Source organism: Mesorhizobium sp. B4-1-4, assembly GCF_006439395.2.
Lineage (GTDB): Bacteria > Pseudomonadota > Alphaproteobacteria > Rhizobiales > Rhizobiaceae > Mesorhizobium.
Genome location: NZ_CP083950.1, coordinates 5,271,855 through 5,499,111, shown reverse-complemented (window position 1 = coordinate 5,499,111; position 227,257 = coordinate 5,271,855). Strand labels below are relative to the sequence as shown.

216 protein-coding genes, 1 tRNA gene, 2 pseudogenes and 1 riboswitch (2 of these 220 only partly in view) are annotated in these 227,257 nt (G+C 63.6%); of the genes and pseudogenes, 139 read left to right on the top strand and 80 right to left on the bottom strand.

All coding sequences use genetic code 11. The features are described 5' to 3' along the window. The 4 genes from FJW03_RS26490 to FJW03_RS26475 form a co-directional block, all read right to left on the bottom strand. On the bottom strand, positions 1–849 hold the 5' portion of the coding sequence (locus FJW03_RS26490; protein ID WP_140767152.1) for a 2-hydroxyacid dehydrogenase. 135 nt of this gene lie to the left of the window's left edge; the window shows 849 of its 984 coding nt (coding positions 1–849); the start codon lies at positions 847–849; the stop codon falls past the left edge of the window. Further along, positions 846–1,868, bottom strand: a complete 1,023-nt coding sequence (locus FJW03_RS26485; protein WP_140606744.1) for a LacI family DNA-binding transcriptional regulator — start codon at positions 1,866–1,868, stop codon at positions 846–848. The genes FJW03_RS26490 and FJW03_RS26485 overlap by 4 nt, the downstream gene beginning before the upstream one ends. 124 nt (positions 1,869–1,992) lie before the next feature. After that, positions 1,993–2,877 carry a DMT family transporter gene (locus FJW03_RS26480; protein WP_181168761.1) on the bottom strand — a complete coding sequence of 295 codons (885 nt, stop codon included), beginning with the start codon at positions 2,875–2,877 and terminating at the stop codon, positions 1,993–1,995. Between the two features lie 203 nt (positions 2,878–3,080). Beyond that, the gene (locus tag FJW03_RS26475; RefSeq protein WP_140767154.1) at positions 3,081–3,488 is read right to left on the bottom strand and encodes a DUF2000 family protein; all 408 of its coding nucleotides are present in this window, start codon (positions 3,486–3,488) and stop codon (positions 3,081–3,083) included. A 53-nt stretch (positions 3,489–3,541) separates the two neighbouring features. Here FJW03_RS26475 and FJW03_RS26470 point away from each other — a divergent pair, with 53 nt between their 5' ends. Next, entirely contained in the window at positions 3,542–4,411 is an 870-nt protein-coding gene (locus FJW03_RS26470) for an AraC family transcriptional regulator (protein WP_140767155.1), read from the top strand. Positions 4,412–4,428: 17 nt separating this feature from the next. On the opposite strand, the gene FJW03_RS26465 is transcribed toward FJW03_RS26470, so the two are convergent. Beyond that, positions 4,429–4,899, bottom strand: a complete 471-nt coding sequence (locus tag FJW03_RS26465) for a MarR family winged helix-turn-helix transcriptional regulator (RefSeq protein WP_140606740.1) — start codon at positions 4,897–4,899, stop codon at positions 4,429–4,431. Positions 4,900–5,320: 421 nt separating this feature from the next. On the opposite strand from FJW03_RS26465, the gene FJW03_RS26460 reads away from it, so the two are divergent. The 7 genes from FJW03_RS26460 (at position 5,321) to FJW03_RS26430 (ending at position 12,306) form a co-directional block, all read left to right on the top strand. Then, positions 5,321–6,385 carry a CobW family GTP-binding protein gene (locus FJW03_RS26460; RefSeq protein WP_140767156.1) on the top strand — a complete coding sequence of 355 codons (1,065 nt, stop codon included), beginning with the start codon at positions 5,321–5,323 and terminating at the stop codon, positions 6,383–6,385. 82 nt (positions 6,386–6,467) lie between these two features. Beyond that, entirely contained in the window at positions 6,468–6,746 is a 279-nt protein-coding gene (locus FJW03_RS26455) for a DUF1778 domain-containing protein (RefSeq protein WP_140606738.1), read from the top strand. Next, positions 6,743–7,270 carry a GNAT family N-acetyltransferase gene (locus tag FJW03_RS26450; RefSeq protein ID WP_140767157.1) on the top strand — a complete coding sequence of 176 codons (528 nt, stop codon included), beginning with the start codon at positions 6,743–6,745 and terminating at the stop codon, positions 7,268–7,270. Before FJW03_RS26455 ends, FJW03_RS26450 begins: the two co-directional genes overlap by 4 nt. Positions 7,271–7,356: 86 nt before the next feature. Then, the gene (locus tag FJW03_RS26445; RefSeq protein ID WP_140767158.1) at positions 7,357–8,331 is read left to right on the top strand and encodes a WD40 repeat domain-containing protein; all 975 of its coding nucleotides are present in this window, start codon (positions 7,357–7,359) and stop codon (positions 8,329–8,331) included. 238 nt (positions 8,332–8,569) lie between these two features. Then, on the top strand, positions 8,570–9,952 hold the full coding sequence (locus FJW03_RS26440; protein ID WP_140767159.1) for an aspartate aminotransferase family protein: 1,383 nt from the start codon (positions 8,570–8,572) through the stop codon (positions 9,950–9,952). Positions 9,953–9,984: 32 nt separating this feature from the next. After that, entirely contained in the window at positions 9,985–11,370 is a 1,386-nt protein-coding gene (locus FJW03_RS26435; RefSeq protein WP_181173371.1) for a glutamine synthetase family protein, read from the top strand. Between the two features lie 90 nt (positions 11,371–11,460). Beyond that, a complete protein-coding gene (locus tag FJW03_RS26430) occupies positions 11,461–12,306 on the top strand; it encodes a UdgX family uracil-DNA binding protein (RefSeq protein ID WP_226890472.1) in 846 nt (281 codons plus the stop codon). Between the two features lie 214 nt (positions 12,307–12,520). On the opposite strand, the gene FJW03_RS26425 is transcribed toward FJW03_RS26430, so the two are convergent. The 4 genes from FJW03_RS26425 to FJW03_RS26410 all read right to left on the bottom strand — a co-directional run bounded on the left by FJW03_RS26425 (position 12,521) and on the right by FJW03_RS26410 (position 17,080). Then, entirely contained in the window at positions 12,521–13,786 is a 1,266-nt protein-coding gene (locus FJW03_RS26425; protein ID WP_140767161.1) for a glycerate kinase, read from the bottom strand. A 175-nt stretch (positions 13,787–13,961) separates the two neighbouring features. Next, the gene (locus tag FJW03_RS26420; protein WP_140767162.1) at positions 13,962–14,468 is read right to left on the bottom strand and encodes a heme-degrading domain-containing protein; all 507 of its coding nucleotides are present in this window, start codon (positions 14,466–14,468) and stop codon (positions 13,962–13,964) included. 78 nt (positions 14,469–14,546) lie between these two features. Then, the gene (gene guaD / locus FJW03_RS26415) at positions 14,547–15,860 is read right to left on the bottom strand and encodes a guanine deaminase (protein ID WP_140767163.1); all 1,314 of its coding nucleotides are present in this window, start codon (positions 15,858–15,860) and stop codon (positions 14,547–14,549) included. A 2-nt stretch (positions 15,861–15,862) separates the two neighbouring features. Further along, on the bottom strand, positions 15,863–17,080 hold the full coding sequence (locus FJW03_RS26410; RefSeq protein ID WP_140767164.1) for a urate hydroxylase PuuD: 1,218 nt from the start codon (positions 17,078–17,080) through the stop codon (positions 15,863–15,865). A 137-nt stretch (positions 17,081–17,217) separates the two neighbouring features. Between FJW03_RS26410 and FJW03_RS26405 the strand changes: the two genes are divergently transcribed. The 3 genes from FJW03_RS26405 (at position 17,218) to FJW03_RS26395 (ending at position 20,497) form a co-directional block, all read left to right on the top strand. Next, positions 17,218–18,138 carry a LysR family transcriptional regulator gene (locus FJW03_RS26405; protein ID WP_140767165.1) on the top strand — a complete coding sequence of 307 codons (921 nt, stop codon included), beginning with the start codon at positions 17,218–17,220 and terminating at the stop codon, positions 18,136–18,138. Positions 18,139–18,266: 128 nt separating this feature from the next. Further along, positions 18,267–19,247, top strand: a complete 981-nt coding sequence (locus FJW03_RS26400) for an LLM class flavin-dependent oxidoreductase (protein WP_140767166.1) — start codon at positions 18,267–18,269, stop codon at positions 19,245–19,247. Beyond that, entirely contained in the window at positions 19,244–20,497 is a 1,254-nt protein-coding gene (locus tag FJW03_RS26395) for an LLM class flavin-dependent oxidoreductase (protein WP_140767167.1), read from the top strand. Before FJW03_RS26400 ends, FJW03_RS26395 begins: the two co-directional genes overlap by 4 nt. 13 nt (positions 20,498–20,510) lie before the next feature. On the opposite strand, the gene xdhC is transcribed toward FJW03_RS26395, so the two are convergent. From xdhC to uraH, 4 genes are all read right to left on the bottom strand, one after another. Next, positions 20,511–21,509 carry a xanthine dehydrogenase accessory protein XdhC gene (xdhC, locus tag FJW03_RS26390; protein ID WP_226890471.1) on the bottom strand — a complete coding sequence of 333 codons (999 nt, stop codon included), beginning with the start codon at positions 21,507–21,509 and terminating at the stop codon, positions 20,511–20,513. Between the two features lie 62 nt (positions 21,510–21,571). Further along, positions 21,572–23,935: a xanthine dehydrogenase molybdopterin binding subunit gene (xdhB, locus tag FJW03_RS26385; protein ID WP_140766277.1), complete on the bottom strand. Its 2,364-nt coding sequence runs from the start codon at positions 23,933–23,935 to the stop codon at positions 21,572–21,574. Between the two features lie 214 nt (positions 23,936–24,149). Next, positions 24,150–25,631, bottom strand: a complete 1,482-nt coding sequence (gene xdhA / locus FJW03_RS26380; RefSeq protein WP_140766279.1) for a xanthine dehydrogenase small subunit — start codon at positions 25,629–25,631, stop codon at positions 24,150–24,152. Positions 25,632–25,634: 3 nt separating this feature from the next. Continuing rightward, entirely contained in the window at positions 25,635–26,009 is a 375-nt protein-coding gene (gene uraH, locus FJW03_RS26375; protein WP_140766280.1) for a hydroxyisourate hydrolase, read from the bottom strand. A 202-nt stretch (positions 26,010–26,211) separates the two neighbouring features. On the opposite strand from uraH, the gene puuE reads away from it, so the two are divergent. The 16 genes from puuE to FJW03_RS26295 all read left to right on the top strand — a co-directional run bounded on the left by puuE (position 26,212) and on the right by FJW03_RS26295 (position 43,297). Next, the gene (gene puuE, locus FJW03_RS26370) at positions 26,212–27,630 is read left to right on the top strand and encodes an allantoinase PuuE (protein ID WP_140766281.1); all 1,419 of its coding nucleotides are present in this window, start codon (positions 26,212–26,214) and stop codon (positions 27,628–27,630) included. 10 nt (positions 27,631–27,640) lie between these two features. After that, positions 27,641–28,504, top strand: a complete 864-nt coding sequence (locus tag FJW03_RS26365) for a bifunctional allantoicase/(S)-ureidoglycine aminohydrolase (protein ID WP_140766282.1) — start codon at positions 27,641–27,643, stop codon at positions 28,502–28,504. Further along, entirely contained in the window at positions 28,501–29,007 is a 507-nt protein-coding gene (locus FJW03_RS26360; protein ID WP_140766283.1) for an ureidoglycolate lyase, read from the top strand. The genes FJW03_RS26365 and FJW03_RS26360 overlap by 4 nt, the downstream gene beginning before the upstream one ends. Beyond that, a complete protein-coding gene (locus FJW03_RS26355; RefSeq protein WP_140766284.1) occupies positions 29,004–29,597 on the top strand; it encodes a nucleoside deaminase in 594 nt (197 codons plus the stop codon). The genes FJW03_RS26360 and FJW03_RS26355 overlap by 4 nt, the downstream gene beginning before the upstream one ends. Positions 29,598–29,741: 144 nt before the next feature. After that, positions 29,742–29,966 (top strand): type II toxin-antitoxin system MqsR family toxin, encoded by a 225-nt coding sequence (locus FJW03_RS26350; protein WP_226890470.1) that lies wholly within the window; start codon positions 29,742–29,744, stop codon positions 29,964–29,966. A gap of 2 nt (positions 29,967–29,968) precedes the next feature. After that, on the top strand, positions 29,969–30,388 hold the full coding sequence (locus tag FJW03_RS26345) for a type II toxin-antitoxin system MqsA family antitoxin (protein WP_140766285.1): 420 nt from the start codon (positions 29,969–29,971) through the stop codon (positions 30,386–30,388). 79 nt (positions 30,389–30,467) lie between these two features. Further along, positions 30,468–32,453, top strand: coding sequence for a CocE/NonD family hydrolase (locus FJW03_RS26340; protein WP_140766286.1), 1,986 nt, complete (start codon positions 30,468–30,470; stop codon positions 32,451–32,453). Positions 32,454–32,607: 154 nt separating this feature from the next. Then, positions 32,608–34,194, top strand: a complete 1,587-nt coding sequence (locus FJW03_RS26335) for an ABC transporter substrate-binding protein (RefSeq protein ID WP_140766287.1) — start codon at positions 32,608–32,610, stop codon at positions 34,192–34,194. Positions 34,195–34,210: 16 nt separating this feature from the next. Then, a complete protein-coding gene (locus FJW03_RS26330; RefSeq protein WP_140606715.1) occupies positions 34,211–35,170 on the top strand; it encodes an ABC transporter permease in 960 nt (319 codons plus the stop codon). A gap of 10 nt (positions 35,171–35,180) precedes the next feature. Next, positions 35,181–36,005: an ABC transporter permease gene (locus tag FJW03_RS26325; protein ID WP_140766288.1), complete on the top strand. Its 825-nt coding sequence runs from the start codon at positions 35,181–35,183 to the stop codon at positions 36,003–36,005. Continuing rightward, positions 36,005–37,660, top strand: coding sequence for an ABC transporter ATP-binding protein (locus FJW03_RS26320; RefSeq protein WP_140766289.1), 1,656 nt, complete (start codon positions 36,005–36,007; stop codon positions 37,658–37,660). Before FJW03_RS26325 ends, FJW03_RS26320 begins: the two co-directional genes overlap by 1 nt. Positions 37,661–37,773: 113 nt before the next feature. Beyond that, positions 37,774–39,360, top strand: coding sequence for an ABC transporter substrate-binding protein (locus FJW03_RS26315; protein ID WP_140766290.1), 1,587 nt, complete (start codon positions 37,774–37,776; stop codon positions 39,358–39,360). Between the two features lie 81 nt (positions 39,361–39,441). Further along, complete coding sequence (locus tag FJW03_RS26310; RefSeq protein ID WP_140766291.1) at positions 39,442–40,281, top strand: alkaline phosphatase family protein; 840 nt, start codon at positions 39,442–39,444, stop codon at positions 40,279–40,281. A gap of 262 nt (positions 40,282–40,543) precedes the next feature. Beyond that, entirely contained in the window at positions 40,544–41,110 is a 567-nt protein-coding gene (locus FJW03_RS26305; RefSeq protein WP_095201022.1) for a sigma-70 family RNA polymerase sigma factor, read from the top strand. Continuing rightward, entirely contained in the window at positions 41,107–41,775 is a 669-nt protein-coding gene (locus FJW03_RS26300) for an anti-sigma factor (RefSeq protein WP_140766292.1), read from the top strand. Before FJW03_RS26305 ends, FJW03_RS26300 begins: the two co-directional genes overlap by 4 nt. Positions 41,776–41,914: 139 nt before the next feature. Further along, positions 41,915–43,297, top strand: coding sequence for a S8 family serine peptidase (locus FJW03_RS26295; RefSeq protein ID WP_140766293.1), 1,383 nt, complete (start codon positions 41,915–41,917; stop codon positions 43,295–43,297). 19 nt (positions 43,298–43,316) lie between these two features. On the opposite strand, the gene FJW03_RS26290 is transcribed toward FJW03_RS26295, so the two are convergent. After that, entirely contained in the window at positions 43,317–44,339 is a 1,023-nt protein-coding gene (locus tag FJW03_RS26290) for a substrate-binding domain-containing protein (protein ID WP_140766294.1), read from the bottom strand. A gap of 361 nt (positions 44,340–44,700) precedes the next feature. On the opposite strand from FJW03_RS26290, the gene FJW03_RS26285 reads away from it, so the two are divergent. The 5 genes from FJW03_RS26285 (at position 44,701) to FJW03_RS26265 (ending at position 51,208) form a co-directional block, all read left to right on the top strand. After that, complete coding sequence (locus FJW03_RS26285; RefSeq protein WP_140766295.1) at positions 44,701–46,056, top strand: ABC transporter substrate-binding protein; 1,356 nt, start codon at positions 44,701–44,703, stop codon at positions 46,054–46,056. A gap of 176 nt (positions 46,057–46,232) precedes the next feature. Continuing rightward, positions 46,233–47,246, top strand: a complete 1,014-nt coding sequence (locus FJW03_RS26280) for a carbohydrate ABC transporter permease (protein WP_140606704.1) — start codon at positions 46,233–46,235, stop codon at positions 47,244–47,246. Position 47,247: 1 nt separating this feature from the next. Then, the gene (locus tag FJW03_RS26275) at positions 47,248–48,402 is read left to right on the top strand and encodes a carbohydrate ABC transporter permease (protein WP_140766296.1); all 1,155 of its coding nucleotides are present in this window, start codon (positions 47,248–47,250) and stop codon (positions 48,400–48,402) included. Between the two features lie 4 nt (positions 48,403–48,406). Continuing rightward, positions 48,407–50,071 (top strand): alpha-glucosidase family protein, encoded by a 1,665-nt coding sequence (locus FJW03_RS26270; RefSeq protein WP_140766297.1) that lies wholly within the window; start codon positions 48,407–48,409, stop codon positions 50,069–50,071. Positions 50,072–50,095: 24 nt separating this feature from the next. After that, the gene (locus FJW03_RS26265; RefSeq protein WP_140766298.1) at positions 50,096–51,208 is read left to right on the top strand and encodes an ABC transporter ATP-binding protein; all 1,113 of its coding nucleotides are present in this window, start codon (positions 50,096–50,098) and stop codon (positions 51,206–51,208) included. A gap of 70 nt (positions 51,209–51,278) precedes the next feature. Here the strand turns inward: FJW03_RS26265 and FJW03_RS26260 are convergent, their stop codons facing one another. The 3 genes from FJW03_RS26260 to FJW03_RS26250 form a co-directional block, all read right to left on the bottom strand. Beyond that, the gene (locus tag FJW03_RS26260; RefSeq protein ID WP_140606700.1) at positions 51,279–51,518 is read right to left on the bottom strand and encodes a DUF680 domain-containing protein; all 240 of its coding nucleotides are present in this window, start codon (positions 51,516–51,518) and stop codon (positions 51,279–51,281) included. Between the two features lie 61 nt (positions 51,519–51,579). After that, a complete protein-coding gene (locus FJW03_RS26255; RefSeq protein ID WP_140766299.1) occupies positions 51,580–51,786 on the bottom strand; it encodes a DUF680 domain-containing protein in 207 nt (68 codons plus the stop codon). 72 nt (positions 51,787–51,858) lie between these two features. Continuing rightward, on the bottom strand, positions 51,859–52,056 hold the full coding sequence (locus FJW03_RS26250) for a DUF680 domain-containing protein (protein ID WP_140766300.1): 198 nt from the start codon (positions 52,054–52,056) through the stop codon (positions 51,859–51,861). A gap of 492 nt (positions 52,057–52,548) precedes the next feature. After that, positions 52,549–52,750, top strand: a riboswitch (cobalamin riboswitch). Positions 52,751–52,901: 151 nt separating this feature from the next. Here FJW03_RS26250 and FJW03_RS26245 point away from each other — a divergent pair. The 3 genes from FJW03_RS26245 to FJW03_RS26235 all read left to right on the top strand — a co-directional run bounded on the left by FJW03_RS26245 (position 52,902) and on the right by FJW03_RS26235 (position 57,315). Beyond that, positions 52,902–54,149 carry an aromatic ring-hydroxylating oxygenase subunit alpha gene (locus tag FJW03_RS26245; RefSeq protein ID WP_140766301.1) on the top strand — a complete coding sequence of 416 codons (1,248 nt, stop codon included), beginning with the start codon at positions 52,902–52,904 and terminating at the stop codon, positions 54,147–54,149. A 20-nt stretch (positions 54,150–54,169) separates the two neighbouring features. Next, on the top strand, positions 54,170–55,270 hold the full coding sequence (locus tag FJW03_RS26240; RefSeq protein ID WP_140766302.1) for a hybrid-cluster NAD(P)-dependent oxidoreductase: 1,101 nt from the start codon (positions 54,170–54,172) through the stop codon (positions 55,268–55,270). Between the two features lie 410 nt (positions 55,271–55,680). Further along, the gene (locus tag FJW03_RS26235; protein WP_140766303.1) at positions 55,681–57,315 is read left to right on the top strand and encodes a hypothetical protein; all 1,635 of its coding nucleotides are present in this window, start codon (positions 55,681–55,683) and stop codon (positions 57,313–57,315) included. Here FJW03_RS26235 and FJW03_RS26230 read toward each other — a convergent pair. The 3 genes from FJW03_RS26230 to FJW03_RS26220 all read right to left on the bottom strand — a co-directional run bounded on the left by FJW03_RS26230 (position 57,278) and on the right by FJW03_RS26220 (position 60,155). Beyond that, positions 57,278–57,895: an alpha-ketoglutarate-dependent dioxygenase AlkB family protein gene (locus tag FJW03_RS26230; RefSeq protein ID WP_140766304.1), complete on the bottom strand. Its 618-nt coding sequence runs from the start codon at positions 57,893–57,895 to the stop codon at positions 57,278–57,280. The genes FJW03_RS26235 and FJW03_RS26230 overlap by 38 nt on opposite strands. A gap of 99 nt (positions 57,896–57,994) precedes the next feature. Next, on the bottom strand, positions 57,995–58,432 hold the full coding sequence (gene arfB, locus FJW03_RS26225) for an alternative ribosome rescue aminoacyl-tRNA hydrolase ArfB (RefSeq protein ID WP_140766305.1): 438 nt from the start codon (positions 58,430–58,432) through the stop codon (positions 57,995–57,997). Positions 58,433–58,529: 97 nt separating this feature from the next. Beyond that, positions 58,530–60,155, bottom strand: coding sequence for a phosphoenolpyruvate carboxykinase (locus FJW03_RS26220; protein WP_140766316.1), 1,626 nt, complete (start codon positions 60,153–60,155; stop codon positions 58,530–58,532). Between the two features lie 337 nt (positions 60,156–60,492). Between FJW03_RS26220 and FJW03_RS26215 the strand changes: the two genes are divergently transcribed. The 14 genes and pseudogenes from FJW03_RS26215 (at position 60,493) to FJW03_RS26150 (ending at position 78,892) form a co-directional block, all read left to right on the top strand. Beyond that, positions 60,493–61,194 carry a response regulator transcription factor gene (locus FJW03_RS26215; protein WP_010912942.1) on the top strand — a complete coding sequence of 234 codons (702 nt, stop codon included), beginning with the start codon at positions 60,493–60,495 and terminating at the stop codon, positions 61,192–61,194. Between the two features lie 130 nt (positions 61,195–61,324). Continuing rightward, a complete protein-coding gene (locus tag FJW03_RS26210) occupies positions 61,325–63,109 on the top strand; it encodes a sensor histidine kinase (RefSeq protein ID WP_140606692.1) in 1,785 nt (594 codons plus the stop codon). A gap of 21 nt (positions 63,110–63,130) precedes the next feature. Further along, positions 63,131–63,577: an HPr kinase/phosphorylase gene (locus tag FJW03_RS26205; RefSeq protein ID WP_140606691.1), complete on the top strand. Its 447-nt coding sequence runs from the start codon at positions 63,131–63,133 to the stop codon at positions 63,575–63,577. A 162-nt stretch (positions 63,578–63,739) separates the two neighbouring features. Next, positions 63,740–64,141, top strand: a complete 402-nt coding sequence (locus FJW03_RS26200) for a PTS sugar transporter subunit IIA (RefSeq protein WP_010912939.1) — start codon at positions 63,740–63,742, stop codon at positions 64,139–64,141. After that, positions 64,138–64,434 carry an HPr family phosphocarrier protein gene (locus FJW03_RS26195; protein ID WP_140606689.1) on the top strand — a complete coding sequence of 99 codons (297 nt, stop codon included), beginning with the start codon at positions 64,138–64,140 and terminating at the stop codon, positions 64,432–64,434. The genes FJW03_RS26200 and FJW03_RS26195 overlap by 4 nt, the downstream gene beginning before the upstream one ends. 182 nt (positions 64,435–64,616) lie before the next feature. Further along, entirely contained in the window at positions 64,617–66,017 is a 1,401-nt protein-coding gene (gene ahcY / locus FJW03_RS26190) for an adenosylhomocysteinase (RefSeq protein ID WP_140766306.1), read from the top strand. A 199-nt stretch (positions 66,018–66,216) separates the two neighbouring features. Next, a complete protein-coding gene (locus FJW03_RS26185) occupies positions 66,217–68,772 on the top strand; it encodes a sensor histidine kinase (protein WP_140766307.1) in 2,556 nt (851 codons plus the stop codon). 8 nt (positions 68,773–68,780) lie between these two features. Beyond that, positions 68,781–70,292: a tRNA (adenosine(37)-N6)-threonylcarbamoyltransferase complex ATPase subunit type 1 TsaE gene (gene tsaE, locus FJW03_RS26180; RefSeq protein WP_140766308.1), complete on the top strand. Its 1,512-nt coding sequence runs from the start codon at positions 68,781–68,783 to the stop codon at positions 70,290–70,292. Beyond that, positions 70,289–71,017, top strand: coding sequence for a nucleotidyltransferase family protein (locus FJW03_RS26175; RefSeq protein ID WP_140766309.1), 729 nt, complete (start codon positions 70,289–70,291; stop codon positions 71,015–71,017). Before tsaE ends, FJW03_RS26175 begins: the two co-directional genes overlap by 4 nt. Then, positions 71,014–74,148, top strand: coding sequence for a double-strand break repair protein AddB (gene addB, locus FJW03_RS26170; RefSeq protein WP_140766310.1), 3,135 nt, complete (start codon positions 71,014–71,016; stop codon positions 74,146–74,148). The genes FJW03_RS26175 and addB overlap by 4 nt, the downstream gene beginning before the upstream one ends. Continuing rightward, on the top strand, positions 74,145–77,651 hold the full coding sequence (gene addA / locus FJW03_RS26165) for a double-strand break repair helicase AddA (protein WP_140766311.1): 3,507 nt from the start codon (positions 74,145–74,147) through the stop codon (positions 77,649–77,651). Before addB ends, addA begins: the two co-directional genes overlap by 4 nt. 78 nt (positions 77,652–77,729) lie before the next feature. Next, the gene (gene trxA / locus FJW03_RS26160) at positions 77,730–78,056 is read left to right on the top strand and encodes a thioredoxin (RefSeq protein ID WP_140606682.1); all 327 of its coding nucleotides are present in this window, start codon (positions 77,730–77,732) and stop codon (positions 78,054–78,056) included. A 132-nt stretch (positions 78,057–78,188) separates the two neighbouring features. After that, complete coding sequence (locus FJW03_RS26155) at positions 78,189–78,470, top strand: cupin domain-containing protein (RefSeq protein ID WP_140766312.1); 282 nt, start codon at positions 78,189–78,191, stop codon at positions 78,468–78,470. A 129-nt stretch (positions 78,471–78,599) separates the two neighbouring features. Continuing rightward, positions 78,600–78,892 (top strand): annotated as a pseudogene (locus FJW03_RS26150) (plasmid stabilization protein). Here the strand turns inward: FJW03_RS26150 and FJW03_RS26145 are convergent. The 5 genes from FJW03_RS26145 to FJW03_RS26125 all read right to left on the bottom strand — a co-directional run bounded on the left by FJW03_RS26145 (position 78,844) and on the right by FJW03_RS26125 (position 84,215). After that, a complete protein-coding gene (locus FJW03_RS26145; protein ID WP_140766313.1) occupies positions 78,844–80,169 on the bottom strand; it encodes a bifunctional folylpolyglutamate synthase/dihydrofolate synthase in 1,326 nt (441 codons plus the stop codon). The pseudogene FJW03_RS26150 and the gene FJW03_RS26145 overlap by 49 nt on opposite strands. 120 nt (positions 80,170–80,289) lie before the next feature. Further along, positions 80,290–81,216 (bottom strand): acetyl-CoA carboxylase, carboxyltransferase subunit beta, encoded by a 927-nt coding sequence (gene accD, locus FJW03_RS26140; protein WP_140766314.1) that lies wholly within the window; start codon positions 81,214–81,216, stop codon positions 80,290–80,292. A gap of 101 nt (positions 81,217–81,317) precedes the next feature. After that, entirely contained in the window at positions 81,318–82,157 is an 840-nt protein-coding gene (trpA, locus tag FJW03_RS26135) for a tryptophan synthase subunit alpha (protein WP_140606678.1), read from the bottom strand. A 62-nt stretch (positions 82,158–82,219) separates the two neighbouring features. Beyond that, positions 82,220–83,470 (bottom strand): tryptophan synthase subunit beta, encoded by a 1,251-nt coding sequence (trpB, locus tag FJW03_RS26130; RefSeq protein ID WP_140766315.1) that lies wholly within the window; start codon positions 83,468–83,470, stop codon positions 82,220–82,222. 85 nt (positions 83,471–83,555) lie between these two features. After that, on the bottom strand, positions 83,556–84,215 hold the full coding sequence (locus FJW03_RS26125; protein WP_140606676.1) for a phosphoribosylanthranilate isomerase: 660 nt from the start codon (positions 84,213–84,215) through the stop codon (positions 83,556–83,558). Positions 84,216–84,342: 127 nt separating this feature from the next. Here FJW03_RS26125 and FJW03_RS26120 point away from each other — a divergent pair, with 127 nt between their 5' ends. Continuing rightward, the gene (locus FJW03_RS26120) at positions 84,343–84,570 is read left to right on the top strand and encodes a hypothetical protein (protein ID WP_140606675.1); all 228 of its coding nucleotides are present in this window, start codon (positions 84,343–84,345) and stop codon (positions 84,568–84,570) included. Positions 84,571–84,610: 40 nt separating this feature from the next. Here the strand turns inward: FJW03_RS26120 and FJW03_RS26115 are convergent, their stop codons facing one another. The 6 genes from FJW03_RS26115 to FJW03_RS26090 form a co-directional block, all read right to left on the bottom strand. After that, the gene (locus FJW03_RS26115) at positions 84,611–85,246 is read right to left on the bottom strand and encodes a macro domain-containing protein (protein WP_140690841.1); all 636 of its coding nucleotides are present in this window, start codon (positions 85,244–85,246) and stop codon (positions 84,611–84,613) included. Between the two features lie 310 nt (positions 85,247–85,556). After that, positions 85,557–86,507 (bottom strand): IS481 family transposase, encoded by a 951-nt coding sequence (locus FJW03_RS26110; protein WP_140613602.1) that lies wholly within the window; start codon positions 86,505–86,507, stop codon positions 85,557–85,559. 151 nt (positions 86,508–86,658) lie between these two features. After that, a complete protein-coding gene (locus FJW03_RS26105) occupies positions 86,659–87,417 on the bottom strand; it encodes a M48 family metallopeptidase (protein WP_140606674.1) in 759 nt (252 codons plus the stop codon). A 98-nt stretch (positions 87,418–87,515) separates the two neighbouring features. Continuing rightward, on the bottom strand, positions 87,516–87,986 hold the full coding sequence (locus FJW03_RS26100; RefSeq protein ID WP_140766837.1) for a DUF2852 domain-containing protein: 471 nt from the start codon (positions 87,984–87,986) through the stop codon (positions 87,516–87,518). A 90-nt stretch (positions 87,987–88,076) separates the two neighbouring features. Further along, positions 88,077–89,246 carry a benzoate/H(+) symporter BenE family transporter gene (locus FJW03_RS26095; RefSeq protein ID WP_140766873.1) on the bottom strand — a complete coding sequence of 390 codons (1,170 nt, stop codon included), beginning with the start codon at positions 89,244–89,246 and terminating at the stop codon, positions 88,077–88,079. Between the two features lie 2 nt (positions 89,247–89,248). Further along, positions 89,249–90,019 (bottom strand): alpha/beta hydrolase, encoded by a 771-nt coding sequence (locus FJW03_RS26090; protein WP_140766838.1) that lies wholly within the window; start codon positions 90,017–90,019, stop codon positions 89,249–89,251. 234 nt (positions 90,020–90,253) lie between these two features. Between FJW03_RS26090 and infC the strand changes: the two genes are divergently transcribed. The 11 genes from infC to FJW03_RS26035 all read left to right on the top strand — a co-directional run bounded on the left by infC (position 90,254) and on the right by FJW03_RS26035 (position 101,417). Next, the gene (infC, locus tag FJW03_RS26085) at positions 90,254–90,790 is read left to right on the top strand and encodes a translation initiation factor IF-3 (protein WP_140606671.1); all 537 of its coding nucleotides are present in this window, start codon (positions 90,254–90,256) and stop codon (positions 90,788–90,790) included. A 298-nt stretch (positions 90,791–91,088) separates the two neighbouring features. After that, a complete protein-coding gene (locus FJW03_RS26080) occupies positions 91,089–91,715 on the top strand; it encodes a methyltransferase family protein (protein WP_140766839.1) in 627 nt (208 codons plus the stop codon). Positions 91,716–92,200: 485 nt separating this feature from the next. Beyond that, complete coding sequence (gene rpmI, locus FJW03_RS26075; protein ID WP_006201248.1) at positions 92,201–92,404, top strand: 50S ribosomal protein L35; 204 nt, start codon at positions 92,201–92,203, stop codon at positions 92,402–92,404. A gap of 93 nt (positions 92,405–92,497) precedes the next feature. Next, positions 92,498–92,899, top strand: coding sequence for a 50S ribosomal protein L20 (gene rplT / locus FJW03_RS26070; protein WP_006201247.1), 402 nt, complete (start codon positions 92,498–92,500; stop codon positions 92,897–92,899). Positions 92,900–93,024: 125 nt separating this feature from the next. After that, on the top strand, positions 93,025–94,128 hold the full coding sequence (gene pheS, locus FJW03_RS26065; protein ID WP_181168987.1) for a phenylalanine--tRNA ligase subunit alpha: 1,104 nt from the start codon (positions 93,025–93,027) through the stop codon (positions 94,126–94,128). 43 nt (positions 94,129–94,171) lie between these two features. Then, a complete protein-coding gene (pheT, locus tag FJW03_RS26060; RefSeq protein WP_140766840.1) occupies positions 94,172–96,580 on the top strand; it encodes a phenylalanine--tRNA ligase subunit beta in 2,409 nt (802 codons plus the stop codon). A 38-nt stretch (positions 96,581–96,618) separates the two neighbouring features. Further along, positions 96,619–97,221, top strand: a complete 603-nt coding sequence (locus tag FJW03_RS26055) for a nucleotidyltransferase family protein (RefSeq protein WP_140766841.1) — start codon at positions 96,619–96,621, stop codon at positions 97,219–97,221. A gap of 83 nt (positions 97,222–97,304) precedes the next feature. Next, positions 97,305–97,877, top strand: coding sequence for a cytochrome b (locus FJW03_RS26050; RefSeq protein WP_140766842.1), 573 nt, complete (start codon positions 97,305–97,307; stop codon positions 97,875–97,877). Positions 97,878–97,946: 69 nt separating this feature from the next. Continuing rightward, positions 97,947–98,522 (top strand): YceI family protein, encoded by a 576-nt coding sequence (locus FJW03_RS26045; RefSeq protein ID WP_140766843.1) that lies wholly within the window; start codon positions 97,947–97,949, stop codon positions 98,520–98,522. A gap of 166 nt (positions 98,523–98,688) precedes the next feature. Further along, a complete protein-coding gene (locus FJW03_RS26040; protein ID WP_140766844.1) occupies positions 98,689–99,675 on the top strand; it encodes a Gfo/Idh/MocA family protein in 987 nt (328 codons plus the stop codon). Between the two features lie 83 nt (positions 99,676–99,758). Continuing rightward, on the top strand, positions 99,759–101,417 hold the full coding sequence (locus tag FJW03_RS26035) for an FAD-binding dehydrogenase (RefSeq protein ID WP_140766845.1): 1,659 nt from the start codon (positions 99,759–99,761) through the stop codon (positions 101,415–101,417). A gap of 64 nt (positions 101,418–101,481) precedes the next feature. Here the strand turns inward: FJW03_RS26035 and FJW03_RS26030 are convergent, their stop codons facing one another. The 7 genes from FJW03_RS26030 to FJW03_RS26000 form a co-directional block, all read right to left on the bottom strand. After that, positions 101,482–102,423 (bottom strand): alpha/beta hydrolase, encoded by a 942-nt coding sequence (locus FJW03_RS26030; protein WP_140766846.1) that lies wholly within the window; start codon positions 102,421–102,423, stop codon positions 101,482–101,484. 208 nt (positions 102,424–102,631) lie between these two features. Beyond that, positions 102,632–103,414 (bottom strand): carnitinyl-CoA dehydratase, encoded by a 783-nt coding sequence (locus FJW03_RS26025; protein WP_140766848.1) that lies wholly within the window; start codon positions 103,412–103,414, stop codon positions 102,632–102,634. Continuing rightward, positions 103,407–105,485: an acetate--CoA ligase family protein gene (locus FJW03_RS26020; protein WP_140606660.1), complete on the bottom strand. Its 2,079-nt coding sequence runs from the start codon at positions 105,483–105,485 to the stop codon at positions 103,407–103,409. The genes FJW03_RS26025 and FJW03_RS26020 overlap by 8 nt, the downstream gene beginning before the upstream one ends. Before the next feature lie 86 nt (positions 105,486–105,571). Further along, positions 105,572–106,735 (bottom strand): acyl-CoA dehydrogenase family protein, encoded by a 1,164-nt coding sequence (locus tag FJW03_RS26015; RefSeq protein WP_140766849.1) that lies wholly within the window; start codon positions 106,733–106,735, stop codon positions 105,572–105,574. A 5-nt stretch (positions 106,736–106,740) separates the two neighbouring features. Further along, positions 106,741–107,835, bottom strand: a complete 1,095-nt coding sequence (locus FJW03_RS26010) for a carnitine 3-dehydrogenase (RefSeq protein ID WP_140766850.1) — start codon at positions 107,833–107,835, stop codon at positions 106,741–106,743. Then, a complete protein-coding gene (locus FJW03_RS26005) occupies positions 107,832–108,461 on the bottom strand; it encodes an HD domain-containing protein (protein WP_140766851.1) in 630 nt (209 codons plus the stop codon). The genes FJW03_RS26010 and FJW03_RS26005 overlap by 4 nt, the downstream gene beginning before the upstream one ends. A 79-nt stretch (positions 108,462–108,540) precedes the next feature. Next, on the bottom strand, positions 108,541–109,458 hold the full coding sequence (locus tag FJW03_RS26000; protein ID WP_140766852.1) for a 3-keto-5-aminohexanoate cleavage protein: 918 nt from the start codon (positions 109,456–109,458) through the stop codon (positions 108,541–108,543). A gap of 78 nt (positions 109,459–109,536) precedes the next feature. Here FJW03_RS26000 and FJW03_RS25995 point away from each other — a divergent pair, with 78 nt between their 5' ends. Continuing rightward, a complete protein-coding gene (locus FJW03_RS25995) occupies positions 109,537–110,517 on the top strand; it encodes a GlxA family transcriptional regulator (protein WP_140766853.1) in 981 nt (326 codons plus the stop codon). Between the two features lie 62 nt (positions 110,518–110,579). Here FJW03_RS25995 and FJW03_RS25990 read toward each other — a convergent pair whose 3' ends face one another. The 3 genes from FJW03_RS25990 to xylA form a co-directional block, all read right to left on the bottom strand. Further along, on the bottom strand, positions 110,580–111,377 hold the full coding sequence (locus FJW03_RS25990) for a TIGR01458 family HAD-type hydrolase (protein ID WP_140766854.1): 798 nt from the start codon (positions 111,375–111,377) through the stop codon (positions 110,580–110,582). Between the two features lie 72 nt (positions 111,378–111,449). Continuing rightward, on the bottom strand, positions 111,450–111,653 hold the full coding sequence (locus tag FJW03_RS25985) for a hypothetical protein (RefSeq protein WP_140766855.1): 204 nt from the start codon (positions 111,651–111,653) through the stop codon (positions 111,450–111,452). A gap of 203 nt (positions 111,654–111,856) precedes the next feature. Beyond that, on the bottom strand, positions 111,857–113,182 hold the full coding sequence (xylA, locus tag FJW03_RS25980) for a xylose isomerase (RefSeq protein WP_140766856.1): 1,326 nt from the start codon (positions 113,180–113,182) through the stop codon (positions 111,857–111,859). Between the two features lie 113 nt (positions 113,183–113,295). Between xylA and FJW03_RS25975 the strand changes: the two genes are divergently transcribed. After that, positions 113,296–113,658: a nuclear transport factor 2 family protein gene (locus FJW03_RS25975; protein WP_140606651.1), complete on the top strand. Its 363-nt coding sequence runs from the start codon at positions 113,296–113,298 to the stop codon at positions 113,656–113,658. Positions 113,659–113,855: 197 nt separating this feature from the next. Here the strand turns inward: FJW03_RS25975 and xylB are convergent, their stop codons facing one another. From xylB to FJW03_RS30130, 4 genes are all read right to left on the bottom strand, one after another. After that, entirely contained in the window at positions 113,856–115,310 is a 1,455-nt protein-coding gene (gene xylB / locus FJW03_RS25970) for a xylulokinase (RefSeq protein WP_140766857.1), read from the bottom strand. 79 nt (positions 115,311–115,389) lie between these two features. Continuing rightward, positions 115,390–116,715 carry a tetratricopeptide repeat protein gene (locus tag FJW03_RS25965; RefSeq protein WP_140766858.1) on the bottom strand — a complete coding sequence of 442 codons (1,326 nt, stop codon included), beginning with the start codon at positions 116,713–116,715 and terminating at the stop codon, positions 115,390–115,392. A gap of 102 nt (positions 116,716–116,817) precedes the next feature. Then, a complete protein-coding gene (locus tag FJW03_RS25960; RefSeq protein WP_140766859.1) occupies positions 116,818–117,441 on the bottom strand; it encodes a LysE family translocator in 624 nt (207 codons plus the stop codon). 156 nt (positions 117,442–117,597) lie between these two features. Continuing rightward, entirely contained in the window at positions 117,598–117,720 is a 123-nt protein-coding gene (locus FJW03_RS30130) for a hypothetical protein (protein WP_140766860.1), read from the bottom strand. Between the two features lie 237 nt (positions 117,721–117,957). On the opposite strand from FJW03_RS30130, the gene FJW03_RS25955 reads away from it, so the two are divergent. The 4 genes from FJW03_RS25955 (at position 117,958) to FJW03_RS25940 (ending at position 122,680) form a co-directional block, all read left to right on the top strand. Further along, on the top strand, positions 117,958–118,725 hold the full coding sequence (locus FJW03_RS25955; protein WP_140766861.1) for a L,D-transpeptidase: 768 nt from the start codon (positions 117,958–117,960) through the stop codon (positions 118,723–118,725). 277 nt (positions 118,726–119,002) lie between these two features. Then, on the top strand, positions 119,003–120,169 hold the full coding sequence (locus tag FJW03_RS25950) for a diphosphate--fructose-6-phosphate 1-phosphotransferase (protein ID WP_140766862.1): 1,167 nt from the start codon (positions 119,003–119,005) through the stop codon (positions 120,167–120,169). Positions 120,170–120,216: 47 nt separating this feature from the next. Then, positions 120,217–120,948: an MBL fold metallo-hydrolase gene (locus FJW03_RS25945; RefSeq protein ID WP_140766874.1), complete on the top strand. Its 732-nt coding sequence runs from the start codon at positions 120,217–120,219 to the stop codon at positions 120,946–120,948. Between the two features lie 196 nt (positions 120,949–121,144). Beyond that, on the top strand, positions 121,145–122,680 hold the full coding sequence (locus tag FJW03_RS25940; RefSeq protein WP_140690878.1) for a DegQ family serine endoprotease: 1,536 nt from the start codon (positions 121,145–121,147) through the stop codon (positions 122,678–122,680). A gap of 56 nt (positions 122,681–122,736) precedes the next feature. Here FJW03_RS25940 and coaA read toward each other — a convergent pair whose 3' ends face one another. The 9 genes from coaA to hisB are packed head-to-tail and all read right to left on the bottom strand — an operon-like array spanning position 122,737 to position 128,510. Beyond that, on the bottom strand, positions 122,737–123,696 hold the full coding sequence (gene coaA / locus FJW03_RS25935; RefSeq protein WP_140606643.1) for a type I pantothenate kinase: 960 nt from the start codon (positions 123,694–123,696) through the stop codon (positions 122,737–122,739). A 25-nt stretch (positions 123,697–123,721) separates the two neighbouring features. Then, positions 123,722–124,045 carry a phosphoribosyl-ATP diphosphatase gene (locus tag FJW03_RS25930; RefSeq protein WP_140766863.1) on the bottom strand — a complete coding sequence of 108 codons (324 nt, stop codon included), beginning with the start codon at positions 124,043–124,045 and terminating at the stop codon, positions 123,722–123,724. Between the two features lie 60 nt (positions 124,046–124,105). Further along, positions 124,106–124,900: an imidazole glycerol phosphate synthase subunit HisF gene (gene hisF, locus FJW03_RS25925; RefSeq protein WP_181168993.1), complete on the bottom strand. Its 795-nt coding sequence runs from the start codon at positions 124,898–124,900 to the stop codon at positions 124,106–124,108. Next, the gene (locus FJW03_RS25920; RefSeq protein WP_140766864.1) at positions 124,897–125,733 is read right to left on the bottom strand and encodes an arginase family protein; all 837 of its coding nucleotides are present in this window, start codon (positions 125,731–125,733) and stop codon (positions 124,897–124,899) included. The genes hisF and FJW03_RS25920 overlap by 4 nt, the downstream gene beginning before the upstream one ends. Next, a complete protein-coding gene (hisA, locus tag FJW03_RS25915; RefSeq protein ID WP_140766865.1) occupies positions 125,730–126,479 on the bottom strand; it encodes a 1-(5-phosphoribosyl)-5-[(5-phosphoribosylamino)methylideneamino]imidazole-4-carboxamide isomerase in 750 nt (249 codons plus the stop codon). Before hisA ends, FJW03_RS25920 begins: the two co-directional genes overlap by 4 nt. 4 nt (positions 126,480–126,483) lie before the next feature. After that, entirely contained in the window at positions 126,484–126,774 is a 291-nt protein-coding gene (locus FJW03_RS25910; protein WP_140766866.1) for a DUF1330 domain-containing protein, read from the bottom strand. A 3-nt stretch (positions 126,775–126,777) separates the two neighbouring features. Further along, complete coding sequence (gene hisH, locus FJW03_RS25905; RefSeq protein WP_140690891.1) at positions 126,778–127,428, bottom strand: imidazole glycerol phosphate synthase subunit HisH; 651 nt, start codon at positions 127,426–127,428, stop codon at positions 126,778–126,780. Between the two features lies 1 nt (position 127,429). Then, positions 127,430–127,906 carry a DUF2628 domain-containing protein gene (locus FJW03_RS25900; RefSeq protein WP_140766867.1) on the bottom strand — a complete coding sequence of 159 codons (477 nt, stop codon included), beginning with the start codon at positions 127,904–127,906 and terminating at the stop codon, positions 127,430–127,432. A gap of 4 nt (positions 127,907–127,910) precedes the next feature. Then, entirely contained in the window at positions 127,911–128,510 is a 600-nt protein-coding gene (gene hisB / locus FJW03_RS25895; protein ID WP_140766868.1) for an imidazoleglycerol-phosphate dehydratase HisB, read from the bottom strand. A 243-nt stretch (positions 128,511–128,753) separates the two neighbouring features. On the opposite strand from hisB, the gene hslV reads away from it, so the two are divergent. From hslV to FJW03_RS25870, 5 genes are all read left to right on the top strand, one after another. Beyond that, positions 128,754–129,305 (top strand): ATP-dependent protease subunit HslV, encoded by a 552-nt coding sequence (gene hslV, locus FJW03_RS25890; protein WP_140766869.1) that lies wholly within the window; start codon positions 128,754–128,756, stop codon positions 129,303–129,305. A gap of 72 nt (positions 129,306–129,377) precedes the next feature. After that, positions 129,378–129,887: a GNAT family N-acetyltransferase gene (locus FJW03_RS25885; RefSeq protein WP_140766870.1), complete on the top strand. Its 510-nt coding sequence runs from the start codon at positions 129,378–129,380 to the stop codon at positions 129,885–129,887. A gap of 3 nt (positions 129,888–129,890) precedes the next feature. Then, positions 129,891–130,490, top strand: a complete 600-nt coding sequence (locus tag FJW03_RS25880) for a DUF2585 domain-containing protein (RefSeq protein WP_140766871.1) — start codon at positions 129,891–129,893, stop codon at positions 130,488–130,490. 4 nt (positions 130,491–130,494) lie between these two features. Next, positions 130,495–131,805: an ATP-dependent protease ATPase subunit HslU gene (hslU, locus tag FJW03_RS25875; protein WP_140766872.1), complete on the top strand. Its 1,311-nt coding sequence runs from the start codon at positions 130,495–130,497 to the stop codon at positions 131,803–131,805. Between the two features lie 233 nt (positions 131,806–132,038). Then, a complete protein-coding gene (locus FJW03_RS25870; protein WP_226890469.1) occupies positions 132,039–132,998 on the top strand; it encodes a DUF1402 family protein in 960 nt (319 codons plus the stop codon). A 263-nt stretch (positions 132,999–133,261) separates the two neighbouring features. Here the strand turns inward: FJW03_RS25870 and FJW03_RS25865 are convergent, their stop codons facing one another. The 3 genes from FJW03_RS25865 to FJW03_RS25855 are packed head-to-tail and all read right to left on the bottom strand — an operon-like array spanning position 133,262 to position 135,934. Beyond that, positions 133,262–134,491 (bottom strand): NAD(P)/FAD-dependent oxidoreductase, encoded by a 1,230-nt coding sequence (locus FJW03_RS25865; RefSeq protein ID WP_140767450.1) that lies wholly within the window; start codon positions 134,489–134,491, stop codon positions 133,262–133,264. A gap of 5 nt (positions 134,492–134,496) precedes the next feature. Beyond that, complete coding sequence (locus FJW03_RS25860) at positions 134,497–134,811, bottom strand: MocE family 2Fe-2S type ferredoxin (RefSeq protein ID WP_140606630.1); 315 nt, start codon at positions 134,809–134,811, stop codon at positions 134,497–134,499. Between the two features lie 31 nt (positions 134,812–134,842). Beyond that, positions 134,843–135,934, bottom strand: a complete 1,092-nt coding sequence (locus tag FJW03_RS25855; RefSeq protein WP_140767451.1) for a fatty acid desaturase family protein — start codon at positions 135,932–135,934, stop codon at positions 134,843–134,845. A gap of 190 nt (positions 135,935–136,124) precedes the next feature. Here FJW03_RS25855 and FJW03_RS25850 point away from each other — a divergent pair, with 190 nt between their 5' ends. The 9 genes from FJW03_RS25850 (at position 136,125) to FJW03_RS25810 (ending at position 145,603) form a co-directional block, all read left to right on the top strand. Then, positions 136,125–137,156: a LacI family DNA-binding transcriptional regulator gene (locus tag FJW03_RS25850; RefSeq protein ID WP_140767452.1), complete on the top strand. Its 1,032-nt coding sequence runs from the start codon at positions 136,125–136,127 to the stop codon at positions 137,154–137,156. A gap of 363 nt (positions 137,157–137,519) precedes the next feature. Further along, the gene (locus FJW03_RS25845; protein ID WP_140748570.1) at positions 137,520–138,461 is read left to right on the top strand and encodes a sugar ABC transporter substrate-binding protein; all 942 of its coding nucleotides are present in this window, start codon (positions 137,520–137,522) and stop codon (positions 138,459–138,461) included. Positions 138,462–138,565: 104 nt separating this feature from the next. After that, on the top strand, positions 138,566–139,642 hold the full coding sequence (locus tag FJW03_RS25840; RefSeq protein ID WP_140606626.1) for an ABC transporter permease: 1,077 nt from the start codon (positions 138,566–138,568) through the stop codon (positions 139,640–139,642). 2 nt (positions 139,643–139,644) lie between these two features. Then, on the top strand, positions 139,645–140,412 hold the full coding sequence (locus FJW03_RS25835; RefSeq protein ID WP_140767453.1) for an ATP-binding cassette domain-containing protein: 768 nt from the start codon (positions 139,645–139,647) through the stop codon (positions 140,410–140,412). Between the two features lie 110 nt (positions 140,413–140,522). After that, positions 140,523–141,515, top strand: coding sequence for an inositol 2-dehydrogenase (iolG, locus tag FJW03_RS25830; protein WP_140767454.1), 993 nt, complete (start codon positions 140,523–140,525; stop codon positions 141,513–141,515). Positions 141,516–141,788: 273 nt separating this feature from the next. Then, positions 141,789–142,739 (top strand): IS481 family transposase, encoded by a 951-nt coding sequence (locus FJW03_RS25825; RefSeq protein WP_140613602.1) that lies wholly within the window; start codon positions 141,789–141,791, stop codon positions 142,737–142,739. 149 nt (positions 142,740–142,888) lie between these two features. Beyond that, positions 142,889–143,683, top strand: coding sequence for an SDR family oxidoreductase (locus FJW03_RS25820; RefSeq protein WP_140766689.1), 795 nt, complete (start codon positions 142,889–142,891; stop codon positions 143,681–143,683). Between the two features lie 131 nt (positions 143,684–143,814). Then, the gene (locus tag FJW03_RS25815) at positions 143,815–144,078 is read left to right on the top strand and encodes a type II toxin-antitoxin system prevent-host-death family antitoxin (RefSeq protein ID WP_140766688.1); all 264 of its coding nucleotides are present in this window, start codon (positions 143,815–143,817) and stop codon (positions 144,076–144,078) included. Between the two features lie 436 nt (positions 144,079–144,514). After that, a complete protein-coding gene (locus FJW03_RS25810; RefSeq protein ID WP_140690913.1) occupies positions 144,515–145,603 on the top strand; it encodes a 3-deoxy-7-phosphoheptulonate synthase in 1,089 nt (362 codons plus the stop codon). Between the two features lie 689 nt (positions 145,604–146,292). Here FJW03_RS25810 and FJW03_RS25800 read toward each other — a convergent pair. Further along, positions 146,293–147,402: a Gfo/Idh/MocA family protein gene (locus FJW03_RS25800; protein WP_140766687.1), complete on the bottom strand. Its 1,110-nt coding sequence runs from the start codon at positions 147,400–147,402 to the stop codon at positions 146,293–146,295. A gap of 155 nt (positions 147,403–147,557) precedes the next feature. Between FJW03_RS25800 and FJW03_RS25795 the strand changes: the two genes are divergently transcribed. The 15 genes from FJW03_RS25795 (at position 147,558) to FJW03_RS25725 (ending at position 163,747) form a co-directional block, all read left to right on the top strand. Beyond that, positions 147,558–148,403, top strand: coding sequence for a MurR/RpiR family transcriptional regulator (locus tag FJW03_RS25795; protein WP_181173339.1), 846 nt, complete (start codon positions 147,558–147,560; stop codon positions 148,401–148,403). A gap of 225 nt (positions 148,404–148,628) precedes the next feature. Continuing rightward, positions 148,629–150,563, top strand: coding sequence for a bifunctional 5-dehydro-2-deoxygluconokinase/5-dehydro-2-deoxyphosphogluconate aldolase (locus FJW03_RS25790; RefSeq protein WP_140766685.1), 1,935 nt, complete (start codon positions 148,629–148,631; stop codon positions 150,561–150,563). A 34-nt stretch (positions 150,564–150,597) separates the two neighbouring features. Beyond that, on the top strand, positions 150,598–152,448 hold the full coding sequence (gene iolD / locus FJW03_RS25785; RefSeq protein WP_140766684.1) for a 3D-(3,5/4)-trihydroxycyclohexane-1,2-dione acylhydrolase (decyclizing): 1,851 nt from the start codon (positions 150,598–150,600) through the stop codon (positions 152,446–152,448). Between the two features lie 170 nt (positions 152,449–152,618). Further along, positions 152,619–153,536 (top strand): myo-inosose-2 dehydratase, encoded by a 918-nt coding sequence (gene iolE / locus FJW03_RS25780; protein WP_140766683.1) that lies wholly within the window; start codon positions 152,619–152,621, stop codon positions 153,534–153,536. A 42-nt stretch (positions 153,537–153,578) separates the two neighbouring features. Further along, positions 153,579–153,797 carry a DUF3329 domain-containing protein gene (locus FJW03_RS25775; protein WP_140606613.1) on the top strand — a complete coding sequence of 73 codons (219 nt, stop codon included), beginning with the start codon at positions 153,579–153,581 and terminating at the stop codon, positions 153,795–153,797. Between the two features lie 326 nt (positions 153,798–154,123). After that, a complete protein-coding gene (gene iolB / locus FJW03_RS25770) occupies positions 154,124–154,936 on the top strand; it encodes a 5-deoxy-glucuronate isomerase (RefSeq protein WP_140612630.1) in 813 nt (270 codons plus the stop codon). 152 nt (positions 154,937–155,088) lie between these two features. Continuing rightward, positions 155,089–155,796: a DUF1045 domain-containing protein gene (locus FJW03_RS25765; protein WP_140612632.1), complete on the top strand. Its 708-nt coding sequence runs from the start codon at positions 155,089–155,091 to the stop codon at positions 155,794–155,796. Positions 155,797–155,844: 48 nt separating this feature from the next. Next, entirely contained in the window at positions 155,845–156,984 is a 1,140-nt protein-coding gene (locus FJW03_RS25760) for an alpha-D-ribose 1-methylphosphonate 5-triphosphate diphosphatase (protein ID WP_140766682.1), read from the top strand. Beyond that, positions 156,981–157,610 (top strand): phosphonate metabolism protein/1,5-bisphosphokinase (PRPP-forming) PhnN, encoded by a 630-nt coding sequence (gene phnN, locus FJW03_RS25755; RefSeq protein WP_181165731.1) that lies wholly within the window; start codon positions 156,981–156,983, stop codon positions 157,608–157,610. Before FJW03_RS25760 ends, phnN begins: the two co-directional genes overlap by 4 nt. A 193-nt stretch (positions 157,611–157,803) precedes the next feature. Further along, positions 157,804–158,721 (top strand): MurR/RpiR family transcriptional regulator, encoded by a 918-nt coding sequence (locus FJW03_RS25750; protein ID WP_140766681.1) that lies wholly within the window; start codon positions 157,804–157,806, stop codon positions 158,719–158,721. A 91-nt stretch (positions 158,722–158,812) separates the two neighbouring features. After that, positions 158,813–159,817, top strand: a complete 1,005-nt coding sequence (locus tag FJW03_RS25745) for an ABC transporter substrate-binding protein (RefSeq protein WP_181165732.1) — start codon at positions 158,813–158,815, stop codon at positions 159,815–159,817. 16 nt (positions 159,818–159,833) lie between these two features. Further along, complete coding sequence (locus FJW03_RS25740; RefSeq protein ID WP_181173338.1) at positions 159,834–161,663, top strand: ABC transporter permease; 1,830 nt, start codon at positions 159,834–159,836, stop codon at positions 161,661–161,663. Further along, positions 161,660–162,703 (top strand): ABC transporter ATP-binding protein, encoded by a 1,044-nt coding sequence (locus FJW03_RS25735; protein ID WP_140766679.1) that lies wholly within the window; start codon positions 161,660–161,662, stop codon positions 162,701–162,703. Before FJW03_RS25740 ends, FJW03_RS25735 begins: the two co-directional genes overlap by 4 nt. A gap of 76 nt (positions 162,704–162,779) precedes the next feature. Continuing rightward, on the top strand, positions 162,780–163,535 hold the full coding sequence (locus FJW03_RS25730) for a COG4280 domain-containing protein (RefSeq protein WP_140766678.1): 756 nt from the start codon (positions 162,780–162,782) through the stop codon (positions 163,533–163,535). Then, positions 163,532–163,747 carry a hypothetical protein gene (locus FJW03_RS25725; protein ID WP_140612646.1) on the top strand — a complete coding sequence of 72 codons (216 nt, stop codon included), beginning with the start codon at positions 163,532–163,534 and terminating at the stop codon, positions 163,745–163,747. The genes FJW03_RS25730 and FJW03_RS25725 overlap by 4 nt, the downstream gene beginning before the upstream one ends. An 80-nt stretch (positions 163,748–163,827) precedes the next feature. Here FJW03_RS25725 and FJW03_RS25720 read toward each other — a convergent pair whose 3' ends face one another. From FJW03_RS25720 to FJW03_RS25710, 3 genes are all read right to left on the bottom strand, one after another. Beyond that, positions 163,828–164,823, bottom strand: a complete 996-nt coding sequence (locus tag FJW03_RS25720; RefSeq protein ID WP_140766677.1) for an ABC transporter permease — start codon at positions 164,821–164,823, stop codon at positions 163,828–163,830. Between the two features lie 58 nt (positions 164,824–164,881). Next, a complete protein-coding gene (locus tag FJW03_RS25715) occupies positions 164,882–166,420 on the bottom strand; it encodes a sugar ABC transporter ATP-binding protein (protein WP_140766691.1) in 1,539 nt (512 codons plus the stop codon). A 121-nt stretch (positions 166,421–166,541) separates the two neighbouring features. Further along, positions 166,542–167,504: a sugar-binding protein gene (locus tag FJW03_RS25710; RefSeq protein ID WP_140612650.1), complete on the bottom strand. Its 963-nt coding sequence runs from the start codon at positions 167,502–167,504 to the stop codon at positions 166,542–166,544. 607 nt (positions 167,505–168,111) lie between these two features. On the opposite strand from FJW03_RS25710, the gene FJW03_RS25705 reads away from it, so the two are divergent. Both FJW03_RS25705 and FJW03_RS25700 read left to right on the top strand, forming a co-directional pair. Beyond that, positions 168,112–169,209: a LacI family DNA-binding transcriptional regulator gene (locus tag FJW03_RS25705; protein ID WP_181173337.1), complete on the top strand. Its 1,098-nt coding sequence runs from the start codon at positions 168,112–168,114 to the stop codon at positions 169,207–169,209. 214 nt (positions 169,210–169,423) lie between these two features. Beyond that, positions 169,424–170,026, top strand: a complete 603-nt coding sequence (locus FJW03_RS25700) for a hypothetical protein (protein WP_140766676.1) — start codon at positions 169,424–169,426, stop codon at positions 170,024–170,026. A gap of 88 nt (positions 170,027–170,114) precedes the next feature. Here FJW03_RS25700 and FJW03_RS25695 read toward each other — a convergent pair. The 3 genes from FJW03_RS25695 to FJW03_RS25685 all read right to left on the bottom strand — a co-directional run bounded on the left by FJW03_RS25695 (position 170,115) and on the right by FJW03_RS25685 (position 172,709). Next, positions 170,115–170,191 (bottom strand) — tRNA-Arg (locus tag FJW03_RS25695). A 271-nt stretch (positions 170,192–170,462) separates the two neighbouring features. After that, positions 170,463–171,392: a DUF1003 domain-containing protein gene (locus tag FJW03_RS25690; protein WP_140766675.1), complete on the bottom strand. Its 930-nt coding sequence runs from the start codon at positions 171,390–171,392 to the stop codon at positions 170,463–170,465. 423 nt (positions 171,393–171,815) lie between these two features. Next, a complete protein-coding gene (locus tag FJW03_RS25685; RefSeq protein ID WP_140766674.1) occupies positions 171,816–172,709 on the bottom strand; it encodes a D-alanyl-D-alanine carboxypeptidase family protein in 894 nt (297 codons plus the stop codon). Between the two features lie 202 nt (positions 172,710–172,911). Between FJW03_RS25685 and FJW03_RS25680 the strand changes: the two genes are divergently transcribed. The 3 genes from FJW03_RS25680 (at position 172,912) to FJW03_RS25670 (ending at position 175,130) form a co-directional block, all read left to right on the top strand. Then, complete coding sequence (locus FJW03_RS25680; RefSeq protein ID WP_140766673.1) at positions 172,912–174,012, top strand: hypothetical protein; 1,101 nt, start codon at positions 172,912–172,914, stop codon at positions 174,010–174,012. Positions 174,013–174,107: 95 nt separating this feature from the next. After that, positions 174,108–174,719, top strand: a complete 612-nt coding sequence (locus FJW03_RS25675) for a nucleoside triphosphate hydrolase (protein WP_140766672.1) — start codon at positions 174,108–174,110, stop codon at positions 174,717–174,719. 93 nt (positions 174,720–174,812) lie between these two features. Beyond that, a complete protein-coding gene (locus tag FJW03_RS25670) occupies positions 174,813–175,130 on the top strand; it encodes a hypothetical protein (RefSeq protein WP_140612668.1) in 318 nt (105 codons plus the stop codon). Positions 175,131–175,183: 53 nt separating this feature from the next. Here the strand turns inward: FJW03_RS25670 and FJW03_RS25665 are convergent, their stop codons facing one another. The 3 genes from FJW03_RS25665 to FJW03_RS25655 form a co-directional block, all read right to left on the bottom strand. Next, positions 175,184–175,888, bottom strand: coding sequence for a glutathione S-transferase family protein (locus FJW03_RS25665; RefSeq protein WP_140612670.1), 705 nt, complete (start codon positions 175,886–175,888; stop codon positions 175,184–175,186). Between the two features lie 148 nt (positions 175,889–176,036). Beyond that, the gene (locus FJW03_RS25660; RefSeq protein WP_140612672.1) at positions 176,037–177,245 is read right to left on the bottom strand and encodes a beta-ketoacyl-[acyl-carrier-protein] synthase family protein; all 1,209 of its coding nucleotides are present in this window, start codon (positions 177,243–177,245) and stop codon (positions 176,037–176,039) included. A 4-nt stretch (positions 177,246–177,249) separates the two neighbouring features. Beyond that, positions 177,250–177,504, bottom strand: coding sequence for an acyl carrier protein (locus FJW03_RS25655; RefSeq protein WP_140491308.1), 255 nt, complete (start codon positions 177,502–177,504; stop codon positions 177,250–177,252). Positions 177,505–177,706: 202 nt separating this feature from the next. Between FJW03_RS25655 and FJW03_RS25650 the strand changes: the two genes are divergently transcribed. The 5 genes from FJW03_RS25650 to FJW03_RS25630 are packed head-to-tail and all read left to right on the top strand — an operon-like array spanning position 177,707 to position 180,065. After that, positions 177,707–178,549: an urease accessory protein UreD gene (locus FJW03_RS25650; RefSeq protein WP_140766671.1), complete on the top strand. Its 843-nt coding sequence runs from the start codon at positions 177,707–177,709 to the stop codon at positions 178,547–178,549. A gap of 13 nt (positions 178,550–178,562) precedes the next feature. Next, the gene (locus FJW03_RS25645) at positions 178,563–178,865 is read left to right on the top strand and encodes an urease subunit gamma (protein WP_140612676.1); all 303 of its coding nucleotides are present in this window, start codon (positions 178,563–178,565) and stop codon (positions 178,863–178,865) included. Positions 178,866–178,875: 10 nt separating this feature from the next. Beyond that, positions 178,876–179,130 carry a DUF1272 domain-containing protein gene (locus tag FJW03_RS25640; protein WP_140694112.1) on the top strand — a complete coding sequence of 85 codons (255 nt, stop codon included), beginning with the start codon at positions 178,876–178,878 and terminating at the stop codon, positions 179,128–179,130. 35 nt (positions 179,131–179,165) lie between these two features. After that, positions 179,166–179,753, top strand: coding sequence for a HupE/UreJ family protein (locus FJW03_RS25635; protein ID WP_140766670.1), 588 nt, complete (start codon positions 179,166–179,168; stop codon positions 179,751–179,753). A gap of 6 nt (positions 179,754–179,759) precedes the next feature. After that, complete coding sequence (locus tag FJW03_RS25630) at positions 179,760–180,065, top strand: urease subunit beta (RefSeq protein ID WP_140612682.1); 306 nt, start codon at positions 179,760–179,762, stop codon at positions 180,063–180,065. Between the two features lie 98 nt (positions 180,066–180,163). Here FJW03_RS25630 and FJW03_RS25625 read toward each other — a convergent pair whose 3' ends face one another. Next, positions 180,164–180,658: a hypothetical protein gene (locus FJW03_RS25625; protein WP_140612684.1), complete on the bottom strand. Its 495-nt coding sequence runs from the start codon at positions 180,656–180,658 to the stop codon at positions 180,164–180,166. Between the two features lie 111 nt (positions 180,659–180,769). Further along, complete coding sequence (locus FJW03_RS25620; protein ID WP_140766669.1) at positions 180,770–181,147, bottom strand: hypothetical protein; 378 nt, start codon at positions 181,145–181,147, stop codon at positions 180,770–180,772. A 167-nt stretch (positions 181,148–181,314) separates the two neighbouring features. Between FJW03_RS25620 and ureC the strand changes: the two genes are divergently transcribed. The 8 genes and pseudogenes from ureC to FJW03_RS25580 all read left to right on the top strand — a co-directional run bounded on the left by ureC (position 181,315) and on the right by FJW03_RS25580 (position 187,526). Next, positions 181,315–183,027, top strand: coding sequence for an urease subunit alpha (gene ureC, locus FJW03_RS25615; RefSeq protein ID WP_140766668.1), 1,713 nt, complete (start codon positions 181,315–181,317; stop codon positions 183,025–183,027). A gap of 98 nt (positions 183,028–183,125) precedes the next feature. Then, positions 183,126–183,719 (top strand): hypothetical protein, encoded by a 594-nt coding sequence (locus FJW03_RS25610; protein ID WP_140766667.1) that lies wholly within the window; start codon positions 183,126–183,128, stop codon positions 183,717–183,719. A 42-nt stretch (positions 183,720–183,761) separates the two neighbouring features. Further along, positions 183,762–184,367 carry a glutathione S-transferase family protein gene (locus tag FJW03_RS25605; protein ID WP_140766666.1) on the top strand — a complete coding sequence of 202 codons (606 nt, stop codon included), beginning with the start codon at positions 183,762–183,764 and terminating at the stop codon, positions 184,365–184,367. After that, the gene (gene ureE, locus FJW03_RS25600; protein ID WP_140766665.1) at positions 184,364–184,948 is read left to right on the top strand and encodes an urease accessory protein UreE; all 585 of its coding nucleotides are present in this window, start codon (positions 184,364–184,366) and stop codon (positions 184,946–184,948) included. Before FJW03_RS25605 ends, ureE begins: the two co-directional genes overlap by 4 nt. Next, entirely contained in the window at positions 184,941–185,612 is a 672-nt protein-coding gene (locus tag FJW03_RS25595) for an urease accessory protein UreF (RefSeq protein WP_140766664.1), read from the top strand. Before ureE ends, FJW03_RS25595 begins: the two co-directional genes overlap by 8 nt. Further along, positions 185,609–186,049 carry a DUF3995 domain-containing protein gene (locus tag FJW03_RS25590; RefSeq protein WP_140766663.1) on the top strand — a complete coding sequence of 147 codons (441 nt, stop codon included), beginning with the start codon at positions 185,609–185,611 and terminating at the stop codon, positions 186,047–186,049. Before FJW03_RS25595 ends, FJW03_RS25590 begins: the two co-directional genes overlap by 4 nt. Beyond that, positions 186,046–186,660: pseudogene (gene ureG, locus FJW03_RS25585) on the top strand (urease accessory protein UreG); the annotation flags it as partial. The gene FJW03_RS25590 and the pseudogene ureG, both read left to right, overlap by 4 nt. A gap of 98 nt (positions 186,661–186,758) precedes the next feature. Continuing rightward, positions 186,759–187,526, top strand: coding sequence for a class II aldolase and adducin N-terminal domain-containing protein (locus tag FJW03_RS25580; RefSeq protein WP_140766662.1), 768 nt, complete (start codon positions 186,759–186,761; stop codon positions 187,524–187,526). 205 nt (positions 187,527–187,731) lie between these two features. Here the strand turns inward: FJW03_RS25580 and FJW03_RS25575 are convergent, their stop codons facing one another. Further along, entirely contained in the window at positions 187,732–188,364 is a 633-nt protein-coding gene (locus tag FJW03_RS25575; protein ID WP_140694098.1) for an HAD family hydrolase, read from the bottom strand. 244 nt (positions 188,365–188,608) lie between these two features. On the opposite strand from FJW03_RS25575, the gene FJW03_RS25570 reads away from it, so the two are divergent. Further along, positions 188,609–189,568: a sugar-binding transcriptional regulator gene (locus FJW03_RS25570; protein WP_140612702.1), complete on the top strand. Its 960-nt coding sequence runs from the start codon at positions 188,609–188,611 to the stop codon at positions 189,566–189,568. 64 nt (positions 189,569–189,632) lie between these two features. On the opposite strand, the gene FJW03_RS25565 is transcribed toward FJW03_RS25570, so the two are convergent. After that, complete coding sequence (locus FJW03_RS25565) at positions 189,633–189,818, bottom strand: hypothetical protein (protein ID WP_140694191.1); 186 nt, start codon at positions 189,816–189,818, stop codon at positions 189,633–189,635. A 110-nt stretch (positions 189,819–189,928) separates the two neighbouring features. Between FJW03_RS25565 and gcvA (FJW03_RS25560) the strand changes: the two genes are divergently transcribed. The 10 genes from gcvA (FJW03_RS25560) to FJW03_RS25515 all read left to right on the top strand — a co-directional run bounded on the left by gcvA (FJW03_RS25560) (position 189,929) and on the right by FJW03_RS25515 (position 201,542). Then, positions 189,929–190,834, top strand: coding sequence for a transcriptional regulator GcvA (gcvA, locus tag FJW03_RS25560; protein ID WP_140766661.1), 906 nt, complete (start codon positions 189,929–189,931; stop codon positions 190,832–190,834). Positions 190,835–191,060: 226 nt separating this feature from the next. Then, positions 191,061–192,371: an ABC transporter substrate-binding protein gene (locus tag FJW03_RS25555; protein WP_140612708.1), complete on the top strand. Its 1,311-nt coding sequence runs from the start codon at positions 191,061–191,063 to the stop codon at positions 192,369–192,371. A 122-nt stretch (positions 192,372–192,493) separates the two neighbouring features. Then, the gene (locus tag FJW03_RS25550) at positions 192,494–193,366 is read left to right on the top strand and encodes a carbohydrate ABC transporter permease (protein ID WP_140766660.1); all 873 of its coding nucleotides are present in this window, start codon (positions 192,494–192,496) and stop codon (positions 193,364–193,366) included. Positions 193,367–193,376: 10 nt separating this feature from the next. Then, entirely contained in the window at positions 193,377–194,201 is an 825-nt protein-coding gene (locus FJW03_RS25545) for a carbohydrate ABC transporter permease (protein ID WP_140744038.1), read from the top strand. Between the two features lie 66 nt (positions 194,202–194,267). Further along, on the top strand, positions 194,268–195,266 hold the full coding sequence (locus FJW03_RS25540) for an ABC transporter ATP-binding protein (protein WP_140612714.1): 999 nt from the start codon (positions 194,268–194,270) through the stop codon (positions 195,264–195,266). 2 nt (positions 195,267–195,268) lie between these two features. Further along, positions 195,269–196,039: an L-iditol 2-dehydrogenase gene (locus FJW03_RS25535; protein ID WP_140694094.1), complete on the top strand. Its 771-nt coding sequence runs from the start codon at positions 195,269–195,271 to the stop codon at positions 196,037–196,039. 175 nt (positions 196,040–196,214) lie between these two features. Then, entirely contained in the window at positions 196,215–197,693 is a 1,479-nt protein-coding gene (locus tag FJW03_RS25530; RefSeq protein WP_140765261.1) for a mannitol dehydrogenase family protein, read from the top strand. Positions 197,694–197,708: 15 nt separating this feature from the next. Next, complete coding sequence (locus tag FJW03_RS25525) at positions 197,709–198,392, top strand: HAD family hydrolase (protein WP_140765263.1); 684 nt, start codon at positions 197,709–197,711, stop codon at positions 198,390–198,392. After that, positions 198,389–199,975 (top strand): FGGY-family carbohydrate kinase, encoded by a 1,587-nt coding sequence (locus FJW03_RS25520; protein WP_140765265.1) that lies wholly within the window; start codon positions 198,389–198,391, stop codon positions 199,973–199,975. The genes FJW03_RS25525 and FJW03_RS25520 overlap by 4 nt, the downstream gene beginning before the upstream one ends. 163 nt (positions 199,976–200,138) lie before the next feature. Further along, on the top strand, positions 200,139–201,542 hold the full coding sequence (locus FJW03_RS25515) for an MATE family efflux transporter (protein WP_140765267.1): 1,404 nt from the start codon (positions 200,139–200,141) through the stop codon (positions 201,540–201,542). A gap of 37 nt (positions 201,543–201,579) precedes the next feature. Here FJW03_RS25515 and FJW03_RS25510 read toward each other — a convergent pair whose 3' ends face one another. The 4 genes from FJW03_RS25510 to speB all read right to left on the bottom strand — a co-directional run bounded on the left by FJW03_RS25510 (position 201,580) and on the right by speB (position 204,835). Then, positions 201,580–202,227 carry an amino acid ABC transporter permease gene (locus FJW03_RS25510; RefSeq protein ID WP_140765269.1) on the bottom strand — a complete coding sequence of 216 codons (648 nt, stop codon included), beginning with the start codon at positions 202,225–202,227 and terminating at the stop codon, positions 201,580–201,582. Further along, positions 202,224–202,880, bottom strand: coding sequence for an amino acid ABC transporter permease (locus FJW03_RS25505; RefSeq protein ID WP_140765271.1), 657 nt, complete (start codon positions 202,878–202,880; stop codon positions 202,224–202,226). The genes FJW03_RS25510 and FJW03_RS25505 overlap by 4 nt, the downstream gene beginning before the upstream one ends. Positions 202,881–202,886: 6 nt before the next feature. Beyond that, positions 202,887–203,693 carry a transporter substrate-binding domain-containing protein gene (locus FJW03_RS25500; RefSeq protein ID WP_140765273.1) on the bottom strand — a complete coding sequence of 269 codons (807 nt, stop codon included), beginning with the start codon at positions 203,691–203,693 and terminating at the stop codon, positions 202,887–202,889. Positions 203,694–203,773: 80 nt separating this feature from the next. After that, positions 203,774–204,835: an agmatinase gene (speB, locus tag FJW03_RS25495; RefSeq protein ID WP_140765275.1), complete on the bottom strand. Its 1,062-nt coding sequence runs from the start codon at positions 204,833–204,835 to the stop codon at positions 203,774–203,776. A gap of 206 nt (positions 204,836–205,041) precedes the next feature. Between speB and gcvA (FJW03_RS25490) the strand changes: the two genes are divergently transcribed. The 8 genes from gcvA (FJW03_RS25490) to FJW03_RS25455 all read left to right on the top strand — a co-directional run bounded on the left by gcvA (FJW03_RS25490) (position 205,042) and on the right by FJW03_RS25455 (position 213,841). Continuing rightward, positions 205,042–206,016: a transcriptional regulator GcvA gene (gene gcvA / locus FJW03_RS25490; RefSeq protein ID WP_140609920.1), complete on the top strand. Its 975-nt coding sequence runs from the start codon at positions 205,042–205,044 to the stop codon at positions 206,014–206,016. A 135-nt stretch (positions 206,017–206,151) separates the two neighbouring features. Further along, on the top strand, positions 206,152–207,456 hold the full coding sequence (gene pncB / locus FJW03_RS25485; RefSeq protein WP_140694080.1) for a nicotinate phosphoribosyltransferase: 1,305 nt from the start codon (positions 206,152–206,154) through the stop codon (positions 207,454–207,456). Between the two features lie 60 nt (positions 207,457–207,516). Further along, on the top strand, positions 207,517–208,956 hold the full coding sequence (locus FJW03_RS25480) for a hypothetical protein (RefSeq protein WP_140765383.1): 1,440 nt from the start codon (positions 207,517–207,519) through the stop codon (positions 208,954–208,956). 186 nt (positions 208,957–209,142) lie between these two features. Further along, positions 209,143–210,444 (top strand): ABC transporter substrate-binding protein, encoded by a 1,302-nt coding sequence (locus FJW03_RS25475; protein WP_413466444.1) that lies wholly within the window; start codon positions 209,143–209,145, stop codon positions 210,442–210,444. A 115-nt stretch (positions 210,445–210,559) separates the two neighbouring features. Beyond that, a complete protein-coding gene (locus FJW03_RS25470) occupies positions 210,560–211,441 on the top strand; it encodes a branched-chain amino acid ABC transporter permease (RefSeq protein WP_140765279.1) in 882 nt (293 codons plus the stop codon). After that, the gene (locus tag FJW03_RS25465; RefSeq protein WP_140765281.1) at positions 211,438–212,400 is read left to right on the top strand and encodes a branched-chain amino acid ABC transporter permease; all 963 of its coding nucleotides are present in this window, start codon (positions 211,438–211,440) and stop codon (positions 212,398–212,400) included. Before FJW03_RS25470 ends, FJW03_RS25465 begins: the two co-directional genes overlap by 4 nt. Then, positions 212,397–213,122, top strand: coding sequence for an ABC transporter ATP-binding protein (locus FJW03_RS25460; RefSeq protein ID WP_140765283.1), 726 nt, complete (start codon positions 212,397–212,399; stop codon positions 213,120–213,122). Before FJW03_RS25465 ends, FJW03_RS25460 begins: the two co-directional genes overlap by 4 nt. Continuing rightward, a complete protein-coding gene (locus tag FJW03_RS25455) occupies positions 213,119–213,841 on the top strand; it encodes an ABC transporter ATP-binding protein (protein WP_140765285.1) in 723 nt (240 codons plus the stop codon). The genes FJW03_RS25460 and FJW03_RS25455 overlap by 4 nt, the downstream gene beginning before the upstream one ends. Before the next feature lie 249 nt (positions 213,842–214,090). Here FJW03_RS25455 and FJW03_RS25450 read toward each other — a convergent pair whose 3' ends face one another. Together FJW03_RS25450 and pncA are read right to left on the bottom strand one after the other, a co-directional pair. After that, the gene (locus tag FJW03_RS25450) at positions 214,091–215,503 is read right to left on the bottom strand and encodes a sodium:proton antiporter (protein WP_140765385.1); all 1,413 of its coding nucleotides are present in this window, start codon (positions 215,501–215,503) and stop codon (positions 214,091–214,093) included. A gap of 45 nt (positions 215,504–215,548) precedes the next feature. Continuing rightward, entirely contained in the window at positions 215,549–216,163 is a 615-nt protein-coding gene (pncA, locus tag FJW03_RS25445; protein WP_140765287.1) for a bifunctional nicotinamidase/pyrazinamidase, read from the bottom strand. 296 nt (positions 216,164–216,459) lie between these two features. Here pncA and FJW03_RS25440 point away from each other — a divergent pair, with 296 nt between their 5' ends. Genes FJW03_RS25440 through FJW03_RS25415 form a run of 6 tightly spaced genes read left to right on the top strand, consistent with a single transcriptional unit; the run spans position 216,460 to position 223,821 of the window. After that, positions 216,460–217,317, top strand: coding sequence for an FAD binding domain-containing protein (locus FJW03_RS25440; protein WP_140765289.1), 858 nt, complete (start codon positions 216,460–216,462; stop codon positions 217,315–217,317). A gap of 17 nt (positions 217,318–217,334) precedes the next feature. After that, positions 217,335–220,364 carry a molybdopterin-dependent oxidoreductase gene (locus FJW03_RS25435; protein ID WP_140765387.1) on the top strand — a complete coding sequence of 1,010 codons (3,030 nt, stop codon included), beginning with the start codon at positions 217,335–217,337 and terminating at the stop codon, positions 220,362–220,364. Next, complete coding sequence (locus FJW03_RS25430; RefSeq protein WP_140765291.1) at positions 220,361–221,902, top strand: 6-hydroxynicotinate reductase; 1,542 nt, start codon at positions 220,361–220,363, stop codon at positions 221,900–221,902. The genes FJW03_RS25435 and FJW03_RS25430 overlap by 4 nt, the downstream gene beginning before the upstream one ends. Next, positions 221,902–222,786, top strand: coding sequence for a UPF0280 family protein (locus FJW03_RS25425; RefSeq protein WP_140765389.1), 885 nt, complete (start codon positions 221,902–221,904; stop codon positions 222,784–222,786). The genes FJW03_RS25430 and FJW03_RS25425 overlap by 1 nt, the downstream gene beginning before the upstream one ends. After that, positions 222,779–223,363: an amino acid synthesis family protein gene (locus tag FJW03_RS25420; protein ID WP_140609894.1), complete on the top strand. Its 585-nt coding sequence runs from the start codon at positions 222,779–222,781 to the stop codon at positions 223,361–223,363. Before FJW03_RS25425 ends, FJW03_RS25420 begins: the two co-directional genes overlap by 8 nt. Beyond that, positions 223,360–223,821, top strand: coding sequence for a MarR family winged helix-turn-helix transcriptional regulator (locus FJW03_RS25415; RefSeq protein WP_140765293.1), 462 nt, complete (start codon positions 223,360–223,362; stop codon positions 223,819–223,821). Before FJW03_RS25420 ends, FJW03_RS25415 begins: the two co-directional genes overlap by 4 nt. 261 nt (positions 223,822–224,082) lie before the next feature. Here the strand turns inward: FJW03_RS25415 and FJW03_RS25410 are convergent, their stop codons facing one another. The 3 genes in view from FJW03_RS25410 to FJW03_RS25400 are tightly spaced (each overlapping or abutting the next) and all read right to left on the bottom strand, a layout consistent with a single transcriptional unit that may run on beyond the window. Further along, complete coding sequence (locus tag FJW03_RS25410; RefSeq protein ID WP_140765295.1) at positions 224,083–225,051, bottom strand: substrate-binding domain-containing protein; 969 nt, start codon at positions 225,049–225,051, stop codon at positions 224,083–224,085. Then, complete coding sequence (locus FJW03_RS25405; protein WP_140765297.1) at positions 225,048–226,382, bottom strand: ABC transporter permease; 1,335 nt, start codon at positions 226,380–226,382, stop codon at positions 225,048–225,050. Before FJW03_RS25405 ends, FJW03_RS25410 begins: the two co-directional genes overlap by 4 nt. Then, positions 226,379–227,257 carry the 3' portion of a sugar ABC transporter ATP-binding protein gene (locus FJW03_RS25400; RefSeq protein WP_140765299.1) on the bottom strand. The gene runs 708 nt beyond the window's last position, so the window shows 879 of its 1,587 coding nt (coding positions 709–1,587); the start codon falls outside the window, past its right edge; the stop codon is at positions 226,379–226,381. The genes FJW03_RS25405 and FJW03_RS25400 overlap by 4 nt, the downstream gene beginning before the upstream one ends.

Genomic DNA, 227,257 nt, shown 5'->3' with positions numbered 1-227,257 from the left:
CGGCAGCAGCGAGGTATTCGGCGCGTCGAGCAGCGCCTTGGGCACGTTAGGTTCGTCGGCGAAGACATCGAGCCCGGCGGCGGCGATGGTGCCGTCGGCAAGAGCCGCCGCAAGGGCCGTCTCGTCGACCGTGCTGCCGCGGCCGATGTTGACGAAGACACCGTTGGCGCCGAGCGCCGACAGGACCTCGGCATTGACCGCCTTCTGCGTCGAAATTCCGCCGGGTGCGACCGAAATCAGCGTGTCGACCGCTTCGGCAAGGCCCTTCAGTGTCGGATGATACTGGTAGGCAAGACCTTCGACACGACGCCGGTTGTGATAGGCGATCGGCAGGCCGAACGCTTCCAGCCGCCGGGCAATGGCTTGCCCGATACGGCCCATGCCGAAAATACCAACGCTGCGACCACGCAAGGTCAGCCGGCTCAGCGGATAGTTGCCCTTGCGCACCCAACTGCCGTCACGCAGCCAGGTCTCGGCGCGCGGCAGGTCGCGGACCGTGTTGATGAGCAGCCCGATCGCCGTGTCCGCAACCTCTTCGGTCAAGACGTCGGGCGTGTTGGTGACCATGATGTCCTTCGCCGCCGCATGGCTGACATCGACCGAATCGTAGCCGACACCGAAGGAGGCGATGATTTCGAGATTGGGCAATGCGTCCATCATCGCCGCGCCGATGCCGGCAAAGGAGGCTATGCCACGCACCGTGCGGCGCATCTCCTCGGTGACCAGCGCCGGATCGGTGCGCTCGATCCCGACGCGCCTGAACGTGCGGTCGATACGCTCTGCCGCATGGCCGCTGAAATCCGCCGGCACCAGAACGGCAATGGTATCGAGCTGTTCAGCCTTGGTCATGCACGCTCCACCGGCTTGCCGGTCGACTGACGCACATGCAGCTCCGGCTTGATCAATTCCTGCGAGGGCCGCACCGTCTGCCCGTTGAGCTTGTCGAGCAGCGCGCTGGCGGCACGGCGGCCGACCTCGCGCTGGCCGTTCCAGACGGTGGTCAGTGCCGGTGTGGCGATCGCAGCTTCCTCGAGATCGTCATAACCGGTGACGGAGATGTCGATGCCTGGCACGAGGCCGGCACGCGCAATGCCGTTCATCAGGCCGATGGCGACAAGGTCGTTCCAGCAGCAGGCGGCGGTCGGCTTGTCCTTCAGCGCCAGGAATTGCCCGGCGGCTTCGAAGCCGGCCTGCTTGGTGCGCGGCCCGGCGATGCGCCAGGACGGCCTGACTTCGAGCCCCGCCGCCTCCATGGCGTTGACATAGCCCTGGTAGCGGTCGCGGCCGGTCGAGGTCTGGTCGGTGCCGCCGATCATGGCAATGCGCTTGTGCCCGAGCGAGATCAAATGGTTGGTGGCAAGGCCGGTGCCGTAAGCATCGTCGCCGCGAAACACCGGCACGTCGGCGCCCTCGACCGTGCGGGCGATCAGCACTGCCGGCAGGCCGTTCTCCTCGGCCATCAGGATGTCGGAAGCTGGCGTGCCGATGGCCGGCGACATGATGACGCCGTCGGCGCCGAGCTGCAGCAGCGTGTCGATGAAGGTGCGCTGCTTCTCGAGCTGGTCGTAGTGGTTGGACAGGATGAAGGTCTGCCGGCTGCGGTCGAGTTCGCTTTCGATCGAGCGCAGGATCTCGGCGAAGAACGGGTTCATGATGTCGTGGACGACGACGCCGACAATGCCCGAGCGCGAGGTGCGAAGGCTGGCGGCGCGGCGGTTGTAGATGTAGCCGATGGCGCGCGCATGTTCCTTGATGCGATCGCGCGTGCTGCCGGCAACCAGCGGGCTGTCGCGCAGCGCCAGTGACACTGTGGCGGTGGACACGCCGAGCGCATCCGCGATCGTCGACAGCTTGATCTTCTGTGCCAGTGACCTGTGCTCCCCGACCGGCTTTAGTCCCTATGCATGTGGTTGTCCCGGAACCGGTTCCCACTTTTGGGTAACATGCATTAAACAGTTTAAAGGCGGCCTTATGCCATCGATTGGGGGCAAATCAAAGTTTTTTTGCCAGCGCTTCGGCTTCGACATCGGAGACCGCTCGGCTCTGCAGCCGGAGCCGGTGCTCGCGGTGGACGATGTAGAGGCCGCTGGCGACGATGATGGCGGCGCCGACCAGTGTCCAGCGGTCGGGGAATTGGCTAAAGACGATCCAGCCGGAGAGGATCATCCATACCATCTGCGAATAGGGATAGGGCGCCAGTGCCGTGGTCGTCGCCAGCCGATAGGCCTGGACCAGCAGCCAGTGCCCGACGCCGCCGAAAACGCCGAGCATGAGCAGCACGAACCAGTGCCAGCCATCATGCGGCAGCGAGAATGAAAAGGGCAGCATCGGCAAAAGCAGCACCGCCGGCGCCAGCGCCGAGAACAGGATCAGGCTTTCCGGCGTTTCGGTGGCCGACATGCGGCGCGTCATGATGACGTAGAAGCTGTTGGACAGCATCGAGCCGAGCGCGAAGAGATGCCCGATGCCGAAAACGCCGACACCGGGCCGGGTGATGATCAGAACCCCGGCGAAGGCCGCCAGAATGGCCAGCCAGCGCCGCCAGCCGGCCCATTCGCCGAGCAGCGGACCGGCAAGTGCGGTGATCACCATCGGCCCGAAGAAATAGATCGACGTCGTCTCGGCCAGTTGCAGGGAGCGCAGGGCCAGGATGTTGCACATGGTCGAGCCGAACAGGAACACACCGCGCAGCACATGCGCCGGCAGATTGACCGGGCGAAACCGCACCGGCTCGCGCCAGCCGCGCAGCAGCGCGCCGACAAGCACCACATGCACGGCAAAGCGCACCCAGGCGACGATCAGCGCGGAAACACCGGCCAGGACGAGATATTTGCTGCTGGTGTCGAGGAAGGTGAAGAAGACGTAGGTCGCAAGCATGCACAGGATCGCCACGGGCGGTGTCGCGCTTTCGACATATCTTTGGGGAGCACTCACTTGCAGGCCGGGGGAAGCTGGGGCTGGAGCCCACCTTTGCGGGAATTGTCGCTTGCCGGCAAGCCATTTGTCGGTTGCCGCGCCTCCCAATGAAGGCTGGCACAACAACAGTCCGCCGGCAGGCTTAGCCCATCGCCGCGGAGATATCAGGCGTGCATGCGGGCGCCCTTGGTGATCTTGTCGGCGATCTTCTTCTCGGCGCGCAATGCAATGCCCACCACCTTGGCGTCCTCGGGCGCGAATTCGGCGAAGACGGCGCGGTTGGCAGCGTCGAAGCCGGTCGAGAACATCTCCTCGACATAGAGCGAGGTCATCACGCCGCGCTCCAGCGCGCGCCGGTGGATCGTGGCCAGCGTCGCCTGATCGGCCGACAGCACGATAACCGGCTGGATCGACAGCGGGTTGTACAGATTGCCGGCGCGGTCGCGATAGGGCTCGCCGATAATGTCTGGAAACTGCGCGACGACGCCGCTGGTCAGGAAGGCGGTGACGTTGAGTTTCTGCCAGACCGGCAAGTCTTCCCGCAGGACGATTGCAAATTTCGTATCGAACATGAGAAAATGGACCATTCGAGAATTAGGCCCCGATTGCGAGGCTGAAGGAGACGATGTCGTTCGAATTAGACCGCCAAGCCTTCGAGGGTCTTGGACGTTTGTGCGCCGGCGCGGCCGAAAACTGCATCATCTCCGCTCCCGACCCTGTCGGCATGGAGCGGATCGAGGCGCGGTTTCACGGCAGCGCCTTCGATCCGCACCGTCACGACACTTACGCGATCGGGGTGACGCTGCAGGGTGTGCAGACCTTTCGCTATCGCGGTGCGGTGCGGATAAGCCTGCCCGGCCAGATCATCGTGCTGCATCCCGACGAATTGCATGATGGCGGCGCCGGCACCGAGGACGGGTTGCGCTACAGGATGCTCTATCTGGAACCGTCGCTGATGCTTGATTGCCTTGGCGGGCCATCCCTGCCCTTCGTCAGGGATGCCGTGGTGAGGGACGATGCCTTCTGCGCGACGCTGCTTTCGGCGCTGGGGCCGTTGCAGCAGGAACTCGACGAGTTGTTCGTTGACGATTTCCTTGCACAGCTGATGCACAGCCTGTCGCGCCATGCCGGCCAGCCGGCTAAGCCGATGGCCAGAACGGCGTGGCGGGCTGCAGCGCTGGCGCGCGACTATCTCAGGGAGAACGCCACTCGCCCCGTGACCTCCGGCGAACTGGAAGCTGTCACCGGGCTCGACCGCTATGCCCTATCGAGGCATTTCCGCACCGCCTTCTCGACCAGCCCGCATCGTTTCCTGGTGATGCGCCGGCTTCAGCGCGCGCGGCGGATGATCGCCGCCGGCGAGCCCCTGGCGCAGATCGCGGTCGAAGCGGGCTTCACCGACCAGAGCCACTTCAACAGGCAATTCAAGAAGGCGTTCGGCATGACGCCGGGGCGCTGGTCCTCGCTGATCCGGGAAGGTCCGGCAGCTGCCTGACCGTTGCAATCAGGCGATCAGTCGTCCGACTCGGCGTCGTCGTCGATCAAGACCAATTCCGTGTTGGAGAGATTGGCCTCGATGCGGGCAAGCAGCTTGAACAGCGACTTCTGGTCCTTCTTGTCGAGGCCCTTCAGCGCCTGCTTTTCGGTCTTCTTCACCGACTTCTCGATGGCGCGAATGGTTTCGCGGCCGGTATCGGTGAGGAAGATATGCGCCTGGCGGGCATCGGACTCGGAGGCACGCTTTTCCAGAAAGCCCTGGGCCTGCAGCCGATTAATGGTCTTGGTGATGGTGGGCGGGCGCACGCCAAGGCGACCGGCGAGATTGCCCGGCGTCTGGCCGTCCTCGCGGTCGAGCGCGAGCATGATCTGATCCTGGCCGGCATAGAAGCCATGCGCCAAAAGCCGCGCCGCAAGTGCCGTTCTTGCCAGCCTTGCCGCCGAGTGCAGCCGGCTCATTGTTGCAGTCTTGTCCGCCTTGGCCATGGTCATCCCTCTTCGGCCGTACCGGTGCGCGTAGCATAGACGCAGCCGGCCGGTTGGCAATCGACGATCGAAAAAGATTCCGGCGCCCCAAACAGCTTTGCCGGCAAGCATTGTGGTGTCCGCCGTGGCTAATGCCAGATGTTTATTTCAGTTAGATGACAAACGAGTTTCCGGAGCCTCGTATCCACGACGACGAGGACGGCGGCCGCTGCGACGATCGGCGACTCCTGCCAAGATGCCTTCTTTGCCGTCCAATCGCAGAAGCGGCGACACTTTCCGCCACCTCACCACACGACAATCCCGGCCGGCCGCTTTGGCCCATTGGTTTGCCCCGTGCAAAAGCCCGGCACACATCCTATATGGAACCGACAATCCCTTTATTCGGCCTGGATTTCCAGGGCCCAGTCATTCGAGGCAAGCCATGAGCGACGCACAGACGCAGATTCCCGTAACCGTTCTCACCGGCTATCTCGGCGCCGGCAAGACGACACTGCTCAACCGCATCCTGTCGGAGAACCACGGCAGACGTTACGCGGTCATCGTCAATGAATTCGGCGAGATCGGCATCGACAACGACCTGATCGTGGAATCTGACGAGGAGATCTACGAGATGAACAATGGCTGCGTCTGCTGCACGGTGCGCGGCGACCTGATCCGCGTCGTCGAAGGCCTGATGCGCCGGCCCGGCCGCTTCGACGCCATCGTGGTCGAGACCACCGGCCTCGCCGATCCGGTGCCAGTGGCGCAGACCTTCTTCATGGACGATGACGTGCGCTCCAAGACCAAGCTGGACGCCGTCGTGGCGCTGGTCGACGCCAAGCATCTGCCGCTCAGGCTCCAGGATTCCAAGGAAGCCGAGGACCAGATCGCCTTCGCCGACGTCGTCGTGCTCAACAAGACCGACCTCGTCACCCCCGAAGAACTCGCCAAGGTCGAGGCGACGATCCGCGCCATCAATCCGGCGGCAAGGATCCATCGCACGACGCGCGCCGGCGTTGCTCTGTCGGAGGTTCTCGACCGCGGCGCGTTCGACTTGTCCAGGGCGCTGGAAAACGACCCGCATTTCCTCGAAGCGCGCGACGATCACGATCATCATGACCACGACCATCACGACCACGACCATGATCACGACGGGCATGACCACCATCATCATCATGATCATGACCATTCGCATCCTTCCGATATCCACGACGTGACGGTGAAGTCGGTGTCGCTGCGCGGCGGCGAGATGGACCCGAAGAAGTTCTTCCCCTGGATCGAGAAGATCACCCAGATGGAAGGTCCGAACATCCTGCGCCTGAAGGGCATCATCGCGCTCAAGGGGGATGATGAGCGTTACGTCATCCAGGGCGTGCACATGATTATCGAGGGCGACCACCAGCGCGCCTGGAAGGACGGCGAAAAGCATGAGAGCCGGCTGGTGTTCATCGGCCGCGAGCTCGACGCCGAACGGTTGAAGAAGAGCTTTGACGCCTGCCAGACGTAGACCTGGCCTCACGGCGCCTTAGCGGGTTGAATATCTCACGATGTACACATACTATGTGTACATCGACACTGGGAAAATATCTATGCCTAGATCAGCCGACAACAAAAGCGAGCGCTTCCAAATCCGCATTCCTCCAGCGCAAAAGGCGATGATCGCCCGCGCCGCAGCACTGTCGCACAAGGACATGACCGATTTCATCCTCGACAAGATCGTGCCCGAAGCGCAGGCCGTGATCGAAGCCGCCGAGGTGACGACGGTATCCGGCCGCGATTTCACGCGCATCCTTAACCTGTTGGAACACCCGCCAAAACCCAACGCCAAGCTCCGGGCCGCGATCGCCACCTTGCCGGATACACTGTGACGCTTCCGCCTTGGCACGAGGAACCGATCGCGAAAGGACACGATCGGGCGTCTTTCGATTGCGGCGACAGGCAAATGAACGACTTCCTGCGAAGGTTCGCGCGACAGAGCCACGACCAGAATGCAGCCAAGACCTTCTGTGCGATCGATGACACAGCTTCGGAGCGTATCCTCGGTTTCTATACCATCGCGCCGTCTGCCGTAGCTCATGAAACCGTGCCCGAAACAATGACGAAGGGCCTTGCGAGACACGAGGTTTCCGGTTTCAAGCTTGCCCGGCTTGCAACCGACCGCACCGTTGCCGGTCATGGGCTTGGAGGTCAACTGCTTGCCGCCGCCGCGTTGCGCTGCCTGCGGCTCGCCGGCGAGGGTGGCGGCATCCTGCTCATCATTGATGCCAAGAACGAGCGGGCCGCGAGGTGGTACGCCAGCTATGGAGCCGAGCGCGTGCAAGGGCGGGAATTGACCTTGGTGATGCCCTTGGCAACGTTCGCGTCCGGCCTGCGCGCCAAGGGATTGCTTTGATGCCCCTTGGCGAGCGTCCTGGTTGCCCGAACCGCAAACGTCGAGTAAGCCGCCTGTGTAATCTCATCCGTTGAACAAAGATAATCATGCCAACCGTCGCCCCGCTTGATCTCGAAGGCCATTGCGTCGCCGCCGTCTTTCTCGGCGATGTGCCGCATTTTGCGCTGGCCGATGGCGTCATTCATCGGCTCGAAAATGGCCACAAGACCGCCCAGTCCAATGACGGATTGCTCTGCGCCTTCCATGATGCGGCCAATGACCGGCTAATCACCGGCGGCGAGGACGGCAAGGCGTTCGCCGTGAAGACCGGCGGCGAAGTGACCGAATTGGCGAGCGCGGGCAAGAAGTGGATCACCAGCGTCGCCGCCGGGCCGCAAGGCGCTATCGCCTATGCCTCCGGCAAGACCGCCTTCGTGCGCTTTGCCGACGGCAAGACCAGGGAGTTCGCCCACCCGCGTTCCGTCGAGGGGCTGGCGTTCTCGCCCAAGGGCATGCGCTTCGGTGTCGCCCGCTACAATGGTGCGACGCTGCATTTCCCGGCCGCCGAGGGCAAGCCGGTCGAGCTTGAATGGGCCGGCGCCCATACCGGGATCACCTTCTCGCCCGATGGCGCCTTTCTGGTCACGACCATGCAGGAAAACGCCTTGCATGGTTGGAAGCTGGCCGACGGCAAGCACATGCGCATGAGCGGCTATCCCGGCAAGGTCAAAAGCCTTTCATGGAGCGTGAAGGGCAAATGGCTGGCAAGTTCCGGTGCGCCGGCGGCGATCGTCTGGCCGTTTTCCGGCAAGGACGGGCCGATGGGCAAGGCGCCGCTGGAGCTCGGCACGCGCGGCAACGCCATGGTGACCTCGGTCGCCTGCCATCCGAGCCAGGACGTCGCGGCCATCGGCTACGATGACGGCATGGTCATGGCGGTGCGCTTCGCCGACGCCAAGGAAGTGCTGCTGCGGCGGCCGGGCAAGGGCGCCATCACCTCGATGATGTGGGACAAGGAAGAACGCCGGGTCGTTTTCGGCAGTACGGCCGGCGACTGCGGCGTCATCGACATCACGGCGTGAGGGAATAAGGCAGTAGGGCCTGGCCGGGAAACTGCCACCCTACTGCCCTACTGCCCTACTGCCCTACTGCCCTACTGCCCTACTGCCCTACTGCCCTACTGCCCTACTGCCCTACTGCCCTACTGCCCTACTGCCCTACTGCCCTACTGCCCTACTGCTGAGCCAATGCAGAACCGATGCGCGGCCAATTGCGGTCGCCGAGGTTGATTGGCTAAGAGGAACCATCAGAGGGGTTTTCATGCACAGCAGCGACCGTTCGACGACATCCATTGGCGGCATCGGCCGCGACCGTATCGCCGCGCTGCGTGAAACCGAGAACACGGCCTTCCGCGAGGCGCGGCCGAAGTCTCGGGCCAAGGTCGGAAACGGGCTGCCGGGCTTCTTCGGCGGCGTGCCGATGCACTGGATGAACGACTGGCCGACGCCGTTTCCGATCCTGGTCGACAGCGCCAGGGGCGCCACGATCACTGATATCGACGGCAACAAGCTGGACGATTTCTGCCTTGGCGACACCGGTTCGATGTTCGGCCATTCGCCGCCGCCGGTGGCACGCGCCATCCGCCGTCAGGCCGGTCGTGGCCTGACCTATATGCTGCCTTCCGAGGACGCGCTCGCCATCGGGCCGCTGCTGCAGCGGCATTTCGGGCTGCCGTTCTGGCAGATCGCGACCACGGCGACCGACGCCAACCGCTTTGCGCTGCGCGTTGCCCGCGCCGTCACCGGCCGCGAGAAGATCCTGGTCTTCAACGGCTGCTATCACGGCTCGGTGGACGAGACGATGGTGCGGCTGATCGACGGCAAGCCGGTCAATCGGCCCGGGCTGGCGGGCGAGTTCCGCGACCTCACCCGCACGGCCAAGGTCATCGAGTTCAACGACGTTGCCGCGCTGGAAGCCGCGCTCGAGGACAGGGACGTGGCCTGCGTCATCGCCGAGCCGGTGCTGACCAATTCCTGCATGGTACTGGCCGATCCCGGCTTCCATGACGTGCTGCGCAGACTGACCCGCCAAGCCGGCACGCTGCTCCTGATTGACGAGACACACACCATCTCGACCGGGCCCGGCGGCTACACAAGGAAATATGGGCTCGATCCCGACTTCTTCGTGCTGGGCAAGCCGATCGCCGGCGGTGTGCCGGCAAGCGTGTGGGGCATGAGCGACGAGGTCGCCTCGCGCTATGCCGATTACAACAGGACGAAAGAGCCCGGCTATTCCGGCATGGGCACGACGCTGTCGGCCAATCCGCTGCAGTTCGCCACGATGCGCGCGACACTGGAAGAGGTGATGACGCAGGAGAATTATGACCGCATGGACCATCTGGCGCGGCGCCTGGATGCCGGACTGACCGGAGCGATCGACCGCTATCGCCTGCCATGGCATGTCGCCCGTGTCGGCGCCCGGGTCGAATTCATCTGCGCACCCGGCCCGTTGCGCGACGGCACCGAGGCGGAGGGCGCGCACGCGCCGGAGCTGGAAGCCGCCCTCCATGTCGCGCTGGTCAATCGCGGCGTGCTGATCGCGCCGTTCCACAACATGATGCTGATCTCGCCGGCGACCCGCGCCGCGCAGGTGGACCGGCTGATCGCCGCCTTCGGCGCGGTTGCGGCAAAGCTTGCGGCATGAGACAAGCGGCCCAGCCAAACCCGAGTGCCATCATGATTTCACCTTCGGGCTCCTCGCCCACCGAGGCGCAAGCCTTTCTCGACGTCCATCCCGAGATCGAGGCCTTCGATATCGTGCTGACCGACGCCAATGGCGTCGGCCGTGGCAAGATCGTGCGCCGGCACGAGCTGAAAAGCATCTTCGAGGGCGGCCGGCACATGCCGATCTCGATCCTTGGGCTGGACATCACCGGTGAGGATGTGCACGAGACCGGGCTGATCTGGACGACCGGCGACGGCGATCTCAGGGCATGGCCGATTCCCGGCACGCTGGTGCCGCTCCATGGCACCAGCCCACCGCGCGGCCAGGTGCTGATGGCGATGTATCATCTCGACGGCCAGCCAATGTCGTCGGACCCGCGGCTGGCGCTGGCCCGGCAAGTCGAGATCCTAGCGGGCAAGGGCCTCTATCCCGCGGGCGCCTTCGAACTGGAATTTTTCCTGCTGGCCAACGAGCGCGATGCCGACGGCAAGGTGCAGCCGGCACGCGCGGTGCTGGACGGCCGCGTTTCGGGCAAGACGGAGGTCTATTCGGTCGACCATCTGCACGGCATGGAGCCGCTGTTCTCCGACATCTATGCCGCCGCCAAGGCGCAAGGCATTCCCGCCGAGACGGTGATCTCCGAGTATGCGCCAGGCCAGTACGAGTTGACGCTGAACTACCGCAAGGATGTGATGCGGGCCGCCGACGACCTTGTCATGCTGAAGCGGCTGGTGCGGGCCCAGGCGCGCCGCCATGGCGTCACCGCCTGCTTCATGGCCAAGCCGATCGAGAAATATGCCGGCTCGGGCATGCATTTCCATGTCTCGCTGCAGGACAAGGACGGCAAGAACGTCTTTTCGGAAAGCCCCGGCGAAACCTGGTCGCTGCCGCTGCTGCGCGGTCTCGGCGGCCTGATCCAGACCATGGCCGAATCGATGCTGGTGTTTGCGCCGCACGCCAATTCCTGGCGCCGCTTCGTCTCGCAATCCTATGCGCCGGTGGCGCCCACCTGGGGCGTCAACAACCGCTCGGTGGCGCTGCGCGTGCCAGCGGGCGACGCCAGGAACCGGCGCATCGAGCATCGCCCGTCGGGCGTCGACGCCAATCCCTATCTGATCGCAGCGACGGTGCTGGCCGGCATCATCAAGGGTCTCGACGAAGCGCTCGACCCCGGCCCCGAGACCACCGGCAATGGCTATGAGGCCGAGGTGACCCGCACCACCATGCCGGCCGACTGGCGGGCGGCCATCGAAGCCGCCAGAGCGTCCAGCTTCCTGAAAGGGGCGCTTGGCGAAGATCTGCACCGAACCTTCGTGGCGATCAAACAGTCCGAATATCTGCGCGTGGCACGCACGGTCAGCGAACTGGATTATCATCTCTACCTGCACGAGGTGTGACGACCTGATGATGGGGCGGCGTTCACTTTTCGCCGCCTGCCTCAAAACAGGGAGCGTAGCGGCCAATTAGAACATACCATGAACATATGAGTGTGGCGCACCTATTTCGAGAACATCTTCAATCCGGCGCGGCTGAAGGTGAAAGCCATGCAGAAGGAGATGTCGAAAAAATATTGGCGGAACCTTCCAGAGGCTTCGCTCATTCCAGATCCAATCGCAGAAGCGGACAAGGCCGCTAAAGCTATGATCGCCAGGATGCCGACAACGCCCGCGCCGCAACACGCCAAGGTGCAGGCAAAGCAATGGCCGAAGCGCCAGCCGGCCGAAGAGCTTGAGGACGATGGTGCGAGCACCATCTCCGAGTTGGGCGAAGTCGCGAAGGGTTGTCGCCGCTGTCCCTTATGGCGCGATGCGACACAAACCGTGTTCGGCGAAGGGCCCGACAACGCCAAAGTGGTTTTCGTCGGCGAACAGCCCGGCGACCAGGAGGACCTCACCGGCAAACCTTTCGTAGGCCCCGCCGGCAAGGTGTTCGACGCCATCCTGGACGACGCGGGCGTCGACCGCCTGAAGGTCTATGTCACCAACGCGGTCAAGCACTTCAAGTTCGAACCGCGCGGCAAGCGGCGCATCCACTCAAAGCCCAACGCCGGCGAGGTCCAGGCCTGCCGCTGGTGGCTCGACAGGGAGTTCGCGCTCATCAAGCCAAACCTCGCCGTGGCGCTCGGTGCCACGGCGGCATTGTCGCTGCTGGGCAAGGCGATCCCGGTGACCAAGATGCGCGGCCAGGTGATCGAGCGAGAAGATGGTTTGCGCGTCTTTATCACCATCCACCCCTCCTTCATCCTGCGCATCCATGAACCCGCGGACAAGGAAGCCGAGCGCGAACGGTTTTTGAAGGATATGAAGCAGGTGAAGAAGCTGATGGCCGCCTGACGATGGTCGGCGCCGCCCCTCATTGTCCTGCCGGACATTTCTCCCCGTATAGTGACGGGGAGAAAGACGCTGTACCTGCCGCTTTCGCCAATCACCAACGTCGCAAGAAGAGCGCCAAGGCGCGGTCAGCTTCCTTCCCCCGTCACTATACGGGGAGAAGGTGCCGGCAGGCGGATGAGGGGCAGTGCTCACGTTTGTTTTAGTGCGACGCACGCTACCGAACGAGGATTGCCCTCAAATCGTTGACATTCGTACCGGTTGGGCCAGGCGCGAAAAGATCGCCGACGGCGTTGAAGGCCGTCCAGGCGTTGTTACCCGCCAGCATCGCCTTGGCGTCGACGCCGGCAGCCCGCATGCGTGACACGGTTGAGCCGTCGGCGAAAGCGCCGGCGTTGTTTTCCGAGCCATCGATGCCGTCCGTGTCGGCGGCCAGCGCATGAATGCCTTCCACGCCGTTGATGCCGAGGGCGAAGGCGAGCAGGAATTCCGAGTTGCGGCCACCCTTGCCCTTTGCCCGCAATGTCACCGTGGTTTCGCCGCCCGACAGGATCAGCACCGGCTTTCGAAACGGCCGGTCGCGCGTCGCCACTTCGCGGGCGATAGCCGCATGAACACCTCCGACCTCACGCGCTTCCCCTTCGATGGCATCGGAGAGGATGACGGCTTCGATGCCCTGGCGCCTCGCTTCCGCCGCCGCCGCTTCCAGCGAGACGCCGGCCGAGGCGATCAGATGCACGTCATTGCGCGAAAAGCGCTGATCATCGGGATCGGGTGCGTCGGCCGCCGGCGACTTGATGTGCGCCATCACCGCCGCCGGCAGATTCATACCGTAGGCAGAGATCGAGGCCAGCGCGTCTTCGCGACTGCCAATGTCCGGCACGGTCGGCCCCGATGCGACAAGTGCTGGATTGTCACCGGGAATGTCGGAGACAACCAGCGACACCACCTTGGCCGGCCAGGCGGCGGCGGCCAGCCGGCCACCCTTGATGGTGGAGACATGCTTGCGGATGGTGTTCATCGCCGCGATCGGCGCCCCGGAAGCAAGCAGCGCCTCGTTGACGGCGATCTCGTCGGCCAGTGTCAAGCCCTCGGCCGGAGACGGCAGCAGTGCCGAGCCGCCGCCGGAAATCAGCGCCACGACCAGATCGTCCGCCGTGAGGCCGTGGACCTTTGCGAGCAAGCGCCGCGAGGCTTCGAGGCCAGCGGCATCCGGTACAGGATGCGCCGCCTCGATGATCTCGATGCGCTCGCATTTGGCGCCATAGCCATAACGGGTGACGACCAGCCCTTCGATCGGCCCGTCCCACACCTTTTCGAAGGCCGCCGCCATCTGCGCCGAGCCTTTCCCCGCGCCGATGACGATGGTTCGGCCCTTGGGTCTAGCCGGCAAATGATGCCTGATGGTCTTCTCTGGGTCGGCGGCGGCGACGGCTGCCTTGAAGATCGAGATGAGGAAGGTTTTCGGATCGAGCACGGTCATATCTGGCCGCCATGTGCGGTTGGCGAACTTCTGAAAAGTTGGCGCCGCCCCTCACCCTTACCCTCTCCCCGTGAAGAACGGGGAGGGGGGGTCGCTGGCGTTGCGGCAAAGTCCCTTCTCCCCGTCCCTATACGGGGAGAAGGTGCCGGCAGGCGGATGAGGGGCGGCGTCAACGTCACGAATTTGTTTCCGGCGGCAGAGCAAGCTCGCTTGCTTCGATGCCCAGGTGATTGCACAGCGCGTCGACCACCACGCCATGATCCTCGCGCTCCGGCAGTCCGGAGACGGCGATCACGCCGATGACGCCGGCGCCCTTGACGGCGACCGGAAAGCCGCCGCCGGCCAGCACGTAGTCCGAGATGTCGAGCCCCTCACCGACCTTGAAGGTGCGGTCCGGGCGCTGCTGTTCCAGCACCATGCGGTAGGTGCTTCGCAGGAACCGTTTGACGACATTGATCTTGCGCCGCGCCCAGTCGGGATTGGAGGCGTTGGAACCGGGCATTGCCGCATAGAACAGCGGCCGGCCCCACAGCCTGATATCCACGATGATGGGCAGGTTTTCGGCGAGAGCCCGGTCCCGGATGGCCGAGCCGATCTTGAAGGCAACGGCTTCATCGAAGGCGGCAAAGACAAGGGTCTCTTCCTGTCTCTTGATCAGAGCGATGTCGTCAGCAACGGCCATGTCGTTCCCCTGTCAACTTCGCCGCACGCTTTGACCGATGGCTGCCGCCGGGTCAAGCAAGGAACGCACCGTAGGCCTCTAATTCGCCAGGTCACTCTTGGCGGGCCGCCCCGCGACATAGACCTCGCGCACCGCACGGTCGTCACCCAGCGTCTGCAGCAGAAACAGTTCCTGCGCCAGCGTCTCCACCGTTTCCATCCTGAGCCGCATCGCGGGTGTTGCCCTGGCGTCGAGCACGACGATATCGGCGTCGGTGCTTTCATCCAGCGTGCCGATCTTTTCCGCCATCGACAGCGCCTCGGCATTGCCGCGCGTTATCTGCCAGAAGGACTGGAACGGGTTCAGCTTCTCGCCGTTCAGCGCGATCACCTTGTAGCCTTCGTCCATGGTTCGCAGCATGGAATAATTGGTACCGCCGCCGACATCGGTGGCCGCCGCGATCCGCAACGGTTTCTCGCGACGGCGGTAGCGCTGATAGTCGAACAGGCCGGAACCGAGGAACAGGTTCGAGGTCGGGCAGAACACCGCCACCGAACCGCTATCCGAAAGCGCATCGGCCTCACGTTCCCCCAGATGGATGCAGTGACCGAACAGGCTCTTTTTGCCCAGCAGCCCATAATGTTCGTAGACGTCGGTGTAGTCGCGCGACCAGGGGTAGAGCTGTTGCGTGAACGCGATCTCGGCGTGGTTTTCCGACAGATGCGTCTGCATATGCAGGCCGGGATATTCCCGGCACAAGGCTCCAGCCATCTCCATCTGCTCCGGCGAGGAGGTAATGGCGAAGCGGGGCGTGACGGCATAGTGCTGACGCCCCTTGCCATGCCACTCCGCGATCAGCGCCTTGCTGTCGTCATAGCCTGATTGCGCCGTATCGAGCACGCCCTCGGGCGCGTTGCGGTCCATCATCACCTTGCCAGCGATGTTGAGCATGTCGCGCGCATGCGACTCGGCGAAGAAGGCTTCGGCGGAGGCCTTGTGCACCGAGCAGTAGGCGACCACCGTTGTCGTGCCGTGGCGGACCGTCTCGTCAAGGAACAGCCGCGCGATGCGGCGGCCATGCTGCGCATTGGCGAATTTCGTCTCTTCCGGGAAGGTGTAGGTGTTCAGCCAGTCGAGCAGTTCGGCGCCGTAGGAAGCGATGATCTGCATCTGCGGGAAATGCACGTGCGTATCGATGAAGCCCGGCAGCAGCAGATGCGGCCGGTGATCGATCTTTGTTGTCCCCTCACCGGCATGCTTCTCGACATCGGCATAGGCGCCGGCAGCGACGATCATGCCGTCGCTTATCAGCAGGCCGCCATCCTCCTCGTAGCGCCAGGCGGAATGATCGTCGATGGTTTCGGGCCAGCGCACGAAGGACAGCGTGCGGCCGCGCAGAAGTGTCGAGGTCATGCTTATTTCCCCGCGCCTTCGAACCAGGCCACCAGCAGCGCCCGTTCCTTGTCTGTGATCTGGCTGACATTGGCGGGTGGCATGGCGTGGCTGCGGCCAGCCTGCAAATAGATCTCGCGGGCGTGATCGGCGATGTTGGCATCGGTGTCCAGCATTACGCCCTTGGGGGCATGGTAGATGCCTTCATAGACGGGTTCGGCCGCATGGCACATCGCGCAACGGCCGAGCACGGTGTCGCGCACGGCTGGGAAATGCGCGGAGGCGACATAGACTTCCGCCGAGGCGGAAGCCTTCGGTTCGCCAGTCAGCACCTTCGGCACGGTCGACAGCCAGATGATGACCATGAACAGGACAAGGGCGCCGAGCCATGTCCAGTGCGGATTGCCGGCACGCTTGTGCACGGTGTTGAAATAGTGCCGGATCAAGACGCCGATGATGAACACCAGCGAGGCGATGACCCAGTTGAACTGCGTGCCGAACGCCAGGGGATAGTGGTTCGACAGCATCAGGAACAGCACGGGCAGTGTCAGGTAGTTGTTGTGAAGCGAGCGCTGCTTGGCGATCTTGCCATATTTGGGGTCTGGCTTGCGGCCGGCGATGAGGTCGGCGACGACGATCTTCTGGTTGGGAATGATGACCATGAAGACGTTGGCCGACATGATCGTCGCGGTGATGGCGCCCAGATGCAGGAAAGCGGCGCGGCCGGTGAACAGGTGCGTCAGCCCCCAGGCGATGAACACCAGCACGCAATAGAGGACCAGCATCAGGCCGGTGTCGCTCTTGCCGAGCGGCGAGCGGCACAGGAGATCATAGACCACCCAGCCGACGCCGATCGTTGCCATCGACAGCAGGATGCCTGTAGGCACCGACATGGGCAGCACATTGGGATCGATCAGGAACAGGTCGGCGCCGGCGTAATAGACCACGCACAGCATGGCGAAGCCTGACAGCCAGGTGGCGTAGGATTCCCATTTGAACCAGGTCAGGTGCTCCGGCATCTCGGCCGGCGCCACCAGATATTTCTGGATGTGGTAGAAGCCGCCGCCATGCACCTGCCATTCTTCGCCGAAGGCGCCGACAGGCATGCCTGGACGCTGGCGCAGGCCGAGATCGAGCGCGACGAAATAGAATGACGAGCCGATCCATGCGATGGCGGTGATGACGTGCAGCCAGCGCACGGCGAAGCTCAGCCAGTCCCAGAAAATGGCGAAATCCATCATTGAAGTCGTCCCTGCCGATTGGCTGACTTTACGGTGTGGCGCGCAAACGAAAAGAGGCGAGGTGTGCGATGACTTTCAAAAAAAAATGGAAAATACTAGGTTGGCTATACGCAGCCGCATGAAAGCCCCGGAACCGCATGGCCTATCTCGACAACATCGCCGTCTTCGTTCGCGTCGTCGAACTCGGCAATCTGTCGGCGGCGGGGCGCGACATGCGCATTTCGCCAGCGGTCGCCTCCAACCGCATCAAGGAACTGGAGAAGCATCTTGGCGTGCGGCTGTTCAACCGCACCACACGGCAATTGATGCCGACCGAGCATGGCACCGTGTTTTATGCCGGCGCCAAGCAGGTGCTGGAGGCGATCACCGAGGCGGAGGCCGCCGTCTCGGCGCTCTCCGGCCAGCCACGCGGCACCATCAAGGTGACGGCGCCGCTCGGCCTCGGGCGCCGGCTGGTGGCTTCGGGCATTCCCGATTTCCACGACAAATATCCCGACATCGAGGTGCGGCTCAGGCTTTCGGACCACAATGTCGACATCATGAAGGAAGGCATCGACGTCGCCTTCCGGTTGGGCATCATCGAAGATTCCAGCCTGCGGATGCGCGGCATCATGGATTGCGAACGCGTGCTGGTGGCCGCGCCGAAATATCTGGAGGCGCGCGGCGAGCCTACCGAACCGCAAGAACTGATCGGCAAGAAGCATGACTGCCTGATGCTGCGCTATTCCGGCGCGCGCGAATATGTCTGGACCTTGCAGACCCCCACCGGGCCACAGAAATTCGAGGTGCACGGGCCCTACGACACCGACGATGGCGACGTGCTGACCGGCTGGGCATTGTCCGGGCGCGGCATCATCAACAAGCCGCGCTTCGAGGTCGAGCCGTTCATCCGCGACCGGCGGCTTAAGGTGATCCTCGCCAACACGCCACCGACGCCGGTGCAATTCGCCGCCGTCTATCCGCACAAGAAACTGCAAGACCCGAAGGTGCGGCTGTTGCTCGACTTCATGGCGGAGCGCTGCCAGCGGCTGATCAAGGATATTCTCGCCGGGAAATAGAGCTGGCCGGCGAGTGACCGCCCACTGGCCTACCCAAAGGGCTTGCCTCGCCAGAGGACGAACTTAGTTTCGTCCCCTGCGCGGTTTGACCCGGGCAATCCGCACCTTGGATGAGGTACGAGCAGCCGATGGGCAACACCACGACAATGCATCTCGCCGTTTCACTCGATCTCACATCCATGCCAACGCCGGACTTCGGCCTTGTTGCCGGCCTTGCCCGCAAGGCGGAAGAGGCGGGCCTGGACATGGCCATTATCGTCGATTCCGCCCCTGGCAGTGCCCATTCTAGCAGTTCGTTCGAGGCGACGACACTCTTGGCGGCACTGGCAACTGTAACCAGTAGGATCGGCCTGGTCGCCAGGGCCTCGACAATTGCCCACCAGCCTTACAATCTGGCGCGCCGTTTTGCGTCGCTCGACATCATCAGCCACGGCCGCACTGGCTGGAACGCGACCGTGGCGCAGTCACCACGCGAGGCCGCGAATTTCAGCCGGCCGGACGGGTTTTCCGAAGGCGATTTTCGCCGCCGCACGGAGGAATATATCGGCATCGTCCAAGGCCTGTGGCAGGGCTGGGATGCGGATGCTCTGCTGTTCGACAAGAGCGGCGGCCGCTTCCACTATCCTGAAAAGATGCATTTGCTCGATCACAAAGGCGAATTCTTCTCGGTGCGCGGACCGCTCAACATCGCACGCTCGCCGCAGGACATGCCGGTGCTGGTGCTGTCCGGCCTGTCGGAGTCCGACATGGATGTCGCTGCCCGCACCGCTGATGTTGTTTTGCTGGAACACGGACCGAGCAACGTGGCGAAGGCACGCATTGATGACCTGAGGCGCCGCGTCACGGCCGCGGGGCGCGATCCAGGTGCCATGAAGGTGCTGATGAATGTCGCTGGCTCTGATCGGGCCGCCGCCGACAGGCTGGAAGAATGGCTCCGTTCGGAAGGCTGCGACGGGTTCAATGTCCTGGTACCTGCGCAGCTTCCGGCGCTCGACAATTTCGTCGATCGTGTCGTGCCGGAGTTGCGGCGGCGCGGCCTCGTTCGAGGAGGTTATCGTGGGACAACCTTGCGCTCGCATCTTGGACTTGCCGGCGGAGGCAGCCAATGACCGCGTCCCGCCAGATGAAGCTCGGCGCCTTCCTGTGGGCGACGGGCCATCACATCGCCGCCTGGCGGCATCCGAAAGCGCATGTGACCGCGGGCATCGACATCGACCACTACATCCAACTTGCGCGCATCGCGGAAGCGGCCAAGTTCGACATGATCTTCTGCGAGGACGCCGCCGGCCTGCGCGAAGCCAATGTCAGCATCGCCAGCCAGACGTCGCGGTCGATCGGCTTCGAGCCGATCAGCCTGCTTTCGGCGCTCGCCGTCCAGACCAGCCGCATCGGCCTCGTTTCGACGGCGTCGACGAGCTACAACGAGCCCTACGGCCTGGCGCGAACCTTCCTGTCGCTCGACCATCTGAGCGGCGGCCGGGCCGGCTGGAACCTGGTCACCTCGGCCAGCCCGATCGAAGCCGCCAATTTCGGCGCCACGGGCCTCAAGCCGCATGCCGACCGCTATGAGCGGGCGCGCGAATTCGCCGAAGTAGTTACCGATCTTTGGAGCGGCAAGGCTTCCGCTCACGAGGGCCAGAGCTTTTCGGTGCGCGATCCGCTCGACCTGCCGCGCTCGCCGCAAGGTGCGCCGGTCATGGTCCAGGCCGGCGCCTCGGATGTCGGCCGCGACCTTGCCGCCCGCACCGCCGACGTCGTGTTCACCGCGGCACAGACCTTCGAGGAAGCCAAGGCCTTTTATGACGACCTCAAGGGGCGCGTGGCGGCCTATGGGCGTGAGCCAGACGACATCAAGATCATGCCGGGCGTAGCACCCGTGGTGGCGGAAACCGAGGCCGAAGCCCGGGAGAAACATGAGGAATTGCAGGAACTGATCCCCGACGATGTCGGCGTCGCGCTGCTGTCCAGCTATCTCAGTATTTCAGATCTGTGGCGCTATCCGGTCAACGGGCCGCTGCCCCAACTGCCGGAGAGCGAGGGCATGAAAAGCCGGCAGACGCTGGTTGTCGAGCAGTCGCGCCGCGACGGGCTCTCCATCCGCCAGCTTGCCCGCCACTTCGCCGGCGCACGCGGCCATTGGCGCATCGTCGGCACGGCGGCGCGGGTCGCCGATGAGTTACAGGCACGGTTCGAAGGTGGTGCGGCCGATGGCTTCAACGTGATGCCGTCTTACTTCCCTGGCGAACTCGACGCCTTTGCCACGCTGGTCGTGCCGGAGTTGCAACGGCGCGGGCTGTTTCGCAGGGACTATGAGGGCCGCACGCTGCGTGAACATCTCGGCTTGAAACGGCCGGCTTAGCCGCGGCGCAAGCTTAGCTCGCCATCACCCTGTCATGGGGACGGTCGGCACTTGAGCCCGCCCCGTGCACGACCAGCGCCGTCATGATCTCGGCGGCGGCGAGTGCGGCGATCACCGGCGGGCGCTTGTCCTTGACGGCATCGCCGCCGATCGGCGAGACGAGGCGGCCAAATTCCGCTTCGCTGCCATCGGCCGACTTCAGGAACCAGTTCCTGAAGGTCGCCTTCTTGGTCTTCGAGCCGATCATGCCAACATAGGCCGCGTCGTCACGTTTCAACGCTTCGGCTACGATCAGGAAATCGAGCGCATGATCGTGGGTGAGAACGGCGAAGGCGGTGCCGGGCGGTGCCCTGCGCACCTCGGCCTCGGGCATTGGGGTCAGCCGCGTCTCGACGGTTTCCGGCATGCCTTCCAGCGCCTCGGCGCGTGTCTCGATGACGACGCCGTGGACGGGAAGAAGCGCTACCGTCGACGCCAGCGCCTGGCCGACATGGCCGCCGCCGAAGATATAGACATGCGGCAGATGCGCCTCCTCGGTTTCGGCGGCCGCCACCAATTCGGCGGCGAGTGCGGCATCGACCAGCCGGATCAGCACCTCCACGCGCCCGCCGCAGCATTGGCCGATCTCCGGCCCCAGCGGCACATCCAGCGTGGCGCAAACTTCGTCGACTTCGATGCGGGTTTCTTTACCCTCCCCCTTGTGGGGAGGGTCGGACGACGCAGTCGTCCGGGGCGGGGGTTCTCCGGACGCTGCGCCCCCACCCCGGCCGGCCTTGCCGGCCGACCCTCCCCACAAGGGCGAGGGTGAAGACCCAACCATCTGCCGTGCCCTGTCAATGACCATATATTCGAGTTGACCGCCGCCGATCGTGCCAAAGATCGCCGTTTTCGAGACGAGCATGAAGGCGCCCTTCTCACGCGGCGTCGAGCCTCTTGTCCCGGCCACCTCGACCAGGGCAAGCCGGCCGGTGCTGCCGAGAAAGGCTTTCAGGCTATGCGCTTTCGAGTTCATGGCTCACGTTCCCGCACAGGGAATATAGGGTTTTTCGGCTGGGATTGCACGTTTGCCGGCCTTCAGTCGCCAGCCTTGACCTCGTTCTTCAGCCGCTCGATCGCCATCAGCACGCGTTCCGGCGTTGCCGGCGCATCGAGACGCGGGCAGATCTTGTGGTCGGCGACGCTGGCAACCGCATCGGACAGCGCGTGCAGGACCGCCATGCCATGCGGCAGCGGCGGCTCGCCCACCGCCTTGGAGCGATGTATGGTCGGCTCGTAGGCTTGCGACCAGTCGGTCAGCGCCACATTGAAAATCTTCGGGCGATCCGACGCCAGCGGGATCTTGTAGGTCGAGGGCGCATGCGTGCGCAGCCGGCCCTTGTCGTCCCACCACAGCTCTTCCGTCGTCAACCAACCCATGCCCTGGATGAAGCCGCCCTCGACCTGGCCGATATCGATCGCCTGGTTCAGCGACCGGCCGCAATCGTGCAGGATGTCGGCGCGCTCGACGACATATTCGCCGGTCAACGTGTCGACCGACACCTCCGCGCAGGCCGCGCCATAAGCGTAGTAATAGAAGGCATGGCCCTGGCCCTTGCTGCGGTCCCAATGGATTTTCGGGGTCTTGTAGAAGCCGGCGGCCGAAAGCTGGACGCGCGCAATATAGGCCTGCTTGACCAGGTCGTTGAAGCTGACCTCCTGGTTGCCGACCCGCACCCGGTTGGGCAGGAACACCACCTGATCGATCGGCACCTGGTACTTTTCGGCGGCGAAATCGGTCAACCGCTGGCGAATCTGGCGCGCTGCATTCTGCGCCGCCATGCCGTTGAGGTCGGCGCCCGATGACGCTGCCGTCGGCGCGGTGTTCGGCACCTTGGCGGTGGTGGTGGCGGTGATCTTCACCCGGTCGAGGTCGATCTGGAATTCTTCCGCAACGACCTGCGCCACCTTGAGGTGCAGGCCCTGGCCCATTTCGGTGCCGCCATGGTTCATGTGCACCGAACCGTCGGCATAGACGTGGACCAGCGCGCCGGCCTGGTTGGACTCGGTCTTGGTAAAGGAAATGCCGAACTTCACCGGCGTCAGCGCCAGGCCGCGCTTGATGAAGCGGCTGTTGGCGTTGAAGGCTGAAATTTCGCGCCGACGCCGTGCGTAACCGGCACTTTCCTCGAGTTCGGCGACGATGCGCTGGATGATGCAGTCCTCGACCTTCTGGTGATAGGGCGTGACATTGCGGCCGCCGATCGCTTCCATCGGGTCATAGAAATTCAGCTTGCGGATTTCGAGAGGATCCTTGCCGACCGCGAAGGCCACCTCGTCGATGACACGCTCGGCGCCGACCATGCCTTGCGGGCCGCCAAAGCCGCGAAAGGCGGTGTTGGAGACGGTATTGGTGTAGAGCGGCGCCGATTTGGCCAGCACGTTCGGGTAGAAATAGGCGTTGTCGCAGTGGAACAACGCGCGATCGCCGACCGGTCCGGACAGATCGGCCGAAAAGCCGCAGCGCAAGGCGTAGGTGAAGTCGACGCCGAGAATATTGCCCTCGTCGTCGAAGCCGACTTCATAGTCGATGGCAAAATCATGCCGCTTGCCGGTGGCGGTCATGTCCTCGTCGCGGTCGAGGCGGATCTTGACCGCGCGCTTCAGCTTCTTGGCCGCGATGGCGGCGATCGCGGCACACTGGTTTGCCTGCGTCTCCTTGCCGCCGAAGCCGCCGCCCATGCGGCGCACTTCCACAGTCACGGCGTGGCTAGGCACGCCGAGCGTGTGGGCGACCAGATGCTGCGTCTCGCTCGGCCCCTGGGTCGAGCAGTAGACGGTCACTTCATCGTCCTCGCCGGGGATTGCCAGCGACACCTGGCCTTCGAGGTAGAAATGGTCCTGGCCGCCGACCCACATGCGGTTCTTGATGCGGCGGGGCGCTGCCGCGATGGCCGCGCCCGCATCGCCGCGGCGCAAGATCAGCGGCGTCGTCACCTGCTTGTCGTTGACCGGATCGAGATCCCATATGCCGATCACGGCAGACAGTTCTTCATACTCGATTCTGGCTAGGCGCGCCGCGCGGCGCGCGGCCTCGCGCGTCTCGCCAATCACGGCGAAGATCGGCTGGCCGAAGAACTGCACCTTGCTTTCCGCCAGCACCGGATCGTCATGCATGTTGCTGGGCGAAACATCGTTCTCGCCGGGCACGTCGGCATAGGTCAGCACATCGACGACACCGGGTGCAGACCGCACCGCCGACAGGTCGACGCTCCTGAGAATGCCGTGCGCCACCTTGGACAGGCCGAGGCCTACATGCAGCGTGCCGGCCGGTTCCGGCATGTCGTCGATATAGACGGCGGTGCCGCTGACATGTTTGTGCGCGGAATCATGGCGCTGGTCGGTGGCGACGCCGCCGGTGATTTTTTCGGCCTTGAGGTTGGGGGCAGCGTGCTTGTTCATCGAGCGCCTCTTTTCCCTTCTCCCCGTTCACGGGGAGAAGGTGGCCCGGAGGGCCGGATGAGGGGCCGCGCCAAGGCTGATAAGTTTCCGGCAGCTGGCACAGCACGGCGCCGCCCCTCATCTGCCTGCCGGCATCTTCTCCCCGTGAACGGAGAGAAGGACGCTATTCGCGACCGTCCGGTCCCTTGGCCGAATGAGTTGATCTGCAAGCCCATCACGCCGCCTCGTACCTTGAAACCTGAATCGGCTCGCTTGTGCCGCTGGTCTCGGCAAAGAACCGCAAGAGAAGATTACGCGCCGTCAGGGCGCGATATTCGGCGCTTGCCCGCATATCGGTCAGCGGCGTGAAATCCCTGGCGTATTCGGCCATCGCCGCCTCGACCGTGTCTTCCGTCCACGGCTTGCCGAGCAGCGCCTGTTCGACGCCCAACGCTCGCTTCGGCGTCGCCGCCATGCCGCCATAGGCGATGCGCACATCCGCGACCGTGCCGTCCTTGGCGACCGTCAGGAAAAAGGCGCCGAGGGCCGCCGTGATGTCTTCGTCGCGGCGCTTCGTGATCTTATAGACAGCGAACTTTGTGCCCTTGGCCGGCACCGGAACGTGGACGGCCTCGACGAACTCACCGGGCTGCCTGTCCTGTTTGCCATAGGCGATGAAGAAGGTTTCCAGCGGGATCGTGCGCCGCTTGTCGCCTTTGCGCAGTGTCAGCCGCGCTCCAAGCGCGATCAGCGGCGGTGGCGTATCGCCGATCGGCGAGCCGTTGGCGATGTTGCCGCCGATAGTGCCCATGTTGCGCACCTGTTCGCCGCCGATACGGTCGAACAGCGGCCCGAGCGCCGGGACGCGTTTCGACAGCGTCGAGAAGGCTTCGGTGTAGGTGACGCCGGCGCCAATCGTTATCACGCCGTCATCTTCCGAAATGGTGCAAAGCCCGTCGAGATCGCCGATAAAAATCGCCGGCGAGATGTCGCGCATGTGCTTGGTCACCCACAGGCCGACATCGGTTGAGCCGGCGATGATAGTGGCGCCGGGTTCGTTGTCCAGCACCGTAGCGAAATCATCGACATCGGCCGGCACGATTAGCCGCGCCCTGCCCGACCCGATTTCGATCCGGGCTGGGTCATCAAGCGCCTGCAGTCGTGCGGTAATGTCCTGACGCTCCGTGGCGAGCGGGTCGTTCGCCGCCTTGCCGTAGCTGGAGATGGCGTGCGCGGCACGCATGATCGCCTCGTAGCCGGTGCAGCGGCAGAGATTGCCCTGCAAGGCCTTTTCTATCGCCGCATCCGACGGGTCCGGCGACTTCATCCACAGCCCATAGAGCGACATGACGAAGCCCGGGGTGCAGAAGCCGCATTGCGAGCCATGGAAATCGACCATCGCCTGCTGGACGGGATGCAACCGGCCAGGTTCCCCGCGCAGATGCTCAACGGTGACGACATGGGTGCCGTCGAGCGAGCCAAGGAAGCGGATGCAGGCATTGACGCTTTCATAGGCCAGGCCGCTGGCCGAAAGCTTGCCGACCAGTACGGTGCAGGCGCCGCAATCGCCCTCGGCGCAGCCTTCCTTGGTGCCGCGCAGCGAACGGTCGAGCCGCAGCCAGTCGAGCAAGGTCGCGTCGGGCGCCACGGACGACAGCACGACGTCCCTGCCATTGAGGATGAAGCGTATCTCGTTGCGGATCTTGACCTTGGCCATGCCTCAACTTCCCCTGTAGGTGGAATAACCGTAGGGCGAGATCAGCAACGGTACATGATAATGCACCGCCTCCGCCATGCCGAAGCGGATCGGCACGCTATCGAGGAAGGCTGGCTTCGGCAGTTTCGTGCCCTGGCCGCGCAGATAATCGCCGGCCGCGAACACCAGCTCGTATTCACCTGCGTGGAATTCGCCGCCTGCGAGCAGCGGCGCGTCGCAGCGGCCGTCGGCGTTGGTCGTGACTGTCTTCAGATGTGCCCGCGCGTCGCCGTCGAGACGGTAGAGCGCGATCGACAACCCCGCCGCCGGCTTGCCGGTGGCCGTGTCCAGGACGTGCGTCGTCAGACGACCGCCATCGGCTTTCGACGTTTCTGCCATTGGCCGCCTCCCATTTTTCGGTACATACGAAGGGCCCGGTACAATCGAGCATTACTGATGAATTGTGCGCCAATTAAAGGCGATGCATAAGTCCCGGTCGAGCGGAGTGCGACAAAAACACTTTCAAAAATTTTCGGGGGAATGCGAGAAGCACCCTTTCGATATCCTGATCATACTTCGGGCCATGCTGGCGGGAGGGACGATGCGTTACACCAGGGACATGCGCGGCTACGGAGCCAATCCGCCGGATCCGAAATGGCCCGGCGGCGCCCATGTCGCCGTGCAGTTCGTCGTCAACTACGAAGAGGGCGGCGAGAACTGCGTGCTCCACGGCGACAAGGCTTCGGAGGCCTTCCTGTCCGAGATCGTCGGCGCGGCACCCTGGGTGGGCCAGCGCCACTGGAACATGGAATCGATCTACGAATATGGCGCCCGCGCCGGCTTCTGGCGGCTGCTTCGGCTGTTCAGCGAGGCTCAGGTGCCGGTGACCTGCTACGGGGTCGCCACAGCACTTGCCCGCTCGCCAGACCAGGTTACGGCCATGCAGGAAGCCGGCTGGGAAATCGCCTCGCATGGGCTGAGATGGATTGACTACCGCGACCACAGCGCCGAAGACGAGCGCCGCGACCTCGAAGCGGCGATCAAGCTGCATTACGAGGTGACCGGCCATCGCCCGACCGGCTGGTACACGGGCCGCACATCCGTCAACACAGTGCGTTTGGCGGCCGAAGAAGGCGGCTTCGACTATGTATCGGACACCTATGACGACGAACTGCCCTACTGGTTCGAGCATGAGGGTGGCACGCAACTCATCATCCCCTACACGCTCGACGCCAACGACATGCGCTTCGCCACGCCGCAAGGCTTCAATTCTGGCGACCAGTTCTTCGCCTATCTGAAAGACAGTTTCGATACGCTCTATGCCGAGGGCAAGGCCGGACGGCCGCGCATGATGAACATCGGCCTGCACTGCCGGCTCGTCGGGCGGCCGGGCCGGGTGGCGGCGCTGAAGCGCTTCATCGACTATGTGCAATCGCACGACAATATCTGGCTGGCGCGGCGCATCGACATCGCCCGCCATTGGCAAGAGAACCATCCCTACAAGCCGGCCGCGCTGCGCCCATCGACGATGGAATTCGAGACGTTCGTTCACACTTTTGGTGGCGTCTTCGAGCATTCGCCGTGGATCGCGGAGCGGGCCTACGAACTGGAACTCGGTCCGGCGCACGATACATCAGGCGGCCTGCACAATGCGCTCTGCCGCATCTTCCGTGCCGCGAGCGAAGCCGAGCGGCTCGGCGTGCTCAACGCCCATCCCGACCTTGCCGGCAAGCTGGCCAAAGCCAAGCAGCTGACGGCGGAATCGACCAGGGAACAGGCATCGGCCGGCCTCGACGCGCTGACCGACAAGGAACGCGAGTTGTTCTCCAAGCTAAACGCCGCTTATGTCACCACCTTCGGCTTCCCCTTCATCATCGCGGTGAAGGGAAGGACCAAGGAGGAAATCCTGGCGGAGTTCGAGGCGCGCATCGGCAACAGCCGCAGCGTCGAATTCGAGACCGCCTGCAAACAGGTCGAGCGCATCGCACTGCTCCGCCTCAGGGATATGCTGCCGCAATAGGTTTGAACCCATGGATACGATCAGGATGCCCGAACGAACCTATTATGCGCCGCATGGCGGCCATTCCGGCCAGACCGAGCTTTTGACTGGCCGCGCCGTCTTCGCCGAGGCTTATGCCGTCATCCCCAGGGGCGTGATGCAGGACATCGTCACCAGCGCCTTGCCATTCTGGGACAAGACCCGCGTCTGGATATTGTCGCGCCCGCTGTCCGGTTTTGCCGAGACATTCTCGCAATACATTGTCGAGGTCGCGCCCGGCGGCGGCAGCGACAGGCCCGAGCCAGATGCCGGCGCCGAGGGCGCCCTGTTCGTGGTCGAGGGCGAACTGACGGTTCTGCTCGCCGGCAAGAAGCATAGCTTAAGGCCCGGCGGTTTTGCCTTCCTGCCGCCAGCCAGCGGCTGGACCGTTCACAACGAGGCCAAGGCTGCCGCTCGTTTCCACTGGATTCGCAAGGCTTACGAGGCGGTCGACGGTCTCGACACGCCGGAAGCTTTCTTCACCAACGAGCAGGAGATCGCGCCGACGCCGATGCCCGGCACCGAGGGCCGCTGGGCAACGACGCGCTTTGTCGACCCCGCCGATTTGCGCCACGACATGCACATGACGATCGTCACGCTCGAGCCCGGCGCCGTCATCCCGTTCGCCGAGACGCATGTCATGGAGCACGGCCTCTACGTGCTCGAAGGCAAGGCCGTCTATCGCCTCAACCAGGACTGGGTCGAGGTCGAGGCCGGCGACTATATGTGGTTGCGCGCTTTCTGCCCGCAGGCCTGCTACGCCGGCGGCCCCGGCAAATTCCGCTATCTGCTCTACAAGGACGTCAACCGGCACGCCAAGCTCGGCGGGGCAGGCATCGGCGGTCGCGCGCGGTGACCCGCATCACGGCTCGGCCGTTGACCCGGGAGGCCTTTGCCGGGTTTGGCGACGTCATCGATATGGGCGGCGACAACCACTATCCGATCAATGGCGGCAAGGCCGAGCGCTACCATGATCTGGCGACCGCCGAGGCGACAGGGCCGAATGCCCGCGTGCTGATCTCGATGGTGCGCGGCACGCCTTACGAGATGCCGCTGAAACTGAGCATGGTGGAGCGCCATCCCTTCGGCAGCCAGGCCTTCATTCCGCTATCGCCACGCCCATTCCTCGTCGTCGTCTGTCATGACGGCAAGGAAGGGCCGGGCGAGCCGCACGCCTTCCTCACCGCGCCAGGACAAGGCATCAACTATTCCCGCAATCTCTGGCATGGCGTGCTGACGCCGATCGGCGAGCCTCAGGATTTCCTGATCGTCGACCGTGGCGGCGACGGCTCCAACCTCGAGGAATTCCATTTCTCGCACGCCTATGAGATCCATCTCCCCGACGAGACCCAGTCATGACCGAGATTTCGCTGATCGACCGCCTGCTCGACGTCATCGAGCACGACATCGTGCCGAAGACGGCGGATGGCGTCGCCCATGGCAACAAGCTGTTCGGCGCGGCGATCCTGCGGAAAGCCGACCACTCGCTGGTGCTGGCCGAAACCAATAACGAGATGGAAAACCCGCTTTGGCACGGCGAGGTGCATTGCCTGAAGCGCTTTTATGAGATGCCCAAGGCCGAGCGCGTCGACACCAAGGACGCCATTTTCCTCGCCACGCACGAGCCCTGCTCGCTCTGCCTGTCGGCGATCACCTGGACCGGCTTCGACAATTTCTACTACCTGTTCAGCCACGAGGATTCGCGCGACAGTTTCGCCATCCCGCACGATCTCAAGATTCTGAAAGAGGTCTTCACCCTCGATCCGGGCGGCTACAATGCCGAGAACGCCTACTGGAAGAGCTTTTCCATACGCAGGCTGGTGCGGGCGTTGCCCGAGGCCGAACGCCAACGGCTGGAGACGAGCATCGGGAAAATCTCGGTGCGCTACGACGAGCTGTCGGATGCCTACCAGGCAAGCAAGGCCGAGAACGACATTCCGCTGAATTGAAGGTCGCGGAATTTCGCTGATTATCATCTCTTGAATTGCCCCCTTTATGGGGGCATATTGCGCCATGGAAAAGCGCAGGCCTACTTATGATCTTGATGCGATCAAGACGACATTTGGGTCTGTCGATAGGCTGGCAATTACAACATGGCGCTGCGCGACGCTATTGGCCTCGGTTTCGATCGCGCGGGCGTGGTCGAGGTGATCGGCAGCATGACGGGAAAGATGTTCGTAAAGTCGATGACTACCTTCGCGGATCATCGGGTCTGGCAGGATGTCTATCATGTCCCGTCACGCGACCTGATCCTCTACGTGAAATTCCAGGCAGATGTCGTGACCGAATTCATGATCATGTCGTTCAAGGAGAAATGACCATGGCGACGAGAGAAAGCAGTGAAACGAATACGATGATCTCTCCCGAAACCGGAGAAACGTTGATGCGCGGAGTGCGTCCATTCACCTTGACCTATAAGGGCGAAAGCATGATCGTCGACCTGCCAGGTTACTATCCGGCATCGGGCGGCGAAGGCGTGCATGTCGGAGACGACATGATCCCTGTCGACGCGGCTCTGCGCGTCCTCAAGGAAAAGATCGACGGTGTCCCCGCCCCTGCAACCATCCGTCGTGTCCGCACGAAACTCAAACTGTCGCAGCGCGAGGCGGGATCTCTGTTCAAGGTTGGCGAAAACGCCTTCGACAAATATGAACGCGGTTTGATCGAGCCGAGTGGCCCGACCATTCAACTAATGACTCTGCTTGAAAGGCACCCCGAACTGCTGGACGAATTGCGGTAACGGCACAGGTCGCATAATTCGCTGCTCCAGTCGCGAATCGCGATTGAAAGTTGCGGCGCGACGGGGCGTTATGCGCGCCATGAAAATCGTCACCGAATTTCCCCGCAAGGTCGTCGAATTTCCCGACATGGGCATCGTCATGCCGGATGGCTGCCGGCTGTCGGCGCGTGTGTGGATGCCGGAAGATGCCGGCGACGATCCGGTGCCGGCAATCCTCGAACATCTGCCCTACCGCAAGCGCGACGGCACGATCTTTCGCGATCAGCTGACGCATCCCTATTTTGCCGGCCACGGCTATGCCTCGATCCGCGTCGACATGCGCGGCAATGGCGATTCCGAAGGGCTGATGGACGACGAATATTCCGAGCAGGAACTGCAGGACGCCTGTGATGTCATCGCCTGGGCGGCGGCGCAGCCCTGGTGCAACGGCAATGTCGGCATGATGGGCATCTCCTGGGGCGGCTTCAACTGCCTGCAGGTGGCGGCCAAGCAGCCTCCGGCGCTGAAGGCGGTGATCAGCCTGTGCTCGACCGTTGACCGTTATGCCGACGACATCCACTACAAGGGCGGCTGCCTGCTGCTGGAAAATTTCGGCTGGGCCTCGACGATGCTTTCCTATTCGTCGCGGCCGCCGGATCCGCTGATTGCCGGTGGCAACCGCTGGCGCGATTTGTGGCTCAGCCGGCTGGAGAACCAGCCTTTCCTGCTGCCCCTGTGGCTCAGCCACCAGCACCGCGACGCCTACTGGAAACGCGGTTCGATCTGCGAGGATTTCTCGGCGGTCAAGGCGGCCGTGCTGTCGATCGGCGGCTGGCATGACGGCTATCGCAACACGATCTCTCATCTCGTCACCAACATCGAGGCGCCGGTCAAGGGCATCGTCGGTCCTTGGATCCACAAATACCCGCATTATGCCGGGCCGCAGCCGGCCATCGGCTTCCTGCAGGAAGCGCTGCGCTGGTGGGACCATTGGCTGAAGGGTTCAGAGACCGGCGTCGAGGCTGATCCCGCCTACCGTGCCTATGTGATGGACAGCGTGCGCCCGGCACGCTGGCACCCGGAACGGCCAGGCCGCTGGGTGGCGGAGAAGCAATGGCCGTCGCCAGCCATCAAGGCGCATTCGATCGAGCTGATCCCCGTTGGCGGCAGGCCGACCATAGTCGCCTCGCCGCAAAGCTGCGGGCTCGCCGGCGGCGAGTATTTTCCGTTCACCTTCGGCCCGGAACTGCCGGGCGACCAGCGCCCCGACGATGCGCTGTCGGTGTGTTTCGACCAGCCGGAACTTACCGAGGCCATCGACATCGTCGGTGCGCCGGAAGTTCGGGTCACGCTCGCTTCCGACCGCCCGCAGGCCAATATTGCGATCCGGCTGTGCGACGTGCATCCCGACGGCGCTTCGGAATTGATCTCCTATGGCGTGCTCAATCTGACGCACCGCAACTCGCACGAATTCCCCGAAGCGCTGGTGCCGGGCGAAACCGCGTCGGCGCGCGTGATGCTCGACCAGTGCGCCTACCGGGTGCCCGCCGGCCACCGCCTGCGCATCGCGGTGTCGAACGCCTATTGGCCCGCCATCTGGCCCTCGCCGGAGCCGGTCCAGCTAACCTTGTCGGCCGCCGCGCTATCCCTGCCGCTGCGCCCGCTGGCGGCGGGCGACGAAGTAACGTTCGCCGAGCCGGAAGGTGCAACACCCTGGGCGACTGAGACGGTTCGGCCCGCCAAATCCGAACGCCATGTCGATCGCGACGAAAAGACCGGAATTGTCACGCTTTCGATAACGGATGACTTCGGCGAAGTCCGTGATCTCGACCATGGCCTGGCTAATGGCAGCATTGTGCGCGAGACTTGGGCGATCCATCCTGACAATCCTTTGTCAGCCTCGGGCAAGACGCATTGGACGCAGACCCTGTCGCGAAATGGATGGTCGGTGCGCACCGAGACATGGGCGGAGATGCGATCGGACGCTGAAAATTTCATCGTCAGCGCCAGAATCGAAGCCTACGAGGGTGAAAGACTCGTCTTCGAGCGCAATTTCGAGGAAAAGGTCCCGCGCGCACTGGTTTGAACGCCGAACCTGTTGGTCCAAAAGCGACGTGCGATTTACGCCACGGCATGTCGCATTCGGTCTTGCTTACCGCTTTCTCTTGCGGTCATTATTCCCTTTAACAAGAAGCAAGAAAATCGACCGCAGAGTCGAACCAACAGAGTGAGGAACTCAAATGTCAAACGAACTGGAATTCCTTAGCCGGCGCGTCGCGTCCGGCAAACTGAGCCGTCGTGATTTTCTCGGGCGGGCAGCCGCGCTCGGCATCGCCGCCCCCTTCGCCAACGCGCTGCTTTCCAGCGCCGCGCGGGCGGCAGGTCCGGTCAAGGGCGGCACGCTGAAGGCCGGCCTGGTCGGCGGTGAATCCACCAACAGCCTCGATCCGGCGCTGATGATGACGCAGGTGCCGTTCGCCTTCGGCAAGTGCTGGGGCGAAATGATCGTCGAGCTGTCGCCTGAGGGTAAGCTCGAGAACCGCATCGCCGAGGAGATCGGCTCGTCCAAGGACGCCAAGGTGTGGACGCTGAAGATCCGCGATGGCGTCGAGTTTCACAACGGCAAGACCGTGACCGCCGAGGACGTCGCCGCCACGCTCGAGCGCCATTCAGACGAAAAGTCGAAATCCGGCGCGCTCGGCTATATGAAGGGCATCGAGACCATCAAGGCCAATGGCAAGGAAGTGGTGCTGACACTCAAGGAGGCCAACGCCGACCTTCCCTACCTGCTCAGCGACTATCACCTGATCGTCCAGCCCAATGGCGGCAAGGACAAGCCCGATGCCGGCATCTCGGCCGGCCCCTATGTGGTCAAGACCAACGAGCCCGGTGTGCGCCATGGCGGCGAGCGCTTCGCCAACTACTGGCAGGGCGACAAGATGGGCCACGCAGACCAGATCGAGGTCATCGTCATCAACGACGCGACGGCGCGCACGGCGGCCCTGCAGGGCGGCCAGGTCAACATGATCAACCGCGTCGAGCCGAAGATCGTCGACCTGATCAAGCGCGTGCCGGGCGTGACCATCCGCAACCATGCCGGTCCGGGCCACTACGTGTTCATCATGCATTGCAACACGGCGCCGTTCGACAACAATGATCTGCGCATGGCGCTGAAGCTCGCCATCGATCGCGAAGAGATGCTGACCAAGGTGCTGCGCGGCTATGGCTCGCTCGGCAACGACTTCCCGATCAACGCGTCCTATCCGCTGTTCACCGAAATCGAGCAGCGCAAGTACGATCCCGACAAGGCCAAGTTCCACTACAAGAAGTCCGGTCACGACGGCACGGTGTTGCTGAGGACCTCGGACGTTGCCTTCCCCGGTGCCGTCGATGCGTCCCAGCTTTTCCAGCAGAGCGCGGCCAAGGCCGGCATCAAGATCGAGCTCAAGCGCGAGCCCGGCGACGGTTACTGGAACGAGGTCTGGAACAAGCAGCCCTTCTGCGCCTCCTATTGGGGCGGCCGCTCGACGCAGGACCAGATGTACTCGACCGCCTATCTGTCGACCGCCGACTGGAACGACACGCGTTTCATGCGACCGGACTTCGATAAGATGGTTCTCGCCGCACGCGCCGAGCTGGACGAGGCCAAGCGCAAGCAGATGTACCACGACATGGCTGTCATGGTGCGCGACGAAGGCGGCCTCATCTTGCCGATGTTCAACCAGTTCATCGACGCCACCGGTGCCAAGGTCGATGGCTGGGTGGACGATCCGCACCAGGAACTGATGAACGGCTACGCCTTGGCGAAGTGCTGGCTGCAGGCCTGAGCCCGGCTTTGCAGAGATGTCGTCGCCCGTTGTGAAACTAATTGCCCAGCGCATCGCGCTGGGCATCCTCCTTCTGTTGGCCATATCGGTCCTGATTTTCGCCGGCACGCAGATCCTGCCCGGCGACGTCGCGCAAGCCATACTCGGACAGTCGGCGACGCCGGAGTCGCTCGCAAATCTGCGCGAGCAGCTCGGGCTTAACGACCCGGCCTATATCAGGTATTTCCGCTGGCTTGGCGGCGTGCTCACAGGCGACCTCGGCACGGCCATGTCGAGCGGGCAGGATATTGCCACCTCGATCAAGGACCGGCTGTGGAACACGCTGTTCCTGGCCTTCTGGGCGGCGATCGTGGCTGTGCCGCTGGCGATCATCCTAGGTCTGATCGCGGTGCGCTACCGCAATGGCTGGGTCGACAAGCTGATCTCCGGGCTGGCGCTCGCCTCGACCTCCTTCCCGGAATTCTTCGTCGGTTATCTCCTGGTCTATTTCTTCGCCGTGAAATGGCAGGTCTTCCCCGCCATCTCGACCGTCTATGACGGCATGCCCCTTGGCGAGCGGATGCAGGCGATCGCGCTGCCCGCGACAGCACTGACGCTGGTGGTGCTCGCCCACATGATGCGCATGACCCGCGCGGCGATCCTCAACGTCATGCAGTCGGCCTATGTCGAAACGGCGGAGCTCAAGGGGCTTTCGGCCTTCGCCGTCATCCGCAAGCACGCTTTCCCGAACGCGATCGCGCCGATCATCAATGTCGTCATGCTCAACCTCGCCTATCTCATCGTCGGCGTCGTCGTGGTCGAGGTGATCTTCGTCTATCCCGGCATGGGGCAGTATCTGGTCGATCACGTCACCAAGCGCGACGTGCCCGTGGTGCAGGCGGTCGGCCTGATCTTCGCCGCCGTCTACATCAGCCTCAACATCATCGCGGACATTGCGGCGATCGTCGCCAATCCGCGTCTCAGACATCCAAAGTGAGGGGGCGGGCATGCTCGATATAAAACGCATCCCCATCCCCGCCCTGATCGGCCTGGTGCTGACCGCCCTGTTCGTGCTGGCGGCGATCTTCGCACCGTGGATTTCGCCGCACGACAATGCCGAGATCGTCGGCGATGTCTGGGAACCGATGTCGGCTGCGCATTGGCTGGGCACCGACAACCTCGGCCGCGACTTGTTGTCCCGCATGATCTACGGCGCCCGCATCACCTTGTTCATCGCCGTTCTCGCCACCGCGCTGTCCTTCTCGCTCGGCGCCATACTTGGCTTCTCGGCGGCGGTGTTCGGCGGCTGGTTCGATACGATCCTGTCGCGCCTCGTCGACCTCTTGATGTCGATCCCGACGCTGATCATGGGCCTGGTCGTGCTCTCTGTTCTGCCAACGAACCTGGTGACGCTGATCCTGGTCATGGGCATTCTCGACTCGACCCGCGTCTATCGCCTGTCGCGCGCGGTCGCCGTCGACATCAACGTCATGGATTACGTCGAGGCCGCGAAGCTGCGCGGCGAAGGCAGCGCCTGGATCATCTTCCGCGAGATCCTGCCCAACGCGCTGTCGCCGCTGGTCTCCGAACTCGGCCTGCGCTTCATCTATGCGGTGCTGTTCCTGTCGACCCTGTCCTTCCTCGGCCTTGGCGTGCAACCGCCTGACGCCGACTGGGGTGGCATGGTCAAGGAGAACAAGGACGGCATCGTCTTCGGCATAGCCGCAGCGCTCATTCCGGCGGCTGCCATTGCAGCCCTTGCCATCTCGGTCAACCTTGTCGCCGACTGGATTCTCAACCGCACGACAAGCCTGAAGGGAGGACGCGGGTGATGGCAGACAGCAAAGCGAAACCCGGCGTGCTGCTCGATATCCGCAATTTGCGCATCGAGGCGATGGTATACCCGCCCGGCGAGGCGCCAAGGAACATCGTGCTGGTGCATGATGTCTCGCTGACGCTCGAGAAGGGCAAGGTGCTCGGCCTGATCGGCGAGTCCGGTGCTGGCAAATCGACCATCGGCCTGTCGTCGATGGGTTATGGCCGTGGCGGCGTGCGCATCACCGGCGGCGAAGTCATTCTCAACGGCCGCGACATTCTGAAAGGCGGCAAGGAAGGTTTCCGCAAGCTGCGCGGCCGCGAGGTCTGCTATGTCGCGCAGTCGGCGGCGGCGGCTTTCAATCCGGCGCACAGGCTGATGGATCAGGTGGTGGAAGCAACGCTGCTGCACGGCACGGCGACACGCGCCGAGGCCGAGAAGCGCGCCGTCGCGTTGTTCAAGAAGCTCAGCCTGCCCAATCCGGAAACCATCGGCGAACGCTTTCCGCACCAGGTCTCGGGCGGCCAGCTGCAGCGTGTGATGACGGCGATGGCGCTGTGCTCGGAGCCGGACTTGATCGTCTTCGACGAACCGACGACGGCGCTCGACGTGACGACGCAGATCGACGTGCTGTCGGCGATCAAGGATGCCATCCGCGACACCCATGTGGCGGCGCTCTACATCACCCACGACCTTGCCGTGGTCGCCCAGGTGTCGGACGAGATCATGGTGCTCCGCCATGGCCGGCTGGTCGAATGGGGCGGCACCCGCCAGATCATCAAGGAACCGCGCCAGGAATACACCAACGCCCTGGTCTCGGTGCATGAGATCGAACATGCCGAGCAGAACCCCGGCGCCACGCCGTTCCTGTCGGTCAAGAACGTCACCGCCGCCTATGGCGGCGGCCACGTCAAGGTGCTGAAGAACGTCTCGGTCGATATCTATCCCGGCCAGACGCTGGCCGTGGTCGGCGAATCCGGCTCCGGCAAGTCGACGCTGGCGCGCGCCATCACCGGGCTTTTGCCGCCAGAACAAGGCACGGTCACCTTCGATGGGCGCCCGCTGGCCAACCGGCTTGCCAACCGGCCGAAGGAGGATCTGCGCCAGCTGCAGATGATCTACCAGATGGCCGACGTGGCGATGAACCCGCGCCAGACCGTCGGCACCATCATCGGCCGGCCGCTCGAATTCTATTTCGGCATGCGCGGCAGGGAGCGCGACAGGCGTGTAGCCGAGCTGCTCGACGAGATCGAGATGGGCAAGGGCTTTGTCGACCGCTATCCCGCCGAGCTTTCCGGCGGCCAGAAGCAGCGCGTCTGCATCGCCCGCTCGCTGGCCGCCAAGCCCAAGCTGATCATCTGCGACGAGGTAACGTCCGCACTCGACCCGCTGGTGGCCCACGGCATCCTCAAGCTGCTCCTGAGCCTGCAGCAGCACGAAAAGGTCGCCTATCTGTTCATCACCCACGATCTGGCGACGGTGAAGTCGATCGCCGATTCGATCGCGGTGATGTATCGCGGCGAGGTGGTGCGCTACGGCTCGAAGAGCAAGGTGCTGACACCGCCTTTCGACGCCTATACCGACCTTTTGCTGTCGTCGGTCCCGGAGATGGAGATCGGCTGGCTGGAGAAGGCGATCAAGGGGCGGCGCATGGCCAGTGCAGGGAATTAGCGATCGGCCGAATCAGGGGCGTCAGCCGTCATCCAGATGCAACACAACAGCGCCACACGTCCTTCGGACGGGCGTCGCCTGTGTGACGTTGTTTTTTCAAGAAGGGCTAGGACATGAAGACTGAACTCGACCATCTCGCTGAACTCGCCGGCCGGGGCCGGATATCGCGACGCGACTTCCTTGGCCGCACCGCGGCACTGGGCGTGTCGGCGGCGCTGGCAACGACGCTGGCCGGGAAAGCCTTCGCACAGACGCCGGTCAAGGGCGGCATCCTCAAGGCCGGCCTGCAAGGCGGCGAATCGACCAACAGCCTCGATCCGGCGCTGAACCTCAGCCAGGTCACGTACAGCTTCGGCAAGCAGTGGGGCGAATATCTTGTCAGGCTGATGCCGGACAACAGCCTGACGCACCTGATCGCCGAGGAGATCGGCGCGTCGAAGGACGCCAAGACCTGGACGATCAAGGTGCGCGACGGCATCGAATTCCACAATGGCAAGACCGTTGCCGCCGAAGACGTCGCCGCCACGCTCGATCGCCATGCTGACGAGAAATCGAAATCGGGCGCGCTCGGCGTCCTCAAGAACATCAAGGGGATCAAGGCCAGCGGCAAGGAAGTCATCGTCACGCTCGGCGACGCCGACGCCGATTTCCCCTATCTGATGGCTGACTACCACCTCGTCATCCAGCCGAATGGCGGCAAGGACAACCCCAACACCGGCATCAGCGCCGGTCCTTACAAGGTCACGGTCAACCAGCCCGGCGTGCGCCATGGCGGCGAGCGCTTCGCCAATTACTGGCGTGGCGACAAGGCGGGCCATGCCGACCAGATCGAGATCGTCGTCATCAACGACGCTACGGCCAGGCTGGCGGCGCTGCAGGGCGGCCAGGTCCACATGATCAACCGTATCGAGCCGAAGGTCGTCGACCTGGTCAAGCGCATTCCGGGCGTCAGCATCGAGAACGTGTCGGGCCGGGGCTACTACCCGTTCAACATGTTCTGCGACACGGCACCCTTCGACAACAATGATCTGCGGATGGCGCTGAAGCTCGCCATCGACCGCGACGAGATGCTGGAGAAGATCCTGCGCGGCTATGGCTCGGTCGGCAACGACTTTCCGATCAACGAGGCCTATCCGCTGTTTACCGCCATCGAACAGCGCAAGTTCGACCCGGAGAAGGCCGCGGCAGCCTACAAGAAGTCGGGCCACAACGGCTCCATCCTGCTGCGCACCTCCGATGTCGCCTTCCCCGGCGCCGTCGACGCGGCCCAGCTCTACCAGCAGTCCTGCGCGAAGGCGGGCATCAAGATCGAGATCAAGCGCGAGCCGGGCGACGGCTACTGGTCGGAAGTCTGGAACAAGCAGCCCTTCTCGCTCTCCTACTGGGGCGGGCGGCCGACGCAGGATCAGATGTATTCCACCGGCTATGTCTCGACCGCCGACTGGAACGACACGCGCTTCAAGCGGCCGGAATTCGACAAGATGCTGTTTGCGGCGCGCGGCGAACTCGACCAGGACAAGCGCAAGGCGATCTACCACGACATGGCGGTGATGATGCGCGATGAAGGCGGACTGATCGTGCCCTTCTTCAACCAGTTCATCGACGCAGCCGCCACCAGCAAGATCAGCGGCTGGGTGAAAAACCCGATCGGTGAAATGATGGACGGCTATGCGCTTGGCGAGTGCTGGCTGAACGCCTGATATCTCCCTGAGACTGAATAGCGCCGCGTGTTCAAACGACACGCGGCGCGCGCTTTTTTGCCGAATTGCATGGAGGAGTTGATGGCACTCAAGTCCAAACTCTTGCTGATCATCCTCGACGGCGTGCCCTACCGGAACTGGCGCCGGCTGATGGGCAATCTCGAAGGCTGGGTGCAGTCCGGCGAGGCGCAAGTCTGGAAAATGCGTTCCGTGCTGCCGTCGACCTCGGCCTGCTGCTATGCCTCGATCCACACCGGGGTGTCGCCGCAGGTGCACGGTATCCTGTCCAACGAGAACCGGTTTCGCGTCAGGCAGCCCGACATCTTCTCCGAAGTCAGCAAGGCCGGCGGCAAGACCGGCGCGGTGACCCATTCCTACTGGTCGGAGTTCTTCCGGTCCTACCCATTCGATCTGGTCGAAGACATGGAATACGACGAGCCAGGCGGGCCGATCACGCATGGCCGTTTCCACACGATGACCGGCTACAATGCCCGCAATCAGATGACGCCGAGCGATGTCGATCTGTTCGCGACGCTGACCATGCTGACCAAGCGCCACGGCATCGGCTACGGCATCCTGCACACCTGCACGCTGGACTCGATGGGCCACCGTTTCGGCCATGACTGCCACGAGATGGACCATGCCTGTTATGCCATGGACGGCATGCTGGCGGCCTTCCTGCCGGGCTGGATCGAGGCCGGCTATGAGGTCATGATTACCGCCGATCACGGCCAGACGGATCGCGGCCATCATGGCGGCCACGATGATGAGATGCAGGATTTCGCGCTGTATTATTTCGGCGCCGGCAAAGGGCCGGAGGCAGATGTGCTGCTCGACCAGTTGCAGCTGGCGCCGACGGTGTTGAACCGGCTGGGTGTGGCGATACCTGCAACGATGAAGGCGAAGCCGTTTTTGGTCTGAGCGGGCAGCCGTGACATTGGAGCCCCCTCTCCCCGTTCCGGGTAGGGGTGAAGGGCAGCGTAAACGTCGAATATGATCCCTCCAACGCTCGTGCTGCCCTCATCCGCCTGCCGGCACCTTCTCTCCCTGTCGAACGGGGAGAAGCGATGCTCTGGCAACCTCCCCACTCTTCGGTTAGCCTCCGCAAATTCCTTGGCGGAGGATGAACCTTTTTGGGCCGTTCAGCGACAGAGCAGACAGGAGCCAGGCGGCTCGACCGGCCATGACGGCGGCGACGGAGACCGATCGCGCGCTTGTCGACCGGGTCGCGAAGGGCGACCGGGCTGCCGTTCGGCTCCTGTTCATGCGTCATCACGCGCGGGTCTACCGCTTCGTGGCGCGCCAGACGGGATCGGAAATGATGGCTGACGACATCGCGAACGAGGTGTTCCTTGAATTGTGGCGTCAGGCGCCGGGTTTCGAGGGACGCTCCGAAGTCTCGACGTGGCTGCTCGGCATAGCCCGGTTCAAGGCGCTGTCGCTGCTGCGCAAGAAGAAGGAAGACTGGATCGACGACGAGGCCGCAGCCGCGGTGCCCGACAGCGCCGACACGCCGGAAGTCGTCACCATGAAGGAAGACAAGGCCGCCGCCTTGCGGCGTTTCATCGACGCCTTGCCCGAAGAACACCGCACGGTGATCGACCTCGCCTATTATCACGGACAGTCGGTGACCGAGATCGGCGAGGTGCTCGGCATCCCGGTCGCGACCGTCAAGACCCGGATGTTCTACGCCCGCAAGAAACTCGGCGAGGCCCTCAAGGCCGCCGGTTACGACAGGGGGTGGCCATGAGCGCCGCTGAAAAGATGTCGCGCCGCGACGAAATGGAAACGCTGCTGCCGTTCTATCTGAACGGCTCGCTGGAAGGGGCGGAACTGGAAGCCATCGAGGAATGGCTGGCCAGCGATCCGGCCGCTCTTGCCGCCCTCGGCGAGGCCGAGGCCGAATTCTCGGGCACATCAGCCGCCAATGAAGCGATCCGCCCGCCCGCCGACGCGCTCAGCCGCTTCGCCAAGGTGCTCGACGCAGAGGCAGGACCGGCGCGAATGCCGGCCGGCTCGTCCTGGCTGGCGCAGGCCTGGGGCCGCTTCATGGCGGTACCCTCCGGCGTCGCCTGGGCGGCGGCGGCGGTCCTGCTGGCGCTGATCGTGGTGCAGTCGCTGGTGCAGCCGGGCGGCAAGGGCAAGGATTTCGAGATTGCCGGCGCCGAGGACGATCTGGCGAAGATGCCGTTCGCGCTGGTCAAGTTCAAACCGGACGCCAGGATGGCGGATGTTTCCAGCTTCCTCGGCGGCAATGGGCTGAAGATCATCGGCGGACCGACCGGCGATGGGGTGTTTCGGCTTGGCATTCCCGCCGCCAGCACGGCCGACTACACCAAAGAGCTCGGCCTTATTGCCGCCCAGCCTTTCACCGAGACTGTGATCGAGGGAAGGAAACCGGCTGATGGCGGCTGAGGCGGTCATTCGATTTGCGGCGATCCTGGAGCGGTTCACCGTTTCAACGAAACGTCGACCCGCTCCATCCGCTTTCCTTTTCGCAATTCCGGGTGGAAAACCGCTATGCACTTTTGCTGGCATTGCTTTGGCGGCGGCGATGACAATCGCCGCCGTGCCTGCCTCGGCGCAGACCAGCGGGACCAATCCCGACGGCACGAAAATCGACTGTCGCAACGGAGCCAAGGCGGCCGAAGCCGGTTGCGGCAAGGATGGCAGTGGCGCCAACAACAATGCCGGCGACGCGGGTCCTGGTCAGGCGGTCTTTCTTCCCGCCCTGATCGTCGATCTGTTTCCCAATCCTGCGCCGGTGCCGGCACCACGGCCGCAGCCGGCGACGCCGCCGGCCAACAACCAGGCCGGTCCGCCTCCAAGCGGCCCGATCGTGTCGCCGACCGATCTCATTGCCGTTCAGCCGCCGCGCGCCGTCGCCGGTGACTTCGTGCCCGACGAGGTGCTGGTGACGGTCGATGGCGATGCCGGCGCCGTGCAGCAGATCGCCGCCTCCTTCGGCCTCGAAGTGCGCTCGCAGCGCCAGTCCCGGCTGCTCGGCAGCACTCTGGTCCGCTTCGGCATTCCTGACGGCCGCCCCGTCGGCGTGGTGCTGGCACAGCTTGCCGCCGACGGCCGCACGCAGCGGCGCGAACCCAACCATATCTATTCGCTGCAGCAGGCGGCGGGCATCGTCAATTATGCGTTCGACCGCATCGCGCTCGATTCCAGACAGGCCAGCGGCGAGAACGTCCGTGTCGCGGTCGTCGATACCGGCATCGACGATACCAATCCGGCGCTGGCCGGCGTCATCGCCGCGCAATTCGATGCCATGCCCGATGTGCCAATCGAAAAGCGCGACCATGGCACCTCGGTCGACGGGCTGATCGCCGGTGTCGGCGCGCTGGAGGGCATGGCCCCGGGCGCCCGCATCTATCACGCCCGCGCCTTCGAGGGCGGCAAATCGACCATGGACGTCATTCTGTCGGCGCTCGACTGGGCGGCGGACCAGAATGTCAGCATCATCAATATGAGTTTCGTAGGTCCCAAGAACGACCTGCTCGGCACAGCCTGCCGCAATGCGCGCGCACTCGGCATGGTTCTGATCGCAGCCGCCGGCAACAACGGGCCGAAGGCGCCCTATGGCTATCCGGCCGCTTTCGATAGCGTCATCGCGGTGACCGCCACGGATGCCAAGGACCAGTTGATGCCGCAGGCCAATCGCGGCGCCTATGTCTTCATCTCCGCGCCCGGCGTCGAGATGGTGGCGCCGAGCGGCGCCGGTTCTGACGTCGTCACCGGCACTTCGTTCGCGGCGGCGATCGTGAGCGGCGCCACTGCCAACCTTATCCACGCCGCGCCCGACCGCTCGGCCGACGACATCGAGAAGGCGCTGGCGGCAACGGCAAGGGATCTCGGCCCCAAGGGGCGCGACAACGACTTCGGCTACGGGCTGCTGGACATCAAGGCAGCTGAGGCGGCTAAGGAATGAACGTTATACCCAAAACCGTCTAGACCGGTGCGCCGGCGACCGATCCCCTGACCACCAGATCGACCGGCCAGACCTCGCCACGCGCGCCTTCTTCCAGACCCGAGATCCGCGCCGCCAGCCGCTCGGCGACACGGGCGCCGGCGAGACGGATGGAGGAGCGCGTCGTCGACAGCGGAACGGAGAAATTTTCGGGTCTCAGCCAAGGAAAGACGTCGTCATGAGCGATCAGCGAGACGTCACCGGGAATGCTGAGGCCAAGGTCGCGCACCGCGCGCACGACACCCAGCGCCATGATCAGGCTGGAGCAGGCGATTGCGGTGGGCGCGCCATCCTGTTCGAGCAGGCGCCTGGTGGCGCGATAGCCGTTCTCCTCGGTCATGGCGACGGAGCAGACATGGCGGTCGCCCAGGGTCAACCCGCTCGCGGCGAGCGCGCGGCGCACGCCGCGCTCGCGGTGGATGGCGAAGGTCTCGCGATCGTCGCCATTGATCAGCGCCAGCCGCCGGTGACCGAGTTGAACGAGCAGCCGCGCCGCCTCGTGGAAGGCGCCCTCATTGTCGATGTCGAGATAGGGATAGTCGAAACCGAACCCTTCGCTGCGGCCATGGACGATGAACGGAATGCCGAGTGTGTTGACCAGCGCCACGCGCCGGTCGGCCGGCCGTGGCGAGGAAATGTAGACGGCGTCGACCTGCCGGTTGGCGACGATACGCCGGTAGGTCGTCTCCTGGTCGTCGGCGTCGGCCGGCGACAGTACGAGGTCGAGTTCGTGCGCGCGGGCATAGTCGCCGAGGCCGGAGAGAAATTCGACGAAATGCGGATCGATGTCGACGGCCGCACCCGTCGGCAGGACGTAGCCGATCATGCCCGACTTGCCGGTCGCCAGCCGGCGCGCGCTCGGGTTGGGGCGATAGCCATGCCGCTTTGCTGCGTCCATGACGCGCCTGCGCGTCTCCTCGTTGACCTCTGGATAGCCGTTCAGCGCACGGCTTACCGTGGTCTGCGAGAGCGCCAGCATATGCGCGAGCTGCTTGAGATTCACGAGAGGCCTCCTCGCCTCAAAGCGCTTTTAAATTGAATCGACCCAAGCACTGCAAGTGCGCGGCCGTGAGATGATAACCATAAGCGCGCGAGGCGTGAGTTTGAAACAAAAATTGCTGCTGCAGCGCCAAAAACTATGCTGCGGCGCACTTTTAGACTTCCAAGCGGCCGAGATTAAATCGACTAGGCTGCCGCCCTCTTGACTTCCGGTCGATTCAATGGCGAGATCGAAGTAGCCAAAGCGCTTTGGAAGACTCTTCGAAAGGTTGCGGTTCCTTTGCGACTGAGTCACAGTCCTGCGGCGTCGGCGGGCGGAATGGAGGTTCCGTCCGGTGCATGTGACCCACTGGGAGGGAATACCGATGAAGAAAATGCTTTTGCTGGGTGTAGCGTTTGCCACGCTTGCCCTGAACGCGCCCGCGCAGGCCGAACTGAAGTTCAAACCAGGCGAGGATCCGCGTTTTCACTGGGCGAATTACGAAGACCTCAAGAAAGTCGATCTCAAGGGTGAGACCCTGTCGATCTTCGGGCCATGGCGTGGCGAGGACGAGACGCTTGTCCGTTCGGTACTCGATTATTTCTCCGAGGCCACTGGCGCGGAGGTCAAATATTCCTCGTCCGAGAACTACGAGCAGCAGATCGTCATCGACACCCAGGCGGGCAGCCCGCCCAACATCGCCGTCCTGCCGCAGCCGGGCCTCATCCAGGACCTCGCTTCCAAGGGCGTGCTCACCCCGCTGGGTGACGACGTGGCCGCCTGGATCAAGGAGAATTACGCTGCGGGTGACTCCTGGGCCAAGCTCGGCACCTACACAGGCAAGGACGGCAAGTCCGGCTTCTACGCCTTTCCCTACAAGATCGACGTGAAGGGGCTGGTCTGGTACTCGCCCGACAATTTCCAGGAAGCCGGCTACAAGGTGCCTAAGACGCAGGAGGAACTCGCCGACCTCGAAAAGAAGATCATCGCCGATGGCGGCAAGCCCTGGTGCATCGGGCTTGGCTCCGGCGGCGCCACCGGCTGGCCGGCGACCGACTGGGTCGAGGACATCATGCTGCGCACGCAGCCGCCGGAAGTCTACGACAAATGGGTGAAGAACGAGATCCCGTTCAACGATCCGGCTGTGGTCAACGCCATCGACATTTTCGGCAAGATCGCCACCGACGACAAGATGGTGGATGGCGGTGCCAAGGCCGTGGCCGCGACCGACTTCCGTGACAGCCCGAAGGGCCTCTTTACCGTACCGCCGAAGTGCTACATGCACCATCAGGCGTCGTTCATCCCTTCCTTCTTCCCGGAGGGCGTGAAGCTCGGCCAGGACACGGACTTCTTCTACTATCCGCCTTTCGCCTCAAAGCCGGAACTGGGCACGCCGCTGGAAGTGGCCGGAACGCTGGTGATGATCACCAAGGATTCCAAGGCATCGCGCGAATTCATCAAGTTCCTGCAGATGCCGCTCGCGCATGAATTGTGGATGGCGCAGAAGAGTTTCGTCACCCCGTTCAAGGCGGCCAACAAGGACGCCTATGGCAGCGAGGCGCTTAAGAAGCAGGGCGAGATCCTGATCGGAGCGACGACGGTGCGGTTCGACGGCTCCGACCTCATGCCCGGCAAAATCGGCGCGGGCTCCTTCTGGACCGGCATGATTGACCTGGTCGGGGGCAAGTCCGCGCAGGACGTCGCCACCGATGTCCAGAAGAGCTGGGACGCAATCAAGTAGGCCGCTGCGACGCGACCTGAATCTTCCAGATCCTCCTGCTGGATCCGGGCTACGGCCCGGGTCCGACCGGCGCCGCACACCGGATGCCTTAGCGTTTCGATTGTTCCGAACAACTGAAAGTCGGTGCATCCGGTCGCCAGCACTGCCTGGCCGATCATGCGCAGGGAGAGGGACCCATGGCGACTCAGATATTCTCGGCCATATTTGTCATCATCATCGGCGTCGGCGGCTGCGTCGCCTATTTCTGGGGCGCCAACAAACTGCTCGACCTGATCTTCCCCTCGCGCGGGGTCTCCGGCACGGCTGCCGTCAACAATCTGCGCCGGCAGGGATTGGTGCGGCCCTGGCTGTTCGTCGGCCCGGCTCTGATCATCCTGACCATCTACCTGATCTATCCGGTGATCGCCACGCTGTGGCTCTCCGTCTTCGACCGTGGCGGCACCAGTTTCGTGGGGCTTGCCAACTATGAATGGGCGTTGCGCGATCAGGACCTGCGAAACTCGATCCTGAACAACATCCTGTGGCTGGCGGTGGTGCCGGCGGCCTGCACCTTCCTTGGCCTGATCATCGCCGTGCTCACCGACAAGATCTGGTGGGGCACGATTGCCAAGAGCCTGATCTTCCTGCCGCTGGCCATCTCCTTCGTCGGCGCCAGCGTGATCTGGAAGTTCATCTACGAATATCGTGGTGAAGGCCAGATCCAGATCGGCCTGCTTAACGCCGTCATCCAGCATTTCGGCGGCCAGCCACAGGTGTGGATATCGCTGCCGTTCTGGAACAATTTCTTCCTGATGATCATCCTGATCTGGATCCAGACCGGCTTTGCCATGGTTATCCTGTCCTCGGCACTGCGCGGCATTCCGGAAGAAACGCTGGAGGCCGCGGTCATCGACGGTGCCAACCCGTTCCAGATATTCTGGAAGATCATGGTGCCGCAGATCTGGGGCACCATCGCGGTGGTGTGGACCACAATCACCATCCTGGTGCTGAAAGTGTTCGACATCGTGCTGACCATGACCAACGGCCAATGGAACAGCCAGGTGCTGGCCAATCTGATGTTCGACTGGATGTTCCGCGGCGGCGGCGATTTCGGTCGCGGTGCCACGATCGCCATCATCATCATGATCGCGGTCATTCCGATCATGATCTGGAACATCCGTCAGGCCAATAAAGAGACGGGAGGGCACTGAGATGGCCGTCACCACCGGAAAGTCCTTTGTCGGCCGTTTCGGCGTCCACATCGCGGTGCTCGTCTTCGTCGTGATCTGGACCATCCCCACGCTCGGCATCCTCGTCTCGTCGCTGCGCGACAAGGATCAGATCGTCGCCTCGGGCTGGTGGAATTCCTTTGCCAGTTCCAGCCAGACCGAGGCCGGACGATTGCCGGCCGCCTCGGCGCAGACCCAGAAGGACGGCAAATACGTCATCGAAGGCAACATTTTCGGCGATGGCGCCAAGCGCGCGATCAGCGCCTTCGGTGTCAAGGCCGCGGCGCCGATACAGTATCCGGCCGGCACGCCAGCGGACCTCGGTGACGGCGTGACCCTGCAGGTCAACGCCGACGGCAGTTTCGTCCTTGTCTCGCCGAAGCCGTTCGAAGGCGATCGCGGCCAGCGCATTTATTTCGCGTCCTCGGCGCCGCCGAAATTCACCACAGACAACTATCAGACCGTGCTGTTCTCGGAAGGCATCGGCCGCTCCTTCATGAACTCGCTGACGGTCACCATCCCGGCGACGGTGATCCCGATCCTGATCGCGGCCTTCGCGGCCTATGCGCTGGCGTGGATGCGCTTTCCCGGCCGCGCGCTTTTGATCGCGGTCATCATCGGCCTGCTTGTGGTCCCCCTGCAGATGTCGCTCATTCCACTGCTCAGGCTCTACAATGGCGTCGGCACTTTCTTCGGCGTGCCGTCAAAGACCTATCTCGGCATCTGGCTGGCGCATACCGGCTTCGGCCTGCCCTTCGCCATCTACCTGTTGCGCAGCTACATTGCCGGTCTGCCGCGTGAGATCATGGAATCGGCGCGCATCGACGGCGCCAGCGACTTCGAGATCTTCGTCAAGATCGTGCTGCCACTGTCTTTCCCGGTGCTTGCCTCGTTCGCCATCTTCCAGTTCCTGTGGGTATGGAACGATCTCCTGGTGGCGATGGTTTTCCTCGGTACGGCGCCCGACCAGATCGTGCTGACGGCCAAGCTCAATGCGCTGCTCGGCTCACGCGGCGGCAACTGGGAGATCCTGACGACATCAGCCTTCATCACCATCATCGTGCCGCTGATCGTCTTCTTCTCCCTGCAGCGCTATTTCGTCCGTGGGCTGCTGGCCGGCTCGGTGAAAGGAGGTTGAGACAATGCAATCGGCTTTGAAAGCGACTTCGAGACCAGATCCCGCCATCGACCGTGACTGGTGGCGTGGCGCGGTCATCTACCAGATCTATCCGCGCTCCTATCAGGACTCCGACGGCGACGGCATCGGCGACCTGAAAGGCATAGTGCGGCGCCTGCCCTACATCGCCGCGCTCGGCGCGGACGCCATCTGGATCTCGCCCTTCTTCAAATCGCCGATGAAGGATTTCGGCTACGACGTGTCGGACTATTGCGACGTCGACCCGATGTTCGGCACGCTTGCCGATTTCGATGCGCTGGTTGCGGAATCGCACCGGCTGGGCCTCAAGGTGATGATCGACGAAGTGCTGTCGCACACCGCCGACATCCACCCGTGGTTCAAGGAGAGCCGGTCGAGCCGCACCAATCTCAAGGCGGACTGGTATGTCTGGGCGGATGCCAGACCCGACGGCACGCCACCCAACAACTGGCTGTCGATCTTCGGCGGATCGGCCTGGCAGTGGGACACCAGCCGCCAGCAATATTACTTGCACAATTTTCTCGCCGAGCAGCCGGACCTCAACTTCCACAACCATGAGGTCCAGGACGCGTTGCTCGACGTCACCCGCTTCTGGCTGGAGCGCGGCGTCGACGGCTTCCGGCTCGACACCATCAATTTCTATTTCCACAGCCAGGGGCTGGAAAACAATCCGCCGCTGCCGCCCGAGGAGCGAAACGACCAGACCGCGCCGGCGGTCAACCCCTACAATTACCAGGATCATATCTACGACAAGAGCCGCCCGGAAAACCTCGGTTTCCTCGAGCGTTTTCGCGCGCTGCTCGACGAATATCCGGCGACCGCCGCGGTCGGCGAGGTCGGCGATTCGCAGCGCGGGCTGGACGTGGTCGCGGCCTATACCGCCGGCGGCAAGCGCGTGCACATGTGCTATTCCTTCGACTTCCTGGCGCCGGAGAAGATCAGCGCCGCCAAGGTCCGCTCGGTATTGGAAGCCTTCGGCAAGGTCGCCAGCGACGGCTGGTCGTGCTGGGCGTTTTCCAACCATGACGTGATGCGCCCGGCCTCGCGCTGGGCCGCCAATGAGGCCGACCCGGTCGCCTATCTCAAGGTCATTTCGGCATTGCTGATGTCGCTGCGCGGCTCGGTCTGCATCTATCAGGGCGAAGAACTCGGGCTCGGCGAGGCCGACCTGCGCTTCGAGGACCTGCAGGATCCCTATGGCATCCGCTTCTGGCCGGAATTCAAGGGCCGGGATGGCTGCCGCACGCCCATGGTGTGGGACGGCAGCGCCAAGAATGGCGGCTTCTCCCAGGCAAAGCCATGGTTGCCGGTGCCGGCCAAGCATCTGTCGCAGGCGGTCAATGTACAGCAGGGTGACGAGACGTCACTGCTTGAGCACTACCGGCGCTTTCTCGCCTTCCGCCGCGCCCATCCGGCGCTGGCCAAGGGCGATATCAATTTCATCGAAAGCCAGGGCGACACCGTCGCCTTCACGCGCCGGGCGGGCAATGAGCAGATCGTCTGTGTCTTCAATCTGGGCGCCAAGCCGGCCGAGGTTGACCTTGGCGACCGATCGCTGCAACCTTTGCCGGGACACGGATTTTCGGAGAAGGCAGATACAGGCACCGTCCGCCTCGGCGGCTACGGCGCCTGGTTCGGGCGCATAGACTGAATTTCAAATCACCGGGAGAAAATCATGGCCGATGTCACGCTGCGACAAGTGAAGAAGTCCTACGGCAATCTCAACATTCTCCACGGCATCGACCTCGACATCAAATCAGGCGAGTTCATCGTCTTCGTCGGCCCGTCGGGCTGCGGCAAGTCGACCTTGCTGCGGTCCATCGCCGGGCTCGAGGAGATCACCTCAGGCGAACTCAGGATCGACGGCGAGGTTGTCAACGACGTGCCGCCGTCGAAGCGGGGCATCGCCATGGTGTTCCAGTCCTACGCCCTCTATCCGCACATGACCGTCTACGACAACATGGCCTTCTCAATGAAGATCGGCAAGGAAAGCAAGGCCGAGATCGACAAGCGCGTGCGCCAGGCGGCGGAAATCCTGCAGCTGACCAAGTATCTCGACCGTCTGCCCAAGGCGATGTCGGGCGGTCAGCGTCAGCGCGTCGCCATCGGCCGCGCCATCGTGCGCAATCCGAAAGTGTTCCTGTTCGACGAGCCGCTGTCGAACCTTGACGCCGCGCTGCGTGTCGCCACGCGTATCGAGATCGCCAAGCTCAAGGAATCGATGCCCAACACGACCATGATCTACGTCACCCACGACCAGGTCGAGGCGATGACGCTGGCCGACCGTATCGTGGTGCTGAAGGAGGGCCATATCGAGCAGGTCGGAACACCGATGGAACTCTACAAGAGGCCCGGCAACCTGTTCGTCGCCCAGTTCATCGGCTCGCCGGCCATGAACATCCTGCCGGCGACTGTCGACAGGACCGGCAGCCCAACCGTCGTCAGCCATGTCGGCGGCCGCAAGGCGACAGTGCCGATCGCAACGCCGGCATCTGCAAAGGGAGCGGCGGTAAGCTTCGGCGTACGGCCGGAAGATCTCGCGATCGCCAGCGGCACGGACTATCTATTCGAGGGGACGGTCGATTATGTCGAACAGCTCGGCGAGGTCCAGCTGGTCTATGTCGACATCGGCAGGGCCGACCTGCCGCTGGTGACCAAGCTGCCTGGCAATGTCGAGGTCAAGCGCGGCTCGACGCTGCGGCTGACCGCCGACGCCGGCGACCTTCATATCTTCGACGCCGACGGCCGCTCCTTTGCGCTTCACGAGGTAGAAGCAAAGGCGGCCTGAAACAGGTTCTGGTGATAAAAAAGAGCCGCAGGCATCGGCCCGCGGCTCTTTTTGTATTCCACATCAGCTATTAACGGCCGAAGAGATTCCGGTCGCTGCCCTGTGGGGCGGACTTCTGTGCGTCACCCGAGGAATTGAGCAGCTTGTAGACCGGCGATCCTTCATTGCGGATCGAGCCGGTATGCGAAGTGTCGACATTGGCGGTCGTCGCCTGCTTGTTGATGTCGGTGCCGCCAACATTGTCATTGGCCGCATAGGCGCTGCCGGCGGCAATCAGAAGAGCGGCGGCGGTAAGAACAATCTTTTTCATTTCGGGTACTCCGGTATTCGCGAATCCAAGCGGCGGGCAAGCCCGCCGGTTGTCGTTGATATTAGTTGTTGCCGAACAGGTTGCGGTCGGCACCGTGCGCAGGCGTCTGAGCCGCCGGTTCGGACTTCTTGATCGAAGCGGTGTATGAGTTGTCCGTCGACGTGGCGGCCGGCTGGCTGGCGCCATTCGAACCATAATTGTCACTGCCGGCGAAAGCGCTGCCGGAAATGGCCAGAACGGCGACGGCAGCAAGAGCGATCTTCTTCATTTCAAGTCTCCTGAATTCTTTGAGTGTCGCCAGGGCGGCGGGCCAAACCCGCCGCCTACTGGAGATCGGCTGTTAGTTGTTGCCGAAGAGGTTGCGGTCAGCACCGTGGGTGGGCGTCTGAGCAGCCGGTTCCGACTTCTTGATCGAAGCGGTGTAAGAGCTGTCGGCAGCAGTGGCCGCGGGGGCATTCGCACCATAGTGATCGCTACCAGCGAAGGCGCTGCCGGAAATGGCCAGAAGGGCGGCGGCAGTGAGAACAATCTTTTTCATTTTGGGTACTCCAGTATCTTTCCGTCCGTCTAGCGGCGTGTCTTGGGATTGAAATCGCGTCGTTCGGACGACCCCGATGTGGGAGAGCCAGCTAGCCGTTTCCAATCACGAAGATGTTCAACGTGGACCATGAATCCACTACTTGAAATTGTACCAAGATCTTCCACGTGCGATTTTTCCGTTGGAATATCAAAGCGTTAATTAAAGTCGGCGTCGTCATCACCGACTGTATCGGAGGCTCGGCGTTCACACCGTCCTGCACGCACCGTCAACAGAAACGAACCGTTCGGTTCGATTTTAGAATCTGCTAATAGTCACTTTTCGAAACCACTAACCCTTTTTGCTTCCACTCCGGGCCGATTCCGACGCCCGGCGCGGCCGTCACCGCGATGATTTTCGCTGTCGCTGTTCGTGACCTGATCGTTGCGCATGGGTGTCGCGCCACATGGATGCGATGTCGCTTTCATGCCGATGTCGCAAGCGCTGTCGTGATTAGATCAGGTCATCTCAGGTGCCGCTTCGTGACGACGGGGCGGAGAATTGGGAAGCCGGTCAAAGTCCGGCGCTGCCCCCGCAACGGTGGTGGAGTTCAAGTCGCAACGGGAGACCACTGGGCGAAAGCCTGGGAAGGTGTCGCGACCGTCCGCAAGGACACTCCAGAGCCCGGAAACCAGCCAGAGATCGTAGAACTCGACTGATCGCGGTGGGCGGTCAAGAGGCGGATGCCGCATGCCCGGCGCTTGCCGGCATGCAGCCTTGTCCTTCCTCTCATCCCCTCCGGTTCAGTCATTAGAGCGACGCGCGTCCGTTTGGACGGGCCGATGCGATGAATGCGAGGACAGGACATGGATGTGCGCAACGATATGCTGAGGCTCTTGAACGGCCGCAGAGAGGGCTTTTCGCTGGAACAGCCCTTCTACACCGACCCGGACTGCTTCAAGCTCGACATGGAGCTGATCTGGTATCGCGATTGGCTGTTCATCGGCCATGATTGCGAATTGCCGAAGCCGGGAAGCTTCATCACCGTGCAGATCGGCGACTATCCGGTCGTGCTGGTGCGCGACCAGCAGGGCAAGATCAATGCCTTCCACAACTCCTGCCGCCATCGCGGCAGCCGCGTCTGCAACACTGATAAGGGCTTGGCGGCCAAACTGGTCTGCCCTTATCACCAGTGGACCTACGAGCTCGACGGCCGCCTGCTGTTCGCCCGCCAGATGGCCGACGGTTTCGACAAAAGCCAATTCGGCCTGAAGCCGGTCGCCCGTGAGAGCGTTGCCGGCTACATCTTCATCTGCCTGGCCAAGGAGCCCGCCGACTTCGCACCGATGCGGGCGATGATCGAACCCTATCTCAAGCCGCACCGGCTGAGCGAAGCAAAGATCGCTTTCCAGAGCACCATCATCGAGAAGGGCAACTGGAAGCTGGTCTGGGAAAACAACCGCGAGTGCTACCATTGCGCCGGCAGCCATCCGGAGCTTTGCAAGACCTTCCCGGAAGCGCCGACCGTGACCGGTGTACAGGGCGCCGACAGCGATCCTGAGATGATCGCGCACTGGGCGAAATGCGAGGCCGTTGGCCTGCCGAGCAAATTCCGCATCGATCCGGCCGGGCAATATCGCGCCACCCGCGCGCCGCTGCTGCGCGACGCGGTCAGCTACACGATGAGCGGCAAGCGGGCGGTGAAGAAGAACCTCTCCGACAGCGTCTCGGCCGACCGCATCGGCACCCTGATGCACTACCACTATCCAACCACCTGGAACCACATCCTGATCGATCACGCCGTCACCTTCCGCGTGCTGCCGATCAGTGCCACGGAAACGGCCGTGACGACGAAATGGCTGGTGCACAAGGATGCGGTCGAGAGCGTCGATTACGATCTCGCCGAACTCACCCATGTGTGGACCGAGACCAACGATCAGGATCGCCGTATCGTCGAGGAAAACGCCTTCGGCATCCTGTCGCCGGCCTACGAACCAGGCCCGTATTCGGAGCTGCATGAGGGTGGCGTGATCCAGTTCGTCGACTGGTATGCGCGCTTCATTGGTCCGCGCCTCGCCGAGGATGGTCGACCAGCGCTCCGCAGTGTCGCCTGAGAGGCCAAAGGATGAACGCGATGACTGATCTTGGCCTTTACCGCCATCTCGACCAGATGGCGCCCTGGAACGACCGGCTCCAGGTGCTGGAAGTGATTGGCGTCAGCGACGAATCTCCTGACGTCAAGACCTTCACCTTCCGCTCCGACAACCAGACCTGGTTCCGCTACAAGCCGGGCCAGTTCGTGACGCTGGAACTGCCGACAGATGACGGGCCGCTGATGCGCACCTATACGTTGTCATCGTCGCCATCGAGGCCGTTCTCGATCGCGGTGACGGTGAAGGCACAGGCCGGCAGCATTGGTACGCGCTGGATGTTCGATCATCTGGTGCCTGGCTCACACGTCAAGGCCTACGGGCCGGCCGGCGACTTCTCGCTGCACAGCCATCCGGCGGCAAAATATCTGTTCATCTCGGCCGGCTCGGGCGTGACGCCGATGATGTCGATGCTGCGGTGGCTGAACGACTGCGCGCCATGGACCGATGTCGGCTTCGTCAACTGCGCGCGGCGCCCCGAAGAGATCATCTTCCGCAAGGAACTCGAACTGCTCGGCGGCCATATGCCCGGCCTGTCGCTCGGTTTCATGATCGAGGAGCGCTCAAGCCGTGAGGGCTGGTACGGCCATATGGGCCGCATCGACGCCATAAGGCTGCCGCTGCTGGCGCCCGATTTTCGCGAACGCGAGATCTTCTGCTGCGGTCCGGATCCTTTCATGCGGGCCGTACGCGGCATGCTGGAAGCCGCCGGCTTCGACATGACGAAATACCACCAGGAGAGCTTCGCCGCGCCGGTGGTGGAGGAAATCCCGGCGCCGTTCGCAGCGCCCGCACAGGACGGCGCCCCTGTCCCCGCCGAAGCCGCGACAGCGATCCGCTTCGCGCTTTCGGAGGTCGATGCCGAATGTGTCGCCGGCCAGACCGTGCTGCAGACGGCGCGCGCCTCGGGCGTGCGGATACCCGCGGCCTGCGAATTCGGCCTGTGTGGAACCTGCAAGGTCAAGAAGGTCTTCGGCGATGTCGAAATGAGCCACAACGGCGGCATCCTCGATCACGAGATCGATGACGGCTTCATCCTGGCCTGTTGCTCCAGGCCGCTGTCGGCGTTGGAAATCGAGGCGTAATCGGTTCAAGGCCTCAACCGATCCGGGAAACAGTCGGTGCCTTGCCGGCCCTGGTTGCCTGCGACGCGGTGCCACCGAAAATCCGGCCGAACCGCGCAGACTGTAATGGCGCGATTAACCGCACTTTAGCCAATCCCGGCTAGCTTTCGGTGTCAGTTCCAGTGGCGGGAGCAGCCGGTGATCGACGTCAGCACTGCCGCTGGGCGAGCGGCGCGAGCACCGGTCGTGCCCATTTCGACCTTGCTCGACACAGTGGGCGCACGCACGATCGGCTTCTGCCTCCGACCTTATTGGCTTGTATTCCTCAGAACCGGATCAACTGCCATCTTTGGTACTGAGGCCAGCACAGCTGTGTTCCCGTCCATGATTTCGTCGTTCTGCGTAAAAGTCATCTTTGTTGGGGCGGTCCGATGAGCATGGGAAATGCAAGAAACATCAGTACTGCGACTGGCTTTGCGTCCGTGGTTGGAAGCTTGTCGCCGGTATGGCTTGTTGCGACCGTAGTGGTGTTCTCTTTTTTTATGCCGTGGACCGCCGGCGACAATACCGACGTCAGCTGGCTTATTGTTATCTGCGAAAAAGTCCTGGACGGTCAGAAACTCTATGTCGACATTCTGGAAACCAATCCGCCTTTCTCCGTGGCCCTCTATATTGGGCCGGTATGGCTGTCCCACAGGCTCGGCATCTCGCCGGAATCCGCAATCGAGTGCTTCATCTATCTGATCTTCTTCGTTTCGATTGCGCTGTCGGCTGTCGTCATCGAGCGAAGTCGAATCTTCGTCGATCTGAAGACGCAATGGATCTATCCCGCATTAGCGGTTTTGCTTCTCATCATGCCTGGGAATGTTTTCGGCCAGCGCGAGCATATCGGTACGATGCTGTTCATGCCGATGCTGTTCCTGATGATGTGGCGGATCGACAACCGCGCAGATGCGCCGGTTCCTCTTGGCCTTGCCGCAGCGGTTGGCTTGGCTGGAAGCGTACTGCTTCTGGTCAAACCACATTGGGCAACTGGTATCATACTGCCCTATTTCTACATCGCTTGGCGCAAACGCTCGCTGACGGCGTGCCTGACGGCTGAAAACGTCGTCATCTTCACGGTTTGCACTGCCTATCTCGTCAGTGTGTATGTATGGTTTCCCGAGTTTTTCGGCACTTTCCTGCAATTGCTGATGCGCTACTATGTCAGCTTGCGAGCCAACATCAACATTTTCGCGGCATTGCCGACTTTCGCCGTCTTCGTCGTTTTCGTGGTTTTCCAGATGCGCAAATCTGTCTGGCGAGACGACGTTGCGCTGGCGGTGGCGAGTGCCGCCGGCTTTTTTGTGTCCATGCTGTACCTCGGGAAATACTGGCCCAATCACCAGTATCCCTACCAGGCTACGATGCTGGTCGCGATGCTGCTGGCGGTGGCATCACGATGGCGAATAGCGGTTGGCCTCGCAAACCTACAGGCCGCCTCTGAGATCGCCAGTGTCAGGCTCCATGCGGCAGCCGCGCTGGCCGTGGTCGCCGCACTTTCGGTGACGCATCACCAGTTCTACCAGCTGCCTGAGAAAGGTCTGGTCGATGCCATCAACAGCCGTTACGCCTCGCCATCGATCGTTCAGGTCAGTTCCGACCTTTCCGTCGGCAATCCGCTGACAAGAATGGCCAATGGTCGCTGGCTGTCGGCCTATGCCCATGATTGGGTTGGCACCTATGCGCTTTGGGGTTTGATGCGGGGTAAGTATCAAGGCGAAGACGAGCGCATCGCGCGGCAAGACCTTGATAATTATACTCGCTACGTCAATTCCCTGATCCGTGACAACAGGCCCGACATCATCCTGATGGATCGGATGAACAAGAAAAAGTCGGCGTGGTCGCTCACGGCGGACTTTCCGCCAATTTGGATCGTGTGGATGCGTCGGAATGCGGATTTCCAAACCCTGATGGACGACTACGTGGAAATCGCGACTGGGGACTACATTGAAGTCTATGCGCGGCGCTCGGATACCCGCAACTCGCTCACTGAGCTTTCGTCACCCGGCGCAGCGTCAGATTGATCCTGCCGCCGTTTTTTAGCAAAGCCGAGGTTGAAGGATAGATGCGGTCGACGCCGTGGAAGGCGAGGCGGCCCTCGCCGCCAAGCACAACGACGTCGCCGCTCTTCAGCCTGAACGATTTGGTGGCGCCGTCGCGTGTCGTCTGGCCGACCCTGAACAGGCAGTCGTCACCCAGCGAGACGGAGACGACGGGGGCGGAGAAATCGACCTCGTCGCGATCTTGGTGCAAACCCATCTTGGCTTCGGCCGTGTAGAAATTGATGAGGCAGGCCTCCGGCGGATGCGGATAGCCCGACACCTGCTGCCAGAGATCGAGCAAGCCTTCGGGGATCGGCGGCCATGGCTCTCCGGTCACCGGATGCATCGGCTGGTACCGATAGCCCCCTTCCTTGTCGGTGACCCAGCCGAGCGGGCCGCAATTGGTCATGCGCACGCTCATCTCCTTGCCGGTGCGCGGCATGGCCGGCACGAACAGCGGCGCCTGCTGGACGATGCGTCTGACATCCTCGACCAGCGCCTCCTGGGCGGTGCGCGGCAGATAGGCCGGCATGTGGCGGACGCCCTTGGGCAGAACGAGCATGTGTTGCCTCGCATGGCGATGGTTGATCGCCGCAACATGCCACTCTCAAACGCGAACGGCGACCCGAAAGCGTCAAACGGCGCGACCTCGGTGTGGTGCTTAATCGTTCTCCACCCGGCCGCGCAGTTTCTTGATCGTGCCGCGTCCGGCCTTGCTCTTCAGCCGCCGCTCGACCGCGCCTTTCGAAGGCCGCGTCTTCTTGCGTGGCGGCGGCGGCGGTTCCGCCGCCTTGGCGACCAGCGCCGTAAGCCTTGCCCTTGCATCTGCCCGGTTCTGCTCCTGCGTGCGGAAGCGCCCGGCCTCGATGACGATGACGCCGTCCTTGGTGGCGCGCTGGCCGGCGAGCTTGATTGTCCGCGCGCGCACGCGTTCCGATAGCCCCGCTGCGTTGGCCGCGTCGAAGCGCAGTTGCACCGCCGTCGCCACCTTGTTGACGTTCTGGCCGCCCGGACCGGACGAGCGGATGAAATCCTCGTGCAAGTCGCCCGGGTGGATCACGGCTTCGTCCGATATGATGATGTTGTCGTCGGTCAGCATGCCGCAGTCATGGCGCGGCGGACCGAAAAAGAAAAGGCCCGATCGAAACCGGGCCTTCAATGGTGCCGAGCGGCAATGATGCTCAGCGATTCGGCGGTTACTCCGCCGCTTCCTGCATGCGGGGCGCTGCCCCCATGACGGTTGCATCGACGTGCTGCGCGAATTTCTCGAAATTGATGGCGAACATGCCGACCAGCCTTGCCGCCTGCCGGTCATAGGCTGCCTTGTCCGCCCAGGTCGCCCGGGGGTCCAGAATCATCGGATCGAGAATGGCGCTGTCGACGCCAGGCATTGCTACCGGCACCTCGAAGCCGAAATTGGCGTCGGTGCGGAACACGCCTGTCTTCAGCGAGCCGTCGAGTGCCGCGGCAAGCAGGGCGCGCGTCGCCTTGATCGGCATACGCGTGCCGGTGCCGTAGGCGCCGCCGGTCCAGCCGGTGTTGACCAGCCAGCAATCGGCGCCGTGGCGGGCGATGAGCTCCCGCAGCAGATTGCCGTATTCCGAGGGATGGCGTGGCATGAACGGTGCGCCGAAGCAGGTCGAGAACGTCGCCTCGGGCTCGGTCACACCCTTTTCGGTGCCGGCGACCTTGGCCGTATAGCCGGAGAGGAAATGGTACATCGCCTGCGCCGGGGTCAGCCGCGCGATCGGCGGCAGCACGCCGAAAGCATCGGCGGTCAGCATGATGATGTTTCTGGGATGGCTGGCGCGCCCGGTCTTCGACGCATTGGGGATGAAGTCGAGCGGGTAGGCGCAGCGGGTGTTTTCGGTGAGCCGGCCGTCGTTGAAGTCCGGCACCGCATCGGCGTCGAGCACGACATTTTCCAGCACCGTGCCAAAGCGCTGCGTGGTGGCGAAGATCTCCGGCTCGGCTTCGGCCGACAGCTTGATCGTCTTGGCGTAGCAGCCGCCTTCGAAGTTGAAGATGCCGTGCGGACCCCAGCCATGCTCGTCGTCGCCGATCAGCGTACGCGACGGGTCGGCCGACAGCGTCGTCTTGCCGGTGCCCGACAGGCCGAAGAAGATGGCGGCATCGCCGGCGGGGCCCTCATTGGCCGAGCAGTGCATCGGCATCACGCCCTTATCCGGCAACAGGTAGTTGAGCATGGTGAACACCGACTTCTTCATCTCGCCGGCATAGGATGTGCCGCCGATCAGCACGATCTTGCGGGTGAGATCGACCGCGATCACAGTTTCGGTGCGGCTGCCGTGGCGAGCAGGGTCGGCGCGGAAGGACGGCAGGTCGATGATCGTCATCTCGGGTACGAACTGCTCGAGTTCGGCGCTGTCCGGGCGGATGAGCAGATTGCGGATGAACAGCGAGTGCCAGGCGAATTCGGTGATCACGCGAGTGGGCAGCTTCAGCTCCGTATCGGCGCCGCCGACCAGGTCCTGCACGTAGAGATCCTTGTCCGCGGCGTGAGCGCGGAAATCGGCGAGCAGCGCGTCGAACTGGGCCGGCGAAATCGCCTTGTTGTTGTCCCACCAGACATGCGGTTCGGTGGCGCCGTCACGGACGACGAACTTGTCCTTGGGCGAGCGGCCGGTGTGCTGTCCGGTTTCGGCGACCAGCGCGCCATGGGCGGTCAGCCGGGCCTCGTTGCGCCTGATTGATTCCTCATAAAGGGCGGCCGCGCCGAAATTGTAGCGCACCACGCCGGAGGTTTTGAGACCGATACGATCGATCGCACAGGCAGGATTGCGTTTGCCGATTTCCGACATTGGTGACCCTTCTTCGAGTTGCCGCATCTTGCTGAAGTATTCCAGCATGCCCGCTGTCCGGGCAAGATGGAAAACCAGAAAAGCCAAATGATATCAAATCATTAATCGATTTAAAAAATTTGAAAGTTGTTTAAATCGTTTATATGTGCAAAAAGTTTCGTGGTTGCCCAAAGGATTGGCCGTGTTCGTTCGTCCAATTCCTGTCGAGGTAGGATTGTGGCCGCTGGCCGCCGCCCGTGACACCGGACAAGGCCTATGCCACATTTTGTACCTAATTTGTCCTGCAAAAGCCCCTTCTCTGCGAAAGAAGGGACAGCTCATGAGGGAGCCGCTTGAAATGGCAACAATCGCGCTTGTCGATGACGACCGCAACATTCTGACGTCGGTGTCGATCGCCCTCGAATCCGAGGGGTATCGCGTCGAGACCTACACGGATGGTGCGTCCGCGCTGGAAGGCCTGGCGGCGCGACCGCCGAATCTTGCCATCCTCGACATCAAGATGCCGCGCATGGACGGCATGGAGCTTCTGCGCCGGATGCGCCAGAAATCCGACCTGCCGGTGATCTTCCTGACCTCCAAGGACGACGAGATCGATGAATTGTTCGGCCTCAAGATGGGCGCCGACGACTTCATCCGCAAACCGTTCTCGCAGCGCCTGCTGGTCGAGCGGGTGCGCGCCGTGCTGCGCCGCGCCAGTGCCCGCGAGGCTGCGGCAAAGGCGCCTAGCCAGCAGGCCCGCTCGCTCGAGCGCGGCCAGCTCGTCATGGACCAGGAACGCCACACCTGCACCTGGAAGGGCGAGCCGGTGACGCTCACCGTCACCGAATTCCTGATCCTGCATTCGCTGGCGCAGCGTCCCGGTGTCGTAAAAAGCCGTGATGCGCTGATGGATTCGGCCTATGATGAGCAGGTCTATGTCGACGACCGCACCATCGACAGCCACATCAAGCGGCTGCGCAAGAAGTTCAAGGCCGTCGACGACGACTTCGAAATGATCGAGACCCTTTACGGAGTCGGATACCGGTTCCGCGAAGCGTGAATAGGCGGTAGGCAGTAGGAAATAGCCGGTAGTCAGTTTCGAATGGTGCGAGCGGTCACGCGATCCCAGGCATCCATTTCTCCAATCCCTGCTGTCTACCCACCACTTGCTAAGCAGGATCTGCTATTCGATGGCAGTTGAAGCACAACGAAGCAGACCGACGGGCGCCACCAGGCGGCCGTCGCGTATCATGCCGTCCTTCGTTTCGAGGATCACGGTGCCGATGCGCCGCTTCCTCGGCCATCACATCTTTTCCAGCCTGACGCGGCGCATCCTCTTCCTCAACCTCGCCGGACTGGCTGTTCTCGTCACCGGCATCCTTTACCTCAACACCTTCCGCGACGGGCTGATCGACGCCCGTGTCGAAAGCCTGATGACGCAGGGCGAGATCATCGCCGGCGCGATCGCGGCGTCGGCGACCGTCGAGACGGATTCGATCAGCATCGATCCGGAAAAGCTGCTTGAGCTGCAGGCCGGCGAAAGCCTGGGGCCGGGCTCGGACCAGCTCGACAACCTCGACTTCCCGATCAATCCCGAGCGCGTCGCCCCGGTGCTGCGCCGGTTGATTTCGCCGACCCGCACCCGCGCCCGCATCTATGACCGCGACGCCAACCTGCTGCTGGATTCGCGCCACCTCTATTCGCGCGGCCAGATCCTGCGCTACGACCTGCCGCCGGTCGACGAGGAAGAGCCTGACCTTGTCGAGCGCATCCAGAAATTCATCTTCGACTTCTTCCGCAACACCGATCTGCCCGTTTACCACGAACAACCGGGCGGCAATGGCGCCGCGTACCCGGAAGTGATCAAGGCGCTGACCGGCAGCCCCTCGACCATCGTGCGCGTCAGCGAACAGGGCGAGCAGATCGTATCGGTGGCCGTTCCGATCCAGCGCTTCCGCGCCGTACTCGGCGTGCTGATGCTGTCGACCGAGGGCGGCGACATCGACAAGATCGTCGCCGCCGAACGCAAGGCGATCCTGCGTGTCTTTGGCATTGCGGCGCTGGTCACCGCCATCCTGTCAATGCTTCTGGCCTCGACCATCGCCAACCCGCTGCGGCGGCTGTCGGCGGCGGCGGTGCGGGTGCGGCGCGGCGTCAAGAGCCGCGAGGAGATCCCGGATTTTTCCGACCGACAGGACGAGATCGGCAACCTTTCGGTCGCGGTGCGCGACATGACCAACGCGCTCTATGCGCGTATCGAGGCGATCGAGAGCTTCGCCGCCGATGTTTCACATGAGTTGAAGAACCCGCTGACCTCGCTGCGCAGTGCGGTGGAAACACTGCCCTTGGCGAAAAATGATACTTCACGCGCGCGGCTGATGGAGATCATCCAACACGACGTCAAACGGTTGGATCGCCTCATCACCGACATTTCCGACGCCTCCCGCCTCGACGCCGAGCTGGCGCGCGACGACGCCGGAACCGTGGACCTGAAGAAATTCGTCACCGACCTCGTCGCCGTGTCGCGCGAGACCACCCGAAACAAGAAGGCTGTCGAGATCGAACTTCGGGTCGCCAAGCTGCCGCAGGGCGTCAAAGGCTATTTCGTCGTCGGCCATGACCTGCGCATCGGCCAGGTCATCACCAACCTGATCGAGAATGCGCGCTCCTTCGTTCCCGAGGACCATGGCCACATCATCCTGTCGCTGGCGCGCGCCGGCAAGTTCAACATCCTGACCGTCGACGACAACGGTCCCGGCATCCGCGCCGACAACATCGACCGCATCTTCGAGCGCTTCTATACCGACCGGCCGGCCGGCGAGGCGTTCGGCCAGAATTCGGGCCTCGGCCTGTCCATATCCAGGCAGATCGTCGAGGCGCATGGTGGCACGCTGACCGCCGAGAACATCCCCGGCACCAAGCCGGGCGAGATCAAGGGCGCGCGCTTCGTCGTGACGCTGCCGGCCGAAGCGTGACGCCGATCAAAGATTCAATTCGTGAAACCTGAAAACATTCACGCGACGGCGGTCCTGATCGGCGAGCGCGGCGTGCTCGTCAGCGGCGCCTCCGGGTCGGGCAAGACGACGCTGGCGCTGGCGCTCATCGACCATTGCCGGCAGCGCGGAATGTTTTCGCGACTGGTCGGCGACGATCAGCTTTTCGTCGCGGCGCATGCGGGGCGGCTGGTGTGCCGCGCGCCCGCGACCATAGCAGGCCTGGCCGAAGTGCCGCGGCTGGGTCCGCGGCCTCTGACATTCGAAACGGCCTGCGTCGTCGACCTGCATCTGCGCCTGCTGCCGGCTGATGAAATCGCACGTTTCCAGGTGGACGCCAGCACCGATATCGCCGGCTGCGCGGTGCCGCGGATCGATGTGGCCGAGCGCAATGTCGCAGCGGCCCTGCCTGCCGTGATGGCGCGGTTGTCGATCTCGCCTTTTTTATGATCCGTCCGGGTTTTTTCTGCAATGCGTCAAAATGGCGTGGGCCGTCGCAATTTTGGGCTTGTCAACGGGCCGCGCGTCGACAAGATAGCGCTCCCGCCGCCCGGAATGGCTGGCGAGCATAAAATGCGCCTGTGAAGCGGCGATGACGGGAGCCACCAAAGAATGATCGGACTCGTGCTTGTAACGCACGGTCAACTGGCCACCGAGTTCCGACATGCCGTCGAACATGTCGTCGGGCCACAAGACAATTTCGAAACCGTGGCGATCGGTGCCGACGACGATATGGAACAGCGTCGCCGCGACATCGTCGATGCGGTGGCCCGGGTCGATACCGGCGCCGGCGTCATCGTGCTGACCGACATGTTCGGTGGCACGCCATCGAACCTCGCGATCTCGGTGATGGAGTCCGGCCGCACCGAGGTGATCGCCGGCATGAACCTGCCGATGCTGATCAAACTGTCCTCGATCCGCAAGGGCGACAACATGGCCGCCGCGCTCGACGAGGCGCAGGCCGCAGGCCGCAAATACATCAACGTCGCCAGCCAACTTCTGAGCAGCAAATGAGCATGGTTTCATCGGAAAAGGACCAGATCGTCCGCGAGTTTCCGATCGTCAACCAGCGCGGCCTGCACGCACGCGCCTCCGCGAAATTCGTCCAACTCGCCAGCGGCTTCAACGCATCCGTCCACGTCGAGAAAGACGGCGTCAAGGTCGGCGGCACCTCGATCATGGGTCTGATGATGCTGGCCGCAAGCCCTGGATTATCGATCCGCGTCACCGCCAGCGGGCCGGAGGCGCTCGAGGTCATGGACGCATTGGAACAACTCGTTGCCTCCCGCTTCGGCGAGGAATGCTGATCCCGTGCGCCGTCAAGGCATGTCCGAGAGACATGCAGGGATAAAGATTTCTTTATATGCCATTGTCGTCTGGACACCGATCTGCTAGTCAGGCCGACAATTCGCGCCCTTCGATGTGCCTGCCAGCGCGGGCGCATCCGCAACCAATTCGCAAGCATAACAATTCGCATCGGAGTACTGCCATGACGGGTAGCAAGGATTATGTGATCGCCGATATCTCGCTTGCCGGCTGGGGCCGCAAGGAACTCGATATAGCCGAAACCGAAATGCCAGGCCTGATGGCCTGCCGCGAGGAGTTCGGCGCCAAGCAGCCGCTCAAGGGTGCGCGCATCACCGGCTCCCTGCACATGACCATCCAGACCGCGGTGCTGATCGAAACGCTGAAGGTGCTTGGCGCCGATATCCGCTGGGCTTCCTGTAACATCTTCTCGACCCAGGATCACGCCGCGGCAGCTATCGCAGAGGCTGGCATTCCGGTCTTCGCCGTCAAGGGCGAGAGCCTCGAACAGTACTGGGACTACACCGACCGGATCTTCCAGTGGGCCGATGGCGGCCTCTCCAACATGATCCTCGACGATGGCGGCGACGCCACCATGTATATCCTGATCGGCGCCCGCGCCGAAGCCGGCGAGGACGTGCTGTCCAATCCGCAGAGCGAGGAAGAGGAATATTTCTACGCCCAGGTCAAGAAGCGCCTGAAGGCCTCGCCCGGCTTCTTCACCAAGCAGAGGGAAGCGATCCGTGGCGTCACCGAAGAGACGACCACCGGCGTCAACCGGCTGTATCAGCTGCAGAAGAAGGGCCTGCTGCCCTTCCCGGCCATCAACGTCAACGACTCGGTCACCAAGTCGAAGTTCGACAACAAATATGGCTGCAAGGAATCGCTGGTCGACGGCATCCGTCGCGGCACCGACACGATGATGGCCGGCAAGGTCGCGGTCGTCTGCGGCTATGGCGACGTCGGCAAGGGTTCGTCGGCCTCGCTCAAGGGCGCCGGCGCCCGCGTCAAGGTCACCGAAGTCGACCCGATCTGCGCCCTCCAGGCGGCGATGGACGGCTTTGAAGTCGTCACGCTGGAGGACGCGGCTCCGACCGCCGATATCGTCATCACCACCACCGGCAACAAGGATGTCGTCACCCTCGACCATATGCGGTCGATGAAGGACATGGTGATCGTCGGCAACATCGGTCACTTCGACAACGAGATCCAGGTGGCGTCGCTGCGCAATTTGAAATGGACCAACGTCAAGCCGCAGGTCGACATGATCACCTTCCCGGACGGCAAACGGATGATCCTCTTGTCGGAAGGCCGCCTGCTCAATCTCGGCAACGCGACCGGCCATCCGAGCTTCGTCATGTCGGCTTCCTTCACCAACCAGGTGCTGGCCCAGATCGAGCTGTTCACCAAGGGCGAGCAGTACCAGAACCAGGTCTATGTCCTGCCCAAGCATCTCGACGAAAAGGTCGCCCGCCTGCATCTCGACAAGCTCGGCGCCCGCCTGACCGAACTGTCGGGTGAGCAGGCCGCCTATATCGGCGTCACGCCGCAAGGTCCATTCAAGCCGGAACACTACCGCTATTAACCAAAGCTAAACTTACTACCAGATATTGAGGCCGGGCGATTGACTTTTCGCCCGGCTTTATTTTTGCGCAAGACCAGCCTTCACGGCGATTCGGCGAGGGTTTATTGTCACGTGATTCGCGACGCTTCCGGCCCGAGAGGGGATCAGAGAGGCGCGTTTCAGGGCGGTCCTGCATTCAGGCGGCGGAGAGGACCAAGACATGCCGGGGCAATACCCGCACGGAGCGGGACGGGCCGTTTCCGGCGGCCATGACGATTCGGGGGCCACAGGCTCCGCAACACGGCGCGGGCGTCTTTCATGGCGTGGCCGCGCTGGACTGTTGCTTGCCGGCTCCACGCTTGCCTGTCCGTTGGCTAGCGCGGTGGCACGTGCCCAGGGCGCTGGCGTGTCGGCAGCGGGTCTATCGATCAGCACGATCGAGGTGATGCAGCTTGCCGTGTTCGTCGGTGTGACGGGCGCGGCGCTGCTGTCGGCCATCGTTCTCATCCGCGAACGGGCCCGCACCTCGGCGGAAAATGTCGAACTGAGAAGCCGCATCGCCGACGTCAACGCGGCGCTGCGCCGTTCGGAGGCGCTGCTCAATCTGCGCGACCAGCGTGTGGTCGTCTGGGCTGCCGAGAACAAGAAGCCCGAACTCATCGGCACCTTGCCGGTCGAAAGCGGCGCGCCTGAGGAGCGGGCGGCTTTCCTTGCCTTCGGCCGCTGGCTGATGCCGCGCTCGGCGGCGGCGCTCGAGCATGCCGTCGCGGGCTTGCGCGAAAAGGCGAGACCCTTCGACCTCATCATCGAATCCCAAGCCGGCGCTCCGCTCGAAGTGCATGGCCGCAAGAGCGCGGCGCACATACTGGTGCGGTTTGTCTCGCTTTCCGAGACACAGCGCAGCCAGGCCCGGCTGAAGATCGACAACCAGCGGCTGGCCGCCGATCATGACACGATGATCGGTCTGCTCGAGGCGCTGAAGATGCCGGCATGGCTGCGCGACGAGCACGGGCGGCTGAAATGGGTCAACCGGTCCTATGCCGACGCGGTCGAAGCCGAGAGCCCGGAAGCCGCCGTCCGTGATGCCAAGGAGTTCCTCGGTGGCCAGGCACGTGAGACAATCGCCGCACAACACAAATCGCACCCGGTTTTCGAGCAGTCGCTTTCGACGGTGATCGAGGGCGACCGCCGGGTGTTCACGGTGACCGACTTCGCCGGCGCCGACGGTTCGGCCGGCCTTGCTTGCGACACCAGCGCCATCGAGACCATTCGCGGCGAATATGAGCGCACGGTGCGCAGCCACGCCGACACGCTCGACCAGCTCAACACCGCGGTCGCCATCTTCGACACCGACGAGAAGCTGCGCTTCTTCAACCAGGCGTTCCAGAAACTGTGGGGGCTCGACAGCGGCTTCCTGCACAGCGCGCCTGACAATGCCTTGCTGCTCGACCGGCTGCGCAGCGAGGGCAAGATCGCCGAACAGCCCGAATGGCGCCGCTGGAAGGAAGGCCTGCTCGGCGCCTATCGCGCCGTGGAATCGCAGGAACATTGGTGGCATCTGCCCGACGGCAAAACCATTCGCGTCGTCGCCAACCCGCAACCCAAGGGCGGCGTCACCTGGGTGTTCGAGAACCTGACCGAGAAGATGGACCTGGAGAGCCGCTACCGCACCGCGGTGCGTGTCCAGGGCGAAACGCTCGACAACCTCGCCGAAGGCGTGGCCGTGTTTGGCCCTGACGGCAGGCTTCGGCTGTCGAACCCGGCTTTTGCCGCGCTATGGGGACTGGATGCAGACGCCGCCAAGCCCAATGTGCACGTCTCCACGATCCGTGACCTTTGCGACCGGCAGACGGCGGACAGCCCCTGGCCCGGTTTCGTCGCCGCCATCACCGGTTTCGACGACGAGCGCCGCGACCGCCATGGCCAGACCGAGCTCAACAACGGCACCGTGCTGCGGTACGCCATGATCCCCTTGCCCAACGGGCAAGTGATGATGACCTTTGTCGACGTCACCGACAGCGTCCATGTCGAACGCGCGCTCAAGGACAAGAACGAAGCCCTGGAAAAGTCGGACCAGCTCAAGAACGATTTCGTCCAGCACGTGTCCTACGAGTTGCGTTCGCCGCTGACCAACATTATCGGCTTCACCGAACTTCTGTCCTTGCCGACGACCGGCCCGCTCAATCAGAAGCAGCGCGAATATGTCGAGCATGTCGGCTCGTCCTCCTCGGTGCTGCTGACCATCGTCAACGACATACTCGACCTCGCGACCGTCGATGCCGGCATCATGCAGCTCGACATTTCCGAGGTTCATGTCGACCGCACCATCGCGGCCGCCGCCGAACTGGTCGGCGACCGGCTGCAGGAGCATTCGATCCGTCTCGAGATCAATGCCGCCGCGGCGCCGAAGACGTTCCACGGCGACGAAACCCGCATCCGCCAGATCCTCTACAATTTGCTCAGCAACGCCGCGAATTACGCCCCGGAGGCCAGCACCATCCGGCTTGCCTGCCGCCAGCTTGCGGACGGGGTGGAATTCTCGGTTCATGACGATGGTCCCGGCATGCCGCCGGACGTGCTCGATTCGGTGTTTCGCCGCTTCGAACCGCGCACCAATGGCGGCCGCCGGCGCGGCGCCGGCCTCGGCCTGTCGATCGTGAAGAGCTTCGTCGAATTGCATGGCGGCGGCGTGCGCATCGAAACCGGCAAGGATAGGGGCACGACCGTCATCTGCACCTTCCCCGACATGCCGGGCATCCGCGCCGCGGCCGAGTAGCGCGTTCGATGACGGAACCGGTGCTGGAGCGTTTGCTCGCCGACGAGACACAGACAGCGCGGCTGGGCGAGGATCTGGCATTGGCGGTGCGTGCCGGCGACGTGCTGGCGCTCAAGGGGGATCTCGGCGCCGGCAAGTCGACGCTGGCGCGGGCGCTGATCCGGACGCTGGCGGACGATGCCCGCCTCGATGTGCCGAGCCCGACCTTCACGCTGGTGCAAAGCTACGACACGCGCATTCCGGTCCATCATTTCGACCTCTATCGCCTGTCGTCGGCGCGCGAACTCGACGAACTCGGCTTCGAGGAAGCCCTAACGCAAGGCGCCGCCCTTGTCGAATGGCCGGAACGGGCCGAAGGCGAGCTGCCGGAAACGACCGTTCTGATCGAACTCGTCCAGCGTGGCGAAGGCCGCCTCGCGCGGCTGTCGGGGCAAGGGGCGGCCTTCGACCGAGCGGCGCGATCGCTGGCCATGCGCGGTTTTCTCGAGCGCGCCGGATGGGGTGAAGCACAGCGCCGCCATTTCATCGGCGACGCCTCGGCCCGCTCCTATGAGATCGTGACGCTTGCCGGCCAGGAACCGCGAGTGCTGATGAATTCGCCGCGGCTTGTGCTCGGCCCTCCGGTGCGTGACGGCAAGCCCTATGCGGTGATCGCCCACACCGCCCAGTCGGTCTCCGCTTTCGTCGCCATCGACCGCGCCTTGAAAGCCGGCGGTGTCAGTGTCCCCGAAATCCTTGCCGAGGACCTGGACCAGGGCTTCCTCCTGCTCGAACATCTCGGCTCGGAAGGGTTTCTCGGCAGTGAAGGCGAGCCTGTTGCCGCGCGCTACGCAGCGGCGGCCGAACTGCTGGCCATGATGCATGGCAAGACCTGGCCGCGGCGTCTTGAAGCGGCACCGGACCGCTTGTACGAGGCGCCGCCTTTCGACCGTGACGCGATGATGATCGAAGCCGACCTGCTGGTCGACTGGTATGTGCCGGCGATATCGGGCGGCCCGGCCAGCGACGATCTGCGCACGGGCTACACCAGGGAATGGAACGCGCTTTTCGACCGGCTGCAGGGCAGCGAATACACGCTGATGCTGCGCGACTTCCATTCGCCCAACATCATCTGGCGCGGCGACCGTTCCGGGCATGACCGGCTGGGCATCGTCGATTTCCAGGACGCGTTGATCGGGCCTGCAGCCTATGACGTCGCCTCGCTCGCCATGGATGCCCGCGTCACTGTCTCGCCCGACATCGAGAGACAAACATTGGATGCCTATGTCGCGGCGCGCCTGGCCGCCGGTCCATTCGACACGGACGCTTTCCGCGAAGCCTACGCAATCATGGCAGCGCAGCGCAATTCCAAGATCCTCGGCATTTTCGTGCGCCTCGAAAAGCGCGACGGCAAACCCTATTATCTCAGACACCTGCCGCGCATCCGCGACTATCTGCGCCGGGCGCTGTCCCACCCGGCGCTCGCCAGCCTGCGGGATTTCTACGACACGCATGGGCTGCTTGAGGAACGAACGCTGTGACAGCAAGACCAGACACCGCCATGGTCCTTGCCGCAGGGCTCGGCAAGCGCATGCGGCCGATTACCGACACGATCCCCAAGCCGCTGGTCAGGATCGCCGGCAAGACGCTGCTTGATTGGGGCCTCGACAGCCTGGCCGCCGCCGGCGTCGCCAAGGCCGTGGTCAACGTCCATTATCTTCCCGAGCAGATCGTCGCCCATGTCGCCGCGCGTCGCGCGCCACGGATCATCATCTCCGATGAGAGCGAACGGCTGCTCGATTCAGCCGGCGGTATCGTCAAGGCATTGCCGGAATTGGGACAAAATCCCTTCTACATCCTCAACGCCGACACCTTCTGGATCGACCACGGCCCGCTCAATCTCGGCCGGCTCGCCCTTGCATGGGACGCGGCGAAAATGGATATTCTGCTGATGCTGGCGGACCACCATCAGGCGACAGGACACTGTGGCAGCACCGATTTCCTGGTGGCGCCGGATGGTGCCTTGCGGCGTTCAAAAGGCGATCCGGCAGGCCTGATCTATGCCGGCGCCGCGATCATCCATCCGCGCCTGCTCAAGGACGCACCCGCCGAACCGCATTCGCTCAACGCCTATTTCGACAAGGCCATTGCCGCCCACCGCCTGTTCGGCATGCCGATGCAGGGCCGCTGGATCACCGTCGGCACACCCGATGCCATCGCGCTGGCCGAAACGGCGGTCGCGGGCGCGCTAACCGAGCCGCAATGAGCGGCCCAAGCCGCGTTTTCTCGATCCCCCCTGGAGCGCCGTTTCTGCCGACGCTGGCCGAGGCGCTGCTTGCCGGCCGGCTGATTCCGGGGTTCCGTTTCGGTGGCGATCCGCTCGCCTTGGCCGATGTCACCATCTATGTGCCGACGCGCCGCGCCGCGCGGGCTTTGCGTGGTGTCTTCGTCGACAGCTTGAAGGCACGCGGTGGTGGCGGTTCGGCGATCCTGCCGGTCATCCGTCCGCTCGGCGAGTTCGACGAGGACGAGGCCGCGTTCGACGCCGAGCCGTCGGCTGCAATCGATCTTGCGCCACCGATCGCCGCTACCGAGCGCCTGTTGCTGCTGACGCCGCTTGTGCGGGCATGGAAACGCAGGCTGCCCGCTCATGTCGCGGCCCTCTTCGCCGAGGAAATCGTCATCCCGGCCTCGACCGCCGATGCGATCTGGCTGGCGCGCGATCTCGCTGCATTGATGGACGAGATCGAGACGGAAGGCACCGACTGGAGCAAGCTCGCCGATCTGGTGACCGGCAACCTTGCCGGATGGTGGCAGGTGACGCTCGAATTTCTCGGCATCGTCACTGATGCCTGGCCGAAATTTCTTAAAGAGAGCGACCGCTCCAATCCGGCCGCGCACCGCAGCGCGCTGATCCGCACCGAGGCAGCGCGGCTGCGGCGCAATCCGCCGGCCGGGCCGGTCATCGCCGCTGGGTCCACCGGCTCGATACCCGCCACGGCCGAATTGCTTGCCGCGATAGCTGGCTTGCCGGGCGGCGCCATCGTGCTGCCCGGGCTCGACCGGACGCTGGACGAAGCGTCCTTCCAGGCGCTTGTCGCCCGTGGCGCGCGCCCGGCCGTGCTTGGCCATCCGCAATATGGCCTGGCCAGGCTGATCGGCAAGATCGGCATGCTGCGCTCGGATGTCGAGGAGATCGGCACGGCCGAGCCGCAGCTTGCGCTTCGCGCCGCCCTCGTCGGCGAGGCGCTGCGGCCGGCCGAGACCACCGAATTGTGGGCCGAGACCCGCAACAGATTTTCGGCAGCCGAGATTGCCGGCGCCTTTGCCGATGTGACGCTGCTCGAAGCGGCCAGCGAACGCGACGAAGCCATTGCCATCGCCGTTGCGCTCAAGCACGCGGTCGAGGCGCCGGGCCAGAGGGCGGCTCTCGTCACCGGCGATCGCGCGCTGGCGCGGCGCGTCTCGGTCGAGCTCAAACGCTTCGGCGTCGTCGCCGACGATTCCGGCGGCACGCCGCTCGCCAACACGCCCGCGGCCAGCCTGCTCCGGCTGACGCTCGAGGCGGTGTTCCGGCCGGGGGACCCGGTCGGCCTGCTGTCCTTGCTCAAGCATCCGCTGCTCGGCCTCGGTCTCGAACGCGCTACTGTGCGGCATGCGGCGGAACTGGTCGAACTGGTGGCGCTGCGCGGCGGCACGGGCCGCCCAGACATTGCCTCGCTGCCGGACTTGTTCGAGGCCCGCCTCACAGGCCTCGGCGATGACAGCCGGCCGCCCTTCTGGTTTGCCCGTCTCACCGAGCGCTCCATCGAGGATGCACGAACCCTCCTCGCACGGTTGGCAGAAGCGCTGGCACCGCTTTCGGCCTTTCGCGGCCAGCCGGATGCCGATCTTGCGGCGCTGGTCAAAGCCAGCGTGGTGGCCCTGGAAACTCTCGGTCGCCCCGCCGATGGCGGCCTTGGAGACCTCTACGCCGGCGATGCCGGCGACAAGCTCGCTGAACTGCTGCGCGGGCTTGTGTCGGCTTCGGCGTCGCTGTCGTTCGTCGCGAGCGAATGGCCCGATGTCATGGACGCGCTGATCGCGCCCGAGACGGTCAAGCCGGCGCAAGGTACCGACAGAAACATCGCCATCTGGGGCGCGCTCGAAGCGCGGCTGCAGGATGTCGACACGATGGTCATCGGCGGCCTCAATGAAGGCGTTTGGCCGCGCAAACCCGAGAGCGACCGCTTCATGTCGCGGCTGATGAAAACCGGCATCGATCTCGAACCGCCCGAACGGCGCATCGGCCTCGCCGCGCATGATTTCCAGATGGCCATGGGCGCTAAGAAAGTGGTGCTGGCGCGCTCGGCCCGCGCCGGCGACGCGCCCGCCGTGCCATCGCGCTGGCTGCAGCGGCTGCTGACCTTCATCGGCAACGACCAGGCGGCAACACTGCGCCGGCGCGGCGACGAGTTGCTCGCCTGGGCGCGCGCACTCGATACCGGCCCGAAGCTGGATTTCGCGCCGCGACCGCAGCCGAAGCCGCCGCTGCCGGTGCGCCCAAGCCATTTCTCGGTCACCGAGATCGAAACCCTGCGCCGCGATCCCTATGCCGTCTATGCAAGGCGGATACTCGGCCTGATGCCGCTCGATCCGCTCATCCGCGACCCTGGTGCTGCCGAACGCGGTACACTGTTCCATGCCATCCTGCATCTGTTCTCGTCGCGCGTGGCCGATCCACGGGCGCCAGACGCACTCGCCGGCCTCATCGCCGCCGGCCGCGCCTGTTTTGCCGAGGCTGCCCTTCCGGCCGATGTCGAGGCGGTGTGGTGGCCGCGCTTCGAGAAGCTCGCCGCCAACATCATCGAGTGGGAGCGCACGCGCGCCGATGCGGTGGTCCGGCGCCATGCCGAGGAGCGAGCCGGCAAGACCATCGTCGACCAGTCCGGCGTGACACTGTCCGGCTACGCCGACCGTATCGATCTGCTGGCCGGTGGCATGGCCGACATACTGGATTACAAGACCGGCTCCTCGCCATCAAAGGCGCAGGCGCATACGCTGCTGGCCCCGCAACTGGCGCTGGAGGGCGCGCTGCTCAGGCGCGGCGCCTTCAAGGATCTGGGCGCGCGCGAGCCCTCGCAGCTGGCCTTCGTGCGGCTGAAGCCCAATGGCGAGGTCTTCGAGGAGTCCATACTCGAACACAACCGTCAACCGCGGAGCGCGACCGACCTCGCCGAAGAGGCTTGGGCGCGGCTGGAGAAACTGCTGATCCATTATGCCAAACCGGAGACCGGCTATCTGTCGCGCGCGCTGCCGTTTCGCGAAGGCGAGACGGATGGCGACTACGACCATCTCGCTCGCGTGCTCGAATGGTCGGCCGGCGGCGATGCGGGTGATGAAGGAGGGGAGGCATGAAGAAGGCCTATCCCATCCCGAGCGACACCGCTTCAAGCCAGGCTCGCGCCGCCGATCCCGGTAATTCCGCCTGGGTGTCGGCCAATGCGGGATCGGGCAAGACCCATGTGCTGGCCCAACGCGTCATCCGGCTGCTGCTCAATGGCACCGATCCGTCGAAGATCCTGTGCCTGACCTATACGCGCGCCGCCGCCGCCAACATGTCGAACCGGGTCTTTTCCACGCTGTCGGACTGGACGGCGCTCGGCGACGCCGAGCTGGCCGTGAAGATCGAGGCGCTCGAAGGGCGCCGGCCCGACCGCGACACGATGCGCCGCGCGCGCCGCCTGTTCGCCGAGGCATTGGAAACCCCCGGCGGACTGAAAATCCAGACCATCCACGCCTTCTGCGAATCCGTGCTCCACCAGTTCCCGCTGGAAGCCAATATCCCCGCCCATTTCGAAATGCTCGACAGCCAGATGGAGGCATCGCTTTTCGCCACCGCGCGCCGCGAGATGATTTCGGCCGCCGGCGACAGGGACCTGGCCGACGCCTTCGCCACCGTGCTGGAACGCGGCGGTGAAGCCGGCCTCGATGCCCTGCTCGGCGAGATCGTGCGCAAGCGTGACGGGCTGCGGCCTTTCCTCGATGCGGTCGGGCTTGATGGCTTCCAGCCCTTGTTCGATGAATTCCATCTCCGCCCCGGCCAGACCGCCGAGGGCATAGCGGGCTCGGTGTGGCCGCTGCCGGGCTTCCTGCCCGACTATTTTGCCGGCTTTGTCCAGGCCGCCGAATCCACCGACGCCAGATCGGTGCTGAACAACATCCTGCCCTATGCGCGCCAGGCCTTCGCCGAGAGCGATCCGATTCGCCGGCTGCAATTGCTTGCCAGAGCCTTCCTCAAGACCGATGGCGCGCCCTACGATCCGGCAAATGCCTTCAAGAAAGCGCTGACCGACCTGTTGCCGGACCTCGCCGATCGATATCGCTCGGCGTCGGGCGCCATCATCGAAACCGTCGACCGGCTGGCGCTGTTCCGGATGCTGGAAGGCACGCGCGCGGCGCTCACCATCGCCGACTGGCTGATCGCCCGCTATGAAGTGCTGAAGCGTGGGCGCGGCTTTCTCGACTTCAACGACCTGATCACCCGCACGGTCAACCTGTTGGCGCGGCCCGATGCCGGTCCGTGGGTGCAATACAAGCTCGACCAGGGCATCGACCACATCCTGCTCGACGAGGCGCAGGACACCAGCCCTGACCAATGGGAGGTGGTGAAGCGGCTGGCCGAGGAATTCTTTGCCGGCTTCGGGGCGCGCGACAGGATCCATCGCACGGTCTTTGCCGTCGGCGACGAGAAACAGTCGATCTATTCCTTCCAGGGTGCGGCGCCCGACTCCTTCGCCGACAGCCGGTTGTTGTTCGCCGGCCGGGTACGTAGCGCCGAAGCGGCGTTCGCCGACCTCAAGCTGACCTGGTCGTTCCGTTCGACCGATGACGTGCTGGCCGCCGTCGACCGCGTCTTTGCCGATCCTGTCGTTCGGCGCGGCATCAGCCACGATCCCGATCCGCTGAGCCACAAGGCCATCCGCACCGATGCGCCGGGCTATGTCGAGGTGTGGCCGTCGATCGGCGCCGATATCGTCGACGAGCCCGACGACTGGACGCAGGCTATCGACCATGCCCATGCCCCCGCGGTGCGCGTTGCCGAGAATGTCGCGGCCACCATCGCCGGCTGGATCGGCAGCGGCGAGATCATCGAAGGCCGCGGCAAGCGGCTGCGGCCCGGCGACGTGCTGGTGCTGGTGCGCAAGCGCGACAGTTTCGTCCACGCCCTGACGCGGGCGCTCAAACGCCGCGACATTCCGGTTGCTGGCGCCGACCGGCTGAGCCTGCCCGGCCATATCGCGGTCAAGGACCTGATCGCGCTCGGCCATCTCCTGATCCAGCCGCAGGACGATTTGTCGCTGGCCGCAATCCTGCGCAGCCCGGTCTTCGACCTGCCGGAGGAGGCGCTTTTCACGCTCGCCGCGCAGAGGCCGCCCGGCCTCTCACTGGCCGCGTCGCTGCGCCAGCACGCCGGCGAAAGCGACGCCCTCGCAGCGGTCGTCGAACAGCTCGACATCTGGGCCAACGAGGCGGCCTTCAAACCGGTGTTCGAGTTCTATGCCGGCCTGCTGGCACGCGATGGCGTGCGCCGGAAGATGATCGCCCGGCTCGGGCCGGAAGCCGGCGATATTCTCGACGAGTTCCTGAGTTTCTGTCTTGCCGAGGAGCGGACTGGCCTGCCAGGGCTGGAGGCCTTCCTGTCGACGCTCGAGAATGCCGGGCCCGAGATCAAGCGCGAGATGGACCAGACCCGCGACGAGGTCCGCGTCATGACTGTGCATGCGGCCAAGGGCCTGGAAGCGCCGGTCGTGTTCCTGGTCGATGGCGGCTCCGCCCCGTTCAGCGACCAGCATTTGCCGCGCCTGATGCCTTTCGACGGCTCAGGCCGACATTGGCCCGGCAAGGGCTATCTCTGGCGGTCGGCCACCGATGTCGCCAACGGCTTTTCGAAAACGGCCGCCGCTCGCGCCCGAGAGCTCGCCGACGACGAGTATCGCCGGTTGCTCTATGTCGGCATGACCCGCGCCGAGGACCGGCTGATCGTCTGTGGCTATCACGGCAAGCGGGCACCGAATGCCGGCACCTGGCATTCGATCGTTAGCCGCGCGCTGACCGGCGCGCCCGAAAGCGAACAGCGTGCGCATCCCGCCAGCGGCGAGCCGGTGCATCGTTTTCATGTCACCAATCTGCCACCGGTCGCGACGAGCTCCGGTGAGCAGGCGCGGCAGGCCGATGCGTTCGGCCCGTTGCCATCGACCTTGTTCCGTGCCTTGCCGCCCTTCGAGGACCTGCCGCGTCCCCTGTCCCCGTCGGGCGCCTCGGCGCTGATCGATGAGGGCAAGGAAGCCGTTGTCGACAAGGCTTCGCCGGTGCTGGACGGCGACGCCGAGCCCGGTTTTGCCGTGCTGCGCGGGCTCGCGCTGCACAAGCTGCTGCAGATGTTGCCTGGCATGGCCGAGGACGGACGCAAGGGCGCGGCCGAGCGCTACCTGGCGCGCGTCGGTGCAGGCTGGCCCTCGTCAGAGCGGGAAAAAGCCCTGGCATCGGTTATTGCCATACTTGCCGATCCTAGCCTCGGTCAGCTGTTCGCGCCCTCCTCTCGAGCCGAGGTCGCAATCATGGGCAGTCTGGAGGTAAGGGGAAAAAAGCGCTCCATTTCCGGCAAGATCGACCGTTTGGCGGTCACCGCGGACACGGTCTCGATCGTCGACTACAAGACCAACCGGCCCGCACCCGCCTCTCTCGCCGAAGTCCCGCCGGCCTATCTGCTGCAGCTCGCGCTCTATCGCGCCCTGCTGCAGCCGCTTTATCCCGGGCGGGAGGTCAAGGCGGCCCTCCTGTTTACCGAAGCGCCAAGGCTGATCGAACTGCCGGCCCGGTCCATGGATGACGACCTTGCCCGGCTCACGGGAGCGTGACACAAGACCTGCTTGAAGAAGGGCGCGACAACCACCACATTTGGGTGCGACAAAGAACTCTCGAAAGGATTTTTCCGCATGGGTGCCACCGTCAAGGTCGACAAGAGCAATTTCCAGGCCGATGTGCTCAACGCCAAGGAGCCGGTCGTGGTCGATTTCTGGGCGGAATGGTGCGGCCCGTGCAAGATGATCGCGCCGGCGCTCGAAGACATCGCAGTCGAACTCGGCAGCAAGGTGAAGGTCGCCAAGCTGAACATTGACGAGAATCCCGAGCTTGCCGCGCAATTCGGCGTGCGCTCGATCCCGACACTGATGATCTTCAAGGGCGGCGAAGTGGCCGACATGAAGGTCGGTGCCGCGCCCAAGACCGCGCTGTCGCACTGGATCAACGGCAACCTCGCCTGAGGTTCTTAAAAACCGGATCGATAAGCCCGGCCTCGCGCCGGGCTTTTTTGTTGGCGTCATCGGTGAACTGCTCTGGCCCTCACACAAGGGCTTTCCATGTCTTCTGTTGTGAGCAGAAGCAGGGAGAGAAAAATGACCGGATCCGCCAAGGCCACCGTCTTCATCGACAATGAGCGCGTCATCGTCACCGAATACCGCTTCCAGCCCGGTGACAACACCGGTTGGCACCGCCATGGCCACGACTATGTCGTCGTGCCGCTGATGGACGGCAAGGTGAAACTATTGACCAAGGACGGTGAATCCTTCGCCGAGATGAAGAAGGGCGCGCCCTATTTCCGCAAGGAAGGCGTCGAGCACGACGTCATCAACGCCGATGAGGGCGAATACGCCTTTATCGAGATCGAGCTGAAGTAACCGGCGTCTCGACGGCTGATTGCACATGGGAAATCTGGAAATCCCATGCGCACGGATGCGCATGCCATCAGCAGCCGTCTTGATGGCTGGAGCGGATTGGCACATATCTCTTTCAAACCGGAGTTTGAAATGGCCGAATCACAGCTCTCAGTCCGCAGTGCAAAAGCACGCGATCTGGCTCATCGCCTTGCCGTCGCGAGAATCGCTCTATAGCCGATGTGGTCGAACGCGCGCTCGAAGCCTACGAGATACGAGAAGCGGGCCGAGAACCCGCATCCACCTTCTATGCCCGCCTGACTGCAAGCAGCGGCGCCGACATTGATCTGGAGAAAGTCATCCGCGAAGGGCGACGAAGCCGTTCAGGAGACAGCACTCAGGTCGGCGGCGTGCCGTTTTCGGCCAGCACCGCGCCGGCCAGATAGAGCGAGCCGCCGATCAGGATGCGCGGCGGCGGGCCGTCCCAGGTGTCGCGCAGCAGCATCAGCGCGCTGGCGACGGAACTGACCGGCTCTGCCGACAACCCGGCTTCCGTGGCGCGGATCGCCAGTTCGTCGTTCGGCACGCCGGCGTCGCTCATGCTCACCGGCACGGTGTAGACATGCCGGACCAGGCCTTTGAAGGCGCGGAAATAGCCACTCTGGTCCTTGGTGTTGATCATGCCCGAGATGAGGAAGAGCGGGCGCGGGTTCTTTTCTTCCTGCTCGGCCAAGGCTTCGGCGACAACCACCCCGGCGCCCGGATTGTGGCCGCCGTCGAGCCAGATGTCGGCGCCCTTTGGCGCGAGCTCCGCCAGCCGGCCTTGCATCAGCTTCTGCATGCGGCCGGGCCAGGCGACACTGGTCATCGCTTTTTCGGCGGCGCGATGGCTGATCTCGAAGCCGGCCGCCTTGATCGCGGCGATCGCCGCGGCCGCATTGGCGAACTGGTGACGACCCGGCAGCCGCGGCGACGGCAGGTCCATCAGGCCGTCCTCGTCCTGGTAGACCATGCGGCCGTTTTCCTCGAAGGCCAGGAAATCCTGGCCGTAGACGAAGGTCGGGCATTCCAGCCGCTCGGCGGTTTCGATCAACACCTGCAGCGCCGTCTCGCTTTCCTGCGCGCCGATCACCACGGGGCAGCCGCGTTTCATGGTGCCGGCCTTTTCAGCCGCGATCAGTTCGACACGGTCGCCGAGATAGGCCTCGTGGTCCATCGAGACAGGCATGATCACCGACACGGCCGGCCTGGCGATGACATTGGTGGCATCGAAGCGGCCGCCGAGACCGACCTCGATGATGGCGGCTTCGGCGGGATGCTCCGAAAACAGGATGAAGGTGACGGCGGTGAGGATCTCGAAGACGGTGATCTTCTGGCCTTCGTTGGCCATGGCGACGCGGCCAATGGCCTCGGCGAAGACATCATCGTCGACCAGCCTGCCACCGCCTTCGGCGGCAAGCCGGTAGCGCTCGTGCCAGTTGACCAGATGCGGCGACGTGTGCACGTGCACGAGACGCCCGGAAGCCTCCAGCAATGCCCGTGAGAAGGCGGCGCAGGAGCCCTTGCCGTTGGTGCCGGCGATATGGATGACCGGCGGCAGCAAGTCCTGCGGATTGCCCAGCCGCTCCAAGAGCCGCGTGATGCGTTCGAGCGAAAGGTCGAAGCCTTTCGGGTGAAGCGCCATGAGGGCTTCGATTTCGCGGTCGGCGGCGAGCGTCGTCATGACAGAATCCTGGCGCATGGCCCGAGAACCAGAATCAATCCCGGAATAGCCATGGCAATCAAAAGGCTACAGCGCGCCATGGACATGACGCAATCATTGTTCGCGGCGGCTGGTGTCGCGTCAGGCCTGCGGCCTGGATTCGCCGGCAACCACGGCTGGCGGCAAGATTTCCGGTTCCAGCGGCTTTTCAGCCTCCGGCATCTTGAGCAGCATCTTCAACAATCGTGCGATGGTTTCGCGCAGTTCGAGCCGCGACACCACCATGTCGACCATGCCGTGCTCCATCAGATATTCGGAGCGCTGGAAGCCGTCCGGCAGTTTCTCGCGGATGGTCTGTTCGATGACGCGCGGCCCGGCAAAGCCGATCAACGCGCCGGGCTCGGCGATGTGCACATCGCCCAGCATGGCGTAGGAGGCGGTGACGCCGCCGGTGGTCGGATTGGTCAGCACGACGATGTAGGGAAGGCCGGCTTCCTTGAGCCGGTCGACGCCGACCGTTGTGCGCGGCAATTGCATCAGCGACAGGATGCCTTCCTGCATACGGGCGCCGCCCGAAGCAGCGAACAGGATCAGCGGCCGCTTGCGCTGCAGGGCGACCTCGAAAGCGTGCACGATGGCATCGCCGGCCGCCATGCCGAGCGAGCCGCCCATGAAAGCGAAATCCTGCACCGTCACCACCACCGGCAGGCCGTCGATGGTGCCGAGCGCGTTGACAATCGCATCTTCCAGGCCGGTCTTGGCCTTGGCGTCCTTAAGCCGGTCGGTGTAGCGCTTCTCGTCGCGGAACTTCAGCGGATCCTGCACGACCTTCGGGTTCTCGAGCTGCTCGTACTTGCCGTCGTCGAGGAAGTATTTCAGCCGCTCCTTGGCCGAGATCTTCATATGATGGCCGGAGGACGGGATGACGAACTGGTTGGATTCCAGATCCTTGTGGAACACCATCTCGCCGGTCTCGGGATCCTTGATCCAGAGATTCTCGGGCATGTCGGTGCGCCGGCCGAGCATCGAATTGATCTTCGGGCGAACGTAATTGGTGATCCAGTTCATCGCTTCGGCTCCTGTCCTGACGAAGAGTTGTTAATGCATGCCGCCCAGAAGTGGGAACCGGTTTTGGGATATCGGCATGCACGAAACCAGAGGTAGGAGAACTATTCGGCGGCAGCAAGGCGGGCCGAACGCACGCCTTGTGCAAGGCCGCTGACCAGCGTGGCGACGGCCTCGGCCGGATCGGCGGTCTTTTCACCCTTCGGCCCCAGCACATTGGCGACCGCATTGACAATCGCGGTGCCGACGACGACGCCATCGGCATTGGCGCCGATCACGCGCGCCTGCTCGGCGGTCTTGACGCCAAAGCCGACGCAGACCGGCAGGTCGGTATGGCTCTTGATGCGCTTCACCGCCGACGCCACCTTGCCGGTATCAGCCAGCGCCGAGCCGGTGATGCCGGTCATGGAGACGTAGTAGACGAAGCCGGATGTGTTCTGCAGCACCTTGGGCAGCCGCTTGTCGTCGGTGGTCGGCGTCGCCAGGCGGATGAAGTTGATGCCCGCCTTCAGCGCCGGAATGCAGAGTTCCTCGTCCATCTCGGGCGGCAGGTCGACGACGATCAGCCCGTCGATGCCGCTGGCCAGCGCGTCTTTGAGGAAACGGTCGACGCCGTAGATGTAGATCGGGTTGTAGTAACCCATCAGCACGATCGGCGTTTCATTGTCGCCTGCTCGGAACTCTGCCGCCATCTTCAGGGTCTTGACCAACGTCTGGCCGCCTTTCAGCGCGCGCAGGCCCGCCGCCTGGATCGCTGGGCCGTCGGCCATCGGATCGGAAAACGGCATGCCGAGCTCGATGATGTCGGCGCCGGCCGTGGGCAGCGCCTTCATGATCGACAGCGAGGTGTCGTAGTCCGGGTCGCCGCCCATGAAATAGGTGACGAGCGCCGGGCGGCCTTCGGTCTTCAGCTTCGCCATGCGGCGGTCGATGCGGGTCGTCATGTCTGGCCCTTTGGACGAATTTTGCTCATAATCAACTCCCAAGTCGAAACTGTCCAAAGGGCCTAGATCTCCATGCCCAGCATCGAGGCCACCGTGTGCACGTCCTTGTCGCCACGGCCCGAAAGGTTGACGATGACGATCTGGTCCTTGCCCATGGCAGGCACGATCTTCACCGCATGCGCGATGGCGTGCGCGGATTCCAGCGCCGGAATGATGCCTTCGACGCGCGTGGTCAACTTGAAGGCTTCCAGCGCCTCGTCATCGAGGATCGGCACATATTCGACGCGGCCGGAATCGCGCAGCCACGAATGCTCCGGCCCGACGCCGGGATAATCCAATCCGGCCGAGATCGAATGCCCATCCATGATCTGGCCATCCGCGTTCTGCAGGAGATAGGTGCGGTTGCCGTGCAGCACTCCGGGCGAACCGGCATTCATCGAGGCGCAATGCTCGATGCCGTCGAGACCGCGACCGCCGGCCTCGATACCGATGATGCGCACATCCTTGTCATCCAGGAAGGGGTGGAACAGGCCGATGGCGTTGGAGCCGCCGCCGACAGCGGCGATGATGGTGTCCGGCAGCCGGCCTTCCTGTTCGAGGATTTGCGCGCGCGCCTCCGAACCGATCACCGACTGGAAGTCGCGCACCAGCTCCGGATAGGGATGCGGGCCCGCCGCGGTGCCGATCAGGTAATAGGTGTCCTCGACATTGGTCACCCAGTCGCGCAAGGCTTCGTTCATGGCGTCCTTGAGCGTGCCGTGGCCCGCGGTCACCGGCCGCACTTCGGCGCCGAGCAGCTTCATGCGGAAGACATTGGGGCTTTGGCGGGAAACGTCGGTGGCGCCCATATAGACCACGCAGGGAAAGCCGAAGCGGGCCGCGACGGTGGCCGACGCCACGCCATGCTGGCCGGCGCCGGTTTCGGCGATGATGCGCTTCTTGCCCATGCGCTTGGCGAGCAGGATCTGGCCGAGGCAGTTGTTGATCTTGTGCGAACCGGTATGATTCAGGTCCTCACGCTTGAAATAGACCTTGGCGCCGCCCCCGAGGCCTTTCGCCGAAGAAATCTCACGAAGATGCTTGGTCAGCCCTTCCGCGAAATAGAGCTTCGACGGCCGCCCGGCATAGTGGGTCGAAAGATCGGTCAGCTCGGCTCTGAAATCCGGATCGTTCTTGACCTCGTTCCAGTTCTTTTCCAGATCGAGGATCAGCGGCATCAGCGTTTCGGCGACGAAACGGCCGCCGAAAATGCCGAACATGCCCTGCTCGTCGGGTCCGGTGCGGAAGGAATTTGGTGTCGCCGGCTTGTTCATCGCCGATCTCCTGGCATCTTGTTGAGCATGTCCTTGTCGGAAAACCGGGTTCCACTTTTCCGGGACATGCTCTGGTTTGAGCCGGTCAGGCGGCGCGGTCGTCGCGTGCTGCCCGGACAGCCCGGAAAAACTGTTCGATCAGCCCCGGATCCTTGACGCCCGGCGCGCTTTCCACGCCCGACGAAATGTCTATTCCGGGCGGGTTTGCAAGCCGAAGGGCATCGCCGATATTGGCGGCGTTGAGCCCACCGGAAAGCATGTAATCGACGCCGGCGTCAAGGCCGGCGAGAATGCGCCAGTCGAAGGCCACACCATTGCCGCCCGGCAGTTCGGAGCCTTTCGGCGGTTTGGCATCGAACAGCAAGCGGTCGGCAACGCCGATGAACGGCCCTATGCGGCCGAGGTCGGCGGCCTCGCTGAGCGGCAACGCCTTGATCACCGGCAAGCCATGGCGGGCCTTCAGTTCGGCCACCCGTCCGGGTGTTTCCGAGCCGTGCAACTGCAGCATGTCGGGCTGCATCGCCGTGACGATCTCGTCCAGGAAGGCGTCGCTGGCATCGACCGTGACGGCGACCGCCAAAGCCTTGCCGCGCGCCGTTTCGCGCAGGCGGCCGGCTTCAGCCGGCCCGACATAGCGAGGGCTTCTAGCGAAGAAAATAAAGCCGACATGGCTGGCGCCGCCGGCCAGGGCCGCGGCCATAGCCTGGTCGGTCTTCAAACCGCAGATCTTGATGTCGAGCGCCATGGCGCGGGAATTGGCACGAAAAGCGATGAGAGTCGAGAAAAAGCATGCTGTTTGCCGGCAAGGCCAAAGGCGCTACCTATTGATGGAGGGCACGTTGATGAACAGCATGCCGGGCGGGAGAACAACCATGAGCGATACAACCGACCCAACCGTTGCCGAACTGAAGCAGAAGATCGCGCAAGCGCGTGAGGTCATTGCCCACCTGATGGACAAGGCCGCCTTCAACGGCGCCGAAGCACACCGCGCGCTGGAGTATTTCGGCAGCGACGCCTTCGACCGCAATTTCCTGCCCTGGCCGCATCATGGAAATGAGGGGCTGAGGCCGGAGGAGCTCAATGCGGCGAATGACGATTGAGGCCGTCCATATCGGTGTGGGTAAGCTTGCGAAACTCGAACTACTGCAATCCGCGGGGCCGATCCGTGTAAAGAAGCTGGTGTTCCTCACTAGCCTCGGCCCAACTGGAGGGCAAAACGATTGATTCTTGCCGCGCCTGGTCGAATGCTGCCCGCATCTGCCTGGCACACCGCGCGGCGGGAACGCGGCCAACGCCGGTTCCCATCCCGGGGAAGGCAATCGTCCGGACATGCTCCCGCACCTTCGCCCCGGAAAGGGCCTCGGTATGGAACGTCCCATGCCGGACCAGTAGCAAGGTCGCCCGGGTGGCGAGGAACGGGTTGACGGTGTTTTGATCGAGCACCATCGGCACCCGCATGGTCGGTGCTGCGATTAGATAGGGATGGTTGTGATTTCCCGTCGAGACGATTTCCGCGGCTCCAACCAGGAGCTCCCCATAGTGATGGTCGACAATGACTCGGCGCAGTCGAAGCTGGAGATCCCAGCCAAAAACGCGAGAGTACTGAGCATCAATGCCACCATCCATAAAGCCGTAGCTGTTGGCTGGGCTGACAAGCGCGTCCGCCTCAACGTCGAAAATAGACCCCCTATGAATTTGCACATTGGCTACGCCACGAAATTCCTTCGCCCAGGCGTCAGCTAGGTTCGGTTCCATCGCCGTCAGGATCAATTTCAAAACAATCCTCCCTTCATGAGCGAGCGCCAACTTTCCTTATGCGGATCGATCCCGTAGGTTAGCTAGCCGCAGGCGCAGGCAAACTTCATGTCACGAAAATCAAGTCGCGCATTGCCTCCGCCAAATTATTGTCCCCGAAACCCTCGTCAAACTCTATGTAAAACGGCCTAAATTCCGGCGCTGGCTGCGGCAATGGAAGATCGAGTTAATCGAAAGGCCAACACGGAGTGGTTTGAGCTCTTTCCTGGAACCGGGTGCGCTCCGTTTCCTGCACCGCTGGAGCATAAGCATCAGCGTCGCGGCATGGATCCTAGGTGTTTAGTCCCGGCATTTGATGGACCGGGTCGAGTCTGAACCGTTCGGGCTCTTTTTTCCAGATTTTGCAGATGAACTCATAAGGCGTGAGGCCTTTGAGGGTCTTGAGCCTGCGTGCGAAATTGTAGGCTGAGATGAAGTCGGCGAGGTGTCGGCGCAGCTGATCGTGATCGTCATAGTGGAAGCACTTGACGGTCGCGTCCTTGATGGTTCGGTTCATCCGCTCGACCTGGCCGTTGGTCCAGGGATGGTTGATCTTGGTGAGCCGGTGCTCGATGCCATGGTCGGCGCAGACATCATCGAAGATATGCCGGGGGGCATGGCGGTCGCAGCTTCGGTTGGTGAACTGGATGCCGTTGTCGGTCAAAATGGTGTGGATGGCATAGGGCACGGCCGCGATCAGATCTCGCAGGAACTGGACCATCGTCATCTTGTCCGCCGTCGCGTGTAGCTGCGCATAGGCGAACTTGGACGTCCGGTCGACGGCAACGAAGAGACGCAGCTTGCCCTCGGCGGTCTGCACATCGGCGATATCGATATGGAAATAGCCGATCGGATAGGCCTGAAACTTTTTCTTGGCCGGCTTGTCACCATCCACCTGCGGCAATCGCGAAATACCATGGCGTTGAAGGCAACGATGCAAGGACGAGCGTGTCAGATGCGGGATCGTCGGCTGAAGGGCATAGAGACAATCATCCAGTGGCAGCAGCGTGTGCTTGCGAAAGGCGACGATGGCCGCCTCTTCCTCCACAGACAACACCGTCGACTTCGGGTCCTTGGGGCCTGTCGGAAGATCGGCGGTCGAGGTTCGGTTCTTCCACTTTCGAACCGTCTTCTGATCGATCCCGTAGCGCCTGGCCAGCGCCCTCAGGCTCTCTTGACTATTTTGTATTGCTCGACGGATTGCCTCTGTCGTCGTGGCGCGGCCGTGCAGAACTTGTCCCATAACGCATCCTTCCAGTCGGAAGAAAATATCGCACCATTAAAGCTCGGGATCAAACACCTAGGGTCTGCGCCGCGTCGCTTCGCTCCTTGCTTCGCCCTAGGATGACGAAATTGAGATGGGTTCGCCAATCCCGAACGGTTGCGCTAGCGCCCTATTCGAACACGATCGCCTGCAGGGCGCCGCCATTGCGCTTCAGCCAATCCTTGCAACGGTCAGTATCGGGGCAAAGTTTTTCGCAAAGTTTCCAGAATTTCGGGCCGTGGTTCATCTCTTTCAGATGCGCCACCTCGTGCGCGACGAGGTAGTTTATGACTGGTGGCGGCGCCATCATGATACGCCAGGAGAAGGACAGATTGCCTTCCGAGGTGCAGGAACCCCAGCGGCTTGACGTATCCTTGTAGCGGATCGCCTTGGCGCGCTTGCCAAGCGCCTCGGTGTGCCTGACCACTAGCTTTTCGATCTCCTTCTTGGCCTCGCGCTTCAAGAAATCGGCGATACGGCGCGGGAGGTGCACACGCTCGCCATGCACGATCAGCAGCGGGCCGCGCTCGTCGCGCGACACGGTGACGGTGCCGCGCTTTGACGGTTCATGGACGATGCGGTGCGGCACGCCCCGAACTGGGATCTTGATGCCGGGCCGTACCTGAGGCCGCGTCGGCACCTTGGCCAGCCGCTGCTCCAGCCAGTCCTGATGGCGGTCGAGGAACCGCTCCACCTCGCCACGGCGCAGGCCAGGCGGAACGGTGATGCGCAGGCCCTGGCCACCGGAATCGATGCGCAGCGTCAGACGTCGCGCCCTGGCACTCTCGACGATCTTGAGCGGCAATGTGCGGCCGGCGACGCAATATTCACGCTCGACGACGGGCGTCGGCTTGGGCTTTGTCAGATTGCGAAAGAATCCGAGGGTCATGGCGGGACGATACGCGATTCGGGAAAAACGAATAGAACAAAAAAGAAACGGCGCCGCTTGCGCGACGCCGTCATCATACCTCAGCCTGTCGCGCGGCTTCAGTCGTCGAGCAGGTTCGAATCCTTGCCACGCTTGGCGGCGCTCGGGTCGGCCTTGGTCGGAGCAGTCGACTTGTTGCGGTTCGCCATGAAGCGATCGAACTCGTCCTGATCCTTGGCACGACGCAATTCGCGGGCATAATCGTCGAATTCGGTCAGCATGTCGTCGAGCTTGCGGCGTTCCTCGGCCAGGCGCTCAAGCTCCTTTTCGCGCCAGTCGTCAAAGGCGACATTGCCGGTGCGGGCGGAGCCATTGCCCCAGCGCGCGGCCTTGTCGGAGCCGCGGCGGCAACCGGCGAAGATGCCGTCGGTCGCGCGGTTGACGTCACGCTTGAAGCCTTCAAGCCGGTCGCCCCAGATGATGTAGGCGAGCATGGCGAAGCCGAGCGGCCAGAACACCATGAAGCCGATCACCATCAACGCGATGGTTGCCGGCGTCCAGGCCGGGCGGATCAATGCAGATGTGTTCATTTTCTCCCATTCCTTCGGTTGGAGACAGCCAGGACCGGCTGCGTGGAATCGAAATGGGAAGGCAAAAACAGCGATTCAAGACAATGTCCGCTAAAACCGGACAAGCTTCTGAAATGATTGTCGCTTTTTGAGCATATCGAGGAAAAGCACGGTCAGCCCGGCGATCAGCCCCCAGAAAGCAGCACCGACGCCAAACAATGTCAGCCCGGAAGCGGTGACGGCAAAGGTGACGGTGGCGGCCATGCGCTCGCCCTCATCCTTGAGCGCGATCGCCAGCGCGTTGGCGAGCGAGGCCATCAGCGCGAGACCCGCCACCAACACGATCAGGCTTTGCGGCAGGACGGCGAAGATCGCCACCAGCGACGCGCCAAAAATCGCGAAGATGAGATAGGCAAGCGCGTAGAACGGGCCGGTCTTCCAGCGCTCAGCGGGGTCGGGATGGACATCCGGCCCGGTGCAGATCGCCGCCGAGATCGCGGCCAGATTGGTGGTCGAACCGCCGAACGGCGCCGACAGAAGCGAAAACAGACCGGTGACGCCGATCAGCGGACCGGGTTCGGGATGGTAGCCGGCGGCGCGCAGCACGGCGAGACCCGACAGGTTCTGCGAGGCCATGGTGACAAGGTAGAGCGGCAGTGCCAGACCTATCATCGCCTTGACGGTGAAATCAGGCGCGATCAGCGTCAGTGTGGACAGCTCTGGGGTGGGCAGGCCGCCGACACGGCCAGTGAGAAAAGCACCTAGTCCGCCGCCGATCAGCACCGCCAGAACCGACAGCGCCGGGTTGAACAGGCGGATGATGAAAAAGGCCGCGATCAACGGCAGGATCAGCCACGGATCCACCGGAATAGTCTTGACCGCGTTGAGGGCGAAGGTGACGACGATGCCGGCCAACATTCCGGAAGCGACCGAGGGCGGTATCCTGGAGATCAGCTGCGTCAACGGCCGGAACAGGCCGGTGGCGATCAACAGGATGCCGGTGAGAATGAAGGCGGCGACGGCCTCGCCGATCGAAAAGCCGCTCGATGCCGCCATCAGCGCCAGGCCTGGCGTCGACCAGGCGGTGATCACAGGCATTTTCGTGCGCCACGACAGCCACAGGCTTTCGATCGCCATGGCGAGGCAAATGGTCGTCACCCAGCTCGCCGTCTGAACCTGCGTCGCGCCGACCGCCTTGGCGGCGGCAATGACGATGGCCAGCGTGCCGCCGAAGCCGACGATTGCCGCGACAAAGGCGGAGACCGGGATGGAAAGGCGCATCGTCATTTGCCTCGTCCGGCTATGTCACCCACCGCCCGGACCAGCATGTCGAGGTCCTGCGGCCGCGACAGGCGGTGGTCGCCGTCGGGAATGAGGGACAGCGTGACATCATCGGCCGGCAGCAGCCCGACCAGTCTCAACGCATGGCTCGACGGCACGTCGGGATCGGCAAGGCCCTGCAGGATATGGACCGGGCAATGCGTGTCGATCGGCCCGGTCATCACCCGGTTGTCGCGCCCGTCCTCGATCAGGGCCCTGGTGTAGATGTAGGGCTCGGTGGAGTAGTCGGACGGCTCGGCGAAGAAACCTTTTTCGGCGAGGTCGCGTTTTTGCATCTCGGTCAGCACCGGCTCGACCAGCTCACTGGTGAAATCCGGCGCCGGCGCCAAAAGCACCAGGCCGACGATATTTGTGTCGCCGGCCTTGCGCAGTTCCTGCACCATGCGCAGCGCGATCCAGGCGCCCATCGACGAGCCGACCAGGATCTGGTTGCCCTTGGTGAAATGCCGGAACACGGCGAGGCTTTGCGACAGCCATTTCGAAATCGTGCCGTCGGCAAAGGCGCCGCCGGATTCGCCATGGCCCGAATAATCGTGGCGCAAAAACGCACGGCCTTCCCTCGCCGCCCAATCGGCCAGCGTTTCGGCCTTCGTGCCCAGCATGTCGGACTTGTAGCCGCCGAGCCAGACGATGCCCGGTGTGGCGCCGGATCTATGGCGGACCGCGATGCGCGATCCATCGACGTCCAAAAAGGTGGGAGCGGTGGCGGTCATGGGCTATCGATCGGTCCTGGTTGACTGGCCCGGCGTCTGGGCTCAGGTCTTTTGGCACAGCCACAGGTGAGGCGGAAAGTGCTCGCGATGCTTCTTTGCCTGGTACAGGCTCTTGATCAGGTGATTTCCTGAGAACGCTGTGCTATTGACTCCGCCCGCGCGCTTCCCACATTGGCGCGTTCACAATACAGACTTGTACGAACCCTGAACGAAACGGCCAAGGAGACCACGACCATTCGCAGACCTTTCAAAGCAGCGGCGCCCACCAAGGATGGCCCGCGCTCCAACCGTGACATCCGGGTTCCCCGGGTCCAGCTTATCGACGCCGAAGGCCAGAACCGTGGCGACGTTTCCATCAACGACGCATTGCTGCTCGCCGAAGAGGCAGGGCTCGATCTCGTCGAAATATCGCCCAACGCACAGCCGCCCGTCGTCAAGATTCTCGATCTCGGCAAATTGAAATACGCCAACCAGAAGAAGGCGGCCGAGGCGCGCAAGAATCAGAAGGTCATCGAGATCAAGGAGATCAAGATGCGCCCGAACATCGACAGCCATGACTACGAGACCAAGATGAAGGCGGTGCGCCGCTTCTTCGAGGAAGGCGACAAGGTCAAGCTGACGCTGCGCTTCCGTGGCCGCGAGATGGCGCATATGGAACTCGGCATGCAGCTTCTGAACAAGGTGCGCGAGGAAGTCGCTGCTATCGCCAAGGTCGAGGCGGAACCGAAGCTTGAAGGCCGGCAGATGATGATGGTGCTGGCGCCGCGCTAAGCAGGCTCCGCTCGCTTCGCCGGGCGTCGTCTGCTCAGGTTTCTTTGGTTGTCGCAGGTCCTCACCGCACCATGCGACACTTTGCGGAACCCGGCTCGGATCACGTTAAGGTTAGGTGTGGCCGTCGCGCTCCAAATCCGCCTGAATTGTGCTACAGGCGTCCCGACGATCGGCGGGACGCCTGTTTCTTGGCCACAGCCGCGATCGCCGGCTTTGTTTTTATGCCTGTCGTTCTCCCAAACCCGAGTTCATTTTTTGGGCGGCAGGCGATAGGCTCCTCGACGATCGGATACCTCCCTTGGACAATGAACCGAAATACGGGCTGGGCAACTACCAGCAGATGCGCAGGCTGGTGCTTGCCGTGCTGGTGGTGGTGCTGTTTCTGGCGCTGCTGTTTGGTCAGTCGACCTTCCCGCCCGACACGCCGGTGCATGAATCGATCGAAATGTTCGGCGTGCTGCTGATTTTCCTCGGCATTGTCGGGCGCCTTTGGGCGACGCTCTATATAGGCGGGCGCAAATCTTCCGAGGTGGTGACCGGCGGGCCCTACTCGATCACCCGCAATCCACTCTATGTGTTCTCGACCGTGGCTGCGGCCGGCGTCGGCGCGCAGATCGGCTCGTTCTCCGGCGTCATCCTGTTCGCGGTTCTGTGCGCGGGTGCCTTCCACATCGTCATCCTGCGCGAGGAGAAATTCCTCAAGGAAGCACTTGGAGCGCCCTACCAGGCCTATCTGGAAAAGGTGCCACGCTTCTTCCCGAACCTTTCCCTCTATCAGGAGGGCGATACCGGCAGCTTCAAGCCGCGCCTGCTGCTGACCACGCTGCTCGATGGGCTGGTGTTCCTGATTGCCTTGCCAGCCTTCGAACTGATCGACGGCGCCCAGCAGTCGGGCATGCTGCCGGTGTGGTTCACTCTTCCCTGATTTCTAGGGCATTTCGGTCTCAATCGTGGTCGGCAAGCAGAATTGTCACGACCCGGGACTACTATCGCCGAAGCTGACGCTGCCCCTCATTGCCCTGCCGGGCATTTCTCCCCGTATAGTGACGGGGAGAAAGAGCAGTTGTGGCGTCGCGCTTATTCCGCAGCGTAGAAGATTAGCGAAAACATCGGCGAGGCGCCCCTCTCCCCGTCACTATACGGGGAGAGGATGCCGGCAGGCAGGTGAGGGGCAGCGCCAGCACTCGGAAGGGATCCAAACTGAAGCGATAGCTTTGGCGAGTGAATGTGTCGGGTGTTGCGCACGGGCCTTCTTTGACGTATAGGACCGCCGTTCAAGAAAACCGCCCGGCAGGGCATGCCGTGGCGGTTTCATTTGCTTTTCGGGCTTTGGTCGGCCCGGAGCGAACAAAACAAGAGGCGTGGAGTGCCGGAGGCACGACAGGGACCTCATAGAAACGGAGTAGCAAAATGCCCAAGATGAAGACCAAATCGGCCGCCAAAAAGCGGTTCAAGATCACAGGTACGGGTAAAGTCCTGTCGGCTGCGGCCGGCAAGCGTCACGGCATGATCAAGCGTTCCAACAAGTTCATTCGAAATGCCCGCGGCACGATGGTTCTGGCTGAACCGGATGGCAAGAAGGTCATCAAGAATTTTCTGCCGAACGGCCTCTAAGGCATTCGGTATGGACACGCATTTGTTTGACGCAATTCCGAACGGAAAACCGCAACACACTTTTCCTGGAATTGCTTTTAAGGAGATCATGACATGGCACGCGTAAAGAGAGGCGTCACCTCGCACGCCAAGCACAAGAAGGTCCTGAAAGCCGCCAAGGGTTTCTACGGCCGCCGCAAGAACACCATCCGCATCGCCAAGCAGGCGGTGGAAAAGTCGCTGCAGTACGCCTACCGCGACCGCAAGAACCGCAAGCGCTCGTTCCGCGCGCTGTGGATCCAGCGCATCAATGCGGCGACGCATGAGCATGGCCTGACCTATGGCCGCTTCATCGACGGTCTCAACAAGGCCGGCATCGAGATCGATCGCAAGATCCTGTCGGACATGGCCATCCACGAGCCGCAGGCGTTCGCGGCCCTGGTCGCCAAGGCCAAGGTCGCGCTCGAATATCTGAAGAACACCACGCCGAACGCTTTTGAAAGCGCTGTCGCTTAAGATCAGCGCTTCCCAAGCACTTTCGACACTTGGTTTGGGGAACCCGCGCTGGCACGGCTGGCGCGGGTTTTTCTTTGGATCGCGACGTAAGTCAGTATTTACTTATCTTTCAATTGGTAATCCCGATGAACACCACACTGAACGATCGCACTATCGACGCTCTCGAAGGCACGTTGATGGCCGACATTGCGGCCTCAGCTGACGAGCAAGCAATTGAAGCCGTCCGTGTCGCGGCGTTGGGCAAGAAGGGCTCGGTCTCGGAATTGTTGAAGTCATTGGGCGGAATGTCGCAGGAGCAGCGGCAAATTTTCGGACCTGAGATCAATGGCCTGAAAAACCGTATCACCGAGGCGCTGACCGCACGCAAGGCCGAGTTGAAGGATGCGGCGATCGCCGCCCGCCTCGCCGCCGAAAAGGTCGACGTGACGCTGCCGGTGCGGCAGTCGCCGGCCGAGCGCGGCCGCATCCATCCGATCAGCCAGGTCATCGACGAGATCGCGGCGATCTTCGGCGATCTCGGCTTCGCCATCGCCGAAGGTCCCGATATCGAGACCGACTACTACAATTTCACCGCGCTGAATTTCCCCGAAGGCCATCCGGCGCGCGAGATGCACGACACCTTCTTCTTCCAGCCGGACGAGAAGGGCGAGCGCAAGCTTTTGCGCACGCACACCTCGCCCGTGCAGATCCGCACCATGGAGCGGCAGAAGCCGCCGATCCGCATCGTCATTCCGGGCAAGACCTATCGCCAGGATTCCGATGCCACCCACTCGCCGATGTTCCATCAGGTCGAGGGGCTGGTGATCGACAGATCAGCCAACGTCGCCAACATGAAGTGGGTGCTGGAGGAGTTCTGCAAGGCCTTCTTCGAGGTACCGAGCGTGAAGATGCGTTTCCGGCCGTCCTTCTTCCCGTTCACCGAACCAAGCCTCGAGGTCGACATCCAGTGCGACCGCTCGCGGCCCGGCGAAGTGCGCTTCGGCGAAGGCTCCGACTGGATGGAGATCCTGGGCTGCGGCATGGTGCACCCCAACGTGCTGCGCGCCGGCGGGCTCGATCCGGACGAGTATCAGGGCTTTGCCTGGGGCATGGGCATCGACCGCATCGCCATGCTGAAATACGGCATGCCGGACCTGCGCGCCTTCTTCGACGCCGATGTGCGCTGGCTATCGCATTATGGCTTCCGGCCGCTCGACATGCCGACGCTGTTCGGGGGCCTGAGCCCGTGACGAGCCAAGAAATCCCTGCTGCCAAAGCTTACGGAACAGTACAATGAAATTCACCCTCTCCTGGCTCAAGGATCACCTCGAGACCGACGCCTCGCTCAATGAGATCGTCGAGCGGCTGACGTCGATCGGCCTCGAAGTCGAGCATGTCGACGACAAATCCAGCCTGAAGCCATTCGTCATCGCCAGGGTGTTGAGCGCGGTGCAGCATCCCGACGCCGACCGGCTGCGGGTGCTGACCGTCGATACGGGCGACGGCAAGGCCCCTGTCCAAGTGGTCTGTGGCGCGCCCAATGCGCGCGCGGGCCTGATCGGCGCCTTCGCCGCGCCCGGCACCTATGTGCCCGGCATCGACGTGACGCTGACCGTCGGCAAGATCAGAGGCGTCGAAAGCCATGGCATGATGTGTTCCGAACGCGAGCTGGAACTGTCCGACGAGCACAACGGCATCATCGACCTTCCCGGGGATGCGCCGGTCGGCACCAGCTTCGCCGCCTATGCGCATCTCGATGATCCGGTCATCGAGATCAACCTGACGCCGAACCGGCCGGACGCCACCAGCGTCTACGGCATCGCGCGCGATCTCGCCGCGAGCGGGCTCGGACGGCTCGTGGGTGGCGCGATCATGCCGCATGTCGGCGAGGGGCTGTGTCCGGTGAAGGTGACGATCGAAGCGCCGGAACTCTGCCCCGGCTTCGCACTGACGATGGTAAGGGGCGTCAAGAACGGCCCGTCGCCGAAATGGCTGCAGCAGCGCCTGATCGCCATTGGCCTCCGACCGATCAGCGCGCTGGTCGATATCACCAACTACGTCACTTTCGACCGCGGCCGGCCGCTGCATGTGTTCGACGCCGCGAAGGTTGCTGGCAATCTCGTCGTGCGCCGCGCCAGGAAGGGCGAAAAGGTGCTGGCGCTCGACGGGCGCGAATACACGCTGACGCCGGAGATGTGCGTGATCGCCGACGACAATGGCGTCGAATCGATCGCCGGCATCATGGGCGGCGAGCATTCCGGCTGCGACGAGAACACCACCGACGTGCTGATCGAGTCCGCGCTCTGGGACCCGATCGCCACCGCCCGCACCGGCCGCACGCTCGGCATCATCTCCGACGCCCGCTACCGGTTCGAGCGCGGCGTCGATCCCGAATTCATGGTGCCTGGCATCGAGCTGGCGACCAGGCTGGTGCTCGATTTCTGTGGCGGCACGCCGACGGAAATGGAAGTGGCCGGCTATGCCGGGCACAAGCCGAAGATCCTGTCGTTCCCGCTGTCGGAAGTGAAGCGCCTGACGGGCATCGAGGTGCCGAAGGCGGAAAGCCTCGACATCCTGACCCGCCTTGGTTTCCAGCCGCAGGGCTCGGGCGACGTCGTCAAGGTCAAAGTGCCGTCCTGGCGGCCGGATGTCGACGGCAACGCCGATCTTGTCGAGGAAGTGATGCGCATCCACGGTGTCGACAACATCGCGCCGCAGCCGCTCGGCGCGCATGACGTCGTCAACGGCAAGATCCTGACCCCACTGCAGGTCCGCACCCGCACGGCCAAGCGGGCGCTCGCCGTGCGCGGCATGATGGAGGCCGTCACCTGGTCGTTCATTCCGGCCAAGCATGCCGAGCTGTTCGGCGGTGGCCAGACGGCGCTGAAACTCGCCAATCCGATCGCCGCCGACATGTCCGACATGCGGCCGTCGCTGCTGCCGGGACTGATCACGGCCGCACAGCGCAACGCCGACAGGGGCATTGGCGACGTGGCGCTGTTCGAGGTGTCGGGCACCTATGAGGGCGACGGCGCCGAACAGCAGCGGCGCGTGGCCGCCGGCGTGCGGCGCGGCACCGCCAAGCTCGACGGCTCGGGCCGCAACTGGGCCGGCAATTCCGGCCCGGTCGGCGTGTTCGACGCCAAGGCCGATGCGATCGCGGCACTCGAAGCCTGCGGTGCGCCGATCGAGCGGCTGCAGATCGAGCCCGGCGGTCCGGCCTGGTACCATCCCGGCCGCTCCGGCACGATCAAGCTCGGACCGAAGACCGTGCTCGGCACGTTCGGCGAGTTCCATCCCAAGACGATGGAAGGGCTGGATGTCTCCGGGCCGCTCTGCGGCTTCGAAGTGTTCGTCGACGCCGTTCCCGAGCCCAAGGCCAAGCCGACGAAGACCAAGCCGAAGCTCGATCTTTCCGCCTTCCAGGCGGTGAAGCGCGATTTCGCGTTTGTCGTCGACAGAGGAGTAGAGGCCGGCACGCTGGTGCGCGCGGCCCTCGCCGCCGACAAGAAGCTGATCACAGGCGTTTCGGTCTTCGATATCTTCGAAGGCGCGTCGCTCGGCGAGGGCAAGAAGTCGATTGCCATCGAGGTGTCGATCCAGCCGGTCGAAAAGACGCTGACCGACGAGGATTTCGAGACGCTGGCCAAGCGCATCGTCGAGAATGTCGGCAAGCAGACGGGCGGCGTGCTGCGGGGGTGAGACTTGCGGGCAGATGGCGAATCGCCCTCCAAAGGGCGATGGACCATCTGCGCTATTCCGGGCTGCCGTTCGAGAAACAACGCGCGGCTTTTTTCGCCATAGTAGCGGCTGATCCGCTGCTGGCCAAAACGCTGGCGCAGGTGCGCACGCTTGCGCTGCCGGACTGGCTGGTGGTTTCTGGGGCGCTTTACAACAGCGTCTGGAACCATCTGACCGGCATGCCGTCCGGCTACGGGATAAGGGATGTCGACCTGTTCTATTTCGAAGACAGCGACCTGTCCTACGAAGCCGAGGACGCGGTCATTCGCCGAGCGGCACGGCATTTCGAAGGGCTGGCGCTGCCGGTGGAGGTGCGCAATCAGGCGCGGGTGCATCTGTGGTATCCGCAGAAATTCGGCCAGCTTTGCCCGCGCTACACGAGCTCAAGTGAATCGGTCAGCTACTTCGCCTCGAAGACGCATGCGGTGGGTGTGCGCTTTGATGCGGACGGGCAACTCGATCTCGTGGCGCCATTCGGTCTCGACGACATCTTCTCGTTCCGCATCACACCGAACAAGGTGATGGACAACCAGCGAACGCATGAGGCTAAGGGCAAACGGGCGCGGGAGATGTGGCCGGAGATTGAGGTGGTGCCGTGGTGACCACCCTTCCCCCTTGTAGGCCCCTTGTGGGGACGGTGAAGGGCGGGCTGGAAGAAAGGCACACTGCTATTCGTTTATGTCCCATGCAGTTTTCAATCACCAACAGCGCGACCCGATATGGCTGGGCAACGATCATCCTCCACTGGCTGATCGGGATCATCTTCATCGGCCAGTTCGTGCTCGGCTTCGTGATGGTGAGGATCGGGAGCCAGCGAACGGCCTTCGAACTCATTCAGTTGCACAAATCCCTGGGCTTCCTGTTGCTGGGCCTCGTCATCCTGCGCATCGGCTGGCGGCTCGGCAATGCGGCAACGCCCTTGCCGCCTTCGGTCGGCGCCCTGGAGCGGCGCACGGCGCCGCTCGCGCATTTCGCGCTCTATGCCTTCCAGATCGCCTTGCCCCTGTCGGGCTGGGCGCTGGTTTCGGTCTCGACGCTGGAAATCCCGACCATGCCGTTCAACCTGTTCGTGATGCCCGACCTGCCTTTGGCGGAGTCCGACGCTGCGGAGAGCTTCTGGGCGGCAACGCACTGGTATCTCGCCTATGCCGGCATCGCGCTGGTGGCACTGCATGTCGCCGCCGCCCTGCGCCACCACTTCCTTCTGCGCGACAGTGTGCTCACGCGCATGATCACACCTTCGTCAGGCAGGGAATAGTGCGGGCGGTTCGCGCGTTTGTGGGGTGAGGCCGCGAAAACGCGTTACCTCCAGGAAAGGATCAATCCCATGCATGCGCGCATCCTTGGATTCGCGGCTTTTGCCGCATGCCTAGCCGTGCCCGCCACTGCCGCGGTGGCGCTGAGCGACGCCGCGGGCAGCTACACGATCGTTCCGGCAGGCTCCAGCATCCGTTTCACCATAGGCAAGGCCGGTGGCGGCGGCTTCGATGGCGCCTTCGCCCGCTTCAAAGGCACGATCCGCATCGACAATGGTGACGTCGGGCACTCGAAAGTCGACCTCACCATCTATCCGGAAAGCGTCGGCACCGGCCAGGGCCGCATCGATGCCTTCCTGCGCTCCGACGCGGTGTTCGATGCGGCCAACAGCCCGGAGATCCAGTTCCACTCGACCAGCGTGACCCGCACCGGCGACACATCGGCCCTTGTCACAGGCAGGCTGACGGCGCGCGGCAAGACGTTTCCGGAAAAGTTCACCGCCGAACTCGATGGGTTGAAGGCCGGCACGATAAAATTCCATGTCACCGGCAAGGTGCTGAGGTCGCGCTACGGCATGGATATCGGCACGCCGCTCTACTCCAACGTCGTCGATTTCAACATGACGCTGACGGGCAAGAGAGGCTAGTTCCAAGCCCGCCTGCTCGGGTTCGTCATCCTAGGGCGAAGCAAGGAGCGAAGCGACGCGGCGCAGACCCGAGGATGGCGAAGGCGCTTTTTGACCCGCGTCTGCGATTGGCTTTTCTCCGGAATTGGGGCACACCTCCATCGAGTAACCGACAGGGAGAAGCGCGATGTTCCGATGGGGTGTGTTGTCGACGGCCAAGATCGGCCGCGAGCAGTTGTTGCCGGCAATCGTCGAGGCGGAGAATGGCGTGCTGTCGGCGATTGCCAGCCGCGACCCGTCGAAGGCCAAGGCATTGGGCGAGCGTTTCGGCGCGCGGCATGCGTTTGGCTCCTATGAGGAACTGCTCGCCTCCAATGAGGTCGACGGCGTCTACATCCCGCTGCCGACATCGCAGCATGTCGAATGGACGGCCAAGGCCATCGAAGCCGGCAAGCATGTGCTGGTCGAAAAGCCGCTGGCACTCGACGCCAAGGACATCCTGCCGCTGATCAAGCTGCGCGACCAGAAGAAGGTGCTGGTCTGCGAGGCCTTCATGGTCATCTACCATCCGCAGTGGATCAAGGTTCGCGATCTCATCGCCGGCGGTGCCATCGGTCGGCTGCGCCACGTGCAGGGCGCGTTTTCCTATTACAATGTCGACCCCAACAACATGCGCAACCAGCTCGACCTCGGCGGCGGCGCGCTGCCCGATATCGGCGTCTATCCGACGGTGTCGACGCGCTTTTCGACCGGCAAGGAGCCGCTGCGCGTGCAGGCGACGATCGAACGCGACAAAAAATTCGGCACCGACATCTATTCCTCGATCCGTGCCGATTTCGGTGACTTCGAACTGTCCTTCTATCTGTCGACGCAGATGGCGGCACGCCAGGTAATGGTATTTCACGGCGAGAAAGGCTTCATCGAGGTGTTTTCCCCGTTCAACGCCGGGCTCTACGACCATCACCGCGTCGAGCTGCACAACCAGAACCACACCGAGGCACAGGTGTTCCGCTTCCCAGGCACGCAGCAGTACAGGCTGGAGGTCGAGACCTTCGCGCGCGCAGCGCTTGGCGGCAAGGAGCGTGTCTTCACGCTGGAGGAATCGGTGCTCAATCAGAAGGTCATTGACGCCATCTTCCGCGCCGGCGGCAAGGATGGCTGGGAGACCGTCTGACGCTTTGTTCGACGCAATTCCGGACGGAAAACCGCTTACACTTTTCCTGGAATTGCGTTAGCCGGCTAATTCCGGGAGGGAAAATGGCTGACGACGCGGACGTGATCATTGTCGGCGCCGGCCTTGCCGGGCTGGTTGCCGCCGCCGAGCTTGCCGAGGCCGGCAAGAAAGTCATCATCGTCGACCAGGAGCCGGAGCAGTCACTGGGCGGGCAGGCATTCTGGTCTTTCGGCGGGCTTTTCCTGGTCGACTCGCCCGAACAGCGGCGCATGCGCATCCGTGATTCCCATGACCTCGCGCTCGAGGACTGGATGGGCACCGCCGCTTTCGACCGGCCGGAAGATTTCTGGCCGCGCAAATGGGCCGAGGCCTATGTTGGCTTCGCTGCTGGTGAAAAGCGCTCCTGGCTGATTGAGCGCGGTCTGAAGTTTTTTCCCGTGGTTGGCTGGGCCGAACGCGGCGGCGGCAATGCTATCGGCCACGGCAATTCCGTGCCGCGCTTTCACATCACCTGGGGCACCGGCCCCGGCGTGCTCGAACCCTTCGTACAGCGCGTGCGCGAGGCGCAGAAGCATGGATTGATCGGCCTCAACTTCCGTCACCGGGTCAACGAACTGACCCGCACCGGCGCGGTTGTCGACGGCGTGCGCGGCGACATCCTCGAGCCGAGCACCGTCGAGCGCGGCCACAAGAGTTCGCGCGAAATATCAGGCGATTTCGAGCTTCACGCGCAAGCGGTGATCGTCGCTTCCGGCGGCATCGGCGGTAACCATCAGCTGGTGCGGGAAAACTGGCCGCAGCGGCTGGGCTCGGCGCCGAAGCGCATGATCACCGGCGTCCCCGACCATGTCGATGGCCGCATGCTGGCGATCACGGAACAGGCCGGCGGCTCGATCATCAATCCCGACCGTATGTGGCACTATGTCGAGGGCATCAGGAACTGGGCGCCGATCTGGACCGATCATGCGATCCGCATCCTGCCCGGCCCGTCCTCGCTGTGGCTCGATGCGCGCGGCAAGCGCCTGCCGGTGCCGCTCTATCCCGGCTTCGATACGCTGGGCACGCTCAGCCACATCATGGGCACCGGCTTCGACTATTCCTGGTTCATACTGACCAGGAAGATCATCCAGAAGGAATTCGCGCTGTCGGGTTCCGAACAGAACCCGGACCTGACCGGAAAAAGTTGGCGCCAGGTGCTTGGCCGCGCGACCTCAGGCATTCCGGGGCCGGTGAAAGCCTTCATGGAGAAGGGTGAGGATTTCATCGTCGAGACCGACCTTTCGAAGCTGGTGGCGCGCATGAATGTGCTGGCCGGCGGCGAGCCGCTGCTGGACGTCGCGCAAGTCGAGCGCGAGATCCGCGCCCGTGACCGGCAGCTCGACAATCCGTTCTCCAAGGACATGCAGGTCACCGCCTTGCGCGGCGCCCGCGCCTATCTCGGCGACCGGCTGATCCGCACGGCCAAGCCGCACAAGATGCTCGACCCGGCGAATGGCCCGCTGATCGCGGTGCGTCTCAACATCCTGACCCGCAAGACGCTTGGCGGCCTGCAGACCGATCTCGACAGCCGGGTGCTCGGCGCCGACGGCCAGCCAGTTGTGGGACTTTATGCCGTGGGCGAGGCCGCCGGCTTCGGCGGCGGCGGCGTGCATGGCTATGCGGCGCTCGAAGGCACATTTCTCGGCGGCTGCATCTTTTCCGGCCGCAGTGCTGGCCGGGCGGCGGGACGTTCGGTGGCGTAGGGCGGGGCGATGGCGGCCTGGCGCATATGTCCTGCCGGACAATGCCTCGGCGGACGAAAATCGCTCACCAGGGCCAGGCACCCTCCCCGAGGGCAGCTGCCGCGTCGACAATGCGGGTGAAGCTGGCGCGGGCGCGCCCCACCGTGTGCCGGGCTCTGAGATAGCCGTGTACCAGACCCTTTTCCTCGATCCAGACGGCCCGTCCGCCTGCTGCGATGACCCGGTCGCGATAGGCCTCGCCGTCCGACGACAGCGGGTCGCACTCAGCGGTAATCAGCACCGTCGGCGGCAGGTTGGCGAAGTCGGCGTCTGCCAGCGGCGACAGCGTTATGTCGCCGGTCTGGTCCGTGCCGCCGGTGCGGATATGCTTGTAGAATTCGAGATCGCGCATGGTCAGCATCGGCGCTTCTGCGTGCGTGACATAGGAACCGTGCGAGCGGTCGCCGCCGAGCCCGGGATAGATCAGCACCTGGCCGACCGGCCTTTTCGCGTGGCCGCGCGTGGCATGGCTGACCGCGGCACAGAGATTGCCACCGGCGCTGTCGCCGCAAAGCAGGATAGGACTGACATAGGTGGCGGCAGCCCATTCGAAGGCACTCATGGCGTCGTCGAAGGCAGCCGGATGCAGGTGCTCCGGCGCCAGCCGGTAATCGACGGAGACAACCTCGTAGCCGGTGCGGGCGCAAAGCTCGGCGCAGACATCGTCATGGCTGTCCAGCCCGCCGAGGATGAAGCCGCCGCCATGGATGTAGAGCACCGTCGCTGTCTTCTGCGGGGCTCCATTGCGATAGATGCGGATCGGGATATTGTGCTCGGGCGTTGCAATGGCCAATGTTTCGGCCGTGACGCCCTCTGGATAGCCGGCAAAGAATTCCCGGCACATGCGATCATAGATCTCGCGCTGCTGCGCGATAGTGTAGTCGATCGTATCGGGCGGGTAGTAGGAATTGGTCCGCTCGATGAAGCCCCAGGTCTCGGCGTCGATGAGGGCTTTGTAATCGGTCATGTCAGCTCAACCGACTTCGAAGGTCGAGCCCAGACACCCGCCTCTGTCCTGCCGGACATCTCCCCCAGGGGGGAGATCAGATGACGCGACGGCTTTTGCCAGTTTTCTACGTTGCCGAAAGAGTGCTGAGCCCGAAGCTGCCAATCTCCCCCCTTGAGGGGGAGATGCCCGGTAGGGCAGAGGGGGGTACGACCGGGCGCCATTTCAACTACCTCCCCTTCCACACCGGCTCCCGCTTCTCGGCAAAAGCGCGGAAACCTTCCATATTGTCTTCCGAACCATAGAGCGCGTCGACCGTCGCCAATTGCCGACGCGTCACTTTGTTCATCGCGTCCTGGAAGGTCAGGGCTTCCGCCACCCGTGCCGTTTCCTTGATCGCGGCGAAGACCAGCGGCGGGCCGCTGGCCAGCAGCCGCGCGATCTCCCAGACGCGATCCTCGAGCTTCTCCTTGGGCAGCACCTCGTTGACCAGACCCCAGCGATGCGCCTCGGCGACATCCATCCAGCGACCGGTGAGCAGCAGGTCCATGGCGACATGATAGGGGATGCGCTTGGGCAGCTTGATCGTCGCCGCGTCGGCGAGCGTGCCGGCGCGGATTTCGGGCAGCGCGAAGGAGGAGTGATCGGAGGCATAGATGAGGTCGCAGGACAGCGCCAGTTCGAAGCCGCCGCCCACCGCCATGCCGTTGACGCAGGCGATGACCGGCTTGTTGAGGTCGCGCAATTCCTGCAAGCCGGCAAAGCCGCCGACGCCATAATCGCCGTCGACCGCATCGCCGCCGGCAGCCGCCTTCAGATCCCAGCCGGCGCAAAAGAACTTGTCGCCGGCGGTCTTGACGATGGCGACGCGCAAGCTGGGATCGTCGCGGAACGCCTTGAAGGTCTCGCCCATCAGCCGCGAGGTTTTCAGGTCGATGGCGTTGGCCTTGGGCCGGTCAAGCGTGACCTCGAGGATCGAGCCTTCGCGGCGGGTCGAAATGACGTCAGACATTCCTGCTCTCTCCCAGTACCAGCAGCGCGTCGGCGATCCAGGCGCCCTTGCCCTCGACGCAGACAATCAGCGGGTTGATATCGAGTTCCTCGATCTCGCCGGCATTCTTCTGCACGAAGTCGGCGATACCCGCGATGGCATCGATGGCAGCCGCGACATCGGCCTTCGGCCGGCCGCGATAGCCTTCGAGCAGCGGGAACAGTTTGAGGCCGCGCAACGCCGCCTCGATATCGTCGCGGGTTGCCGGCAGCATCAGCGTGACGCTGTCGCGCAACAATTCGACCAGCACGCCGCCGGTGCCCAGCGTCATCACGGCGCCGAACATCGGATCGCGGGTGAAGCCGACGATCAGTTCGGCGACGCCGTCGCGCACCATGCGCTCGACATAGAGGCCGGTGCCGAGCGGCAGCAGGTCGTGCGCCGCCGTGCTGACGGATTCGGCGTCCCTGAGGTTGAGGCGGACCGCACCCACTTCAGATTTGTGGGTGACGCCAAGCGCCTTCAGCGCCACGGGGAAGCCGAGCGCCATGGAGGAAATCACCGCCTCGACGGCATTGCCGGCGCGTTCGCCCTTGGGCACTGGAAGCCCGGCCCTGATCAGCCTCGCCTTCGCCTCGGCCTCGTCCGGCGTAACATGCTCGCCCTCGGAAGCGCCCGCCGCCGATGTGTCGACCGGCTGCGCCTGCGGCTCCCGCCATGCCCAGCCAATGAAGGCCGCCGCCTGAGCGGCATCCATGGCTTCGGAAATACCGAACAACGGCACCATGCCGCGCGCCATCAGCTCGGCGGTGTATTCCTCCGGCAGATTTTCCGGCAGCGAGGAAACGATCGCGCCATGCGCCTTGTTGGTCTTCAGCGCCGATTCGAAGGCGCGCAGCGTCGCCCACCAGTCCGTAACCGAGCAGCGGTCGGGGCGCGGGAAGTCCAGCACCAGCATGTTCAAGTCGAAACCGCCCGACACCATGGCGGTGAAGGTGGCGGTCATCGCCGGCTCGTTATTCCAGATGAAGGTGTGATAATCCAACGGATTGGCGACCGCGACCAACGGCCCGAGCGTCGATTTGACATGGGCCCGATGCTGCTCCGTCAGAACCGGAAAGTTGACCCAGCGCCCTTCGGCGCTGTCGGCCATGACCGACGCCTCGCCGCCCGAGCAGCTCATTGACGACAGACGATAACCGGGCAGCGGCCCGGTGATGTGCAGCAGCTTCAGCGCCTCGATGAAGGCGGGGATGGAATCGACGCGGGCGATGCCGAGGCGCTTCAGGAAGGCGCCGGATGCCGCATCCGAGCCGGCCAGCGACGCGGTGTGCGACACGGTTGCCTGCCGCGCCTGTTCGGAGCGGCCGACCTTCATGGCGATGATCGGTTTTTTCAATTCCCGCGCCCGGGCGGCCAGCTTCTCGAAGCCGGCTACCGAATCGAAAGCCTCGATGTGCAGGCCGAGCGAGGTGACGCGCTCGTCCTCGATCAGGCCGAGCGCCATTTCCGAAAGGCCTGTCTGCGCCTGGTTGCCGGCTGTCATCAGGAAAGCGATCGGCAGGCCGCGCTTCTGCATCGTCATGTTGATGGCGATGTTGGACGACTGGGTGATGATGGCGACGCCCTTGCCACCCTCGGCCAGCCTGATGCCGCCATGCTGGTCGGGCCACAGCAGTGCGCCGTCGGCATAATTAATCAGGCCATAGCAATTCGGGCCGATGATCGGCATGTGGCCTGCTGCGGCGACCAGTTCGGCCTGCAGCCGCTCGCCGTCCTCGTCATAGGCCTCGGTTTCGAGGAAGCCGGCGGCAAAGCAGACGGCGCCGCCAGCGCCGCGCTCGGCCAGTGCCTTGACCACCTCGATGGTCAGGTGCCGGTTGACGCCGACAAAGGCGGCGTCCGGCGCGCCGGGCAGGTCCGCCACCGAACGATATGCCTTGCGTCCGGCAACCTCGTCCTTGGTCGGGTGCACCGGCCAGATTTCGCCGGCAAAACCCATCTTGATCGATTGCGCCACGACGGCGGCGGCCTGCACGCCGCCGAACACGGCGATCGATTTTGGGCGCAGGAGACGTTCGAGTTTATGCATGGTCATCTTTTCGTTTGAGCGCGATCCCAGGACAAACGATCTCGTTTGTCCGCCAAAACCGAATCTCGGCTTTGGACGATCATGCTCTAAGCTTCGAACGGACGCAGCAGCGCCCGCGAAATAATATGTCGCTGAATCTCCGACGTGCCTTCCCAGATGCGCTCGACGCGGGCATCGCGCCAGATGCGTTCCAGCGGCAAATCGTCCATCAGCCCCATGCCACCATGGATCTGGATCGCCTCGTCGGCAACATAGGCCAGCATTTCAGTGGCTTTCAGTTTGGCCATGGCCATGTCCTGATCGGTGACAGTGCCCTGATCGTACTTCCAGCCAGCCTCGAACACCATAAGGTCGGCGGCCTTCAGTTCAGTCGCCATGTCGGCGAGCTTGAACGACACGCCCTGGAACTTGCCAATCTGCTGACCGAACTGCTGGCGCTGCGCGGCGTATTCGACCGCATGGCCAAGCGCCCGCTCGGCGCGGCCGAGACATGTGGCGCCGACCTGCAAACGTGTGGCGCCCAGCCAGGAATTGGCGACGTCGAAGCCTTTATGCACCTCACCGAGAACCTGGCTTGCCGGCAGACGGCAGTCGTCGAATTCGAGAATGGCGTTGGTGTAGCCGCGATGCGAGACGTTGCGGTAGCCGTCACGCACCGTGAAACCCTTGGTGCCCTTGTCGACGAAGAAAGCGGTGATCTTCTTGCGCTTGCCGCGCGGCGAGTCCTCTTCACCCGAAGCCATGAAGACGATGGCGAAATCGGCAAGATCGGCGTGGGAGATAAAGTGCTTAGTGCCGTTCAGCACCCAGTCGTCGCCATCCTGCACCGCAGTCGCCTTCATCCCGCGCAAATCCGAGCCGGCGCCGGGCTCGGTCATCGCCAGACAGTCCCATTTCTCGCCACGGATGCAAGGGAAGAGATATTTTTCGCGCTGTTCGGGCGTGCCGGCGAGCAGGATGTTGGAGGGGCGCGCCACGCAGGTCCAGTGCAGCGCATAGTTGGCACGGCCGAGCTCTTTCTCGTAGAGCAGCCAGGTCACCGTATCGAGCCCCGCGCCGCCGACATCGGCTGGCATGTTGGCGGCATAGAGGCCGGCCTCGATCGCCTTGGCCTTCAGCTCCTCTATGAGCTCGCGGCGCAGCACGCCGGTGCGCTCGACCTCGCGCTCATGCGGGTAAAGCTCATTCTCGACGAAGGCACGCGTCGTCTCGACGATGAGCTTCTGCTCTTCCGAAAGACCGAAATCCATGGTTCTCAGCCTTTCTTCTTGTTCTTCGGCTTATCCGCCGTCTTCACCGGCTTGGAGGCCTTGGCCTTCTCGGCCGCCTTTGAAGCGGTCGGCTTCTTCGCCGCCAGCTTGGCGAGCTGCGTGGTGTAGTCCTTGTGCAACGCGCCGGCGCCCCAGCCCTTGCCCTTGTTCTGCTTCGACAGCGCATCCATGATGGCGACCAGATTGTCGTCGCGAATCTTTTCCAGCTCGCGGATCGAGAGGCCATGCGCCTGGTCGTCCGACTGGGTGGCGATCAGATCGACCAGCTCGTCGTTGAACTCCGGCACGTCCATCAGCTTGGTCCATGGCCATTTCAGGCAGGGCCCGAACTGGGCCATGAAGTGGCGCATGCCGGCTTCGCCGCCGGCGACACGGTAGACCTGGAACATGCCCATCTGCGCCCAGCGCAGGCCGAAGCCGTAGCGCATGATGTCATCGAGTTCCTCGACGGTGCAGATGCCATCCTTGATCAGCCACAGCGCCTCGCGCCAGGCGGCCTCGAGCAGGCGGTCGCCGACGAAGGCCTCAATCTCCTTGCGTATGACGACAGGCTTCATGCCGATCGAAGCATAGATCTCCTTGGCGACCTCGATCGCCTCGGGAAAGGTCTGGTCGCCGCCGACGATCTCGACCAGCGGCAGGAGGTAGACCGGGTTGAACGGGTGGCCGACGACCAGCCGTTCCGGATGCTTCTTCATCGCCACCTGCATGTCGGTCGGCTTGATGCCGGAGGTGGAGGAGCCGACAATAGCATTGGCCGGCGCATGGGTGTCGATCTCGGCCAGCACCTTGTGCTTGAGGTCGAGCCGTTCCGGCACGCTTTCCTGGATGAAATCGGCGTCGGCGACCGCCTCGGCGATGGTCTTGGCGAAGGTCAGCTTGCCTTCTTTCGGCAGGCCACCCGGCACCATCTGCTTGTAGGCGCGGCGCGCGCCCTTCATCACTTCGCTGACCTTGCGCGATGCCTCGGGATCCGGATCGAAGATCGACACGTCGATGCCGTTGAGCAGCAGGCGCGCGACCCAGCCGGCGCCGATGACACCGCCACCGATGGCGGCCGCCTTGTTGATGATGCTCATAGGGAGGCTCCGGTTCTTGTCCTGGCTGTTTCGGGATCGATGAGCGGCACGCGCTCGCCGGCGCGTATCACTGATGGGGCGTAGGCCTTGCGGGCGAAGACTTCGAGCACGAAGGGCCGGAAGAAGTCGATCGGCAGCGTCTCGTAATCGGGGTCGAAGCTCGACTGGTCCCAGCGCTCGCAGAACTGGTCGCAGTCGTCGAAATAGGCATGGCCGGCGAAACGGTCGCGGGCATGGCGGTTGCCGCCAAGATGATGGGCATAATAGAGCCGCTGGAAATCGCCGTGCTTTTCCACCACCCAGGTGCATTGCTCGCGCACGAAGGGTTTCAGGATCGACGCGGCATATTCGTCATGATTGTAGGGCGCATAGATGTCGCCGATGTCGTGCAGCAGCGCGCAAGTGATCCAATCAGTGTCGGCGCCGTCGCGCCAGGCGCGTGTCGCCGCCTGCAGCGAATGGCCGAGCCGGGTGATCTTGTAGCCCGAAAGGCCCTCATCGAGTTGCACCAGCGCGTCGAGCAGCCGCTCGCCGGTCTTGGCTGCATAGTCGATTTCATGCGCGGTCAGGAACTCGTAGTCGTCCCTGTCGCCATCCTTCATCGCGGTGAATTTAACGGTCGTCATCTGCGCCTCCCCGGTTGGCTTGCTGGGAGCATGGTCTTTTCCGAAAACCGGCTACGGCTTTTCGGGATCAGGCTCTGGCTCACGCCGCGATCGGCGCCCGCTTGGTCAGGTTGAGCTTCTTGCGCACGTCCTCGGGCCCGAGAATCGTGGCGCCGAGATTGGTGACGATGCTGGCGGCGCGCTCGACCAGTTGAGCATTGGTCGCCAGAACACCCTTATCGAGCCACAGATTGTCTTCCAGGCCGACGCGGACGTTGCCGCCGGCCAGCACGGCGGCGGCGGCATAGGCCATCTGGTTGCGGCCGATGGAAAAGGCCGACCAGGTCCAGGTCGACGGCACGTTGTTGACCATCGCCATGAAAGTGTTGAGGTCGTCTGGCGCGCCCCATGGCACGCCCATGCAGAGCTGCACCAGCGCGTCGGGGTTCAGCACCTTCTCCTCGACCAGTTGCTTGGCGAACCAAAGATGGCCGGTGTCGAATGCCTCGATCTCGGGCTTGACGCCGAGCGCCGTCATCATGCCGCCCATGGCGCGCAGCATGCCGGGCGTGTTGGTCATGACATAGTCGGCCTCGGCGAAGTTCATGGTGCCGCAGTCGAGCGTGCAGATTTCCGGCAGGCACTGGCGCACATGTTCCATGCGGTTGGTGGCGCCGCCCATGTCGGTGCCCTTTTCGTTGAGCGGCAGCGGCGCTTCCGGCGAGCCGAACACCATGTCGCCGCCCATTCCGGCGGTGAGGTTCAGCACCACGTCGACATTGGCCTCGCGGATGCGTTCCGTTACTTCACGATAGAGGTGGATATCACGACGCGGCTTGCCGGTTTCGGGATCGCGGACATGGCAATGGACGATGGCAGCACCCGCCTTGGCCGCGTCGATGGCCGAATCGGCGATCTGCTTTGGCGAACGCGGCACATGCGGGCTGCGATCCTGCGAACCGCCGGACCCGGTCACGGCACAGGTAATGAAGACCTCACGGTTCATCGCGAGCGGCATGGAATTTCTCCTCCCATAGAAACAGACCGCAACAATGACCGACTTGCAGGAAACTGTTTTGCGTTTTACGAAGCTTCCATGATCAAAAGCGAAAAACCTGATATCTTTCGCGCCGAACGGTCGCCGCTCAAGGTGACGTTGCTGGTGTTTTCCGGCTCGTCCATCATGTGCGTGGCGTCGGCTGTCGATCCGCTGCGCGCCGCAAACCGCATCTCAGGCGAGACTCTGTTCGACTTCAAGCTGGTCTCGGTGACGGGAGAGCCTCCGGTCACCACCTGCGGCCTGCCGGTGGCGGTCAGCGGCCGCTTCGATGCAAGCGAACCAACCGACGTTCTTGTCGTCGTCGCCGGTTTCGGCACCCAGAACTACGCGACATCGGCCCTGCTCGCAGGCTTGCGCCGCGCGGCACGGACGGCGCGCGCCTGCGGCGGCGTCGAGGCAGGCACATGGCTGGTGGCCCGCGCCGGCCTGCTGGAGGGGCGTAGCGCCACCACCCATTGGGAGGACATGGAAGATTTTTCATCGGCCTTCCCCGGCGTCGATGTCCGTCCGGACCGCTATGTCATCGACGGACCGGTCTTCACCTCGGGCGGTGCCTCGCCCACCTTCGACCTGATGCTGCATCTCATTCGCACGCGTCTCGGCATGGCCGTGGCGCTCGATGTCGCCAGCGTCTTCATCTACGACCAGGCGCGCGCCGCGACAGATGCGCAACCGCTGGTCTCGCTCGGCCGGCTCGACGGCTACGATCCGCGCCTGGCGCAAGCCATCCGGCTGATGGAAGCGCATGTCGACCAGCCGCTGACCATAGAGGCGGTCGCCAAGCGCGCCGGGGTGACCGCACGGACACTGGAAAGCATCTTTCGCAAGTCGATCGGCGAAACGCCGGGCGCTTATTATCTCAGGCTGCGCCTGGGTGCCGCGCGACGGCTGGTGGTCGACACGCGGATCGCGATGGCGGACATTGCCGGGCGGACGGGCTTTTCGTCCGCAGCCGCATTTTCCAGGGCGTTTTCCAGGGCTTTCGGCGAAGCGCCGGTCAGGCTGCGGCGCGGCTGACAATGCATGTCGCTCCAAGTGCGCAGCGGTTTTGGGACCATGATATCCATCAAAACAAAGACTTAAAGGGCGTCGCCTGAATCCGTTTCAGCGCGGCGCGCTTCAAGTATCCAGTCTGTCGCGGCGGCGAGGTCGTCGACCAGCGCCGTGGGCGCCGGGTCGAAGCGCGTTTCGTCGCCAGGACGGTACTTGCCCGTTCGCACGAGCAGCGCCGCGCCAAGCCCGGCGCGCAGGGCGCCGGCGACATCACTCTCCGCATCGTCGCCAATCATGACCGCATCGGCGGCCGGGCAATTCAAGCCGGCAAGCGCCGAGAGGAAGAAATCGGGTGACGGTTTGCCGAGCACGACAGGACTTCGCCCACTGGCGAATTCGAGGGCCGCGACGAAGGCACCGGCATCGAGGCTGAGCAGGCCGTCGGCATCCTTGAAGGTGCGGTTGGTGGCAAGCGCCAGAAAATCGGCGCCGGCGATGAGTTCGCGAAACGCCCGGTTGAGGCTTGCATGGTCGAAGGCATCGCCAGCGTCACCGACAACGACAGCGCGGCCATTGCGGCCGTCCAGGCTTGAAAACTCGGCCTCGAGGTCTGGATGGACGAGCAGATGAGGCTGGCGGCCGTGCCTGCGCAACCATTCGACCGCGGCGCGCGCCGGCGTCAGCAGTTCCTCGTCCGTCACGCGGACGCCCAGAGCGGCAAGCTGTGCGAGGATTCTGTCGCGCGGCGAACGTGTCGTGTTGCTGACGAAGCGAAGCGGCAGGCCAGCTTCGCGCAGGTGTTCGACGGCGGCCACGGCGCCCGCGATCTGGGTGTCGCCATCGTAGACGACACCCAGAAGATCCAGGAGCACCGCGCGTATCATCGACGCAGGATGGAGAAAGCGTCTCCATTCGTCAAACCGCGGAACAATCAGACCACTGAAATCACGGAAGAATCAGGCGGCGTCGCGGCCGTCGCCGACGATGCGCGAGCGCATGCTCTTGGCCAGTGCCGTTTCGAGCCGCGCGGCGACCGCGCGATCCCATTCATTTGTCTTGCGGGCGCTGTCTTTCGAATGCGGCAGCGCCATCAGCCGATCGATGATCGAACCAGCCTCGCCAGGTGAGAGTAGGGCGTCGATTTCACGTTCGTGCTGCATATCGTTTCGCCTCCTTTCCTTCCCGCCACGAGCCACTCTTATACGAGATTCGTGACGACCATTTGAAGGCAGGAGCGGGGCGATTAAGGGGCGGTGCGGGGCAAAAGATTGTCCCTGATTTCGGCATGGCGCGCAGAAGATTTCCGCGCGCCAACTTTTCGAACGGACCGGTTGCCGGCCTGGATTGCTGGCTGGCAAACGTCTCAAACGTAGCGGTTGACGATGTTCTCCAGCAGCTCCTGGCGGCCTGAGCGCGGCTGCGGCTCGATCTTTTTCTTCATCACACGCTCGGCGATGTCCTCAAGCGTGCGCTTTCCCGACAGCATCGCCTTGGCCTCGGCGCTGTTCCAGCCGGCGTAGCGTTCGGCCAACGGTCCCGACAATGCCTTGTCCTCGACCATGCGCGCCGCCGCCTTGAGGCCGCGCGCGCAGGCGTCCATGCCGCCAATATGAGCGATCAGCAGGTCCTGCGGCTCGAGCGACTGGCGACGCAGCTTGGCGTCGAAATTGGTGCCGCCGGTCTTGAAGCCGCCGCCTTGCAGAACCTGGTAGTAGGCAAGCGCCATCTCCGGCACGTTGTTGGGGAACTGGTCGGTGTCCCAGCCGGACTGGTAGTCGTTGCGGTTCATGTCGATCGAGCCGAAAATGCCGAGCGCGTTGGCCAGCGCCAGTTCGTGCTCGAAGGAATGGCCGGCAAGGATGGCATGGCCTTGCTCGATATTGACCTTGACTTCCTTCTCCAGACCGAAGCGCTTGAGGAAGCCATAGACGGTCGCGACATCGTAATCATACTGATGTTTGGTCGGCTCCTGCGGCTTCGGCTCGATCAGGATGGTGCCCTTGAAACCGATCTTGTGCTTGTAGTCGACAACGAGGTTGAGGAAGCGGCCGGCCTGTTCCTGCTCGCGGGCAAGGTCGGTGTTGAGCAGCGTCTCATAGCCTTCGCGGCCGCCCCACAGCACATAATTCTCGCCCTTCAGCCGCTTGGTGATGTCGATGCAGCTTTTCACCGTCGCGGCCGCATAGGCAAACACATCCGGATCGGGATTGGTGGCGGCACCAGACATGAAGCGGCGGTTGGAAAACAGGTTCGCCGTACCCCACAAGAGCTTGACGCCAGTCTGCTTCATCTTGGTGGCGAAATAATCGGCGATCTCGTCCAGGCGGGCGGCGCTCTCGGAAAAATCCTTGCCCTCCGGCCGCACATCGGCGTCGTGGAAGCAGAAATAGGGGGTGCCGAGCAGCGAGAACATCTCGAAGGCGACGTCCGCCTTCAGTTTTGCCAATTCCATCGTGTCGATGCCGCCGGCCTTGGGGAACCAGGGGCGATCGAAGGTCTGGCCGCCGAACGGATCGCCGCCCGGCCAGGCGAAGGAATGCCAATAGGCGACGGCAAAGCGCAGATGATCCTCCAGCCGCTTGCCGGCCACCATTTCGTCCGGGTTGTAGAACCGGTAGGCCAGCGGATTGGTCGAATCCGGTCCCTCATATTTGATCTTCTGGATGTCGCCGAAAAATCCGCTGCTCATAATTCCTGTCCTCTCTCGAATAGTTCGCCCTGATTACCTCAGGCGTAATTGGTTTCGGTCCTGGGCTGGTCGAAAAGGCTGGTGTCAAAACCGTCAGACAAAGGAGACAGACCATGACCGACCTCAACAGAATAGCCGAGGGCTACATCACCGCCTGGAATGAAAGCGACGCCGGCCGCCGCGCCGAATTGCTCAAGGCGACCTTCACCGAAGATGTCAGCTATCGCGATCCGATCATGCAGGGCGACGGCCATGACGGCGTCGCGGCCCTGATCGACGGGGTGCAGCATCGTTTTGCCGGCTTCCGGTTCTCGCTGAAGGGCATGCCGGACGGCTATGCCGACAAGATCCGCTTCTCCTGGAACCTTGGCCCCGAAGGCACGGACTCCGTCGTCGAGGGTACCGATATCGGCGTCATCGAGAACGGTCGGCTGAGGAGCGTTACCGGCTTCCTCGACAAGGTGCCGGCGCAGTGAGGCTAACTGGGTAAGAGGGGCGCGAGGCACCCCCCTCTGGCCTGCTGGCCATCTCCCCCGCAAGGGGGGAGATTGACTGTCACGCGGACCTTCGCCAATCGCCCGCATTGAAAAAAGCGCGGCAGCGCCGAAGCTGCCAATCTCCCCCCTTGCGGGGGAGATGCCCGGCAGGGCAGAGGGGGGTGCCTCGCGCCAGCTCACGCGGTTACGGCCTTGATTGCCGGATAGAGCGCGCGGTAGCGGTGATAGGCATCCGCGTAAGCGCCGCCGAGCGCGGCATCCGGCTCGATCATGGCATCTGTCCTCGGCGCGGCGCAAACGGCCAGCGGATCGGCGCCGGTCGCGGCGATCAGGCCGAGGCGCGCCGCACCGAAGGCGGCGCCGAAATCGCCGTCGGCGGGAATATCGACCGGCATCTGCAGCGCGGTGGCGATCGCCTTCAGCCAGTAGCGCGAGCGCGAGCCGCCGCCGATCGCCGTCACCCGCGTGAGCGTGGTGCCGGCTTTCTTCAGGGCTTCGAGGCTGTCGCGGAAGGCAAAGGCGACGCCTTCGAGCACGGCTTGCGTCAGCACGGCGCGGCTCGATTCATGGGCCAACCCGGTGAAGGAACCACGAATGGCGGAATCATTGTGCGGTGTGCGCTCGCCCGAGAGGTAGGGCAGGAAGGACACGCCGCTCGGCGCCTTCAGCACGTCGCCGAGTTCCGATGTCAACTCGCCCGCCCCTTTGCCGGTAATTTCCGACAGCCAGTTGAGCGAATCGGTCGCCGACAGGATGACACCCATCTGATGCCAGGTGTTTGGCAGGGCATGGCAGAAGGTGTGGACCGCGCTTGCCGGGTTCGGCAGATAGGATGCGTTGGCGGCGAACAGCACCCCAGACGTGCCGAGCGAGACGAAAGCATGGCCGGCGCCGACCGTGCCCATGCCGCAAGCGGAAGCAGCATTGTCGCCGGCGCCTCCGGCAATGGGGATGCCGGCCTCCACGCCCCATTTCGATGCGAGTTCGGCGCGCAACGCGCCGGCCTTTCCGGTGCCCTCGACCAGAGACGGCATGTGCTTCTCGTCAAGAGAGGTGGCCGCGAGCAGGTCCGCGGACCAGCGGCGCTTGCCGACATCGAGCCAGGAGGTACCGGCAGAATCCGACATTTCCGAAATATGTTCGCCAGTGAGCCAAAGCCGCAGGAAATCCTTTGGCAGCAACACCTTCGCCACCTTGGCAAAGACGGCGGGCTCATTGTTTTCCACCCAGGCGAGTTTCGGCGCGGTGAAGCCAGGGAAAACGATGTTGCCGGTGAGTTTGCGGAAGCGCGGATCGGCGTCGAGCGCTGCCGCCTCGACATGGCTGCGCGTGTCGTTCCACAGAATGCAGGGGCGCAGCACCTTGTCGGCCGCATCGAGCAAGGTCGCGCCATGCATCTGGCCCGACAGGCCGATGCCTTTCACCGCCGCCAACTGCTCGGGATGGGATGCCTTCAGTTCGGCGATCGCGTCCTCGCAGGCGCGTATCCAGTGCGACGGGTCCTGCTCGGACCAGCCGGGATGCGGCCGCGAGACGTCAAGTGAACCATGGCCGGAGCCGATGACGGTCTGTCCGGCATCGATCAGCAGCGCCTTGACGCCCGACGTGCCCAGATCGATGCCGAGAAACATGTTTTCCTCCCACTATCATTTTTTCGGAACTCGAAAAAATCCCGGCCGAGCCAGTTTCTAAGGCAAGATAAGCTCCGGGTCAATTCTCTGACAAATCGGCCGCGCGCCGCGAAAACAACGCCGCCAGCGGACTGTCCGGCCGCGCCATCGAACGCTCGGCCGTGAGCGCCGTGGCGAGCGCGCCGTCACCGGCCCTTAGCGCCGCTTCGATCAGCGTCAGGTCGATGACGTCGCGCTGTGCGTGGCTGCCGCCGAAACGGTTGGCGATCGCCCGAATCGGCCGGATCAGGCCTATGGCCTCAGGGTAATTGCCTTCGCCGAACGCCTTGATTCCCAGCGTCAAGGGATGGCCGACATCCCGGGTGAACGTGGCATTGTCGTCATTACCGGCCATGGCCTCGCGCTGCGCCTCGAGCAGGGTCCGGACCGGCGCGTCGAGCCCGGCGCCGACAAAGGCCATCATCGCATGCGCGTCGTTGAAGGCGTAGTTGGCGGCGCCGGCCTTGGGAGCCCAATTGGCGGCCAGCGCTGCCCAGCGGTCACCGACATCGGCGCCGCCGAGATAAAGCCGCCACAGGATCGCCGAGGCATCGACCATGTTGAGCGCCAGCATCGATCGCGCGCCGTAGATAGGACCGTCATAGAGCGCCAGCACCTCATCGGTATCGCCGAGGTCATAGTGGAACAGCGCCAGGTGCCACCAATTGTGCACCTTGAGGAAGCTCTCCCTTGTCCATGCTTCCGGATTGGCGCGCATCCAGGCGATGCCATCCCTTTGCCGGCTTTGCATTTCCATGACATGCGCCACGGCGTGCTGCGCCCAGCCGTCGCGCGGCTCGATCTCGACCGCCGTGCGGCCGAGCTTTTCGGCCCGTATGTACTCGCCCATCTCCTCCAGCCCGAAGGCCTGCATGCCGAGAATGGCATGGTAACCTGGCATGTCGCTTTGCCATGACGGCGAGGCGCGCGCGATGCGATCATGCAGCATACGGGCGTTGCCGGTGAAGAAGTCGATCTGGTGCCCGACCTGCAGCGCCACCGCGTCGAGCGGGAAGTCGATGGCGATGTCATCAAGAATGCCCGCGGCCTCGTGCCAGCGCCCGTTGGCGAGGCGGCCGAGGGCCGAGACATGCGCCTGCTCGCGCTTTGTCGCGGCAAGTGGCAGCGCCGCCTCATGGCAGGCCCTTGCCACCGCCATTGCCTCGCGCTCGGTGGCAAGGCCAAAGAGATAGCCCTTGAAGACATGCGCCATCACAAAACCGGGATCCTGCGTGATAGCGCGGTCGACGGCAGCCACCGGATCGCCGATAAAGCATTGCAATTGGCGCACCGCCTGGCTGTAGGGTGCGAACCCCGCTTCCGTCGCGCCTGAAAATGCCAGGCCGAATGCATCCTTGATTGGCATGCCTCGTCTTCCAAGGGCCGTGTAAGGTCCGATCCTAGAGCATGATCAGCGGCCACGCCAAGCCCAGCGTCGCGGCAAGCGGTCACCCGGTTGCTTGAACCTCTAATTGCCCGAACGCATCGCCGCCGTGGCGATGCCGGCGCCGACCAGCAGCGTGCCGCCGGTGCGATTGAAGATGCGGATCGCTTTGGGATTGCGCACAACGGCATGTGCCCGCGAAGCGACCAGCGCGTAGCCGAACGCATTGGTGAAGGCCAGCGCCAGGAAGGTCGACTCGAAGATCAGCATCTGCGGCCAGAAGTCGGCATGCCGGTCGAGGAACTGCGGCAGGAAGGCGACGAAGAAGGTGATGCTTTTCGGATTGAGCGCGGTGACCAGCCAGGCATGCGCCATCATCCTCGCGGAGGAAACCGCATCCGTGCGCGGCTCGGCCTTGAGCGCGCCGCCGGCGCGGAACAGTTTCACGCCGAGATAGATCAGATAGCCGGCGCCGATCAGCTTCAGGATGGTGAAGACACCAGCCGAAGCGGCCAGCAGGGCGCCAATGCCCAGCATCGACAGGGTCATGGCGGTGAAGTCGCCCAGCGCGACGCCAACGGCCATCGGCAGGGCGGTGCGCCAGCCCTGGCCCAGCGCATAGGACACGACCAGCAGGATGGTCGGGCCCGGAATGATGAGAAGGATCGTCGACGCGGCGGCGAAAGCGGCCCAGTTTTCGAAGGACATGTCTGTCTCCCTTGGGTTAAGGAAAAGGATAAATCCTGAGCCCTGGGAGAATGTAAAGGGGCCTGGTTTTTGTTTTACGCAAAATACGCGCGCAAAACCGCCATGCGGTTTTCCTGGGATTGCCGCGCCATCAATTGCGCCAACGGCAGGTCGGCGTCAGTTCGCGACGCCCAGCCTGCTCACGATATCGGCCAGGCTGACATTGGCACCGAGAACCATGGCCGCCGCGACAATGGCAGCGGCAAAAAGCTTGATGTCGGCTTTTAACGTCTTGCACATGGAGGTCCCTCACTAATCGCCTGGATACCTAGGAACGGCCGGCGTCTTGATTATGACCCACCCAGGTCTTTTCGTGCAGGACCTCTCGGTTGGTGGCCCGCCGGGGCTAGCCATACGCCGCTGGGCAGCGCGCAAATGCAGGCGGTGCAAGGCATTCACGCTTTATCAACCATGAATGACGAAAATGCCTGACATTGGCCGGACCGTGCTTCCCGCCGACAGCGTAGGGTTGGGTATATGCGTGAGTTGCCGCAAGGTCCGACGCCATCACGAAACGGCGACGCGATCGAAACCGATATTCTTCTCTCCCGCCGCGCCATTTTGTCTGGCGCAGGCGCATTGGCTTTGCTCGGCGTCGCCGGATGCTCGACGTCGGGCGGCGACCTGCCGGCACTTCAGCTCGACGACACGGTCACCGGCTCGGTGCGGCCGATCCGCCCCGCGATCAGCGTCGACAAGAACATCACCAGCCCCGACGTCATGTATGCCGGTTTGACCGATGGCGGCTTCAACGTGCCTGAGGTGCCTTACCTGAAGGTCAAGCCGGAATTCCACCGCCAGATCGTCGTCGATCCTACCGGCGAGGCACCCGGCACCATCGTCGTGCGCCTGCAGGAGCGCAAGCTCTATCTCGTCCAGACTGGCGGCGACGCCATCCGCTACGGCGTCGGCATCGGCAAGGACGGTTTTCCCTGGTCGGGCCGCGCCAACATCCAGTACGGCCGGGAATGGCCGACCTGGACGCCGCCGCCCGAAATGATCGCCCGCAAGCCTGAACTGGTGAAATGGCAGGGCGGCCAGCCCGGCGGCCTCACCAATCCGCTCGGCGCCCGCGCGCTCTACATCTACCAGAACGGCAAGGATACGGGCTACCGCATCTACGGCTCGCCCGAGTGGTGGAGCATCGGCCAAGCGATGTCGTCGGGCTGCGTGCGCCTGATCAACCAGGACATCATCGACCTCTACAGCCGCGTTTCGAAGAAAAACCCGGTCGTCGTCGTCTGATCGTTTCAGGCCGCCGGCGGCCGCCTTCTGTTCTGGTTTGAGCATGATCTTTTCCGAAAACCGATCCCCGCTTTTCGGGATCATGCTCCGGATTCTGCCGTTGCGCGACGCCGCAAGACAGGCGAAGGTGGGCTGAAAATCATCGCCTGGAGCCGGATGATTTCAGGTCCATTCGACCTGGAATCTGAATCCGTCTTCAAATCCAGGAAATAGAACATGATGTCGTCCGAAATCCGCTTCACACTTTTCGGCATCATGCTCTAGGGAGAGATCAAGCATGGCCGGAACCTTCGTCATCGCGCAGGGCGGCGGCCCGACCGCCGTCATCAACCAGACGGTTGTGGGCGCCACGCTGGAGATCCGCAAAAAGCACCCCGGCGCCAAGGTGCTGGGCTCCATCCACGGCGTGCGCGGCATCCGAGACGGCAATTATGTGGACCTCTCCGCCATCCCGGAGGACCGGCTGCGGCTGATTGCCGGAACGCCAAGCGCGGCGCTGGGCTCGACGCGCGACAAGCCGGATGCCGCCTACTGCGAGGTCATCCTCGAGGGCCTGCAGAAGGCCGGCGCCGACGCCTTCATCTATATCGGCGGCAACGACACGTCGGGCACGCAACAGATCCTGACCGACGCCGCCGGCGGCAAGATCGCCTTTGTCCATGCGCCCAAGACCATCGACAATGATCTCGAGGAGAACGACCATACGCCGGGCTTCATCTCGGCGGCCGAATTCGTTGCCGGCGCCTTCCTGTCCGTGGACCTCGATTTTCGCGCCCTGCCCGGCATCTATGTCGGCATCGTCATGGGCCGGCATGCCGGCTTCCTGACCGCGGCGGCCGCCGCCTGGCAGCTTGATCCCGACAGCGGCCCGCACCTTGTCTACGTGCCGGAGCGGGCGTTCTCGGCGGCCGGCTTCATCGAAGACGTGCGGGCCACGCTCGACCGCTACAAGCGCTGTATCGTCGCCGTGTCGGAAGGCGTCAGCACAGCCGACGGCAAGGCATTGGTCGAAAGCCTGGTGCCCCCGGAGAAACTGGAACGCGACCAGCATGGCAACGTCAAGCTGTCGGGCAGCGACCTGCCGGCGGCGCTTGAAAGGGCCCTGGCCGACGGACTGCCAGGCAAGCGTGCCCGCGTCGATGCCCTTGGCTACATGCCGCGCGGCTATGTCGGCGCTATCAGCGCGGTCGATGCGCAGGAGGCTTTCGATGCCGGAGCCTTCGCCGTCTCTGTCGCCGAACAGGGCGGCGGCTCCGTGGCGCTGCAATATGACGGCACCAAAACGGTGTTGAAGAAGGTGCCGCTGAAGAATGTCGCCGGCAAGACCCGCCACATGCCGGATAATTTCATGAAGGCCGACGTCAACCAGCTGTCCGATGCCGGCATGGCCTACCTCAAGCGGCTGGTGCCGGAAAAATACAAGGTCGGGAAACCGTTCGTCTAATGCCCGGCTCACACTTGATGTCCGGCTCACACATCATGATGCCGGCAATGCCGGACTGGTTCAGCAAGAGTATCGTCGACGACAAGACGACGATGCTGACCGAACCGTTCGTGCATGGCTATGTGCGCGCCAATATCTGGCATCTGCACGGCCGCGACGCCGACCTTCTGGTCGACACCGGCATGGGCATCTGTCCGCTGGCGCCGGAGATCGAGACGCCAAATGGCAAGCCGCTTCTGGTGGTCGCGACGCACATCCATCTCGACCATGTCGGCTCGCTGCACGAATTTCCGCTGCGGGCCGGGCCAAGCATGAGTGCGGCGCAGTTCGAAACCATGGATGAGGCGGCGACCTACGCCTACATGTTCCACAACCTCGAAGGCGCCGTCTCGAAACTGCCGGCGCCAGGCTGGAGGTCGGCTGATTACAAGATACCACCGGCGCCATTGACGCGGACGCTTGGCGAAGGCGACGTCGTCGATCTCGGCGACCGGCACTTCCGCGTCCTACATCTGCCTGGACATTCGCCGGATTCGATCGCGCTGTTCGACGAGGCCGACGGCCTGTTCTTCAGTGGCGATGCCATCTACGACGACACGCTGATCGACGATCTGCCGGATTCCGACCGCGCCGCCTATATCAGCACCATGCGGCGCCTGCTCGACCTGCCGATCCGTATCGGCCATGGCGGCCATGGCCCGAGCTTCGACGGCAAACGCATGCGCGAGATCGCGTCGGCCTATCTTAATCGCCATGACGGGTCCGTGAGCCCGTGCTGAATTAAATCTTCGTAAGGTCGGCCCAAAACCCTAAATCAGGCCGATCCACGCCCTAGATAACTGGTTGTCGATCCGGCCGGCCGCCATGTACGGCGAGGCAGGCGATCCCGGTGGTCGACACGCCGACAGGCGCGGCTCCCAAGTGCGCCTGCGGCGCCGGTTCAACGCTCGCCCGGACAGAACGACCATGTCACCCATGAGCATTCTTCGCAGACATCGCGTCGCGGCCCTGCTGGGCGCTGCGCTGATCATCTCCCCCGTCGTCGTCTCATTCGCCCAGAACACCGGCAACACCGGCTTGAGCACCGTCGCTGCGACGACCCAGACTCCCGTCGTGGGGACCAAGGCCCCTAATGGTTCGCTGGCGCCGGTCGTGGCCACCACCAAGCCGGCCGTCGTGACGGTCACAACGGTCATGAAGGCACAGGCACAAACCATGGGCGAACCCTCGCCCTTCGGCGGCAATTCGCCTTTCGATGACTATTTCCGCCAGTTCTTCGGTGATCAGGGCGCTCCGATGCCCAGAACGCCGCCCCAGCAGGTACCGCGCCAGGAAGCCCTCGGATCCGGCTTCATCGTGGGCGCGGATGGCACCATCGTGACCAACAACCACGTCGTCGACGGCGCCACTTCGATCAAGGTCACGCTCGACGACGGCACCGAGCTTCCCGCCACGCTGGTCGGGCACGATGCCAAGAACGATCTGGCGGTGCTCAAGATTAAGACCGACAAGCCGCTGCCCACCATAAAATGGGGCGATTCCGACAAGCTGATGACCGGCGACCAGGTGCTGGCGATCGGCAATCCGTTCGGCATCGGCACCACCGTCACCTCCGGCATCGTCTCGGCGCGAGGCCGCGACCTGCACAGCGGACCGTTCGACGATTTCATCCAGATCGATGCTCCGATCAACCACGGCAATTCCGGTGGTCCACTGGTCGACGTGAACGGCAATGTCGTCGGCATCAACACGGCGATCTACTCACCCAACGGCGGCAGCGTCGGCGTCGGTTTCGCCATTCCGTCCGACCAGGCCCAGAAGGTGGTCGCCAAGCTGATGAAGGGCGGCAACATCGAATACGGCTATCTTGGCGTCGAGATCCAGCCTGTGACCCCGGATGTAGCCAGCGCCATCGGGCTCGATCATCCCGGCGGCGCTCTGGTCTCTCAGGTCAATGATGGCTCGCCCGCGGCCAAGGCAGGCGTCGAGAGTGGCGATGTCATCACCGGCTTCGCCGGACAGGACGTGAAAGACCCCAAGGACCTGTCGCGGGCCGTCGCCGACGTCGCGCCGGGCGTCAAGGAAACGCTTCAGGTCTGGCGCAAGGGCAAGGCCATGCAGATTTCCGTCGATGTCGGGCGCAACCAGGACGAGGTGAAGACGGCATCGACTGGCAATTCCGGCGCGCCGAGCGCCGAGCAGGGCACGCGCGCGCCGGCGATCGGCCTCGGCCTGATGGACATCACACCCGATATCCGCCAGCAGATGAACCTCGCCGAGAATGAGCATGGGGCGGTGGTTGCGAGCGTCAATCCTGACAAGCCGGCGGCCGCCGCCGGCATCCAGCCTGGCGATATCATCGTCGCCGTCAATCAGGCGCCGGTGAAGAGCGTCAGACAAGTGACACAGGCGATCGCCCAGGCCAGCAAATCAGGCCGCAAATCGGTGTTGCTGCTGGTGGAACGCGACGGTGGCCAGATCTACGTCGCCGTGCCATTCGCCAATGGCTGAGCCGTGGCGCTGATTTGAACAGCGGCGTGGCGGGCTCGTCGGCGACGAGCCCGCCGTTACAGTTTGCGCAGCGCCACTTCCTCGACCAGATGGTCGGCGCCCTTGCGCAGGATCAGGTCGGCGCGGGCGCGCGTCGGCAGGATGTTTTCGCGCAGGTTCTTCAGATTGATGTTGGTCCACAGGCCCTCCGCGATCGCGCGGGCCGAATCCTCCGACAGCTGCGAATAGCGATGGAAGAAGGAGTCCGGATTGCGGAAAGCGGTCTCGCGCAGCCGCATGAAGCGCGAGATGTACCACTGATGGATCAGCTTCTCGTCGGCATCGATGTAGATGGCGAAATCGAAGAAGTCCGACAGAAAAGGCACGATCTTGCCGTCCTGCGGCAGCTTGCCCGGTTGCAGGACATTGATACCCTCGAAGATCAGGATATCCGGGCGGTCGATGGTGACGAACTCGCCGGGAATGACGTCATAGGTGAGATGCGAATAAACCGGCGCCTGGACGCTGCTCTGCGCCGATTTGATGCCCGAGAGGAAGCGCAGCAGCGCGCCGACATCGTAGCTGTCGGGAAAACCCTTGCGTTCCATCAGGTTTTCGCGGCGCAGCACCTCATTGGGCAGCAGGAAGCCGTCGGTGGTGATGAGATCGACCTTGGGACTCGACGGCCAGCGTGCCAGGAGTTCCTTCAGCACGCGCGCCGTGGTCGATTTGCCGACCGCAACGGAACCGGCGACGCCAATGATGAACGGCGTCTTGACCACGTCGACGGCGTTGAAGAAGGCCTGGCGCTGCCGGAACAGAAGCTGACTCGCCTCGACATGGGCGGACAGGAGCCGCGACAGCGACAGATAGATGCGCTTGACCTCTTCGAGGTCAACCGGATCGTTGAGCGAACGCAGGCGGCGGAACTCGTCCTCGCTCAGCGTCAGCGGCGTGTCGGCGCGGAATTGCGACCATTGCTCGGCCGAGAAGAAACGAAAGGGGGAATATTTCTCGGTTTGCGCGAGCTGATCCATCGAGTTTCCTGTCCCTTCCTCGCGATCAGCCCTTGGGCCGCGACGCCTTCTCGGCGATGCCCGAGCGCCCGGTGCGGCTCTCAAGCTCCTTGAGCACGTCGCCCAATGGCACACCCGAAATGCCGAGAACGACAAGCCAATGATATATGAGATCGGCACTTTCCGAAACGAGAGCCGGCTTGTCGCCGTGAACAGCGGCGATCACCGTCTCGACCGCCTCCTCGCCGAGCTTCTGTGCCGCCTTGTCGATGCCGCGCGCGAACAGTTTTGCCGTCCACGAGTCGGGATCGCCGGATTCGGCGCGCTCCCGGACGATTTTTTCCAGATCGGACAGAGAAAACTCGGCCATGGCTGCCTATCTTCTTGTTTAGGCCTGATCTTTCCCGAAAGCCGGCTTCGGGATCATGCTCTAGGACCTGTTGCCGAGGGAGTCCAGCCGCATCGGCAGGCCGGCCTCAGCCATATGCGCCTTGGCTTCGGCGATCGTATAGGTGCCGAAATGGAAGATGGATGCGGCGAGCACGGCACCGGCATGACCATCGCGAATGCCTTCGACCATGTGATCGAGCGTGCCGACACCGCCGGACGCGATGACCGGCGCGCGCACCGCGTCCGCAATCGCGCGGGTGAGCGCAATATCATAGCCGGCCTTGGTGCCGTCGCGGTCCATGGAGGTCAGCAGGATCTCGCCGGCGCCGCGATCGACCATTTGCCGGGCGAATTCCACCGCATCGATGCCGGTCTTCTCACGCCCGCCATGGGTGAATATCTCCCAGCGGTCGATCTCGCCGGGGCCGGACACTTTCTTGGCGTCGATGGCGACGACGATGCACTGGTTGCCGAACTTGTCGGCGGCCTCGGCGACGAAATCCGGATTTTTCACTGCGGCCGTGTTGATCGACACCTTGTCGGCGCCGGCCAGAAGCAGTTTCCTGATATCGGCGACCTGGCGCACGCCCCCGCCGACGGTCAGCGGCATGAAGCATTGCTCGGCGGTGCGGGCAACGACATCGAAGATGGTCTCGCGATTGTCCGACGACGCCGTGATGTCGAGAAAGCACAGCTCGTCGGCGCCGGCGGCGTCATAGGCCTTGGCCGCCTCGACCGGATCGCCGGCGTCGACGAGATCGACGAAGTTGACGCCCTTGACGACACGGCCGTCCTTGACGTCGAGGCAAGGGATGACGCGGGCTTTCAGCATCAGCGGCCCTCTATCGTGGCGATGAGATCGTTGAGCAACTGGCCGACCATCGGCGGCACATCGCCCTGGGCATCGAAGGCCGGATCGTAAGCGGAAACGGTGATGCCAACGACCGGCACCGAAAGCGCCATGGCACAGGTCGCGTCGCGCAACTGTTCCGGGTTCGGACCGCCGGGGGTGACGTAGCGGTTTACCTGCAGATCCTTCGGGTCATGCACGTCGAGATCGATATGCATGTGCACCCTTTCGGCGCCAGCGGCCTTCAGCTTTTCCGTCGCGTGCGCCCAGCCAGGACATTCCGTCTGGATGACGGGCAAAGTCTCGAGAAGTTTTTTCTCCGCCGGATCGAGATCGCGCGCGTTGACGAGCACGCAACGCTGGGGATCGATCGGCTTGAAGCCTGGGATGGACCCCGCCATCGGGCGCCAGCACAGGCCAAGCACGGTCGCCAGCGCCATGCCGTCGAGAAAGCCGTACATGGAGGTTTCGGGCGTGTTGAGGTCGCCATGCTGGTCGGCCCAGATGATCGCATCGGCGCCTTCGCCGGCTACGGCACCGGCTGATGTCAGGCAGTTTCCGGCGAGCACGATGGGAAACCGTCCCCTGTCGATGGCAATGCGGACCTCGCCGGAGACGGCGTTGCAGACGGCAAAGCCGGTGGCGATCTCGCGTTCCTGGTCATCGCCGACCTTGCCGATATCCTCGACGACGACGTCGTGGCCGGCCATGGTCAGCGCGTCGACCAACCCGCCCGATATCAGCGCATCCGGCCCTTGGCCCATGCCGCCGTGATAGTGCCCGCTATCATAAGAGGCGAGAATGATGGAGATTTTCACAACCGCGTCTCCACCGCCGCCTTGCCTTGCAGGATCGCCAGCGCCTCGGCCGGGTCGATACGGCCGTCATAGAGCGCGCGCCCGGAAATGGCGCCCTCGAGCTTCTGCGCATCCGGCATGGTCATGCGCACGATGTCGGCGATCGAGGCCAGGCCACCCGAAGCGATGATCGGGATCGACACGGCTTCGGCGAGGTCGATGGTGGCGTTCCAGTTGATGCCGGTGAGCACGCCGTCGCGGTCGATATCGGTGTAGATGATGGCGGCCACACCCACACCCTCGAATTTCCTGGCAAGTTCGATGACGCCGAGGCTGGAGGCTTCCGCCCAGCCCTCGACCGCAACCTTGCCGCCCTTGGCGTCGATGCCGACGGCGATCTTGCCCGGAAAGGCTTTGCAGGCCTGCTTGACCAGATCGGGATCGCGCACGGCGACCGTGCCAAGGATGACGCGGGCAAGGCCACGATCGAGCCAGTCCTCGATCTGGTCCAGCGTGCGGATGCCGCCGCCAAGCTGCACCGGGTTCTTCGTCGCCTTGAGAATGGCGCCGACAGCGGCGCTGTTGACGCTCTGGCCCTTGAAAGCGCCGTTGAGGTCGACGACGTGCAGCCATTCGAAGCCCTGTTCCTCGAAGGCTCTCGCCTGCGCGGCAGGATCATCGTTGTAGATGGTCGCGGTCGCCATGTCGCCGTGCTTGAGGCGCACGCATTGGCCGTCCTTGAGGTCGATGGCTGGAAACAGGATCATCCGTTCAAGCGCCTTCAACGATGACGAAAGGACCGGTCGAGGCGGTAAGCCGGAACTTCGAAGCATGCTGATATTCGGGCGAATGATAGCATTCGACCGCCTTGTCGAAGGAATCGAACTCGACCAGTACATGGCGGTTGCCGGTCGGCCCTTCCGGATTTTCATGGCGGCCGGCCCGCACAGCGAATTTCGCGCCATATTTCGCAAAGGCCGCGGCATTGGCCTCGATGTACTGTTTGTACAATTCGGGATCGCGAACATCGATCATCGCCATCCAATAGCCCTTCTTGCTCATGGTCTAGGGCCTCCAGCGCAGGAAATTGGCGATCAGCGCCAGGCCGAGCGCCTGGCTCTTTTCAGGATGGAACTGCGTGCCGACGAGATTGTCGCGGGCGACTGTCGCTGTCACCGGGCCACCATAGTCGGCCACAGCCAGCACTTCGTCCGGCTTTTGTGCATCGAGATGATAGGAATGGACGAAATAGGCATGCAGCCCGTGCGGCCCTGTTGGAATGCCGGCAAACAGCGGATGCTGGCGCGTGAGTTCGATCGTGTTCCAGCCGATCTGCGGGATCTTCAGCGCCGGATCGGCCGGCGTGATTTCCTTGACATCGCCCGATATCCAGCCAAAGCCGTTCGTCACGGTCTTTTCCAGGCCGCGCTCCGACATCAATTGCATGCCGACGCAGATGCCAAGGAACGGCCGCCCCTTGGCAATCGCCACCTCTTCCACCGCTTCCCACATGCCGGGGACAGCACGCAAGCCAGCCGCGCAGTCGGCATAGGCGCCGACGCCGGGCAGGACGATGCGGTCGGCGCTGCGCACCCGTTCGGCATCGGCCGTCAGGCCGATCTCAGTCGCAATGCCAGCTTCACGCGCGGCACGCTCGAAGGCCTTGGTGGCCGAGCGCAGATTGCCCGAACCATAATCGATGATCGCAACGCGCATGTCAGCGCCGTCCCGGAATATGGGTCAGCCCCAGTGCCATCCCGGGCTGCGCCGGGCGCGCCAGGGCGGCATCCGGAATCATTCGCGGTGCTGGTGGTGCTTCCTCCGGATGCTTCTCGACCTCCAGCGCATAACGCGTGTCGGCGTCGTCCAACCAGCCGGCCTCAACGACGCCCCATTCGTGCCAGCCGCGCCGGCGGAGTGCCGCAATGCGCAGTTCCTGCCCCTCCAGGCCGACATAGAGCGAGACGAGCAGCGACAGCAGCGAGCCGGCCCATCCAAGGCCAAGTCCTTGGCCAAGCATCGAAAGCACAGCCATGACGACGAAAGTGAGCGTCGCTTCGATCCACAGCCGGTTCCAGGCAAACCACAGCGGTGGCACCAGGAGACCGAGCCAGGTGAAGCCATCGCGGATGAAGGCCGTTGTGTCGACCTTTTCGCCGCGGCTGGGCGGTTCCATCACGACATAGGTGGCCATGAGGCTATCCCTTCAAAGATCCCTTGGTGGAGGGAACCGCGTCCGGCTGGCGCGGGTCGCGCTCCAGTGCCGCGCGCAACGCACGCGCCACCGCCTTGAAACAGGTCTCGGCGATATGGTGGTTGTTGGCGCCATAATGATTGGTGACATGCAGCGTGACGCCTGCATTCTGCGCCAGCGCCTGGAAGAATTCCCGCACCAGTTCGGTGTCGAAGGTGCCGATCTTCGGCGACGAGAACGACACATTCCAGACCAGGAACGGACGGCCGGACACGTCGATCGCCGCGCGCGTCAGCGTTTCGTCCATGGCAAGGTCGATCGAGGCATAGCGCATGATGCCGCGCCGCTCGCCCAGCGCCTTGGTCAAGGCCTGGCCGAGCGCGATGCCGGTATCCTCGACCGTGTGGTGATCGTCGATGTGCAGGTCGCCCTTCGTCCTGACAGTCATGTCGATCAGGGAATGGCGCGAGAGCTGGTCCAGCATGTGGTCGAAGAAGCCGACGCCCGTCGCAATGTCCGCCTTGCCCGAACCGTCGACATGGACCGACACGGAGATGTCGGTTTCCCTGGTCTTGCGGCTTGCTTCGGCGGATCGGGGTGCCATCACTCTATCCTTGTCCCAGCGGTGCACATCGTGACCGGTTCACGGGCCTCAAGCGCTCGCGGGCTTGAAAACGAAAGCCTTCTACCAGCATGATCCGGCGATTGCCAGTTGCCTTGCGTAGAGGTATCGGCCCTGCCGGAGAGGCGATTTGCAATCGTTCGCCCTATGCATACATATGGCCGATCAAAGTTACTCGTACCGCGCCAATCGCCTTTTTGGGATCGCGCGAATCGGAGCCAGGACATGTCTGATAATCTGACCATGCACGCCACGACCATCGTGACGGTGCGCAAGGGCAACAAGGTGGTGATCGCCGGCGACGGCCAGGTCAGCCTCGGCCAGACCATCATGAAGGGCAATGCCCGCAAGGTGCGCCGCATTGGCAAGGGCGGCAATGTGATTGCCGGTTTCGCAGGCGCCACGGCCGATGCCTTCACGCTTCTGGAACGGCTGGAAGCCAAACTTGAACAATATCCCGACCAGCTGACGCGCGCCTGCGTCGAGCTCGCCAAGGACTGGCGCACCGACCGCTATCTGCGCCGGCTGGAGGCGATGATGCTGGTGGCCGACAAGTCGGTCTCGCTGGCGCTGACCGGCACGGGCGACGTGCTGGAGCCCGAATTTGGCGTCATGGCAATCGGTTCGGGCGGCAACTACGCGTTGGCGGCTGCACGCGCCCTGATGGACACCGACAAGGACCCCGAGGAGATCGCCCGCAAGGCGATGCAGATCGCCTCCGACATCTGCGTCTACACCAACAACAATTTCGTTGTCGAAACGCTCGACGCCGCCTAAGAAGGCGGGCCATGATCCCCGAACCGCAGGACCACGTAAGCGAAAAGTGGCAACCGGTTTTCGGACAAGATCATGATCAAACAAGACCATGGCTATGATTTTCGGCCGGTGACCAAGAAGGACCTGCCGATGATCGCCGGCTGGCTGGCCGAACCGCATGTCGCGGAGTGGTGGGACGATCCGGAGACCGAACTCGCCGAGATCCGCGATCATATCGATTCGATTTCCGTCGAACCGCTGATCGTCGAGCTCGACGACAAGCCGATCGCCTATCTGCAGAGCTACGATCCGCATATGGAAGACGACCATCCCTATGCCGACCAGCCGTTCGGCACGCTGGGCATCGACCTTTCGATCGGCCCGCCGGAACTGGTCGGCATCGGCCACGGCTCGGCCATCGTGCGTCAGTTCATCGAGGCGTTGTTCGAGGAAGGCGTGCCGCGCGTCATCATCGACCCCGATCCGGCCAATATCCGGGCCATCCGCGCCTATGAAAAGGCCGGATTCAGGCCTATCGACCGCAGGCGATCCGAATATGGCGACGTCGTGCTGATGGCGATCGACGCTGAAGAGGGGCAGTAGGGCATGATCATTTCCGACGAGGACAAGAGTCTTTCGGCCTATGAAAACAGCTGGCGGATGGGCCTGCTGATCGTCGCCGGCCTGATTGCCGTCCAGGCCGTCACGCTCTACCTGATGGGCCATCCGCAGATCTGCACCTGCGGCTATGTGAAACTGTGGCATGGCGTGGTGAACAGTTCCGAGAATTCCCAGCATATTTCGGACTGGTACACCTTCTCGCATATCATCCACGGCTTCCTGTTCTACGCGCTGGCACGGCTCCTGTTCCCGGGCTCGCCGATCGGCTTGCGGCTGGCATTCGCCGTCCTGATCGAAGGCGGCTGGGAGTTGCTGGAGAACAGCCCTTTCATCATCGAGCGCTACCGCGCCGGCACCATATCGCTCGACTATTACGGCGACAGCATCATCAATTCGGTGTCCGACACACTGGCCATGGTGCTGGGATTTGTCATGGCGCGAAGGCTACCTATATGGGTGATCGTCAGCCTCGCCATCCTCTTTGAATTAAGTACCGGCTACCTCATCCGCGACAACCTGACACTCAACGTGATCATGCTGCTGCATCCGTTCGAGGCCATCAAGCAGTGGCAAAGTGGAATTTAGTGACATGAGCACATTTTCTCCCCGCGAAATCGTTTCGGAACTCGACCGCTTCATCATCGGCCAGAAGGACGCCAAGCGCGCCGTGGCCATTGCGCTCCGCAACCGCTGGCGCCGCCAGCAGTTGGAAGGGCAGATGCGCGAAGAGGTGATGCCCAAGAACATTCTGATGATCGGGCCGACCGGCGTCGGCAAGACCGAAATCTCGCGCCGCCTGGCGCGGTTGGCCGGGGCGCCCTTCGTCAAGGTCGAGGCGACCAAGTTCACCGAGGTCGGCTATGTCGGCCGGGATGTCGAGCAGATCGTGCGCGACCTTGTCGAGATCGCCATCGGCCTGGTGCGCGAGAAGATGCGCGAGGACGTCAAGGCGCGTGCCCACATCAACGCCGAGGAACGCGTGCTGGAGGCGCTGGTCGGCAAGACAGCGAGCCCGGCGACGCGTGACTCCTTCCGCAAGAAGCTGCGCGAAGGCGAGCTCGACGACAAGGAAATCGAGATCGAAGTGGCGGACACCGGCAATGGCGGCATGCCCGGCTTCGAGATCCCCGGCATGCCGGGCGCCAATATCGGCGTGCTCAACATCAACGACATGCTGTCGAAGGCGATGGGCGGCAAGAAGACCAAGCTGCGCAAGACGATGGTTAAGGAATCCTACGACCTGCTGGTCAGTGACGAGTCCGACAAGCTGCTCGACCAGGACGAGGTGGTGCGCCGGGCGCTCGATGCGACGGAAAACGATGGCATCGTCTTCCTCGACGAGATCGACAAGATCGCGGCTAGATCCGACATTTCCGGTGGCCCTTCCCGCGAAGGCGTGCAACGTGATCTGCTGCCGCTGGTCGAAGGCACGACGGTGGCGACCAAGTATGGACCGGTGAAGACCGATCATATCCTGTTCATCGCATCGGGTGCGTTCCACGTCTCGAAGCCGTCCGACCTTTTGCCGGAACTGCAGGGCCGCCTGCCGATCCGCGTCGAATTGCGCGCGCTGGAGAAGGAGGATTTCGTCCGTATCCTGACCGAGACCGAGGCCAGCCTGATCAAGCAGTATATCGCGTTGATGAAGACCGAGGGTGTCGACCTGACCTTCACCGACGACGCCATCGATTCGCTTGCCGGTGTGGCTGTCGACCTCAACGCCAGCATCGAGAATATCGGTGCTAGGCGGCTGCAGACGGTGATGGAGCGGGTGCTGGACGACATTTCCTACGACGCGCCGGACCGCCACGGCACGGCCGTCACCATCGATGCCGCCTACGTCGAGAAGCATGTGGGCGACCTGTCGCGAAACACAGATTTGTCGCGATTCATCCTTTAAACGCCAGCGCCGGAATGTTCCGGCGCCGGGATTGGAGCGCTGCGCGTCCTCTGGACGCGCAAAGGGCGCTCCAACAACTTTGACCGATGCTTCGGCACCGTTTCCGGCAAGAATCAATGTGTGGCCAGATGGTACCATCTGGCCACCTTTCGTCTCGCCGACCGAAGGGGCGCTCTCGACTCGACCAAGAGCGATACCCTAGTTTGCGCGGCAATACCTGTAGGCGGCGGCGCATGAAAAAATTGGTCCTGTTCATTCTCGGCTTGACGCTGGCGGCGACGCTTTTCGCCGCCGACGCGGCGACGCTGGTGCCGCCGGGAAACCGAAATGCCGAGCAGCCCGATATTCCCGGCGCCTCCAGCCGGCGCACGCAAGCGACCAACACCACCTTCCAGGCGAAGTATCGCAAGGTCTATGCGCTGCTGCAGAACGACGCCGATCTGCGCGGCAAGATCAAGAAGGCAGCAAGCGCCTATGGCATCGATCCTATGCATATTGTCGGCGCCATCGTCGGCGAGCACACCTATAATGTCGACGCCTACGACCGGCTGCAGACCTACTACGTCAAGGCGATCTCCTATCTCTCCAGCAAACTGTCCTTCGCTTATGACGGCGAGGATGTCAGCGATTTCGTACAGCGGCCGGAATTCAAAAAATGCGGTGCAATCTCGGACAGCTACGATCTGTGGGAATGCCGTGAACAGGTCTGGAACCATTCGTTTCGCGGCAAGACCGTCGGCGGCGAGGATTTCCCCGACAACCGCTTCGGCGCCACTTTCTTCCAGCCCTACTATGCTGGCCAGACCTTCGGCCTCGGCCAACTCAATCCGCTGACCGCCTTGCAGATGAGCGATCTCGTGCACAAGGTGTCGGGCCTGCCGAAGCTCGACGTCGGCGATCCCAACTCGGTCTACAAGACCATCATGGATCCGGACCTGACGCTGCCTTATGTCGCCGCGACGATCAAGAAATCGATCGATGCCTACAAGAGCATTGCCGGCTTCGACATTTCGGGCAATCCGGGGCTGACCGCCACGCTCTACAATGTCGGCAATCCGGAGCAGCGCGCCTATGCGCTGAAGGCGGAAAACGACAAGCGCCGCGCCGCGGGCGAGCCGGAAAAGCTGCCGGAAGAGAATTATTATGGCTGGCTGGTCAACGACAAATTGGACGAGCTGAAGGCGCTGTTTTAGAGTCCAGTGAAGTTCAGTGCTGCGGGGGGATCGGTGTCGCGCGGCTTCCAGCGTTTACGCCGCCCCTCATCTGCCTGCCGGCATCTTCTCCCCGTATAGTGACGGGGAGAAGGGCACTGTCATTGCCGGTTTCGCCAATCATCAGCGTTGCAAGAGGCGCCGAGAGGTTGCGGCCAGCTACTTTCTCCCCGTCACTATTCGGGCAGAAATGCCCGGCAGGGCAATGAGGGGCGGCGCCGACTTCCACAATTAGCCCTGCGCCCCTACGCCGCCAGCAACGACTTCAGCTTGACGGCCTGCGATCCCAATGCCTCCGGCGCGGGCTTGGCCTGCTTGCCGATCAGCATTTCGGCCAGCCTGATGTCGCGGGCGACCGCATTGCCGGGGCCGATGCCGCTGGCCGCCACCAGCCTGCCGTCCTGCGCCAAATGGAAGAGGATGAAGGCGCCGTCGCCGAGATCGCGGCGGACGACAGAACGGCCTTCGTCCGCCAGACCGGCGATCTGCAGGGACAGGCCATACTGATCCGACCAGAACCACGGCACCGCCGCATGCGCCTCGCCGGCACCCAGCATGTTTTTAGCCGCCAGCGCGCCCTGTTCCTGTGCATTGCGCCAGGCTTCCAACCGCACGCGCCGACCGCCATAGACGGCGAGCGGGAATGAACAGCAGTCGCCGGCGGCGAAGATGTCGGGGTCGCTCGTGCGCAATTCAGCGTCGACGGCAATGCCGTTGTCTATGGCCAGGTCCGCTTCGGCCGCGAGCCCGGTCACCGGGACGGCGCCGATGCCGATAATGGCGAGATCGGCTGCGATTTCCCGTCCGCCCGCAAGCGACACGCGCACTTCCTTGCCGTCATCGGCGATGGCCGCAATGCCGTCACCGCACAGGATGTTGACGTCCTCGGCGATGTGCGCCTGGTGGACGATTTCGGCAATCTCGGTCGGCACGCCGCGCATCAGAATGCGTGGCTGTGCCTCGATGACAGTGACCGTGGCGCCGAGCTTGCGGGCGGCGGCGGCGAGTTCAAGGCCGATGAAGCCACCGCCGACGATGGCGATGCGGTTGCCGGCACTGAAATGGGCGCGAATGGCCAGCGCGTCGGCGAAGGTCCTGAGATAGACGCAGCGCGCGCCGAGACCGGGCATCGGCAGTTTGCGCGGGGTCGAGCCGGTAGCCAGCAGCAGCTTGTCGTAAGGCAGGACCGAACCGTCCGACAGACGCACCGTATGCGCCGCGCGATCGGTCGCCACCGCCTGGACGGAATGGATATGCCGGATCGACTTTTCGGCCAGTATCCCATCGCTGGCGATCGCCTTGACGGCAGGCGCGTCGCTGGCCATCGCATCCTTGGACAGAGGCGGACGCTCGTAGGGCAGATGCGGTTCGTCGCCGACCAGCGTCACCGGCCCGTGATAACCGAGATCGCGCAATCCAAGGGCGGCCCGCCCGCCGCATTCGCCGGCACCGATGATGACCATTCCCCGCGCCATGTCCGTCACCCGATCTGAACGAGGACTTTGCCGGCGTCGACCTTGACCGGGTAGGTCCTGAGGTTGACGCAGACCGGCGCGCCCCTGGCCGCACCCGTCTTGTAGTTGAAGCGGCCATTGTGCTTGGGACATTCGATGATGTCGTCCATCACCAGGCCGTCGGCCAGATGCACCTTCTCATGCGTGCAGAGGCCGTCGGTGGCGAAATATTCGTCGTCCGGGCTGCGATAGATGGCGAAGGTGCGCCCGCCATGATCGAAGCGCATCACGTCCTCTTCATCGATATCATCAGCAGCACAGGCCTCGACCCAGTCGCTCATTCAGTCCTCCCGGCAAATTTCGATCGCACCATCACTCCGCCGCGACGGCGACGGCATCGTTGTGGAATTCCTCGCGGTACGGCCTTGCGGTCGGCGGCAATTCGCGCTTCAGGAAATAATCCTCATTGCGCAACTGGCGCAGGAAGACCGGGATCATCTCGCGATAGCCCGCCAGGATCGACGGGGTCGGCGCCGGCAGGTCGTGCTTGATCAGCGCATGCAGCTTCGGCAACGCATGGTAAGGCACCATCGGGAACATGTGATGCTCCACATGATAGTTCATGTTCCAGTAGATGAAGCGGCTGATCGGGTTCATGTAGACGGTGCGGCTGTTCAGCCTGTGGTCCGTGACGTTGTCGGCAAGGCCGCCATGCTGCAGCAGGCCGACCATCACGTGATGCCAGGCGCCATAGAGCCTCGGCAGGCCGACCAGCATCAAAGGCAGGAACGACCCGAAATACAGCGCCAGCGCGATGGTCGCGGCATAGATCGCGGTCCAGATGCGGGCGATGCGGATCGCCTTCTTCTGCTCCTGTTCCGGAATGAAAGTCTTTTCGGCCGCGCTGATGTTGCCGGCGGCGTTGCGCAGCATGTCGCTCATCGCATGCCAGGCATCGAGCACGCCAACGAAGCCGAGAATGGCGCGCACCAGGTCCGGCGGCCGCATGACCGAGATTTCCGGGTCGCGGCCGACGATGATGGTGTCGGTGTGATGACGCGTGTGGCTCCAGCGCCAGGTCACCGGATTGCGCATGATCATGAAGCAGGCGATCTGATAGACCGCATCATTCATCCATTGCGTCCGGAACGCCGTGCCGTGGCCGCATTCGTGCCAGCGCGAATCGGTGGATGAGCCGTAGAGGACGCCATAGACGAAGAAGAACGGCACGCACCACCAGGTGCCCCAGAACCAGGCGCCGCCGGCGCCGCTGACGACCAGCGCGGCAATCCAGATCGCTGTGTCGCGGATTGCGGGCGCGTCGGCGCGCTGCATCAGCTCCTTCATCTGCTTGCGGGGAATATCGGTGTGATACCATTCCGCCGCCGACAAGCCGTTTTCCACGGCGAGCTTGGAGTCGCGGCCGATCAGGCTGTAGTCACGCCGGGACGGCGTTGCGGTCATGATTGCCTCCTGGTCATGATTGCCTTGGGCAAGGGCACTCGCCCGAACGAGTGCCAACCTTTCGGCACCCCATCTCGCTTCGAGCCTGAAAAATACCGCTGACCCGTGATAGACTCAATATCACAAAGATAGTTTCTATCATTTCCTATCAAAATGATATATCGATGTTGGAAATCGAACGAGGGCGATCATGGCGAAACGACCGACCATATCAGATCTGGCGCGCGTCTCCGGCGTCAGCGTCGCCACGGTGGACCGCGTGCTCAACAACCGGCTGCCGGTGCGCGAGGAGACCGCGCGCCGCGTCTATGAGACCGCGACCGAGATCGGCTACCACGCGGCCGGCCTGATCAAGCAGCGGATGCGCCACGAACTGCCGGAGTACCGGCTCGGCTTTCTGCTTTTGAGAGGCAATGATGTCTTCTACACGGAGTTCGCGCGGCAGCTCGAACTCGCGGTGTCGCAATCGCTGCGCTTCCGCGGCGTCTTGGTCATCGATTTCGCCAATTCGCTGACGCCGGACGAGATCGTCGAGCGCACGCGCAAGCTGGCGGCCAAATGCAGGGCCGTCGCCCTGGTCGGGCCCGATCACCCGACACTGACGGTAACGGTCGAGGAGATGGAGGCCAGGGGACTGCCGGTCTTTTCATTGCTGTCCGACTTCGCGGCCGGTATCCGCGAGGGCTATGTCGGCCTCGACAACCGCAAGGTTGGCCGCACCGCGGCCTGGATGATCTCGAAGGCGGCGAAGCGGCCGGGCAAGGTCGCGCTGTTCGTCGGCAGCCACCGTTTCCATGGGCATGAACTGCGCGAGATCGGCTTTCGCTCCTTCTTCCGCGAACAGGCGCCGGACTTCACCCTGCTGGAAACGCTGGTCAATCTCGAGGCCAACCAGATCACACAGGACACGCTGCTCGAGCTTCTTGGCCGCCACCCCGATCTGGTCGGCTGCTACGTCGCCGGCGGCGGCATGGAAGGCGCGGTCGCGGCACTGAGGCAGGCAAAGCCGGCCGAGATGCCGGCGGTCGTCTGCAACGAGATCACGGCGGTCTCGCGTTCGGCCCTGGCCGACGGGATCCTGACGATGGTTATCTCCACGCCGCTGGCCGCACTTTGCCGCGAATTGCTCGACCTCATGGCGCATGCCATCGAAACCGGCGCGGCGAACGCGCCAGGACAGACATTCCTGCCGTTCGATATCTATCTGCCCGAGAATATCTAGCGATTACCTCGACACCTGGCGCATCCCGCCGGCAGGATGAAAGAATCCATCACGGCTGATAGGAGCCGCATCGTCGCGCGGCCGGCCGCTTGGCACATGGCTTTCCCGCATCGACATCAAAATCCCGCGTCCGGATTTGGAATCGCCCTTGACGCCTCGATGCGAAATGGAATAAATATTTCACCAACTGCGCATTTTGGTTCTTTCGTTCCGGAACATCTGTTTCAAACGGAGGTTTGGCGTTCCAGCCCGTGCAGGGGAACGCCCTGCGGAAAGAAACGATATCAGGGAGAGATTCCCCGGGAGATCGGGGATTCCGGATAGATCGGTGCAACCGGACACCAAAAGTGGAGGAGAAACACAATGAAGAAACTGCTTTTGGGCGTCGCCTTCGCGGCGCTGATGAGTTCATCCGCCATGGCCGCCAAGATCGGCGTATCGATGGCCAAGTTCGACGACAATTTCCTGACCGTTCTGCGCAACGGCATGATCGCGCAGGCCAAGGGCATGAGCGGCGTCGAGCTGCAGGTCGAGGACGCGCAGAACGACGTCGCCAAGCAGCTCGACCAGATCAAGAACTTCGCCGCCTCGGGCGTCGACGCCATCATCGTCAACCCGGTCGACACCTCGGCCACCCAGGCGATGTCGGACGCCGCGGCGGCCGCCAAGGTCCCGCTGGTCTATGTCAATCGCGAGCCGGTCAATGTGAACACGCTGCCGGACAACCAGGCCTTCGTCGCTTCGAACGAAGCCGATTCCGGCACGCTGGAAACCAAGGAAGTCTGCCGCCTGTTCAAGGCAGCCGGCAAGAAGGAAGCCAATGTCTATGTGATCATGGGCGAGCTTTCCAACCAGGCCGCCGTGCAGCGTACCAAGGACATCGAGGAAGTCATCGCCACCCCGGAGTGCAACTTCATCAAGATCATCGACAAGCAGACGTCGAACTGGGATCGCGACCAGGCCCAGAACCTGATGACCAACTGGCTGTCGACCGGCAAGAAGTTCGATGGCGTCATCGCCAACAACGACGAAAGCGCCATCGGTGCCATCCAGGCGATGAAGGCCGCCAACATCGACATGAAAACCGTGATCGTCGGCGGCGTCGACGCCACCCAGGACGCGCTTGTGGCGATGCAGGCGGGCGACCTTGCCGTGACCGTGTTCCAGGACGCTGCCGGCCAGGGCGCTGGCGCGCTGGACGCGGCGCTGAAGCTCGCCAAGGGCGAGAAGGTGGAGCATAAGGTCTACGTCCCGTTCCAGCTGGTTACACCGGCCAACATCGACAAGTTCCTGAAGAAGAACTGAGCGGCGGACATACGGAGCGGCGCTCCCACGCTAAAGGTAGCGCCGCTCTCTTTCTCAGCGTCTGAAAGACGCGAGGACGGCCGTGGCTGACGGAGGATAGAGGATTGGCACAGACATCTCATGGCGTCGGCGGGCTCAGCTATGACGCGAAGAAGCGCACATGGCCGGCCGAATTCAACGTTTTCCTGGCGCTCGTCATTCTCGTCGTCATCTTCGAGGCGATCGGCCGGATCTTTCTCGGCGACAGCTTCCTGTTCAACACGCGCAGCGACGTCAGCGGCATCTTCAACGAGGCGCGCCTGCAGATCATCATCCTGCAAGTGTCGATCGTCGGCATCATCGCCATCGGCGTCACGCAGGTGATCATAACAGGCGGCATCGACCTGTCCTCGGGCTCGATCGTCGGCGCCACCGCAATGATCGCCATGAGCTTCGCCCAGGTGGCGACCGTCAACGGCAACCCCAATCCCAAGGCGATGTTCCTCGCGGAGGGCTGGACCGACCTGCCGGTCATCGTGCCGGTGCTGGTGGCGATCGGCTGCGGCCTGCTTGCCGGCCTGGTCAACGGCGCCTTGATCGCCTACACGCGCATTCCGCCCTTCATCGCCACGCTCGGCATGATGGTGACGGCGCGCGGCATTGCCAAATGGTGGTCCAAGGGCCAGCCGATCTCGTTTCCGACCGACAGTTTCGCGGCAATCGGCAAGGGCTTGATGCCGGTCATCATCTTCATCTCGCTGGCGATCCTGTTCCAGCTCATCTTGACCTACACGAGATACGGCAAGCATTGTTACGCCATCGGCTCCAACGAGGACGCCGCGCGCATGTCCGGCATCAAGATCGCCAACCACAAGATCCTGGTCTATGTCATTGCCGGGATCCTGGCCTCGCTCGCCGCCGTGGTGCTCTCCTCCAAGAACCTCACCGCCCAGTCCGGCATGGGCGTGATGTATGAACTCGACGCCATCGCCATGGCGGTCATCGGCGGCGTTTCGCTGTCGGGCGGGCGCGGTTCCATCGTCGGCACGGTGATCGGATCGCTGATCTTCGGCGTCATCATCTCCGGCTTCACCTTCCTGCGCCTCGACGCCTACTATCAGGAGATGGTCAAGGGCGTGATCATCGTCGGAGCGGTCGTTCTCGACCAGTGGCGCCAACGTATGCGTGCATTGAGGGCTTGACCATGTCAGACATCGTCCTGAAGACCGAAAACCTGACCAAGCGCTATGGCGGCGTGCATGCGCTCGAGGGCGCGAACTTCGAGCTGCGCAAGGGCGAACATGTCGCCATCATGGGCGACAATGGCGCCGGCAAGTCGACCTTCGTGCGCCAGATCACGGCGGTCGAACAGCGCACCAGCGGCAAGATCTGGTTCGACGGCAAGGAAGTGAATTTTACGGGTCCCATCGCGGCACGCGAGGCGGGCATCGAGACCGTATTCCAGAACCTGGCGCTGGCCGACGACCTCGACGTGCCATCGAACCTGTTCCTCGGCCGCGAGAAGGTGCTGTTCAACCTCGGGCCATTCTCGATCCTCGACCGCAAATATATGCGCAAGGCGACCGAGGCGGCTCTGGTTCGCACCGCGGTGAAAATACCCAACCTCTCCAACACCATCCGCCACATGTCGGGCGGCCAGCGCCAGTGCGTGGCGATCGCCAGGACAGCGACTTTCGCTTCCAAGCTGATCATCATGGACGAGCCGACGGCGGCCCTTGGCGTGCAGGAGACGGCGCAGGTCGAAAACATCATCCGGACGCTGAAGGACAATGGCGAGCCGCTGATCCTGATCAGCCACAATATGCGCCAGGTGTTCGACCTTTGCGACCGCATCGTCGTGTTCCGGCGCGGCCGTATCGTGGCCAATCTGCGCAAGGAGAACACCGACGGCCAGGACATCGTCTCCTACATCACCGGCGCCAAGACCGGGGAAGCCGAACTCGCGGCCTAGGGCCGGGCGCGGAGGCGGCGGTCATCGCCTCCCCGTCGATATATCCGGACCGCAAACTCTACGCCCGTGACAGGCGCCCCTGCTTCGAACCACCCCCAGAGGAAATTTCCATGACTCTCCGCTTCGCCCTCCTCGGTGCCGGCCGCATCGGCAAGGTCCACGCCCGCGCGGTTGGCTCCAATCCACAGGCCAAACTGGTTGCCGTCGCCGATGCCTTCGAGAAGGCGGCGACCGAATTGGCGACCGCCTATGGCGCGGAGGTGCGCACCATCGATGCCATCGAAAAATCCGGCGATATCGACGCCGTCGTCATCTGCACGCCGACCGATACCCATGCCGACCTGATCGAACGCTTCGCCAAGGCCGGCAAGGCGATCTTCTGCGAAAAACCGATCGACCTCGACGTCAAGCGGGTGGAAAAGTGCCTGGCCGTGGTGGACAAGGCCAAGGCGACGCTGATGGTCGGCTTCAACAGGCGCTTCGATCCGCATTTCGCCGCCGTGCGCAAGGCGATCGATGACGGCGCCATCGGCACCGTCGAGATGGTCACGATCACCTCGCGTGACCCCGGCGCGCCGCCCATCGATTACATCAAGCGCTCGGGCGGCATTTTTCGCGATATGACCATCCACGATTTCGACATGGCGCGCTTCCTGCTCGGCGAGGAACCTGTTGCGGTCAGCGCCCACGCCTCGGTGCTCGTGGACAAGAAAATCGGCGAGGCCGGCGATTTCGACTCGGTCAGCGTCATCCTCGAGACGGCGTCAGGCAAGCAGGCCATCATCTCCAACTCGCGCCGCGCCACCTATGGCTACGACCAGCGCATCGAGGTGCATGGTTCGAAGGGCATGGTCGCGGCCGAGAACCAGCGGCCGGTGTCGATCGAGTTGGCCAACGACAAGGGCTATACCCGCCCGCCGCTGCACGACTTCTTCATGACGCGCTATCTCGACGCCTATGCCAATGAGATTGCAGCCTTCATCACCGCTGCGACATCGGGCAAGAAAGCGGCTCCGAGCGGAGCGGATGGGCTTGTGGCCTTGAGGCTCGCCGATGCGGCGTTGAAATCGGCGACGTCAGGCAAGACCGTCCGTCTCGATTGACTCGGCGAGGCGAATTTTTTGGGGCGATCAGCTTGTCAGTCTACAAGGCTTTGCGATTAGCCGGAGCACCCATCACGTCGTCATCCACGGGCGGAGCAAGGAGCGAAGCGACGCGGCGCAGACCCGAGGATCCATGCCGTTACGTCGGAGCGATGTGAACGGTGCAGAAATCTGCTCCGCCACGTTCTTCGGCCGGGGTCACGGTATGGATCCTAGGTGTTTGATCCCGAGCTTTAATGGTGCGATATTTTCTTCCGACTGGAAGGATGGGTTATGGGACAAGTTCTGCACGGCCGCGCCACGACGACAGAGGCAATCCGTCGAGCAATACAAAATAGTCAAGAGAGCCTGAGGGCGCTGGCCAGGCGCTACGGGATCGATCAGAAGACGGTTCGAAAGTGGAAGAACCGAACCTCGACCGCCGATCTTCCGACAGGCCCCAAGGACCCGAAGTCGACGGTGTTGTCTGTGGAGGAAGAGGCGGCCATCGTCGCCTTTCGCAAGCACACGCTGCTGCCACTGGATGATTGTCTCTATGCCCTTCAGCCGACGATCCCGCATCTGACACGCTCGTCCTTGCATCGTTGCCTTCAACGCCATGGTATTTCGCGATTGCCGCAGGTGGATGGTGACAAGCCGGCCAAGAAAAAGTTTCAGGCCTATCCGATCGGCTATTTCCATATCGATATCGCCGATGTGCAGACCGCCGAGGGCAAGCTGCGTCTCTTCGTTGCCGTCGACCGGACGTCCAAGTTCGCCTATGCGCAGCTACACGCGACGGCGGACAAGATGACGATGGTCCAGTTCCTGCGAGATCTGATCGCGGCCGTGCCCTATGCCATCCACACCATTTTGACCGACAACGGCATCCAGTTCACCAACCGAAGCTGCGACCGCCATGCCCCCCGGCATATCTTCGATGATGTCTGCGCCGACCATGGCATCGAGCACCGGCTCACCAAGATCAACCATCCCTGGACCAACGGCCAGGTCGAGCGGATGAACCGAACCATCAAGGACGCGACCGTCAAGTGCTTCCACTATGACGATCACGATCAGCTGCGCCGACACCTCGCCGACTTCATCTCAGCCTACAATTTCGCACGCAGGCTCAAGACCCTCAAAGGCCTCACGCCTTATGAGTTCATCTGCAAAATCTGGAAAAAAGAGCCCGAACGGTTCAGACTCGACCCGGTCCATCAAATGCCGGGACTAAACACCTAGGGTCTCCGCGACGGAGCTTCGCTCCTGCTTCGCCCTAGGATGACGAGGTTGAGGACGCCTAGGCCAAGTTTTCAATGTACCGGAAAACCGATCGGAACCTCGATGAATCTCGGAAAACCATTGGTAATCAAAATCATAGGAGCAAGACGATGAGCGGATCAATTGATCGCAATTCAGAAACACGCGCCATCGTCACCGGCGGCGCGCAAGGCATTGGCTTCGCCGTCGCGGAGGCGCTTGCCGATGAAGGCTGCCGGGCGCTGGCGCTCATCGGCCGCTCGCAGGAGAAGGGCGACAAGGCCGTCGCCAGCCTCAAGAAATCCGGCGTCGACGCCATCTTCATCAGCGCCGACGTTGCGAAAGTGGCGGACTGCAAGCGCGCGGTGGCGACCGCGATTTCGCATTTCGGCACAATCAACGCGCTGGTCAACGCCGCCGCCACATCGGCGCGCGGTTCGCTGGTCGAGACTTCAGAGGAGCTTTTCGACCAGATATTCGACACCAACGTGCGGGGACCCTTCTTCCTCATGCAGGGGCTGGTCGCACATCTGCTGGAACGCAAGGCGCCGGGCTCGATCGTCAACGTGCTGTCGATGTCGGCGCATGCCGGTCAGTCCTTCCTGACGCCCTATTCGACCAGCAAGGGCGCGCTGATGACGCTGACCAAGAATGTCGCCAGCTCCTACCGGAAGAACCGCATCCGCTGCAACGCCGTGCTGCCCGGCTGGATGGACACCGAAGGTGAGGCGATCGTGCAGAAAAAATGGCACGACGCGCCGGACGACTGGCTGGAGAAGGCCGAGGCCGCGCAGCCGATGGGCCAGTTGGTGAAGCCGGCCCAGCTTGCCCGGCTGATCACCTATATGCTGAGCCCGCAGGCCGGCGTCATGACCGGCTCGCTGGTCGACTACGACCAGAACATAGCCGGCGTGGTTGGGGAGTAACGGCAATTGAGCCGCTGCACGCCGTCTGGGTTCAGCATAACGGTGCGGGGCCCCATGAGCCGCATGCCTAACTATTGCCGCAGCATTGCCTTTCCCTCATAGTCATAAGTCCGAACAATCATGGGGGTGGAATGATGTCTGCGCCCGAACATACCAGCTGGACTGTCGCCGAGGCAAAAGCCCGGTTCGCCGAGATTATCGAGCGGGCGCGGTACGCGCCCCAAACGATCATCGAAAACAGCAAACCGAGCGTGCTTGTAGTATCGGCCGAAGAATGGCTTCGAAAGACCGGGCGAAAGGGTACGCTTGCGGAATTCCTGTTGGAATCACCACTGCGTGGTGCCGATTTGGACCTTGAACGTCAACACGACGAACCGCGTGACCTGCCGCTATGAATCGCTACTCACTTCGTCATCCACGGGCGGAGCAAGGAGCGAAGCGACGCGCGCAGACCCGAGGATCCATGCCATTACTTTGAAGCGGCGCAGCGGCGCAGAATTTTGCTCGGGTGCATTCCTCGGCCAAGGTCACGGAATGGATCCCAGGGTCTCCGCGACGGAGCTTCGCTCCTGCTTCGCCCTGGGATGACGAAATCGCGAGATTCGGCCATTCCGAATTGGCTCTCATCACCCACGTGACAAACACCCCCGCATCGACTATATGACCCGCATGATCAACCTGTCCGCCACGTATTGGTACTTTAGCAGCTCGCTGGCGGCGGGAGGATTGCGCTCGATCTGAAGATTGCAGCATCAAAATCCGAACAGCCGCCAGACCTGGCGGCTTTTTTTTGTTTCAGCCGGCAGGTCTCCCAACCAGGAGCAGAAAGCCGTGTTGACCACCACAGATGACCTTCGGGTCACCGAAATCAGGACACTGAGCACGCCGGACGAGGTGATGCGCGAAATACCGCGCACGCTGACGGCGACGCGTACCGTTGCCACCGCGCGCAATTCCATCCATTCCATCCTCACAGGGGCCGACGATCGACTTGTTGTCATCGTCGGCCCTTGTTCCATCCACGATCCGGTCGCCGCCGTTGACTATGCCAGCCGTCTGGCGGCGCTGCGCGAAGCCCTGGCCGACCGGCTCGAGATCGTCATGCGCGTCTATTTCGAGAAGCCGCGCACGACCGTCGGCTGGAAGGGGCTGATCAACGATCCGGACCTCGACGGCAGCTTCAACATCGAAAAGGGGTTGCGCATGGCGCGCAACGTGCTGTCGGCCGTCAACAATCTCGGCCTGCCGGCGGCGACCGAATTCCTCGACATGACCATACCGCAATACATCGCCGACCTCGTCGCCTGGGGCGCGATCGGCGCGCGCACGACCGAGAGCCAGATCCATCGCGAGCTGGCATCGGGCCTCTCCTGCCCGGTCGGCTTCAAGAACGGCACCGACGGCAATCTCAAGATCGCCGGCGAGGCGGTGAAATCGGCCGCGCAGCCGCATCATTTCATGGCGGTGACCAAGGGTGGACGCAGCGCCATAGCGGCGACCACCGGCAATGAGGACTGCCATGTCATCCTGCGTGGCGGCGTTCAGCCCAATTATGACGCGGCGAGCGTCGCGGCCGCCGCCGCGGAACTCGCCCGCATTGGTGTCGCGCCGCGGCTGATGATCGATGTCAGCCACGCCAACTCAGCCAAGAAGCCCGAGAACCAGCCCAAAGTGGCGGCTGACGTGGCGGGCCAGGTGGCGGCAGGCGACGAGCGCATCATCGGCGTCATGATCGAGAGCAATCTCGTCGCCGGTCGGCAGGATGTGGTGGCCGGCAAGCCGCTCGTCTATGGCCAGAGCATCACCGATGGCTGCATCGACTGGGCGACCACCGAGACCGTGCTGCACGGCCTTGCCGGCGCCGTCGAGTGGCGCCGATCGGCACGGCGCGCGATGATGGAGAGGCAAGGAGCCGCCTGATCTGGCAGGCCATGTCTGTATGGAAGGGCGGCGGTCTCCGGATTCGGACCGGGCTCACGCCGCCTTCAGCCTTGCAATGCCTGGGTTTCGCGGCACCTCGGCCGGAGCGACCGACCTGGCGCCGGTGCGCCGCGCAATCCTCAACGAGCAGAAGCTCGGCCGACAAGCCTGACCGCGCCTGCAGGCGCCTGATCCGCCCGACCCCGCTCAACTCCTACGCTGAAACCGCCAACATCGTCGCCTGGTGTGAACTCCGCCAGGCGATCTGCAATTCCGCAACGATCGCATCGAGGATGCCCCGACCGAGCCGTGGTTCAAAGGCAAAGGCGACGGCTTGCGGCAGGTCTGGGTGAACGGGTGGGAGACGAATACCACCGCTGGTAACTGAGACGTTTGCCGCCGTTCGCGAGTAGCACCGACCGGTGTGCCCCGCGATCAGCACCAACTGATTGATTTGAAATGTCGGCGCTGCCCCTCATCTGCCTGCCGGCATCTTCTCCCCCTGTAGTGACGGGGAGAAGGGAGCGGTTTCGGCCTTGGCGCTTGCCCTGCGGTGCGGGAAACTGGCGAAATCCGTGGCGAAGGCCCGGCAGGGCAATGAGGGACGGCGCCGACGTTAAAGCTAGCAGCGGGCGTGGCATCATATGTGTTCCCCGCTGGATAGCGCTCGATCGGCGGCCAAGCCGCCGCTACCGCACATCGACCCAGCGCTTCTCCTCGAACGAGCGCGCCATGGCGTGCACGGTGCGCTCGATCTCCAGGCCTTCGGCGAACTCGATGAGCCGCGCCGGCTTGCCGGCGAGCCGCGTCAGCAATTCGCGGCACTCGATGATCTTGAGATCGTTGAAGCCGAGGCCATGACCGGGCGCCGGCACAAAGGCGTCGTACGGCTTGTGGTGCGGCGCCACCAGGATGGTGCGATAACCCTGTTCGGTCGGGCGGTCCGATGTGAGGTAAAGCTGGAATTCGTTCATCCGCTCCTGATCGAAGAGTATCGAGCCCTTGGAGCCAAAAATCTGGACGGCGATGCGGCCCTTGCGGCCCCAGGCCGAGCGGTTGACCTGGAGCGTGCCGGCAATGCCGTTTTCCAGATGCATCAGCACGCTGGCGATGTCGTAGGTTTCGACCGCGCGGCGCCCGCCGGCCGCCAGCTTGCGGTCGGCATAGGGCTTGGCCATGTCGCAGATGACGCTGGTGACGCGTCCGAACAGCACAGAGACCAGCGACAGCGGATGCACGGCGAAATCGTCGAGCGCGCCATAGCCCGAAGCGGCCTCGTGCTTCCAGAAGAACAGCGCCTCGGGATCGGCCATGAAATCCTCATCCATCTCGATGCGCAGATGGTTGACCTCGCCGATGATTTTCTCGTCGAGCAGCGCGCCGATGTGGCGGATGGCCGGGCTCTGGATGTAGTTGTAGCCAAGGGCCGCGACCTTGCCTGATTTCTTGGCCGCGGCGGCCATCGCCTCGGCTTCGGCAAAGCTCGGCGCCATCGGCTTTTCGCACCACAGATGCTTGCCGGCTTCAAGGATGGCGATGGCCATCTCCGGATGGAACTGGTTGGGCGTGGTCAGCGAGACGATATCGACCTCCGGGTCGTTGACGACGGCGCGCCAGTCGCCGGACGCCCTGGCGAAGCCGAATTCGCCGGCCTTGCGCCTGGCGAGATCCTCATTGACCTCGCCGAGGTGGACCAGCCGCGGCTTGGCCACGTCGGAGAAGACGGCGCCGACAGCGCTCCACGCGATGGCATGGCATTTGCCCATGAAGCCCGTGCCGATAAGACCTACGCCGACCATCCGCGATTTCTCCACTGCTTGAAGCGCCGATTGGATGAATTAATCCATTTTCTTGGGGAATGGAATGTCTGCCTCATTTTTTATGGCGTTCTTGCGCAAGCTCGCTATGATGAGGCAGAGAGGACGCTTCACGGATGAGCTTGAACGGGCCGACGATGGACGAACTGGTACCTCGCGACTTCGAGACGCTGCGCGCCACTATCCTGGATCGGCGCGAGAACCTGCCCAAGCGCATCGCCCAGATCGCCGCCTATGCGCTCGACAATCCGGACGACATCGCCTTCGGCACCGCTGCAAGCATCGCCGCCTCGGCCGGCGTGCAGCCTTCGACCCTGATCCGTTTCGCCCAGCAGCTCGGCTTCGACGGCTTCACCAGCCTGCAGCAGGTGTTTCGCGAGCGGCTGCGCGAGCGCAATTCTTCCTATGACGAGCGGTTGCAGGCGCTGCGGGCCAAGGCTGACGCCGGCGCCGGCCACCGGGCGATCTTCGACGGCTTCGTCGCCGCCGCGAGCACCTCGCTCAACGACATTTCGCGCACGCTGGACGACGCGCATCTGGAAGACGCGATTTCCCTGCTGGCGAAGGCGCAGACCATCTATGTGCTGGCCAAGCGGCGCTCCTACCCGGTGGCGACCTACATCGCCTACGCGCTGGGCAAGCTGAAGATCCGCAACCAGCTGATCGAATCGGCCGCCGGCCTGAATGCCGAGATAGTCGGCTTTGCGACGCCGGCGGACGCCGTCATCGCCATCAGCTTCTCGCCCTATGCACCGGCCACAATCGAGGAAGCACGCAGCATTTCGGAACAGGGCGTGCCGATCGTCGCCATCACGGACAGCTCGTTTTCGCCGCTTGCCCAGTTCGCCAGGGTCTGGTTCGAGGTTGCCGAGGCGGACTTCGCCGGCTTCCGCTCGCTGTCGGCAACGATGGCGCTGGCCATGGCTCTGACGGTCGGGGTCGGCGAGAAGCGGCGCGACGCAAGCCGCAAACGAAGAACCTGAATTTGATCCCTGAAAAGACCTGGGCGAGGCCGGAAATCGGACGCTTTCCGTTGCTTCCCGCGCCTTCGGTCCGGGATCATGGTCGCGCAGTTTTCAGTACGGGAATGCTCATTCCATATTGACTATGGATTGGAATTATTATTTCATATTGCCGGCGCCACGCTGCCGCTCGCGCGTGTTGCCCAAACAATGTTGTTCATGACAACAGACCGACGGGAGGTTCCAATGAGCGAAGCCGTGGACGCGAAACAGGCGCCGCTCGACGTCATCACCATCGGTCGTGCTTCCGTCGACCTCTATGGCCAGCAGATCGGCTCGCGGCTGGAAGACATCACTTCGTTCGCCAAGTCGGTCGGCGGCTGCCCGGCCAACATTTCGGTCGGCACGGCGAGGCTCGGCCTGCGTTCGGCGCTGCTGACGCGCGTCGGCGACGAGCAGATGGGCCGCTTCATCCGTGAGCAGCTCAAGCGCGAAGGCGTCAACGTCGACGGTCTGAAGACCGACAAGGAACGGCTGACCGCGCTGGTGCTGCTATCGGTCGAGAGCGAAGGCGTTTCCCCGATGATCTTCTACCGCACCGACTGCGCCGACATGGCGCTGGCGCCGGAAGACATCGACGAAGCCTTCATCGCTTCCGCGCGCGCCATCGTCGTTACCGGCACGCATTTTTCGCGCCCCAACAGCGACGCCGCACAGCGCAAGGCGATCCGCATCATGAAGGCCAAGGGCGGCAAGGTTGTCTTCGACATCGACTATCGCCCTAACCTGTGGGGGCTCGCCGGCCATGCCGAGGGCTTCGAGCGCTATGTGAAGTCGGACCGGGTCTCGGCCCAGCTGAAGACGGTGCTGCCCGATTGCGACCTCATCGTCGGCACCGAGGAAGAGATCATGATCGCCTCTGGCGCCGACGACTGCCGGAGCGCGCTGAAGACGATCCGCTCGCTATCGTCGGCCACCATCGTGCTCAAGCGCGGCGCCATGGGCTGCATCGTCTATGACGGGCCGATCAGCGACGATCTCGAGGACGGCGTCGTCGGCAAGGGTTTTCCGATCGAGATCTACAATGTGCTGGGCGCAGGCGACGCCTTCATGTCCGGCTTGCTGCGCGGCTGGCTCGGCGGCGAAAACCTGGAAACAGCGGCGACCTGGGCCAATGCCTGCGGCGCCTTCGCCGTGTCGCGGCTGCTTTGCGCGCCGGAATACCCGACCTTCGAGGAGTTGCAATTCTTCCTCAGGAATCGCAGCAAGCATCGTGCCTTGCGCAAGGACGAGGCGATCAACCACATCCATTGGGCGACCACGCGCCGACGCGACATCCCTTCGCTGATGGCGCTCGCCTGCGATCATCGCGTGCAGCTCGAAGATGTCGCGGCCAAGGCCGGCGCCGATCCTGCGCGCATCCGCGATTTCAAGGTGCTGGCTGTCAAGGCGGCGGCAAAGGTCGCCGCCGGCCGTGATGGCTACGGCATGCTGATCGACGAGAAACATGGCCGCGAGGCGATGTTCGAGTTCGCCCGCCATCCCTTCGCCTGGCTTGGACGCCCGGTGGAACTTCCGGGATCACGACCGCTGCGCTTCGAGTTCTCGCAGGACATCGGCTCGCAGCTTGCCGAATGGCCTGTCGATCACTGCGTCAAGTGCCTGTGCTTCTACCATCCCGACGATCCAGCGGCCTTGAAGGAAGAACAACAGCAGAAGCTGCGCGCGCTGTTCGAGGCCGCGCGCAAGGTGGGCCGGGAACTTCTCGTCGAGATCATCGCCGGCAAGCACGGCAAGCTCGACGACACGACCATCCCGCGCGCGTTGGAGGAGCTTTACGCGCTCGGTATCAAGCCTGACTGGTGGAAGCTCGAGCCGCAGGCCTCGGCCGGCGCCTGGGCCAGGATCGAGGCTGTCATCCTGAAACACGATCCCTGGTGCCGGGGCATCGTGCTGCTTGGGCTCGAGGCGCCGCAGGACGAGCTGAAAGCCGCTTTCGCCGCCACGGCCAAGGCGCCCATCGTCAAGGGTTTTGCCGTCGGCCGCACCATCTTCGTCCACGCCGCCGAAGAGTGGCTGGCCGGCAGGATGTCGGATGACGAGGCAATCGCCGACATGGCGTCGCGCTTCGAGCAACTGACCGAAGCGTGGCTTGCCGCGCGTGGCCGCAAGGCAGCATAACAGCCGCGGCACAAGGACTGCGGAGGAAAAGACCATGAGCAAGACAATCCGCCTGACGATGGCGCAGGCGTTGACCCGCTTCCTGTCCCGCCAGATGGCCGAGATCGACGGAAAAAAAATGCCGATCTTCGGCGGTGTCTGGGCGATCTTCGGCCATGGCAATGTCGCCGGCATCGGCGAGGCGCTCTACCAGGTGCGCGACGACTTGCCGACATTCCGCGCCCACAACGAACAGGCGATGGCGCATGCGGCGATCGCCTATGCCAAGGCCAATTTCCGCCGCCGCTTCATGGCCGCAACAAGCTCGATCGGTCCGGGCGCGCTCAACATGGTGACCGCGGCGGCACTCGCCCATGTCAACCGCTTGCCGGTCCTGTTCCTGCCTGGCGATGTCTTCGCCAACCGCATTCCCGATCCGGTGCTGCAGCAGGCCGAAGATTTTTCCGACGGCACCGCGACCGTCAACGACTGTTTCCGTCCGGTCTCGCGCTATTTCGACCGCATCACCCGGCCCGAGCAGATCATCCCGGCGCTCCGCCGCGCCATGCAGGTGCTGACCGATCCGGCCGATTGCGGGCCGGTGACTTTGTCGCTCTGTCAGGATGTGCAGGCCGAGGCCTATGACTATCCGGAGAGCTTCTTTGCCGAGCGGGTCTGGCATCAGCGCCGGCCGCGCCCGGACCGCCACGAGCTTGCCGCCGCCGTCGCGGCACTCAAGGGCGCGAAGAAGCCGCTGATCATCGCCGGCGGCGGCGTCATCTATTCGCAGGCATCGGATGAGTTGGCCAGGTTCGCCGGGGGTGCCGGCATTCCTGTCTGCGAGACGCAGGGCGGCAAGTCCTCGCTGCCGGACGATCATCGGCTCAACATGGCGGCGGTCGGCGTCACCGGCACTTCGGCCGCCAACCGGCTGGCTGAGGAAGCCGATGTGGTGCTGGCCATCGGCACGCGGCTGCAGGATTTCACCACCGGCTCTTGGGCGCTGTTCAAGAACTCCGGCAAGACCATCATCGGGCTCAACGTGCAGCCTTTCGATGCCGGCAAGCACCGCGCGCTGCCGCTGGTCGCCGATGCGGCCGAGGGTCTCGCCGAACTCGGCGCCGCGCTGAAGGGCTGGAAGGCGCCCGCCGTCTGGACCGAGAATGCGGCCAAGGGCAAGAAGATCTGGCAGTCCGACGCGGCCAAGGTGACGGCGTCGACCAACGTCGCTTTCCCCTCCGACGCGCAGGTGATCGGCGCCGTGCAGCGGGCCATGGGCTCCGGCGTGACCCTGCTGCATGCGGCCGGCGGCCTGCCGGGAGAACTGCACAAGCTCTGGCAGGCCGGCACGCCCGGCTCCTACCATGCCGAATACGGCTTCTCGACCATGGGCTACGAGATAGCCGGCGGGCTTGGCGCCAAGATGGCGAAGCCGGACGAAGAGGTCGTCGTCATGATCGGCGACGGCTCCTACCTGATGCTCAATTCCGAGATCGCCACCTCGGTGATGCTCGGTTTGAAGCTGACCATCGTGCTGCTCGACAACAGGGGTTTCGGCTGCATCAACCGGCTGCAGATGGCAACCGGCGGCGCCAACTTCAACAATCTGCTGAAAGACTCGCGCCACGAGATCCTGCCCGATGTCGACTTTGCCGCGCATGCGGCGAGCATGGGGGCGATTGCCGAGAAGGTGCCGTCGATCGCCGAGCTGGAAAACGCGCTGCGGAAGGCGAAGACAAACGACCGCACCACCGTGCTGGTCATCGACACCGACCCGCTGGTCTCGACCGATGCCGGCGGCCACTGGTGGGACGTGGCGGTGCCGGAAGTCTCCGCGCGGCCACAAGTGAACGCGGCACGCAAGGCCTATGACGAGAAGCGGCAGATGCAGAGTGTCGGTGACTAATGTCAGCGCCGCCCCTCACCCTTACCCTCTCCCCGTAAGAACGGGGAGAGGGTCGCCAGCGTCGTGATCAGCCCCTTACCCGTCCCTATACGGGGAGAAGGTGCCGGCAGGCGGATGAGGGGCGGCACTGACGGCCAAAGAATGAGCTGTTTTGAAACTGGAGTGACGACTTGAAAGCCAAACTGGGCATGTCCCCCATTGCATGGTGGAACGACGATCTTGCCGAACTCAGCGATGATGTGTCGCTGGAGGAGTGCCTGCGCCAGTCGCGTTCGGCTGGCTTCACCGGCATGGAGATGGGCCGGCGTTTTCCCAACGATCCCGCTGTCATGCTGCCGATCCTGAAGGCGGCCGACGTGACGCTGTGCGGCGGCTGGTTCTCGGGCACGCTGGTCGATGAGGACATGGCCAAGAACAAGGATCGCATCCAGCCGATGATCGACCTGTTCAAGGCGGTCAATGCGCCCTGTATCGTCTATGGCGAGGTCGGCCGCTCGATCCAGGGCGACCGTTCCAAGCCGCTTGCCACCAAGCCGAAACTCACCAGCGACGAGATGAAGGCGTATGGCCGGCGCCTGACCGAGTTCGGCGAATGGTGTGCCGAACAAGGCATGCCGCTGTCCTACCACCATCATATGGCGGCGGTGGTCGAGACCGAGCCGGAGCTCGACGCCTTCATGCGCCATTCCGGCGAAGGCATTCCGCTGCTGCTCGATGCCGGCCATCTGGCCTTTGCCGGCGGCGATGTGCTGCGCGCCATCGACAACCACCACAGGCGCATCAACCATGTCCACGTGAAGGATGTGCGCATGGGCGTGATCGACAAGCTCGACCGTACGAAGCAATCCTTCCTCGACGCCGTGGCGCTCGGCGCCTTCACGGTGCCGGGCGATGGCTCGCTGGATTTCGGCGCCATCGTGCAGCGCTTCGCCGATCATGGTTATGAGGGCTGGTTCGTGGTGGAGGCCGAGCAGGATCCGAAAAAGAACCCGCCGCTCAGGATGGCGCAGGTCGGCCACAAGGAACTGATGCGGGCGATGACGGCCGCCGGCTACACGGTCGAAACGCAAGGTTTTCCGCATGCCTGACGCGAGGGTTCCCCGCGAGGCGGGTTGCTATAGATTGGGCTGATGAAAGATTCCGAACATCCCTTCTTCCGACCACTTTGGCGGCGCGTCGCCGTCGTCGCGGTCTGCGTCCTCTGGTCGGTCATCGAGTTCGCCACCGGCACGCCGTTCTGGGGCGTCATCGCGCTCGGCTTTGCCGGCTATGGCGTCTGGCAGTTTTTTTACCTCTACAAGCCGGCCGACGAGAGCAAGGCAACGGCCGAGCCCGAAGCGAAGGAGTGACTGATCCTATGCGTTGGCGATTAGCTTGGCCTTCGCAAATCTTCGGCCGGCGCCCTTCCAACTTCGTCATCCTAGGGCGAAGCAGGAGCGAAGCTCCGTCGCGGAGACCCTGGGATCCATGCCGTTACCTCGGCCGAAGGGCACAGCGGAGCGGAATTCTGCACCGTCACACCAGCTTCAAAGTCTTGGCATGGATCCTAGGGTCTGCGCTGCGTCGCTACGCTCCTTGCTGCGCCCTAGGATGACGAAGTTAGAAGCACTGCACCCTTTCAAACAGGCGGCTTGGCTTCAGGGAATCCTTCAAGCCAACGGAATAGGAGACAAAAATGTCGAAACTGCTGGTGAAGGCCGACAAGGGCCATGGCCGCGTTGCCCACGTGACGCCGAAAAGCGCCGGCTGGACGTATGTCGGTTTCGACCTGCATCGGCTGAAGCCGGGCGAAAGTGCCTCGGGCCAAACGGCCGATCGCGAGGTCTGCCTGGTGTTCGTGGCCGGCAAGGGCACCGCCACCGCCGGCGGCAAGGATCTTGGGGTGCTCGGCGAGCGAATGTCGCCCTTCGATGGCAAGCCGTGGTCGGTCTATGTTCCCGAGGGATCGGACTGGTCGGTAACGGCCGATACCGAGCTGGAACTGGCGGTCTGCTCGGCGCCGGGCCTGGGCGGCCGGTTGCCGGTTCGGGTGATCGGGCCGGACGATCTCGGCCAGGAGGTGCGCGGCAAGGGCACCAATACGCGCTACGTCACCAACATCCTGCCGGAAGGCAAGCCAGCGGACTCACTCCTGGTGGTCGAGGTCATCACGCCGGGCGGCCATACGTCGAGCTACCCGCCGCACAAGCATGACCAGGACAATCTGCCCGCCGAATCCTATCTCGAGGAAACCTACTATCACCGCCTCAACCCGCCGCAGGGCTTTGCCTTCCAGCGCGTCTATACCGACGCCGACAAGAATGGGCATCGCGCACTGGACGAGGCCATGGCGATCGAGGATGGCGACGTGGTGCTGGTGCCCAAGGGCTATCACCCCTGCGCCGCCTGCCACGGCTACGACCTCTACTATCTCAACGTCATGGCCGGACCAAAGCGGACGTGGAAATTCCACAATGCCCCCGAGCACGAATGGTTGATGAAGGCCTGAGAATCGGGGCGGGACCGGTGAAGCTATTGGTCCAGCTCGGAAAAATCGTCGGCTAAGGAACTGAAGGAGCGATTTGCCTTCGAAAACCCTTCAAAGCTTCGTCAATCCGTCATGGAAATCACCTATGGCAACGGATCTGATGAGGACTTGCCATGCGTTATGCCATCTATTTCGCCCCCCGGCAGGACGAACCGCTGGCGCGGATCGCCGCTAACTGGCTGGGCCGCGACCCGTTCGGCGCGGCGACAAAGCCGGTTGAGGCCGTGGCCGACCTTGCGGCCGCGGAAGTTGCCTTCCACACCGCTTCGGCGCGCCGCTATGGCTTCCACGCGACGCTGAAAGCCCCGTTCCGTCTTGCGGTGAACGAGACAGAGAGTTCGCTGCGCGCGGCACTCGACCAATTCGCCGAGGCGACGCCGGTGGTGACGATCCCGCGTCTCGTCGTCAGCCAGATCGACAGCTTTTTCGCGCTGGTGCCGGACGGTCCGCTGCCGCCGCTCAACCGCTTCGCCGACGACGTCGTGCGCGATTTCGACCGGTTCCGTGCGCCGCTGACCGAAGCCGAGATCGAACGGCGCAGTCCGGATTCGCTGAAGCCGGCCGAGTTCCGCAATCTCTGCCAGTGGGGTTACCCCTATGTCTTCGAGACGTTCCGCTTTCATATGACGCTGTCCGGGCGGGCAGGGCCACAGGAAAGCCCTCGTCTGCGCGCGGCAATCGACAGCCTGTTCGCGGATGTGCTTCGGCAGCCGGTGCTGGTGGATGGACTGACGCTGTTCGTCGAACCCGAACCAGGCGCGCCATTCCTGGTGCTTTCGCAGCACGCGCTGGGACGGCGCCCGACCAGAAAAACCGCCTGACCGCCTGCCGGAATAGCTCCGGCCGGAGATAACCGAGGACTGCCCGAAATGACCGCCGAGACTGTTCTTTCCAACGCCCGCATCGTGCTTGCCGACGAGATCGTCGAGGGTTCGCTGGTGCTGCGTGACGGCTTAATCACCGGCATCGATCCAGGTGCTGCCCGAACCGGCGACGACATGGGCGGCGACTATATAATTCCGGGACTGGTCGAACTGCATACCGACCATCTCGAAGGCCATTACGCGCCGCGGCCGAAGGTGCGCTGGAACCCTATCGCGGCCGTGCTCGCCCATGACGCGCAGGTCGCGACCGCCGGCATCACCACCGTGCTCGACGCCTTGCGGGTCGGCATGGATGAAGACGCCGACCTGACCTCGGACGACATCCGCAAGCTCGCCGATGCGATCGAGGACAGCGTGCGGGAAGACCGGCTGCGCGCCGACCACTTTATCCATCTGCGCTGCGAAGTTTCGGCGCCGGACTGCCTGCGGGCCTTTGCCAATTTCGAGACTGACGACCGGGTGAAATTGGCGTCGCTGATGGACCATGCGCCGGGCCAGCGCCAGTTCGTCAATCTCGAGACCTATGCCTATTATTACCAGCGCAAGCTGAAGCTGAGCGACCAGGACTTTCAGAAGTTCTGCGAGAAGCGGATGGGGGAATCGGCACGCAATTCCGGCCCAAACCGGGTCTTCATCGCGGCCGCCTGCCATGAGCGTGGCATTGTCCTGGCCAGCCATGACGATGCCACGACAGGCCATGTCGAGGAGGCGATCGAGCAAGGCGTCCGGGTCGCCGAGTTCCCAACCACCGAGGAAGCGGCGCGGGCTTCGAAGGACGCCGGACTCGGCGTGCTGATGGGCGCGCCCAACGTCATGCGCGGCGGCTCGCATTCGGGCAATGTCTCGGCGCGCGCGTTGGCCAGCGACGGCCTGCTCGACATCCTGTCATCCGACTACATCCCCTTCAGCCTGATTCAGTCCGCCTTCTTCCTCGGCGACATGGTCGAAGGCATTTCGCTGCCGCAGGCGGTCGCCATGGTTTCGAAAAACCCGGCCGAAGCGATCGGTCTGACCGACCGCGGCATCATCGAACAGGGCCGCCGCGCCGATCTGGTGCGCGTGCGCGTCGACGATCATGTTCCGGTCGTGCGCACCGTATGGCGGCAGGGGCGCCGGGTCGCATGATGGTGTCCGCCTTGATCGAGCGTGAGTTGTCCGCCGAAACGTTCCCGATCCGCCATGGCGTGTTTGTAGCGGTCGTAGGCCCAAGCGGTGCCGGCAAGGACACGGTGATCGGCTACGCCCGCGCGCTTTTTGCCGACGAGAGCCGGCTGGAATTCGTGCGCCGCGTCATCACCAGGCCGAGCGATGCGGCGAGCGAGGATCACGACACGCTGGCCGATGCCGCCTTTGTCGAGGCCGAGGCTGACGGCGCCTTCGCCATCTCCTGGGAGGCGCATGGGTTGCGCTATGGCCTGCCCGCCGATGTCGACTGGTCGGTCGCCAATGGCCATGTCGCGGTGGCGAACGTGTCGCGTTCGATCATACCCTCCTTGCGCGAGCGCTACGCCAATCTGGCCATTGTCGAGATCACTGCTTCGCCTGACGTGCTGGCCGAGCGACTGGCAATGCGCGGCCGGGAATCGCGCGGCGAAGTGCTGGCCCGGCTGGCGCGCAGCGCCAATGTGACCTTGTCCGGTCCCGGCGTCACCACGATCGACAACAGCGGTCCGCGCGAGGCGGCTGGCGAGCGCTTCGCCGAACTGCTGCGCAAGGCAATGGCCTTTTCCGACATGTCGGGCATGATCTAGGCCCTCCGCCCTACAGCTCGATTTTCGCACCTCACGAGGCAACGGCCGCCGCTTCCGGCGGTTTGCGGCCGCTCGTCTTTCGGCAGGCAGACATGTTCGCCTGGGCCGACCGCCATTGTCACATCCTTGTAATAGACATTTCGGATGGTGGCGCCCGTTGCAATTGCTACAGCCAGAAAAATGACCGCCCGACATGACATATGATGCCTCGAAAGATCGGAAGGCGACGGTCGATGCCCGGGTCCAGGCGGCGCTCGAAAACCTACCGCCCGCCGAGCAGCGCATGGCGCGGTTCTTCGTCGACCAGAAGCAGTCCGTCCTGCTGGGATCGGCGGCCGAGATCGCCGAATTGGCCGGCACAAGCGACGCCACCGTCGTTAGGACGGCGCGCTCGCTTGGCTTCGAAAGCCTCTCGGCGCTTCGCCAGATGCTGCTGTCGGACCTGACCGGCACGCCATCCCCCGGCAAGCGCCTGGCGCGCACCTTGCAGGAGACCGGCGACGACAGCGCCGGCGCATTGCGACATGTGATCGACATCCACGAGAGCGTGCTCGACGTGCTGAAGCGTCCGGAGATGGCGGCCGCGTTCGAGCGCAGCATCGACATTCTGGCGCAGGCCAATCGCCGCCATGTCTTCGGCATCGGTCCATCGGGCGCCATGGCCGACTATGCCAGTTTGCAATTCAACCGGATCGGCCTGCCGACCAGCGCGCTGTCGGTATCGGGAATTGCGCTCGCCGACCGCCTGCTGTGGCTCGCCAAGGGCGACGCCGTGCTGATGATGGCCTATGCGCCGCTCTACCGCGAGGTCGAGATCATTCTCGAACAAGCCAGGCAGGTCGATGTCCCGGTCGTGCTCATCAGCGACAATCTGGCTCCACTGGTGTCCGGCAAGGTGGCCGAGACGCTGCCAATACCGCGCGGCAAGGCCGATCACCTGGCCATGCATGGCGGCACGATCGTGCTCATCGAAGCGATGATCATCGGGCTGGCGAAACGAAACAGCGAAGCCGCCTTTGATGCCCTCGAGCGGCTGAGCACGGTTCGTGGGGCGATCGACAAGGCATGGATAAAGCGTGGCGTCCGCAAGAATGATGGCAATAAAAAGTAGAAACTCCTGCGCATGACACAAAACATTCAATTTGTTTATACATGATACAATGGGGCTTACTATGCCCATGGGAAATCCACTGGAGAACAAGATGAACGCCCGTACCATTTTCTGCTTCGCAATTGGCTTGAGCGCGCTGACAGCCGCAGCACCTGCTTCGGCATCAGACCTCGTGCTTTATGACGCGCTCGATTTCGCTGGCCCGGTGGCCAAGGCCTTCCAGGCCAAGACCGGTCTCACGGTCGACGTCGTCGAGCCTGGCAGCACCGGCGAGACGCTGGGCAAGATCGCTGCCGAAGGCAGCAACCCGCAGTTCGATATCGTCTGGCTCGACGGCTCCGCCGTCATGGAGCGCATGGCGGCCGACCACGTGCTGCAGGCCATTCCCGCTGCCGCCTACGACAAGGTGGCATTCACCGATCTCGGCAAGTCGCTGATCCCGCAGAGCCACGCTTTCCTGCCGACCGGCACCAGCACCACGGCCATCGAGGTCAACACCAAGAAAGTGCCCGCCGACAAGCTGCCCAAGTCGTGGGCCGATCTTCAGTCCTTCGCAGGCAAGGTCGCGGCCAAGGATCCCAATCTGTCGGGCCCTGCCTATCAATGGCTGGCCGGCTTTTTCCAGACCAACGGCCTCGACGCCGGCAAGGCCCTGCTGACCAAGACGCTGACCAACAAGTCCCTGTCGGGCCTGTCGAGCGGCGGCAAGGTGAACAAGGCTGTGCTCACCGGCGATGCCTCGGTCGGCATCAATCAGGACAGCGCCATCTTCTCGAAGATCGCCGCCGGCGAACCCGTCGTCGCGGTCTATCCGAGCGAAGGTTCGGTGTCGCTTCCGCAGGGCCTCGGCATCAGCGCCAAGACCCAGCACATGGACGCGGCGCGGAAATTCATCGACTTCGTCACCAGCGCAGAGGGCCAGGCCGCCATGCAGAATGGCGACGACACCGACTTCTTCTACATCCCGATCATCAAGGGCATCAACGCCAAGCCGGGCCGTGAAACCAACATCACCTACACGCATCTCGACGATGCCGTGGCCTCCGCTCACGAGACCGAGTGGAAGCAGTGGTATAAGGCCAATTTCGTCCAGTGACCCGGCTGTTCGGGAAATGACAATCGTTCAGCATTCCGGCGCCGCGGCTTTTGCCCGCGGCGCCGGCGCCAGCAAACCACCGCTGGGCCGCCTGTCGGCGCTCGCGCGCTATGGCGGGCCATTTGCCGTCTACGCCGTCTTTGGCCTGCTGATCGGATTGCCGCTTGCCCTGGTGCTGGTTCAGGCGGTCATGCCCGGCTTGTTTGCCGCGCAAGATGCCAGCAGCGGCCTGAGTTTCGAGCCGCTGGCCCGTGTCTTCAACTCGCCCTATGTCGCGGGCTCGGTCCTGCACTCGCTTGAACTCGGCATGCTCGTCGCCTGCACAACGACGGCGCTGGGTGGCGCCTTCGCGGTCCTGGTCCAGCGCTGCGACATTCCGGGGCGGACAGCGATTTCAATCGTGCCGTGGCTGGTTTTCCTGACGCCGTCCTATCTGAAAGCGCTCGCCTGGGTGCTGCTGATGTCCTCCGGCGGTTACCTGGCTCAGTTCGGGCTGCTGCCTGCCGCGCTGGGCTCGGCGTTCTTTGGCCTGGCCGGCCTGGTGTTTGTCCACACGCTCAGTCTGTTTCCGCTGGCCGCCTTCATCATCGGCAGCGCGCTCGCCGGCCTGGGCAGCGAACTGGAGGATGCCGCACGGCTCTCCGGTGCCACGCCGCTCAGGATCTGGCTGCGTATCAACGGTCCCCTGCTGGCGCCGGCCATCGTCTTGAGCTTCATCGCCACCTTCGCCGAGGTGCTGTCCGATTTCGGCCTGGCCTCGACCATCGCCAGAATGTCGAATTTCGGCGTGCTGACCTACGGCATCTACGCCGCCGCCAGCGACTATCCCGTCGACTTTCCCGCCGCCGGCGCCCAGGCGCTCATCCTGCTCAGCCTTGTGCTGCTCGTCGTGGTGGCGGACAGGCTGCTGCGCCGCCGCGCCGACCCGCGCCTGATCTCCGGCCGCGCCAGGCCTGCCCGGCTCTACAATCTCGGCGCGTGGCGCTGGTTCGCCATGGCGGCGGCCCTTGCCATTGCTTTCCTCGCGCTGGCATTGCCGCTCGGCGCGATCGCGGCACGCGCTCTGACGCAAACGCTGGGCCATGGGCTCGTCTGGAGCAACTTCACCAGCGCCAATCTGGTGGCGGCGCTCAGCCTGAACACCGCGGCCAATGACGGCCTGTTGCGCAGCCTCGGCTACGCCGGGCTGACGGCGCTTATCGCCAGTTCACTCGCCCTGCTCCTGTCGGCGCAACTCGACCGTGCGGGCCCGGTTCTGCGCAGCGCCGTCGTCGGCCTGTCGCTGGGGTCGGTGGCGATACCGGGCATCGTGCTCGGCTTCGGTTACATCCTGGTCTGGAATCGCCTGCCGGGTTTCCGCGACTGGCCATTCCCCCACTATGGCGATGGCTCGCTGCTGGTCATGGGCTATGTCGCGGCAGCACTTCCCTACTGTCTGGTGGTGATCCTTTCGGCGATCGGCCAGTTGGCGCCGAGCCTGACGGACGCGGCGCGCCTGCATGGCGTGGGCACAATCCGGCGATTGCTGGCGATCACCTTGCCGCTGGTGCTGCTGAGCGTGGTCACGGCCTTTCTGCTGACGTTCATCCGCACCGTTTTCGAGCTGCCGATCTCGCAGATGCTCATTCCGCAGAGCGGGCCGCCGGCGCCGACGCTCATCCTGAAACTGTTCAGCCACGATCGTGATGGGCTGGCATCGGCGATCGCGCTGGTCGCCATGGCGGCCGCCGGCATCGGTGCCGCGCTGGTCTGGTACCCGCTTCGGCGGTTCGTCAAACCGCGTCGAAGTGTGGGCTATACCGGCGTGGGCAGCGGTCAAGCCGCGAGAACGGGAACCTTGTCATGACCGCCTCCCTGCATTGTGCCGGCATCTGCAAGTCGCTCGGTGGACGTCCGGTCCTGAGCGACCTCAATCTCAAGATCGATGCCGGCGAAGTGGTGTCGCTTCTTGGCGCCAGCGGCTCCGGCAAGACCACGCTCCTGCGCATAATCGCCGGGCTGGTCGAGCCCGAAAGAGGATCGATCACGCTGGACGGGCGTGTCGTGTGGAGCGAGAATTCGGTGATACCGGCTGAAAAGCGGCGGATCGGCATGGTCTTCCAGGACTACGCGCTGTGGCCGCACATGACGGTCGCCAACAATCTGTCCTTCGGGCTGCGCTCACAGTGGCTTTCGGATGGCGACATCGCCCAGCGGCTCGCCCACGCGCTCGATGTCACCCGCCTTGCTCCCTACAGGGATCGTTATCCGACCGAATTGTCCGGCGGCCAGCAGCAGCGTGTCGCCATCGCGCGTTGCCTTGCGGCGCGTCCGGCGCTGATGCTTTTCGACGAGCCGCTGAGCAATCTCGACGCGGCGCTGCGCGAGGATATGCGCATCGAGATGATGGAACTGGTGCGCCGCGAGGCCATCACCGTCGTCTATGTGACGCATGACCAGGCAGAGGCGATGGCGGTCTCCGACCGTATCGCCATCATGCGGGCAGGCGAGATCGTCCAGTTCGACACACCACGTGCGATCTACGAGGCACCCGCCGATTCCTTCGTGGCCAGCTTCATCGGCGGCTTTTCGATCGTTCGCGGACAGGTCCGTGACGAACGCTTCAAGATCGCCGAGAGCGACGCCGAAACCGTGCGCACGCCGGGCGCACGCCCTGGCGTCGGCATGCTCGTCATCCGTCCCGAAGACGCACGCCCGGCCGACGCCTATCCGGACAACCGTCTGCAGGGCAAGGTTCTGTCGAGCGCCTTCCAGGGCCGATGCTGGCGGCTGGCGGTCGACCTCGGCCCCCACCGCGTGCGGCTCGATTGGCCCGAAGCGCCGCCGGTTGGCGCTTCGCTTGCTTTTTCGCTGCCGCCGGAGCGTTGTGTGGTGCTGACCGCATAGTGATGCTAACCACGACGCCGAATGTGGAAACGGCCTTTCAAAAGTTCATGATCAAACGAAGACACAGGGCGCCTTCATGCAGACACTGACACCCATTCTCTCGACGGTCACGGCGGCATTTCTCGCCTCCTTGGTCGAGGTCGTCGAAGCCTTCACCATCGTGCTCGCGGTCGGGGTGACACGCAGTTGGCGCCCGGCACTGACGGGTGCCGCCCTGGCACTGGCGGTGTTGGCGGCCCTGGTGCTGGCGTTCGGCCCGCTGCTGGCGCTGGTGCCGATCACCACGCTGCAATTCGTTGTCGGGGTGCTGCTGATCCTGTTCGGCATGCGTTGGCTGCGAAAGGCCATCCTGCGCAGCGTCGGCGTCATCGCCCTGCATGACGAGGAAGCGGCCTTCGCCAAGGAAACCGCCGCCCTGAACCGGCAGGCCAATGACCGCCGCGCCGACTACCTCGCCGGGCTGGCGTCGTTCAAGGCGGTGCTGCTCGAAGGCGTCGAAGTGGTGTTCATCGTCATCGCCGTCGGCGCCGCGCACGGGCAGACGCTCTACGCCAGCCTGGGTGCGCTGGCGGCCTTCATCCTGGTAATGCTTGTCGGCCTTGCCGTCCACCGGCCGCTGGCGCGCGTTCCGGAGAATGCGCTCAAATTCGTGGTCGGTCTGATGCTGACCAGCTTCGGCATCTTCTGGACCGGCGAAGGCATCGGCGCCGACTGGCCAGGCGCCGATCTCGCCCTGCTCGCCATCTTCGCCGTCGTCGCGCTGGCTTCTTTTGCCATGGTGCGCTGGTTGCGCAGTACCCACCCCGCAGCCGCTGGAGGGCTCGTCCGATGAACGTCATTCGTCTTATCGCCAAGGAATTCTTCGGCATGTTCGTCGATGACGGCAATCTGGCGCTGCTGGCGCTGGTGCTGGTGGCCGCCGTGCTTGCGGCGGTGAAGCTGCTGGCACTGCCGCCGTTGCTCGGCGGCGCGTTGCTGCTGGTCGGCTGTCTCGCCATCCTGTTGCAAAGCGTTCGCCGCGCCGCAAGCGCGACCAACCGGTAACTCCGACAGGCACGCGGCTGAAGCCTGACGGGCTCAGCCGCGCAAGGTGCGGGCAAGCGCGGCGCAGAGTGGCAGGGATGTTACTCAGCGGCCGCGCCAGCCATGGTCTTGCGGCTGGCGTCGATCATGCGCCGCCGGGCCCGGAACACGCCCCATTGCTGGTCGACGAGCACGCCGATGAGGATAACGCCACCCATCACCGCGAAGTTGAGGGAGGACGGAATGCCGAGCAGGTTGACGAGGTTCTGCAACTCCTGCAGCAGCACGGTGCCGAGGAGGACGCCGATCAGCGAGCCCTCGCCGCCACGCAACGAGAAGCCGCCAAGCACCGCCGCGGCGATGGCGTAAAGCTCGTAGAACTGGCCGTGGCTGGCCGGCGAGATCGAGCGCGTGTACATGGCGAAATAGATCGCCGACAGCGCCGTCAGCACGCCGCAGATGACATAGGCCGCCATGACGATGCGCCCGGTGCGGATGCCCGAATATTTCGCCGCCTCCTCGTTCTTGCCGATGGCGTAGAGGTAACGGCCGAACACCGAGCGGTGCAGCACCACCCACATGACGATGGCGATGACGATCAAGGCGAAGAAGGAGTTCGGCACGCCCCAGGAGCGGCCGGCAGTGAGGAATTCGAGCTCCGGAAAGTTCTGGCCGAAGGCGAAGCCGGCGGTGCCGTCGGCGGTGTAGAAGCGGGCGACGCCGCGATAGATCAACAGGCCGCACAGCGTGACGACGAAGGGCTGCAGCTTGAGCCGCGTGATCAGCCAGCCATGCACCAGGCCGATAATGGCCCCCAATGCGATGATCAGCACGAAGGCCAGCGGCCAGTCGAGTTCGCGCACGGCGATGAAGTCGATGAACAGCGTGCCCAGCAACGCCACCAGCGAACCGACCGACAGCTCGATGCCGCCGGTGATGATGACAAAGGCCTGGCCGATGGAAAGGATGCCGAACAGGCCGATCAGGTTCGAGGTGTTGGCAAGGTTGATCGGCAACAGGAAGCGCGGGTTGATGATGGCAACGATGGCCCCGACCACCAGGATCAGGATCAGCAGGCCGAGATCTTTCTTGCTCATCGTCTTCTCCCCAATGCTTGCCCGAGCAGCTCGCGCTTCCGCGACCCCGAGGCAAAAACTATTTCGGCTGCTTGCCCACCGCCAGCAGCAGCACGTTTTCCTGGCTGAACCGGTCCTTGTCGAGAATGCCCGAGATCTGGCCCTCATGCATGACGGCGATGCGGTCGGACACGCCGATCACCTCTTCCATGTCGCTGGAGATCATCAGCACGGCGACCCCGGCATCGGCGAGCGCGCGCATCAGCCCGTAAATCTCCGCCTTGGCGCCGATGTCGATACCACGCGTCGGCTCGTCGAGGATCATCACCTTCGGGTTCATAGCCAGCCATTTGCCGAGGACGACCTTCTGCTGGTTGCCGCCCGACAGCGTGCCGGTGCGGGTCTGCACCGAGGGCGCCTTGATGCCGAGATTCTTCTTCTGCTTTTCGGCGGTTGCCGTTTCGGCGCCTGCGGACACGAGCGATCGCTTCGCATGGGCCGGCAGATTGGGCAGCGAAATATTCTGCGCGATCGACAAATCGAGCAGGATGCCGGTGAGCTTGCGGTCTTCCGGCACCAGGAAGATGCCATGCGCGACGGCGTCGGCGGCCGAGCGCAGGACAAGCGGCGTGCCGTTGAGTTCGAGCGTGCCGCCGAGGCAGCCGTCGATGCCGAAGAACACGCGTGCCAGTTCGGTGCGGCCGGAGCCGACAAGGCCGGCAAGGCCGAGGATTTCGCCGCGCCTGACGTCGAGGTCGACCGGCCGGCCGGGATAGGTGGGGGTGCGGACGGCCTTGGCCGACAGGGCGACGGCGCCCGGCGCACGCGCGGCCTCGGAAGCCTTCTCGCGCTCCTTCAGCATGCGGCCGATCATCAGCTTGACCATCTGGTCATGGTTTATATCGCGCTTGCCCAGCGTGCCGGCCAGCATGCCGTCGCGCAGCACGACGACGCGATCGGCGACACGCTCGACCTCGTGCAGGCGGTGCGAAATGAAGATGACGCTGATGCCGTCGGCCTTCAGCCCCTTGATGACGTCGAGCAGCTTGTCGGTCTCGGCGATCGGCAGGCTCGAGGTCGGCTCGTCGAGGATGACCAGCCTTGCCTTGATCGACAGCGCCTTGGCGATCTCGACCATCTGCTGCTGGGCGAGCGACAGGTCGGCGACCTGCGTGTCGGCGGAGAAATTGGCGCCGACGCGCTTGAGCAACGGCGCCACCATCTCGCGCAGCCTGGCGCGGTCGACGAGCCTGAGCGGCCCGGCGCGCAGCGGCTCGCGGCCGAAGAAGATGTTGGCGGCGACGTCGAGGTTCTCGAACAGGTTGAGCTCCTGGTGGACGAAGGCAATGCCCGAGCCAAGGCTGCCTTCGACGCTCAGGCCCTTGTGGGCGGTGCCGTCGACGGTGATGGTGCCGGTGTCCGGCGTGGTGACGCCGCCGAGGATCTTCATCAGGGTCGACTTGCCGGCGCCGTTCTCGCCGACGAGGCCGATGACCTCGCCAGGCCTCACCTCCATCGAAAAGCCATCGAGCGCGACGACGCCCGGATAGGTCTTGCGCACGTTCTCGAGGCTGAGGAACGGGGTGATTGCCGAGATGGATGTGTCGGAATAATTCATCATGCCTGACAGCAGCCGGTGGGCCATTTTGGTCCATCTTCAGACTGACGATCCTCGCGGTGTTCGTCAATGCGAGCAGCCGGCTCAAGGCTAGCTTGAGCCGGCTGAACTGCCTGTGGCCTTATTTTCCAGCCATCGCCTTCAGGTTGGCGGCATATGCGTCGACATCATCCTTGCCGATGATCTTGGTCGGGATGATGATCAGATTGCCGGCCGGGATGCCCGACTTGTCGCCCTTGAGGTAGGCTGCCATCAGCTTCATGCCCTGATAGGCCCATTCGAAGGGCTGCTGCACGACGGTGGCGGCAATGGTGCCTTCCTTGACGCCGCCCAGCGTGATCGGATCGTCGTCGAAGCCGACGACGGTGATCGAGCCGAGCTTGCCGGCGTCGCGCAGCGCTTCATAGATGCGCGGCGTGTTGTAGGAATAGAAGCCGACCATGCAGGTGACGTCGGGGCTGGCGACCAGCGCGTCCTCGACATTCTTCTTGGCGCGGGCCTGGTCGATGTCGTCGCCGCGCACGTCGACGAGCTCGATTTTGGTACCGGCAAGACCATCCTTCATGCCCTGGATGCGCTCCTTGGCGTTGTCGGCGCCGAGAAGGCCGACGAAGCCCAGACATTTGCCGCCGTTGGGCATCGCCTTCTTGGCGATTTCGGCCGCCTGCTTGCCGGCATCGACATTGGAGGAACCGATATAGGCGACACGCTTGGTCTGCGGGGCGTCGCTGTCGGTGGTGAACAACGCGGTTTGCGAGGCGATCTTGTTCAGGCCATCGGTCGAGGTCTTGGGATCGACGGCCGAGACCATGATGCCCTTGACGCCGGCCGTCACCAGATCGTCCATCAGCCGCTGCTGGATGGCGACCGAGGATTGTTCCGGATATTTGAGCTCAAGCGTGTAGTCGGGCAGTTCGCCCTGCGCTTTCTTGACGCCGGCTTCGGCGGCTTTCCAGAAATCGGACGCGCCGTTGACGACGAAGGCCAGCGTCGGCTTGTCGTCGGCGCGCGCGATGGCGGTCGCCGCCAGGCCGACGGCAAGAGCCGCGGCGGCCACGGATGCATTGCGTATCAAAGACTTCATGTTCAACCTCCCGTTTTGGTCCAGCCATCGGCCGACCGGTCTTGCTCACTGAGAATTTGCCTTGCTCACCTGAATTTGCCTTTTGCGGCTTGGATGCCCCTCCTCCTCAGGGGTTCCCGGCACTGAAAGAATGGCGTCGTTCCAGCCACGGCCAGGGACTTTAGAGACTCATCCTTCGTTCGTAAATAGTCCGATTTGTCTGACATATCATATGTCCGAGACAAAGCTCGCGGAGCCCAAGTCCGCTCGCCATCGGGCCAGCCACGCTCGCTTTCCGCCGCCCCCCGGAACCGATGGGCCGGATGCGACGGATTGACGTTACAGCGCATTTTTGTATTAGTAAACAGTATTAGTTCTGAACCTCAACCTGACCCTGCCACTGCGGTCCCGCAGTCGACGCGCCGGCTAGCCAAGACTTTGGTCGCGCGGCGCTTAATGCCGCTTTGCCCTTGCATTTCCTGATGTGCGGAGCCGCATGAGCAATGGACCGCGAGATTGCTAATAGATATAAGTCATGGGGCAGTTTCTATAAATCGAGGCCACCGCGCCATCTTGCCGGGCCGGCAGGCTGCCGCTAGACAGGACCGGGGATTGGGACAGGAATGCAATGAGCGAAACGAGGGATCGGGAGACAGCGAGGCGCCGCAAGGCGCCGGCAAAACCCAAGGGCCGGGTCACCATGACCGACATCGCAAGGGCTGCTGGCTGCTCGCAAGCGACCGTTTCCTTCGTGCTGAACAATTCGCCAGGGATACGGCTGTCGCGGCAGACGCGCGAGCGGGTGATCGAGGCCGCCAGGGCGCTGGGCTACAGCGCGCCGGCCTTCTCCGCGCTGAAGACGCCGGTTGCGGCCTTTGAAGGTCTTGATGGGGTCATCGGCTTTGCCGTCGACCAGCTCGCCACCAGCCCGGAGGCCGTGGTGGCCATCGAGGGCGCGCGCCAGGCGTCGTGGAACGCCGGCAACGTGCTGCTGGTGGCGCAGACCATGGGCGATGCCGTGATGGAGCCGCGCGCCATACAGGCGCTGACCCGGCGGGGCATTTCGGCGCTGATCTATATGACCATCTTCACCCGCGAGATCACGGCGCCCGACTTCCTCTACAGCCTCGACATTCCGGTTATCCTGCTCAACTGCTACACGGCGGATTATGCCTTCCCGGCCGTGGTGCCCTCCGAGATCGCCGGCGGCCAGAGTTCGACCCGGCACCTGATCAGCCACGGCCACCGCCGCATCGCCACCATCACCGGCGAGCCGTGGATGCAGGCGGCGCAGGACCGGCTGAAGGGTTATCGGCGCGCGCTCGCCACCGCCGACATCCCGTTCGATCCCGAACTGGTGATCGAGGGCGACTGGTCGGCCAGCGCGGGCTATGCCGCGACGGTGAAGCTGCTGGCGCTGAAAGACCGCCCGACCGCCATCTTCTGCCAGAACGACCGCACGGCGATCGGCTGCTACGAGGCGCTGAAGGAAGCCGGCCTGCACATCCCGCAGGATATCTCCGTGGTCGGCTACGACGACGAGGAAATCGCCCGGCACCTGTTCCCGCCGCTGACCACCTCGATCCTGCCGCATATGGCGATGGGCCAATGGGCAATCGAACAGCTCGAGGCGCCCTCGCCGCCCGGGCGGGGGCGCTATCCCATCACCAAGCTGGAATGCCCGCTGGTGGAACGCGAGAGCGTGCGGGCCATGGCGGGCGGCTGAGGCAAGGCGACCGGCTGACACAGCACCTTGTCCGTCAGCGGGCCGCGAGGGTGTGTTCCGGCGGTCCGCCGGCGGATCCGACAACCCCAGCTCGCCCTCTTGTGGCAGCGCCCTTGCCTGCGGCTACCCTGTGGGCGAACCCCATCGATCGCGGTCGCCATCATGCCGTCTGATGCCAGTAGGCGGCCGGGCAATTGTCGTCCATACTTGAGCCATGATGGGTCGAGGCTTGCGCTGTGTGCAGGTGTGTGCGGCTTTGCTGGCCGCGGACTGCCCGCGCGCCGAAGCCGACGGCGCCAAAATCTTCCAGGCGGGCGCCTACTCGTTCTCGGACGAACTCGGCGGCTTCAGGATCCTTTCGGCCACCGGCGCCGGAACGCGCACCGACCCGATCGTGGTCACCGAGGAACTGGAGACCGCGGACCCGGTGACGCTGACCATACGCGCCGCCATGCCGATCCAGCCGTTCGGAACGGCGGGCAACTACGCGACCGGCTTCCTGCCGCTGAAGATCGTCGCCCGCAACAACAGCGGCGACGCCTGGATCGAATTCGAATTCGAGCTGCAGCCGATCATGAACCGGCCGAGCGACTATGGCGACGGGCTGTCCTTCGACCAGGCGCAGCGCGAGGACAACATGATCAAGTCCGACAGCTTCGCCGAATTCAAACGCGACTTCGAGCCCTATGACAGGCTGCTGTTCCGCAAGGGCAAGGTCGACCCGCTGGAGACAGCCTCGTTTTCATTTCTGATCACGGACTTTTCGCCGAAGGATAGGTTTTATCTGGTGGAGGAGCCGCGCGTGCCTTCATCGTAGGGGGAGAACGGATTGTGGCCGTGACCGGCCAAGGCTGGGTGCCGCGGCTGGAGCCGAGAGCGTGAGGCGGTGGTATTGCTTGAAGGTCTGGCGCACCCGACAGGATTCGAACCTGTGACCTCTGCCTTCGGAGGGCAGCGCTCTATCCAGCTGAGCTACGGGTGCTTTCCGACGATGCGGAAAACGAACCAGCCGGTGAACCGGCAAGTCACGGCTTCTTAGCGGAAGCGGGCGCGGGCTTCAACGGGCAATTGGCGATTGTGTGGCGCCCATGATGGGATGCGAGGCGCCCCTGCCGCTGGTGTCGACTATTTATATATGGCGCCTCCCTCCCCGTCTCGGCTTCGCCGAGCCACTTGCCGGGGCGAGCCACGGGTCTCGCCCGTTCATCGGACCCCCATTCCACGCGGGGGAGGAACCAAAACTTCGTAGGCTCTCACCCTTCCACCTCACTCTTCACCGTCCTTCTTCTCACGCCACGCGTCGCCCGTTTCGCCTTTTTCGCTCCCGCCAGCTCGTGCATGGCGTCGAGCTGCATCTGCTGCATTTCGGCCAGCCGCGTCCATTGGCGCGAGATGAGGTAGTCGAGTTTTTCATGCAGGTGGCGCACTTCGAGCTCGGCCTTGAGGTTGACGCGGTAGTCGTTGAAGGAGCGCAGGCGGTCTTTCACTTCCTGGCGCTTCTGGCTCATCATGATGACAGGCGCCTGGATGGCGGCGATGCAGGAGAGCAGCAGGTTGAGCAGGATGAAGGGGTAGGGATCGAAGGCGCCGGCCATGCCCTCGAACAGATTGATGCCGATCCACACCAGAAGCACGCTTGCAAACGAGATCAGGAACCACCAGCTGCCGCCGAAGGCGGCCATGTTGTCGGAGATGCGGTCAGCGAAAGAGCGGTGCTCCTCGAACTCCTCTTCCGAGTTTTCGGAGATCGTGTCCTGCCGGGCGATCGATTCCACCACTTGGCGGTCGAGTTCGGAGAATTCGCCGTGCTCCTGCTGCAGCAGCTCTTCCATGTAGCGCATGCGGTAGCGGCCGAGCTCCTCGCGGCTGATGCGGGCGCCCCTGGGCAGGTCAGGATGGTCGGAGCGGATGCGGTCGGCGAGGCTCGGCCTGAGATCGTCGATGCGCACCAGGTCGCGCTTGCGGAATTTGCGGCCCGAGATCGCCGATGGCTTCTTCTTAGGCTTTATCCGCGACGCGCCTGGGCCAGCCGGTTCGGAGTCCGGCACTTCGGGCGTGTCGAAATGCTCGTCCGAAACCCCGTGCAAATCCTCCTGCGTGGTCGGCGCCTCGAGATATTCGCCGCCGCTGTCGTTCTGATTGTCGGCGCCTTGCTGCTCGGATGCCTTGGGAGTGGTGCTCATGATGGGCTCCTGCTGTCGCGCTGCACGGGAGGATACGCCGAGGTGGCGGGACATATCCACTGTCGGTTTCCGCAGCCTATGCCATGTCTTCCGCACGATTGCGTGACAGCTGCAAGACGATAGCCGGCTGCGGGTCTTTGGCGGCTCTTGGCGGGCTGAAGGCGGCGCATCATCTAGACATTCGAGATTAGCCGAAGCCTCTCGAACTTCGTCATCCACGAGCGGAGCAAGGAGCGCAGCGACGCGGCGCAGACCCGAGGATCCATGCCGCGACTTCCAAAATGCCGCTGCGGTGCGGAACTCCGCTCTGCTGCACTCCGTGGCAAGGTCGCGGCATGGATCCCAAGGTCTCCGCGACGCCGCTGCGCGGCTGCTTCGCCCTGGGATGACGAAATCAAGGGCGGCGCCGATGCCCCTCTCTTGCTACTGCTGTTCGGCGAACATCAGCCTTGCCTTGCTGTCGGCCATCGCGGGCGAGAGGCTGCGCTGGATCAGCGCCTCGACATGGTCGTTGCGCTGGCGGGCGCTGTCGGCGCCCATCACCACCACGATCAGCTGGCGGCCATCGGCATTGTAGGAGGTGACGATGTTGAAGCCGGAAGCCCTGATGTAGCCGGTCTTGATGCCGTCGACGCCGCGCACGCGGCCGAGCATGTCGTTGTGGCCGCGCACCAGCCTGCCGCGGAACATGAAATCGCTTTCGGAGAAATAGTGGAAATGCTGGGGAAAGCGCTGACGCAGGGCCATGCCGAGCACCGCCATGTCGCGCGCCGTCGTCATCTGGCCATTGTCGGGCAGGCCGGATGCGTTGCGGAAGGTGGTGCCGGTCATGCCGAGCGCGCGCGCCTTGGATGTCATCATGGCGGCGAACTGGTCCTCCGAGCCGCCGAGATATTCGCCGACCGCCACCGCTACATCATTGGCCGATTTGACGACGATGGCGCGAATGGCGGAATCGACGTCGATGGACTCCCCGCGCCGGAAGCGCATCTTGGTGGGCGGCTGCGAGGCGGCGTGATCCGACACCGGGATTTGGGTTTCCTTGGTGACGCGGCCGGAGTCCATCGCCTCGAACAGGAGATAGAGCGTCATCATCTTGGTCAGCGACGCCGGATAGCGCTGCGCCGTCGAGTTGACTTCGAACAGCTGCTTGCCGGTCCTGGCGTCGACGACGATCGCTGCGTATTTCTGCGGTGGCGCGGGCACGGCCAGCACCGAGTCCGGCGGGGTCGTGGTCGAGCAGCCGGCAACAAGCAGCAACAGGCCAAGAGCGACGAAAAGTCTCTGGACAAACGGGAAGGAACGCAAATTGGACAAGGCAGGTCTGTTCTGGCGATGGTGTTGCTGAGATGAGGCGAAGCTAACGTAACGCGATTGATGCGTCCATTTGGTTAATGGTGGTTAGCCCCAGGATTGTCCGCCTTCGCAGGCACCGCTGATGCAAAATGCCGGTTGCGGTGCTTGCGCGAAGGGCGCCGAAAGGGTTCTGCTTGCGCCTTCAGAATCGGGTGAGCACGCTATGGATACCTGCACGATCACGGCCAAGGGCATTTCGGTTTCGCTCGATCTCACCGTCGGCCATATCGCCGACATGACCGTCGAGAGCGGCGGCCGCCTGATAAAACCGCTGCACCGCGCGCCATGGGTCGATGCGGGCGAGGCGCTGCCCAAGGACCTGCCGCAAGGCACGGTCCGGCTGTCCGGCGACTTCCTGTGCGCGCCGTTTTCACGCAGCGATGTCGAGGCGGCGCCGCTGCATGGCTGGCCGGCCAACAGCGCCTGGGACCTGGTCGACAGCGGCGCGACGGAGGGCGGCTGGCGGGCTGTGTTCCGGCTGCGGCACAGGGTCATGGGCGCCAGCGTTGACAAGACCCTCACGCTCATCGACGACCATCCCTTCCTCTATCAGGAACATGTGTTTTCCGGCGGGTCCGGCGCGATTTCGGTCGCCCACCATCCAATGACGGTGATGACGGGCGGCGGCAGGCTGGCCTTTTCGCCGAAGCGCCTTGCCGCGACGCCGGCCGATCCGCTGGAGCCGGACCCCGCGCGCGGCCGGTTCATGCTGGCCTATCCGGCGCGGTCGGCGGACCTTAGCCATTTTCCCACCGCTGGCGGCGGCACGCTCGACCTGACGCAGTACCGCATGGAGGACCGGCGCGAGGATTTCGTCACCCTTGTCGAGGCTGACCATGGCGGGCCGGGCTGGACGGCGCTGGCGCGCCGTGCCGAGGAGGACCTTGTGCTGGTGCTGAAGAACCCGGCCGAACTGCCGGTCACCATGCTGTGGCTCAGCAATGGCGGGCGCGATTACGCGCCCTGGAGCGGCCGTCATCTGGGCGTGCTCGGCATCGAGGATGGGCGCACGGCCGTCGGCCATGCCGCCTCGATCGGCGACAACTGGCTGAAGCGCGAAGGGGTGGCGACAGCGTTTACGCTCGGTGAAGGGCACAGTTTTTCCTTTCGCCATATCATCGGCGCTTTGCCCCTGTCAGGCGGCACGCCGCCGCGGGCGATCGCCACGGCCAACGGCCAGATGCGGCTCGCGGCCGGCGACACCCAATGGAACGTCCCCTTCGACGACGATTTCCTGCGCATTGGCCAGCCCGTCCCTGTTTGAGCCGGGTTGCGCAACACGGGGTTTGAAATTTCCAGCGAGTGCCGTCAAAATGCGGCGGAAACACCGTGCCGATCATCCAGGCAAGTGAGGCTCCCATGTCCGAAATCGCCCACCTGGCCGCCACCATCTTCAAGCGCGCCGGCAAGGCAAAGCGCTTCATCGTCGCCATTGCCGGGCCGCCCGGCGCAGGCAAGTCGACGCTGTCGGCCGGCCTGCATGACCTGCTGCCGGAAGGGGCCGTGAAAGTCGTGCCTATGGATGGCTTCCACTACGACGACGTCGTGCTCGACCAGCGCGGCCTGCGCGCGCGCAAGGGCGCGCCGGAAACCTTCGATTTCGCCGGCTTCGAAACCTTGCTGAAACGCATTCGTGCCGGCGAACCCGACATCGCCATCCCGGTCTTCGACCGCAGCATGGAACTATCGCGTGCGGCGGCGGCGATCATCGGCACCGAGACCAAATTCATCTTGGTCGAAGGCAATTATCTGCTGCTCGATGAGGAGCCGTGGTCGCGGCTGGCGCCGCTGTTCGATTACTCGATCTTCGTCGAGGTGCCGCGCAACGAACTCGAACGCCGCCTGATGGAACGCTGGCACGGCCATGGGCGTTCCGACGAGGATGCGCGCGCATGGATCGCCTCCAACGACATGCCCAACATTGAACGGGTGCTGGCACGGCGCCGGGTCGCCGATCTGATCATTGGTTAACCCGCTTAATTTTCGATATTTTTTGACGGGAACCTTAAGACTTTCGCGCCGTTATGGCCGAGAACCCGATTGTTTGGCGTAAGGGATTTTCCAATGGCAACCAAGGCAAGAAAACCCGCAGCCGCCAAGACCAGGTCCGCGAAGGCCAGTCAGGCGAAGGCCGGTGCCGGTCCAGCGCTTGCCGAGCGCTCGAAAGACGCGAAGGCCGCTTTCGGCAAGGCCGCGCCGAGAAAGGTCGTGCCGGCCGCCGCGAAGACAGCCAGCCCGCGTAAACCGGCGCCAGCCAAGACCGGTGCCGTTCGCACAGCGGCGAACATCGCGGCCGGCGCGGTGGTGGCAACCGCGCGCGGCGCTGCCTCGCTCGCGGCCTCCGTGATCGGCAAGGGCGGCCCGAAAGCAAAGACCAAGTAGCTGAGCGGCCCGGTCATCCGCGGCCAGGCAGCCAGTCTATTGGACAGGCCGCGTCAGTTCTTTGCCGGAATGGTCAGGCCCTTCCGCACCGCCGGGCGGGCCAAGCCGCGCTCCAGCCATGCCACCACATTGGCGAAGTCATCAAAACCGACAAGGTCGCGCGCTTCATAGAAGCCGATCAGGTTGCGCACCCAGCCGAGCAGCGAGATGTCAGCGATGGTGTAGTCGTTGCCCATGATCCATTTTCGACCCTTCAACCTGCCGTCCAGCACGCCGATCAGCCGCCGCGATTCATCGCGATAGCGCTCCAGCGGGCGCTTGTCGGCGATCTCGCGGCCGGCGAATTTGTGGAAGAAACCGACCTGGCCGAAGATCGGCCCGATTGAGGACATCTGGAAGAACACCCATTGGATCGTCTCGTAGCGCCGGGCTGCGTCCGCCGGGACGAGCAGGCCGGTCTTGTCGGCGAGGTAGAGCAGGATGGCGCCGGATTCGAACAGGCCGATCGGTTTGCCGTCCGGGCCGTTGGGATCGATGATCGCCGGGATCTTGCCATTGGGATTGAGCGACAGGAACTCCGGCGTCCAGCTTTCGTCCTTGCTGATGTTGATCAGGTGCGGCTCATAGGGCAGGCCGAGCTCTTCCAGGGCGATCGATATCTTCACTCCGTTCGGCGTCGTTGCCGAATAGAGCTGGATCTGGTCCGGATGTTTGGCCGGCCAACGGGTGGTGATCGGAAAGGCGGACAAATCGGCCATCGGGAACTCCTGCGGGGGATTTGCGCCAAGGGGCGCGGTGTGGCGGGATAGGCCAAGAATTATGCGCGCGACCCGGCATGATCAATATGCGGCGACAGTTTGGCCGCGCACGGACAGTCCACCGCCCGAGACAGATGGTGGCCCGGGATCAGATGGCCTTGAACGCCAGCACCGCGTTGGTTCCGCCGAAGGCAAAGCCGTTGCTGATCGCGGCGCGCACCTTGCGCTCGCGCGCGACATTGGGCGTCACGTCGAGATCGCAATCGGGATCGGGTTCGCGGTAATTCGCGGTCGGCGGAACGACGCCCTCGCGGATCGCCATGACACAGGCGATCATCTCCAGTCCGCCCGATGCGCCCAGGCAATGCGCATGCATCGATTTGGTCGAGGAAACCGACAGTGAGCGCGCATGCTCGCCAAAGACGCGCTTGATCGCGTTGGTTTCGATCTGGTCGTTGGCCTTGGTTCCGGTGCCGTGGGCGTTGAGGTAATCGATGTCCTCTGGATTGAGCCCGGCATCGGCGAGGCAGAAGCGCATTGCCGCTTCCGGCCCCTCGACTGTCGGAGCGACGATGTCGGAGGCGTCGGCCGAGAGGCCGGCACCGGCGATTTCGGCGAGGATGGTGGCGCCACGCGCCATGGCATGATCGTAGCTTTCAAGAACCGCCATGCCGGCGCCTTCGCCCAGCACCAGTCCCTGGCGATCGGCCGAGAACGGCCGGCACGTGTCGGGCGACAGCACGCGCAACGCCTCCCAGCCCTTGAGCACGCCCCAGACCAGCGGCGCCTCGGTGCCGCCGGCGACCATGACATCGGCGCGGCCGAGCCTGATCTGGTCGACCGCCGAGGCGATGGCATGGTTGGCCGAAGAGCAGGCCGAGGTGACGCCGAACACGGGCCCGCGCAGGCCCAGATGCATGCTGACCTGGCCGGCGGCAGCGCCAGGCATGACCCTGGGCACGGTGAAAATGCCGGCGCGGTTCTTGCCCTCGATCAGGATCGCCCGGTAGTTCTCCTCAATCGTCTCGAACCCGCAGACGCCGATGCCGATGACCGTGCCCATCCGGTAAGTGTTGTCCGCATGCGGGACGAGGCCGGACTGCTGCATGGCTTCCTTCGCCGCGATCACAGCCAGCAGGCTGAAGCGGTCCATCGACACCAGTTGCCTGCGCTCGATGCCGTGATCGGGCAGCGCCTTGATCTCGCAGCCGGTCTTGACCTTCAAATCGTGCAGGAAAGGATTGTCGATCGGGCCTATCGCCGAACGGCCGGCCCGCATCTCGGCCCAGATTGCCTGCGCATCGGCGCCTAGTCCGCACAGCCCACCAATGCCGGTAATGACGACGCGCTTCAGCATTCGGTCAGGCTTTTTTCGCGATCAGCGCGCGAACGGCCTCGACCATGTCGCCAACATTCTTGAGATTGCTCCAGGCATCGACGGTGTTCATCTCGATCTCGATGCCATACTGCTCCTCGAGATCGAAGATGATCTCCGTCAGCTCCAGAGAATGGATGCCGAGCGCCGTCAATTCGGTGCTGGTGGTGATTTCTTCACCGCCCGGCTCGGCATGGGCCTTGATCTTCTCGATGATTTCCGTTGCCAGCTGGTCAGCCATACGGTTTCTTCCCCACTTTGTCGTTTCCCGACGCCAACTGAACAGCGCCTTGTTGTCCTCGATATCAGGCCGCGACCGTCGCCTTACACCCCCGCCAGGCATCGCGTGACCGCACCAAGGTGGCTCCCTCTATAGAAACGGAAACGCCATCAAGCAACAAGCTATATATCGACAAAACCGCCGCAGTGCTTAACCTGACGGCGTGGACACCATCGAATATACGAGGTTTTCGGCCCCTCGCGCCCAGCGCGCCGCGGGCCTGGCACAGCTGGGCTGCGCCAGCGCAGGCGGCCGCACGCGGCTGCGACGCCTCTATCAGGACGGCTCCGCCAAGATCAGGCTGCCGGCCGTTTCGGTCGAGCCGCTGGAAGCGGTCCTGATCAACACCGCCGGCGGACTGACCGGCGGCGATCGCCTCGAATGGGATGTGGATGTCGGCGCGGATGCCAGCGCCACGATAACGACCCAGGCCTGCGAGAAGGTCTATCGCGCCGCATCCGACCATGCCGAAGTGCGGGTCAAGCTGACTGTCGGCGAAAACGGCTGCATCGCCTGGCTGCCGCAGGAAACCATCGTCTTCAACCGGGCGGCCTTCGCCCGCACGCTCGATGTCGAACTTGCCGCCGGAGCCGAGGCGCTGGTGCTGGAAGCGACGGTCTTCGGCCGGCTGGCGATGGGCGAACGCGCCACGCTGGGCACTTTCCGGGACCGCTGGCGAGTTCGCCAGAACGGTTTTCTCATCCATGCCGAGGATTTCCGCATCGGGCCTGACATCGCAGCAAGCATGGCCCGTCCGGCAGTCGCCGGAGGCGCAATCGCCATGGCCACGCTGTTGATGGTGTCGGCGCGGGCCGAGGATTTGCTCGATCCGGTGCGGGAAATCATCGGCGACCGGGGCGGTGCGAGCGCCTGGAGCGTGAAGAGATCTGGCAAGCTTCTTGCGAGGCTCTACGCCGAGGACGGCTACCAGCTGCGCCAGCGGCTGGTTCCGCTCGTCGGATTGCTCAACGGAAGGGCGGGGCTGCCCAAATTATGGTCAATGTGATTCAGGAAACCGCATGAACCTGACGCCGCGAGAGAAGGACAAGCTGTTGATCGCCATGGCGGCGATCGTGGCACGCAAGCGGCTGGAGCGCGGCGTCAAGCTCAACCATCCGGAAGCGATCGCGCTGATTACCGATTTCGTCGTCGAGGGCGCCCGCGACGGCCGCCCGGTCGCCGAACTGATGGAGGCCGGCGCCCATGTCGTCAACCGCGCACAGGTGATGGAAGGAATCGCCGAGATGATCCATGACGTGCAGGTGGAGGCGACCTTCCCCGACGGCACCAAGCTGGTGACCGTGCACCAACCCATCCGGTGAGGAGAGAAAAATGCTTGAACTGCGCCCGAACTGCGAATGCTGCGACAAGGACCTGCCGCCCGGGGCGGCGGATGCGTTGATCTGCACCTTCGAATGCACCTTCTGTGCCGATTGTGTGGAACATGTGCTGGATGGGGTCTGCCCGAACTGCGGCGGCAATTTTTCGGCCCGACCGATCCGACCTGCCGCGATGCTGAAGAAATATCCGGCTTCGACGAAGCGCATCCTCAAGGCCGAAGGCTGCGGCCCGCGCAAGGCCGCGTGACCACCGCGGCACCGCAACCATGAAAGGCAAGTAGAATGATCCCTGCCAAACGCCTCTGCCTCTCTGCGATCCTGTTGATGGCCGCCGCCATGCCGGCCTATGCCCATGTCGGCGTCGGCACCACCTCCTCCCTGATGGCCGGCTTCATGCATCCGCTTTCCGGCCTCGACCACATGACCGCCATGATCGCGGTCGGACTGTGGGCGGCACTCAAGGGCGGCCGAGCGATCTGGGCCTGGCCGCTCGCCTTCATCGGCGTCTTGCTGGGCGGCGCGGCGCTTGGCATGGCCCATGTGCCGATGCCGTTCGTGGAGCCGGGCATACTGGCCTCCGTGGTGGCGCTCGGGCTGCTGGTGGCGCTGGCGGTCGATCTGCCCGTCTCGGCCGGGGTCGCCATCATCGGCCTGTTCGCACTGTTCCACGGGCGCGCCCATGGCACCGAAGTGCCGGAAAATGCCGGCGGGCTCGAGTACATGGCCGGCTTTGCCATCGCCACCGCGCTGCTCCATGCCGTCGGCATCGCCGCCGGCCTGAGCCTTGGCCAGAGGTTGCGTGGCCTGGCTCGCGTTGCGGGCGCGGCCTGCGCGGCGATCGGCGTCGGCCTCGCCTTCGGCGTCGTGTGATATCAGATGATCCCCGGCGAAATCATCCCCGCGCAAGGCGACATCGAACTCAACAAGGGTCTGCCGACCGTCACCCTGAAAGTCGCCAACAGCGGCGACCGGCCGATCCAGGTCGGCAGCCACTATCATTTTTTCGAAACCAATGACGGACTGAAATTCGACCGCGAACAGTCGCGCGGCATGCGCCTCGACATCGCCGCGGGCACGGCCATGCGCTTCGAGCCAGGCCAGGAGCGCGACGTCACGCTGGTGCCGCTTGGCGGCAAGCGCGAGGTCTATGGGTTCCAGCAGAAGGTGATGGGCAAGCTGTGAGTTTTGTGGCGTCTCGTGCGCGGCGCGCACAGCTTCCGAAGGGAAAGCGCCATGCGCTTTTCCCGGGAAACCCGCTTCACATTTCTCCCGGAATCGCTCTAGTCCGACGGCTTGGCGGCCGCGTAGATGACGATCTTCCCGGGATCATCGAACTCCACGGCGAGAACGTCCTCGGCAAGCACGCGCCGCGAATCGATGGCATTGTAAAGCAAGGCGTTGGCCTCGATCTCCTTGCGCAGTTCGGCGACATCCTCCTGATGCTGCCGGACCTTGTTTTCGATAGCCGGCGGCGGACCGCCCTCGCTGCGCGCGGCGTCGGTCAGGAACACGATGTCGACCTTGTCGAGCTTGGACGTCTTGCGCACCGTGCTGATGTTTTCACGCGTGCGGTCGATCGCCGAACTCACTTTGTCGATTTCAGCTGTTGTCTTGGCTTCTTCCTGATTGACCTGCGAGCCTACGATCCGGTCGACGGTTTCAGGACTTTCGAGGCCCTGCGCGTTCAGCGCGGCCTGGGGAAGGCTCGCGGCCAGAAACGCAGCCGCCGCGATGGCATGCAGCCATCGGGAATCGGGCAAGGTGATGACGGTCATCGTTGGCTTTCGGGGTTTGTTTCACTCAGGAAACGAAACGACTCCGGCCCTGCCACGGTTCCCTTCTTGAAGCGATCGGCGGACCGGTTACCGGCCCGCCGCGCCGATTCGTCAGCTGGCTTTCTTGGTGATCAGGGTCAGCGCGCCATTGGGCTCCATGCTGGCCGCGACCACCTGTGCCGAGGTCATTCCCTTGGCCTGAAGGGCGGACTTGACCTTGGGGGTGGCGTCGATCGAACTGCGCAGTTTCTGCAGCCCAGCATCGCCACGCTGGGCGATCACCTGATTGACCTGCGTCTGGGTGTCCTTTGGCAGTTCGGTGATGTCGACAATGTTGACGCTCTGGATCGCCGGCGCGGCCTGTTGGCCGCCGGGCGCCGGCGTTTTCGCCGCAGGGGCGGGCGTGGCCGGGGCGGGCTGTTGCTGGGCACTGGCGGCACCGGCCAGCATCAGGCTGGCGGCGGCTGCAAGAACTATCGATTTGCGCATGGATTTTCCTTCCATCGATTTGGCAAACGGTCGTTTTGGGGTGACCTGCCAACCTCAACCGCCAAATGGGATGAGAAGGTGTCGCCCAGCGGGTCATTGCGTGACCATTGGATGGCGGCAATGTGCAGCCCGGCTTCAACCACAGCGCATTTCGGGAGCAATCGCCGATGGCCAGAATAACCCGTGCCGCCTACGCCCAGATGTATGGTCCGACGGTGGGCGACAAGGTCCGGCTGGCCGACACCGAACTCATCATCGAGGTCGAGAGAGATCTCACCGTTCACGGCGAGGAGGTGAAATTCGGCGGCGGCAAGGTGATCCGCGACGGCATGGGCCAGAGCCAGGTGCCGCGGGCGCAGGGCGCGGTCGACACCGTCATCACCAATGCGCTGGTGATCGATGCCGGCGCCGGCATCTTCAAGGCCGATGTCGGCCTCAGGGGCGGACAAATCGCGGCCATAGGCAAGGCCGGCAATCCAGACACGCAAGACGGTGTCACCATCATCATCGGCCCCGGCACCGAGATCATCGCCGGCGAAGGCAAGATCCTGACCGCGGGTGGTTTCGACGCGCATATCCACTTCATCTGTCCGCAGCAGATCGAGGAAGCGCTGATGAGCGGCATCACCACCATGCTTGGCGGCGGCACCGGTCCGGCGCATGGCACGCTGGCCACCACCTGCACGCCGGGACCATGGCATATGGCCCGCATGATCCAGTCCTTCGACGCCTTCCCGATGAATATCGGCCTGTCGGGCAAGGGCAACGCCTCGCTGCCGGCGTCGCTCGAGGAAATGGTGCTGGGCGGCGCCTGTTCGCTGAAGCTGCATGAAGACTGGGGCACGACGCCGGCGGCGATCGACTGCTGCCTGTCGGTCGCCGACACCTATGACGTACAGGTGATGATCCACACCGACACATTGAATGAATCCGGCTTTGTCGAAAACACCGTGGCGGCGATCAAGGGACGAACCATCCACGCCTTCCACACCGAGGGCGCCGGCGGCGGCCATGCGCCCGACATCATCAAGGTCTGTGGCCTGCCCAACATCATCCCGTCCTCGACAAATCCGACGCGGCCCTACACGGTCAACACGCTGGCCGAGCATCTCGACATGCTGATGGTCTGCCACCATCTGTCGCCGTCGATCCCCGAGGACATCGCCTTTGCCGAAAGCCGCATCCGCAAGGAGACGATCGCGGCGGAGGACATCCTGCACGACATCGGCGCTTTCTCGATCATCTCGTCGGACAGCCAGGCGATGGGCCGGGTCGGCGAGGTGGCGATCCGCACCTGGCAGACCGCCGACAAGATGAAGCGCCAGCGCGGCGCGCTGCCGCAGGAAACCGGCGACAACGACAATTTCCGCGTCCGCCGCTACATCGCCAAATACACGATCAACCCGGCAATCGCGCACGGGCTGTCGAAGGAGATCGGCTCGATCGCGGTCGGAAAACGCGCCGACCTGGTGCTGTGGAACCCTGCCTTCTTCGGCGTCAAGCCGGACATGGTGTTGCTTGGCGGCATGATCGCCGCCGCCCCGATGGGCGACCCCAACGCCTCGATCCCGACGCCGCAGCCGATGCACTATCGGCCGATGTTCGGCGCCTTCGGCAAGGCGAGGACCAATTCATCCGTGACCTTCGTCTCGAAGGCCGCGCTCGAATCCGGTTTGCATGGCCGTCTTGGCGTCGACAAGCAGTTCGTCGCCGTCGAAAACACCCGCGGCGGCATCGGCAAACATTCGATGGTGCTCAACGACGCCACGCCGCATGTCGAGGTCGATCCCGAAACCTACGAGGTGCGCGCGGATGGGGAGTTGTTGACCTGCGAACCGGCAACGGTGCTTCCGATGGCGCAGCGGTATTTTCTGTTTTAAGGCAAAAACGGCGATTGCGACAGGTGCCGCAAAATCCGTTGCAGCAGAGGATTCGACACCGCAATATGCGGCCTCGAAAAGCCGCATCGTGATCACGCATGGCAACTGAACTAGCCTCACCCCACGACATCTTCCCGCATATCCGCATCGTCATGGGCATGGTGATCGGGCTCGGCGTCGCCCGCCTGCTGTCAGGGGTGGCGCGCATCGTCCAGCATCCCGGCCAATACCGGCTCTATCCCGTGCACCTGGCCTGGGTCGCCTCGGTGCTGTTGACGCTGGTGCATTTCTGGTGGTGGGAGTTTGGCCTCTACGCCATCGAAACATGGACCTTCGGCAAGTACCTTTTCATCATCTTCTACGCCATCACGCTGTTCCTGCTCTGCGCGCTGCTGTTTCCGGACTCGATGCTGGACTACACCAGCTACGAGGACTTCTTCTATTCGCGCCGCGCCTGGTTCTTCGGCCTGTTGGCCGCGACCTACCTGCTCGATGTGATCGACACGCTGCTGAAAGGACCGGAGCATTTCGCCCGCTTCGGCAACGAATACCTGTTCCGCACGCCGGTCTTCGTCGCGCTCTGCATCGCCGCGATCCTGGTGCGCGACCGCCGCTTCCACATCGCTTTCGTCGCGGCAGCGCTCATCTACCAGATATCGTTCATCCTGCGGCTCTTCGACACGATCGTATGACTATAGCGGATGGTCTAGAGTCCGGGGAAAAGGCAGGTTCTCATGTACAAGGCCATCGGATCGCGCGGATCGCGGGTCAGCCGCGTTCTCTGGATGCTCGAGGAGCTTGGGCAGCCCTATGAATTCGCCGAGGTCAAACTGCGCTCGCCGGAAGCCTATGCGCTGAACCCGTCGGGCAAGGTGCCGATCCTGATCGACGGCGAGCTGACGGTGACGGATTCGGCGGCGATCTGCGTTTATCTCGCCGACAAGCACGCGGAGAAGGGAATGGGCGCCAGTCCGGGCGTTGCCGGCCGCGCCGAGATGGATTCCTGGATGCATTTTGCCCAGAGCGAGTTCGAGGCGCCGCTGTGGAACAAGCTGCGCCACCGCTTCCTGCTGCCCAAGGAAGTGCGCGTCGATGTCGGCCCCGCCGCGACGTACGACTTTGCCTCGGAGGTCAAGGCCTTGGACCGGCGGCTGGGCGACAGACCGTTCGCGCTCGGCGACCGCTTTTCGGCCGTCGATGTGTTGCTTGGCGACATGGGCGGCTGGGCGCGCGCCGGCCGCTTCCCGATCGACTCCGGCCGCGTCAACGCCTATTTCGACCGGGTGCTGGCGCGGCCCGCCCGTGCGCGGGCACAAGCTAATGGCGGAGCCATGACATGAAGCTCGATATCAAGATCGATTTCACCAAATTCCCGCGCGCCGTTTCGGTGCTGACGGGAAATGAGGCCGGGACCACGGCGCCGGCGGGCCGCGCAGTTCTTGCTCATGACGAGCGGCATCTGCGCCGCCGCGCCATCGAACTCGCCGACGGCAGCAAGGTGCTGGTCGACCTGCCCGAGCCCGTTGCCCTGAACGACGGCGACCGGCTGGTGCTTGAGGATGGCCGCCATATCGAGATCGCCGCCGCGCCGGAAGAGGTCAATGACATCCGCGCCCGCGACGCCGTGCATCTGGCCGAGCTTGCCTGGCACATCGGCAACCGCCATCTGGCGGCGGCGATCGAGGCGCACCGCATCCTCATCCTGCGCGACCACGTCATCAAGGCGATGCTGCAGGGGCTGGGCGCCACGGTGACCGACGTCTCCGAGCCGTTCAAGCCGGTGCGCGGCGCCTATTCCGGCCATGGCGGCGCGCATGGCCATGATCACGGCCACGCTCATGCCCACGCCGAAGCGCACAGTCACAGCCATAGCGAGGCGCATTCACACAGCCATTCGCACGACCATCACGATCATGACTGACCAACCTTCGAATATCGCGCTGCTGCGGCTGATGGCGTGGCTGTCGCCAGCCTTTCCGGTCGGCGGCTTTGCCTATAGCCACGGCCTGGAGCGGGCGATGCATGATGGGCTGATTGCCGATGCCGGGAGCCTCGCCCAATGGCTGGAGACGCTGGTCGAGATGGGCTCCGGCTGGAACGATGCCGTGCTGTTCGCCGAGAGCTGGGGGCGCGCCCGCACAGCCGGCGATCTCGACGACGTCGCGGCGCTGGCCGAGGCGCTCGCCGGCTCGCGGGAACGTCACGCGGAGACCACGCTGCAAGGCGCCGCCTTCCTGAAGGCCGCGGTCGCCTGGCCCGCCCCGGTGCTGGAGCGCTTGCCGGCCGATTGCGCCTATTGCGTCGCCGTCGGCGCCGTGGCCGGCGGCCATGGCATAGGGCTGCAGGACGCGCTGTCCGCTTTCCTGCAAGCCTTCTTCTCCAACCTCGTCCAGGCGGCCATCCGCCTCGGCACCATCGGCCAGAGCGAGGCCACCTTGCTGCTGGCCGGCTTCGAGCCGCTGGCCCTGGCAACCGCCGCCCGTGCTTCCCGCTCGACTTTGGATGATCTCGGCGGCTGCGCCTTCGTCTCCGAAATCATGGCGATGAGGCACGAAACCCAGTATTCGCGACTGTTCCGCTCATGATCCTGCTTGCCTTCATCCTCTCATTCGTCCTGCTGCTGATCACAGCGCTGCACGTCTATTGGGGCATCGGCGGCATCTGGCCGGGCAAGGACGCTGCGAGCTGCGCCCGCGCGGTGGTCGGGTTTCGCGGCGTCGATGAAATGCCGACGCCTTTCGCCAGTTTCGCCGTCGCGGCGTGCCTTTGCCTGGCAACGCTCTGGCCGCTGGCGCTCATCGGCTTCTTTGCCTCGCCCTTTCCCCGCGAGGGCCTAGCCGCCACGTCGCTGCTCATCGGGCTGGTGTTCCTGGGGCGCGGTATTGCCGGCTTCACGCCGTGGTGGCGGCGGCTGGCGCCCGAGCAACCTTTCGCGCGGCTCGACGTCCGCTACTATTCGCCGCTGTGCGTGTTGATCGGGCTCGGCTTCGCAGCCCTTGCCATCATGGAGTTCCCGACATGACCCAGCCCAACGGTCCTCTTCGCATCGGCATTGGCGGCCCGGTCGGCTCCGGCAAGACGACGCTCACCGAAAAACTGTGCAAGGCGCTGCGCGACGAATTTTCCATCGCCGTCGTCACCAACGATATCTACACCAGGGAAGACGCCATGATGCTGGCCCGGCTGCAGGCGCTGCCGGAGGACCGCATCGTCGGCGTCGAGACCGGCGGGTGTCCGCATACCGCCATTCGCGAGGACGCTTCGATCAATTTGCAGGCGATCGCCGAGCTGAACCGCAAATTCCCGAACCTCGACATCATCTTCATCGAATCCGGCGGCGATAACCTTGCCGCCACCTTCTCGCCTGACCTTGCCGATCTCACGCTCTATGTCATCTCGGTCTGCCAGGGTGAAGAAATCCCGCGCAAGGGCGGGCCGGCGATAACCCGCTCCGATTTCCTGATCATCAACAAGAGCGACCTGGCGCCCTATGTGAACGTCAACCTCGATGTCATGGAAAGCGACGCCGCCCGCATGCGCGGCAAGCGGCCGTTCGGCTTCACCGACCTGTCGCGCGGCAAGGGCCTGCAGGAAGTCATCGACTTCATCGTCGAGCATGGCGGGCTGAGGGCGAGCGCTACCGCGAGCACTGCAGCGTGGTCTGCACCAAACGAAAGCGGTTGCGGGCACCAGCGGAGCGCGGCATTCTTGCGAAAACTGGAGGATTTTTCATGAGCATTGCCCGCCTGCCAAGGGAAACGCTGACCAACCTGCCCTTTTACGAGGAGCGCGTCGATCTCGCCTGTGCCTTTCGCTGGACGGCGCGGCTCAACATGCACGAAGCGGTGGCCAACCATTTCTCGCTGGCGGTCAATGAAGGCGGCACAAAGTTCCTGATGAATCCCAACCAGGTGCATTTCTCGCGCATCAAGGCGAGCGACCTGATCGAGATCGATGCCAACGACCCCGACACGCTGTCCGGCCCAAATGCGCCCGACCCGACGGCGTGGGGCCTGCACGGCGCCATCCATCGCAATGTGCCGCACGCGCGCTGCGTCATGCATGTCCATTCCATCCACGCCACGGTGCTGGCCTCGCTCGCCGACTCGACATTGCCGCCGATCGACCAGAATTCGGCGATGTTCTTCAACCGCCATGTCGTCGACGCTCACTATGGCGGGCTGGCCTTCGAGGAAGAGGGCGAACGCTGCTCGCAGCTTCTCACCGATCCGAAGATCAAGGTGATGGTGATGGGCAATCACGGCGTGCTTGTCGTCGGCGATACGGTTGCCGATGCCTTCAACCGTATGTTCTATTTCGAGCGTGCCGCCGAGACCTATATCAAGGCGCTGTGGACCGGTCGGCCGCTGCGCACGCTGTCCGACGCCATCGCCGACAAGGCCGCGGCCGAGATGGACGACTATCCTGGCCAGGCCGAGCGCCACCTCGCCGAGCTGAAGGCGATCCTCGACGAGCAAGAACCGGTCTACCGGAACTGAAGATCCCGCGTTTTAGCTGACGCTGCGGCTCTCGCGAGCTCCACTTGGTTTTGTGAGCTTGGCGCTGCCCCTCACCCTTACCCTCTCCCCGTGAAGAACGGGGAGAGGGGGCCAGCGATGGAGCTTGTCCCTTCTCCCCGTTCTTCACGGGGAGAAGGTGCCGGCAGGCGGATGAGGGGCCGCGCGAACCTATGTTAATTCTCGCTCAGAGCCCGAGTTCCCTGCGCAATTCCACCGCGCTGTTGATGACGATAGCGCCAGGCGGCCCTTCCATCGGCGCTTCCGGCCAGAAGATCGTCTTCATGCCTGCCGCGAGCCCGGCCATGGTACCCGGCCAGCTGTCGTCGACCGCAAACGCGTGCGCGGGATCGACGCCGGCAAGGTAAGCGGCGCGCAGGAAGGGCTCGGCGTGCGGCTTGCCTTCGCGCACATCGTTGCGGCTGATCGACTTCATGCCGGGATAGGTGAGGCCAACCATGCGCAGATTGGCGTCCACGATCATTCGGTCCGAATTGGAAACCACGGCCTGCTGCACGCCAAGCGCCCGCAATTCGTTGAAGACTTCGATGGCGCCGGGGCGCGGCTTCAGGCCCTCGACCAACGGCAGATAATGCTCGTATTTGCGCATGATCCAGTCGTCGAAAGGCATGTCGAGGCCAAATTCGTCGCGCATCATCTCATAGACCGGCCAGGCGGCGACGCCCAGCACGCGCTCGTGCAGGTCGGCTGGCGGTTCGAGGCCGGCATTGTGCATTGCCGCCACGAGAGCGGCCGCGTGCAATGGCTCGCTGTCGACCAGCGTGCCGTCCATGTCCCAGAAAACCGCCTTCGGTGTCATGCAACGCTCCTTTTTGCCATCCCTTAAAGGGTTAGCGCCGAGAGATAAACCATCTGGGCGACAGAACGTGCCATCGGCCGGGACCAAGACCAGCCGCTTTGTCCGACAGACATGGTTGGCGGCAAAATCTCCCAGGCGCGATATCCAAGCATTTGCTCTTGAGATTGACAATTGCGCAGCGGACGGTTCCCTGCGAAACTAGAGGCGGACCGCTCGTGTGACCAGCGGTTTTGGGAGGCAGGACGTGAATACCCGGCAGGATGGCGGCAGCAACAGGCTGGACGACGCGGCGCGCGCCGGCTGGCTCTATTATGTTGCCGGCAACACACAGGACCAGATCGCAGCCACACTCGGCATCTCGCGGCAGACCGCGCAGCGGCTGGTGTCGCTGGCTGTGTCGGAGGGCTTGATCAAGGTCCGCGTCGACCATCCGATCGCCAATTGCCTGGACCTTGCGGCGCGGCTGAAGTCGCGCTTCGCGCTCGACCTCGTCGAGGTTGTGCCGAGCGACCCGACCTCGTCATCGACGACAATCGGCATTGCCGAGGCGGCGGCAGCCGAGATCGAAAGGCGATTGAGATCGCCGAGCCCGATCGTGCTCGCGATCGGCACAGGCCGCACGCTGAAGGCGGCGATCGAACAATTGCCGCCGATGGAGTGTCCGCAGCACAAGGTGGTGTCCTTGACCGGCAACATCTCGCCGGACGGCTCGGCTGCCTTCTACAACGTCATCTTCACCATGGCCGACAGGGTCAAGGCGCGCTCCTTCCCGATGCCGCTGCCGGTCATCGCCTCCTCGCCGCAGGAGCGCGAGATGCTGCTCAACCAGCCGATGATCCAGCCAACGCTGGCGCTCGCCGCCGAGGCCGACGTCACGTTCGTCGGCATCGGCGACCTCGGCCCAAAGGCGCCGCTCTATGAGGACGGCTTCATTTCCGAAACCGAGTTGAAGGCTTTGCAGAAGGCCGGCGGCATCGCCGAGATCGTCGGCTGGGTGTTCGATCGCGACGGGCGGATGATCGAAGGCATCACCAACGACCGCGTGTCGTCGGCGTCGCTGCCGTCGCGAGAGAGGTCGCTGGTCATCGCGCTTGCCATGGGCGAGCGCAAGCTGCCGGGCATACTGGCGGCCGTAAACCGCCGGCTGGTCAACGGGCTCATCACCGATGAGCGGACGGCGACCGCCCTTTTGGCCGGCGTCTGACCGACAGCCGCTGCTGCTGGCGGAACGGGTCGATGCCGTCCGCGTCGCGATAAAACCAACAGGGCTATCTGTGCCGCCCGAAAGGGTCGTTGCCATCGAGGAAACCGAGGTCGCGCTGCAGATGCGGCGACAGGTCCCTGATGTCGAGATGCGCCTTTTTTCTGATCGCGAACCAGCCAAAACCGTCCGTAAGCCACGAAATCCAGCGGTGATCCGGAGCGGGAGTGCACTTTTGTTGCGCCATGGTCATGCTCGTCAACCTTCGCTATCCTGAACCCGAATGACAGGTTGACACTGAATGTCGGTCTTGCCGGCCAGCTTTGCCAATCGAACGTCGATAAGGACCCATAAGGAGGTTTTATGCCGGACCTCAGCTCGCGCCAGGTTTCGCAACTCCCGCCGCTGCAGGCGATCCGGGTGTTCGAAGCCGTGGCGCGGCATCTTTCCTTCACCAAGGCCGCCGAGGAGCTCGCCATGACGCAGGCGGCGGTCAGCTATCAGATCAAGGTTCTGGAGGAGCGGATCGGAGCGCCGCTGTTCCTGAGGCGCCCACGCCAGATCGCGCTGACCGAGGCCGGACAGCGCCTTGCGCCAGCTGTCAGCGAAGCCTTTGCCATTCTCGGCCAGGCCTACGCCGCGGCGCGTGGCGGCGCAGATGGTTTGCTGTGCGTCACGACTGTGCTGACCTTCGCCTCGAACTGGCTGGCGCACCACCTCGGCTCTTTCCAGATCGCTCATCCTTTCCTTGCGGTGCGGCTGGAGACGTCAAGTCGATTGACGGATTTCGCTCGCGAGGACGTCGACCTCGCCATCCGTTCGGGCGGCGGCAAATGGCCGGGGCTGGAAGCCCACAAGCTGCTTGACGCCGATTTCACGCCGATGCTGAGCCCCAAGCTCGCGGCGAGCATTGGCGGCATCAAGGAGCCGGCCGACCTGCTGCGGCTGCCAATCCTCGATCCCGGTGACATCTGGTGGACACAGTGGTTCGAAACCGCCGGCGTGCACGCGCACGACCTTGCCAAGCGGCCCGGCAGCAGCATGGGCGCGCAGGCCTACGAGGCCAATGCCGCGATCGCCGGCCATGGCGTGGCGATCCTGACCAGAGCGCTGTTCAAGGCCGAACTCGCCGACGGCCGCCTGATCCAGCCCTTCGACCTAGTAGGCGACGATGGCCACGCCTACTGGCTGGTCTATCCCGAGGCGCGCCGCAATGTGCCGAAGATCCGCGCCTTCCGGGACTGGCTGTTGGCTGAAATCGCCTGCTGATCGGCAGGCGACGGAACCAACATAGATTTCAAAGATTTTGATCCCACTGCCTGACTTCAGGCGGCGGCAACCCGGCCATCGCGCCCCCCGATCCTCGGCCGTTCGTCGCCATTCCTGGGTCGCGTGCTGCGCTGCAGCATCGAATCCGTCTTGACATAATTAAGACTAAGTGAGTAATTGCTCATAGCCAAGGCAAATGCTCATCTTGGTTTATGGGAGGAATTTGATGAAACTTCGCACGCTCACCCTGGGCTTGTTGTCGGCCAGCGCCCTCGCCTTCGCCGCACATGCCGAATCCATCACTATCGCCACCGTCAACAATGGCGATATGGTCCGCATGCAGAAGCTGACCGACGACTTCACCAAGGCCAATCCCGACATCCAGCTCAACTGGGTCACGCTCGAGGAAAACGTGCTGCGTGAGCGCGTCACCACGGACATCGCCACCAAGGGCGGCCAGTATGACGTGATGACCATCGGCACCTATGAGGTTCCGATCTGGGCCAAGCAAAGCTGGCTCCTACCGCTCGACAAGCTCGGCGACGACTATGATGTCAAGGATATCATCCCGGCCATTGCCGGCGGCCTTACGGTCGACGGCAAGCTCTATGCGGCGCCTTTCTACGGCGAGAGTTCCTTCGTCATGTACCGCAAGGACCTGATGGACAAGGCCGGGCTGAAGATGCCCGATGCCCCGACCTGGGACTTCATCAAGCAGGCCGCCGACAAGATGACCGACCGCGCCAACGGCGTGAATGGCGTGTGCCTGCGCGGCAAGGCCGGCTGGGGCGAGAACATGGCCTTCCTGACCGCGATGTCGAACTCTTTCGGCGCCCGCTGGTTCGACGAGAACTGGAAGCCGCAGTTCGACCAGCCCGAATGGAAGAAGACGCTGCAGTTCTACGTCGACCTGATGAAGGCCGACGGCCCCGAGGGCGCTTCGTCGAACGGCTTCAACGAGAACCTGGCGCTGTTCCAGCAGGGCAAGTGCGGCATGTGGATCGACGCCACCGTCGCGGCGTCCTTCGTCTCCGATCCGAAGAACTCGACCGTCGCCGACAAGGTCGGCTATGCGCTGGCGCCCGACAACGGCCTGGGCAAGCGCGGCAACTGGCTGTGGGCCTGGTCGCTGGCCATTCCCGCCGGCACCAAGAAGGCTGACGCCGCAGAGAAGTTCGTGTCGTGGGCGACCAGCAAGCACTATGCGGAGCTCGTCGCGTCGAAGGAAGGCTGGGCCAACGTTCCTCCGGGCACGCGCTCCTCGCTCTACGCCAACCCCGAGTACCAGAAGGCGGCTCCGTTCGCCAAGATGACGCTGGAGTCCATCAACGCCGCCGATCCGACGCATCCGACCGTCAAGCCGGTGCCCTATGTCGGCGTGCAGTTTGTCGCCATCCCTGAGTTCCAGGGTCTTGGCACCACCGTCGGCCAGCTCTTCTCGGCGGCTCTTGCCGGCCAGTCGAGCGTCGACGATGCGCTGAAGCAGGCCCAGGACGCCGCCACCGCGACGATGACCGAGGGCGGGTATATCAAGTAAGGCTCCTCCCGGTGCCGAATGCCGGCCAGCTTGCTGACCGGCAACGGCCGCCCGAAACCCAGTTCGGGCGGCCGTCTTCAATGCCTATGAAAATTCAGCCTGATCCTTGAAGGGTGACCGTCATGGCTACTCAGCAGACCCGTTCGCTTGCCCGATTCATGATGGCGCCTTCCGTGGTGCTGCTGTTCGTCTGGATGATCGTGCCGCTGATCTTCACCATCTGGTTCTCATTCCTCCAGTACAACCCGCTCAATCCGGTCCGCGATGGATTTGTCTGGTTCTCCAATTACAAGCTCTTCTATTCCAACCCGGCCTTCCTGCAATCGATCCTCAACACGCTCACACTCGTCATCAGCGTGCTGCTGATCACGGTGATCGGCGGCATCCTGCTGGCGCTGCTCATCGATCAGCCGATGTGGGGCCAGGGGATCGTGCGCATCCTCGTCATCTCGCCGTTCTTCGTCATGCCGCCGGTGGCCGCATTGGTCTGGAAGAACATGATCATGCACCCGCAATATGGCGTGTTCGCCGACATAGCGCGCTTCTTCGGGGCACAACCAATCGACTGGTTCGGGCAGCATCCGATGACGGCGATCATCATCATCGTCGCCTGGCAGTGGCTGCCTTTCGCGACATTGATCCTGCTCACCGCGCTGCAGTCGCTCGACGGCGAGCAGAAGGAAGCCGCCGAGATGGACGGCGCCGGCTTCATCAGCCGCTTCATCTATCTGACGCTGCCGCACATGTCGCGGGCGATCACCGTCGTCATCCTGATCCAGACGATCTTCCTGCTCTCGGTCTATGCCGAAATCCTGGTCACCACCAATGGCGGCCCCGGCTACGCCTCCACCAACCTGCCCTTCCTCGTTTACCAGAAGGCGCTGCTGGAGTTCAAAATCGGCCAGGCATCCGCGGGCGGTGTGATCGCCGTCATTCTCGCCAACATCGTCGCCTTCTTCGCCATGCGCGCCGTCGGCAAGAACCTGGACAGATAAGGAGGAAAAGATGGCACGCGCAGTCACCACCCGGCACAAGACCATCGCGACGGCGGCCGCCTGGATCGTCGCCCTGCTGATCTTTTTCCCGATCCTCTATACGATCATCACCTCGTTCAAGTCGGAACAGGAGGCGATCCAGGGCTTCAACCTGATCCCGTCGGGGACATTCGAGAGCTATTCCGAGGTTCAGGCGCAGAGCGGCTACTTCAAATTCTTCCTGAACTCGGTGCTGCTCTCGGTCGGCTCGACCATCCTGGCCCTGCTGGTCGCCATACCGGCGGCGTGGTCGATGGCGTTCTCGCCGACCAAGCGGACCAAGGACATCTTGATGTGGATGCTGTCCACCAAGATGATGCCGGCGGTCGCCGTGCTGTTCCCGATCTACCTGATCTTCCGCGACACCGGCCTTCTCGACAGCCGCATCGGCCTGATGGTGATGCTGATGCTGATCAACCTGCCGATCGTGGTGTGGATGCTCTACACCTACTTTCGCGAAATCCCTGGCGAGATTTTGGAAGCGGCGCGCATGGACGGCGCCTCGCTATGGAACGAGATCATCTATGTGCTGACCCCGATGGCGGTGCCGGGCATTGCCTCGACCATGCTGCTCAACATCATCCTGGCCTGGAACGAGGCGTTCTGGACGATCCGCCTGACCACCACGGATGCCGCGCCGCTCACCGCCTTCATCAGTTCGTTCTCCAGCCCGCAAGGCCTGTTCTGGGCCAAGCTTTCGGCGGCCTCGACGCTGGCGATCGCGCCGATCCTGATCATGGGCTGGTTCAGCCAGAAACAGCTGGTGCGCGGCCTGACATTCGGTGCCGTGAAATAGCGGGCATACCGTAGGCAGCGCCACGAACAAACAGACGGCGGACAATAACCCCTCGGGGAGGAAACCATGGGAAACATCACGCTCAAGAACGTCTCCAAATCCTTCGGATCGACGTCCATCATCCCAGGCCTCGACCTGGTGATCGAGAATGGCGAGTTCGTCGTCTTCGTCGGCCCGTCGGGTTGCGGCAAGTCCACGCTGCTGCGGCTGATCGCCGGGCTGGAGGACACCAGCGGCGGCACCATCAACATCGACGGCCGTGACGTCACCGGCGAGGCGCCGGCCAAGCGCAAGCTCGCGATGGTGTTCCAGTCCTATGCGCTCTATCCGCACATGACCGTGGCCAAGAACATCGCCTTCCCGCTGAAGATGGCGGGCGAGGATCAGGCGACGATCGACAAGAAGGTGAAGGATGCGGCGCGCGTCCTGAACCTCACCAACTACCTCGAGCGCCGCCCGGGTCAGCTCTCCGGCGGCCAGCGCCAGCGCGTCGCCATCGGCCGCGCCATCGTGCGCCAGCCCTCGGCCTTCCTGTTCGACGAGCCGCTGTCCAACCTCGACGCGGCGCTGCGCGGCACGATGCGGCTGGAGATCAGCGAACTGCACCACCAGCTCAAGACCACGATGATCTACGTTACCCACGACCAGGTCGAGGCCATGACCATGGCAGACAAGATCGTCGTGCTGAACGCCGGCAACATCGAGCAGGTCGGCTCGCCGATGGAGCTCTACAAAAGCCCGAACAATCTGTTCGTCGCCGGCTTCATCGGTTCGCCGAAAATGAACCTCATCGAGGGCGCGCCCGCCACCAAATACGGCGCCAAGACCATCGGCATCCGACCCGAGCACATGCAGATCTCGACGACGGCGGGCGACTGGAAGGCGACCGTCGGCGTTGCCGAGCATTTGGGATCCGACACGTTCCTGCATGTCCAAGCCGATGGCGTGGGCCCACTGACGGTCCGCGCCGACGGCGAACTGGCTGTCCATCACGGCGACACAATCTACCTGACGCCAGACAAGGCCAAGCTGCATCGCTTCGGTCCTGACGGAAAGGCGATGTAAGCATGCGACTGGCTGGCAAATCGGCGCTGATCACGGGTTCGGCGCGCGGCATCGGCAAGGCCTTCGCCGAAGCCTATGTGCGCGAAGGCGCTATCGTCGCGATTGCCGACATCAACCTCGAGGCCGCGCAGAAGACAGCCGCCGAGATTGGCGGCGGCACCTATGCGGTGAAGCTCGACGTCACGGATCAGGCATCCATCGATGCCGCGGTAAAGGCGGTGGAGGACAAGGCCGGTGGCCTCGACATCCTGATCAACAACGCCGCCTTGTTCGATTTGGCGCCGATCGTCGAGATCTCCCGGGCGAGCTACGACAAGCTGTTCTCGGTCAATGTCGCCGGCACGCTGTTCACGCTGCAGGCGGCGGCACGCTCGATGATCGCGCGGGGCAAGGGCGGCAGGATCATCAATATGGCGAGCCAGGCCGGACGACGCGGCGAGGCCCTGGTGGGCGTCTATTGCGCCACCAAGGCCGCCGTCATCTCGCTGACCCAGTCGGCGGGGCTCGACCTCATCAAGCATCGCATCAACGTCAACGCCATCGCGCCCGGCGTCGTCGATGGCGAGCACTGGGACCACGTCGATTCACTGTTTGCCAAATACGAGAACCGGCCGAGGGGCGAAAAGAAGAAACTGGTCGGCGAGAGCGTGCCTTACGGCCGCATGGGCACGGCGCAGGATCTCACAGGTATGGCGGTGTTTCTGGCCAGCAGCGACGCCGAATACATCGTCGCCCAGACCTACAACGTCGATGGCGGCCAGTGGATGAGTTGAGGGGGTGAAAGCGCTCTTCTCCCCGTCCTTCACGGGGAGAAGATGCCGGCAGGCAGATGAGGGGCATCGCAGCCATCGGAAGCGTTGGCGCTGCCCCTCACCCTTACCCACTCCCCGTGAAGGACGGGGAGAGGGAGAATGATCAAGGCCGCAGCCCGGCCGAAGGGTAAAGCAGATGACCGTGAAACTCTCTTCTTCCAATCTCGCCAGGCTTCCCGCCAATGTCGCGGGACCGAAATACGACCGTTCCAAATTGAAGGCCGGCATCGTGCATTTCGGCGTCGGCAACTTTCATCGCTCGCATCAGGCCGTCTATCTCGACGACCTGTTCAATGCGGGGCTCGGCCAAGATTGGGCGCTGGTCGGCGCCGGCGTTTTCGCCGGCGAGAAGATCGGCCGCGGTAAGCTGGAAGAGCAGGACTGGCTGACCACCGTGGTCGAGCAGGATGAAGGCCATATGAGCGCCCGCGTCACCGGCGCGATGATCGATTTCCTGATGCCGGGCGATGCGGCCGGAATCATCGAACGGCTGGCCGACCCGGCGATCAAGATCGTTTCGCTGACCATCACCGAAGGCGGCTATTTCATCGATCCGGCCTCCGGCGTCTTCAATCCGACCCATCCCGACATCGTCGCCGACGCCCAGCCGGGCGCTGTGCCGAAGACGGTGTTCGGCATCATCCTCGCCGGCCTGATGCGCCGCCGCGGCGACGGCATCGTGCCGTTCACCGTGATGTCCTGCGACAACATCCCTCACAACGGCCATGTCACCTCGGATGGGGTCATTGGGCTCGCCCGCCTGATCGACGAGGACCTGGCGACCTGGGTCAGCGACAATGTCGCCTTTCCGAACGCCATGGTCGACCGCATCACGCCGGCCACCACGGATCGCGAGCGCGACATCCTGGCCAAGGACTTTGGCGTAGAGGACAATTGGCCGGTATTCTGCGAACCGTTCAAGCAATGGGTGCTGGAGGACCATTTCACCGCCGGTCGCCCAGCGCTGGAGAAGGTCGGCGTGCAGTTCGTCAGGGATGTCGCTCCCTATGAATTGATGAAGATCCGCATCCTCAATGGCGGCCATGCCACCATCGCCTATCCCGCCGGGCTGATGGACATCCATTTCGTTCATGAGGCGATGCAGGAGCCGCTGGTTCGCGGCTTTCTCGACAAGCTCGAACATGACGAGATCATTCCGACCGTGCCGCCGGTGCCGGACACGGTGCTGGAGGATTACTATCAACTCATCGAGAAGCGCTTTTCCAACCCCAAGATCGGCGACACGGTGCGCCGGCTTTGCCTGGACGGCTCCAACCGCCAGCCGAAATTCATCATCCCGACCATCGCCGACCGCCTGAAGGCGGGAAAAAGCGTCGCCGGCCTGGCGCTGGAATCGGCGCTCTGGTGCCGCTACTGCTTCGGTACGACCGATAGCGGCGCCGTCATCGAGCCGAACGACCCGAGTTGGGACCGGCTGCAGGCGACGGCAAAGGCGGCGAAGGACGCACCCGCCGCCTGGCTGGCCATGGACGACATCTATGGCGATGTCGGCCGCGCCACGGCGTTCATCGAGGCGTTTGCCCATGCGCTCAACGTGCTGTGGGCGAATGGCGCCCGCGCCACGCTGACACGCTATCTCGACGGCAAGCTCTGAGAGCCATTCGATGCCATGACGCCTGAACTGGTCATCTTCGACTGCGATGGCGTGCTGGTCGACAGCGAAGCTCTCTCCGTCTCGGCGCTGCTCGGCATGATCGAACTTGCCGGCGGAAGCATCGGCGAGGATGCCGCCTACGAGCATTTCCTCGGCAAGAGCATGAAAAGCGTGCGCGAGATCCTTGGCCGCGATTTCGGGCTTGAGATCACCGATCAGCATCTCACCGCCATGCGTGTCGATCTGATGCGCAAGTTCCGTGAAGAGCTGAAACCGATCCCCGGCGTCAAGGAGATGCTGCCCAAGCTCGGCCAACCATTCTGTGTCGCGTCCTCCGGCACGCTGGAACGGATCCGTTATGCGCTGGACGTCACCGGCCTTCTCGGGTTCATGGAGCCGCATCTGTTCAGCGCCGCCATGGTCGCCAGGGGCAAGCCGGCGCCCGACCTGTTCCTGCATGCCGCCGCCAGCATGCGGGCGCATCCGCGCAAATGCCTCGTCATCGAAGACAGTCCGGCCGGCATCGCGGCGGCGCGCGCGGCTGATATGCGTGTCTTTGCCTTCACCGGCGGCTCGCACGCCGGCAACCCGGCCCTGAAAGCGCGGCTTGCGTCGACCGAACCTGACTTTATATTCGCTGACATGCTGCAATTGCCCGATCTGATTGCAGGCCTGGGAGCGAGAGTTAGAGCATTTTGACGAAACAGTTTGTCTGTGCGGTCGATGTCGGCACCGGGAGCGCTCGCGCGGGCATTCTCGACACCAGTGGCACCTTGCTTGGCCGCGCCGAACGGCCGATCGCCATGAACCAGCCAAAGCCCGATCACGCCGAACATGATTCGCGCGATATCTGGTCCGCCGTCTGCACCGCCGTGCACGCCGCCCGACAAAAAGCCGGCGTTGCGGCTGAAGATGTCGTCGGCATCTCCTTTGATGCGACTTGTTCGCTGGTCGTGCGCGACCGGCAGGGCGAACAGCTCAGCGTCTCCCTGTCGGGCGACAGGCGCTGGGACACCATCGTCTGGCTCGACCACCGCGCCATCGCCGAAGCAGACGAATGCACGGCGAGCGGCCACGAGGTGCTCAACTATATTGGCGGTGTCATGTCGCCGGAAATGGCCACGCCGAAGCTGATGTGGCTGAAGCGCAACCTGCCGAATACGTGGAATAAAGCCGGCTATCTATTCGACCTGACCGATTTCCTGACTTGGCAGGCGACGGGCTCGCTGGCCCGCTCGCAATGCACGCTGACAGCCAAATGGACCTATCTGGCGCATGAGGAAATCGCATGGCAGCGCGATTTCTTTGAAATCGTCGGCATCGACGATCTTTTCGACCACGGCAATCTCCCCGAAAGGGCAAGTCCGGTTGGCGCCGATATCGGCCAGCTGACACCGCAAGCGGCGGCCGAGCTCGGCCTGACGGAAAAATGCCGTGTCGGCGCCGGGGTCATCGACGCCTATGCCGGCGCGCTTGGCGTGCTCGGTGGCTTTGCCGGCGACGAGCAGGATATCGGCCGGCATCTGGCGCTGATCGCCGGCACATCGAGCTGCGTCATGGCGATGTCGCCTGACCCGCAGCCTTTCGCCGGCGTCTGGGGCCCCTATTATGGCGCGGCGCTACCGAAGCTGTGGCTGTCGGAAGGCGGCCAGTCGGCCACCGGCGCGCTGCTCGACCATATCATCCGCTGGCACGGGGCCGGGGGCGAGCCGGACGCAGCCATGCACGCCAGGATCGCCAAGCGTGTCGCCGAACTGCGCGCCGCCGAGGGCGAGAAGCTGGCCGAAAGGCTGCACGTTTTGCCGGATTTCCACGGCAACCGCTCGCCGCTGGCAGACCCGCACGCCGTCGGCGTCATCAGTGGGCTGACGCTGGATTCCTCCTTCGACAGCCTGTGCAAGCTCTACTGGCGCACCGCCGTCGGCATCGCGCTCGGCGTGCGCCACGTGCTGGAGGCGTTGAACGAGAACGGCTATCTGATCGACACGCTGCATGTCACCGGCGGCCATACCAAGAACCCGCTTCTGATGGAACTCTACGCCGACGCGACCGGCTGCACGGTGGTCGAGCCGCTGGCAGACGAGGCGGTGCTGCTCGGCACCGGCATGGTCGCCGCAACCGCCGCCGGGCTTTTCCCCGATCTCAACGCCGCCTGTCTTGCCATGCAGCAGGGCGGCAAGACGCGCGCCGCCAACCTGGCCGCCGGGGCGCGCTTCGATCGCGACTACCGGATTTTCCTTGAGATGCACCGGCAGCGGCAAGCGCTCGACGCGATTGGGTAGAAGGCCAACTGCCTGGCTCAATCTGTTCCGGCACCTCCTCCCTTGCCTTCATGTCGCATTTCGTTCAATAGACGACGCAAACACAGCGAAACCAAAGGTTTTGCGGTTTGACATGCGGCTTCCGGCTTTTCGCCGACGTGCCGCGCCTGGAAAGAGCGGAACAATGTCTGCGATCGAAGCCAGCGCTCGCGCGCCGGAAAATCTTTGGCGTCAGGAAATCAGGGCGACGCTGGCGCTCGCCTGGCCGATGGTGCTGACAAATCTCGGCCAGACCGCGATGACGGCAACCGACGTCATGATGATGGGACGGCTGGGGGCCGATACGCTGGCCAGCGGCGCGCTTGGCGCCAACCTCTATTTCATGCCGCTCATCTTTGGTCTCGGCCTGATGCTGGCGACCTCGCCGATGATGGCGACCGAGCTTGGCCGCCGCCGCTATTCCGTGCGCGATTTGCGCCGCACCGTGCGCCAGGGCCTGTGGCTGGCGATCCTGATCTCGATCCCGATCTGGCTCGTGCTGTGGCACGGCGAGGCCATTCTGCTGGCCATGGGCCAGGAGCCTGCACTGGCGCACCAGGCCGGCATCTATCTGCGCTGGCTGGAGTGGGCTGTGCTGCCCTTCTACGGCTATATCGTGCTGCGCTCGTTCATCTCGGCGTTGGAGCGGCCCGGCTGGGCATTGATCATCGTCTTCGTCGCCGTCGCCTGCAACGCCGTCTTCAACTGGGTGTTCATGTTCGGCAATCTCGGCGTTCCGGCCATGGGCATCGCCGGCTCCGGCCTTGCCACGACGCTCTCCAGCACGCTGATGTTCGTTGGCATGGCCGTAGCAGTGATGTGGGAGAAGAAGTTCCGGCGCTACCGCCTGTTCGGCCGCTTCTGGCGGTCCGACTGGCCGCGTTTCATGGGGCTGCTGCGGCTCGGCCTCCCGATTGCCGGCATCTTGGCCTTCGAGGTGACGATCTTCAATGCCGCGGCGCTGCTGATGGGCCTGATCGACGCGGATTCGCTGGCGGCACACGCCATTGCCATCCAGATCGCCTCGATCTCCTTTATGGTGCCGCTCGGCCTCAACCAGGCGGTGACGGTGCGGGTCGGGCTTGCCCATGGCGCGGGCGATCCGGAGGGGGTGTCGCGCGCCGGCTGGACCGCCTTCGTCATCGGCGTCTCATTCATGGCGCTAATGGGGCTGGTTATGACCCTGTGGCCGCGTCTCCTGATCAGCGCCTTCATCGATCTCGCCAACCCGGCCAATGCCAGGGTGATCGCGCTTGCCGTGTCGTTCCTGGTTTTTGCCGCCCTGTTCCAGGTCTTCGACGGCGCCCAGGCGGTTGCGGCCGGCATGCTGCGCGGCCTGCACGACACCAAGGTGCCGATGATCTATGCCGCGATCGGCTATTGGGGCGTCGGCCTGCCGCTCGGCGTGCTGCTCGCCTTCCATTTCGGCTTCCACGGCGTCGGCATCTGGATGGGTCTGTCCAGCGGGCTGGCGGTGGTGGCAGCGCTGCTTTTGGCACGCTGGCTGCGACGGGACCGCCTGGCACCGCCGCTCGCCTTCGGGCATTAAAACCACACGGCCTCCGGGAGCCGTTGTTTCTTAGCTGTCAGCGCGTCGCCATGCGCTTCTCCAGCCGGCGGGCGTATTGCGTCAGCGGGAAGCACATGAGGAAGAAGATCAGCGCTACCAACCCGTAGACCTTGAAAGGCTCGAAGGTGGCGTTGTTGATGGCGTTGGAGGTCCGCACCAGTTCCTCGAAGCCGATGATCGAGGTCAGCGCGGTCGACTTGATGAGCTGCACCAGGAAGCCGACCGTCGGCGCGCGGGTGATCGAGAACGCCTGCGGCAGGATGATCAGCCGCAGCTCCTGCAGATAGTGCAGGCCGAGGCTGGCGCCGGCATCCCATTGGCCTAACGGCAAGGCGTCGACGCCGGAGCGCCATATCTCGGCGAGGTAGGCGCTGGCGAAGAAGGTGAGGCCGAGCACCGCCGCGGTCCAGGGCTCGATACGCATGCCCAGCATCGGCAGGCCGAAGAACATCAGGAAGAGCTGCATCAACAGCGGCGTTCCCTGGAACAGGGCGATGTAGCCGGAGGCAAGGCGCCGGCTCCATTTATTCTTGGCGATCCTGAAGAACAGCACCGCCATTCCAACCGCCGCGCCGCCGACAAAGGCGGCCAGCGACAACAGCACCGTCCAGCGTGTGGCCAGCAGGAGGTTGCGCACGATATCCCAGAGGGTGAATTCGATCATGACACGCCAGCCCCGAGGGCGCGGCGCCCGCCGGTGACCAGAAGCCGGCGCAAGGCCATCGACAGGGCCAGATAGACCAGCGTCACGACGAAATAGGTCTCGAAGGAACGGAAGGTGCGCGCCTGCAGCATGTCGGCCTCATAGGTGAGCTCGCGCACCGCGATCTGCGAGACCACGGCGGACTCCAGCATCATGATGACGATCTGGCTGGTGAGCGCGGGATAGATGATCTTGAGCGCCTGCGGCAGCACGATCTTGATGAACACCTGGCGGGGCCGCAGACCAAGCGAGAGCGCTGCTTCGGTCTGCCCGAGCGGCACGGCGTCGAGACCGGCGCCGACGATCTCGATCGTATAGGCCGCCATGTTGAGCGTCATCGCCAGCATGGCGGCCAGGATCGGGTCGAGCCTGATGCCGAGGCTCGGCAAGCCGAAGAAGATGAAGAACAGCTGCACCAGGAACGGCGTGTTGCGCATCACCTCGACATACCAGGCGATGGCCCGGCGAAGCAGCACAGGGCCGTTTCGCCGTCCGGCGGCACCGAGAATGCTGAGCAGCGTTCCCGCCAGCGTGGTCACGGCGATCAGCAGGATCGTCGTGGCCGCGCCGTGCGCGATGTCGCCCAGGGCGCCCGGGAGCCAACCGAAGGCCACGGGAGCTCAATCCTTGAGGTTGTCGGGATTGAGCGGCGTCTTCAGCCAGGCCTTCGAGCTTTCGTCGAGCTTGCCGTCGGCCAGCATCTTGGCGATGGCGTCATTGACCGCCTTCTTGAGGCCGTCCTCGTTCTTGTTGAGACCGATATGCGAGGGCGAGGTCAGAAGCTGGAACTTCTGTTCGGGCTTGAGCGCTTCCTGGCGCGCCAGCACCTGCGCGCCGACATCATTGCCGACGACCATCAACTGGGTCTGGCCGGAGATGAAGGCCTGGATCACGGCATTGTAGTTGTCGAAGCGCTTGATGTCGGCCGACGCCGGCGCCGCCTCGGTGAGCGAGGTATCCTCCAGCGTGCCGCGATTGACGGCGATCGACTTGCCGGCAAGGTCCTCCTTGCCTTTGACCGTCATCGCCGCCGGACCGATCACCGCGATGTAATAGGGCGCGTAGGCGGCGGCGAAGTCGATCACCTGCTCGCGCTCCTTCGAGTAGCCGACGCTCATCAGGATATCGACGCGGTGGTCGTTCAGATAGGGAATGCGGTTCTGGCCGGTGACGGCAACAGGATTGAGCTTCACCTTGAGCGTGTCGGCGATGTATTGCGCGACGTCCATGTCATAGCCCTTGAGGCTCATATCGGCGCTGGCCGAGGAGAAGGGCGGAAAGTCGGCGAAGACACCGACATTGATGGTGCCGGCCTTGGTGATATCGGCGAACGCGTCGGCGCTGGCGGCCTGCGTGGCGATACCGAGGCCGGCGCCCAGCATCAGGACGGCGGCAATGGACGATTTCAGTGTCGAGTGGATTGTCATTGTCATTCCCCTTCTGGAAGCTTTTGATTGTTTGAGGCGACCGCCGGCTCCAGCGCGGCGGCCGCCTTGGATTTCAGGCGTCAGGTTCCCTTGCCGATCACGGCCGGGCTGAACACCATCAGGCTCAGGATTTCGAACAGCACCTGGGCGCCGGCATGCGCGGTGTTGGTGGTCGCGTCATATTGCGGCGCCACCTCGACGACGTCGCCTCCGACGATGTTGAGGCCCTTGAGGCCGCCCAGCAGTTCAAGCACTTCGCGCGTGGTCAGGCCGCCGACTTCCGGCGTGCCGGTGCCCGGCGCGAAGGCCGGATCGACGCTGTCGATGTCGAAGGACACATAGGTCGGGCCATCGCCGACGATTTTGCGCGCCTTCTCGATGATGGCGGGAATGCCGAGCCCGGTCACCTCCTCGGCGTGAACGACGGTCATGCCGGATTCATAGGTGAACTCCCAGAGATATTCGGCCGAGCCGCGGATACCGATCTGGATGGTGCGCGTCGGGTCGAGCACGCCATCGAGCACCGCGTTGCGGAACGGCCCGCCGTGGTGGAACTTGGTCATGTCGAACAGGCCGCTGGTGTCGCAATGGGCATCGATGTGGATCAGGCCGACCGGAGCCTTCTTGCCGACGGCCTTCAGGATCGGATGGCTGATCGAATGGTCGCCGCCGACCGATAGAGGGATGACACCGGCATCGACGATCTGGTTGGTGCGGCGCTCGATGTCCTCATGGCTGGCCTCCAGCCGGTAGCGGCTGCGGAACGGCGTATCGCCGATGTCGGCCACGCGCAGCTCGTGCGTCGGCGCGCATTCCAGCACGTGATTGTAGGGGCCGATGCGCTCGATGGCGCGCAGCGCCCTCGGCCCGAAACGCGAGCCCGGCCGGTTGGTGACGCCGAGGTCCATCGGCACGCCGATCATGGCCACCTGCAGGTCGCCGAAATCCGGGTTCTCCGCTGATAATTCGCGGTAGGGCGCGGCGAGGAAGGTCGGGATGCCCGAATAGGGCGCCAGCCGCGTGCCGCTCTTGGAGAAGATCTTGTCGGCGACCTTGCGGAATTTCGGGTCGAACATCTCGCCGCCATGGCTCTCGCCATATTTGCGACGCAACGCGTCGAGCTTGCCGCTGTTATAACCCATATCCATTCCTCCTCGATTGGTGCCGCCGACCAGTGGGACCTCGGGCGAACCGACCATCATCCGGCCGGGTCGCTTGCCCCGCTCGCTGCCCGCAGATTTCAGGTCTTGATGCGATTGCGGCAAAGTGTCCGGCAGCCGCATTGAAAAAGCAATTGATATTGTTAAGGTGTTTTCTGTGAGAAAATCTCACAATGAGCCGAGCATCCATGGCCAAGCGCCTGCCCCCTCTCAACCCGCTGCGTGCCTTCGAGGCAACCGCGCGCCATGGCTCGCTGACCAAGGCGGCGAGTGAGCTCAATGTCACGCATGGCGCCGTCAGCCACCAGATCAAGGCGCTCGAGCAGTCGCTTGGGGTCAAGCTGTTCGAACGATCTGGCCAGCGGGTCAAGCTGACCCCGCATGGCGCGGAGCTTTTGCCCGCGGTGTCGACGGCTTTCGACGGCATCGCCGCCGCCACGCAGCGGCTGACGCGGCCGGCAAGCAGCGGCGCGCTTTCGGTGTCCTGCGTGCCGGCGTTGCTGCTTTTGTGGATGACGCCGAGGCTCGGCAGCTTCACCGCGCAGTATCCCGACATCCAGCTGACGCTCATCCCTTCCAACGACCCCAGGGATATCCGGGCGCCGCATATCGATGTCTGTGTGCACTATGGCAATGGCAGCTGGGCCGATTGCTGGATGCGCAAATGGTCGGGCCTCGAACTGTTCCCGGTGGTCAGCCCGACACTGATCAACAACCGCCCGATCCGCACTGTTCGCGACCTCGCCGACCATGTGTTCCTGCATGGCGACGACGGCCGCGAGTGGCACACCTGGCTGGCGGCAGCCGATGCGCTGGACCTCGAACGCGGCCGTCGCCATCATCTGGGTGATGCGCGCATGGCGGCCGAGGCCGCGGTGCACGGTCACGGCGTGGCGCTGGGCGATTCCGTGACGGCAAGCGCGCTGCTGGCCAGGGGCATGCTGGTCGCGCCGTTCAGCCTGTCGGTGCCGGCGGTCGATGATTTCTACGTCGTCTGCCGCAACGAGATGCGGGCGACGCCGATCGTACAGGTGTTTATCGACTGGCTGTTCGCCGAGAAGGCCGGGGATGACAGCCGCGCCGACGCCCCGGTCGCGGGCCGCCTCGTGACCCGACGCAAACGTCCGGCGCTCAAGGTGATGGGCGGCAAACCCGCGAGCTGATGCAGCCTAGGCCCGGCCGCATTCAGGCCCTTCTTTTTGTCGGGCCAGCCTGAAAGCGGGCAGCGTTTTGGCTGATTCGATGCTATGAGGCCTGTCGCGATTGTGGATGGCAGGCAGCGAAGGCGACAACGAGACATGGCCAGGACCGATATTGCGCGGCGCGTCTATAACCATACCTGGAAGCTCGACCCGATCGTGCGCAGCCTGCTCGACACCGACTTCTACAAGCTTCTGATGTTGCAGATGATCTGGGGCATGTACCCCAAGGTCGACGCCACCTTCTCGCTGATCAACCGCACCACCTCGGTGCGGCTTGCCGACGAGATCGACGAGGGCGAGTTGCGCGAACAGCTCGATCATGCCCGCACCTTGCGCTTCTCCAAGAAGGAGATGATCTGGCTCGGCGGCAACAATTTCTATGGCCGCAAGCAGATCTTCGAGCCGGAATTCCTCGCCTGGCTGGAAGGCTTCAGGTTGCCCGACTACGAGCTTGCCAAGCACGACGGACAGTACGAACTGACCTTCCCCGGTCCCTGGATGTACACGACGCTGTGGGAAATTCCCGCGCTCGCCATCATCAATGAATTGCGTTCGCGGGCCGCGATGCGGGCGTTCGGGCCGTTCACGCTCGACGTGCTCTATGCCCGCGCCAAAGCCAAGATGTGGGACAAGACCGAGCGGCTGAAGGCGCTGCCCGGCATCCGCATATCCGACTTCGGCACGCGCCGGCGGCATTCCTTCCTGTGGCAGCGCTGGTGCGTCGAAGCCTTGAAGGAAGGCATTGGCGAGGCCTTCACCGGCACCTCCAACGTGCTGCTGGCCATGGACAACGACCTCGAGGCGCTCGGCACCAACGCACATGAATTGCCGATGGTGTTCGCGGCCCTCGCCAACTCGGAAAAGGAATTGCGGCAAGCGCCCTATAAAGTGCTGCAGGACTGGCAGCGCTATTATGGCGGCAATCTGCTGATCGTGCTGCCCGACGCTTTCGGCACCGCCTCGTTCCTACGCGACGCGCCGGACTGGGTGGCCGACTGGACCGGCTTCCGCCCCGACAGCGCGCCGCCGATCGAAGGCGGCGAAAAGATCCTGGCCTGGTGGCGCGAGAAGGGCAAGGACCCCAAGCAGAAGCTGCTGATCTTCTCCGATGGGCTCGAAGTGGAAACCATCGAGGAGACCTACCGCCACTTCAAGGGCAAGGTGCGCATGTCCTTCGGCTGGGGCACCAATCTGACCAACGACTTCGAAGGCTGCGCGCCGACCGAAACCAACAGCCTGGATGCCATATCGCTGGTCTGCAAGGTCACCGAGGCCAACGGCCGGCCGGCGGTCAAGCTATCCGATAATCCGGCCAAGGCGACCGGCGACGAGAAGGAGATCCAGCGTTATCTGCGGATCTTTGGCGAGAAGGATCGCGTGGAGCAGCTGGTCAAGGTGTGAGAGGTGGCGGGGCTCTTGGATAGTTCGAGTTCCTTCGCGCCCTCCTCTGTCCTGCCGGACATGTCCGGCAGGACAGAGGGGGGCGCCACGGAGAGCTCCCGTCCGTCATTGGCCTTGTTGCTTGTTGCTTTATTGCTCATCGCACCCACCCCCGCCTTCGCCCATGCCTCCGACCGTGGCCACGTCCTGCTTCTCCCGACCGGCTACTATCTGGTTGGCGGCGCTTTCGCCGTGGCTGTCAGCTTCCTCGTGCTGGCGCTGCTGCCGCCGGCGGCTCTGGATAAATTCTGGCGCCGGCGCCTGCCGGTTTTCGCCTTCGGCGACGGCGCTCGCACAGCCATCAGCCTGACCTCCTTTGCCGGCTTTGCAATCCTCATCGCCGCCGGCCTTTTCGGCAGCCGCGACCCACTCTCCAACCCGTTGCCGCTCGTGGTCTGGACGCTGCTATGGGCCGGCGTCACGCTGCTGCAAGGCGTCTTCGGCGACCTCTGGTCATGGCTCAACCCCTGGTATGGGCCTTGGCGCCTGGTTTCGTGGCTGTTCGGCGCAAGGGATGAGGGATCGTGGCGCCTCCCCGGATGGCTCGGCCGCTGGCCGGCCGTCATCCTGTTCCTCGCCTTTGCCTGGTTCGAACTCATCGATCCAGCTCCCGACGACCCGGCTCGTCTCGCTTGGGCCGCCGGCTTGTACTGGCTGCTCGCCTTCCTCGCCATGCTGGTGTTCGGCTATCGGGAGTGGAGCCGCGGCGGCGAGTTCCTGACGATCTTCTTCTCGATGGTGGCGCGCTTCGCGCCGGTCGAGCGCGACGGCGAAGGCCGGCTTGCTCTGTGCTGGCCAGGGGCCAAGCTGCTGGCGGCCGAGCCGTTCCCACCAAGCGGCGTGGCCTTCCTGCTGCTGGCGCTGTCCTCGGTCTCCTTCGACGGCCTGTCGAAAACCTTCTTCTGGCTTGGCCTGTCCGGCGTCAATCCGCTCGAATTCCCGGGACGCACGGCGGTGATCGGCAGCGGCACTTTCGGACTGATTCTGACATTCGTGCTGCTCGCGGCGGTGTTTCTTTTTGCCGTTTTCCTCGGCCAGCGCGTCGCTGGCGGCGATCAACGCATGAGCCAAGCGGCTGGCCTTCTGGTGTGGTCGATCGTGCCGATCGCACTCGCCTATCATGTCGCGCACTATCTGACGACGCTGCTGGTCGACGGCCAGTATGCGCTGGCCTCCCTCTCCGATCCGTTCGCGCTGGGCTGGAACCTTTTCGGCACCGCCGACATGCAGATCGAGGCCGGGATCGTTGCCGGAGCCAGCTCAGCCTGGTGGCTGTGGAACATCCAGGCCGGTGCCATCATAACGGGCCATGTGCTCGCCGTTCTCGTCGCCCACGGCTTCGCCTGGCGCCTGCATCCGCGACCTGCCCGCGCCGCGCTCGGCCAGTTCCCGCTGACCGTGCTGATGATCGCTTACACCGTCTTCGGCCTCTGGCTGCTCGCGACGCCGACGGTCGGCTAGGGTGCGTACCACCTTCGGGCGACATGCCTTGAGGCCATTGGCGCTGGAAAATAAACCGGGATTCCCCTAGGGAAGCGGCATTGCCGTGTCCAGACTTTGGTGATTTAGTTTGTACACATGCAATTTTTCGACTTCCGGACATGAGCGGACTTTGCGCTCCTAACGCTGAACAAGGGGAACGGCATCATGGACAAGAGCAAGAGCTTCAACCTCCCGAAAACCGGTCTCAGCCGCCGCACGGCGCTGAAAGGTCTGGCCGCCGGCGCCGGCCTCGCCATGGCGCCCGGTTTCGTCCGCTATTCCCAGGCGCAGAGTTCGGCGCCGATCAAGATCGGCTTCCAGTCGCACCGCACCGGCATTGGCGCTGCCTATGGCCGCTGGTACGAGAAGACCACTGCCGCGGCAATCAAGGCGATCAATGCTGCCGGCGGCATCAATGGCCGTCCGGTCGAGGTCATCATCGAGGATGACGGCACCGATCCCGGCCGCGGCGCCGAGGTGGTCGGCAAGTTCGCCACCCAGCACAAGACCGACATCGTCTTCGGCACGCTGTTCTCGCATGTCGTCATCGGCTCGGCGCCTGCCGCCGGCGAAGCCAAGATGCCTTATTTCGTCGTCAGCGAGGGCCACCACGTCGCCTCGACCAAGCTCAACCGCTATGTCTTCCAGCCCGGCATCACCGATGTGAAGAGCCAGATCCAGTCGATGGCGCCGTGGATCGCGGCCAATGCCGGCAAGAAGGTGACGCAGATCTTCCCCGATTTCGCCTTCGGCTACGACCATCGGGACTACCTGCCGCCAGCGCTGAAGGCGCAGGGCGCCGAGGTCATCGCGCAGATCGCCGTCCCGCCGACGGAATCCTCCTTCACCAAATACTTCCCGCAGATCCCGGCCGAGACCGAGGTGATCTACCACGTCATGGTCGGCCCGGCGGTGCTCACCTTCGTCAAGGAACTCGGCGAATTCTACGGCTCCAACCGGCCGCAGTTGTTCGGCTTCATCGATTCGTTGGAAGCCGTGGACATCAACAGCCCCGGGCTCGAATTCCTCGACGGCAGCCATTTCTGGGAAGGCTCGCCGCGCTACGCGCAACCCGACGATTCCGCCGCGCAGAAAGCCTACCGCGCCGCCGTCGGCATCGACGACAATGGCGCGGCCGTTGGCGATGCCAAGGACGTCTCCACCGCCGCGCATATGTTCGGCTGCTGGGAAACACTCTACGTCGTCAAGAAGGCGATGGAGGACGCCGGCTACAAGGGGCCGGAAGACCGCGCCAAGCTCGTCGAGGCGACAGAGGCGCTGACCGCTTTCGCCGAGGGGCCGGAGCATCCGCAGGGCGCCAAGACCTTCAACGGCAAGATCCACCAGTGTTTTGGCATCCAGAATATTTCCAAGGTCGAGGGCGGCAAGCTGAAGGTCGTGCACAAGACCAAGATCGAGGATGGGCTTTACGAGCCCGAAGGGGATTACACGACGCAGGCGCTGTGAACTCATTCCAGCAGCCAGCGTGAGCGCCAAGCCACCCCCCTCTGCCCTGCCGGGCATCTCCCCCTGTCCGGCAGGACAGAGGGGGGTGCCTCGCGCATCCCTCGGTGCATAGCCCATGCACTTCGGCCCCCATCTCCTCCTTGCCACCCTCGAAGGCCTCGTCACCTCAGCCGTGCTGGCGCTCACCGCACTCGGGCTGTCGCTGGTGTTTGGCGTCATGCGCGTCGTCAACGTCGCCCATGGCGAATTCTTCATGCTGGGCGCCGTGCTGGCCTGGGCGATCTCGACGGCGATATCGGGCCACCCGGCGCTCGGCTTCCTGGCGGCGCTGGTGATCGCGCCGCTGATCGTCGGCGCTATTGCCTTGGTCGCTGAGCGGCTGGTGCTGCGCCGGCTGAATTACAATCCGGAAGCCACCATCGTCGCCACCATCGGCATGCTCTACATCATCCAGCAGCTGGCGCTGACCTTCTACGGCCCCGAGGCACGGCCCGTCGAGCCGCCGTTCAGCTACCGCATCCTGCTACCCTGGTTCGGCTATTCCGGCTACAAGCTGTCCATCATCGCCGCCTCCGCGCTGCTGCTGATCGCCACATGGCTGGTGCTGACGCGCACGAAAATCGGCCTCATCATGCGCGCCACGCAGTATGACAGCGAAACGGCGCAGGCCTTCGGCATCCCCGTCGACCGCGTCTACGGCGGCGTCTTCGCGCTTGGCGCCATGCTGGCGGCCATCGCCGCGGTGCTGATCGTGCCGATCAGCCAGGCGCACTATCTGATGGGGCAGGACCCGCTGCTGCTCTCCTTCATCGTCGTCATCATCGGCGGCCTCGGCTCGCTGCGCGGCACCGTGGTCGCCGCCGTGCTGATCGGCCTGTCCGACGGCATCATCTCGATGTTCTTCTCACCGACCTTGGCCAAGATCATCGCCACGCTGCTCGTCGCCATGGTGCTGGTGTTTCGGCCGCAGGGCCTGTTCGGAACGGCATCACGATGAGCGAAGCTTCGCCGGCAAAGGCCTACGCGCTGCATCTCGGCGTCATCGCGCTGCTTCTCGCGCTGAGCTTCCTGCTGCCGGACTATTATCACGGCCTGCTCGCCCGCATCATGGTGCTGGCGGTGTTCGCCATGGGCTACAACATGCTGTTCGGCTATGCCGGCCTGCTCAGCCTCGGCCACGCCATGTTCTTCGGCGCCGGCCTCTATGGCGCCGGGCTCACCATCATCCAGCTCGGCTGGAGCGTGCCGGCGGCTTTCGCCGCTGGCCTCGGCTGCGGTGTCGTTGTTTCCCTGATCATCGGCCTGCTGGCGTTGCGCACCACTGGCGTTGCCTTCATGATCGTCACCATGATGTTCGCGCAGGTCTTTTATCTGCTCATCCTCTACTTCGCGGCGTGGACCGAGGGCGATCAGGGCCAGGTCGTGCCGCAGCCGGCGCGCGTCCTCAATTTCGGCGCGACCTCGCTCGACCTCACCAACCCGACCGTGCGCTACATGAGTGCGCTGGCGCTATTCACGATCGTGCTGCTGATCACTTTAGCCATCGTCCGCTCCCGATATGGCCGCGTGCTGGTCGCCATCCGCGAGAATGAGGAGCGGACCAAGATGCTGGGTTACGACACCTTCTCCAACAAACTCCTGGCAGTCGTCGTCTCCGGCACGATCTGCGCGGCCTCGGGCGCCGCCTATGCGCTGCTGTTCGGCTATGTCGGCTCGAGCTTTGCATCGGTGCAATATTCGATCCTGCCGCTGCTGTGGGTGCTGCTCGGGGGTGCCGCCACGACGCTCGGGCCGCTGCTCGGCACGCTGTTCATGTATTATGTCATCGACGTCACCAGCGGCTACACATCGGCCTATCTGCTGATCGTCGGGGTCGCACTCATCCTTCTGGTGTTGTTCTTTCCCAAGGGCATTCTCGGCACCGTTCGCCAGCGCTGGCTTGGATGGCTGCCATGATGCCGCTGCTGACGACCAGGGGCCTGTCGCGCGATTTCGGCGGCCTGCGCGCCGTCGACAATGTCGACTTCAGCCTGATGCCGGGCGAGATCCGCGCCATCATTGGCCCCAACGGCGCCGGCAAGACCACCTTTGTCAGCCTGATCAGCGGCCGCATTCAGCCATCCTCGGGAGCGATCGTCTTCGACGGCGCCGACATCACAGGCCTGCCGGCCTATGCCCGCGTCCGCCAGGGTATAGCCTATACGTTCCAGATCACCAGCATCTATGCCAACCTTACCGTCTACGCCAACGTCGCGCTGCCCGTGCAGCTGACGCTGCGGCATGGCCATTCCAGGAGCGCGATACAGGCCGCGGTCATGGCGGCACTCGAACGCACCGGCCTCGCCGACCGCGCCCATATGCCGGCCGGGCAATTGTCCTATGGCCACCAGCGCCTGCTGGAGGTCGCCATGGGCCTGGCGCTGAAACCACGCCTGCTGATCCTCGACGAGCCGACGCAGGGGCTGGCCGACAGCGAGATCGACAATTTCGTGGAGCTGGTGCGTGACATCGCCACGAACGCCACGGTGCTTTTGATCGAGCATAACATGCCTCTCGTCATGCAGATGGCCGACCGCATCACCGTGTTCAATGCCGGCAAGATCCTGGCCGAAGGCACGCCCGAGGCGATCCGCGACAACGCGGCGGTGCAGGACGCCTATCTGGGGACGGCCCCATGACCGAGACCGGCAAGACGCAAGCCCTGGTGGTCTCGGGGCTGGACTGCTTCCATGGCGAGATCCAGGTGCTCTACGGGCTCGACCTCGTGCTGAACAAGGGCGAGGTGCTGTGCCTGTTCGGCCGCAACGGCGCCGGCAAGACGACGACGCTGAAGGCGATCATGGGCCTGGTTCCAGCCAGTGCCGGTTCTATCCGGCTTGGGGACCGGGAATTGACCGGACTGCCGGCGCATGAGGTGCCGAAGGCCGGCGTCGCCTATGTGCCGCAGGGAAGGCGTCTTTTCGCCGAGATGACGGTGGCGGAAAATATCGAGATCGGGCTGATGGCGCGCGGCAAGGGCAAGGCGACGCGAGAGCGCGTGCTCGACCTCTTTCCCTTGCTGCGCCAGCGGTTGAGGCAGCGCTCGGGCACCTTGTCCGGCGGCGAACAGCAGATGCTTGCGATGGCGCGGGCGCTGTGCCTCGAACCGGGGGTGCTGCTGCTCGACGAACCGACCGAAGGCCTGATGCCGTCGATAATCGCGAAGATCCGCGAGACCGTGTCGACGCTGCGCGACTTGGGCGTGTCAACCATCCTGGTCGAGCAGCGCGTCGATGCGGTGCTGTCGGTGGCCGACCGCGTCTCGTTCATCGAGAACGGCCGCAACCGCGAGACGGTCGATGTCGAGCACCTGCGTGCCGACCCCTCGGCGGTGAGGCGCTATGTCGGTGTGGGCTGAGATTGCCGCAACTGCAACGGCAATAACACTTTCCAGACGGTAGCGCCGCCCCTCATCCGCCTGCCGGCACCTTCTCCCCGTATAGTGACGGGAGAAGGCAGAGGGCAGCGACGACGGCGCCCATCCGACAACGTTGATGATTGGCGAAACCATTGGCAAAGGCGTTCTTCTCCCCGTCACTATACGGGGAGAAGTGCCCGGCAGGGCGATGAGGGGCGGCGCAAACGGTACCAATTCAAAAGCACCAATTCACCCGCCAAAGAACAAAAAGCCCGCGGCCAAAAAGATCGGGATCAACACCAGCCCTGACCAAAGTATGTAGCCAAAAAAGCCAGGCATCTTCACACCGTACTGTCGGGCGATGGCATAGACCATGAAGTTGGGTGCATTGCCGACATAGGTGTTGGCGCCCATGAACACCGCGCCGGCTGAAATCGCGGCGAGCGTCGAGGCAAGCTCGGTCATCAGGTGCCGTGGATCGCCGCCGGCAAGCTCGAAGAACACCAGATAGGTCGGCGCATTGTCCAGGAAGGACGACAATGCTCCGGTCAGCCAGAAATAGGCGAGATCGTTGGGCGTGCCATGGCCCGAGGTGACGAGCGCGACCAACGGCGCCAGCGCGCCGTCATGGCCGGCTCTCAGGATGGCGACGACCGGCACGATGCAGATGAAGATGCCGGCAAACAATTTCGCCACCTCCGCGATCGGCCCCCAGTTGAAGCCGTTCGCTTGGCGGTATTCCTTGCGCGAGACGGCAAGGGAAGCGAAGGCGAGGATCAGGATGATCGCGTCGCGGACCAGGTTCTGCAGTTCAAGAGTCACCCCTTGAATGGAGATGCTCACTCCAGGATTCCAGCTGGCCGACAGCAGGATGGCACCGATGACGCCGGCCAGCAGCGGAACGTTGGGCAGGCCGCGAATGCGCACTTTCGAATCCGGTGTCGGATCCTTGATTTTCGGCGCCCCGGCCTCGCGCCGATGCAGGGTGATGTCGATGGCGAGAAATACCGCAAGCACGACACCGCCGGTAAACAGCGTCTCCCGGTAGAGGTTCGTGGTCGTCCAGAAGAAATCGACGCCGCGCAGAAAGCCGACGAACAGCGGCGGGTCGCCGAGCGGCGTCAGCGAGCCGCCGATGTTGGACACCAAGAAGATGAAGAAGACGATGACATGGGCGTTGAACGGCCTGGCGTCGTTGGCGCGGATGACCGGCCGGATCAGGATCATCGAGGCGCCCGTCGTGCCGATGACCGAAGCGAGCAGCGCGCCGGTGAGCAGCAATCCGGCATTGACCAGCGGCGTGCCGTGGATGTTGCCGGCGACCAGAATGCCCCCCGAAATGGTGAACAGCGCGAACAGCAAGATGATGAACGGCATGTATTCGGTGAGCAGCGCATGCAGCACTGCCTCGGTCGCCGATGGGACGCCGAAGGCAAGCGCCAGCGGTACAACCGCAAGGGCGGCCCAGAGGGCCGCGATCTTGCCGTAGTGTGGGTCCCAGACATGGTGGAACAGCAGCGGCCCGGTGGCAATCGACAGCAGCAGGCCGGCGAATGGCAGCACCCACCACAACGACATCGCTTCACCCGACAATCCGTGTTCCTCGGCCGCGAAGGCCACGCCCGGGATCGTCACCGCTATCGCGATGACCGCACCCGTCATCACACCTGCGGTGATCCGCAAAAAGTCTCCCCGATACCCCACTGTTCAGTCCGTCAAACTGTCTTCAAGCGCCACGCCGGCATCGCGCATGCGCTGCAGCATCGCGTCGAGGGATCCGTTGAGGTCGATACCGCGACAGGCATCGAGCCGGACGGTGGTCTTGAACCCCTGGCTGACAGCATCCAGTGCCGAGAAGCCGACACAGAAATCGGTCGCCAGGCCGACCAGGGTCAGCGTGTCGATGCCCCGTTCCCTGAGATAGCCGGCGAGACCGGTAGGCGTCGTATGGTCATTCTCGAAGAAGGCCGAATAGCTGTCGATGTCAGGGCGAAATCCCTTGCGGATAACGAGTTCGGCCTTGGTCCAGGCAAGACCGGAGTGGAAATCCGAACCCAGGCTGCCCTGGATGCAATGGTCGGGCCACAGCGTCTGCGGGCCATAGGGCATGTCTATCATCGTGAAGGGCTGTGCGCCCGGATGGCTGGAGGCGAAGCTCGAATGGCCGGCGGGATGCCAGTCCTGCGTCAGCACGACATGGTCGGCTCGCCGGATCATGTCGTTGACCAGCGGCACGATCTCGTCGCCGCCGGTCACGGCCAGCGCGCCGCCCGGGCAAAAGTCATTCTGCAGGTCGATCACAACAACCGCTTCGTCGGCCATGAGGCCTCCTTCTTCTCTGTCATGTGGCTCAGGCTACAGCAGAAAGATGCCGCTGACGCGACCGGACGCAGAAACTTGACCAGAAGGCCAGCCGCGTCAACCTCCCATGCCATAACAAATGCGTTTCGGCTCACCCGCTGCCGGCACGGTGCAAACTCTGGCTTTGACAATTTCCACCGGCTTGATATCATTTGCATACGAATGAATTTCCGGTTTCGGGAACCGGCAAGAAACTCCAGGCAAGAGGTCCTGGGCGGGCCAAATTCGGGAAGGCTCATTCTCTGGGAAGGCAAAGCGTGATCCGTTACGCGAAACCCACCACGGTCGACGAGGCTCTCGCGTTGCTTGGCGAGGGCGCGTGGCGCATCCTGGCCGGTGGCACGGATTTCTATCCGGCACAGGGTGCCAAACCCTTCCGCGACAATGTCCTCGACATCAACGGTTTGACTTCGTTGCGCGGTATCTTTGAAACGGATGACCACTTTGTCATCGGCGCCCGCACGACATGGACCGACATCATCAGGCATCCCTTACCGCCGGCTTTCGACGCGCTGAAACAGGCCGCGCGCGAGGTCGGTTCGCCGCAGATCCAGAATGTTGCCTCGGTCGCCGGCAATCTCTGCAACGCCTCGCCGGCCGCCGACGGCGTGCCCGGCCTGCTGATCCTCGATGCCGAGGTCGAGCTCAGTTCGACAGCCGCGACGCGCCATCTGTCCTTGCCGGATTTCATTCTTGGCAACCGCCGCACCGCTCTGAAACCTGGCGAAATGGTAACGGCCATCCGCGTGCCGAAACCGGCCGGCACGTCAGCTTTCTTCAAGCTGGGCGCACGGCGCTATCTCGTCATTTCCATTGCCATGGTGGCGGCGCGCCTTGTCGTTGAAAACGGTACGGTCACGGAAGCAGCGGTTGCCGTTGGCTCCTGTTCAGCGGTTGCCAAGCGCCTTGCCGGTGTCGAGCAGGCCTTGCGTGGTCGACGGGCCGATGACGGGCTTGCGGCTGCGGTGCAGTCCGCGCCGATGACCGAGCTCTCACCAATCGCCGATGTGCGCGGCAGCGCCGAGTACCGGCTCGACGCGGTGCGCGAGATCGTCGCGCGGGCCGTGCTGACGGCAGCCGGACCGACGAACGGCCACATGGTGGCGGCGGCATGAGACAAGCTCAGCCTGACATGAGCCCGGTGCTGCCTGACGTCAGCGAAACCCGGACCGATCCGGGCGGAGTTCCACCGGGCCTTGGCCTTGAGCGCGCCGACATTGCTTTCAAGGTCAATGGCGCCGCCGTCTCGGTCAATGTGCCGCCGCTGCGCCGGCTGTCGCAGGTCTTGCGCGACGAATTGCGGCTTACCGGCACAAAGGTCGGCTGCGACGCAGGCGATTGCGGCGCCTGCACGGTGCTGGTCGACGGCGATCCGGTCTGCGCCTGCCTGATGCCGGCGGCCTCGGCCGCTGGCGCATCGGTGACGACGGTCGAAGGACTGGCCAATGGCCGGCTGTCGGCGCTGCAATCATCTTTCCTCGCGCATGGCGCGGCGCAGTGCGGCATCTGCACGCCGGCGCTGCTGGTCGCGGCGACGGCGCTGCTGGAGAAAAAACCCAGCCCGACCGAGACCGAAGTTCAGGATGCGCTGGGCGGCGTTTTGTGCCGCTGCACCGGCTACCGGAAGATCATCGCGGCGGTGATGGAGGCGGGGCGGTCCGAACCGTCGACCGACAGCGCTGCCCCTCATCCGCCTGCCGGCGTTCGTCATTCGGAAAGCCAAGCAATTGGCTTTCGTCCGCTGCGCGGACCACTCCTCACCTCCCCGTTAGGTGACGGGGAGAAGGGATTAGCCGCATCGCTGGCGCCCCCCTCTCCCCGTTCTTCACGGGGAGAGGGTAACGGTGAGGGGCAGCGCCAACACTCACGATTGGATCGTGAGCTTGACCGCAGAATGCCAATCTCGGGCAAGGCCGTCGGCTCCTCCCCGATCCGGCTCGACGGTGTGCCGAAAGTCACTGGAGACGAAAAATTCGGCGGCGATTCCTTTCCCGTCGACGCCCTTGCCGTGCTGGTGGTCCGTTCGCCGCATTATCATGCCAGCTTCGTCTTCGGTGACCTTGACGATTGGGCGAAGAGACATCCTGGTGTCGCCGGCGTCTTCACCGCAGCCGACATTCCGGGCAAAAACTGTTTCGGCGTCATTGGTCCCTTCGCCGACCAGCCGGCACTCGCCGACGGCTTTGCCCGGCTGCGCGGCGAGGCGGTGGCTCTGGTCGCGGGCGAGCGCGAGGCGATCCTCGATCTCGACCTGTCGGATTTCCCCATCCGTTGGACCGAGCTGCCGCATGTGCTGCATATCGGCGAAGCGCAGGCCGAAGGCGCGGCGCGGATCCATGACAACCGCCCGGCCAACCTGTTGACCAAGGGCTTCGTCGAACGCGGCGATCCCGAAGCCGCAGTCGCCAATGCAGCCGTCACCGTGTCGGGCGCGATCGACACCTCCTATGTCGAGCACGCCTATATCGAGCCGGAGGCCGGCCATGCCTATATGGACGGCGACACGCTGGTCGTCGTCGCCTGCACCCAGGCGCCCTACATGGACCGCGACGATACGGCGAAAGTGCTCGGCCTTGCCGTCGACAAGGTCCGCATCGTGCCGACCGCGACCGGTGGTGGCTTCGGCTCGAAACTCGACGTCTCGCTGCAGCCGCTGATCGGCCTGGTGGCGCTGAAGACGGGCCGGCCGGCAGCCCTTGCCTACACCCGCAACGAATCGATGATGTCGACCACCAAGCGCCATCCGGCCGAGATGAAAGCGACCATCGGTACCGACGCCGATGGTCATGTCACCGGCATGGTCTTTGCCGGCGATTTCAACACCGGCCCTTATGCAAGCTGGGGGCCGACGGTGGCCAACCGCGTGCCTGTGCATGCATCCGGCCCCTATACGACGCCCAACTACCGCGCCGAGGGCCGTGCCATCCACACCCATGGCCCGATCTCCGGCGCCTTCCGTGGCTTCGGCGTGCCGCAGGCGACCATCATGCAGGAGACGCTCTATGACGCGCTGGCCGGCGAGCTCGGCATGGACCGGCTCGATTTTCGCCTGAAGAACTGCCTTCGGAACGGCTCCGAAACGGTTACCGGACAGAGGCTGGAGTTGGGCGTCGGCATTGCCGAATGCCTTGAGGCCTTGCGGCCGCATTGGGGACGCGCGACGGCGGACTCAGACGCTTTCAACAGGACCCACACGGACATTAAGCGCGGCGTTGGCTTGGCGTCCTGCTGGTATGGCTGCGGCAATACCTCGCTGCCCAATCCGTCGACCATCCGGGTCGGCATCGCGGCTTCGGGCGATGTGATCCTGCACCAGGGCGCCGTCGATATCGGCCAGGGCTCAAACACCGTGATCACGCAGATCTGCGCCGACGCGCTTGGCCTGCCGCTGGAAAATTTCCGGCTGAAGAGCGCCGATACGGCGATCAGCCCCGATGCCGGCAAGACTTCGGCCTCGCGCCAGACTTTTGTGACCGGCAAGGCGGCCGAAAAGGCCGGCCGCGCCTTGCGCGAAACCATTTTGCGCTACGCCAATGTCTCCGAAAACGCTTCGCTCCAGTTGGATGGTTCCGCCATCCTCATTCTCGAGGGTGACGCCGCCCGCCGTATCGACCTCGCCTCTCTCGACGTCGATGCCGACGGCTTCGTCTTCCGCGCCGAGGAAACTTACGATCCGCCGACGCTGCCGCTGGATGCCAAAGGCCAGGGCAAGCCCTACGCCGTCTACGGCTATGGCGCGCAGATCGCAGAGCTCGAGGTGGACCTGAAGCTCGGCACAGTGAAGCTGATCAAGATCACCGCCGCGCACGATGTCGGCAAGGCGATCAACCCGCTGCTGGTCGAAGGCCAGATCGAGGGCGGCATCGCGCAAGGCATCGGCATGGCGCTGATGGAGGAATACATTCCCGGCCGCACCGAGAACCTGCACGATTATCTCATCCCGACGATCGGCGACGTGCCGCCGATCGAGACCATCCTCGTCGAGGTCCCCGATCCCGAAGGGCCGTTTGGCGCCAAGGGGCTGGGCGAACATGTGCTGATCCCGACGGCGCCGGCGATCCTCAACGCCATCCGCCACGCCACCGGCGTTTTGGTTACAAAAATTCCGGCGACGCCGACGCGTATCCGCGCCGCCCTTCGCGAAAAGGAGGCACGCCCATGAGCGAGCTTGCCGAGCGCTTCGAAACCCATGAACCCGGCGAGAAGCTGGTGGCGGAGAAGATCCGCTGTGATGCCTGCCCGGTCATGTGCTACATCGCGGAGGGCCGCACCGGCGCTTGCGATCGCTACGGCAATGTCGGCGGCCGGATCGTGCGCATGGACCCGCTGACCATTCTCGACCATTCGGCGGAGACCGGCGGCGCCATGGTTCCGTTCGTCGCCGAGGGCGAAACATGGAACGGCGAGTTGCTCAACACCGGCCGCCGCTTCGTCACCGCGATCGGCGCCGGCACCACCTATCCCGACTACAAGCCGGCCCCCTTCATCGTCAGCCAGGAGGTCGATGGCGTCGACCTTGTCACCGTCGTCACCGAAGGCATTTTTTCGTACTGCGGCGTCAAGGTGAAGATCGACACCGACCGGCATATCGGGCCGGAAACCGCGACTGTTCGGGCCGAAGGCGAAGCGATCGGCCATGTCACCACGGGCGAATACGGCTCGCAGATGCTGTCGCTGGGCGGCGTGCATCATTTGACCGGCGGCTCCAAAGCGGAAGGCCGCGCTACGTGTGACGCGCTGCTTAACCTTTGCAACCGCAAACCGTTGGAACTCACCATCGACGGCGGCGCCACCATCATCGTCGAAGCCGGCAGACCACCTGTCATCGACGGCAAGCAGGAACACCGCATGCGCGTCGGCTGCGGCTCGGCCACCATCGGCATGTTCGCCACGCAGTGGCGCGGGCTGGTCGACGAGGTTGTGGTGGTCGACGATCACATCACCGGCGTCGTTTCCGAGCATCAGGCCGGCAAAGTGCTGGGCTGGCAGGATACCGGGATAAAGATCATCGGTCGCCGTTCGACGCCCGGCCGCTACTTCAAGGTCTCCGAGCCCGGCCTCGGCTGGGGCGGCACCAGCATTTCCGACCCGCTGTCGATCCTCGGCGCGTGGAACGCCGGGAAGGGCGCCCGGCCCGGCCTGTCGCTGCTGATGGTTTCGACCACCGGCGAGCAGTTCGCCTATTACGAACTCGACGACGATCTGAAGCCGGTCGAAAAGCCCTTTCCGGAGCGACTGCGGAAGTCGGTCGAACTGATCGAGGACAATTGCGAACCGGCGCTGTGCACCGTGCTGTTCATTGGCGGCGCCGGCGGTTCGCTGCGCGCCGGCGTCACCGAAAACCCGGTCAATCTCACCCGCTCGGTGCAAGGCCTGAAGACCTATGTGACGGTCGGCGGCGCGCCGGTCTATGTGTGGCCAGGCGGCGGCATCACGCTGATGGTCGATGTCACCAGAGTGCCCGAAGGTGCCTTCGGCTATGTGCCGACACCGGCGCTGGTGGCGCCGATCGAGTTCACCTTGCGCCGTGACGATTATATCAGGCTCGGCGGCTACGAGGCCGAAATCCGCAGCGTCGGGGATATCGTCGCCAGGGGCGGCGAATATCTCAATCCTCGCCAAGGCGCGGGCGCGCCCGCCGGCAATCCATGGCCGCCGCTGGCGCAATTGCGGCGCGCCGCGTCGAACGGGACCGGATGATGGACGGCCCGCAAGCGCATTGGCTGCAGGACGGCAAGCGGCTGCATCTCCACCACGGGCCGATCGACCTGATCGTCGAGGCGTTTGGTGAGGCGCAGGAATGCCGCCTGGCCTATGAGCAGGCCGTCGCGCGCTTCCAGACGATCCTGATCGAGCTGGTCAGAGAGCTTCCCGAATTGCGGCTCCCGTCGTTCTTCCTGCGGCCGCGCGCCTTTGACGGTCCGACGGCGCGCCGCATGGAAGCGGCCGTGATACCCTTGGCGGAGTGCTTCATAACACCGATGGCGGCCGTTGCAGGATCGGTGGCCGACGAAATGCTCGCCGCACTGCTTGCCGGCCGCAGGCTCGATCGCGCCTATGTCAACAATGGCGGGGACAGCGCTCTCCACATCGGCAAGGGCCGGTCTATAGGTTTGGCCGTCGCCGGTACCGGCAATGGCATGGCCGACCGGATCACCATTCGCGCGGAAGATGGCGTTCACGGCGTCGCCACCAGCGGCTGGCGCGGTCGTTCCTTCTCGCTTGGCATTGCCGACGCCGTCACAGTGCTCGCGCGGACCGGCGCCGAGGCCGATGCGGCGGCGACGCTCATTGCCAACGCGGTGGACCTGCCGGGCAACCCTGCCATCAGCCGCGTGCCCGCACGTGAACTGTCGCCCGACAGCGATCTTGGCGCGCGGCTGGTGACGCAAGGCGTCGGCGCGCTTGCACCTGGCGAGGTGGCGCGGGCGCTGGACAATGGTCTTGCCGTCGCCGAAGATTTTCGCCGGCGCGGCCTGATTGCCGGATCGGCGCTTTTTCTTGGCGGCGAAGCCCGTATCGGTGGCTCCGTCTCGCTCGCCGCACCCAACAAGGATGAACGGAAGGAAGTTGCCCATGCCTGAGTTTCCAGTCCGCAAGATCGCGGTGCTGAGCGAGGAGATCTTTCATGATGGCGGGCCGGTGGCCGAAGTGCCGCGCCGGCGTGCCGCGGCAATGGCCGTGGTCAAGAACCCGTTCGCCGGGCGTTATGTCGAGGATTTGCAGAGCGCCATGGACGATCTGAAGCCGCTTGGGCTGCTGCTCGCAGATCGGCTGATCGCAGCCCTCGGCGGCGACGTGAAACAGATCGACGGCTACGGCAAGGGGGCGATTGTCGGCACCGCGGGCGAACTGGAGCACGGCGCGCTCTGGCATGTGCCGGGCGGCTACGCCATGCGCGAGCGGCTCGGCGACGCCAAGGCGATCGTGCCGTCGGCGAAGAAGGTCGGCGCCTTCGGGTCAAGGCTCGACGTGCCGCTCGGCCATATCAACGCCGCCTATGTGCGCAGCCATTTCGACGCCATGGAAGTGGGCATCAGCGACGGGCCGCGCCCCGACGAAATCCTGTTCTGCCTCGCCATGACCTGCGGTCCGCGCGTCCACAATCGTATGGGGGGCCTGGCGGCCGAAGACATCAAGGCCTGGGACGGGCTGCGGTGAGCGGCGAGGACAATCTGCTCAAGCTGGTCGAGGTCGAAGAGGCCGACGATCACGATTACCGCCTGCAGGAGCAGGTCGGCTTCATCCTGCGCAAGGCGCATCAGCGGCACGTCTCGATTTTCGCCGCGCATATCGCAGACCTGACGCCGCCGCAATTCGCGGCACTGGCCAAGTTGCGCGATGTCGGCGAGACCTCGCAGAACCAGCTCGGCACACTGATCGCCATGGATGCGGCGACGGTGAAGGGTGTCATCGACCGGCTGAAGGCACGCGGCTTGGTCGAACTCTCCAAGCATGACGTCGACAAAAGGCGGCTACTGGTCAACCTGACCGCCGAAGGGCGCGACGCGATCGATCGCCTGATCCCGCTGGCCCGCGAGATCACCAGGGAAACGCTGGCGCCGCTCTCGGCCAAGGAGATCGCCACCTTCATGAAGCTGCTGGCGAAACTGGCATGAGAGCAGACTTACAGACTGCAGAGGTTGGTTGGACGAGGCAGTTGGCGCATCCGCGTCATGCTGTCGGCGTCCGTGCACCCATGCAATCGGTCTATTCTGTTACCTATATTTCCGGTCGGACACCGGACACTTCTCCCCGTATGGTGACGGGGAGTTGAGAAAGTGTCCGCGCAGCGGACGAAAAGCCAATTGCTTGGCTTTTCGAACGATAAACGCCCGGCGGGAGGATGAGGGCAGCGCCAACCCATCCCACAAGCGACCTCACAGGCCGTTGTCCTTCAGCACCTTGGCGGCGTTTTCCTTGGTGATCTTCTCGGTGGGCAGCGTGATGGTCTTTTCGACCTTCTCGCCTTTGAGGAACTTGATCGCCTGGCGCAGGCCTTCGGCGCCGGGAGTCACATAGGTGAAGGTCGCGGTCAGCTCGCCCTTGTTGACCAGCTGCACGCCTTCATTGGGCAGACCGTCAATGCCGATGAACTTGATGTCCTTCTCGCGGCCGGCATCCTTGGCGGCGAGATAGGCGCCGTAGGCCATCGGATCGTTGTGACCGTAGACGAGGTCGATCTTCTCGTTGTTGCGTAGCGCGGTCGCCATGATGTTGTAGGCCTGGTCCTGCTTCCAGTCGCCCGACTGCTGGTCGAGCAGATACTTGATGCCCGGCTCCTTGTCGGTGAATTCGTGGAAGCCGTCATGGCGGTCATGCGCCGGCTGGGTGCCCATGCCGCCCCAGATCTCGACGACATTGCCTGCAGCCTTGCCCTTGCCGCCGAGCAGTTCGACGGCATATTCGCCAGCCGCGCGGCCGATCAGCTTGTTGTCGCCGCCGACGAACTGCGTGTAGTCCTTGGTGTCGACATTGCGGTCGAGCACGAAGACCGGGATCTTGGCGTCGATGGCCTGCTGCACGACGCCCGTCAAGCCGGCGGATTCCTTCGGCGACACCAGCAGCGCGTCGACTTCCTGGCGGATCAGATTCTCGACATCGGCGACCTGCTTCTCGGTCTTGTCCTCGCCATCGGTGACGATCAGCTCGACGTCCGGGTGCTTGGCGGCTTCGGCCAGGATGTCCTTGTTGAACTGGGCGCGCCAGGGCTCGATGGTCGTCACCTGCGAGAAGCCGATCTTCCACTTCTTGTCCTGGGCGAAGGCATGGCCGGTGGAGAGCAGCGCGGTGGTGGTCAGCAGTGCCGCGCCGAGGACGGCAAGCTTCAGCATGTCACGTCGTTTCATTTCTTGTTTCCTCCGAGATTGAGAGACGGGGTCTCTTGCGACGGCCGCTTGACCGCGGCCGTTTCCGTATGCGCCGCTTGCCCGCCCCAGACAGACGCAGGTACCAGGCGCAGATAGGCCAGGAGATCACCGGCATTGCGCTCCTGCACGAGCACGGTGCCGATGATGATCATTCCCTTCAGCACCAGCTGAAGGTTCGAGTTGATATTGTGGAGCTGCAGGATATTGGAGAGCAGCCCAAAGATCAGCACACCGCAGAAGGTGCCGGTCAGGCTGCCGCGCCCGCCCATCAGGCTGGTGCCGCCGATGACCACGGCGGCGATGGCATCGAGCTCCAGCCCGGCGCCGGCATCCGGCTTGCCCTGCCGGTACTGCGCCACATAGAGCACGGCGGCGATGCCGGCGAGCAGGCCGGAGACGGCATAGGTTGCGATCTTGACGCGCCCGGCGGCAATGCCTGACAGCCGGGCCGCCTCCTCATTGCCGCCGATAGCATAGACATAGCGGCCGAACGGGGTGAAGCGCAGCACCGCGCCATAGATCAGGATGGCGCCGAGGAAGAACAGGCCAGGCATCGGGATCACGCCGAACACCAGCGAGCGCAGCATTTCGAAGTCTGCGGTCGCATTCGAGCCGGTATAGACGGGCAGTACGGCATTGTTCTGGCCGGCGGTGAGCCGGGCGATGCCGAGTGCGGTCACCATCATCGCCAGGGTGACGATGAACGGCTGCAGGCGCCCGCCAACGATGATGAAGCCGTTGACGGCGCCAAACAGCAGGCCGACGCAGGGCGCCACCAGCAGCACGCCGAGCACGCCGAATTTGGGTTCGATCTGCGGCAGCAGATACCATAGGGACAGGCAGCACAGGACCACGCCGACGATGGCCGGCGTAATCAGCCCCCGAGCGCTGTCCAGCCTGACATCGCGCGCGGCGGCATCCGGACCGGCGCGGGATTTCTCCAGGTTGAGGAAGATGAAGCGGGTGATGGCGAAGCCAAGGCAAAGCGCCACCAGGGCAACGGTCGGCACGCCCAGCACGGCACCCGGCGTCACGCCCGGAACGGTCAGCAGCATGGCGCAGACCACCGAGCAGATGGCCATCAGCGAACCAACGGAAAGATCGATGCCGCCGGTGATGATCACCGCCGTCATGCCGGTGGCGATCAGCCCGGTGGTCGACACCTGGCGCAGGACGTCGAGCAGGTTGCCGTAGGACAGGAAGATGTTGTTGCCCTTGGAACTCACCGGCGAGCCCAGCACGCCGATCAGGAAGATGGCGATCAGGCCCCAGTAGAGCTTGGTCCGGGACAGGAGCTTCAGGGCAGTCATGCGGCTGGTCTCGAAATGGTACGGCGCGGCGCAGCGAGACGCATGATGGCCTCCTCGCTTGCCGCCTCGCGGGAAAGAATGCCGGTCTGGCGGCCGTCGGCCATCACCAGGATACGATCCGAGAGATGCAGCAGTTCCGGCAGCTCGGAGCTGATGACGGCGATGGCCAGGCCTTCGCGAGCCAGCCTGAAGATCAGGTCGTAGATTTCGCGCTTGGCGCCGACATCGATGCCGCGCGTCGGTTCGTCCAGCAAAAGCACGCGTGGCCTGGTCGCCAGCCACTTGCCGATGACGACCTTCTGCTGGTTGCCGCCCGACAGCGTGCCGGCCGGCTGGTCGATGTCCTGGCAGCGTATGCCGAGCGCCTTGACCGCCTGCCGCGCCAGCCGCTGTTCGCCGGCCAGCGAGCGGGTGCCGAAGCGCGCCAGCGATCCGACCAGCGGCAGCGCCACATTGTCAGTGATCGAGGCCTGCAGGTGCAGGCCTTGCGTCTTGCGATCCTCGGTCACCAGCGCGATGCCCAGCCGCCTTGCGTCGCGCGGCGAGCGGATGTTCACGGGAGCGCCGTCGAGCCGGATTTCGCCGCCGGTCCGGCCATCCCCGGAACCAAAAATCGCCTCCATGATCTCGGTGCGGCCGGAGCCCAGCAGACCGCCAATGCCGAGGACTTCGCCTGCGGCAAGATCGAAGCTGACGCCGTCGATCACCTGCCGCCAGCCCTGGCGGTCGGGCTTCGACAGCGACAGATCGCTGACCGAAAGCACAGTCCCGCCGCCGATATCCCGCTCGCCTTGGGAGGATGCGAGCAGGTCCCTGCCGACCATCGCCGAAATGATGGCATTCTCGTCAAGCTCGGCCATCAGCCTGGTCAGTAC

Bases quoted from the DNA above. Each gene is read 5' to 3' on its own strand.
- FJW03_RS26480 (WP_181168761.1), bottom strand. From the start codon at position 2,877: ATGCTTGCGACCTACGTCTTCTTCACCTTCCTCGACACCAGCAGCAAA.
- FJW03_RS26475 (WP_140767154.1), bottom strand. From the start codon at position 3,488: ATGTTCGATACGAAATTTGCAATCGTCCTGCGGGAAGACTTGCCGGTC.
- FJW03_RS26470 (WP_140767155.1), top strand. From the start codon at position 3,542: ATGTCGTTCGAATTAGACCGCCAAGCCTTCGAGGGTCTTGGACGTTTG.
- FJW03_RS26465 (WP_140606740.1), bottom strand. From the start codon at position 4,899: ATGGCCAAGGCGGACAAGACTGCAACAATGAGCCGGCTGCACTCGGCG.
- FJW03_RS26460 (WP_140767156.1), top strand. From the start codon at position 5,321: ATGAGCGACGCACAGACGCAGATTCCCGTAACCGTTCTCACCGGCTAT.
- FJW03_RS26455 (WP_140606738.1), top strand. From the start codon at position 6,468: ATGCCTAGATCAGCCGACAACAAAAGCGAGCGCTTCCAAATCCGCATT.
- FJW03_RS26445 (WP_140767158.1), top strand. From the start codon at position 7,357: ATGCCAACCGTCGCCCCGCTTGATCTCGAAGGCCATTGCGTCGCCGCC.
- FJW03_RS26440 (WP_140767159.1), top strand. From the start codon at position 8,570: ATGCACAGCAGCGACCGTTCGACGACATCCATTGGCGGCATCGGCCGC.
- FJW03_RS26435 (WP_181173371.1), top strand. From the start codon at position 9,985: ATGATTTCACCTTCGGGCTCCTCGCCCACCGAGGCGCAAGCCTTTCTC.
- FJW03_RS26425 (WP_140767161.1), bottom strand. From the start codon at position 13,786: ATGACCGTGCTCGATCCGAAAACCTTCCTCATCTCGATCTTCAAGGCA.
- FJW03_RS26420 (WP_140767162.1), bottom strand. From the start codon at position 14,468: ATGGCCGTTGCTGACGACATCGCTCTGATCAAGAGACAGGAAGAGACC.
- guaD (WP_140767163.1), bottom strand. From the start codon at position 15,860: ATGACCTCGACACTTCTGCGCGGCCGCACGCTGTCCTTCGTGCGCTGG.
- FJW03_RS26410 (WP_140767164.1), bottom strand. From the start codon at position 17,080: ATGATGGATTTCGCCATTTTCTGGGACTGGCTGAGCTTCGCCGTGCGC.
- FJW03_RS26405 (WP_140767165.1), top strand. From the start codon at position 17,218: ATGGCCTATCTCGACAACATCGCCGTCTTCGTTCGCGTCGTCGAACTC.
- FJW03_RS26400 (WP_140767166.1), top strand. From the start codon at position 18,267: ATGGGCAACACCACGACAATGCATCTCGCCGTTTCACTCGATCTCACA.
- FJW03_RS26395 (WP_140767167.1), top strand. From the start codon at position 19,244: ATGACCGCGTCCCGCCAGATGAAGCTCGGCGCCTTCCTGTGGGCGACG.
- xdhC (WP_226890471.1), bottom strand. From the start codon at position 21,509: ATGAACTCGAAAGCGCATAGCCTGAAAGCCTTTCTCGGCAGCACCGGC.
- xdhB (WP_140766277.1), bottom strand. From the start codon at position 23,935: ATGAACAAGCACGCTGCCCCCAACCTCAAGGCCGAAAAAATCACCGGC.
- xdhA (WP_140766279.1), bottom strand. From the start codon at position 25,631: ATGGCCAAGGTCAAGATCCGCAACGAGATACGCTTCATCCTCAATGGC.
- uraH (WP_140766280.1), bottom strand. From the start codon at position 26,009: ATGGCAGAAACGTCGAAAGCCGATGGCGGTCGTCTGACGACGCACGTC.
- puuE (WP_140766281.1), top strand. From the start codon at position 26,212: ATGCGTTACACCAGGGACATGCGCGGCTACGGAGCCAATCCGCCGGAT.
- FJW03_RS26365 (WP_140766282.1), top strand. From the start codon at position 27,641: ATGGATACGATCAGGATGCCCGAACGAACCTATTATGCGCCGCATGGC.
- FJW03_RS26355 (WP_140766284.1), top strand. From the start codon at position 29,004: ATGACCGAGATTTCGCTGATCGACCGCCTGCTCGACGTCATCGAGCAC.
- FJW03_RS26350 (WP_226890470.1), top strand. From the start codon at position 29,742: ATGGCGCTGCGCGACGCTATTGGCCTCGGTTTCGATCGCGCGGGCGTG.
- FJW03_RS26345 (WP_140766285.1), top strand. From the start codon at position 29,969: ATGGCGACGAGAGAAAGCAGTGAAACGAATACGATGATCTCTCCCGAA.
- FJW03_RS26340 (WP_140766286.1), top strand. From the start codon at position 30,468: ATGAAAATCGTCACCGAATTTCCCCGCAAGGTCGTCGAATTTCCCGAC.
- FJW03_RS26335 (WP_140766287.1), top strand. From the start codon at position 32,608: ATGTCAAACGAACTGGAATTCCTTAGCCGGCGCGTCGCGTCCGGCAAA.
- FJW03_RS26330 (WP_140606715.1), top strand. From the start codon at position 34,211: ATGTCGTCGCCCGTTGTGAAACTAATTGCCCAGCGCATCGCGCTGGGC.
- FJW03_RS26325 (WP_140766288.1), top strand. From the start codon at position 35,181: ATGCTCGATATAAAACGCATCCCCATCCCCGCCCTGATCGGCCTGGTG.
- FJW03_RS26320 (WP_140766289.1), top strand. From the start codon at position 36,005: ATGGCAGACAGCAAAGCGAAACCCGGCGTGCTGCTCGATATCCGCAAT.
- FJW03_RS26315 (WP_140766290.1), top strand. From the start codon at position 37,774: ATGAAGACTGAACTCGACCATCTCGCTGAACTCGCCGGCCGGGGCCGG.
- FJW03_RS26310 (WP_140766291.1), top strand. From the start codon at position 39,442: ATGGCACTCAAGTCCAAACTCTTGCTGATCATCCTCGACGGCGTGCCC.
- FJW03_RS26305 (WP_095201022.1), top strand. From the start codon at position 40,544: ATGACGGCGGCGACGGAGACCGATCGCGCGCTTGTCGACCGGGTCGCG.
- FJW03_RS26300 (WP_140766292.1), top strand. From the start codon at position 41,107: ATGAGCGCCGCTGAAAAGATGTCGCGCCGCGACGAAATGGAAACGCTG.
- FJW03_RS26295 (WP_140766293.1), top strand. From the start codon at position 41,915: ATGACAATCGCCGCCGTGCCTGCCTCGGCGCAGACCAGCGGGACCAAT.
- FJW03_RS26285 (WP_140766295.1), top strand. From the start codon at position 44,701: ATGAAGAAAATGCTTTTGCTGGGTGTAGCGTTTGCCACGCTTGCCCTG.
- FJW03_RS26280 (WP_140606704.1), top strand. From the start codon at position 46,233: ATGGCGACTCAGATATTCTCGGCCATATTTGTCATCATCATCGGCGTC.
- FJW03_RS26275 (WP_140766296.1), top strand. From the start codon at position 47,248: ATGGCCGTCACCACCGGAAAGTCCTTTGTCGGCCGTTTCGGCGTCCAC.
- FJW03_RS26270 (WP_140766297.1), top strand. From the start codon at position 48,407: ATGCAATCGGCTTTGAAAGCGACTTCGAGACCAGATCCCGCCATCGAC.
- FJW03_RS26265 (WP_140766298.1), top strand. From the start codon at position 50,096: ATGGCCGATGTCACGCTGCGACAAGTGAAGAAGTCCTACGGCAATCTC.
- FJW03_RS26260 (WP_140606700.1), bottom strand. From the start codon at position 51,518: ATGAAAAAGATTGTTCTTACCGCCGCCGCTCTTCTGATTGCCGCCGGC.
- FJW03_RS26255 (WP_140766299.1), bottom strand. From the start codon at position 51,786: ATGAAGAAGATCGCTCTTGCTGCCGTCGCCGTTCTGGCCATTTCCGGC.
- FJW03_RS26250 (WP_140766300.1), bottom strand. From the start codon at position 52,056: ATGAAAAAGATTGTTCTCACTGCCGCCGCCCTTCTGGCCATTTCCGGC.
- FJW03_RS26245 (WP_140766301.1), top strand. From the start codon at position 52,902: ATGGATGTGCGCAACGATATGCTGAGGCTCTTGAACGGCCGCAGAGAG.
- FJW03_RS26240 (WP_140766302.1), top strand. From the start codon at position 54,170: ATGACTGATCTTGGCCTTTACCGCCATCTCGACCAGATGGCGCCCTGG.
- FJW03_RS26235 (WP_140766303.1), top strand. From the start codon at position 55,681: ATGAGCATGGGAAATGCAAGAAACATCAGTACTGCGACTGGCTTTGCG.
- FJW03_RS26230 (WP_140766304.1), bottom strand. From the start codon at position 57,895: ATGCTCGTTCTGCCCAAGGGCGTCCGCCACATGCCGGCCTATCTGCCG.
- arfB (WP_140766305.1), bottom strand. From the start codon at position 58,432: ATGCTGACCGACGACAACATCATCATATCGGACGAAGCCGTGATCCAC.
- FJW03_RS26220 (WP_140766316.1), bottom strand. From the start codon at position 60,155: ATGTCGGAAATCGGCAAACGCAATCCTGCCTGTGCGATCGATCGTATC.
- FJW03_RS26215 (WP_010912942.1), top strand. From the start codon at position 60,493: ATGGCAACAATCGCGCTTGTCGATGACGACCGCAACATTCTGACGTCG.
- FJW03_RS26210 (WP_140606692.1), top strand. From the start codon at position 61,325: ATGGCAGTTGAAGCACAACGAAGCAGACCGACGGGCGCCACCAGGCGG.
- FJW03_RS26200 (WP_010912939.1), top strand. From the start codon at position 63,740: ATGATCGGACTCGTGCTTGTAACGCACGGTCAACTGGCCACCGAGTTC.
- FJW03_RS26195 (WP_140606689.1), top strand. From the start codon at position 64,138: ATGAGCATGGTTTCATCGGAAAAGGACCAGATCGTCCGCGAGTTTCCG.
- ahcY (WP_140766306.1), top strand. From the start codon at position 64,617: ATGACGGGTAGCAAGGATTATGTGATCGCCGATATCTCGCTTGCCGGC.
- FJW03_RS26185 (WP_140766307.1), top strand. From the start codon at position 66,217: ATGCCGGGGCAATACCCGCACGGAGCGGGACGGGCCGTTTCCGGCGGC.
- tsaE (WP_140766308.1), top strand. From the start codon at position 68,781: ATGACGGAACCGGTGCTGGAGCGTTTGCTCGCCGACGAGACACAGACA.
- addB (WP_140766310.1), top strand. From the start codon at position 71,014: ATGAGCGGCCCAAGCCGCGTTTTCTCGATCCCCCCTGGAGCGCCGTTT.
- addA (WP_140766311.1), top strand. From the start codon at position 74,145: ATGAAGAAGGCCTATCCCATCCCGAGCGACACCGCTTCAAGCCAGGCT.
- trxA (WP_140606682.1), top strand. From the start codon at position 77,730: ATGGGTGCCACCGTCAAGGTCGACAAGAGCAATTTCCAGGCCGATGTG.
- FJW03_RS26155 (WP_140766312.1), top strand. From the start codon at position 78,189: ATGACCGGATCCGCCAAGGCCACCGTCTTCATCGACAATGAGCGCGTC.
- FJW03_RS26145 (WP_140766313.1), bottom strand. From the start codon at position 80,169: ATGACGACGCTCGCCGCCGACCGCGAAATCGAAGCCCTCATGGCGCTT.
- accD (WP_140766314.1), bottom strand. From the start codon at position 81,216: ATGAACTGGATCACCAATTACGTTCGCCCGAAGATCAATTCGATGCTC.
- trpA (WP_140606678.1), bottom strand. From the start codon at position 82,157: ATGACGACCCGCATCGACCGCCGCATGGCGAAGCTGAAGACCGAAGGC.
- trpB (WP_140766315.1), bottom strand. From the start codon at position 83,470: ATGAACAAGCCGGCGACACCAAATTCCTTCCGCACCGGACCCGACGAG.
- FJW03_RS26125 (WP_140606676.1), bottom strand. From the start codon at position 84,215: ATGGCGCTCGACATCAAGATCTGCGGTTTGAAGACCGACCAGGCTATG.
- FJW03_RS26120 (WP_140606675.1), top strand. From the start codon at position 84,343: ATGAGCGATACAACCGACCCAACCGTTGCCGAACTGAAGCAGAAGATC.
- FJW03_RS26110 (WP_140613602.1), bottom strand. From the start codon at position 86,507: ATGGGACAAGTTCTGCACGGCCGCGCCACGACGACAGAGGCAATCCGT.
- FJW03_RS26105 (WP_140606674.1), bottom strand. From the start codon at position 87,417: ATGACCCTCGGATTCTTTCGCAATCTGACAAAGCCCAAGCCGACGCCC.
- FJW03_RS26100 (WP_140766837.1), bottom strand. From the start codon at position 87,986: ATGAACACATCTGCATTGATCCGCCCGGCCTGGACGCCGGCAACCATC.
- FJW03_RS26095 (WP_140766873.1), bottom strand. From the start codon at position 89,246: ATGCGCCTTTCCATCCCGGTCTCCGCCTTTGTCGCGGCAATCGTCGGC.
- FJW03_RS26090 (WP_140766838.1), bottom strand. From the start codon at position 90,019: ATGACCGCCACCGCTCCCACCTTTTTGGACGTCGATGGATCGCGCATC.
- rpmI (WP_006201248.1), top strand. From the start codon at position 92,201: ATGCCCAAGATGAAGACCAAATCGGCCGCCAAAAAGCGGTTCAAGATC.
- rplT (WP_006201247.1), top strand. From the start codon at position 92,498: ATGGCACGCGTAAAGAGAGGCGTCACCTCGCACGCCAAGCACAAGAAG.
- pheS (WP_181168987.1), top strand. From the start codon at position 93,025: ATGAACACCACACTGAACGATCGCACTATCGACGCTCTCGAAGGCACG.
- pheT (WP_140766840.1), top strand. From the start codon at position 94,172: ATGAAATTCACCCTCTCCTGGCTCAAGGATCACCTCGAGACCGACGCC.
- FJW03_RS26055 (WP_140766841.1), top strand. From the start codon at position 96,619: ATGGACCATCTGCGCTATTCCGGGCTGCCGTTCGAGAAACAACGCGCG.
- FJW03_RS26050 (WP_140766842.1), top strand. From the start codon at position 97,305: ATGCAGTTTTCAATCACCAACAGCGCGACCCGATATGGCTGGGCAACG.
- FJW03_RS26045 (WP_140766843.1), top strand. From the start codon at position 97,947: ATGCATGCGCGCATCCTTGGATTCGCGGCTTTTGCCGCATGCCTAGCC.
- FJW03_RS26040 (WP_140766844.1), top strand. From the start codon at position 98,689: ATGTTCCGATGGGGTGTGTTGTCGACGGCCAAGATCGGCCGCGAGCAG.
- FJW03_RS26035 (WP_140766845.1), top strand. From the start codon at position 99,759: ATGGCTGACGACGCGGACGTGATCATTGTCGGCGCCGGCCTTGCCGGG.
- FJW03_RS26030 (WP_140766846.1), bottom strand. From the start codon at position 102,423: ATGACCGATTACAAAGCCCTCATCGACGCCGAGACCTGGGGCTTCATC.
- FJW03_RS26025 (WP_140766848.1), bottom strand. From the start codon at position 103,414: ATGTCTGACGTCATTTCGACCCGCCGCGAAGGCTCGATCCTCGAGGTC.
- FJW03_RS26020 (WP_140606660.1), bottom strand. From the start codon at position 105,485: ATGCATAAACTCGAACGTCTCCTGCGCCCAAAATCGATCGCCGTGTTC.
- FJW03_RS26015 (WP_140766849.1), bottom strand. From the start codon at position 106,735: ATGGATTTCGGTCTTTCGGAAGAGCAGAAGCTCATCGTCGAGACGACG.
- FJW03_RS26010 (WP_140766850.1), bottom strand. From the start codon at position 107,835: ATGAGCATCATCAACAAGGCGGCCGCCATCGGTGGCGGTGTCATCGGC.
- FJW03_RS26005 (WP_140766851.1), bottom strand. From the start codon at position 108,461: ATGACGACCGTTAAATTCACCGCGATGAAGGATGGCGACAGGGACGAC.
- FJW03_RS26000 (WP_140766852.1), bottom strand. From the start codon at position 109,458: ATGCCGCTCGCGATGAACCGTGAGGTCTTCATTACCTGTGCCGTGACC.
- FJW03_RS25995 (WP_140766853.1), top strand. From the start codon at position 109,537: ATGATCAAAAGCGAAAAACCTGATATCTTTCGCGCCGAACGGTCGCCG.
- FJW03_RS25990 (WP_140766854.1), bottom strand. From the start codon at position 111,377: ATGATACGCGCGGTGCTCCTGGATCTTCTGGGTGTCGTCTACGATGGC.
- FJW03_RS25985 (WP_140766855.1), bottom strand. From the start codon at position 111,653: ATGCAGCACGAACGTGAAATCGACGCCCTACTCTCACCTGGCGAGGCT.
- xylA (WP_140766856.1), bottom strand. From the start codon at position 113,182: ATGAGCAGCGGATTTTTCGGCGACATCCAGAAGATCAAATATGAGGGA.
- FJW03_RS25975 (WP_140606651.1), top strand. From the start codon at position 113,296: ATGACCGACCTCAACAGAATAGCCGAGGGCTACATCACCGCCTGGAAT.
- xylB (WP_140766857.1), bottom strand. From the start codon at position 115,310: ATGTTTCTCGGCATCGATCTGGGCACGTCGGGCGTCAAGGCGCTGCTG.
- FJW03_RS25965 (WP_140766858.1), bottom strand. From the start codon at position 116,715: ATGCCAATCAAGGATGCATTCGGCCTGGCATTTTCAGGCGCGACGGAA.
- FJW03_RS25960 (WP_140766859.1), bottom strand. From the start codon at position 117,441: ATGTCCTTCGAAAACTGGGCCGCTTTCGCCGCCGCGTCGACGATCCTT.
- FJW03_RS30130 (WP_140766860.1), bottom strand. From the start codon at position 117,720: ATGTGCAAGACGTTAAAAGCCGACATCAAGCTTTTTGCCGCTGCCATT.
- FJW03_RS25955 (WP_140766861.1), top strand. From the start codon at position 117,958: ATGCGTGAGTTGCCGCAAGGTCCGACGCCATCACGAAACGGCGACGCG.
- FJW03_RS25950 (WP_140766862.1), top strand. From the start codon at position 119,003: ATGGCCGGAACCTTCGTCATCGCGCAGGGCGGCGGCCCGACCGCCGTC.
- FJW03_RS25945 (WP_140766874.1), top strand. From the start codon at position 120,217: ATGCCGGACTGGTTCAGCAAGAGTATCGTCGACGACAAGACGACGATG.
- FJW03_RS25940 (WP_140690878.1), top strand. From the start codon at position 121,145: ATGAGCATTCTTCGCAGACATCGCGTCGCGGCCCTGCTGGGCGCTGCG.
- coaA (WP_140606643.1), bottom strand. From the start codon at position 123,696: ATGGATCAGCTCGCGCAAACCGAGAAATATTCCCCCTTTCGTTTCTTC.
- FJW03_RS25930 (WP_140766863.1), bottom strand. From the start codon at position 124,045: ATGGCCGAGTTTTCTCTGTCCGATCTGGAAAAAATCGTCCGGGAGCGC.
- hisA (WP_140766865.1), bottom strand. From the start codon at position 126,479: ATGATCCTGTTTCCAGCCATCGACCTCAAGGACGGCCAATGCGTGCGC.
- FJW03_RS25910 (WP_140766866.1), bottom strand. From the start codon at position 126,774: ATGAGCAAGAAGGGCTATTGGATGGCGATGATCGATGTTCGCGATCCC.
- hisH (WP_140690891.1), bottom strand. From the start codon at position 127,428: ATGCGCGTTGCGATCATCGATTATGGTTCGGGCAATCTGCGCTCGGCC.
- FJW03_RS25900 (WP_140766867.1), bottom strand. From the start codon at position 127,906: ATGGCCACCTATGTCGTGATGGAACCGCCCAGCCGCGGCGAAAAGGTC.
- hisB (WP_140766868.1), bottom strand. From the start codon at position 128,510: ATGGCACCCCGATCCGCCGAAGCAAGCCGCAAGACCAGGGAAACCGAC.
- hslV (WP_140766869.1), top strand. From the start codon at position 128,754: ATGTCTGATAATCTGACCATGCACGCCACGACCATCGTGACGGTGCGC.
- FJW03_RS25885 (WP_140766870.1), top strand. From the start codon at position 129,378: ATGATCAAACAAGACCATGGCTATGATTTTCGGCCGGTGACCAAGAAG.
- FJW03_RS25880 (WP_140766871.1), top strand. From the start codon at position 129,891: ATGATCATTTCCGACGAGGACAAGAGTCTTTCGGCCTATGAAAACAGC.
- hslU (WP_140766872.1), top strand. From the start codon at position 130,495: ATGAGCACATTTTCTCCCCGCGAAATCGTTTCGGAACTCGACCGCTTC.
- FJW03_RS25870 (WP_226890469.1), top strand. From the start codon at position 132,039: ATGAAAAAATTGGTCCTGTTCATTCTCGGCTTGACGCTGGCGGCGACG.
- FJW03_RS25865 (WP_140767450.1), bottom strand. From the start codon at position 134,491: ATGGCGCGGGGAATGGTCATCATCGGTGCCGGCGAATGCGGCGGGCGG.
- FJW03_RS25860 (WP_140606630.1), bottom strand. From the start codon at position 134,811: ATGAGCGACTGGGTCGAGGCCTGTGCTGCTGATGATATCGATGAAGAG.
- FJW03_RS25855 (WP_140767451.1), bottom strand. From the start codon at position 135,934: ATGACCGCAACGCCGTCCCGGCGTGACTACAGCCTGATCGGCCGCGAC.
- FJW03_RS25850 (WP_140767452.1), top strand. From the start codon at position 136,125: ATGGCGAAACGACCGACCATATCAGATCTGGCGCGCGTCTCCGGCGTC.
- FJW03_RS25845 (WP_140748570.1), top strand. From the start codon at position 137,520: ATGAAGAAACTGCTTTTGGGCGTCGCCTTCGCGGCGCTGATGAGTTCA.
- FJW03_RS25835 (WP_140767453.1), top strand. From the start codon at position 139,645: ATGTCAGACATCGTCCTGAAGACCGAAAACCTGACCAAGCGCTATGGC.
- iolG (WP_140767454.1), top strand. From the start codon at position 140,523: ATGACTCTCCGCTTCGCCCTCCTCGGTGCCGGCCGCATCGGCAAGGTC.
- FJW03_RS25825 (WP_140613602.1), top strand. From the start codon at position 141,789: ATGGGACAAGTTCTGCACGGCCGCGCCACGACGACAGAGGCAATCCGT.
- FJW03_RS25820 (WP_140766689.1), top strand. From the start codon at position 142,889: ATGAGCGGATCAATTGATCGCAATTCAGAAACACGCGCCATCGTCACC.
- FJW03_RS25815 (WP_140766688.1), top strand. From the start codon at position 143,815: ATGATGTCTGCGCCCGAACATACCAGCTGGACTGTCGCCGAGGCAAAA.
- FJW03_RS25800 (WP_140766687.1), bottom strand. From the start codon at position 147,402: ATGGTCGGCGTAGGTCTTATCGGCACGGGCTTCATGGGCAAATGCCAT.
- FJW03_RS25795 (WP_181173339.1), top strand. From the start codon at position 147,558: ATGGACGAACTGGTACCTCGCGACTTCGAGACGCTGCGCGCCACTATC.
- FJW03_RS25790 (WP_140766685.1), top strand. From the start codon at position 148,629: ATGAGCGAAGCCGTGGACGCGAAACAGGCGCCGCTCGACGTCATCACC.
- iolD (WP_140766684.1), top strand. From the start codon at position 150,598: ATGAGCAAGACAATCCGCCTGACGATGGCGCAGGCGTTGACCCGCTTC.
- FJW03_RS25775 (WP_140606613.1), top strand. From the start codon at position 153,579: ATGAAAGATTCCGAACATCCCTTCTTCCGACCACTTTGGCGGCGCGTC.
- iolB (WP_140612630.1), top strand. From the start codon at position 154,124: ATGTCGAAACTGCTGGTGAAGGCCGACAAGGGCCATGGCCGCGTTGCC.
- FJW03_RS25765 (WP_140612632.1), top strand. From the start codon at position 155,089: ATGCGTTATGCCATCTATTTCGCCCCCCGGCAGGACGAACCGCTGGCG.
- FJW03_RS25760 (WP_140766682.1), top strand. From the start codon at position 155,845: ATGACCGCCGAGACTGTTCTTTCCAACGCCCGCATCGTGCTTGCCGAC.
- phnN (WP_181165731.1), top strand. From the start codon at position 156,981: ATGATGGTGTCCGCCTTGATCGAGCGTGAGTTGTCCGCCGAAACGTTC.
- FJW03_RS25750 (WP_140766681.1), top strand. From the start codon at position 157,804: ATGACATATGATGCCTCGAAAGATCGGAAGGCGACGGTCGATGCCCGG.
- FJW03_RS25745 (WP_181165732.1), top strand. From the start codon at position 158,813: ATGAACGCCCGTACCATTTTCTGCTTCGCAATTGGCTTGAGCGCGCTG.
- FJW03_RS25740 (WP_181173338.1), top strand. From the start codon at position 159,834: ATGACAATCGTTCAGCATTCCGGCGCCGCGGCTTTTGCCCGCGGCGCC.
- FJW03_RS25735 (WP_140766679.1), top strand. From the start codon at position 161,660: ATGACCGCCTCCCTGCATTGTGCCGGCATCTGCAAGTCGCTCGGTGGA.
- FJW03_RS25730 (WP_140766678.1), top strand. From the start codon at position 162,780: ATGCAGACACTGACACCCATTCTCTCGACGGTCACGGCGGCATTTCTC.
- FJW03_RS25725 (WP_140612646.1), top strand. From the start codon at position 163,532: ATGAACGTCATTCGTCTTATCGCCAAGGAATTCTTCGGCATGTTCGTC.
- FJW03_RS25720 (WP_140766677.1), bottom strand. From the start codon at position 164,823: ATGAGCAAGAAAGATCTCGGCCTGCTGATCCTGATCCTGGTGGTCGGG.
- FJW03_RS25715 (WP_140766691.1), bottom strand. From the start codon at position 166,420: ATGAATTATTCCGACACATCCATCTCGGCAATCACCCCGTTCCTCAGC.
- FJW03_RS25710 (WP_140612650.1), bottom strand. From the start codon at position 167,504: ATGAAGTCTTTGATACGCAATGCATCCGTGGCCGCCGCGGCTCTTGCC.
- FJW03_RS25705 (WP_181173337.1), top strand. From the start codon at position 168,112: ATGAGCGAAACGAGGGATCGGGAGACAGCGAGGCGCCGCAAGGCGCCG.
- FJW03_RS25700 (WP_140766676.1), top strand. From the start codon at position 169,424: ATGATGGGTCGAGGCTTGCGCTGTGTGCAGGTGTGTGCGGCTTTGCTG.
- FJW03_RS25690 (WP_140766675.1), bottom strand. From the start codon at position 171,392: ATGAGCACCACTCCCAAGGCATCCGAGCAGCAAGGCGCCGACAATCAG.
- FJW03_RS25680 (WP_140766673.1), top strand. From the start codon at position 172,912: ATGGATACCTGCACGATCACGGCCAAGGGCATTTCGGTTTCGCTCGAT.
- FJW03_RS25675 (WP_140766672.1), top strand. From the start codon at position 174,108: ATGTCCGAAATCGCCCACCTGGCCGCCACCATCTTCAAGCGCGCCGGC.
- FJW03_RS25670 (WP_140612668.1), top strand. From the start codon at position 174,813: ATGGCAACCAAGGCAAGAAAACCCGCAGCCGCCAAGACCAGGTCCGCG.
- FJW03_RS25665 (WP_140612670.1), bottom strand. From the start codon at position 175,888: ATGGCCGATTTGTCCGCCTTTCCGATCACCACCCGTTGGCCGGCCAAA.
- FJW03_RS25660 (WP_140612672.1), bottom strand. From the start codon at position 177,245: ATGCTGAAGCGCGTCGTCATTACCGGCATTGGTGGGCTGTGCGGACTA.
- FJW03_RS25655 (WP_140491308.1), bottom strand. From the start codon at position 177,504: ATGGCTGACCAGCTGGCAACGGAAATCATCGAGAAGATCAAGGCCCAT.
- FJW03_RS25645 (WP_140612676.1), top strand. From the start codon at position 178,563: ATGAACCTGACGCCGCGAGAGAAGGACAAGCTGTTGATCGCCATGGCG.
- FJW03_RS25640 (WP_140694112.1), top strand. From the start codon at position 178,876: ATGCTTGAACTGCGCCCGAACTGCGAATGCTGCGACAAGGACCTGCCG.
- FJW03_RS25635 (WP_140766670.1), top strand. From the start codon at position 179,166: ATGATCCCTGCCAAACGCCTCTGCCTCTCTGCGATCCTGTTGATGGCC.
- FJW03_RS25630 (WP_140612682.1), top strand. From the start codon at position 179,760: ATGATCCCCGGCGAAATCATCCCCGCGCAAGGCGACATCGAACTCAAC.
- FJW03_RS25625 (WP_140612684.1), bottom strand. From the start codon at position 180,658: ATGACCGTCATCACCTTGCCCGATTCCCGATGGCTGCATGCCATCGCG.
- FJW03_RS25620 (WP_140766669.1), bottom strand. From the start codon at position 181,147: ATGCGCAAATCGATAGTTCTTGCAGCCGCCGCCAGCCTGATGCTGGCC.
- ureC (WP_140766668.1), top strand. From the start codon at position 181,315: ATGGCCAGAATAACCCGTGCCGCCTACGCCCAGATGTATGGTCCGACG.
- FJW03_RS25610 (WP_140766667.1), top strand. From the start codon at position 183,126: ATGGCAACTGAACTAGCCTCACCCCACGACATCTTCCCGCATATCCGC.
- FJW03_RS25605 (WP_140766666.1), top strand. From the start codon at position 183,762: ATGTACAAGGCCATCGGATCGCGCGGATCGCGGGTCAGCCGCGTTCTC.
- ureE (WP_140766665.1), top strand. From the start codon at position 184,364: ATGAAGCTCGATATCAAGATCGATTTCACCAAATTCCCGCGCGCCGTT.
- FJW03_RS25595 (WP_140766664.1), top strand. From the start codon at position 184,941: ATGACTGACCAACCTTCGAATATCGCGCTGCTGCGGCTGATGGCGTGG.
- FJW03_RS25590 (WP_140766663.1), top strand. From the start codon at position 185,609: ATGATCCTGCTTGCCTTCATCCTCTCATTCGTCCTGCTGCTGATCACA.
- FJW03_RS25580 (WP_140766662.1), top strand. From the start codon at position 186,759: ATGAGCATTGCCCGCCTGCCAAGGGAAACGCTGACCAACCTGCCCTTT.
- FJW03_RS25575 (WP_140694098.1), bottom strand. From the start codon at position 188,364: ATGACACCGAAGGCGGTTTTCTGGGACATGGACGGCACGCTGGTCGAC.
- FJW03_RS25565 (WP_140694191.1), bottom strand. From the start codon at position 189,818: ATGACCATGGCGCAACAAAAGTGCACTCCCGCTCCGGATCACCGCTGG.
- gcvA (WP_140766661.1), top strand. From the start codon at position 189,929: ATGCCGGACCTCAGCTCGCGCCAGGTTTCGCAACTCCCGCCGCTGCAG.
- FJW03_RS25555 (WP_140612708.1), top strand. From the start codon at position 191,061: ATGAAACTTCGCACGCTCACCCTGGGCTTGTTGTCGGCCAGCGCCCTC.
- FJW03_RS25550 (WP_140766660.1), top strand. From the start codon at position 192,494: ATGGCTACTCAGCAGACCCGTTCGCTTGCCCGATTCATGATGGCGCCT.
- FJW03_RS25545 (WP_140744038.1), top strand. From the start codon at position 193,377: ATGGCACGCGCAGTCACCACCCGGCACAAGACCATCGCGACGGCGGCC.
- FJW03_RS25540 (WP_140612714.1), top strand. From the start codon at position 194,268: ATGGGAAACATCACGCTCAAGAACGTCTCCAAATCCTTCGGATCGACG.
- FJW03_RS25535 (WP_140694094.1), top strand. From the start codon at position 195,269: ATGCGACTGGCTGGCAAATCGGCGCTGATCACGGGTTCGGCGCGCGGC.
- FJW03_RS25530 (WP_140765261.1), top strand. From the start codon at position 196,215: ATGACCGTGAAACTCTCTTCTTCCAATCTCGCCAGGCTTCCCGCCAAT.
- FJW03_RS25525 (WP_140765263.1), top strand. From the start codon at position 197,709: ATGACGCCTGAACTGGTCATCTTCGACTGCGATGGCGTGCTGGTCGAC.
- FJW03_RS25515 (WP_140765267.1), top strand. From the start codon at position 200,139: ATGTCTGCGATCGAAGCCAGCGCTCGCGCGCCGGAAAATCTTTGGCGT.
- FJW03_RS25510 (WP_140765269.1), bottom strand. From the start codon at position 202,227: ATGATCGAATTCACCCTCTGGGATATCGTGCGCAACCTCCTGCTGGCC.
- FJW03_RS25500 (WP_140765273.1), bottom strand. From the start codon at position 203,693: ATGACAATCCACTCGACACTGAAATCGTCCATTGCCGCCGTCCTGATG.
- speB (WP_140765275.1), bottom strand. From the start codon at position 204,835: ATGGGTTATAACAGCGGCAAGCTCGACGCGTTGCGTCGCAAATATGGC.
- gcvA (WP_140609920.1), top strand. From the start codon at position 205,042: ATGGCCAAGCGCCTGCCCCCTCTCAACCCGCTGCGTGCCTTCGAGGCA.
- pncB (WP_140694080.1), top strand. From the start codon at position 206,152: ATGGCCAGGACCGATATTGCGCGGCGCGTCTATAACCATACCTGGAAG.
- FJW03_RS25480 (WP_140765383.1), top strand. From the start codon at position 207,517: ATGTCCGGCAGGACAGAGGGGGGCGCCACGGAGAGCTCCCGTCCGTCA.
- FJW03_RS25475 (WP_413466444.1), top strand. From the start codon at position 209,143: ATGGACAAGAGCAAGAGCTTCAACCTCCCGAAAACCGGTCTCAGCCGC.
- FJW03_RS25470 (WP_140765279.1), top strand. From the start codon at position 210,560: ATGCACTTCGGCCCCCATCTCCTCCTTGCCACCCTCGAAGGCCTCGTC.
- FJW03_RS25465 (WP_140765281.1), top strand. From the start codon at position 211,438: ATGAGCGAAGCTTCGCCGGCAAAGGCCTACGCGCTGCATCTCGGCGTC.
- FJW03_RS25460 (WP_140765283.1), top strand. From the start codon at position 212,397: ATGATGCCGCTGCTGACGACCAGGGGCCTGTCGCGCGATTTCGGCGGC.
- FJW03_RS25455 (WP_140765285.1), top strand. From the start codon at position 213,119: ATGACCGAGACCGGCAAGACGCAAGCCCTGGTGGTCTCGGGGCTGGAC.
- FJW03_RS25450 (WP_140765385.1), bottom strand. From the start codon at position 215,503: ATGACGGGTGCGGTCATCGCGATAGCGGTGACGATCCCGGGCGTGGCC.
- pncA (WP_140765287.1), bottom strand. From the start codon at position 216,163: ATGGCCGACGAAGCGGTTGTTGTGATCGACCTGCAGAATGACTTTTGC.
- FJW03_RS25435 (WP_140765387.1), top strand. From the start codon at position 217,335: ATGAGCCCGGTGCTGCCTGACGTCAGCGAAACCCGGACCGATCCGGGC.
- FJW03_RS25430 (WP_140765291.1), top strand. From the start codon at position 220,361: ATGAGCGAGCTTGCCGAGCGCTTCGAAACCCATGAACCCGGCGAGAAG.
- FJW03_RS25425 (WP_140765389.1), top strand. From the start codon at position 221,902: ATGGACGGCCCGCAAGCGCATTGGCTGCAGGACGGCAAGCGGCTGCAT.
- FJW03_RS25420 (WP_140609894.1), top strand. From the start codon at position 222,779: ATGCCTGAGTTTCCAGTCCGCAAGATCGCGGTGCTGAGCGAGGAGATC.
- FJW03_RS25410 (WP_140765295.1), bottom strand. From the start codon at position 225,051: ATGAAACGACGTGACATGCTGAAGCTTGCCGTCCTCGGCGCGGCACTG.
- FJW03_RS25405 (WP_140765297.1), bottom strand. From the start codon at position 226,382: ATGACTGCCCTGAAGCTCCTGTCCCGGACCAAGCTCTACTGGGGCCTG.